Below are 230,686 nucleotides of genomic sequence, written 5' to 3'. Positions count from 1 at the left end.
TGGGTTTTGTTTGCGCCAAGATTCTGGGAAACAAATGGGGAAACCGCATTGCCGATGGACACAAAAATCAGGGAAAAAACATTCTCCACACGCATCGTTGCCGCGTATCCGGCGAGTGCCTGTGTGCCAAAAGGATTTACCACCGCCTGTACGATCATCATACCGATGGATACGGTAGACTGCTGAAGAACCGACGGAACAGCAATCCGAAGCATCGAGCGCAGCTCCTGTCCCTCAAACCAGGCAAAGATACTCTTATACCGCCGCATCCGGTAAAAGAAAATCAAAAGTGAAAACACAGCCGAAATGCCCTGTGCGATCAAAGTTGCAAGCGCCGCACCGAACACGCCAAGTCCCAGACCGACTACCATCCAAAGATCCATTACAATATTCAGGATTGATGAAAAGATCAGCAGTCCCAACGGAATTTTTGATTCACCGATGGAAGTGAACATGGTAGAGAGAATATTGTACATGAACAAAAACGGAAAGCCCACAAAATAGACCCGCAGGTACAGCACTGCTTCCTCCAGAATATCGGCAGGAGTCTGTAATCCGCTCATCATCGCATGGGAAAAACAAAAGCCAAAGACACCAAGGATGATGCTCAGCAGCAAAAAGCTGATCAGTGATGTAGACACAATCGTTTTCATTTTTCCATACTCTTTGGCACCGAAATAGCGGCTCACAAGCACACCTGCACCAGCACCGGCCCCCAGTGCCACACAAATGAAAACATTCGTCAGCGCTGCACAGGCGCCAACCGCCGCCAGTGCGGAGGAACCCACAAACTGGCCGACGATAATGGAGTCCGCCATATTGTATACCTGCTGAAAAAAACTGCCGAGAATCATCGGCATTGCAAAAACCGTCAACGCTTTCAGCGGCGCATCGGTAATCAAATACTCATCTTTTGACATGATCCTATTCCTCCACAACTTCCTGCTTTTTACCCGAAAGCACAAGCTTAGCAAGTACAATCCGTAATTCGTGTACAAAAATTCCGGCAAAACCAAAACAGGGTCCAGAAATAATTGGCATAACATTGTTAATTCGTTTCATAATTTCACTCATTCACTTTCTGCGCCACAGTTGCAGCTATGGTTATCCGGTGCCTCCAATGCCTTTTACTGTGTTCAGCAGCTGCTGGGAATGTATGTGTACCCAGCATAATATTTATACAAATAGCCAGTTCTTCTGTCTATTTGTATTATAAACTATCTTTAGGTTAAGATACAATCATTATGCATACAATAGGACGACATTTCCTATCATATAAAAAAGCTCCGCCTATATTTTAGTATAGACGAAGCTTCCTAATTCTAACTCCTAATCCTCCATATTTTCTCTTCTCAATAGCTCAAACAATGTCAGCAGTCCCTCACACAAAACAGGATCCAGAACCGGAATTCCTACTGTCTTTTCGATGGAGGGAGCAATACGGATACTGGACATTCCTGTACAGCTAAGGGCAATCACATCGGCCCCCATCTCTTTCTGCGCAGCCGCTGCTTTCATGGTGGCTTCATATCCTCTGTCTGTCATCAAATCCAGGACATTTTCTACCCCATCTCCCTTTGCATTGTCTACAATCCGATCACCGAATATCCGCTGATATCCTGACGGTACATCTTCGGTAATCCCCAACACAGCCGGATGACTGCCAAAAAACAGACTCAACGCTGCAGTACTGGATCCCGCTCCTATAACCGGAATCGGTACAGCCTGTCTTGCCTCCGGAACTCCCGGGTCACCGGCACAGCTGATAATAATAGCCTGACAGCCTTCCTTCCACAGTTCCACTGCAAGATTCACCACCTTAGGTACACCTACAGCGAATGTTTCATCGTCATGAATTCCCTCCGGTTGTTCCGGAATACATCGTGACACCACCTGGAACATAGGGAAATACGATTCTATCAGCTTTCCATGCAGCTGCAGCAATTCCTCATCCTCTGTGGTCAGCACCCGAATCAGACCAACTTTATAAGTTTTCATATTATACGTCCTTTCTCTCTTGTTTCGTGAAAATAATTTCATGAAGAAAGTACTCCAGCGGCAATTGGAAGTTCTCCTTAAATCTGGAAAACTCCATCTAACATAACTAGCTTGTCATCCAAATATAATGTAGGATTCTTAATAATTCCATCCATATGGCAGTCTGCCTGATTATTTCCTCCAAATCCCACGTTAGTACCAAAGGCAATATGAACCGTTTGATAAGCTTTCTCATCCTCCAGAATAACGCCGATCAGTCTGGCCGCATAGTTGGTTCCAATGCCCAGTTCACACAGAGTGGCATTGTTCTTATTTCTCAAGAGAATCTCCAGTTTCTCTGCTTCTTTTCCTTGGATGCTTTGAAGAACCCCGTCCTTCACTTTCACTTCCAAAGGCTGTTCTAATAAACCGATTCCAACCATAGAGCCATCAATTACCATCGTACCATTTGCTCCTGTCTCTATCGGAGCTATGTAGGACTCTCCGGAAGGAAGATTTCCCGCCTGCCCCTTTTCCCGATAGACACCAGGGCTAGATACTCCACGCCGTCCCCGAAGATCCAGCGTTAAAACATGTCCATCTTTCTCTATGCGGGCTGTATTGGCATTCGTCAATAAATCAGTTACCTGCTCTGTAAGTGCCATAACACGACTGTAATCTGCAGTCATAGCACCCATGGCAAACATTTCCTCCGTGATTCCCGGCATTGTAGCAATCCTTGCTCCAGCTTCCGCTGCCTCAATTTTGGCTCGTGTATGCGTAATAGATGTTTTCATGGGGCAAATTACCACATCCGACGCTTTCATGGCAGCTGCCACTACAGCGGGTGGTTCCTGACCAGACACCTCTCTAGCAGTCATAGTCATTAACATAGCTTCTGCTTTCAAAAGTTTAGCCGCCTGATACAAGGCCTGACCAATGGCATACTTCTCATCATCGGTCACTATCAGTACATTCTCCCCTGGTTTGACATTCATGCAGTTTGTTAAAATATTTTTTCCAATTTCCGCCAGTTCCATCGCATTTCCCCCCTCTTATGACAGCAGTTCCATCATAACCCGAACTGCAAGTGTCCGGGACAAAATCACCCGTTTTCCAGATAATTTTTGAAATTGTTCTTTCATTCCGATATTATAGCCAATGCAGTCCATTACCACCAGATCCACATCCATTTTCGCCGCAGCTCTAGCCGCCGCATCCAAATCATCCTGGCTACCGTAGGGAGAAGCCGGAATAATAATACTCTCCTTTACATACTGATTCCACTTTTTCTCTGTCTGATCCACGTGCTGCGGTGTTGGAACCACTACAGCGATCTTTCCTCGATTAGACAAGGCTGGCACAAGCCCATTAAGCACCTTGCACGGAAAAATCAATGGCACTTTAGAATGAAACACAGCCGGAAAATCCCCCGTGCACAAAAACAGAATCAAATTTACGCCCTGCTCTTCCAACCGTTCGATACACTGCTGCAGCTGGGGCAGAATATGTCGTTCGGCAATCATAACCGAACTTCCGTCTCGAAGTCGTGAGATTAAAGTATAATCCTCTGGTCCTGGTGCAAATGCCTGGATATCCTCCCGAGTGAGCCCATCTAATGCACCTGCCTGAATTAGTTCCACTTGCTCACCCATCAGCGGGAACAGTTCTTGTACCACATCCGTCCTGGGTGACTGCCCAATGGTTATTGCTCCAACTTTCATCTTCACCATCTTAATTTCCTCCATCTTATACTTGCCCTATCGTAACTGTTCAGTACCTTCACAGTCACGCGCAATAAATGCACAGACCTACTGAACCGTTACGTCCTATCTACAAAGGCCCCGCTGCCAGTATTTTGGCGGCGGGGTCTTTCGCATAGATTTCCTTATCTCCTTATCAGAATGACACACAATCCACAATAGGACGGTTGATGATCTTCTCTACGCCCGCCAATAAGTCCTTGTCAAACATGGGAGCCGCCAACTTCAGATGCTGATAACCCACATGAATGAGATAAACTTCTTGGCCCTGCTTCAAGTCAGATGTAGGCGTTGGCCGTCCAGTCTGGCTGTCAAATGTCATAATCAGATCAGGGAATGTGCCTCTGCGCTGTCCATCTGGTCCATCCACCGTCATGTACTCATTCCAGAAAGACATCTCATATCCACCAATCTTAACGATACCTACATCAAAGCCGCCTTCACTGCGCAGCTGATACTCCTCTACCGGACCGTGAGCCAATATCTCACCGCCTAAAAATTCACAAACCTCCTGCACACCATTTTCTACCGACTTTTCTAATCCCTGTGAATAACGGCGTCCCGTCTCAATAGCCAGTGACAAGCCCCCCACAGCGCTGTTTTTTTGCAGGAACGAAGCCTTCACCGGGTTCCGTATTACAGCCACAAGGCCTCCAGCCTCCACAGCAGCCGCCCGCACCAGTTTAGAACAATGATCAATAGAACCTGTAACTGTACATTCCACGTGTCGACCCAATTCCCTTCGTCCGCCCACACAGGTCATGGTAGTAATATAATTGGGATCACGATGAAGATTCAGGCTTCCCATCACTCCCGTAGGATGAGCACGGCCGTTGCAGGGAGCGTCTATCAGAGGGATTCCCAGCATGGATGCCTCTAGCCATCCATTGAACGTAGAACCGCCTCCATTCTCATTAGTAACGATACCTCCTGGACGAATACCCGTGCTTTGAGTAAAGAGCTCCACGCAGCGCATCATATCTGCCGGGGAGACAAACTTCTCCTGTGCGGCAGGAGCTCCCACCATAGAAGCTGTGACAACCACGGTTTCCGGATCAATCTGATCCAACGGGGTTAATTCCAGCTGGCTGAACCGCACAGCCAGATCTCCGAACTCAGCTCCGGTCTTTGCCGAACCGCCTCCACCGCCGCCAAGAATGGAGCCACCAAGAGCCGCCCAACGGACATGTTCTTCTGTCAATTTCATTCTAATATGTTCCATAACTTTCTTCCTTTCTATATTCTACATCAAAATGCTTCCACCTTAATTCTTCTTATTTGCCACCAGATTAAATACCACATGCAGCACAACCGTAGCTACCATACCATTAATAGCCTGAATGCCCGGAGAGAAAATAGCAACTGCTACACCACATCCCCAAGCCAGAACGGAAGGCCACTTGATAAGTGGAAGGTTTTCGTACGAAATGTCATTATAATTATAATTATGTTTTACTCCAAACAAAGGCAGTACCAAATAATCAGCCACCATAACTGCAGCCATTGGCGGGATTACAATACCAAGCCATGTCATATACGGCACAAAGTAGTCCACCACACCACAGAAACCTAAAGCAATTCCGATCGCGCCCAGAACAATGGTAACAGTGCTCTTTTTCTTCACTTCAATAATGTTGCATGTCGCATTGGATGCAGAGTACAGGTTCTGCTGGTTAGTTGTCCATGCAGCTAAAGTAATAAGCAGAGCACCAATGATTCCTGAACCAGTTGCCAGTACGCCAATGTAATCAGATACTACTCCGAAATCCCATGTTTCCAGATGCAGAGCAGCTGCAATACCAGCAATTGGAAGCAGGAAATGACCAAAGAAAAGACCAGCGATCCAAACGATAGAGATCTTTACGATATCTGTCTTTGCAAATCGACCGCAGTCGGGAACGGTAGCCATTCCGGCTGCCCAGCTGCCAATAACTGTGGTCACGCCAGTAGCCATGGTGCCAATCTGACTTCCCGCAGGGCTATAAGAGAACAAAGAATCTACACCAATCAATCTTACACAGTTAACCAATGCCAAAACAATAAACAGAAGCAACGGAATCGCTGCAAATGTGCTTAACTTCTCCATTCCCTTAAATCCCTTAATCGCTGTAGATGCCATCATAATTCCGCCCAGCACTGCCAGGATCGGTACGCTTATCGGAATATACTGAGACCAAATCTGCCCAAAGAAGCCCAACTGGGTGGCAAACCAACCCACTGAGGTCACACAGATAATCGCCGAGAAAATATAAGTTCCTACCCGACCTACGGTAAACCGAATCAATGACATTGCTGCCAATCCGGTTTTTGAACCGATATACACAGTCATAATCATGACCGCCACTAATATAATATCGCCGATTGACAGGGCAATAAGAGCATCCCGAAACTTCATGCTGGATCCTAACGCCGTACCTGTAGCCAGGTCTCCTACTACTACATTCCAACATAACCAGACGAAAAACATCTTAATCCATCCGTACCGCTTATTTTGAGGAACCGGAGTATAAATATAATCCTGATCTTCCACGTTAGGCTCAGTTGTCACAGCATTCACATCATGTTTTTTATCGCTCATATGGCTCTCCCTTCTTTTAAAGCACACAATCCGTTTCTTCTATCAACTTGTCATACCATGTAGTATGTCTGGTTCCAAGCATTGGCTTTTCTCGAACCAGGTTTATCGCTGGACATCCACTTTCATCTGACAATATAAATCGAGTATCCATTGTCATATCTGCAAATCCGCTCTCGTTGAGCACCACTTCATTCCGCGGTACTAGGAACATATCTGGACCAAATATGCCGCTCACTCCTTTTTGAGCCGCAAAGACTGCGTATGTACTATTTTCATTAGCCCTTACCCTAGCAAGATGATAATGTTCCACCTCCTGTTGAACCTCTGGAATACCAGGAGGGCACGACGGATTTTCCACCGCTGGAACAGCTAAAATATCGCATCCGCTATTGGCCAGCAATCGAGGTACTTCCGTAATAAAAATTTCGTTGCCTAACAGTACACCGATTCTGCCATAAGGGCGATCAAGGACCAGTCCGGCACGGTCTCCTGCTTCCGCCCACTGTGCTTCCCTCTCAGTCAGATGACTCTTCCGATAGTAATGTCGAGAACCATCCTCGCACAAGCATGCTGCTGCATTCCATAGCTTCCCGTTTTCTTCTAATACAAAGCCCAGAATCACATCCACATGATTCTCCATGACTAGAGAAGATAGTTCTTTCCACACCGGATCATCCTCTCGAATGGCCACGCACTGTGCTTGCTGCAAGTCATCAGGTACACCTCCAAGCACCAGTTCTGGCAGAACCAGCAAGCGCTCTCCTTGCTTCCCAGCTTGACTGATAGCCTGCTTTACAGCCATAAACCCTTCTTCCCGATTCTCCGGTTTCATGCTGCATACCGCCGTTGAAAATTGCTTTCCCTCAAGCAATGGCTCCGTAGCATATGCTTGGTAATACTGGCTCTGATACCATGGATAACGCTGTAACTGAAGTTCACGGTAGAGCTTCGGGCGGCGTAAAGGAATATCGCTTCGATCCGGCTTCATCTCTAAATCAATCTCAGCCATAGCAATTCCATCTCCATAAGGATGACACGCCACTACTCTGCCCTCTGGATCAATAATCCCGCTTCCGCCGCAGAAATCGAATCCTTTTTCATTTCCGTGTCGATTAGAAGCAATCACATACATACCGTTTTCCTTAGCACGTGTCAGCCAGATAGATGAAGGGATAGATGGCTCGTTCCAGTTCATAGGCGAACACAAAACCTGTGCTCCCATAAGCCTGCTTAACCTAGGTCCTTCCGGATAACTTAGATCCATACAAATCTGTATGCCTATATTTCCAATAGGAGTATTAAACACCTTTACCGGTTCATCTCCCGTTTTAGCCCATGTACTATCAGGAACATAATGGTGCATTTTCCGATGTCGGCCAATCAGCCCCTCCGGTCCTATAAGAACCGCTGAATTGTACAACCTCTCTCCATCCGACTCAGGAAGTCCTGCAACCAAATAGCAATCCAACTCCTTTGCTAAATTCTCCAATAATCGTACCGTTTGCCCATTTGCTATGGGCTCTGCCATCTCGGCCGCCTGTTCCATGCTATCAAAATAGTATCCAGTCGCACACATTTCTGGCAGGACAATGAGCTTCGCCCCTTGAGCTGCTGCCTGACGCACCAAGTTCGTCAGAGCAGCCAAGTTTTTCTCTTTATCCATAAAATGGCAGTCGTATTGAATTGCTGCACCTTTATACTTCATGATTCTCACTCTCCTTTCTATCGTTCATTTGTCCGAGATTCCTATTATAGGAATGCAGTTACTCGCATAGGAATTATGTTGTTATATTAGCATTTTATCAGAGTTTTGTCAATATACTACATCAAATTCTCATAAATTAGTTTTATATCCATACTTTTTTGCGACAAAAAGAGAATCAGGACAAAAGACCATTTCTTTTGTCCTGATTCCTTATATTATTACCTATATTTGCATCTGCAACAAATCAATCAGATATTCTACTGTAATAGTTTGAGCCCATTTGATTATTGATCTCAACAGCCAGTTGACGCCCCTGCTGGATATATTTCTCCACAACGTCTGGTCGTTCCGAATCATCTACTCCCCCTACACTCAGACCGGCCACTAGCTGGTTAGCTGAGTTATAGATAGGAAATCCGACGGCAAACAGTCCCTCTGTCAGCCTGTTATGAGTAATATCATATCCACGAGCTCGAGCGTCTTTCAAATCCTCCTTCAGCTGAGCTTTCTCCTCTTCTGCCAACTCTAAGCTATTGAGATAGTTGCTTTGAAATTGGGACGAAGCAAATGCCAGTAATACTCGATTGCTTGCCCCACGAAACAACGGATATACTCCCCCCACAAACACTGAACTCAAACGCCCAGTACTATCTGAAACCACACGATCCACACACAAACTCTGATTCCCACACGGAATCGTAAGATATGTGCTGATCTTGGTGCGCTCATGGAACTTCCAAAGAAAATCGTGAGCAATTCGTTTAACATCCAGCCTATGCACCGCACAAAATCCCAATACCAGCGCCTGCTCTCCCAAAGAGTACTGTTTCGTAAAAGGATCCTGTGTTAAGAATCCCTCTTCGGTCAAAGTATGTACCAATCGATAGGCGATGGTTTTTCCCACCCCCAGCTCCTTGGCAATCGACGGCAGAGACAGTGTATTCTGCTGTCTGAACATTTCTAAAATAGTTAGGGCACGACCAACCGTCTGCAGGTAGCTCGCATCATCCTTTTTATTTGAATTCATCTCTCCTCCTTAAGTTTGTGATTTTGTAACTGTTCAGTACCTTCACAGTTACGTGATTTTTACTCTCCCGCTGCTTCCCGGTAAGCTTTACTGCCCACCTCGCTCCAGATTAGAAGTCATACCGCACCACCTGGCAGTTTTTTACACCAAAGGATGCAAATTCTTCATTGGTCATATCCGTAAAATACGACTGAATCATCCTTGAAATTCCATTGTGTGCCACCAGAATGTATGTCTTATGGTCAGACTCCTGTTTTATCTCATCCAGCAGATTATAGATACGCTGTGCAAGCTGCAGCATGGATTCTCCCCCTTCATATCGGCAGGCAAATGACGCTTTCGCCATCTTAAACTCTTTGCCGTCTCTCGGCGTAGACTCCCATTTTCCAAAGTTCTGTTCTATGAGTCTTGGTTCTTCCCTACAGGGAATCCCGCTCATTTCAGAAATAATTTTTGCTGTATCTGCTGCACGGCTAAGGGGTGAATAGAGAATTTCATCTGCCTTGATTCCGCTTTCTACAATATTTTTCCCGGTTTCAGCCGCCTGCTGCCGTCCATGCTCCGTCAACGGACTGTCTGTTGCTCCGCAAATCTTATTTTCCACATTCCACACAGTCTGTCCATGTCTCACAAAATAAAAATGTCCCATGATGTCATCCCTTCTCATTAGCTTCGCAAGCTTTTTTATACCCAGGAAATTCCCTGCTGCCTATCATCGTCATACATCATTTCCGTCATTGATAATCCTGGGAAAGCAGCTGTCATAATTGTATTATAACTATACTCAGGTTAAGATACAACTCTATCCTTTACTGGGCACGTATGCGCAAACAGTTCCAGTGCTGTTCTCAAAATCCGTTTCTTTGTACCTTCTGCCATAATTATTTTCTTCATTAAAGTAACCATTCGATAACTACGCTATGATTACCGAATGGTTACTTATCAAGAACTAATGAATAATTCAAGTCGATCGTCTTCCATTTGACTTGCCTCCCTCGAAAACCCTTCGTTTTTCCTCGAACGGCAGCCCTAGATCAATGCCGGCTGCTTCCGACGCCCCCAACTTATCAGCAGATACTTTCAGAACCACACCATACCATTTATTATTGTCGTTGCGCCTCAGCACAGCTTTCCAGTCATTCCAGGGATATTCCGGCTCTGCGCCGTAATGGTCATCCATCTCATCGTAAATAATATGCTCGATAATTGCCGTGGTCTTTGTTGAATAGACCACAACTTAAAGGGTACTTGCTTTCTTCATGAACTCCAGATAAAGGCTGAACAGCACGGCGCAGACGGGAACGCTGAACAGCATCCCTAAGATGCCGAATGCTTCGCCGCCAATCGTAACAGCCATCAGCACAAGCAGTCCAGGAAGTCCGACGGACTTGCCGACCACCTTGGGATAAATCAGATTGCCCTCCACCTGCTGCAAAACGATCAGAAAGAGAATGAACCACAGAGCCTTGCCAGGTTCTGCCAGCAGAATCAAAAACGCACCAAAGCCGCCGCCAATCCATGCGCCAAAAATCGGCATCAGCGCAGTGACGGCCACAAACGCGGAGACAGCACCGGCATACGGAATCCCAAGAATCAGCATTCCAAAGAAGCACAGAACACCGATGATAACCGCTTCGGTAAGCTGCCCGCTGACAAAATTTGTGAAGGTCTGATTGGTCAGCGCGGCAATACTAAGAAGCCGCTGTGCCGTCTTTTGCGGAAGGACTGTCACAATGAGTTTTTTCAAATGTGCCGCGACGACTTCCTTCTTTGCAAGCAGATAAAGTGCAAAGACAAGTCCCAAGAGAACATCCACAAAAACCGACAGGACAGAGGTTGCCGCGCCCCATGTCACAGTGAGGATCCCGCTTTTCTCGTCACTGATCAAGGCGGTGACCTTCTCAATCAACAGGTCAGAGTCTATGACATATTCGGGCAGGACAATGTTATATTTTGCAGCAAACTGGACAACGCCAGCCCACCACCGCCCGATTTCCTCCACATAGACCGGAATGTTTTGGATAAACTCATCGCCGGATTCCCGCAAGCTGGGGAGCATCATAAACACCACAGCAAATAGAATTCCAAGGATAAGCACGGTGCTTGCTGTCAGGCACACGGGGCGGGTCAGCTTTGCAGGAGCTTTGCGGCACACCTTGTTCCAGCAGCATTCCATCGGCCGAAGAACTACGTTGATCAAAAAAGCAATCGCGCCGCCGATCAGAAACGGAGTGAACAGTGCAAGCACCTTGCCGAGAAAACACAAAACAGCGTCAAGGTTTACCAGCGCCCATGCGAATACAATAAGCAGCAAAAAAGCACGGATGATATAGCGAATGATCATCTCGTCCGGCCATTTGCCTCCCTGCGGTGCGGGCGTTTCATTTTTGTTAGAGGTTGGATTTTGTGATTTTTTCTCCATGTTTTTCCTTTCTGCATGTCTGATATAAAAAATTGCGGTTTACAATCCAGAAGTAAATGAATATGATCTGGCATAACCTCCATACGTATCCTCCATAACCGGAATTTATTTATTCCATATCATTACAAATTCTTTTTCTCCTGTGTTGTCATCTACACTTTCGGATTGAATGCAAAAGTTCTCCCGTAGATAAAATTTAATTGCTTTCTCATTTCTCTGGTAGACCCTTAATTTTAATGTGGATTTAACTTTCTTTGCATGATTTAGCAGTTGTTTTCCAATTCCTTTTGACTGCATTGTTTCTTTTACAAAAATCCCCTCAATATAATCATCATTCAATCCAATAAATCCATCTATCTGCCTTGCACAGTCCTCTTCATGCACGTATACTTCTGCATGAGGAAGCATTTCTCTTACCATGTCGAAGTTAATCCGCCAGTAGCCAGACGATATGAAATTATGTGCACGAATATTCGTATCAAGCCATATCTGCATTACTGCGTCTATATCATCTTCATTGTATTGTCTTATCAAATCCTCCTGTGTACATTCCGCAAACACCCGGTTCCACATCTCTATTTCCTGCTTATATGCCTTCTTCAAGTCTAGTCATCTCCTGTCAATTAGAGCTTTTATACTCTCTTGTAAATAATTGGATCATTATATCCAAATGTACGCGTTCCATTCACTTCTATACTTTCAGATACTTCCAGGCAGCTATCAGAATTCTGTTCAATAATTGATTTATAGTAGTTACCAAAGTCAGCAAGTGAATTAACAATTGGAAGCATTTTTGTTCCGAGTTCCGTTAAGCCGTATTCAACTCTCGGTGGCTGCTCATGGTAATCGTGGCGATATGCCAGTCCATCACTCATCATTTGTCTTAAACTATCTGTCAAAACCTTTTGTGAAATACCATCTATACTTCGTTGTAGCTCATTGAATCTCCATGGACGCTCTTTCAAGTTACGCAAAATCAGCAGTTTCCATTTTCCTCCGATGAGAGATACTGCTGTTGCAACTGGGCATTCCGGTAATTCTTCTTTTGCTCGCATAATTCTCACCTCCGAGTCTATTGTAACACATTCAATTTTGAGTGTACAGTTACAAAAAGGTGCGTACTTGTTTTTGTATGTGTCTCACACTATACTAATACCAATCAACCAGAAACTACAAATTAACTATGGAGGTATTATTATGGCAAATTACACAAAAACAACTATTGGAAAGGAAAACCGAATTGAGCTGCATGAAAAGTTGTCTTTAACAGGTGCAGAAATCAGTTTAAACGAACTGCCTGCAGGAGCAAATGTCCCATTTGTTCATTCTCATAAAGAAAATGAAGAAATCTATGGAATTCTTTCAGGTAACGGCAAAGCCATAATTGATGGAGAAGAAATCAGCCTTTCAACTGGAGACTGGCTAAAAATCGCTCCTGCTGCAAAGCGTCAGTTTTTTGCATCCGATATTTCCGGAATTACTTATATCTGCATTCAGGTAAAAGAAAATTCTCTGAAACATTTTACCGCAGAGGATGCCGTAATCGGCTAATTTAAAGTATTTATTTACAAAAATGCACATCTCCCGATAAACTAAGAACTATGCATTTCTTTTTTGGAGCGAATAGGAGGCGGCTTTCGCCGCCGACCTCTCACACCACTTATCCAGACTTTATGATTATCCGAAATTCTGACAGAATACTCCGTTTTTCTGTGAAAATATATCAAAAAAGTCGGGATAATCTTTTACATCAAATCTGCTCATCGAATCCCTTCCGTAAGTATCGCTCCTCAAATCGTTTAGCACTTCTGCAACGGATAACACATTCTTCCAACATTTCTTCTCTTTTGAAAATCAGTAGATCATTATCAACCAGTATGTCGATAATGGCTTCTTCGGCAGATCCTTCACATATACACGCCTTATATTTTGCTAATTCCATTCTGCTGCCTCCTTAATTGATTGAAGCAGCCAGGCTTTTCTTCAAGCGCATATACGCTTCATATGCTGGCGTTGTTCCCTCAAGGAAACCGCTCTGGTAGGCATCACTCTTTTTAATATCATTACGTTTCAATATATGGCTCAAATTTTCTGCTGTAATGCCATTACGGTTTCTTACAATACAAATTCCGTCATTTCGGTCATATTCATCCAGCAGTTCCGGATAATGCGTAGTGAAAATAAGCGTTCCGCCATTCTTGTTCAGTCGGCTGTCCATAAAGAAGCGTAACCGCCATGTTGAATTCCAAAAGAAAAGATGCCATAAAAACAAGCAATCCAACAATCAAACTGTACTTTTTTTATTTGTTTAGGAGCACTACTTCTCTTTTCCATTGTACGCAAGGAAAACGTTATCAGTACACTGGAAAAACGTTCTATAACTTTTTTGGCAAAATTTATTCAATTTTTTTACTTCCGTGATATAATGCTTAATTATAAAAACATCAGTCAGAGACCCAGCTTCCACTGAGACAAATTTGCTATTACTCACCACCTGAAGAGGTGGGAGTCTTCTCGACTGAGATAAAACGAGGTGAATCAGGTGAAAAAAAAGACACTTGTGCCTCTTCTCGTTTTTTTAATGGGCATATGCCTTGTTAGTTTAGTCGTATACAACACAGATACTCATGAAAAAGAGCAGAGCCGCACAACAGCACAATTAAATGCAACAACCTATGGAGAACGTATAGAGAATGAGATTATAAATGGAATAGAGATTACAGATGTTCTGAAACAGCTTTTGATCAGCGGAACTGGAGAAATCAATCAATTTGACACAATTGCAAAAAATATTATGTCGGATTCTGTTGAAAGCGTACAGCTTGCTCCGGCTGGTATTGTAACGGATATTTATCCGGCCGATGGAAATGAGGCAGGTAAGATTGATCTGATTCATGATACAGAACGTGGTGAAATTTCCATATATGCAAGAGATCATCATACAATCGTTACACAGGGACCTTTTGAATTGAAACAGGGTGGATATGGAATTGCTGTCCGCAATCCTATTTATCTGAAAGATGAAAACGGGCAGGAATATTTTTGGGGATTTACCATTGTTATCCTTCGTGTTCCGGATATTTTTTCAGATGCGATAAGTGCACTTTCGAAATTTGGATATGAATATAGTCTTTCAAAAACGGATAATCCATGGAGTGATAATTATAAAGTTGTTTATCAGTCAGATCGTCAATTAACGAATCCGGTTTCCTATGACTTTACGATAGGAACGGAGAACTGGAAGTTTGAAGTAATGCCTGAAAATGGCTGGGGAAACAATACATTAATAGCAGTAATCAGTGTTTTCTTTATTGCGATTACCATGCTTTTGGTAACTCTTACCCGGATGTGGCTGGTATCAAAAGAAAATAAAAACAAATTTCAAATACTGGCACACACAGATTCTCTTACAGGTATTTACAATCGCTATGGATTCGATGAACTGGCAGAAAAGATGATTAATAAAAATCCGAAAGCGAAATTTGTGGCTGTACTCCTTGATATTGATGATTTTAAATTTATTAATGATATCTATGGACATGTTTACGGAGACAAAGCATTAAGGAGTCTGGCAGACAGTATGAAAGCTTTTTTCCCGTCTGATGCGTTACTAGGAAGAAATGGTGGAGATGAGTTCTGTATTCTTTTAAAAAATTATTCCTACGAGGATGTAAAAGAGAAGCTACAGCAATTCACTATGGCTCCAAAGACATTTTCATATAAGGGAAAAGAATATCCATTTTATATTTCTCTTGGATATTCAGAATATCCGACATTTGCGTCTAACCGTTCACAGCTTATGCGCTGTGCAGATGCAGCCCTTTACGAAATAAAACTTCATGGAAAAAATGGCTGCATGGCTTATAGGGAAGGACTTGAATTAAGGGTTCGTAAACAACTGGGATTTGCATTTAGGGATATCTCCGAGCACCTTCCAGGAGCATTTATCATATACAGAGCAGACAAAGAAGATGATGAACTCTTTTATGCAAATCAGGAGTTTCTTCATATGGCCGGATATAAAGATATGGATGAACTATTCAGACTTACAAAGAAAAGTTTCAGCAACCTGATACAGGAAGATGAGAAGAAGAAGATAGAAGCAAGCATTTGGAAACAGATTGATAATGGCAATGGAAATGACTATATCCACTTTCATTTACGAAGAGCGGATGGATCGTATCTGTCTGTGCTTGACCATGGGAGAATTGTTGAGAGCCAGCAATATGGCAAAGTATTTTATGTATTGTTCATGGACTGGGAGGATATGAAAAGTCATTACAGTGAAAAATTTTCCGGATAATCGAAGGAAATATTGTAAAAAATATCGTTGTAAATAGAAAAATCCTGCTCATATTCATATATTGAACAGGATTTTTTTTAAATCGCAAGTGGAGCTTCTATTTTATTTGCCAAGGTATGATCTGTTTTCGCCAGTGAATTAAGCAATGCCCGCATCTTTGGATCCAGATTCTTTTTCTCATAAAATGCTTCTTCAAAACCCATGATAACTTAGAGGATGACACCCATCAAGGTATCCACCAAGTTAGCCACCAAGATTCTACGCCGTCAGCAGTTATACTGCGCCTAATAAAATTGTGTTAATAGGGTTATTTAAATACAGCAGGTCAGCATGAGCAAAAAGTGGGATTCCAAGCCCGCGCTGGACGAGCATGGTTGCCGTGGAGCGTGAGGACTTTGACCGACTTTCCACTCTGGCAAAGAAGTACGTTACAGCAGAGAAAAAGGAATCCAAACTGCAAAAGGCGGTGGATGCGGCAAACAAGCTAATTGCAAAGCTCAAGGCTGAGATTGACAGTTTGAAACAGGAAATTTCTGATTATAAGTCTGTCCACAGCAAGCTCCGTGCGGCGGAATTGGAGCGTGAAAATACGGAGAGGGACGCCGCAGGGCGGCAAGCGAAGCAGCGAAAAACGAATAAAAGTGTTTTAGGGCTTCGTTGATTGTTGCGTTGGCAACCCCACCGCAATGGTAGTGCCCTTCTCCGAACTTTTCTCCACCCAAACGGAGCCGCCGTGGAGGTTGGCGATCTCCCATACCAGTGAGAGCCCCAGTCCTGCGCCACCGTATTCCCGGCTGCGAGACTTGTCCACCCGGAAGAAGGGCTGGAAAATACTGCGCTGATACACCTCCGGGATGCCGCAGCCGGTGTCGGAGACGCGGAGCAGGAGCTTTTCCAACTCCTGAGTGACAGAAACCCGTACCGAGCCGCCCGGCCGGTTGTACTTGACAGCATTCTCCGTCAGGTTGAAGATCAGCCGGTAAATCAGTGCATCGCTGCCGGTCATAATGCCGTCGCCCTCCGCCGTCAGCGTGACGCCGAGCTTATCTGAGAGCGGCGCAAGATCTGTGAAGATCTCCTCGATCATGGGAGCGAGCTGGATCCGCTCGTTCCGCGCCACCTGCTGCAGATTGCTCATCTCCAGCAGTGTCCTGGTCATCTGTATCAGCCGTTCCGTCTGCTCACGCAAAAGCGTGAGGAACTCCGCCGTCTCCGGTCGCACATCAGGATGCTCCGCGGAAAACAGCTCCAACTGCGCCTGCATTAGTGCCAGTGGCGTGCGCAGCTCGTGGGCGGCGTTGCCGGCGAACTGCCGCTGAGCGGAAAAGGCGTTGTTCAGCCGCTCCAGCATCTGGTTGAACGAGCGGCTCAGCTGCCGGAACTCCGAAATAGCGTCTTCATCGATCCTCATATCGGCAAGATTGTTCAGCTGCACCTGCTCCACCTGCGAGGTAAAGCTGCGCAGGGGCTTGAGAGCGCGTCCGCTGACGAAATAGGCGAGGATGCCGCTGAGCAGCGTTATCGCCGCCGTGATGTACCAGTTGGTGGTGCGGAAGCGCCCCTGCACCCCATCGACAATGATCGTCAGATCCTCGTCAGGGGCTATGAGCTGTGGGTCAAAGCTCGCCGCTCCGCCATCATTCAGGATCACCGTGCCGCCGCCTTGTAAGTTGTCCGCAATGGTGTCCATATAATACACACCGGAGGAGCACAGCAGCAGATTCATGGCCACGCAGGTGACACCGATGAGCAGGACGGACATCAACGTGATGCGCCACTGCAGGGAAAGCCGCTTCATTCCTCCTCACCTCCCATCAGATAGCCCTCGCCGATGCGGTTGCGGATGGGGTCATAGCCCAGCACGGCGCGGAGCTTTTTGCGCAGGGCGGAGATGTGGACGCGAATGGAATTGCTGAAGCTGTCCACGCTATTGTCCCAAACGTGATCCATCAGCTCCTCCTGACTTACTGGCCTTCCTTGATGCACCATCAGGTATTCCAGGATTCCTGTTTCCTTCCGGGTGAGCGTCAGCGTCTGCCCGTTAACGGTGGCGGTACGGGAGCGGGTGTCAAAGGTCAGGCCTCCGCAGCTTAGCAGCACATCCTGCTGGGTAAACTGCCGCAATGTCAGGCTGCGGATGCGGGCCTCCAGCTCGGCGAGGTGGAAGGGCTTCGCCAGATAGTCGTTCGCCCCGGCGTCCAGCCCCTGCACCTTGTCCTCCACTTCGCTGCGGGCGGAGAGGATCAGCACCCGCGTCTCCCGGTCGGTCTGCCGCAGGGTGCGCAGCACCGTCATGCCGTCCTTTTTCGGCAGATTCAGATCAAGAAGCACCAAATCGTATCGTTCCACGCCCAGAAGCGCCAGCGCTTTTTCCCCGTCATAGCAGTAGTCCACGCTGTAGGCCAGCCGCCGCAGGCTGCGGACGATGGTTTCGCACAGGGCGCGTTCATCTTCAATTACTAAAAGGTGCATGAGAGCCCTCCTTTTTATTTCTTCGTTTTTGTGTTGCTTTCATTATAGCAAAAACAGATAAGGTTTGTGTTAAGTTTTCGTTCTTAACAGAGACTTTAACTCTCCCGCGCTATGATAGGGACAGAAAATCGGAAAGGGTGATGAAAAATGAGCTGCGAGAAAAAGGCAGCGGCGCAGATCGCGCTGCTGATGGCCGGAGCCGCCATGCTGTGCTTCGGTGTCTGGCGGGGCGAGGCGGCGACAGTGCTGAGCAAAGCAATCAAATTATGTCTGGAGTGTGTGGGCATTGGGTAAAAAGTTTTCAGGCGTTTCACAGACCATGTCCCGCTTCCGGGGCTGGATTCAGGCGGGGGCGACGCTGCTGACCAACCTGCATCTGCCGAACTTTCTCAAGGGCGGACTGTATCAGGGGGCGGGGAAGACCGTCTGCGTGCCGGGGCTGAACTGCTACTCCTGTCCGTCGGCGTCCGGGGCCTGCCCCATTGGGGCGTTTCAGGCGGTGGTGGGGTCTTCCAAGTTCAGCTTCTCCTACTATATCATAGGCTTCCTCATTCTGCTGGGCGTGCTGCTGGGGCGCTTTATCTGCGGCTTTCTATGCCCCTTCGGCTGGTTTCAGGAGCTGCTGCACAAAATCCCCACTAAGAAGCTTTCCACAAAGAGGCTGAAACTGCTGACATACCTGAAATACGCTGTCCTGCTGGTGATGGTTTTCCTGCTACCGGCATTCCTTGTGAACGATGTTGGCATGGGAGACCCGTTCTTCTGCAAATACCTCTGCCCCCAAGGCGTGCTGGAGGGAGCCATCCCGCTGTCCCTTGCCAATTCCGGCATCCGGGCGGCGCTGGGCAAGCTGTTTACATGGAAATTCAGCATCCTGCTGTCGGTGATTGCGCTGAGCGTACTGTTCTACCGACCGTTCTGCAAGTGGCTCTGCCCGCTGGGCGCGTTCTACGCGCTGTTCAACCGGGTGTCCCTCTTCCAGATGAAGGTGGATAAGAATAAGTGCGTTTCCTGCGGGAAATGCGCCAGAGCCTGCAAGATGGATGTGGATGTGACGAAAACGCCCAACCATACCGAGTGCATCCGCTGCGGAATGTGCATCCGCGCCTGTCCGACGAAAGCCGTGTGCTTCCGCTACGGCTTCGGAGACGGTAAAGATAAGGCAAAATCAGCGGAAACACTACAGACAAACAACACTAACAGGGAGGAATAAAACGAATGAAGATGAATAGGACGAATACTGCCGGCAGAATTCTGGCTCTGCTGCTTACTGCACTGATGGTGCTCTCTCTGGCAGCCTGCGCCACAAAGGGCGGAGACAAAATGGACGGAATGAGTAGCGAACCGAAGAATGCCGAGGAAGCGGTTGCCATGCACAAGGAGCTGATGGCGCAGGAAAATGCCATTCTCTCGGAGAACACAGCGCTTTGGGAAAAAGTTTTCATAGCGGCCGACAAGGGCATGACCATGCAGGAGAACGGCAAAAACTATGGTGAGTTCTTGTTGGACACCATCGAAGGTTCCAAAGATCAGTTTACGGAGGATGAGCTGAAGCTGCTCAAGGAGGCGGCAGAGAAAATCCGCGAGATTGAAAACAAGCTGACCATGATAGAGAAAAAGTACCCCGAGGCGGCACAGCAATCTACGGATGGCGCTATGAGCGTGCCCGCGGGCAGCGACATGACCACGCCGCCTGATGACGGCAGTATGCAGAAATTCCCCGTCTTTGAGGGCAAGGACCTGGATGGCAACACGGTGAAGAGCGACGAGCTGTTCTCCGCCAACGCCGTCACCGTGGTGAATTTCTGGTTCACCACCTGCAATCCCTGCGTAGGCGAGCTTTCCGAGCTGGATGCGCTGAACAAGGAACTGGCGGAGAAGGGCGGCTCCCTCATCGGCGTCAACACCTTCACGCTGGACGGCGACAAAACGGCAATTTCCGAGGCGAAGGATGTGCTTGCCAAGAAGGGCGCCACCTATCAGAATGTGTATTTTGACTCCGACGGTGAGGCGGGAAAGTTTACCACCAACATCTTTGCCTATCCCACCACCTATGTGGTCGACCGCAGCGGAAATATCGTGGGTGAACCCATCGTAGGCGCCATCACGGAAAAGAAGCAGGCGGAGACTCTGCAAAAGCTCATCGACCAGGCTCTTGCCGCCGATATGGGCTGACAAACGAATTTATCTTCTCCGAAAGGAGGGATACACCATGTATCGGAGAGTATTGCCGCTTCTGCTCACCGCGGTACTGCTGCTGAGCGGCTTTCACAAAGCCCATTGAAGAGCCTGCCGTGGTGGAACTGGAGGACCTGAGCCACGGCATGCGCCGTACAGAGGTCAGAAGCCGTGCCGGAGATTCTCACCTTGGTCATGTGTTCACTGGCGATCCGGAGTCCCCAATGGCGTGCGCTACTGTATCAACAGTGCGGCCCTGCGCTTTGTGCCTTACGCAAAGATGAAAGCAGAGGGTTATGGATATCTTCTGTATCTGTTCGAGGAATGAGTTCGCAAAATACTGTTATGTTTCTTAATATTTTTGCTATCAACATGTTCTCCTGCGGCCTTACGATCTGTCAAATCCATCCATGCTTTTGCCTTAAATGGAATCAAATATGCCGCATCCAAGACAGTCACTCCGTGCTTAAACTCTACGTCCTCATAGGTAACCTTGACTCCAAGAACTTTATCGAGATATTCCATGTCATCACCTGCATTCTTAACTCTTTTTCTGTATTATAACTTTTTTTGAGTTAAGATACAATATTTGAGTTAAGAGCAGTCAAAGATCAACATTATAAAAAATCATTTTCAAAGAAAAAAGCCCGGTGCAGCATAAGCATTACACCCACACTGCACCGGACATTCCATCATCGACTGCTTTGTCTATTTTCTTCTTCCTGCCGCACTTCCTGCTCATGCAGCTGCTCTTTTTCTGCTCGTCCTCTTTCAGGTTTTCCTGCATAATCTTCTGCGCCACAAGCCAATACTGCATTTCCGATTTGGTCTTGCGGTACTCTGCATGTGTTCGTCCGTCGACGGCAAAATTGGACTTCATGGATTAAACAAATGCGTGTCTCCCTCTTTTTTATCGCAACATCATTCTATCCCTGTTGTATTTGAAAATGTATATGTACTCTTCTGATATATCCCCTTGTTTCTAAAACAATTTGCAAATGCATTTCAAAATTTTATTCTAAAATTTCTATAATTGCATGTTCAACTTGATGTTCTTTTATTTTGTCAATGATTATATGCATATTTTCTATTTCTAATTCTATTTTTGTATCCCCATCCTTTGGTACCATACCAAATTTTTGAAATACAAATCCAGTAAATGTGTCACAATCTTCTGCTGTAAATGTAACACCTATAGCGTCTTCAATATCACTTAATCGTATATTTCCTTTCACTTCCCACTTGTTATCGCTTATTCTTATAATAACAGTTTCTTCTTCCGACGATATTGGTTCAATATCGTTTAAATCGCCAACAATTTCTTCTAATAAATCAAAAAGAGTTACTATTCCAACCACTCCACCATACTCATCTAATACAATCGCCATAGATTGCTTCGATTGTTTCATATTTTTAAAAAGCACATCTGCTTTTGTAGTTTCCATAACAAAGTATGGTGTAGAAATTGCAGAATCTATAACCATATCCTTACTTTTTTCTTTTAATCTAAAATAGTCTTTTGCATTTAAAATGCCAATAACATGATCTATCGAATCTCCACAGACGGGATAAAGGGTATGTCGTGTATTGTGGATTGTTTCATCCCACTCCTTCACATCATCAGACATCCATAATATTGTCACATCTGTTCGATGTGTAGCAATCGTACCAGCCATAATATCATTAAATTCAAAAACATTTTGAATAAATTCTTTTTCTTGATGATCTATTGTTCCTTTTTCACTTCCCGCATCAACAAGCATACGTATTTCTTCTTCACCCACTTGATCTTCCGCTTCATTTGGATCAATACCACAAATCCTCAAGACAATATTTGTTGATATTGAAAGAAATGAAACGATTGGCTTAAATAGGATAGAGATTCCCGTAACCAATCCTGAAATCCCCATTGCCAGTTCTTCAGATTTTTTCATTGCGATTCTCTTTGGAACTAATTCGCCAAAAACCAACGTGAAATATGATAAAATCAATGTAATCAATATAACAGCTATGGTATCTAAAGTAGAACGTGGAATATTCACGCCCATCCCAACAACCCAATCAACTAAAGGTTCTGAGAAATTATCTGCTGCAAAAGCACTTCCTAAAAATCCCGACAATGTGATTGCAACCTGAATTGTCGCAAGAAATCGTGCCGGCTCTTGCGTTAATCGTACTAATCTCTTTGCCCGACCATTACCTTGTTCTGCCATTCGTTCTAGCTTTGTTTCATTCATTGATAAAACAGCGATCTCTGCACTCGCAAAAATCGCGTTTAATATAATTAAAATAATCTGCACTACTAAAAGAATAAAAATTGATGTACTCATAAATAAAACCTTTCTACAATAAAATTATCTAAATATCACACTTACTTAAAAGCAACAAAAGACATGGTCTATGTTCCGAATACATAGTCCATGCCTTGCGATATATAAATAAAAATTCTATTGAATTGGTTCGCTTCAGAATCATTATCACTTTCGTCCATGTTAAATATTCCTCCTCTCAAATAGTATTGTAGTACAGTATAACAAAAAGACCTAACATAATCAATTCGAAAAAAGCAAAAGTGTGTTAAATTTATGTAAAACATAAAATCCGATTATTTTTAATTTCTTTGGGAAATTCAATTTTCTTTATCATCACTTAACATCATTTTAAAGTAAAAAGCAAGCCATTTTCAGACTTGCTTTCCACCATATCATCTTCCTTATTGATAAATCATTTCTTTATTCACAATCTCCCTTGCACATGCTTGTATATCACTCATTCTCGTCTAAAACCTCTTTCTTTGTGCGTCTATGCTTTCCCTGCTCATCATAAAACATATTTCGGGTAGCAACCTTTACTTCGGGTTGTTCCAACATTTTCCGTTCACTAAATACCAGATGAATATGATAATTCGTCTTTGCAATGGTATTTTCAATCACACATCGTTGTGTCAATTTTACCAAGGAAGGCTTTTGCCCCAGGTCACGATACCTTTTGAGGAAAAGCCCACAAGTAATCTGCCCGGTGACAATCTGAGGTATTACAGACAGAGAAAGTCTCTGACTACCAGACAGCTTGCAGAGCAAATAGATGTTGTACCCGCAACTATCCTGATGTATGAACGAAATAAGCACCCGATCAAAGATTTTGAACATAACCCTATTTCTGATCAGTTGCTGGAAAGTATGGAAGCCAGCAAAAAAATAGCAGATAGTTTAGCGCCCATTCTGGAGCAAGAGGAAAAACTCAAGCGAATCGCAGAAGGTGCTACTGCACACATCCCCAATTTTGAGATTCCGACGCTTGCGTTGGATGCAATTTCAGAACCTTCGCCAGCTATGAAAGCGATTGCTGAACAGAGTAAAGCTATGAAGTTGGCTACCAGCGTAGGTACTGCAATAGATGCCCTACAACACAGTAGTACCATCCAGACTTTAGGAGAACTTGCAATAGTCGCTAATGTCCCCAACTATACTTTCAAGAATCCGCTGCTTGAACAAGCCAATTTAGGGATGACGGCGATGCTCCAGTCTTTCAATAATAGTGTGGTAAAACTACTTGCGGATTCTGTTCATGGAATTATAAGCTCCTTTGGGTCTGCACTTACAGCGACAATTCATTCGCCTGTGATGGATTGGCTTCAGAGCATTGACATCTCTCCAATGCGCTCTGTGTTGGAGAATCTTGCACTGGAACCGGATATTCTTGGGAGATACAAGAAGTTCAATCAAGCGTACTTGACGGCTATGTATGAATGCAAATGGTTCCCCTACGCTGGCTGGGCAGCGGATATTACCATGACAGCGGAAATATCGGACATCCTGGCAACAAGCCGAGGTGCAAGTAAGCGACGAGAAAAGCGTATCGACAAGGTCATTCTCGACTATTACGACAAGAATGAAATCAAATTCATCAAGCGAATATGGAGAGAATCTGATTTAGAACCACATATCAAACGAATTCTGGGACAGGCTCTTGAAGCACATCTCCGTGGTGAATATGCCCTGTGTATTTCCAGCTTGGCAACTATGTGGGAGGGCTTAATCTACATAAAGGCAAACAATGCTACCATGCAGGATCGTCACCGGCAAAGGATGGCGATCACTAAAAAAGAACTGGAAGATCTGATCGAGGCAAACGACTACGACAAGATCTTCAGCGATTATTTTAATACCTTCATTGTTTCTCAGTGCAATAAGGTTGATGATGTGGTTGATGGTGTGCCGAACCGGCATGGCGTTTCTCACAGCTGGTATCACAGCTATCCGAGCAAAAAAGCTTCTCTGAATGCTATTTTGCTTACCGACTTCATAATTGGTCTGGAGCCACTTGAAGGCACCCAGGCCAGTGCATAAAGAAAATACGAATCGAGGTACACACGATGTCTAACGATAAAATCCAAGCGGTAGGAGTAAATATTGCAGAAAAAGCAACGATGATCTGGAATGTGGCAGATATGCTCCGTGGCCCCTTTAAGCCCCATGAGTACGGACTTGTAATCCTTCCTATGACCGTGGTTAAACGTTTCCACGACTGTCTGCTTCCCACCCACGAAGCAGTCTTGGCACAGTATGAAAAGGTCAAGAAGCTGGCCGTCATTGATGGCTTTCTGACCAAGGCTTCCGGTTATCAGTTCTACAATACCAGCAAGTTCACATTTGAAAAGCTGCTGGCTGACCCGGATAACATCGAAGCCAACTTCCGGGACTATCTGGCTGGGTTCTCTCCCAATGTCCAGGATGTTCTGTCCAAATTCGATTTTGACAACATCATCAAGAGAAACAGTATGAATGTCATAATCGGATCAGTTGGCATATCCCATTATTTCGGATGTGTTAGCCCTGTCTATTATGTTTTCAAGGAAACAGAAGATGCTGATTTAAGGTTTATTAGTTACATCTTTAGCACTGTAGGTTTTCAGAAAGAGCTGCGGAAATATGCCAAGGGTATTATGGAAATTCGTTTAAGAATATCCGTATCAGATACACTTAGACGGGTTGTGCCATTACCAAAACTGGAAGAACAAGCCTGCCAGGTATCATGCTGATACAGCACCCAGCAGTGCTTTCTGAAAATATGGTTTCTCTGTACTTTTTCTTATCACCCCAGAGATGTAGGATTTCTCACAGGCGGCAGTGTGCTTCACTGCTCCATTGGAATTTAACCATCCCGCCTTCCTTATGGCCGGACCGCGAATTACGGAAGTATCATTGTCCCTGTCTGGCTTTAGCACCGCCGCCGGTTGCAATCCGGCATTTGCTTCTGCGAAACCGCTATCGCCCCGATGGGCTTCATGGCGTGCAGTCGATGGCTCGACCAAACAGGAATGTACCTGAAGAATGAGTATTCAGTTTTCAAGGGACATCCGGACTTTCGTCCTTACAAAGTAAGTTTAACAAGAATCCTCCGGTTTCGCGTTGGCCTCGTAGGCGCACTTTGGTTGTCCTTGCAGGACTACATATGGTTTGTTTTGATTTTTTCAGTGTCCTATGCAGTCGGATTGGGGCAAAAAAAATACCTCGTTGGTTTCCCAACGAGGCATCGAAGACGATTCTATCTCATACGACTTCACATCATGCATCCGAAGATTTCTTTTACAAAATTCGCTTGTTTTTTTCCAGAACGCTTAAACTGATCATATGCTCCTTCTGCATGAATAATCAGCATTTCAATTTCTGGAGCAGTAATGACATTTACCACGTCAATTTTCTGCTCATATGCTTTACTCAATCGAAATTCCTCTCTGCGAGAATCCAAAATCCGTATCACAGAAATCTGCTCATCGAATCCTTTCCGTAAGTACTATGCATAAAAGCACAGCCGCAGAGTACATCTGTGGCTGTGTTTTGTGTTCAGTTGCTCACTGTTGCGTGGACTGGATATGGAGAGACAACATATCTCCCGATCTTACATGGGTGATCTTATCTGCCATCACTCTGGCAGTTTTCCTTGCAGATATGTCGGCATCCCCACTGCGGTCGTATCCGGCCTGACCTTAAACATGGCTTTTTCAATCTACCTTCCTTATCGGTTTTCCGCGATATATTTCTCCGCCATGTGGACTGCCACCGCGCCGTCCGCCACGGCGGTGACCACCTGACGGAGGGGCTTCGTCCGCACGTCGCCCACGGCGTAAACGCCGGGAATACTGGTTTCCGTGGTCTCTCCGGCCACGATATAGCCGCCGCCGTCCAGCGCCAGTTGACCCACCGCCAGCGCCGTGGCGGGCTGTCGGCCCACGCTGACAAATACGCCGTCGCAGTCCACCACGCTTTCCTCACCGGTGACGGTGTCCCGCAGGCGTACGCCGGTCAGCCTGTCCCCGGAAAGCAGCGCGGAAACGGTGCTGTTCCAGCGGAATTCCACATTTTCGGTCTGTTCCAGTGGCTCGTGATAGATCTTGGTGGCCCGCAGGGTGTCTCTGCGGTGGACGAGGATCACCTTTTTCGCCACGCGGCTGAGAAGGAGGGCATCTGCCGCGGCGGAATTGCCGCCGCCCACCACGACCACCGTTTTGTCCTTGTAAAACATCCCATCGCAGGCGGCGCAGTAGGCCACGCCCCGGCCCAACAGCTCCGTCTCTCCGGCAACGCCCAGCGTTCTGGGGTCTGCGCCGGTGGCCAGCACCACGGTTTTCCCCCGGAAGATCCCCTCGCTGGTCTCCACGAGCTTGAGAACCGCCGTCAGATCCATGCGGAGAACTTCCGCGTATTCGCTGCGTGCCCCAAAACGCTCCGCCTGCTTTTGCATCTTCTCCGCCAGAGAGAAGCCGTCGATCCCGTTCTCAAAGCCGGGGTAGTTGTCGATCTGCTCGGTCAGGGCCATCTGCCCGCCAGCAGACAGCTTTTCCAGCACGACGGTGTCCAGCCCCGCCCGGGCCGCGTACAGGGCGGCGGTGTAGCCGCCCGGGCCGCCGCCCACCACGAGCATATCATAAACATGATTGTTGTTCATATCTGAATCCTCCGTTATTTCGCCAAGGCTTCCTGAATGAAGCGGTCGATCTCTGCCTTTGAGCCGGGCGCGGTGATGGAATCCACGGCCTTTCCGTTCCGGTACAGCACCAGAGTTGGGATGACCTCGATCCCCTCGGCCCCCGCCAGCCGCGGCTCCTCGTCAATATTGATCTTGCTGACAACGAGGCTGTCCGCGTATTCCTCTCCAATCTTCTCATACGCAGGGCCGATCCTCCGGCAATAGCCGCACCAGGGCGCCCAGAAATCCACCAAAACGGGCTTTTCGCCCCGGGTCGCCTGCTCAAACTGCTCCTGATTCATATTCATAGCTGCCATATCTGTCAGCTCCTTTCTTTTGTTTGGGTATTCTCAAGACTCCGTTCTCGCCCCACACCACATCGTGACCTCAACCTGAGATGACGGTACTCTGCCCTTGGGACATAAAGCAGATGAGTAAGACCATCATCTGTACGAGAATAGCTGCGGTTTGTTGCAGCTTATTCCGCGCAGAGCTCCGCCACAAGAGCGTCCATCTGCGCTTCGCTGGTTTGGTTCAGTGCGCCGCGCAGCGATACCTCCGTTTCACACAGTCGGAGTTCCTTCATCTTTTCCAACTCGGCGCGCATCAGCCGCGCGGCAGCAGGGGCCCATGAGCCGTTTTCCATGAGGCCGATCCGGCGGTTTCGGAATCCCTTTGTCTGTAAATGATCCAAAAAGGCCTTCATGGGCGGGAACAGTCCTCCGTCATAAGTGGAGCAGGCCAACACCAGTTTCCCGCAGTAGAACGCACTGGCAACAGCGTAGGAAAGATCTGTCACAGTGAGATCACATATGCTGACCTGCACGCCTTTTTTCTCTAATTTACCCTTGAGGGTCTTCGCCGCATGGGCAGTATTTCCATGGATGGATGCGTGGGCAATCAGTATGCTCTCCGATTCTTCTGGTTCCCATTGTGACCAGAGATCATAGAGCCGCAGACACTCCTCCAGCCCTTCTGTAAGCACGGGACCATGGAGCGGGCAGATCGTTTGGATCTCCAGCGCGGAGGTCTTTTTCAGCAGAGCCTGCACCTGTGCGCCATATTTCCCGATAATATTGTAATAATACCGTCGGGCCTGCGGCACCCAGGGGGCACGGGCAGTCCGTTCCAGTGAGCCAAAGCGTCCGAAGGCATCCGCCGAGAACAGGATTTTTTCCGTTTCCTCATACGCCGTCATCACCTCCGGCCAGTGTACCATCGGTGCCAGCAGGAAGCGCAGCCGGTGTGAGCCCAGAGAGATCGTGCTGCCCTCGCCAACCTCCAGCATACGGTCTTCCGACAATGCACCCGTGCCAAAGAACTGCTTGATCAGGGTAAATGTTTTCGCGTTTCCCACGATCTTCATCTCCGGGTACTCTTGCGCTATCCGCATGAGGCTGCCGGAATGATCCGGCTCCATGTGTGTGACCACAAGATAATCGGGGTTGCGCCCCCCCAACACCTGCGCTACATTGGAAAGCCATTCCTCCGCCGCCCGTGCGTCCACGCTGTCCATCACGGCGATTTTCTCGTCCAGAATGACATAGGAGTTGTAGCTCACTCCCATAGGCTGGACGGGGTACTGGTTTTCAAAGAGTGCCAATGTGTTATCATCCACCCCTACATAGCGGATGGCATCTGTTACCGTTCGGATATCCATATAAAAAATACCTCCTATTCTGATGTCTTTGGTTTTCTTATAAATCGTCTATCAGTGCGGTGCTCTTGGCGTAGGCGGTACTGCGTGCCTCAAAGAAATCGGTCTTGACCATATTGGCGTCAGCGTACTGGCTGACCCATTCCATGCTCTCCGGTTCGCTCTCAAAGCCCGGATACAATGCCGGATAGCCAAGGCTCGTCCAGCGAAGATTCCCGAGATAGCGGATGTAATCGCTAATCATCTGCCGGTTCAACCCCGGGATGTCGTCGCCGATCACATAATGCCCCCATGCGATCTCCTGCTCCACGCCCTCACGCATCATCTCGCGCAGCGCTTGTACGCTCTCGGCGGTGAACAACTCCGGCTGCTCCTTTTGCAGCTCCGTGATGATATTGCGGAACAGCCACAAGTGCGTGTTCTCGTCGCGGTTTATATAGCGGATCTCCTGCGCCGAGCCGGGCATCTTCCCGTTTCGGGAGAGATTGTAGAAGAACATAAAGCCGCTATAAAAATAGATGCCCTCCAAAATATAGTTCGCCATCATCACGCGCAGCAGCGTGGGAGCGTCCTTCCGCTCCTGAAACTCGTTGTAGCAGTCCCCAATGAAGGTGTTGCGGCGCAGCAGATGCTCGTCCGTTTTCCATTGGTAGAGGATGTCATTGCGCTCCACGGGGGAACAGATGGTGTCGAGCATATAGCTGTAGCTCTGTGAGTGGACACACTCCTGAAACGCCTGAATGGACAGGCAGAGATTGACCTCGTTGGCTGTAATGTAGGCGCCGATATTAGGCAGGTTCGCTGTCTGAATGGAATCCAAAAAGACAAGAAAACTCAGAATTTTATCGTAGGCGCTGCGCTCGGCTGACAGCAGGCGGGGATAGTCCTTCACATCCTGCGAGAGATTGATCTCCTCAGGGATCCAAAAGTTGTTCATGGCCTGCCGGTACCAGTCGCTGACCCAAGCGTACTTCATATTGTTGAAGTCGTTGAGGTTGGTGGTATTGCCGCCGATCATGCGCCGCAGGCGCACATCAAGGTCGCCCTCCGGGTTAAAGAGGGGCTTTTTCTTCAGTTCCATCATGCTATCCTCCTTATGACGAGCAGCTTTCACAGGCCTCGACCTCAAGGGCCTTGCTGCGGACATAATAAATGGTCTTGACGCCGGCCCTCCACGCCTCCAAATACAGTCTGAGCACCTGACGCATGGAATAGTCGTTGGTGATATAGAGATTCATGCTCTGCGCCTGGTCAATATGTCTCTGGCGAAAGCCCGCGGCGCGTACCGACCAGCTTTGGTCGATCAGATGCGCCGCCTTATAGTACCACCATGTATCCATAGAAAGCTCCGGAGCAACGCGGGGCAGCATGCTGCCCTTTTTTTCCTCTAAAAAGAATTTCTTCATAATTGGATCGATGCCCGCCGACGTGCCGGAGAGGATGGATGTGCTGGAAGTGGGTGCGACAGCCAGCAGATAGGCGTTGCGCATTCCCTGCACCGCCACCGTTTCCGCAAGCGCCCGCCACTTTTCTGAGGTATAACCTCGCTTTTCAAAATACGCGCCTGTCTGCCAGTCGCTGCCCTCAAAGAGCGCATAGCGGCCCTTTTCCCGTGCCAGTGCTGTGTCCGCCTTGACGGCGGCGTAGTTGATATGCTCGAATACCGCATCGGTGAAGGCAAGGTGCTCATCGCTCTCCCATCGGATGCCGCGCTTTGCCAGCATGTGGTGGTAGCCGCTGACGCCCAGGCCGATGCTGCGGTACTTCTGATTGGTAAGCCGCGCGTATTCCAACGGGTAGAAGTTGAGGTCGATCACATTATCCAGTGCGCGGATGGCCGTTTCCACCGTGCGTTCCATATAGGCCTCGTCCTCCACCGCCAGATTACCGAGAGACAGACTCGCCAGGTTGCAGACCACAAACTCACCGGGGAGTGTGGCCGTCACCACCACTGTGTCGCCGTTCTCCGTGTGCACCTCAGTGCTGATATGCTCGATGGGCGCCATGTTCTGTGCGATCTCCGTGCAGAGATTGGAGCAATAGATCATTCCCGTGTGGCCGTTTGGGTTCATACGATTTACGCTGTCGCGGTTGAAGGCGAAGGGCGTGCCGGTCTCCACTGCCGAGCGAAGCACCAGCCGCACGATGTCCTTGACGGTGACGCTGCGCTTTTCGATGCGCGGGTCATTGACGCAGTCCAGATACCGCTTCTCCCATTCCGTACCCCAGTAATCCTCCAGTGCGTAGCCCTTGACCGTGAGGATCTCATGCGGACACATGAGATGCCACGGCGCGTCTATGTTCTCCTCCGCCAGTCGCCAGAAGAGATCCGGATAGCACACGGCGGGAAACACATCATGCGCCTTCATGCGGTCGTCGCCGTTGTTGGTGCGCAGTTGAAGGAATTCAGGCAGATCCCGGTGCCATGCGTCTAAGTAAACCGCCGCAGCGCCCTGCCGCATCCCCAACTGATCCACCGCCACGGCGGTGTCGTTGACCAACCGGATCCAGCGGATAACACCGCCCGCCGCCCCTTGAAAGCCGCGGATGGTGCTGCCTGCAGCGCGCACCTTACCGAAGTACATCCCCATTCCACCGCCAAATTTAGAGACCTTTGCGAAGTTGTCCAGCGAGCGGTAGATGCCGTCCAGACTGTCCGGCACAGTGTCCACAAAGCAGCTTGAAAGCTGATGGTAGGGCTTTCGTGCGTTGGACATGGTAGGTGTCGCCATCGTGACCTCCATACGGCTGAGCATATCGTAAAAGCGTTTTACCCACCCCATGCGGTCAGAGCCTTCGTTCATAGCAAGATGCAGCGCGATACCCAAAAACATCTCCTGCGGTGTTTCCAGCGGCACGCGGCTGCGTGACTGGATCACATAGCGTTTGAGCAGCAGGTCAAGGCCGGAGTAGGTGAACAACTCGTCCCGTTCCGGGCAGAGAAAGTCCTCCGCCATAGCGATCTCCTCGTGGGTATAGTGGGCAAGAATATAGTCACCGTAGAGTCCCTTATCCGTCAGATAGCGAAGCCTGCCATAGAGGTCGCCGACGCCGCGCCCCTCCCATTCCTGTGCGTTGCGACAGCGAAAGGAGTGGTTCAGAAGCCGCGCCGCGATGAACTCCCACTTGGGTGCCTCTGCCGTAGTCAGCTCTACCGCTGCCTTGGTCAGTGCCTCAGCCCTCTCATCCTCCGTCATGCCCGGGCGACAGAAGCTCTCAAACTTCATTTGAAGCGCCGCGAGGGAGTAGATTTCCTCGGTAAAATCCATCTGGATACGGCGCAGCACCTCGTCAAGCGAGTTATCCCCCACCGTCTGCGCGATGGTATGCCGGACGCGGCGCAGCGCAGACCGCTTTTCGCGATAGAGGATGTACGCCTTGGCCACCTCATAGTGTCCGCGCTCCATGAGCGTCCGCTCCACCTCGTCCTGCACACGTTCCACGGTGAGCGGTACTGTGACGGAGAGATTGTTGAGAACGGCGGCGAGGATCTCCTCCAGTTCTCCGCCCCCAATCTCCCTTCCCTGTCCATCAAACGCTTTTTTCATGGCGTTGAAAATTTTCTCCTGTTGAAAAGGAACAGACTTCCCGTTTCGTTTTCTGATCTCCATTTCGATCCTCTCATCTTCTCCGGTCACTTTTCATGTCCTTTTGGGCAAAGAGCGGGCAAGCGCAGTATCACGCTTGCCCGCTCTATTTTTGAAAGCCGGTTTTTCTGCAGCCGACACGGCGGGGCTGTTTGTTGTCTGTTGTCTTGGTTTTGGCTTTCCTGCCAGTTACTTCATAGATTCCAGAATGGCGTCCGCCAGTGCTTCCAGCTCAGTGCGCTTGTCCGTGCCCATGGACGAGGCGAGGCTGAGCCGCTCGTTGAGCACCGTCATGTTCTTAAGCTCATCGTTGACAAATTTCTGCATGAGGTCACCGGACTTCACCGCCCATGAGCCGTTTTCAATGATGGCAAAGGTGCGGTTTTGCAGATTCAGTGCCTTCATATCCATGAGGAAGTCATGCATGGCGGGGTAGATGCCGAGATTGTAGGTCACAGAGGCCAGGACAATGTGACTGTACTTAAACGCCTCGGAAATCAGCTGGGAGACATGAGTGGAGGACACATCGTACATCGCCACCTTGCTCATGCCCTTATCGCAGAGCGACGCCGCCAGCGCCTGCGCCGCGTTCTCCGTGTTGCCGTACATGGAGGCGTAGACGATGAGCACGCCCTGGGTCTCAGGGGCATAGCGGCTCCATGTGTCGTACTTTTCGATGAACCAGCCCAGATCCTTGCGCCACACGGGGCCGTGGAGCGGGCAGATGTACTGGATCTGATCCAAAACGCCGCCGGCCTTTTTCAGCAGGAGCTGGATGTGGGGGCCGTACTTGCCCACGATGTTGGTGAGATAGCGGCGGGCGTCGTCCAGCCAGTCCCGCTCGAAGTCCACCTCGTCGGCGAACAGCTTACCGTCCAGCGCGCCGAAGGTGCCGAAGGCGTCGGCGGAAAAGAGGACGCCGTCGGTGACGTCGAGGGTCACCATGGCCTCCGGCCAGTGAACCATAGGCGCGCCCACAAAGGTGACGGTGTGCTTGCCAAAGGAGAAGGTGTCGCCCTCCTTCACCTCGATGCACTCATGTCCGTCCACATGGAAGCCGAACTGCCGCATGAGCATGAATGCCTTCTCGTTGGAGATCAGCTTCACCTTAGGATGGCGCAGCAGGATCTCCTCGATGCAGGCGGCGTGATCCGGCTCCAGATGGTTGACCAGCAGGTAGTCCAGCTCGCGGCCATCCAGCACATACGCCAGATTTTCCAAAAGCTGGCGGCAGGCAGACCAGTCCACCGTGTCAAAGAGCACCGTCTTTTCATCCAGCAGGCAGTAAGCGTTGTAGCTTACGCCCCGGGGAATGGGAAAGCAGTTTTCAAACAGGGCCAGGCGATGGTCGTTGGCGCCCACCCAGTAGAGGTCGTTTGTTACTTTACGCACGCAATACATCTTATCTTACCTCCTTCACGGCTCAAGCCTTTACAAATTGATCCTTCGTCTCCGCGCACTCCGGGCACACCCACTCGGCGGGAAGCTGCTCAAAGAGCGTACCCGGCGCGATCTCGCCGTCCTCGTCGCCCAACTCCGGCACATACTCGTAGCCGCAGCCGCTGCAGACGTAACGGTCGCCGATGGGGGCGGGCTTCGGCGGTGTGGGCCGCTTCATCTTTACCATAGGCGGCGCGGGCAGCTTTTCGCCGCTATCCAGCGCAGCAGTGAGCAGGGGCAGGATCTCCTCCACATCGCCCACGATGCCGTAGTCGCAGTTCTTGAAGATAGGCGCGTTACCGTTCTTATTGATGGCCACGATGGTGGAGGCGTCCTTGATGCCCTTAAGGTGCTGGGATGCGCCGGAGATGCCACAGGCGATGTACAGATTGCCGGTGAACTTCTGACCGGACATACCCACATAGCGGTTCAGCGGCAGATATTTGAGAGTCTCCGCCACAGGGCGGGAAGAACCGATGGCCGCGCCGGCAGCCTTGGCCAGCGACTCTACCAGTTTCATGTTCTTTTTCTCCCCGATGCCCTTGCCCGCGGAGACCACCCGCTCCGCCTGCGGGATGGGCGTATCCATAGGGATGCCCACGGAGAAGTCGTGACCATCCTTCTTCAGCGCCGCTACAAGGTCGGCCACCTGCTGGGCAGCATCCCCTTCCCGGAAGATGGTCTTTTTGCGAATGCCGGTGATGGGCGCGGGTTTCTTGGCCGCCGAACGGCTCTCGCCGCCGGAGCTCTTGCCCAGCCTGCCCACCAGATGAGAGGCGATGACCACCCGCTGGATCTCGTTAGTGCCCTCGTAGATGGTGGTAATCTTGGCGTCGCGGTAGGCCCGTTCCACCTCCATGCCCTTGAGGAAGCCACTGCCGCCGTGGATCTGCAAGGCATCGTTGGTGACCTCCAGCGCGATGTCCGAGGCGTACATCTTCGCCATGGCGGACTCCATGCCGTAAGGCGCGTGCTGCTCCTTCAGCTCCGCCGCGGAGTAGATGAGGAACCGGGCGCAGCGCAGCTTGGTGGCCATATCCGCCAGCTTGAAGGCGATGCTCTGCTGGGCCGCGATGGGCTTGCCGAACTGGACGCGCTCCTTGGAATAGCTCAACGCGTGCTCAAACGCGCCTTGGGCGATGCCCAGCGCCTGCGCGGCGATGCCGATGCGTCCGCCGTCCAGCGTGGACATGGCAATCTTGAAGCCCTCGCCCTCCTTGCCCAATAGGTTTTCCTTGGGAACCTTCACGTCGTTGAAGATCAGCTCCGCCGTGGAGGAGGAGCGAATGCCCATCTTGTCATAGTGGTCGCCGAACTCAAAGCCCTTCCAGCCCTTCTCCACGATGAAAGCGGAGATGCCCCGGGTGCCGATGTCCGGCGTGGTGACGGCGAAAACCACATAGGTGTCCGCCTTAGGGGCGTTGGTAATGAAGATCTTGCCGCCGTTGAGGAGGTAGTAGTCCCCCTTATCCAGCGCCGTGGTCTCCGTGCCGCCGGCGTCGGATCCGGCGTTGGACTCCGTGAGGCCGAAGGCGCCGATCTTCTCGCCCTTGGCCAGCGGAACCAGATATTTCTTCTTCTGCTCCTCGGTGCCATAGGCGAAAATGGGCCATGAGCCTAGGGAGACGTGGGCGGAGAGGATTACGCCCGCGCCGCCGTCCACACGGGCCAGCTCCTCCACCGCGATGGCGTAGCTCAGGGCATCAAGACCGGCACCGCCGTACTCCTTGGGGTAGGGAATGCCCATCCAGCCCAGCTTACCCAGCTTCTTGACAGCCTCCTCGGGAAACTCATTGTTCTGATCCATTAAAAATGCGAGGGGCTTGATCTCCTCCTCCGCAAAACTCCGGATCTTCGCGCGCAGCTCTTCGTGCGCCGCCGTGGTTTGAAACAGCATATGGGTACCTCCTCTTAAAATTTTACAGCTTGCTTGTATCTTGGGGATCGGATCCGCCGGTCAGCAGCCTGCGCAGGCTCACGGCACGGAACGCCTCGTCCTGCTTTTGCTGCAAGGCCGCCAGCTGACAGTGGATGGCGCACCGCCCATGCTTGTCCTGCCAGCGGCATTCATATCCCGGCTCCATGCAGGCGCACAGGATGCCCCGCTCCCCCACGACCCCCATGAGATCGTAGAGGGAGGTCGCGTCCAGATCGCAGGACAGCGCGCAGCCGCCGAGGGCGCCGCGGCTCACCCGCACCAAATTGCCGGCGGAGAGCTTGCGCAGAATCTGGTAGGCAAACTGATTGGGGATCAATTCCGTTTCCGACATCTCGGCCACCGAATGCTTCTCCCCGTCCAGCAGCACCCGCAAAATGCGCAGTGCGTAGTCCGTCTCTTTGGTGATGATCATGCTCCACATCCTCTTTTCGCTTGCTTGTTAATGCCATTATATCAATCTTGATAAATTTTATCAAGATAATTTCCAAAAAAATATATCGTTTTAACACAGACCGCTCCAGCCCGGGTCAGCTTCGCTTTCCATTCAGCGAAAAGCCATGTTCCTTACAATATAGAAGCCGAAAAAGCTGTGCCGTGGCAGTCCGCCGAAAGCAGAAAAGACTATGCCTGAAAACCAGAAAGCGGAGAAATTGGTTGGGGGTCGTAGGGGTCGCCCACCCAAGGCGGATAAGGCGGTCCCTGGCAAGTCCAAGGCAAGCACCAAAGTGCGTGCTTTTCATTTTATATTCGACACATTATGTTATGATATGCAGTAAATGTTCCATCTTACCGTCCCATTCTCTGCTGGAATCGGCGCACTCTTTCAGTTCAGTTTCGACTTCAGCATTTATCGGCAAGTTTTTCTTATAGCGGATGGTATGCTCAAGGCTTGCCCAGAAGTCCATAGCGATTGTACGGAGTTGTATCTCCACCGGCACATGGATCACTTTTTCCGCAAAGAATACCGGCAGCCGGAGCGTCAGGTGCAGACTGCGATAGCCATTTGGCTTAGGGTGTGAAATATAATCTTTCTCTGTGATGATTTCAATGTCAGACTGTTTTTTTAAGCACTTTGCCAAAAAGAACACATCCTCCTCGAAAGAGCAGATCACCCGCACACCGGCAATATCCATGATATTTGTCTGCATGGTCGGAAAATCCAGAGGAAGTCCGCGTTTCTGCATCTTATTCATAATGCTGGACGGCGACTTCAAGCGGCTTTTTATACTTTCTATCGGATTGCGATCATGCTGCAATGAAAACTCTTCGTTTAGAATTTCCAACCTGCTTTCCAGTGCTTTCAGCGCACATCGGTATTGCAGCATGACTTCCTGATACCTGCGATTTTCGCTTAAAAGGCGCTGGCACTGCAAATCATCTAAGCCTTTATCTGCCGCAACCGTCAAGCCAAATAAATTCTCACTCATAGCTTCTCCATTCCGCAGGGATAGGCGCTCCGCGCTGTCTGCCGCTCTTGTATTACGACCTGATAAAAACTGTATCCGCCGGAGAGATGGGAACAGGTGAAACCGTACTGCGTCAAAAGTCGGCAGGCCAGATAACTGCGAAGCCCTGTCTGGCAATTCACATAAACAGGCTTACCCCGGTCTAACTCGTCCAAATGCTCCCGCAGATCGTCCAGTGGAATATTGCGGAATCCATTCAAGTGCCCACGCCGATATTCGCCTTCTGTACGGACATCCAGCAGTGTCGCATTGCCATCGCAAGGCAAGTCCTCAACCTCATTCCAATGGAACTGCCGTACCTTCCCGCTCTCCAAATCCTCGATCATAAAACCGGCCATATTGACCGGGTCTTTGGCAGAGGAATAGGGCGGCGCATAGGAAAGGTCAAGCTCCGTCAGTTCCAAGGCTGTCATTTTTGCGCGAATGGCCGTTGCCAGTACATCAATGCGCTTGTCCACGCCCTCGCCGCCAACGATCTGCGCACCCAGCAGCCGCAGGCTTTCTTTTTCATACATCACCTTCATTGCCATAGACTGTGCGCCGGGATAATAGATAGCGTGGGATGCCGGGAATAATACGACTTTGTCGTAAGCGATCCCTGCTGCCTGCGCTGCCTTCTCATTGATCCCCGTGGAGGCCGCTGTCAAGCCAAACAGTTTCAGAACAGACGAGCCCTGAGAGCCGTGAAAGCGGCTGTTTCCGCCGCAGATATTGTCAGCGGCAATGCGTCCCTGCTTGTTGGCAGGCCCCGCCAGCGAGATCAATGCTTTTTGGCCGGTCACGAAATGGGTGACCTCTACGGCATCGCCCACAGCGTAGATATCCGGCACGGAGGTTTCCATCCGCTCGTTGACAGCGATGCTGCCCCGGATGCCCAGCTCAAGTCCGGCCTCTTTTGCCAGATGGGTGTCCGGCGTGACGCCGATGGCCAGCAGCACCATGTCGGAGCGCAGCGGCTCACTTTCCTCCAGCAGCGTCAGCACGGAATCTCCGTCCTGTCGGAATCCGGTGACGGTTTCATCCAACCGCAGAGCCACACCGTGTCTGCGCATTTCCGCATGGACAAAGCTGGCCATATCCGCATCCAGCGGCGCTAATAGCTGCTTCAGACGCTGGACGATGGTAACCGAAACGCCCATCTCCACAAGGTTTTCCGCCATTTCCAGACCGATAAAGCCGCCGCCAGCCAAAACAGCGGTTTTCGGCTTCTGATCCTCTACAAAGCGTCGAATGCGGAGGGTGTCTTCCACGGTGCGCAGGGTAAAGACCCGCTCGCTGTCCACACCGGAAAGCGCAGGAATCGTCGGCTTTGCGCCGGGGGCAAGAAGCAGTTTGTCATAGGTTTCCGTGTAGACCTTCCCGCTGTCCAGTGCGTGGACGGTGACGGTTTTCTCTGCGGGATTGATCGCAGTTACTTCCTGCCGTACTCGCACATCAATGCGAAAGCGATCCCAAAAGCTCTCCGGAGTTTGCAGCGTCAATTCTTCCTGCTCCTTGATCACACCGCCCACATAATACGGCAGACCGCAGTTGGCATAGGACACATAGCCGCTGCGCTCGATCATGATGATCTGCGCGTGTTCATCCAAACGGCGGATGCGGGCGGCGGCAGAAGCACCGCCTACGATTACAACTTTCATCTTGCGCCCTCCACCATTGCGGCAATCTCCGACTTAGGCCGATAGCCCACCGATTTGGCAACGGCCTTTCCATCCTTGAATACGACCAGCATCGGGATACTGGACACCTGAAAACGCATTGCCAGCTCCATCTGCTCGTCCACATTGACCTTTCCCACCTTGAGCGCGCCGCTTTTTTCTTCGGCAAGCTCATGCAGTATGGGAGAGAGCATTTTGCACGGTCCGCACCAGTCGGCGTAGAAGTCCAGCAAAATGGGCTTGTCGGAACGCAGTACCTCATTTTCAAAATTCGCAGCAGTAATTTTCAGTTCAGCCATGAGTAAGGCTCCTTTCTGTTATCTTTGTTTATTCTTTGTTTTTCAGCTTGCAAATCCCCTGCGTCATGGTTCCCATGGGGCAGAAGGCACACCATGTACGGGGCTTGTAGAGCACCATGACGATGAGGCCGATGAGCAGCGAGGTCAGCATGAGGCTGTAAAAGCCGAAGCTGAATTGGGCTACCCAGTCTGTCACCGTTCCGGCAGTGTAGGCCCAGCCCCACGGCACACGGAAGGTCCAGAACAGCTTAATGGCCTCCCGCAGGGACGAAGTACCCGCAGCGACCAGATATGTCTGAAACACCATGTTGCCGAACATCGTCAGGAAAAAGATCAAAAAGCCATAACGGAACCACTTGGAGGACATCCAGCGGGGCGTGGGCTTGCAGCGGGAGCATTTAAGGTCTGTCCCCAGCTTGCTGAACAGTTGACCCCGTCCGCAGAGGTGGTTGCAAAAGTATTTGTTCCCACCAAAGATGGCTAAGAACAGCGGCAGAAGAAAATCGATCATGCCCAGCCACGCGAACAGGATATTGAAAAAGCCCAGTGCAAAATAGATGATTGCATATACCCACAGGTAATCGTACCAATGCTTTACTTTCATGCGTCAGCCCTCACTTTCACCTCAATGCAGCCGACGGGACAGATCTTTGCGCACTTGCCGCAGCCTACGCATCGTTCCGCCTCCACAGCGGCGTAGCAGCCGCGGCGCACCTTGACGGCCCCCAGTGGACAGGTATTTTCACACACGCCGCAGGCGACGCACCGCGTCTTATCTATGGCGGCCAGTTTCTTTGACAGCATAGCGTTCCTCCCTTAATCCTGCAAGGATTTGTAATAGAGCATACAGTGGCAGAATCCCTCGAAGCCCGGATCTGCAATTTGATCCTTAAACTCCTGGCACATACATTTGGTCGCCTCTGTGCTCTCCCTGCGGCAGGGGCAGTACCCGCCGGTGCGCTTGAGTCCTTCTCTGATGGTGCTGACAATCTCCTGATCGGAATTGAGCTTGATTTTCATGTTCGCCACCTCTTTCTTGTTGATTGATTGTGGCTTTATCATACCGCAGTACAAAGCATTTTTCTGTGACGAGGTTACGTTACGGCAAATTTTTATATAAGTGAGAAAGAGCCGTGAAGCGGTATCTTACATACTGCTTCACGGCTCTTTGTTTATAGGTTTTGTTGTGCTTCCTTACTCAGCCACAGAAAACTGGTCTTTGCCAACAAAACATAAGGGGCATTCAAAATCATCCGGAATATCTTCCCATTTTGTACCCGGTGCAATGCCGCCTTCCGGATAGCCATTTTCTTCGTCGTATTCCCAACCACACACATCGCATACATATTTCATAATGAAATTCTTCTTTCTTGTTTTTTATTTCGCACACAACATTAGCCCGACTTTATCGTCATCAGAAACAATAACGATTCCTATCTTACTCAAAGAATATCCACAGCTTCCGCTTGTTTTACTCTCTTTGTTTTCTTATTCCCTGAAATCATTTTATGACCCGTATATACTGCCATAACCATGCAGATCAAGGAACTAAGCGCAAGGTACTTATGCGTTGTTTTTGAGCCTTTATATCCAGTGCAAAAAGTTCCAAACATGGTAATTACCGCTCCGATTGACCAATATTTATGTGCTTTCATGACTTGTTTGCCTCCTGCCTGCAATACATGACATTCAGTTCTCTATGTTGGTTCTAAGATACCATGCGCGGAACGATCACGCTTTCCACAGACTGTGGAGGTTGCAGTAGGCGTAGACCGCCTCGACTTCGTCGCCCTCGCAGAGCGCAAAGCAGACCTCCGGCTTCTCGCCCGGGTGCAGTTCCTTGCGCTGGTTGCCCTGCTTGGTGTGGAGGGACACCCACTCGATGTAGTGCTCCGGCAGCATGGGATGCTCTACGGAGCCGACCTTGACATGAACGATGCCGTTTTCCACAGTCCAGACAGGGACGTGCTTCTCCACGGCGGCGTCGGTGGTACCGGGGATGATCTCGCTCATCGGCTCACCGCAACAGATGACGGGAACGCCCGTGTCCTTGACCTTGGCAATGATGTTGCCGCAATGCTTGCAAATGTAAAACTTCTGCTCCATGATTCGTTCTCCTTTTCTCTTTAATAGTTTTCTGCGTGAATTTCAAAGTAGCTCTGGGGATGGTTACAGGTCGGGCAGACCTCCGGTGCTTTCTCACCGATCACGATATGCCCGCAGTTGCGGCACTCCCATACCTTGACCTCACTCTTGGCGAAGACCTCCGCCATCTCCACATTGTGCAGCAGGGCACGGTAGCGCTCCTCATGATGCTTTTCAATGGCGGCTACCAGGCGGAAACGCTGGGCCAGCTCATGGAAACCCTCCTCGTCGGCGGTTTTGGCAAAGCCGTCGTACATATCCGTCCACTCGTAGTTCTCGCCCTCAGCGGCGGAGAGAAGGTTTTCGGCGGTGTCGCCAATGCCGTTCAGCTCTTTGAACCACAGCTTGGCGTGTTCCTTCTCATTATCAGCGGTTTTGAGGAACAGCGCCGCGATCTGCTCGTAGCCTTCCTTCTTGGCCTTGGATGCAAAATAGGTGTATTTGTTGCGCGCCTCGGACTCACCGGCAAAGGCAGCCATCAGGTTTTTTTCGGTTTGAGTTCCTGCGTATTTCGTTTCTTTCATGGCGGATACTCCTTCCTGTTTTTCTGCTTTTATTGTAGCAAATCTATGATTTTCTTCTGTAACGAAGTCACATTTCTTTTTATTTTAGACGATTTAGTCTGTTCTTATCCCGCAGCGTGATTGCACCACGCTTCAGCTCCACCAGCCCGTCCTCCGAGAAGCTTTTGAGCATCCGTGCCACTGCCTCCCGTGCCGAGCTGATGTGCTGGGCGATCTGCTCATGGGTCATGCGTATCGTGTCGGAGCCGGTACGTTCCGCTTCGGCAAAGAGAAATTCTGCCAGCCGCTGATCCAATCCCTTGAACATAATCTGCTGCATCGCCCACATCACATCAGAAAACCGTTTCGTTGCCAGTTCATAAAGAAAACAGCGGACATGGAGATTTTTCTCCTTGAGTGCAGCAATGACATTTGCAGAGATAATCAGAATGTCCGTATCCATTCCGGCAGTCATTTGTGTATCAAAGGTGATCTGACTGATCACGCAGGAGGCGGAAAGCACGCATAGTTCGCCCGGATACAGGCGGAACAGCGTTACCTCCCGCCCCTCATCAGAGAGAAGATAGGTGCGGATCTCGCCGGAAAGAATAAACAGCATTCCGAGACATTCATTGTCGCTGCTGTGAACGAACGCACCCTTTTTATAATGACGGACAAAGGCACTTCGGCGTAGTGTGTCCATTTCGCGTTCGGTCAAGGATGACCAGAACGGAAGTTGTGTCAGTGTGCGTTCCATATCAATGGCAGCTATGCTTGCCGCAGCCGTGGTCACCGCAGGAGTGACCAGCCTCGCCGTGTTCATGGTCATGGTGGTCACAGTGAACATTGGGATCGTAGCCCAAACTTCCGTTGAGCAATGCGCTCACCGCCGCGTCAGCGTCCCCGCTGACACCGCCGTAGAGCTTGATGCCCGCTTCGGCGAGTGCTGCCTGCGCACCGCCGCCGATGCCTCCGCAAATCAAAGTGTCCACGCCGTTCTGCATCAGGAATCCTGCCAGTGCGCCGTGACCGCTGCCGTTGGTATCAACGACTTCCGCATGGACGATTTTGCCGTCCACAGATTCATAAAGCTTGAACTGCTCGGTGTGACCGAAATGCTGAAAGATCTGACCGTTGTCATAGGTAACTGCAATTTTCATAATGGAATCTCCTTTGCAAGTTTTGCCTGATTTTTCCATGTTGGCTCTCTGCATCCGGCAGCAACGGCCGCAGTGAGCTGCCTCCTGTCCTCCGCAGATGCGGTAGTTTCCCCCGGTGATGTGCAGCGGTTTCCCGTAGACAAGACACGCTACGATCTTGCTCCGTGCGCTTTCGTAAATCTCCTGCACGGTAGAGCGGGAAATCTCCATTTGAGCGGCACACTGCTCGTGGGTTTGCTGCTCCAAGTCAACCAGCCGAATGACCTCGTATTCGTCCAGCGTCAGCAGGATCGGCTCGGTATTCTCGCACCCGTTAGGACAGAATGTATCGACCTGTGGTACGCCACAAATTCGACGGCACCGTGGCGGTCTTGGCATGGGAGCTTTCCTCCCTTTGTATTCGGTATATTCCGATTATAGCACTTTGAGCAGAAAAAGCAATTTTTCAAAAGCTGCTACATTTTCCGTCCTCATATGTGTGCTGGCTGATATTCGGTGTCGAAGACTACGTGTGAGCCATGTTCGTATTGTCAGATTATCTACATTTGACAGAACTTCGCAGGGTATCCTCTTCCGAATAGTTCGCATTGATGTCCATCGGGTTGATATACTGCGCGCTGGAAGGGCTGATTTTAATGACCTGCCCCTCAAATTTCTTCACCAGTGCCGTGTACTCGGCTTCCGGATCGCACACAATTACATCGTCATCCGTCACCAGAAACGCATTGGCGATTTCTCGCTTGGCAGAGAAGGATTTACCGGAACCGGGAGTACCCAGAATCAGCCCGTTGGGGTTTTTGAGCTTTTTCCGGTCAACCATAATCAGGTTGTTGGACAGAGCATTCAGCCCATAGTACAGAGCCTCTTTCCCGGTCTGAAACAGTTCCTGGGTGGTAAACGGAACGAAAATTGCCGTGCTGCTGGTAGTCATGCTGCGCTGAATCTCAATCAGGTTCTGTGCCAGCGGCAGACAGCTCATCAGCCCCTGCTCCTGCTGAAAGTCCAGACGGCGCAGGTTGCAGTTGTACTTCTGCGCGATACTGGAAGCTTGAAACACATTGGTTTCCAGCTCCTGCTCCGTCTCGCCGGTATTCATCACCAGAAAGGTCAGCAGGAACATACGCTCATTCTGGCTCTGCAATTCCTTCAGCAGTGCCTTTGCGTCCCTGCCGTAAGTTGCCAAATCTGACGGAATGATGTCCATATCGTATCCGGAACGGACAGCTTTCTTCTGTTCCTCAATCTTGGAACGATCCAGCTCCGTAATGGTGTGCTTGATGGATTTGATTGCTTTGTTCTGGTCTACCGACTGAATGTGCATGGTCACAATCTGGCTGGATTCCATATCCAGAAAGTCCTTCAGCAGCTGATCCGACAGGTCGGAAGCCGTAATCTGGAGATAGGACATGGAACCATACATCCCACCCATCTGAAAAACACGGTTCTTCGGAAAGGCAAACCCGGTCGGGGCAATAAAGTCCTTTACCGACAGCCCGCTCTCCGGCAGCCACTTCCAATCGAAATTGAATCGGTCATGGTCACCCATGTGGAACATATCGTGCATCAGATGAAGCCGTTCCTTACCGTTCAGCAATTTTGCCCGGACACCCAAGCGTTTGAAGTTGTTCATCAGGTCGATCTCAATGTGATTGAGCCTCGGCTTTGCCTGTTTCATGGATTCTGCTTCAATGCCAAACGTCAGGTACTTCGTCTTGGTCAGGCCGTTGTTGCCCTGGGCAAGCTGGCGGCGCAGCATGGTGCTGTACTCCGTGCGCACCGGATTGAAATGATCCTTCTGGTACGGGATGCGCACCATCTTCTCAAAATTCGAGGCATCCGTAGCCATATTCATAAAAGAAAGCTCAAAGCGGATACTCAGAGAGCCGTTCCACCCGCATCTGATAATCTCCTGGGAACTCCTGCCGGAGCTTGCCGTATTCCGTGTCAGAGAGAAGGACATTTTCGTATGAGCCATACCGGTGCTGGATTTCCTTCTTCTCTCTTTTATTGATTGTTTCAGTACTTGTTCTATTAGTACTTAATTGCGCGGGATTTTCCGTAACCGGTGTGTCCGTATCCGGATTTACCGTATACGGCTTTTCCGTACACGGCTTTTTCCTTGGCATCTCATAGATCACATACTCCGCTCTGCCCATCCGACCGTTACTCTCACGCTGCTGGTTCCTTTCCAGATATCCAAGACGTTCCAGTTCTTTCAGAGCTGTAAGCACCCCATCTACGCCATCCGGTGTAATCGAAGATAATCCCCGTACCGAATAGTTCCATGTGTCCGGTAAACTAAGCAGCATAGAGAGAAGTCCTTTTCCTTTCAGGCTGAGACCCTGATCCCGCAGGTGGTAATTGCACATCGTTGTGTAATTGCTGTTTTTCTCAACCCTGAATACCGGCATGGTGCTCACCATCCTTTTTCGCAGGCTCCGTTTTTTTCTTCGGACATTTGCGCGGACGATCTTCGCTGTCCTCCCGTCGATGGTATTTGCCGGTATCCTGCATCATGCGTTCAAACGCCTGAAGGCGTCCCTCTGTAAAAAGCGTCATTCGATCACACCCCATTTCTTAAACAACTTGAAGAGATGATTCTTTCCCTTGCAGGTCACTCTCGTCTGCTGCACCAGTTTTCCGCTTCTGCCGTAGCAATCCCGGACAATAAAATAGCCCCTTGCAGATTTGTCTGCAAAAGGCATCAGCCAGCCGCTTGGACTGCGGTACAGATAGCGATGATCCAGTAAGAGAGCTACTGCCGTCTTCTCCGGGATTCCGATTTCCTTACAGAAATTCCGGATGCAGGTACAATCCTCCGAATTCACAAAGGTGTCGAAGTAGTCTGCCTTGGGCTGTGCCGCATCCAGCTGTTTGCGGATACCCTCAAGCTGCTCTCTCTCGGCCACAAGCTCCTTCGCCAGGGTGTAGATGACCTCCGGATGCTGAATCACCTGATCCAAAATAGAATCGCTCATATACACACCATGCTTTCGGATGGACGGGAGAACTTCATCAAACACCCAGTGTTCAAACCGTTCTGCCGATGGCAGCTTGCTGTGAACGATCAGCCGGTAAACATCACCTTCCGTGATAAAGGAGATTTCAACGACCTGCTCTCCAGCATCTCCATACTGATTCACCTTCTGAACGACCCCCTCGCGTTTCGTTAGGGGGCCTCTACAATGGCGTTTCACTGCGGCGTAGGGATTCACATATCCCAACGCTTTCGCCACGTCGCTTGCACAGAAGAAGGTCTTGCCTGCCTCCTGTAACAACCGGATCGAACCAAACTCCTGGTTCTCAAACACCTCCATCATCTGCCTCGACTGTCCGCCATGACTGCCCACATCGGTGTCATGGGTCTTCTGATTGAAATCCGTCATACCTGTTACCTCCTGCTCAAATTTGTCTCGCCGGATTTCGGGCGAAAAAAATAGAGCCTCGACCCATTCTCGTTTTCAAAGAATGAGCCAAGGCTCTATGTAACAGGATACCTGATATTATTTTTTTGCAGAATTCGTCAGAACTCGCCAAACGAACCTGACACTGTTTTTCATTCCGTTTCAGCCAGATGTTTGCCGAAAATCTGTCAAGGATATGGGGCGAATTTCCCCTCCAAAATGGCCTTCTGTAAACCCATTTTCCCACCCATTAGGCTCAAAAATAGGCCGTAAACCCATGGTAAACCCATCAAAATGGACTAATTTGAAGTCAAATTTTCTCAAATTTCACCATCGGAATCAGGTGATTTCAGGCATAGAAAAAGCCCGGAAAATGCCATATTTCCGGGCTTTTTTAGCATTTTTAAGTTGTAGATTATCGCTTGCTGAACTGCGGAGCGCGACGAGCTGCTTTGAGACCGTATTTCTTACGCTCTTTCATTCTCGGGTCACGAGTTAAGAAGCCAGCTTTCTTCAGTACCGGACGGTAATCAGCGTCTGCCTGAAGAAGTGCTCTGGAGATACCGTGTCTTACAGCACCTGCCTGGCCTGTAAAACCACCACCACGTACGTTTACAAGTACATCGAACTTATCAACAGTCTCGGTTGCTACGAGCGGCTGACGTACAACTACTTTCAGGGTCTCAAGACCAAAGTACTCGTCGATGTCTCTTTTATTGATTGTAATCTTGCCGGTTCCCGGTACAAGGTATACTCTAGCGATAGATTTTTTTCTTCTGCCTGTTCCGTAAAATTTGTTAGCCATTATTGTTTCCTCCTTCCAGTGCCTTTAATTAAAACTTGATTTCTAAAACTTCCGGCTTCTGAGCTGCCTGCTCGTGCTCCGGACCTGCGTATACATGAAGTTTCGTAATCATGCTTCTTCCTAAAGGTCCCTTTGGAAGCATACCCTTAACTGCTAACTCAACAACCTTCTCCGGCTTCTTAGCCATCATTTCACGAAGGGTTGTCTCTCTCATACCACCTACATAATCAGAGTGATTGTAGTAGATCTTCTGATCCAGTTTCTTACCAGTTACTTTGATCTTCTCTGCGTTTACTACGATTACGTAATCGCCGCAATCCATGTGCGGGGTGAAGATCGGTTTGTTCTTACCTCTTAATACTTTTGCTACCTCAGATGCAAGACGACCTAATGTATATCCTGTAGCGTCAACTACATACCATTTTCTCTCGATTGTTGCTGGACTAGCCATAAAACTCTTCATTGGTTGACCTCCTGTTTTACTTCCTATAATTGAGATTAACTATATCATGAAATGCCTGCTCCGGGGCTTTGGTGCCGGCATATCCCGACTCACGTCATACTGACATATTATATTACACCGTCCCGGACGTGTCAAGCGGTTTTTCCTTGAAAATACAAGGTTTTTTCAACGATTTTCTCAAGGAATTTACAAGGTAAGTGCGTTTCATCCCATGCGCATGATATACGCACGGGATACACATGAAAAAGGAAGACTTCCTCCTCTCAGATTCCATCTTCCTTTTTCGCCGCTTTTTAGGTTGGTAATGAACTTTTTCTCTTTTCTCAAGAGAATTTATTTGAAGGAGACTGGGAAATCTCCGTCAAACCTTATTTTTCGATAAAACCATTCCTGCAATGGCAGAACCGATTCTGCCTATTTCTGCTTCTTCGCTTCCAGATAATCATTCAGCTCCGTATTCAGGACATTGGTGATGAACATATGTCCCGGTGCGTGGGTAATGACTAACGGAAGTTTTGCATTTTCAATCGCTGCCTGCGGGGTAACGCCGCAAGCCCAGAATACCGGGATCTCACCCTCGCGGATCTCGACCGGATCGCCATAGTCTGGTTTGGAAATATCCTTGATACCGATCGCTGCCGGATCGCCGATCTGGACCGGACCGCCGTGTACGTTTGGATAACGGTCTGTGATCTCTTTGGCTTTCTGTGCGTTTTCCGGTGTCATCGGACGCATGCTGACAACCATCGGTCCCTTGAACACGCCGGCACTCTCGCACTGGATGTTGGTCTTGTACATGGAAACATTGCAGCCCTGCGCGATATGGCGCACTTCAATGCCGGCTTTCATAAGCGCCTCCTCAAAGGAGAAGCTGCAGCCAATCAGGAATGCAACCGAATCTTCTTTCCAATAAGAAGAAACATCTGTCACCTCATCGACTTTCACGCCGTCACGGTAAATGAAATATTTCGGGATGTCCGTCACGATGCTCGCGCCTTCGCCCATATCGTGGATATCCGGTGTGCCCTCTACGACTTCCAGGATTGGGCACGGTTTCGGGTTCTTTCTTGCAAATTCTTTAAAATCATCGGCGTACTTCTTCGGCAGGATAACCAGATTTGCCTGTGCATATCCGGCACACATGCCAGCCGTCGGGCGGGTAATCTCGCCAGTCCGAATCAGTTTCCATACTTCCGGTGGTGTCATTTTGCTGTAATCTGCCATATACGTTCCCTCCATATCTTTCAATGCATCTGAGGTTTATCTGAATCTCTCAGTCTCTTCCTCTAATTCAACCATATATTCAGTTCCATCGATCACAACCCGGTAGGTTCCAATCGGATTCCAGTATTTCTTCGACTCACATCCAACCGCTACCTGAATCACTGCATCAAGTTCTCCGCACGGTTCCGGTACTTTTGCCAGTTCTTCTTTGAGTGCTTTGAGTTTTTCCACCTGCTCAATGTAAAGCTTCTGCGCTTCCTCAACCGTTACTTTCTGGAAATGTACTTTATAGCCCGGTCTGGACTGTGCAACCAGCGGAAGATCCACAGAGATAACGCCAGCAATCTTCGTATAACCGCCGGTGGTCTGATGATCCGCCATCATGATAATCGGCTGTCCGTGGGACGGCACCTGAATCGCACCAAAGGCGATACCGTCTGTGATAATATCGCCGCCATTTTTATGCTCGATGACCTCGCCCTCGAGACGGCAGCCCATACGGTCGGACTCATTCGTAAATGCATATGTGCTGCTTAAGAAAGTCTCAACACCTTTCTCAGTAAAGCAGTCATCCTGCGGTCCCATGACAACGCGGATGGTTTTCTCCGTCTGGGAGAAGTCCTCCGGCGTCACTTTTCTCTTTCTCATATTTGGAAGGGTCGTCTTCGGAGCGGCAAAACCAATCTCGTCTCCGCCGCCGATCTTTCTTCCCTGATAACCGCCCACTTTCAGCTTTAAGTTGGTGGATTTGCTGCCCATCTGTACCGGGATGTCCAGTCCGCCTGCCACTGCAATGTACGCGCGGCTTCCGCTTGTCATACCGGCAAAGTTCATGGAATCGCCCTTATGTACTAAAACCGCCTGGTACATCGGAAGATCTTTTCCATTTACCTTCGGAACCAGATTGCCGCCTGTTACTGCGATAATATTATCTTCTGTAAATTCCATCATCGGTCCCATCAGGGTTACTTCCAGAACCGCCTCGTTTTCATCATTTCCCACTAAAATATTCGCGATCGCTGCGGAACGCTGATCCATAACGCCTGATACAGACATACCGGACTCCTGATAGCCGGTGCGTCCCATGTCCTGTACGGTTGTGAGGAATCCGCCGCTTGCAAACTTAATGCCCATCTTTATACCTCCTTATCGTACACAACGTATTTGTAGGTTCCATCTTCGACTTCTTTTTCGATCTTTTTATACTCTTCCTCGGTTACTGCAGCAAACTTGATATACTGTCCCGCTTCCAGAAGCACTGGTTTCTCGCGGTCTGCATCATAGAGTTTTAACGGAGTCCGTCCAATTAACTGCCAGCCGCCCGGAGATGCTACCGGGTAGATACCGGTCTGCTCACCGGCGATACCGACGGAGCCGCCCTCAATCTTCACTCTCGGGCTCTTCAGACGCGGGGTTGCGATCTCTTTGCTCATACCGCCCAGATATGGGAATCCAGCGATGAATCCAATCATGTAGATTAGATATTCTTCAGATGTATGAATCTTGATGACCTCTTCCACGGTCTTGTGATTGTGCTCCGCAACATTTTCAATATCCGGACCCATCTCTCCGCCGTAGAGAACCGGAATTTCGATAACGGTTGGCGGCGGAATCGGAATGCTGGATAAGGAACCCATCAATTTATCAAATTTTTCTGTGAGTGCCTTGAATCCGATCACTTCCGGATGATAATGTACTAATAAGGAACGGTATGTCGGAACTGTCTCCACAATTCCCGGTATATCGCTTTTTTCAACCGCAATCTTGAATGCGCGGATTTTCTTGTTGATCTCCGGGCTGATTTCATTGCCAAACTCAACGCACACAGCGCTGTCGCCCGCTACAAGGTATCTTACCTCGCTCATATATACCTCCTGTCAGATAAACGAAGCCCCCGCCTGCCTGTTCTGCCTTTCTTCGAAAAACCTAAAAACTGCTTCCGACCCAACAAGCCAGTTACAGGGAAACGCCCGGCAGACCTGCTGCCATAAGCCAGCCATCTGCGTGCTCATCCAGCCAGTCCGCCGGGCGCCTGTCCGTTTAATCGTTTTTTATTATTTTACCACATTTTTCGCGTTTTTTCATTCATTAACCAAAGATGGTAAGAATCTTCGGCAGAGCCTTGATTCCTGAGTAACCGGTCAGAAGGACAACGCATACACCAAGTACGATGAGTACGGTCGGATGTTTGTAATTTTCACCGACGATATCTTTCCTGCGGCTTGCCAGAAGAATGACAAGCAGTGTAATCGGAAGAATCAGTCCGTTTACGGAACCTGCCAGAACCAGAAGAGTTGCCGGCTGTCCAAGTAATGTCATGATAACGGTCGATACAGCGATGAAGCCGATAACGAACCATTTCTCATTCTCCATGATGAACGGATGCAGGGTCTTTAAGAAGGATACGGATGTATACGCTGCACCGATGATGGAGGTGATAGCTGCAAACAGGATAACCAGACCGAAGATCTTGTAACCGATGATGCCTGCGCCTGCCTTAAAAGCTGCTGCTGGCGGGCTTGCTACCCATGCTTCGCTTCCAACAACTTCCGGAGTTGCTGTAACAACGCCTAAAACTGCGAGGAACAGTAAAATTCTCATAATACCCGATACGCTGACGCCCATTAATACGGAGCGGCGAACGTGCGGAAGATCCTTGGTTCCGGAGAAACCTGCATCCAGAAGACGATGGGCACCTGAGAATGTGATGTAACCGCCGCAGCTTCCGCCAAGCAGGGTAATAATCGGGAATACCAGGTTCGGGAATTCGTTCAGATGTCCAACGCTGCTGATTGCCTCAACAACCGGAGGTTTGGAACGGAATGCTACATAAAGTACGGTAACAATCATGATGCTTCCTAAGTATTTGGTCAGCTTATCCATGAAGTTTTTCGCATCCTTGGATAAGAAGATCAGGATACCGATGACACCGGCTACAACGGTTCCGACTTTCAGCGGGAAACCGAATACGATATTAAAACCGGTTGCGGCGCCGCCGACGTTACCGATATTGAATACCAGACCGCCGAGAGACACAAGGAACGCAATGAAATATCCGAGTCCCGGAACAACTTTATTTGCGATATCCTGTCCACGCATACCGGACACACCGATGATGGACCAGATATTTAACTGGGTTGTAACATCCAGAAGAATGGTACAGATGATTGCCAGTGCGAAAATAGAGCCGTACTGACCGGTAAAGGTTGCAGTCTGCGTCAGGAAACCAGGTCCGATCGCGGACGTTGCCATCAGGAACGCGGCGCCAATCAGGGCTGTCGTGTTCGCATTACTTTTTTTCTTTTCTCCCATATTTTTCTTCTCCTTATATACGTATTAGCGGAACAGATTTTTAATCTCCACTCCCTCGGCTACCAGGGTCTCACGAATGTTCTTTACGAACTCCAGCGCTTTTGGATTGTCTCCGTGTACACAGATGGAATCTGCCTTGATGGAAATGTCGTTTCCGTTGATGCTCTCAACTTTTCCTTCTTTTACCATTCTTACGACACGTTTGATTGCCAGATCTTTATCTTTGATGACTGCTCCCGGAAGTTTTCTGGAAACCAAGGTTCCGTCATCGTTATATGCACGGTCTGCGAACACCTCGCTCGCTGCCTGTAAACCAACCTCCTCGGCTGCCTTGATCATCTGGGATCCTGCCAGACCCATGAAGATGATATCTTTATCTACTTCATAGACTGCTTCACACATCGCTCTCGCCAGCTTCTCATCAACAGCTGCCATGTTGTAGAATGCGCCGTGCGGTTTTACGTGCTGGATTTTTACGCCCTGGCTCTTAGTAAATGCGCTCAATGCGCCGAGCTGGTATTTCAGATATGCTTTCGCTTCTTCCGGAGTTACCACCATGTTTCTTCGACCGAAGCCCATCAGATCTGGAAATCCCGGATGTGCTCCTACTGCGGTTCCGTATTTCTTTGCCAGTGCGATGGTCTTATCCATAACCATCGGATCACCTGCATGCCATCCACAGGCTACGTTGGCGGAAGACACGTACTGAAGAATTTCTTCATCCATACCAATCGTATAGTTACCGAAGCTCTCACCTAAATCACTGTTTAAATCGACATAAAACATGGTTCATTCCTCCCTTTCTTAGCTCACACATCTCATTTTTGCGGCTTAGCGTTTCTTCTGTCTGTTTTCAACAACCATCGGAAACTATTTTTAAGATGAGATGTTTTTTGTATGTTCCCCTTGTTTTTTTGCTTCTAATGATATTTTATCTGACTTTTATGTATTTTTCAATCATAATTTTAATATTTTTTAAAATAATTTAATTTATATACAAAAATCGTGCAAAAACGCACGTTTTAGGCGTGCGTTTTTGCACGATGTGATTTTTTGCACTCTTTTACCATTCATTCCTGCACCCGGTTTACCAGACAACCATTTTCATCCTTCCTCCTGATACAGTTTTTCTGCTTTTTCTACTTCTCCCCGTCTTCCCGCTCCATCTTCCGTTTCATTGAGAACCGGGTGACGCCGAGCAGCGCCGCCGCCCGCGTCAGGTTATTGCCGGAAAGTTTCAAAGCCTCCGACATATATCGTTTCTCCAGCGCCGCGACCTCCTGCTCAAGGTCGATCGGTCCTTTTTTCAGATCTTTCAGATAGATGCAGTCCCCGCTCTCCGGCCTTGCCTCCCGCTCGACCGGCGCCAGCTCCACGTGTTTTTCCAGGATATTTCCCTGGCTGAAGAGAAAACAGCGCTCAAAAATATTTTTAAGCTCCCTGACATTGCCCTTCCAGTCGTACAAGAGCAGCTCCCGCATGAAATCCGGATCCACTTTTTCGATATTGCGGGCAAAGGCTTTATTATAATAGTCAAGGTAATAGTCACAGAGCACCGGGATATCCTCGCGCCGGTCACGAAGCGGCGGAATCTCGATCTGCATGACATTCAGCCGGTAGAACAGATCCTCCCGGAATTGCCCCGCCTTGATCGCCTCCTCGAGATTTCTGTTCGTCGCCGCAATGATCCGAACATCGACCGCCGTGTCCTCCAGCGCGCCGATCCGCTTAAATTTCCGGTCATCCAGGAAGGTCAGCAGTTTCGTCTGCATCGCCATCGGCAATTCGCCGATCTCGTCCAAAAAGACCGTACCGCCGTCCGCCAGCTCAATCAAGCCCTTTTTCGTCTTGAGCGCCCCCGCAAACGCGCCGCGCTCGTAGCCAAAGAGCTCGCTCTCCATCAGATTTTCCGGAATCGCACCGCAGTTAATGCGCACCATCAGGTTATCCTTGCGGGCGCTGTTCGCATGAATCTGCCGCGCCACAACTTCCTTGCCCGTTCCCGTCTCCCCGCGCAGGAGTACATTGACCGACAAATTTTCCCCCAGCACCTGAATAAGGTGCCGGATCCGGGCAGCTGCCTCACTGACACCTAAAAACTGCGGCACATCGCCTTTCAGGAAGACGAGTGAATCCCGGTTGCGCTTCTGCTCCAGACACCGTTTGATCAGCATATCGATCTCATCCACATCAAACGGCTTTAAAATATAATCATATGCGCCGCGCTTCGTCGCCTCAACCGCCTGGGAGACGGAGCCGTACGCCGTCATCATGATGACCTGCAGTTCCTCATCTGCATTTTTGAAATTGACAATCTCATCCATCCCGACACTGTTTTCAAGGAGATTGTCGAGAAGGAGCACCCCCGGATGATATTTCCTGACAAACTCCAGCCCTTCCTCGACGGTTGCGGCTGAATAGGCATCATATCCCCTGTCTTTCAGTCCTTCCTCCAGTGTATAGCGAATCAGAAATTCATCGTCCACAATCAAAATTCGATCCATGTGCATCCTCCTCCCTGTTTCATAACATTATACCCTAAATACTAAATTCGTGAAATACCTCATTAAATGGTCACACTATACCATTTTCCCCGGAAATCTTAAAACCACGTCTGTCCCTACCCCCGGCTTGCTCACGATCTCCATCGTTCCTCCATTTGACTCCACCAGGCGGCTCACGATTGAGAGCCCAAGCCCGGTTCCGTTGATGCTCTTTGTATAAAATGGTTCCAGCGCCTTGGAAACTTCTTCCTCCGTCATGCCTTTTCCGTTGTCCCGCACCGTCACAAGCACTTCTTTCTCCTGCGCGGCTGCCATGAGCTTGATCTGTCCCTCGCGGTCCGGTACCAGCGCCTTCAGGCTGTTGCTGATCAGGTTGTGGATGATCTGACGGAACTCATTTTCATTGAGACTCGCCCTCAGTCCCTCTTCTGCCTCCACCAAAAGCGATGCGCGGCGGCTGTCCGGTCCTTTCGCATAGATCATTCCGATCTCCTTTAAAACACCGGTCACAGAAACCTCCGTTTTCAGTGATTCACGCCGGATTGACAAAGTCAGAAGATTCATGATCAGCGCCGTGACGCGGTCGATCTCATGGATCATGCTGTCACAGAGCATCTTATCTCCGTCCTTGACTGCCCTGCCCTTTAAAAGCTGAATCCCGGAGCGGATGCCCGCGATCGGGTTCTTGATCTCATGCGCCAGCGTCGCTGCCATCCGGCTGGTATATTCCATTTTCGTGTAATTATCCATGTTTTTGAGCAGTCCCTCAAAGGTAACCGCCAGCTGCCCGATCTCGTCGTGGCGGCTGACCGCCTCAAACCGGTATTTCTGATAACTGCCCTTGTTTTCCTCGATTTCTTTACAGGTATGGCTCATCCGGCGGATGGGGCGCGTGATACTGTGGGAAATGAAAATACTTGCCTGGCAGATGAGAATCAGCGCCGCGATCGCGCCAACTACCAGATAGCTCTGCTGCTCTAAGATGCGGTTCCCGAATATTCTCTCATTTATCCGGTACTCCAGCCGCCAGCCAAATGGATTTTCCCCCTCGCTGACTGCCAGCACCGATGTATTTTTCCAACGGCTTCCGACCGTGATCTCCTCACCGTCACGGTTCAGAATCCGGATCCGCCCGCGCTCAAAATTCCGGTATTTTTCCGCGATCTCCTCCTCCGGCAGACGCTTTTCCAGGAAGTGCAAATCGCGGTTTACATTCTCAAACAGCGTATCAGCCAGCTCAAGCTCACTGTTTTTCTGCATCGTGTAGCCATTATAATAGGAAATCATACTGAAACTGCCGATTACCAGGATTCCGACCAGCACAAATGGAACCATGACCTCATTTTCAATTTGTAAAAACCAATTTGAAAGACGTTTCAGCCATTTATTCATCGCTCGTTTTCGCCTCCTTCTCGCTGTTGTCTGCCACTTTCATGTTTCCAAATGCCCGCCTTTAGCAAGCACGTTTTTTCCATATACTCTCCAGCACCGGGACAAGGACAAAAACCAGGGTCGAACACAGCGTCACCGGAAATCCCCAGTAAACCGGCAGCTCACGCGGCTGAAGCAGCACCGTCCCGGCTACCCCTGTCACAAATGCCGCCCATGCGCCCGTCCTCGTCGCCCGCTTATAATAAAGCGTACCGTAGAGAAGCGGTGTCAGAATTGCTGAAAACAATCCCCAGATATCCGCGCCGAAAAACAGGCTGTTGGACGGTGGATTTAAGGAGAGCAGAAGCGCCAGTGTTCCGCCGAGAAAGATAAAGAGCTGCGTCAGGCCCAGAATGCGGTCCTCTGTTTTCTTCCATTTTCCATACTGCGCCGCCACATCGTAGGACATCATCGAGCCAATCAGAAGCAGCTGCGAGTTCGCCGTCGACATGCACGCGCCGATCACACTGATTAAGAAAAATCCGCTGAACCGCGATCGAATCAAATAATTAATCGCGTAGACAAAAATATCGTCTGAACCAAAGAAAGAGGACAGATAAGGAAACAGAATCCGAAGCCCCAGACCGATCTGGGTCAGGCAGAAATAAAAAAATGTCAAGAACACCAGCGAACAGATCAGGACTTTCCGCGCCGTCTCACGGCTCTTTGCCGCCACAATCCGGATCAGATACTGAGGATTCGCTGCCAGCCCCATACCCCAGCCAAAAAACATCGTGAGGTACATGGCAAGGCTGTAATCCTTCATCAGATTTCCAAAACTGTCCGTCCCGCTGCCTGCCGCATTTCGGTTGAACACCTCCGCGTTCGTCAGAAATCCACTTCCCTCTATTCCTCCGACCACGACAAAATAGACAACCACTATGCTGATCGTGAGCATGATGAGGTTGCCGCCGTCCGTCTTGGTAACCGAATTGAATCCTCCAAAGGTAGAATACAGAATAAACAGATAAACCAGAAAAATTGCAACTTTATAATCAATATTTAAGAGCGTCGCCGCCGCGATTCCAAATCCCTTGATCTGGATCACCAGATAAAAAACGTAACCGCTCGAGAGCAGCAGGGCACAGCAGGTCCGCAGGAGGCGGGAATGGTAGCGATCCCCGATGAACTGCGGGATCGTGAGCAGGTCGCAGTCATAGATACGCCCGCTGATAAGATACAAGAGCCCCGCGCCGATGAACCACGGGATAACTGTCACGGCGATCACTGAGGTTCCATTTTCAAAAACATTGCCCGTATATCCCAGAATGGTCGCAGCGGACACCCAGGTTCCGACGAAGGTGCAAAACAGCCGCCAGAACCCGCATTTCCGTTCTCCGATAAAAAATTTTCCAATCGAATCGCTCTCACCGAACGATGATTTTCCTATGATCAGGATAATCAGCGAATAGACGCTGAAACAGACCAGATAATCAAATGTTCTACTCATACTTACTGATGTTCACCCTCATAGATGGCTTCCAGCCAGCCTTCTTCCGCCTCCGGCTGCCGTCTCAGCCGGTAATATCCGTAGATGCTCCCCTCTTCTCCAAACGTATCCCGCACAAATACCTGTTTCGCACCATTTCGGTATGCCTGATGGATCACGCGACGGAGCACACCGTCAAGCTCTTCCGGCTCACAGCGCTCGATCGTGAGGTAGGCAAGCCCCTTCTCCGGGACATTTCTCTGATCCAGCACATAATGCCAGTGCTTATTTTCGCCCTCCAGGTACGGCGCCAGCTCTTTTTCGTACTCCAGACTTACGAGCGTCAGCCCGCGTGCCGGGATCGTAGGACCTGCTGCCGCCCGGTTTTTCTCCTCCAGAATCTCCTCCATCTTCTCCGGCGGGTAAACGCCCATACCGATCTTAACCAGCGTCCCGGCGATGATCCGGACCATATTGTAGAGGAAACCGCTGCCGCTGATGCGGATCGTAATCAGGTCGTCCGCCTTCGTCACGGTCAGGCTGTAGATCGTCCGCACCGTCTCCTCCGCCTGCGTCCGCACCGTACAGAAACTCTTGAAATCGTGCTCGCCGATGAGATAGGATGCCGCCTTCTGCATTTTCTCTAAATCCAGATTGAAATAGCAGAAATGGCTGTATAAGCGCTGCAGCGGCATATCGATCTTGCGGTTCAAAATCTTGTATTCATACGTTTTCACGCAGTTTACCTTGCGTGGATGAAAGGTAAGCGGCACCTCCTCCGACGCCTGGATCCGCACATCGTCCGGCAGGCGCTGGTTGAGCGCAAAGCAGATCTTATCACCCGGAATCCTGCTCTCGGTATCGAAAACAGCCACATTTCCCATCGCATGGACACCCGAATCCGTCCGGCTCGCCCCGATGACCTGGATATCCTCTTTTAAAAGAGAAGAAAGCGCCTTGTTTAACACTTCCTCGATCGTGACTCCGTTGGGCTGCAACTGCCATCCGCAGTAGGCGGTTCCATCGTAGGAGACCACCAGTTTAATTCGTCTCATGGTATCTATCCTCTAACTTCTAAACTTTTAAACTATCTTTTTCAAATGCGCCTTTTGAATAAAAAATGCGCCCTGACACATTCAAGCAATCACTCTTTTAAAACAAAATTCGAAGCGCGATCACGATTCCTAAATAAACCAGAAGGATCAGGTAAGTAACCCTGTCTCTTGCCTCATAATGCAGCGGCTTCATCTTGGTCCGCCCACTTCCGCCCCGGTAGCAGCGCGCCTCCATCGCCATCGCCAGATCCGTCGCGCGGCGGAACGCCGATACGAAAAGCGGTACCAGAATCGGGATCATGCTCTTTGCCCGCTGTACGAGATTACCAGATTCAAAATCAGCGCCTCTCGCCATCTGTGCCTTCATGATCTTATCCGTCTCCTCAATCAGGATCGGGATAAAACGCAGCGCGATCGACATCATCATCGAGATCTCATGCACCGGCACATGGAGACGGTTCAAGCATCCCAGACTCCGCTCCAAGCCGTCCGTGAGCTGGTTCGGGGTCGTCGTCAGCGTCATGACAGAGGAACCAATCACCAGATACATCAGGCGCAGACCCATGAAAACTGCCAGTCGCAAGCCCTCATGCGTCACTTTTAAGAACCCTATCTGGAAAATCACCCGTCCATTTGTCAGAAACAGGTTAAAGCTGATACTGATAAGTAACAGGAACACGATCGCCTTGAGTCCCCGCACGATAAATTTAAATGGTACGCGTGAGGCGCGAATCGCCATCGCCAGAAATACGGTCGCTACCGCATAGCAGAGCAGGTTATCTGCGAAAAATAATGAAATAATGTAGATCAGCGTTCCAAACAGCTTGGTACGCGGATCCAGCCGGTGAACCACTGATTCGACCGGATAATACTGTCCGATTGTGATATCCCGTATCATTGTTTCTCCCTCCGCTTGTTATACAGCGCCAGAATCGCCTCCCGCGCCTCTTCTACCGTCGTGATCGCGTCGTCGATCGGAATCCCGCGCTCCCGAAGTCCCTGCACCACATAAGTGATCTGCGGCGCAGCAAGACCGATCGCCTCTAACTCCTTGTAATGGCGGAATACCTCCTTCGGCGTATCGTCAAACATCTTCACGCCGTCGTTCATGACCATGATACGGTCCACGTAGCGCGCCATGTCCTCCATGCTGTGGGAAACCACCAAAATCGTCAGCCCGTGCTCCCGGTTCAGGCGCTCGATCTGACCTAAAATCTCATCGCGCCCCTGCGGATCGAGTCCCGCCGTCGGCTCGTCGAGGATCATCATCTCCGGACGCATCGCCAGTACACCCGCGATCGCGACGCGGCGTTTCTGTCCGCCGGAAAGTTCAAACGGGGACTGCTTATAAAATTTTTCATCCATGCCGACCAGCTTTAAGGCATGACGGGCACGTTTTTCCACCTCTTCCTGCGGAAGCCCCAGATTTTTCGGTCCGAAACAGACGTCTGTAAAAATATCTGCCTCAAAGAGCTGGTACTCCGGATACTGGAACACCAGCCCCACTTTACTCCGCAGATCCTTTAATTTATAACCCTGGCTGTAAATGCTGACACCCTGATACTTAATGTCGCCGCTGGTCGGCTTGATCAGACCGTTTAAATGCTGGATCAGGGTCGATTTTCCCGATCCGGTATGACCAATCAGACCGACAAATTCGCCGTCCTGAATCTCAAAACTTACGTGCTTTAATGCCCGGCGCTCTAACGCCGTGCCCTCGCCGTAGGTGTAGCACAAATCTTCTACCTGTATTGCCATCTCTATTCCTCTTTCAAAATCGGTACCAGTGCGTCCAGAAGCTCCGATTTACGAAGGATTCCATCCGGAAGCGGAATTCCCTTTTTCTGCAGCTCCCACGCAAGCTCCGTCACCTGCGGCACATCCATCCGGTATTGTTTTAGTTCCTCCACGCGGGAGAAAATCTCCTTCGGCGTGCCGTCCATCACGATATGACCGTCATCCATGACGATCACGCGGTCTGCATCGACCACCTCTTCCATATAATGGGTGATCAGCACCATCGTGATTCCTTCCGCCCGGTTTAACTCATGGACGGTGCGGATAACCTCCTTGCGTCCGTTCGGATCGAGCATCGCCGTCGGCTCATCGAGCACGATACATTCTGGTTTCATCGCCATGACGCCCGCGATCGCCACACGCTGCTTCTGTCCGCCGGACAGATGGTTCGGGGACTGCTTGCGGTACATCGTCATCCCGACTGCCTTTAAGCTCTCATCCACTCGCTTCCAGATCTCCTCGGTCGGAACTCCGATATTTTCCGGACCGAATCCGACGTCCTCTTCCACTATATTTCCTATGATCTGGTTATCCGGATTCTGAAAGACCATGCCCGCATTTTTGCGGATATCCCACAGATGCGCCTCGTCCCTCGTATCCATCTCCGATACAAAAAGCGTACCGTCGGTCGGGCTCAAAATGCCATTGATCTGCTTGGCAAATGTGGACTTGCCGGAACCATTGTGTCCCAGGATCGCCACAAAGCTGCCTTTCTCAATCTCCAGATTCACATGATCCAAGGCGCGCTTTACTTCCTCTACCTGCCCCTCTTCATCGCGTCTTATATAATCAAATACAAGATTGACCGCTTTTATGATATTCATGTATTTTTCCTCCACAGTATGTCCGCCTGACCGGACATTACCGTTCATTGTAGAAGAATTTTCCCCGGTAGTCAAGCGGTTGTTCCGAATTGTTATCCTTTTTTAAAAATAAGTTTACTTTTTGCCTACCCGCCCCAGGTACAGACTACCTATTTGATCGCATATTCCGCATAAATCTCAAAGAAATCCGCGTCATTTTTCTCGAACTCCGAGGTCAGATCCAGACTGTCCCAGAGCCCGCTGCTGTAAGAAACGGAGATCGTATTGCTGAACCGATCGTAGATCTCCTGAAAGGCGCGTTTTTTCCGCTCCTCGTAGATGCGCTCCTTGCGCGCCGCCGTCTCGTCCTCGTCGTAATCGTCCGTACATTTGAGCACATAGTACGCGTCGTCCGCATGGATCACCTGGCTGACTGCGCCCTCGGCAAGGGAAAATGCCTCTTTCTCATAGGCATCCGACTCATCGCCGCGCCCCAGCACCCGGTCACTCACCGTCAACCCCGCCTCCTCGGCACAGGACTGGAAATCGGCATCTTCCTGCGATGCCGCCCGCTGGAAGGCGTCTGCCTCGCTCTCATCCGATGTCTTTATCTGACTGACATGGATCACCTTTGCCTCACTGTCGCTGACCTCCAGCGCCACATTGTCCGTGAGCTGTCCCGCCAGCTTCTCCGCCAGACCATAATCCTCATAGATATGCTGGACATCCGCCTCCGTCACGCCCATCGAGTCGATCGCCGACTGCGGCAGACGCCCAAAATACTCGGCTGCTGCCCGGTCCATCGCCGCCCGCTCCTCTGAAGTCAGGGAAATCCCCCGGTCGGCTGCCAGCAGGTTCATGATTTTCAGCTCATCCATAAACGAACGGATCTGTTTTTTTAGATACGTTTCAAAATCATCGCCCTTTTCTCCAACTGAAACGCCCCAGATCTGATCTGTACAGACCTCCTCATAGCGTTTTTTCTCCGTCATGGCGATCACCATCACTTCCGCGCGGGAATAACCTTTTTCATTCTTCTTTCCCACCACGATCGTGCTGCCGTCCGAGCCGCATCCAGTCAAAAGCCCCAGGCTGAGCGCCAGCCCCGCAAGCAGGGCACACGCCGCCCGGTGGATATGGTTTGTCTTCCTTTTCTGTTTCTGCATGGATACTCCCTTTCTCCTGCATATTTTAGCAATTCCTGTCACATATTCTCTCTGAGCGGATGATTTATCTCAGTCGAGAAGACTCCCACCTCTTCAGGTGGTGAGTAATAGCAAATTTGTCTCAGTGGAAGCCTTGTCTCCGACTGAGATAAACGCTCCGCGAGGATGCGCAGTGATTCCGTAAAGAATATGTCAGCTTACGCTGACCAGAATCACGCGCCAAGTCTCACGGACGTTCGACTTGAATACTGTTCACACATATGACCAGCAGCGCTGCGTTCTGTCAATCCTTCCACTCTGGTTCACGGTCTGCCACCACGTTTTCTTACGGCACTTTCGGTTCCAAAAGTGCCTACCCATGAACAGTAACTTTCTTTCCATCAGCCATCCACCTCAGACCGTATGCTTGAGCAGATCCTCTATCTTCTCCGGGCAGATCCGCTTCAATTCCTGATAGAGTCTTCCGACCGGCAGCCCCATCACATTCGTGTAAGAACCGTCGATTCCGCGGATATGCGCGGCAAAGCTTCCCTGAATGCCGTATGCGCCCGCCTTGTCCATCGACTCGCCGCAGTCTACATACGCCTCGATCTCCGCATCGCTCATCGGATATACATCCACCCGCGTCTCAACCGCAAAGCAGCTCTCCCGATCCTCAGTCAGGATCGCCACGCCCGTGTATACACGGTGGCTGCGCCCCTGGATCCGTCCGATCATCTCAAGCGCCTCATCCCGATCCGCCGGTTTTCCTAAAATCTCGTCATCCACACTGACAACGGTATCGGAACCAATGATAATCCCGGAAAATGGGATTCCCGTCGTCCGTGCCTCCTCACGCACCTGCGCCATCACATCGCGCGCCTTCTGTCCCGCCAGTTCCATCACAACCTGCGCCGGTTCCGTACAGAGCGGATTTTCCTCCAAAGTGCTCGGATGAATCTCCGGTTTCAGCCCAATCCGCTCCAAAAGCTCCCTGCGGCGCGGAGACGCACTCGCCAGAATTAACCGGCAGGCAGGTTTGGTATTTTCTATGTCTCTTCTCTGTTCCATTGTTCTGTTCTCATTTCCTCAGTTTCATTTAACGCTTAGATACACGTTATCCCTATATTTATACCATCTATCAGCCAAAATGAAAAGATCCGATGTTCGTTATATGAACATCGGATCGAGAATAAATGCAATCAAAATGCCTAAAATCGCGCCTGCTGCTACCTGTATCGGCGTATGCCCCACGTATTCCTTCAATTTTTCCTGTAACACCACGCCGTCCAGCTTGAGAAAATCATCGAAAAGCAGACGGTTTAGAACTCTTGCCTGCTTTCCTGTCTCCTGCCGGACACCGATCGCGTCATACATAACAATCATCGCCAGAATAAAGCTGATGGAAAATTCAAAGCTTCCCACTCCGTACCGCAGCGCCGCCGCCGTTGCCATCGAACATACAGTGGATGAGTGAGAACTCGGCATACCGCCGGAGCCAACCAGACGCTCCGGGTTGAACGAATGGTTCAGCCCGATGTCCAGAATCGTCTTGAGCACCTGGGCGACCACCCACCCGGTCACGCCGGTCATCAGCGTCTGGTTTGATGTCAATTCCTGAAAAAAAGTCATGTTTCTCTCCTGTACTATCTTAATTCCTCTGTTTTCTTCCACACATATGCCACTGTCTCTAAATCACCCGGTCCGTCATTAATATCCTATCAGCCAGTCATACAATTCCTGATATTTTCCAGCCGATGTCTGCCAGGAAAAATCCGCCGCCATGCCGCGGTCTACGATCTTGTTCCACTCGCGCTTCTTATTATAATAGATGTATTTTGCATAGCGGATGCAGTCGAGCATCTCATGTGCATTGTAGTTAGCAAAGGAAAATCCTGTTCCGGTTCCATCGTATTCATTGTATGGCCATACAGTATCCTTGAGGCCACCCGTCTCACGCACGATCGGCACGGTTCCGTAGCGAAGCGCCATGAGCTGGCTCAGCCCACATGGTTCAAACAGCGACGGCATCAGGAATGCGTCACAGGCTGCATATACCTTATGCGACATATCTTCCGAATAATAAATATTAGCGGAAACACGATCATTGTACTTCCAGTCATAGTGGCGGAACATATTTTCATACCGTTCATCTCCGGTTCCCAGCACAACCAGCTGTACATCTTCCGTACAGATCTCATCCATCACACACTGTACCAGGTCAAGTCCCTTCTGGTCGGTCAGACGGGAGACGATACCGATCATGAACTTTTTCTCGTCCTGCGCCAGTCCCAGCTCCGCCTGCAGCGCCTTTTTATTCTTGGATTTCTCCTTGCGGAATGTCTTTGCGTTATAATTTTGTACGATCCGTTTATCTGTCTCCGGATTAAATTCATCGTAATCAATACCATTTAAGATACCGCGCAGACTGTTGCTTCTCGCACGCATCAGACCGTCCAGTCCCTCGCCGTAGAACGGAGTCTTAATCTCCTCCGCGTAGGTGTTGCTGACCGTCGTGATCGCATCCGCGTATACGATGCCGCCTTTTAACATATTGCCGTCTTTGTAAGCTTCCAGCTTATCCGGTGTAAAATAGTAGTCCGGCAGCTCAGAGAAATGCTGGATTGTCTTCACATCCCACACACCCTGGAATTTCAGGTTGTGGATCGTCATGACGGACTTGATATCCCGGAAGAACTCGCCGCCGTGGAATTTGTCCTTGAGATGCACCGGGATAAGTCCCGTCTGCCAGTCGTGGCAGTGGATGACATCCGGCTTGAAGCCGATCACCGGCAGGGATGAGAGAGCCGCCTTGCAGAAGAAAGAAAACTTCTCCAGATCGTAATACCAGTCCCCATACGGGCGATCACCCCAGAAATAACTCTCATTATCAATAAAATAGAAGGTCACGCCCTCATATTCATATTCCAGGATGCCCACATACCGGTTCTGTCCCAGATAATCCATATAAAAATGGTTCACATACTTCATTTCATTGCGGAATGACTCTTTGATGCACAGATACTTCGGGATCATGACACGCACATCAAAATACTGCTTATCAAAACATTTTGGAAGGGATCCGACAACGTCTGCCAAACCTCCTGTTTTGATAAATGGAACCGCCTCCGATGCAATAAACAGAATATTCTTCATAGCTACTACCTCCCAACCGTGCCCGCTCGCGATCTGGCACCCTATTAAAATTATTATACAATAGAATCAGGGAATTAGAAAGTAGGCGACAGAGAAAAAAATCGGGAAATATATGACAAATAGTTCCGATTTGCAGACTGTATTTTCTGAATTGGATATTTTGCATAGTACCGGATGAATTATAAATTTTACCGCATGAAAAAGAATGTGCCTTGGCACATTCTCGCGCCGAGCGCGGTCGCTTGCGACATGTTTCTGCTTCGCGCGAGTGCGCATCCTCGCGGAGCGTTTTTTTGTTTCATAGGACGCAATTTCCTATGAAACAAAAATAAAAGACGGAGCCGAAAAGAAAATTATGTTTTCTCTTCGGCCCCGGCTTTTGTATAATCAGGGATTGATCTCCCTGTATTTCTTCATCGTCCGCGCAAACAGCTCGCCGTTGGACGGCGGCGTGTACGTGATCGCATTGGCTCCTGCCTCGATCGTCTCCAAAATCGATTCATTAGTCGGTCCTCCGGTCGCGATAATGGCAACGTCCGGATACTCCTTCCGGATCTCGGCTACCATCGATGCGGTGGCGGCAGCGCCTGATACATTTAAAATATCGGCTCCCGCCTCCAGTTTGCGGCGGACATCCGTGTGAACCGAAGCAATCGTCGCAATGACCGGAATGTCAACCACCCGCTTGATCTCCGTGATGACCTCATCCGCGATCGGCGCATTGACCACTACACCGTAGGCTCCCTGATGTTCTGCCTGAAGCGCCAGACGGACGGAACGCTTTCCTCCGGTCAGACCGCCGCCGACCCCGACAAACACCGGCACATCCGAGATGCTGATGATCGACTGTGAGATAGCTGCCTGCGGAGTAAACGGATAAACTGCGATGATCGCATCCGCGTTGATATTTTTGATGATTGCCACATCCGTTGAGAAGGCGATCGATTTGATACGCTTTCCAAAGATGCGGATTCCTGAACATTCACTGATACAATACGGACACATAATCGTGTGATCCCGCAGGGTTCCATTGTACGCCGGTACTTTTTTTTTCATAGGCAATTCTCCGTTCTTTTAGCTGCTTTCCTGACCTCTCTGTCCAGCTGTTTTATACAGGGGCAGTTTTTCAGTCCTGCATCTTTTATTTCCCCTTTATCTTATCATACACACATTTACCCATGCAATCAGTCACTTTCATAAATGTGTTACAATCGTGTTAAAAAGGCTTACAGCACTTTCGGCTCCAAAAAGCACCGCACGATTTTATACATCCCGCTTATAATCCAGGCAAATCTTGTCAACAATCAATGCGATAAATTCCGAATTGGTCGGCTTTCCTTTCCCTGTGCTGACGGTATATCCAAATAGATCGTTGATCGTGTCCATCTTGCCGCGGCTCCATGCGACCTCAATCGCGTGGCGGATTGCCCGCTCGACACGGCTTGAAGTGGTCTGGCGCTTCTTGGCGATGGTCGGGTACAGGATTTTCGTCACAGAACCGAGCATTTCTTTATCACTGACTGACAAAATAATCGCATCCCGCAGGTACTGATATCCCTTAATATGAGCCGGAATCCCAATCTCATGCAGAATCTGCGTCACATCGCTCTCCAGATTCTGTCTTTCATATTCCGCCGACACCATATACGGCTCCACCTTCCGGTTGCCCGCCAGGGTCGAAGCGCGGTTCCTGTAATTCTTCAGGCGATGTACCTTGTCTAAAACCGCCTCCTTCGAAAATGGCTTTACTATGTAATAACAGGCGCCCATCCGAAAAGCATCCGCTGTCAGATTCTCGCTGCTCGCAGCTGTAATCATAACAAAGGAAGTGTCAGCTGAACAGTCTTGATTTGTCTTGATGCGCTCCATAACCGAAATTCCATCCATTCCCGGCATCACTACGTCCAGAAATACAATATCCGGCTTTGTCTTTACGATCATATTATAGGCATCGGTTCCGTTTTCCGCTTTTCCGACCACCTGAATCTCCTTATCACTTTCCAGTATATTTCCAAGCATATCCAATGCCTGACGATTATCCTCTGCGATCGCAATCTTCATTTCTGCCATAATATTCTCCTCCTCGGCACCTGTGATGATTAAAATAATTATAAATTCTTTTTTTAACAAGTTTCAACTCGTTTTGATCGCGCAGTTCGACACTCAACGCTCATTTTGTCTATCAATTCTTTTGATGCAAAATAAATTACACAAGATGCAAACTATATATAAGCATGTATTGTAGCTAACCGTATCTGTTAAGATTCCGCTATAAACCTTCTACCGCCCAGCCGCCATACGCCTATCTAACGATCCCTTATCACCACGTTTTACCGATTCCGGTCGAAAGACACACAAAATACACGCAATTAAAAAGCCTCCACGACCGGTTTCTGAACATGAAAATTCCATCTTTGCAGATCAAGTTTCGATAAATTCCTATAAAAAAACAGAGTTACGCCATAGCCATACAACTATAACATACTCTGTTATCGTGTTAATGCAACTGGCTGCCATTTTACAGGCCCTATAGCTTTGCGTCGCAGCTTTTCAACTGTTTTGCCAAATATGTAATTTGCTCTATTATATACGCTTTTTTTATATCCTGTCAATAAAGAGAGCAAAAACTTTGTACTTTGCATGTTACTGTTCACACACGTGTGCCCAGCAACAGGATTTTGCCGATGCTGCGTATTCAAAATCGGCAAAATCTGCTGCCAGAACTGTATCATATGGAATTTTCAGTCCAGAAAATTCCCACCCGTAAACAGTTACTTTGCATCCAGATTCAATGTCCCAGCATATTCTCCACCAGAATCCCATACCCACGCGTCGAATCCTGAATAAAAACGTGCGTAACTGCTCCGATGAGTTTTCCGTTCTGGATGATGGGGCTGCCGCTCATGCCCTGGACGATCCCGCCGGTCAAGGACAGAAGTTCCGGATCGGTTACGCGGATGACCATATCCTTGTTGTGGCGGTTGGAGGAATGGTCTATTTTCTGAATCTCAATCTCGTAGTCTTTCAATTCCCCGGACACGCTGCTGCGGATGCAGGCACGGCCTTTTTTGACGTCCTGACGGTAACCGATCGGAATTGCAGGGTTCTTTACCCGACTTAAAAAGCGCGGATTTGCCGTCCCGAAAATGCCCTGATCCGTATTAGCCTCCACACTTCCCAGCCGCGACTGATTTCCATAGTAAATAACGCCCGACATCACGCCCGGCTTTCCGAAACTTCCCTTCTCCACACCCAGAATCTCCGTATCGTATAGTTCGCCGCCGGAGGTCTGCACCAGAAGTCCCGTGTCGCCGTCGCTGATACCGTGTCCCAGCGCTCCAAACGCGCCGTTAGCACATACATAGGTCATCGTACCGATGCCCTGCGTATCGTCGCGGATCCACAGCCCCAGCTTATAGTCTCCCTCCTGCGTCTGTACCGGCGTCATCTGTACATCCATCGTCTCTCCCTCGCGGCGCACTGAAAGTGTCAGAGCCATATTTCCCGCTTCCTTGACCGCCCGTATCATATCTTTCTTGTCCGTCGCCGGCGTCCCGTTGATTGCCTCGATATAGTCTCCAGAACGCAGGATCCCGTCCGCCGGATCCATCACTTCCCCCGTCTGTGCCGTCACCCTTCCGGTTCCGATCACCATCAGTCCATCGGATTTCATGTAAATACCCACCGGCAGCCCACAGGGAACCGCATACTGGACGTCCGACACATCTACCTCGATATCCTTTAATTTCCATATTCCAAAGAGTTTGAGACTTAAACGGTACGTTCCCTCCTGTTCAGAATAGATGGAAAAGGGCTGGTTGAGCTGCAGATGGATCTGGTCGGACGGAATTTTAGAGCTGCCGTTTAGAAGCACCTCCTCGCTCTCACTTTCCAGCAATGCCCGAAACGGCAGCCCAAAGCGAACTTGCTCCTGCCGGTCCACCACCACATTGATGCGGTCGGGAACCGCGTTCTTCACATATTGATAAGACACGCCGGCAAGCGCAATGACCCCCGCACCAAAGATTATCAGCAGAACACGGCGAAGTTTTTCCTTCCGACTTATTGTTTTCCACATACCAGAGTTTTTTCGCACGGTTTTTCCTCCTTCTACTCCTATGTACCTCCCCCGTTCCGTAGATTACGCACTGCGGCGAATCTCAACGAAATGCAGATGTACACTCTGTTTGAATCCAAGAACTTGTTCGATAAAATCGTTTAATCCTAGTATGCGGAAAACCGTAAAATTCAGTCTGCTATTTTTGCGCCATTCTTTCTATTTTTTTCATTCAAGTGTTATTAAAACCCTGACTTTTTCTCAAGGTAAATGGAAAACCTGAAAAATTCCATTCTAACGTCAAAAAACCCGGTTCAGAAGACAGATTTCTCTGTCTCCCAAACCGGGGGTATAAAATCATCTTACGATTCAAAACTTGCGTAAAAGAACGAAAATTTGATACAACTTAAACAAACGAATCTATCTAAATTATACCAGCTCTAACAGAACTTCCATAGCGCCGTCGCCCTTACGCTGACCGATCTTAACGATACGGCTGTAACCACCATTGCGGTTAGCGTACTTCGGTGCAAGCTCATCAAACAGCTTAGCCGGCATATCTACCTTCTTAGTGTTTTTCTTCTTGCCTGCTCTTGCAGTCGGAACGTCTGTTACATCGTAGAGAACCTTCAGCATCTGTCTTCTAGCGTGAAGTCTGGAAGCTTTATCTTTCTTGATCTCTTTCTCTACTTCGTCGTAAACGGTAACTTTCTTGCCGTCAACAACTTCTTTTACTCTCTTGCCGTTCTCGTCTTTGCGAGCTACCTTAGCGGTAACTTTAACGGTCTCGAAGTTATCTTTCTCTTTTACTGCCAGAGCGATCAGACCCTCAGCGATCTTCTTCACTTCTTTTGCTCTTGCCTCAGTGGTAACGATCTTGCCGTTGAATAACAGTGCGGTTACCAGGCTGCGCAGCATTGCTTTTCTCTGACTGGAAGTTCTTCCAAGTTTTCTATATCCTGCCATGATTCTTTCTCCTCCATTTGCGGAAGCCGGCACTCATGCCCTTTGGACTTACTGAATGTCTGCTATATAAAATATAATTGTTTGATGGTTATGCAGGGACCTGTGCCATTCGGACTTACCCGTCCCCGTATCTGCATGAAAGGGACGCACTGCAAAGCACGTCCACCCACGCGGTATCTTAAGCCTCTTCGCTCGGGTTGAGCTGCAGGCCTAATTCTTTCAGTTTTGCAAGAACCTCTTCCAGGGATTTGCGGCCCAGATTTCTGACTTTCATCATATCTTCCGGTGTGCGGTTGCACAGCTCCTCCACTGTATTGATTCCGGCTCTCTTTAAACAGTTGTAAGAACGAACGGATAACTCCAGCTCGTCGATGTTCATCTCAAGCACTTTCTCTTTCTCGTTGTCTTCCTTCTCTACCATAACCTCTGCGGTCTTGGCATTCTCGGAAAGGTCAATGAAGAGGTTCAGATGCTCGCTCAGAACCTTTGCTGCCAGGCTGACAGCTTCGTCTGGTGCCAGCGTTCCATTTGTGTATACATCTAATGTCAGCTTATCATAATCTGTCACCTGACCCACACGGGTGTTCTCAACGGTCATATTGACACGCTCCACCGGTGTGTAGATAGAATCAACAGCCAGAACTCCGATCGGAAGATCTTCACTCTTGTTCTTATCTGCGCTGATGTAGCCGCGGCCCTTCGTGATCGTCAGCTCCATGTAGAATTTGCTGTCCGCGCCGCCGCTTAATGTAGCGATGACCTGGTCCGGATTCAAAATCTCAATGTCAGAATCAGCGTGAATGTCAGCTGCTGTGATGACGCCTTCGCCCTCGAACTCGATATAAGCCGTCTTCGGCTCATTCGTCTCGCTGCTGTTTTTGATCGCCAGACTCTTGATGTTCATGATAATTTCAGTTACATCCTCTTTTACACCAGGGATAGAACTGAACTCATGCAAAACGCCGTCGATTTTCACTTGACTTACTGCTGCACCAGGCAAAGAGGAAAGCATAATTCTTCTTAAAGAATTGCCTAATGTGGTACCATAGCCTCTTTCCAGCGGTTCAACCACAAATTTGCCATATCTTTTGTCTTCGGAAATCTCAGCAATTTCAATTTTTGGTTTTTCAAAATCGAACACGATAGCCCCTCCTTTTGGGAACATTTTTGAGGGTCTGCCATACTCTTGTAGTCTCGGAATCTCCCAAGCAGCTGCCAAAGCAGGTACATGGGAGATTCTGGACTAACATAATAGTAATACTTCTTATTATTTGGAGTACAGCTCGACGATAAGCACTTCGTTTACAGGAACGTCAATTTCGTCTCTGCTCGGTAACTCTTTAACAGTACCTTTCAGGTTCTCAGCGTCAACTTCCAGCCATGCCGGTACCATTCTTCCGCCGGTTACCTCAGCGATATCTTTATATCTCTGTGAAGATTTGTACTTCTCTTTGATCTCGATTACATCGCCAGCCTTAACTAAGTAGGACGGGATGTTTACGCTCTTGCCGTTTACGAGAACGTGCTTGTGATCTACGATCTGACGTGTCTCTTTTCTTGTACGGCCAAAGCCCATTCTGAATAATACATTATCCAGTCTGCACTCCAGAAGGATCATCAGGTTAGCACCAACCTGACCATTCATTCTGGATGCTTTTGCATAGTAATTTCTAAACGGTTTCTCTAACACACCGTAGATGAATTTTGCTTTCTGCTTCTCTCTCAGCTGGAGTGCATACTCGCTCATCTTTCTGTTGGCTCTCGTTAATTTTCTCGTTGATTTCTTGTCGATTCCTAAATAAACCGGATCAAGGTCAAGAGATCTACATCTTTTAAGTACAGGAACTCTATCTACTGCCACTTTACTTGCACCTCCTAATTAGACTCTTCTACGTTTCGGCGGACGGCATCCGTTATGCGGAACCGGAGTTACGTCCTTAATGCTTGTTACTTCCAGACCACATGCCTGAAGAGCACGGATTGCTGCTTCACGACCTGATCCCGGACCTTTTACCATAACGTCTACAGACTTTAAGCCATGGATAAGAGCTGCCTTCGTTGCAGTTTCTGCAGCCATCTGAGCCGCATATGGAGTAGATTTCCTTGAACCTCTAAATCCCAGACCGCCTGCACTTGCCCATGATAAGGCATTACCCTGTGCATCTGTTAAAGTAACGATTGTGTTATTAAAAGATGACTGGATGTGCGCCTGTCCGCGTTCAACGTTTTTCTTTACACGCTTTTTTGTCACTTTCTTGCCAGTGGACACTTTTTTAGCCATTTTAAACTAACCTACTTTCTCAAATATTGAATCCTGTTGCTAAACCTAACCTGATTCAGTTTCCTTGTTACTTAATTATTTCTTCTTGTTTGCTACTGTCTTTCTCGGACCCTTACGAGTTCTAGCGTTGGTCTTTGTCTTCTGACCACGAACCGGAAGGCTCTTTCTATGACGGATGCCTCTGTAGCATCCAATCTCCTGCAGTCTCTTGATGTTCATAGCGATCTCTCTTCTCAGATCACCCTCAACCACCTGACTGTCAGCGATGATTGCCGCAAGCTTCTTAACTTCGTCGTCAGTTAAGTCCTTAACACGAGTGTCAGGATTAACTTCAGCTTCGGCCAGGATACGGGCTGCACTTGCTCTACCGATACCGTAGATGTAAGTCAAGCCGATCTCTACGCGTTTCTCTCTTGGTAAATCGACACCTGAAATACGAGCCATGTGTGTAGTACACCTCCATTAGTTTTTCTTACTTCTTCGTTGATAATGTATAAATTTGCTTAAACTACTGAACAACTCATCCGAGTGGTTCATAATAGAAAGCCGCGCGAAAAAATAGGTGCTAAATCAAATTAGCCCTGTCTTTGTTTGTGCTTCGGATTCTCACAGATTACTCTGATACTGCCTTTTCTCTTGATGATCTTGCACTTTTCGCAAATTGGTTTAACCGATGATCTAACCTTCACAGCAATTCTCCTTTCCGTAATAGTCCGTCCAATCTCGGACATACAATTTTTTATAACCTATTGCAGTCCTGTGTCGGACTTACAGGTACAACAGACTCGTTCCATCCCCCTGCCGTGAGAGGACAAAAGGGCGGATCTTACCTGATGCTTCAACAAAGTTCGCTAAAGCATTATAACATTTAAAATCCTATAATGCAAGCGAAATTTACACTTCTCTCAATATTTTTATTGAGAAAAATGGATTGGTCTTTATTTATCTCTCCAAATGATTCTTCCCTTAGAGAGATCGTATGGCGACATTTCCATTGTAACCTTATCGCCCGGCAGAATACGAATGTAGTTCATACGGAGTTTTCCGCTGATCGTAGCAAGTACGATGTGTCCGTTTTCCAGTTCTACCTTAAACATAGCGTTCGGCAGCTTCTCTGCTACTACGCCCTCAATCTCAATTACATCTGCTTTCGACATTCTATATACCTCCCTGCAATGATTTCTGAATGAAATAGCGGATCGCTTCATCCTGGACTGCCGCGCCGTCCGCAAACTGGGCTGCCAGCGCCTCATCCCGCTTGTGGGAAAACTGCACGTGCTTTCTCTTCTTGCGTTTCGGCTTGGCGGCAGTTTTGGTGCGTCCGTCTGCCAGATACACATAGTGTGCATCTTCTCTGACTATGATATAATAATTGCCTTTGTCGTGACCCGCAAGTGAGCGGACCAGACAGGCCATTCCATATTCCGTCATTCTGATCTCCGTTTCTGCTTAGACAGACACTTTCTAAAAAACATCGCTGCTGATTGACGCAGCTCCAGCAGATACGCTGCCATTTCTCCCACTTTGCCAGAAACATCCAAAAAACATGCAGGTTTGTCTGAAACAAACGATTTTTGTCCATTTCACAAAGTGCAACCAGTTTGGAGAAACAACCAGTGGCAGCCAGCTGAAGCCAGCCAAATCAACGCTTCGAATTTCACAAAAGGTTCTTTCCTATTTTCTATCTATAACGACAGAATCTCAGGCTCATTTTCTGTAATTAGAATCGTATTTTCATAATGAGCAGCCCAGCCGCCGTCTTCCGTCATGACAGTCCAGTCATCATCGAGCCAGACTACTTCGTAGCTGCCCTCGGTGATCATCGGCTCGATCGCGAGCGTCATGCCGGGCTGTAAGAGAATTCCTTTTCTTTTTCTTGCAAAATTCGGAATCTCCGGATCCTCATGCAGATGGGAACCAATTCCATGGCCTACCAGATCTCTGACAACACCAAAGCCGAAGCTTTCAGCATATTTCTGAATGGCTGCAGAGATGTCATTGAGATGATTGCCAGCTTTGGCAAATTTAATTCCCTCAAAGAAGCTCTGTCTGGTAACTTCAATCAGTTTTTTGGCATCATCGTCGATCTCTCCGATGCCGTAAGTCCGGGCTGCGTCTGAGTGGTATCCTTTGTAGATCACTCCTGCATCCAGACTGACGATGTCTCCCTCATCGAGGAAATGTTCCTTGTGCGGGATTCCATGTACAACCTCATCATTGACAGAGACGCAGATCGATGCGGGATAGCCGTTGTAATTTTTGAACGAGGGAATGCAGCCGTAACTCCGGATGATTTCCTCTCCCATATGATCAATATCCCAGGTGGACATGCCCGGCCGAAGATTCTTCGCCAGTTCCTCATGCGTTTTGGCGAGAATTCTTCCCGCCTCACGCATCAGTTCAATCTCCCTGGGAGATTTTATCGTCACTGCCATGTTTTAAGCTCCCAAAATATCCGTAATGTTCTTGAATACGTCTTCCATGGTCTGTGTACCGTCTACCGTATGAAGAACGCCCTTCTTCTCATAGTACTCGATCAGCGGGTGTGTCTGGTCATGGTATATTTCCAGACGTTTCTGTACAGTCTCCGGCTTGTCATCATCACGAAGCACCAGCTCAGAACCGCACTTGTCGCAGATTCCTTCTTTTTTCGGTGCTGCGAACTGGATGTGGTAGGTAGCGCCGCACTTTAAGCACGCACGGCGTCCTGCCATGCGGTTTACGATGTTTGCATCCGGCACATCTACGTTGAGCGCGAAATCAATCGCCTCGCCGTTTGCTGCCAGCGCCTCTGTCAGACTCTCTGCCTGCGGGATCGTTCTTGGGAATCCATCCAGAATATAGCCGTTCTTGCAGTCAGCCTCATGGATCCGGTCAAGAAGCATGCCGATCGTTACCTCGTCCGGTACTAAAAGCCCCTGATCGATGAACGATTTTGCTTTTTTACCAAGCTCTGTGCCTGCCTTGATATTGGAACGGAAAATATCTCCGGTAGAAATGTGCGGAATGCCGTATTTTTCTGCAATTCTCTGAGCCTGTGTTCCTTTTCCGGCTCCCGGTGCTCCTAACATAACAATCTTCATAATGGTTACAATCTCCCTATATACAACAGAATCGCCTCCAGGCAGGAGCTGTCTCCGGCCACCTCCAGCCGTAAAGTAAGCAAGCTCCCGCCCAGAAAGCGAGTTGTCTTAGTCGTTTAAGAATCCTTTATAGTTGCGAACCAGCATCTGTGATTCGACTGCTTTGATTGTCTCAAGTACTACACCTACGATAATGATAAGAGAAGTACCTCCGAAGGAGAGACGGCTCACTGAGAACAGTCCAGAGACAATAATCGGAACCAGGCAGACAATGATCAGTCCGCAGGCACCAATCAGTATAATATACTCCAGAATTCCATCCAGGTAATCGGATGTTGGCTTTCCTGGACGAATGCCCGGGATGAAGCCGCCGGATTTCTTCATGTTGTTTGCTACTTCAAGCGGGTTGAATGTAATGGATGTGTAGAAATACGCAAACACAATAATCAACGCGATGTAGACAATTAAACCAACTGAATAAGCCGGACGCTCTGGATTAAACCAGGAGCTGGAATTCAGAGCCAGAAGAATCTTTCCTCCGATGGTGTCATAATTAACCTGGAAAAATCCAGCAATTACCACCGGGAAAGACATCAGGGATGAAGCAAAGATAACAGGAATAACGCCTGCTGTATTTACTTTTAACGGGATGCTTGTGGACTGACCGCCAACCATCTTACGTCCCTGCATCTTTTTAGAATACTGAACCGGAATTCTCCGCTCTGCATCCTGTAAAATGATAACAAATACAACCATCGCTACGATAACCGCTGCGATAATCACGGCTGTTACAACTGCAACCGCCACGATCTTGCCCTGCAGGAAACGCTCATAGAGCGTAATCATATCACTTGGCATGGTTGAAATGATATTGAACAGAAGTACGATAGAAATACCGTTTCCGACACCGTTTTCGGTGATTCTCTCACCAATCCACATCAGCATAGCACTTCCGGCTGTCATTGTCACGATTGCAACAATTACATTCATGGCAGTAAAGTTTACTAAAAGACCCTTTCCGCCAAAACCGATTGCCATGGCGATGGACTGCATCAGCGCCAGTGCAACTGTCAGGTAACGCGTATATTCCGCAATCTTCTTTCTTCCGTCTTCGCCTTCCTGCTGCATCTCCTCCAGTTTCGGAATTGCAATGGTCAAAAGCTGCATAATGATGGAAGATGTGATGTACGGGGTAATACTCAATGCGAATACCGACATGTTCGTAAACGAACCGCCGGTAATCGTATTAAAGAAACCAAACGCATCATTGGACTGTCTTGCGAACAGTTCCTGAAAGAATGTTGTATTTACTCCGGGAATCGGCAGCTGTGATCCGATACGGGTCACAACCAGCATAAAGAATGTATAGAGGAGTTTTTCTCTGACCTCTTTAATCTTAAATGCATTCTGGAGTGTTTTTAACATATTAGATCACCTCGCAGGTTCCGCCAACGGCTTCGATCTTCGCTTTCGCGCCTTCACTTACCGCATCAACCTTCACGTTCAGCTTTTTGGTCAGCTCGCCGTTGCCGAGGATCTTAACGCCGTCACGCGGGTTCTTTACGATGCCTGCTTCGATTAATGTTTCAACCGTAACAACTGTGTCGTTCTCGAATCTCTCAAGAGCGCTTACGTTGATACCAACGATGGTCTTAGAATTTCTGTTTGTGAAGCCTCTCTTCGGGAGACGTCTATATAACGGCATCTGACCGCCTTCAAATCCTGGTCTCGGAGCGCCGGAACGAGCTTTCTGTCCCTTATGTCCCTTACCAGCAGTCTTACCGTTGCCTGATGCGTGACCACGACCTCTTCTGAAGCTGTCGCTGTGCTTAGAGCCTACCGCCGGCTTTAAATTGGATAAATCCATGACTGCACCTCCTTGCAAATATCTTAGATTTCCTCTACTTTAACTAAATGTCTAACATTCTGGATCATGCCTCTGATAGCGGCGTTGTCCGGCTGCTCAACTGTCTTGCCAGTCTTGTTTAAACCAAGAGCTGCAACTGTTGCTTTCTGCTTCGGGATAGCGCCAATAGGAGACTTAACCAATGTGATTTTTAATTTCTCTGCCATTTTTATCTCCTCCTATTAGTTCAGAATTTCTTCTACAGACTTACCGCGAAGTTTTGCAACCTCTTCCGGAGTCTTTAAAGAACCTAAGCCTGCCAGGGTAGCAAGAACTACGTTTGCCTTGTTGTTAGAACCAAGGGATTTTGTACGGATGTTCTTGTAACCAGCCAGATCCAGTACGGCACGAGCCGGACCACCAGCGATAATACCGGTACCTTCCGGAGCCTTCTTCAGAAGTACGTTAGCGCTTCCGAATTTGCCGAGGAAATCGTGCGGGATGCTATTGTTCTCATCGAACGGAACCTCCATCAGGTTTCTGGCAGCTGCCTCTTTGCCCTTGCGGATTGCTTCCGGAACCTCAGCAGCTTTTCCCATACCAGCACCAACGTGGCCGTTTTTATCTCCAACTACTACTAAAGCGGAAAAACGCATTGTACGTCCGCCCTTAACGGTCTTGGATACACGTTTGATTGCCACTACAGTATCCTCTAACTCGAACTGGTTGGCATCAATTTTTGTACGTTTCATGTGTATGTTCTCCTTCCTACTAGAATTCCAGACCAGCCTCGCGGGCTGCATCTGCTAATGCCTGAACTTTTCCGTGGTAAATAAATCCGCCTCTATCGAAGACAACTTCTTTAATACCTTTTTCAAGCGCTCTCTTAGCGATTACAGTTCCAACGTGAGCTGCTGCTGCAACATCGTTCGTCTTCTCCAGTTCAGCTTTAACTTCCTTCTCGGCAGTGGAAGCTGCTACTAAAGTTTTTCCAACTGTATCATCAATGATCTGAGCATACATATGATTATTACTTCTAAACACTGCTAAACGCGGTCTCTCGGCTGTGCCAGAAAAACGGTTGCGTAATCTAACGTGTTTTTTAACGCGAATATCGCTTCTTGACTGTTTGCTAACCATCTTCACACTCTCCTTAATTATTTCTTACCAGTCTTACCAACTTTACGTCTGATAACCTCATCGGCATACTTAATACCTTTGCCCTTGTACGGCTCAGGTCTTCTCTTATCCCGAATCTCAGCTGCATACTGGCCAACTTTTTCTTTGCTGATACCTTTAACAGTGATCTTGTTCTGTCCTTCCAGAACAGTCTCAATGCCTTCCGGATCTTCCATCTCTACCGGATGGGAATAACCAAGGCTGAGAACCAGTTTCTTGCCCTGCTTCGCTGCTCTGTAACCAACACCGTTAACTTCCAGGACTTTCTCATAGCCTTCTGTTACACCGTGAATCATGTTGTTAATTAAGGTTCTTGTCAGACCGTGTAAAGATTTCATTTTCTTTAAGTCGTTCGGTCTGGTAACTACGATATGACCATCCTCTTCTTTGATGTTCATCTCAACCGGGAGTTCTCTCTCAAGAGTTCCCTTCGGACCTTTTACAGTCACTAAATTGTTCTCTGCGATTGTTACGGTTACGCCCGCCGGAATCGCAACTGGCATTCTTCCGATACGTGACATGCCTTTTACCTCCTACTTAGATTTTCGGAGAAGCCTGAGCGGCTTCTCTGTTTTCAGTTGTATCTATACCTTGTCTAAACCGATGATGATGCTTTCGGCTTACCAAACAAATGCAAGAACTTCTCCGCCTACGCCGAGTTCTCTTGCCTGCTTGTCAGTGATAACGCCCTGGTTGGTGGAGATGATAGCTACACCTAAACCGCCCAGTACCTTCGGCATATCTTCCTTGTTTGCGTAGATACGCAGACCCGGTTTGGAAATTCTCTTGATGCCGGAGATGATTTTCTCGTTTTTGTCTTTACCGTACTTTAAGGTAATACGGATAGTCTTGAAATTGCCGTCCTCAACAACGTCATATTTCTTGATGAAACCTTCCTTTACCAGGATGTCAGCGATTGCTAATTTCATCTTGGAATACGGAACATCTACTGTATCATGTTTTGCAGTGTTAGCATTACGGATTCTTGTAAGCATATCTGCAATCGGATCGCTCATTGTCATTTTGAGTGTGCCTCCTTATAATTTGACTACCACTTACTGTAAGTGGGTTTCGGTGGGTTTTGGGAACACTAGGATGTGTCCTCTATAATATAGGCATCGTCCACTCGACTAAGCTCGTCTATCGTCTTCGACTCTGACTCACTAAGTCTCGGGACGGGCTTTCGCACTAGATTCGAAACTACCTCATCAAGTGCTCAATGCCTACCAGCTTGCTTTCTTTACGCCCGGAATTTCGCCCTTGTAAGCTAATTCACGGAAGCAAACTCTGCAGATGCCGTATTTTCTTAAATATGCATGCGGACGACCGCAGATTCTGCAGCGGTTATATTCTCTGGTGGAGAATTTTGCCGGACGCTGCTGTTTAATCTTCATTGAAGTTTTAGCCATGATAAATCCTCCTATTATTTAGCAAATGGCATGTTGAACTGAGTTAACAGCTCACGTGCTTCTTCGTCGGTCTTAGCAGTGGTAACGAAGATGATATCCATACCTCTTACCTTATCTACTTTATCGTACTCGATCTCCGGGAAGATAAGCTGCTCTTTGATACCCAGAGCGTAGTTGCCTCTGCCGTCAAATGCGTTCGGATTTACACCGCGGAAGTCTCTTACTCGCGGAAGAGCCAGGTTGATCAGACGATCAGCGAACTCATACATCTTCTCGCCACGCAGGGTAACTTTACAGCCGATAGCCATACCCTCTCTAAGTTTGAAGTTAGCGACTGATTTTTTCGCTTTTGTAAGAACTGCCTTCTGGCCAGTGATGATTTCCATATCTCTTACAGCAGAGTCCAGAACTTTAGCATTTTCTTTTGCCTCGCCAACGCCCATGTTGATAACAATCTTGTCCAGCTTCGGCACTTCCATGATATTTTTATATCCGAATTTTTTGATCATAGCGTCTACGATTTCGCTCTGATACATTTCTTTTAATCTAGCCAATTTTAACGTTCCTCCTCTCTGTATTAGTCAATTACTTTACCGGTTGCCTTAGCAACGCGGACTTTCTTGCCGTCTTCTACTTTGAAGCCAACTCTCGTAGCCTTGCCATCCACTACCAGCATAACGTTGGAAATGTCAAGCGCGCCTTCCTGATGGATGATGCCGCCCTGCTGATTAGCTGCAGACGGTTTGGTATGCTTTGTTACCATGTTGCATCCCTCAACCAGGACTGTATTCTTCTTTACATTAACGGAAAGAACTTTTCCGGTTTTGTCTTTGTCTTTACCTGTGATAACCTTTACCAGGTCGCCTTTTTTAATTTTATGCACAGCTGACACCTCCTACAGTACTTCCGGAGCCAGGGAAACAATCTTCATAAACTGTTTCTCACGAAGCTCTCTGGCAACCGGCCCAAAAATACGGGTTCCTCTCGGGTTCTTGTCGTCTTTGATGATAACGGCTGCGTTCTCATCAAATTTGATGTAGGAACCATCTTTACGGCGTGCGCCCTTAACGGTACGTACAACAACGGCCTTCACTACATCGCCTTTCTTTACAACACCGCCTGGCGTTGCATCTTTAACGCTGGCAACGATTACATCGCCAATATTTGCATATCTTCTAGTAGAGCCGCCCATAACGCGGATACAGAGTAATTCTTTCGCACCGGTATTGTCGGCAACCTTTAATCTGGTCTCCTGCTGAATCATGCCCAATACTCCTTTCTGATTTAGAAATTATCTCGCTTTCTCGATAATTTCGACGAGTCTCCATCTCTTATCCTTGGATAACGGTCTTGTTTCCATTACCTTTACAGTATCACCGATACCGCACTCGTTGTTCTCGTCGTGTGCTTTTAATTTATAAGTTCTCTTAACAATCTTACCGATTAAAGGATGTTTTACGTGGTTTTCGATAGCAACTACGATTGTTTTGTCCATCTTGTTGCTTACTACCTTACCGGTACGTGTTTTTCTAAGATTTCTTTCCACGGTAGATATCTCCTTTCCTATTTTAGGAATCTATGATAATTAGTTCGCTTTCTCTGTAATAACAGTCTGAATACGAGCGATGTTTCTGCGAACTTCTTTAATTCTGCTTGTATTATCCAGCTGGTTGGTAGCGTTCTGGAATCTTAAGTTGAAGAGTTCCTTCTTAGCAGCTACTAATTCTTCGTTTAATTCTGCAGATGTCTTAGCTTTTAAATCTTCTACATACTTATTAATTTTCACTGTTATCACCGCCTTCTAAATCTGCTTTAGAAGCAATCTTGCACTTGCACGGAAGTTTGTGCATAGCAAGACGAAGCGCTTCTCTCGCTGTCTCCTCTGGTACACCCGCGATCTCGAACATTACGCGGCCTGGTTTTACTACTGCTACCCAGTACTCAAGTGCGCCTTTACCGGAACCCATACGAGTCTCAGCCGGTTTAGCAGTTACTGGTTTATCCGGGAAAATCTTAATCCAAACTTTACCACCACGTTTGATGTAACGGGTCATGGCAACACGGGCTGCCTCGATCTGGTTGGATTTGATCCAGCACGGTTCTGTAGCGACTAAACCGTACTCACCGTAGTTGATTACATTTCCTCTAAGCGCCTTGCCGGCCATGGTACCACGGAACTGTTTACGACGCTTTACTCTTTTCGGCATTAACATTATTTATCGCTCCCTTCCTTATTTCCTTTCGCAGGAAGTACCTCGCCTTTGTAGATCCAAACCTTAACACCGGTCTTGCCGTATGTTGTGTTTGCCTCAGCGAAACCGTAGTCAATATCTGCTCTTAATGTCTGAAGCGGGATAGTGCCCTCGCTGTAGAACTCTGTACGAGCCATATCAGCACCGCCAAGACGTCCGGATACGGAAGCCTTGATACCCTTAGCTCCAGCCTTCATGGTTCTGCCCATAGCGGACTTCATCGCACGACGGAAGGAAATACGGTTCTCAAGCTGCTGAGCGATGTTCTCTGCAACGAGCTGAGCGTCTCTGTCTGGTCTCTTAACTTCTTTGATGTCTACAAAAACTTTCTTGTCAGTTAATTTCTGAACCTGAGCTTTTGTCTTCTCGATCTCTGCGCCGCCCTTACCGATAACAACGCCCGGTTTAGCAGTGTAAAGAATGATTTTTACTTTATCAGAAGCGCGCTCGATTTCGATTTTGGAAACACCGGCGCTGTATAATTTCTTCTTAAGGAAGGTTCTGATTTTGTGATCCTCTACCAGGTTATCTGCAAAATCAGCTTCCGCATACCATCTGGAATCCCAGTCTTTAATAACACCGACTCTTAAGCCGTGCGGATTAACTTTCTGTCCCATAATTGCCTCCTCTTATTTCTCATCAAGCACGATTGTGATGTGGCTCATTCTCTTTTCGATTCTGTAAGCGCGGCCCTGTGCTCTCGGTTTTACTCTCTTCATTGTCGGTCCTTTGTTAGCGAAGCATTCTGCAACGTACAGGTTCTCCGGATTCATCTGGTTGTTGTTCTCTGCGTTAGCAACAGCAGACTCGAGTAATTTTTTAATTAAAGTAGAAGCATATCTAGGATTGTATGTTACAATACCAAGCGCTGTCTTCACATCTTTGCCTCTGATGGCATCTAATACGAAGCATGCTTTCTGAACGGATACTCTGGCGTAAGACAGCTTAGCCGACGGTCTCGTATCCTTATTAGCATTTCTTTCTCTTTTAATCTGGGATCTATGTCCTTTAGCCATTGGTGAAACCTCCTTTCAAGCGTAACTTACTTACGTCCTGCTTTCTTCTCGTCTTTTCCGTGGCCTCTGTAAGTTCTAGTGGCTACAAACTCACCGAGTTTATGTCCAACCATGTCCTCTGTCACGTATACCGGAACATGTTTTCTACCATCGTGAACTGCGATTGTATGTCCAACCATCTGCGGGAAGATTGTGGAACGGCGGGACCAGGTTTTGATAACCTGTTTCTGTCCTGCTGCGTTCATCTCATCTACTTTCTTTAAAAGATGAGCATCTGCAAATGGTCCTTTTTTTAATGAACGACCCATTAGTATACCTCCTATTACTGTTTACCGTTTCTTCTTCTTACGATTAACTTATTAGACTGTTTGTTTTTCTTTCTGGTCTTCAGGCCGAGTGCCGGTTTGCCCCAAGGTGTGCAAGGACCTGGACGACCGATACTGGTCTTGCCCTCACCACCACCATGCGGATGGTCATTCGGGTTCATAACAGAACCGCGGACAGTCGGACGAATACCCATGTGACGTTTTCTACCAGCCTTACCGATATTGATCAGGTTGTGGTCGCCGTTGCCAACTACACCGATAGTAGCGCGGCAGCTGATCGGAACCATTCTCATCTCTCCGGACGGTAATCTAAGGGTTGCATATTTGCCTTCTTTAGCCATTAACTGAGCAGAGTTACCAGCGGAACGAACCAGCTGACCACCCTTGCCCGGAAGAAGCTCGATGTTGTGAATCTGTGCACCAACCGGGATTTCAGAAAGCGGTAAGCAGTTACCAACTTTTGCCTCAGCCTCTGCACCGCTCATAACCTTCTGTCCAACCTGTAAACCAGCCGGAGCAAGGATATAAGCTTTCTCGCCGTCTGCGTAGCAGATCAGAGCGATGTTTGCTGTACGGTTCGGATCGTACTCGATACCAAGTACGGTTGCTGCGATACCGTCTTTTGCATTTCTCTTGAAGTCGATGATTCTATATTTTCTTCTGGAACCGCCGCCTCTGTGACGAACGGTGATTTTACCCTGGTTGTTACGACCTGCGTTCTTCTTTAAAGAAACTACTAAGGATTTCTCCGGTGTGGATTTTGTAATCTCAGAGAAATCAGAGCCGGTCATATGTCTTCTGGAAGGTGTATATGGGCTGTAAGATTTAATTCCCATGACTTTGACTCCTTTCGTTCAACGCCTCCTGGCGTTTCTTCATGTTTTTCACGACATAGTGTTCGTCGTATAATTGTCTATTGAGGATGAATTATAAACCAGCGAAGATCTCGATCTCTTTGCTGTCCTCGGTCAGCTGAACGATAGCTTTCTTTGTTGCAGCTGTCTTACCGAAGGTCATGCCTCTTCTCTTTGTCTTGCCGTCCATGTTCATGGTGTTGACACTCTTAACTTTGGTGCCCGGGAACATCTTCTCAACGGCTTCTTTGATCATAGTTTTGTTTGCCTCGGTGTGTACCAGGAAGGTGTATTTCTTGTCTGTCATAGCATTCATACTCTTCTCAGTTACAACCGGTTTGAGGATTACGTCATAGTACTGTACGTTTGCCATTATGCATATACCTCCTCGATAGAAGCTACAGCAGCCTTGGTTGCTACTACTGTGTTGTATTTCAGGATATCGTAAACGTTGATGGTGCTTACGGAAGCAGTCTTAACGTCTGCCACGTTTCTAGCGGATAATACAGCCTTGTCACAAGCCTCATCCAGAACAACTAAAGCTTTGTTTACTTTCAGGTTGTTCATAACCTCAACAAATTTCTTTGTCTTGATCTCGTCGAAGTTCATAGCCTCAACTACGATGAACTTGTTCTCGTTTACACGGCTTGTCAGAGCGGATTTAAGAGCAGCTCTCTTCTCTTTCTTATTTAAACGGATTGTATAATCACGTGGTGTCGGAGCGAATACTACGCCGCCGCCCGTCCACTGCGGAGCTCTTGTTGAACCCTGTCTTGCATGTCCGGTACCTTTCTGTCTCCACGGTTTCTTACCACCGCCGGAAACTTCGGAACGGGTTTTTGCTTTCTGAGTTCCCTGACGTTTGTTAGCAAGCTGTGCTACAACTGCCATGTGAACCAGATGTTCATTTACTTCTACACCGAATACAGCATCATTCAGTTCTAATGTGCCAACTTCGTTGCCTTCTAAATTGAAAACAGATACGTTTGCCATCTGTATGTTCCTCCTTTCCCGTAAAAGCCTTATCTAGCGACCTTTACTGTCTCTTTGATTGTTACTAAGGATTTCTTCGGTCCCGGTACAGAGCCTTTAACAAGGAGTAAGTTGTTCTCAGTATCAACCTTAACAACCTCCAGGTTCTGAACAGTTACTTTTACGCTGCCCATGTGACCCGGCATTCCTTTGCCCTTAAATACGCGTCCCGGTGTGGTTGCAGAACCGTTGGAACCCTGATGACGATGGAACTTGGAACCGTGAGCCATCGGTCCTCTGTGCTGGCCGTGTCTCTTGATGGCACCCTGGAAACCTTTACCTTTGGAAATAGCAGTTGCATCAATTTTATCGCCTGCTGCGAAGATGTCTGCCTTGATTTCGTCTTTTACAGAATACTCTTCAGCATTCTCTAAGCGGAACTCTCTTACATATCTCTTGTAAGCAACGCCTGCCTTGTCAAAATGACCCTTAACCGGCTTTGTCACAAGTTTTTCTCTCTTGTCTACAAAACCAACCTGTACTGCTTTGTAGCCATCGTTCTCTTCTGTCTTAACCTGTGTAACAACACACGGTCCAGCCTGAAGAACGGTTACTGGAGTTAAAACTCCGTCTTCGTTGAAGATTTGAGTCATTCCGACTTTGGTAGCTAAAATCGCTTTCTTCATTAATCTGACCTCCTGTTTTTCTACAGCGGAACGCGTTCGTCAAACTCCCGCGTTCATCCTAGAACTGTCCAGATGTCTCTATCTAAACTAGTATAGGATTCTTAATTATTTGTTTTTCATCTTTACGTTGATGGACACGCCAGCCGGCATTTCCAGTCTCTGCAGTGCATCAACTGTCTTCTGGCTCGGAGCAATGATATCGATGAGTCTCTTATGAGTTCTCTGCTCGAACTGCTCTCTGGAATCTTTGTACTTATGAACTGCTCGCAGAATGGTTACTACCTCTTTCTTAGTTGGCAGCGGCACCGGTCCACTCACCTTTGATCCGTTTTTCTTTACAGTCTCAATGATTTTTGCAGCGGATGTATCTACCAGCTGATGATCATAAGCTTTCAGTGTGATTCTCATTACTTGACTTGCCATAAAAAAAGTCGCCTCCTTTTCGTACTATTAAGCACGACAAGCGGTGACTGTACACATACCCGTGTGTGTCCTCGCAGTCCACACACCAAATCCGTCATTTGTCTTCAGGATACTCTATTTTTGTACAGTGACTTGTCGCCAGTTTCCTAACTTGACATTCGCTCCGCGGAATAACCTGCTTATCATAAGCAGCAACCTCTCGTTTCATCGCTATCATGCCACAGCTTCGTTATAATAACACAGCTTTCCGGGAAATGCAAGTGTTTTTTTAAGAAAAAATCTATATTTTTCAAGAAAAAACAGGAGTTTCTTCTTCCGGTGGGTAATTACACCTTTTATATAGAAGAAACTCCTGTTTATCCACAAGAATATATTTCCATGCAGAAATTTTATCTCAGTCGAGAAGACTCCCAGCTTTTTTAATTAATCCTCCCAATACGTCGGTTCCACCGGGGTTCTAGCCTCGTCGCTGCCATCGTTGCTTGTGCCGTCCACCTCTGTGACAACACCCGAAGAGCTTGTCTTAAACTTTGTGCCGTTCGCATCCTTCACGGTGCTGGATTTCACTACCTTGCCGCTCGTCGTTACCAGATAGTTTTTGTCATTGACTTCAATGACTTCATACTTGGTACCGCTGTCTGCCTTCTGAAGCTTACCCATGTAGTACAGGAATCCATCCTCCACACCTGAGTAGCCGCGTCCAGCCTTGTTGCCGCTGTCAGTGAAATAGAACTGTCCGGTCGTTCCGTCGCCCTCTACTACATTTCCCTTGCCTTTTACGACTGAGCTGGTCGCCTTGTCCGCGCCGAAGAAATAGCAGGCATACTGACCGCTCGTTCCTACCTCCAGACGTCTCAGACCATAGACCGGGTTGCCCTTCTCATTAAATAAGTAGGTAATATTGTTGATGCGAACCAGGTTGCTCGTCGAAGCGTCAGAAATCTTCGGACCCACCTTCGGCTCGCCGTTGCTTGAAAAATAATACCACTGTACATCGCTGCCGAGATCCAGATTATAATCATCATCCTCCGGCGGAGTCGTGGAGAGCCAGCCAGTCTGTACCTGACCGTTGCTCTGATAATAACGGTAATTTGCAAATCCAGAGGAATTTCCCATATCGACCCAGCCGGTCTGCATCGCTCCGTTTTCGTCGAAGCAGTAGTAGGTTCCGTCAATCTTATACTGTTTATATTTGGCACCGCCTAAAGAAGGCACATATTTCTTTCCTGAACTCTGAAAGTAGTACCAATGATGATCCTCATCGTCGTCGCCGGGTTTCACTTCATCATCGTCCTTTTTGGCATCATCCGGATCTTCCAGATAGGCCCAGCCGATCTGCATGACACCATCTGCATTCGTGTAGTAGGTGTCATCATCCACCCAGCCCGTCTGCATCGCTCCATCACCGTCGAAGTAATAGTACTTGCCGCCGATCTTGGACCAGCCGTCGGATACCATCTTTCCGCTGGTGGAGAAATAGTACCAGACCGTCGTAGCGGAAGTCTCGTTCCATGCCGGATTGCGCTTCGGCAGCTTCAGCCACTTGTCAGTCGCCATGATGCCGGTACTCTCGACAAAGTATTCGTCGTCCACCCAGCAGTTCGACGCGATGTTGCCCTGGGAATCGAGATAGCGCCAGAGATTGTCTGCGCCCTTCTTCCAGGTATTCGTCACCTTATTGCCATTGTTGTCCACATATATCCAGCTGTTTCCAGACTGCTGCCAGCCTTCTGCCGCGTAAGATGTCAGGGTCGCCGCCCCTATCATCAGCGCTGCGGAAAGGACGCAGACTGCCAGTTTCTGTCTCTTCATATACAAGCCCTCCCAGTTCACGATTGATAACGTCTATTCTCCCACCTGCTGCGCATTCGCACACTTCCCGTCGTGTAGAGACTGCATCAGATGCTTATAACGCCTTGTTTTGTTCCAGATACGTGCAATCTATCATTTACCTAATATACATTTTAACAGGAGATGTAGGAATCTTCAAGGAGATTTATCTTTCAATTTATTTACTTTTTTTGGCAGGAAGCCGTTCAAAAGGTTTGACACGCCAATCAATGACCGATATAATTAGGTATGCATTTCAACTGAACCGTTTTTCCGGTCAGACAGACTGCGTCTATGGTTACTGTGCACGCATCGTGCCCAGTAACGGAATTTGCCGTGGCTTCGCATTTAAATACGGCAAATTCCTGCTGTCACCACGTTTTCTTACGGCACTTTCGGTTCCAAAAGTGCCTACCCGGGAACAGTAACCATTTATGCCATTTAGATGGAAATGGCTTATGGATAACACCGATTATAAAGGCGGCAGATACCCTTTTCCGGGGTTTGCGCCTCATTTTTTTGAAAGGATAAAATTTTATGTGGATTGCAGATGGATGGAACGATTATGAAGTGATTGACTGCTCCGAAGGAGAGAAACTGGAGCGGTGGGGCGACTATCTTCTGGTTCGCCCGGACCCGCAGGTTATCTGGAACACCCCCAAGACACACCGCGGCTGGAAAAAGATGAACGGACACTACCACAGAAGCTCCAAGGGCGGCGGCGAATGGGAATTTTTCGACCTGCCGGAGCAGTGGTCGATCTATTACAAAGAACTGACCTTTAACTTAAAACCGTTCAGCTTCAAGCACACAGGTCTCTTCCCGGAGCAGGCGGCAAACTGGGACTGGTTCGGTGACCGCATCCGCAATGCCGGACGCCCAATCAAGGTTTTAAACCTCTTTGCCTACACAGGCGGCGCTACCCTGGCGGCAGCCGCAGCCGGCGCCAGCGTGACCCATGTGGACGCCTCCAAGGGCATGGTAGCCTGGGCGAAGGAAAACTCCCGTTCCTCCGGGCTGGAAAATGCACCCATCCGCTGGATCGTCGATGACTGTGTGAAATTTGTTGAGCGTGAGATCCGCCGCGGCAACCATTACGACGGAATCATCATGGACCCGCCGTCCTACGGCCGCGGACCGAAAGGCGAGATCTGGAAGATCGAAACTTCGATTTACCCGTTCGTGCAGCTCTGCACGAAACTGTTATCGGACAACCCGCTCTTCTTCCTCATCAACTCCTACACCACCGGGCTGGCGCCGTCCGTCCTGACCTATATGCTCTCAACCGAAGTTGCCTCCACCCACGGCGGCACAGTGAAATCGGACGAGCTGGGACTTCCGGTTACCCGCACCGGACTGGTATTACCATGCGGTGCATCCGGACGCTGGGAATCTGGTAAATAACACTGGTATTCGGATGACATAGACACTCCATTTTTAAGTTTGATTCCTATTCATTCCAATCCCGGATATCTAACAGCCCCGGGACCAGTTCCCGCGCACTCGTCTCTAATATAATTCGCCCCTTCTCGGCGCTTGCACCAGACGGATCTCCTCCAATTCCAATCGGCGATCCGTCTTTTGTTTTCCAGTCCTCCGACACCCAGCCGATCGAAACCGGACCGTATGGCTTCAGGGCGCGGGTCTTCTCAAACGCCGTCGGCTCTCCCGCTTCCGAAAGTTCCAGCTTCACAAGACTTTCATCGACTGCCATTACCATCGATGTCTCCATCTCTCCACCGTGGAAATCCCAGATATTTCCCTTTGAAATCGTTGCTTTTACATCCGGATGACCAAATGCCCCCGCTGAAAGGATAAACGGTGCAATCCCCAGCTCACTCCGAAGTTCCCGGCTTAAAACCTGCGCAATCGGCGCATTCCCACCATGGCATACCAAAAAAGCCAGCTTCTTAAAACCGTGATGCGCCAAGCTAACGCATATATCATATAAGAGATGATAGTAAGTGTCCGGCCGAACTGTGACCGAACCGCAGAAATTCTTATGCTCTGTACTTAAGCCCACCGGAATCACCGGAAACAGCAGCATCGGGAAGTCTTCTTCCCCCTCTGCCTCCAGTGCCTTTTTGATCTCCTGACTCATCGCCTCCGCGATAATATCATCCGTTCCCAGTGGTGCCTGATTGCCGTGCTGTTCCAGCGCCCCGAGCGGAATCAGGACAATCGTGTTCTCACGGTCCACCTGCTCCATTTCCCATCTTGTCAAATCCCTATAGTTACGTATCATAGTATCTCCTCCTCTTATAAAAACAGATATGTCTTTGCACGTTCCATCAAACAAAAAAGGATTGTCCGGGATTCTTCCCCCAGGCAGCTTTCCCAGCGGTTTCCCGACAATCCTTTCTATGAAATGGTTCTGCCGTTTCACAGCAAACAGCCAAATCCGTCAAACCATTCCTCTTATTTCATTTTATACTGCTTTCGGCACAATCTTCGCCGCACGCAGGCGTACAAACAAAAGCTGTCCAACGATATAGTTGAGTCCCACTTTCAATACGTTGAATGGGATCGTCGCCAGGATGATAAATCCATTCAGGTCTTTGATCGCCGGGTTGACCGACGCTACCATGCGGATCACTTCATCCAGCGGCAGGCTCATCGCTTTCGCATATAACGGAAGCGTAATGTTCGCATTGATAAAGCATGCACACGCGGTGCGGATCACGATACTGAGCAGAAGTGCTTCTACAGCTGCCTTACGGTTAGCGCCCAGCTTCTGATAGAGGAACCACAGCGGCCATACGAACAGGAACGCCGCAATCAGGTTGGCCAGCTCACCGACGTACATCGTGTTAGTTCCGACAGTAATCAGCTTGATTAACAGCTTGATGACTTCTACACAGATACCGGATACCGGTCCCATCAGAAACACGGCAATCACAGACGGCACATCACTGAAATCCACCTTATAAAACGGCGGCATCATCGGAACCGAAAATTCCAATGACATCAGCACGCCAGCAACCGCTGCCAGCATCGCCGTATAAATCAATTTTTGAATACTCCATTTTCCTGTCTTCATCTTAAATCTCCTTTCGGTTTTAAAACTCATTTCTCCGAAGGAGGAGTATGAATCAAGTGCCGGACTAGCTGCATTTGTAAAACTAAAAAAATCCCAGGTTGTTCGGGACCTGGGATGATAAATCACAACTTAGCCGATGTACACCAGCCTGCTTACGCTCAAGCGGTACACTCTCTGACTCCTGCCTCTTCTCTCATCCAGACTATACTGTCGGTTTCGGAATCTCACCGAATCGGCCGCCGTCGCGGTTCGCGGACTATACCGCCGGTAGGGAATTTCGCCCTGCCCCGAAGAAATCATGGTAATTACTCCGTCTTCATACCTATAAACATATGAATCTGCGGAGTAATTATCTCACCCGTTCATAGTATCACATACAAACGAGAATTTCAATATTTTTTTAACAATCTTTCTTTTCGTTTTTCTCATCTACGGCATCGCCGCCCCGGCATCCAGCATACCTCCGGTTGCCACTTTGCCGGACAGACTCTCAAGCGGCCGCGCCGACTGCAAAATACGGTTTCTCACATCCATAAGCGACAGGGACGCATCGCAGGAGTACAGCATTGCCGCCGTTCCGGTTACCATCGGTGCCGCCATCGACGTGCCGCTCATGTAGGCATAGTCATTGCCCGTGATCGTACTCAGGATATAATTGCCCGGCGCTGCCAGATCCACGCTTCTCACCCCGTAATTGGACGCACGGTCGAGCTGACCGTCAAAGCGCAGGTTTGCCACGGAAATGATATTGTCCAGTTCAAAGCTTGCCGGGTACATCGGCTGCTCATCGATGCTGTAGCCATTGCCGGAGGCGTCGCCGTTTCCAGCCGCCACAATAAACAGCATCCCCGAATCCTTGATCGCCTGATACAGCTCCTCGCTATATTTCATCGTGCCAAAGCTCAGATTGCAGATCGACGCGCCATTCGCCTGCGCATACCGGATCGCCTTAACCACGTTGCTGACGGTTCCGACACCGGACGATGTTCCAAGCGTCTTGATCACCATGATCTTCACATACGCCGGATCGCAGATTCCAACCGTTCCGACTCCATTTCTCGCCGCCGCGATCGTGCCCGCCGAGTGGGTACCATGATTGTCATCCGTCCCGGTAAATACCTGGGCATTATTATCATAGAAATTCCAGCCGTAAACGTCATCGATATAACCATTTCCGTCATTGTCAATGCCATCGCCCGGAATTTCCCCCGTATTCGTCCAGATCGAACCGCTAAGCTCCGGGTGAGTTATGTCAACTCCCGTATCAATCAGCGCCACAATCACCTGACGTTTTCCACTTTTCGCGTCATATTTCTTCCATGCCGGGACAATATTCATATCGATCCCTTCCAGAGAACGGACCGTTCCATCTGCTGAGAGCGCCGGGCTGCCGGTAATCGCCCCAATCGCTGCATCCACTGCCGCCGTATGGCTCGGCACCAGACGCAGTTCACCTGTATTTAAAAAAGCCCACTGATAGGAGGCATAGGAATCCGCATAGGGAACCGACTCCCGTGACGGACCCGCCGCATATGCCGGAAGCGCCGCGTTCCCTGCCATCATGGCAGCACACAGGGCGGCTGCCAGCCCTCTAAAAAGTTTCTTTTTCAACTTGCTTTATCCTCTTTCAATTCCGTTCTTACAGTTCGCGCGCTGCCGCAACCACAGTCTCCGCTTCCTTTGCCGGTTCTTTTCTGACATTCTGCCGTTTTACCGATTTTACCACTTTCCCAGCTTTTTTGCCATCCTTTTCGGATGCCGGACCGGAAATTGGCTTAAAGCCGCGAAATACCAGAATACTCCGCGGCGGAACCATATACTGACGAAGCTCTTCCTGCGGCTCCTGCCCTGCCTCCAGGCTTTCCGACGGACAGATTCCGTTATTATCTGCGTCGTCTGTGTTGATGCACAAAGTCCACTGCATTCCCTTCGGAAGTTTCGGAAGATCAAATTCATGCGGCTCCCAGTGCATATTGTAGGCGACAAAGAAATAGTCATCGCTGGTGCCGTCCGCTCTTCGCCCGTACTCGCCGCAGTAGAGAATGCCGAGCTGGCGGCGGAAATTTTCAAACTCCGGGCACCATGTTTTGACGCCGTGGTAGGAAACATCCGGGTGTCCGCAGACGAGGTAATCAATATTTTTCGGCTCCACCGGCAGATGGAACACTGGATGCGCTTTGCGGAACGCTATCATATATTTTACAAATTCGTAAATATCCCGGTTTGTCTCCAGCTGATGCCAGTTGAGCCAGGAAATCTCATTGTCCTGACAGTAAGCATTATTGTTGCCATTCTGGGAATTGCCGAACTCATCGCCCGCTAAAAACATCGGCGTTCCCTGGCTCAGAAAGAGCAGCAAAAATGCGTTGCGGAGCTGTTTTTTCCGCATCTGCACAATCTTCTTTTTCCGCGTCGTGCCCTCGACGCCGCAGTTCCACGTATAATTATAATCGCTTCCGTCCCGGTTATTCTCCCCGTTCGCTTCGTTGTGCTTCTGCTCACAGGAAACCATATCCATCATCGTAAAGCCATTTGTCGCCGCCATATAGTTGATCACGCCATACGCGTCCGGATTCCGGCGTGTCTGGTAAATGAGACGGCCGACCTGATCCTCATCGCCCTTTAATACCCGGCGCATATCGATCAAAAATCCTTCATTGTACTCGCCCAGATGCCAGCGGCGCTCCCGCAGCTTCGGTGCCGCTGCCGTTTTTGGCACACGCACGCCATCCCAGGAAGCAGCTAATAGCTTCGTATCAGCTAACAGCGGATCTGACGCCAGCAGTTCGGCCGGCGCAAACCCGGACAGGTGCACGCCATCCACATGATACTCGTAAACCCAGAAACGAACCGCCTCCTGCGCCAGTGCCGCGCTCTCCTCGCCGGTAAAATAAAGCTCAACCAGCACTTCAATATCATTTTTATGAAATTCTTTCACCAGATCCTTAAATTCCCGCTCCGGTTCTTTCTCTTTCCCGGATGTGTACGAAGCTTTCGGCGCAAACAGGTATCCCGCCCCATAGCCCCAGTAATTGAGCCGGCCGGTCGGTGTCCCGGTCGCATACGGATTCCCGTCTGCCCCATCCTCCATCATCACTTCCTGAAATTCATTCGGCATCATTAATTCAACTGCTGTGATACCCAATTCCTTTAAATAGGGAATTTTCTCCGTCAGCGCACGGAACGTTCCCCGCTCCCCGGTGCCAGAAGAAGTATGACGGGTAAATCCGCGCACATGCAGCCGGTACAGGATCGTCTCATCATACGGATGTTTCAGCGGCTGATCCATTTCCCAGTCATACGTTTCTTCAGGGAAACGGCAACGCACCGGACGGAGCGCCGCTTTTAAATCGCCCCAGCGCTCATGTCCTGTATAGATGCGCCCGCACGGATCCGGCAGCTCCCCCTGCTCAGTCTCGATCGTGTATTCCAGTCCCGAAAAATCATCGCCCGCAAGCTCCATCATCCAGAGATCCCCCACCCGTTCTTCCGGGGAAAATGGGATCCGGACACCCTGTTTTTTTCCTGTCTCATAAATTGCCAGACGGCAGAATGTCCCCGGTGCCTCGACGCACAAGTGCATTCCCGTCTCTGTCCGCTTGATTCCCGGTGTAAAATCAGGGGTTCTTATCTTCTGTCTCACGATTTTTTCTGCTTTCACCTGTATCCCCTCCACGTTTTCATACGGCACTTTCGGTTCCAAAAGTGCCTATTTGTGAGCAGCCGCCTGCGCCTGTTACAGTCCACACATATGCAGACTGTAACAGGATTTTGCCGATGCTTCGCATTCCAAATCGGCAAAATCCGCCACCTCCACGTTTTCATACGGCACTTTCGGTTCCAAAAGTGCCTACTTGTGAGCAGCTGCCTGCGCTTCTATTTTCTCCGCCAGATCGTTCAGATACATCCAGCGGTCCATCTTTTCTTCCAAAAGAGCTTCTTTTTCCTCTTTTTCCTTTATGATGCCGTTCAGAGCCGTATAATCGCGGGCAGAGTCCTGCATCTGCTGCTCCAGATCCGCGATTGCCTCTTCCAGCGCCGCGATATCATCCTCGATCGTCTCCCACTCTTTCTGCTCCATATAGCTGAATTTGAGCTTTTTCTCGCGCTGGCGACCGCGGTTTTTATCCTTTGCCGTCTCCGCTGCATCTGACGTTCCCGCACCAGAAGCGCCTCCGGTCTTCTGGCCTCTGCCGTGTTCCTGACCGGATTCCTCCATCTCTGCCGCTATGCGTTCCCCACAGGCTGCCTGATAGTCGGTATAGCCGCCCTCATACTGACGGATCGCGCCGCCGCCCTCAAAGGCGAAGATCCGGCGCACTACGCGGTCAAGGAAATACCGGTCATGCGATACCGTAATCACGATCCCCTGGAAATGATCAAGATAATCCTCCAGAATCGTCAGCGTGCCGATATCCAGGTCGTTGGTCGGCTCGTCGAGCAGAAGGACGTTTGGCGCGCCCATCAGGATATGGAGCAGATAGAGTCTGCGCCGCTCGCCGCCCGATAGCTTGCCAATCAGCGTGTACTGCATATGGGACGGGAACAGGAACCGTTCCAACATCTGGGATGCCGATACCAGCCCGTCCGCCGTCCGCACGTACTCTGCCACATTTTTAATGTAGTCGATCACGCGCATCGACTGATCCATATCTTCGTTTTCCTGTGAAAAATAACCCATTTTTACGGTCTGGCCGATGATCGTCTCGCCCGAATCCGGTTTCACCCAGCCGGTAATCATCTTCATCAGCGTTGATTTGCCGCTGCCGTTCGGTCCGATGATGCCGATGCGGTCATCCTTCAAGAAGATATAGGAAAAATCATCGATCAGGAGGCGGTCACCATACGCCTTATGAAGATGGTGTGCCTCGACCGTGGTTCGTCCGAGACGGCTGGAAATCGAGCTCATCTCCACATTTCCATCTACTTTCGGCGCTTCCACCGCACTCAACGCCTCGAAGCGCTGAATACGCCCTTTCTGCTTCGTGCTGCGTGCCTGTGCGCCGCGCCGGATCCACGCCAGCTCCGTCCGCAGGATATTCTGGCGTTTCTGCTCCGAGCTCACCGCCATCGCCTCGCGCTCTGCCTTTAATTCCAGATAGCCCTCATAGCCGGACTGATAACTGTACAGCTTTCCCTTGTCCAGTTCGACGATGCGGTTCGTCACGTTATCAAGGAAATACCGGTCGTGCGTGATCATCAGAAGCGCGCCGCGGAATTTTTTCAGGTACTCTTCCAGCCAGTCCGCCATCGCACTGTCCAGATGGTTCGTCGGCTCGTCTAAAATCAACAGATCCGCCGTCGATAACAGCACCGCTGCGAGGGCAACGCGCTTTCTCTGTCCGCCCGAAAGTGTCTCCACCTTGGCACTATAATCGGTGATTCCAAGCTTATTCAGCATGGATTTCGCATCGCCCTCGAGATCCCAGGCGTGCTCATGCGCCATATTTTCCCGGATCACGCAGTCTAAGACGGTCCGTCCCGCTTCAAACTCCGGATTCTGAGGCAGATAACGGATATAGAGATTTCGTCCCTTTACTACCGTACCCTCATCCGGCTCTTCCAGACCGGCTACAATCTTTAGAAGAGTAGATTTTCCGGTTCCGTTGATGCCGATGAGACCAATCTTATCACCTTCACCGATGGAAAATGCCACGTCATCAAAAAGCAGCCGTTCCGTATATGATTTTTTCAGATGTTCTGCTGTCAGTAAATTCATGTCTCATCCCGATCCTTTATCTGTAATTCTACCGGGCAGTGATCCGAACCCAGTATCTCCGTATGAATCTGTGTGCCCGCCAGCCGGTCCTTCAGGCTCTTGGAAACACAGAAATAATCAATCCGCCACCCAGCATTCTTCTCGCGCGCCTTAAACCGGTACGACCACCAGGAATAAACGCCCTCTTTATCCGGGTAAAAATAGCGGTACGTGTCGATATATCCAGAGTCCAGAAGCTCCGTAAACTTGCTTCTCTCCTCATCCGTAAATCCGGCATTTTTCCGGTTCGTCTTTGGATTTTTCAGGTCAATCTCCGTGTGTGCCACATTCAGATCCCCACAGAAAATAACCGGCTTTTTCTCCTCCAGCTTCTTCAAAAACTGGCGGAAATCATCCTCCCACTGCATCCGGTACGGAAGTCTCGCCAACTCATTCTGGGAGTTCGGCGTATAGCAGGTCACCACATAATAATCCGGGTACTCCGCCGTAATGACGCGCCCTTCATGATCGTGCTTCTCAATGCCAAGACCGTAGCTCACGCTAATCGGCTCCTCCTTCGAAAATAACGCCGTTCCTGAATATCCCTTCTTCTCCGCATAGCTCCAATACTGATAATACCCCGGAAGCTCCAGATCAATCTGCCCTTCCTGCAGCTTACTCTCCTGAATACAGAAAATATCCGCATCCAGCTCATGGAATACATCCAGAAATCCCTTTCCCACACACGCCCGCAAGCCGTTTACGTTCCAGGAAATCATTTTTTTCATTCTATCTCTCCTTTTTATCAAATAAGGTTTTTCCGATACATAAAAAGACAGCAGGCAGGTGGCAGACGCTCCGAAACTGGTCTGTGGATGCAGAGCAGGCTTTCGCCTATCAGTTGTACGCATCTTGAACACGCTTGTCCGAATGGGGCGGACGCAAGTCCGACACAGACGAACAAGTGTAGTGAAAGCAAGCGAACAACGATAGTGCGAAGAGCCAGCGGCGCATTCACAGACCTGTTTCGGGGCGGCTGCTGCCTGCCCCACCTCTCTCATTTTTATAAATCTACGTGTAAATCCTGATGTTTAATCCCATGTTTCTCCACATATCCCGTCAGCATCAGGGTCAGCGCACCATCACCCGTTACGTTGCAGGCAGTACCAAAACTGTCCTGAAGCGCAAAGATCGTCAACATCAGCGCCGTTCCAGTCGCATCGAAACCGAGGACACCGGTGATCAGTCCCAGGGATGCCATAACCGTACCGCCCGGAACACCCGGTGCACCTACGGCAAATACACCTAAAAGAACACAGAACAGAACCATCGTCATCATATCCGGGAGGGCGCCGTACAAAATCTTGGATACCGTCATGACAAAGAATACCTCGGTCAGAACCGAACCGCACAGATGGATATTCGCAAACAGCGGAATACCGAAATCAACCATATCGTCACGAAGCGGCTCTGCCTTTTTGGCACAGCTGAGCGCCACTGCCAGGGTCGCCGCAGAAGACATCGTACCGACTGCCGTCAGATATGCCGGACCATAATGCTTGATAACGCCTCTCGGGTCACGGCCAGAGTAAATACCAGCCAGTGTATACAGCAGCGCCATCCAGATATAGTGGCCTGCCATAACAATCAGGATAACCGAAATGAAGATCGGCGCCTGTTTTGTGATGGTTCCCTCATATGCCAGGGAACAGAACGTAAATGCGATGTAAACCGGAAGAATCGGAATGACAATCTTCTGTACAATCTCCAGAACGATCTTCTGGAACTCGTCTAAGAGTTTCGTTACCGTCACCGCCTTGGTCCAGGTCGCTGCCAGACCAATCATAACGGAAAATACCAGCGCACTCATGACGCCCATGATCGGCGGAATGTCCAATTTAAAGACAACCTCCGGCAGACTGCGCAGTCCATCGACTGCCGACTGAATCGACATATGCGGAATCAGCGTATATCCGGCTGCCATCGAAAACAGCGCCGCGCCAAGAGACGATGTATACGCCAGAATCAGCGCTACTCCAAGCAATCTGGAGGCATTCTTTCCAAGCTTCGTGATCGACGGGGCAATAAAGCCGATGACGATCAGCGGTACACAGAACGAAATAATCTGCCCAAAAATATAATTCAGCGTCACAACGAGATTCATAAAACTTTCATTTGCTATAAGACCGGCAATAATACCGATCGCTACACCCAGCACCAGCCGAAACGGCAGGCTTTTCATCAACTTGCTCATACCCATTTTTCCTTCCTAATACCTATCTCTTCATTCTTACTCTTCCCAAAGTTTTTTCGGATACAGACCGCTGTCCTTCATCCCCTGGATCGCGTCTGTCACCATCTTCTTATCTTCCTTGTAGGTCACGCCATACCAGCGATCCACGCTCTTTAACACAGTCACCTCGGCTTTCCCCTCTTTCAAAAGTTCATCCACCACAAACGGAAGGAAATACTCACATTTGAGTGGATTTACCGACAGGTTTTTCTCCAAAAATGGAACAAAGCGCGCCTTTAACTCCTTTAAGATGCTGGAAGTAAAGCCCCAGAGGTTCATCGATACAAGCGTATCCTCCCCCAGCTGCTCCCAGGTTGCGCCGTCATCCTCGGTATATTCCGCCTGATCGCCGTGCTTCTCGATGCGCGTTCTCTCGTGGATATCCGCCAGATGTCCATCCGCATCCACTGTACAGACGCCGCGCGCCACATGGCCGTTTTCCGTCAATGTGTTGTAGAGATGATAGGCAACCATCGCATACTGATATTTGTCATCATCGCCGCAGGATGCCAGACGATCGTAGATCGCCTTGAACGCCGATTTTCCATAGTAATCATCCGCGTTGATCACCGCAAACGGTCCGTCGATCACCTCGCTGCAGCAGAGAATCGCATGACCGGTTCCCCACGGTTTGACGCGTCCCTCCGGAACCTCAAACCCATCCGGAAGACGGTCATTTTCCTGATACACATACTCCACCTGCACGTGCTTTTCCATGCGGTTTCCAATATGTTCCTTAAACTCTTTCTCAATCGATTTCTTGATAATAAATACGACCTTTTCGAATCCAGCCTCGACTGCGTCGAAGATCGAAAAATCGATGATCAGATCTCCTTCCCGATCGACCGGATCAATCTGCTTCAAGCCGCCGTACCGGCTGCCCATACCAGCCGCCATGATCACCAGAACTGGCTTCTGACTCATGAAAATTGTCCTCGCTTTCTGTTTCTTATCCACAATCCTGCCGTTTTCATTCAAAGCAGAATTGCCTGTTTCCTTTTATTTTAAACTAATTCGGGCAGACTGTAAACAGTAAAACAAAAACCCGGCTGCCGTTTTATTCCATAGAGCGGATATTCTTTTTTGTTTACATTTTTATAAATGTATTTTTTGCTGTTTCTACACCAGTTAATTGTATCTTTTAGTTCTGCGCATACTTGTATGATAGATTGTTTTCACAAATATTTGATGTATGCGGGAGGTGCTTTAAATGATTGCTGCTGGTGACCGGCTCCGTGATTTACGGGAGGACAAAGGAAAAACGCAGGCGGAAATTTCCAGTCTGCTGGGTACAACTCAGCAAATCTATTCCCGCTATGAAACAAACCGGACAGATCTGCCTCTTCGGCATCTGATAAAACTGGCGGATTATTATCAGGTCAGCGCTGATTATATTCTCGGTCGAACCTCCTACCCGAAGAATCCGCCCGAAATGGCGAAACCATTTCTTAAAAATGTCACCTATGGAGAGGTCAATGGACGTATCTCATCCTTCCAGACTTCCACGAAAAAGCAGTTGATCGAATACATCAATTACCTGGTTTATCTGGAATCACGCCATAAGAAGGATTGATCGCAGTGAACAGGACATTAATACCATAGGTGTGCAAAAGACAGCTCCAGGCATCGCTCACATGCAGCGTCTGGGGCTGTCTTTTATCTTTCAGACTTTTGTGCTTTCATCTCGGCAATTGAATAACCGAGGATTCTCGCTTATTATCCTAAATCACTTTGATTCCAGCTCTTAGTCGTCCTCTTCCTCACTATCCGTAACAGTAAATACCTGACGTTTTCTCGCCATCTCATCGTTTGCCAGATACTCATCGTAAGTAGTAATCTTATCGATCAGCTTGCCGTTTACGATTTCCATGATACGGTTTGCGGTCGTCTCAACGATCTGGTGGTCACGGGAGGAGAATAACAGCACGCCCGGGAACTTGATCATACCGTTGTTCAGAGCGGTAATGGACTCCATATCCAGATGGTCGGTCGGCTCGTCCAGAATCAGGACATTGGAACCGGAGATCATCATCTTAGAAAGCATGCAGCGCACCTTCTCACCACCAGAAAGAACGCGGACCTTCTTCACGCCGTCCTCACCGGCAAACAGCATACGTCCTAAGAATCCGCGGACATAGGTCACATCCTTAACCGGAGAGTACTGGGTCAGCCAGTCTACGATCGTGTCGTCGTTATCGAACTCTTTCGAATTGTCCTTCGGGAAATATGCCTGACTGGTGGTCAGACCCCATTTATAGGATCCCTCATCCGGCTCCATCTCGCCGGAAAGAATCTTGAAGAGAACGGTCTTTGCCTGCTCGTTCGGTCCTACAAATGCTACCTTGTCCTCGCGTCCGAGAATGAAGGAAATATTATCAAGAACCTTCACACCATCGATAGTCTTAGACAGGTTCTCTACGCTTAATACCTCATTACCGATCTCACGTTCCGGACGGAAGTCGATATACGGGTACTTACGGCTGGACGGTTTGATCTCATCTAACTCAATCTTCTCCAGAGCACGTTTTCTGGAGGTTGCCTGCTTAGACTTGGAAGCATTGGCAGAAAATCGCTGGATGAACTCCTGCAGCTCCTTGATCTTCTCTTCCTTCTTCTTGTTGGCTTCCTTCATCTGCTTGATCATCAGCTGGCTGGACTCGTACCAGAAATCGTAGTTTCCGGCATAGAGCTGAATCTTGCCATAGTCGATATCTGCGATCTGGGTGCAGACTTTATTTAAGAAGTAACGGTCATGGGATACCACGATAACCGTATTCTCAAAGTTGATCAAGAACTCCTCGAGCCATGCGATCGCATCGAGATCCAAGTGGTTTGTCGGCTCGTCGAGAAGCAGGATGTCCGGGTTTCCGAACAGTGCCTGTGCCAGAAGAACTTTGACCTTCTGGGCACCGGTCAGATCTGCCATCTGTTTGTAGTGGAGATCCGTCTCGATTCCCAGACCATTTAAAAGGTTCGCCGCGTCGGACTCTGCCTCCCAGCCGTTCATCGTGGCGAACTCGCCCTCCAGCTCGGCAGCCTTGACGCCGTCCTCCTCGGAGAAGTCTTCCTTCATGTAGATAGCTTCCTTCTCTTTCATGATCTCGTAGAGTCTCGCATTTCCCATAATAACGGTATCAAGTACCGGATATGCGTCATATTTAAAGTGATCCTGCTGTAAGAATGAAAGTCTCTGTCCCGGTGTGATGATAACCTCACCATTGGTCGGTTCCAGCTGTCCGGACAGGATTCGTAAAAAGGTAGACTTTCCGGCACCGTTGGCACCGATGAGTCCGTAGCAGTTTCCCTCAATAAATTTAATGCTTACGTCCTCAAATAACGCCTTCTTTCCTACTCGCAGTGTTACATTGCTTGTACTAATCATGGCAATTTCCTTTCATACTGTTCAAATCGTTCATACTCCCCAGGTGCATCTTTGCCCCGGGCGGGTGCAATCCATGTATATTTTACAGGTTTTTCCCGAATTTGCAAGCATTTTACGGGTTTTTATTCCCATCCGACAAAAACCAAGTTACTGTTCACGCATACGTGCCCAGTAACGGAATTTGCCGTGGCTTCGCATTTAAATACGCCAAAAACTAAAATCTTCCGAACGTATCCACCAGCCAGGACAAATAATCTGCCCGCTCATCCGTAAACTGCCCCGGAACCAGACGCCAGCGCCAGTTTTCCCCGAGGGTTCCCGGCGTATTCATGCGCGCCCAGTTATCGAGCTTCAACACATCCTGCATCTGGAAAATGGCAACGCTCGCGACTGAACCGTATGCCGCGCGGAACACGCGGTCTACCACCTCACTCTGGTGTGCTGCACCGAGGTAATCGGCAATGTACTGAAGTTCCCACCACTGACGTTTTTCCGGTTTGAAATACCCCGCCAGCGTCTCATTGTCGTGCGTTCCACCGTAGACTACGGAGTTCGGGTCATAGCAGTGCGGCAGATGCTCGTTGAAACGATCGCCACTGAACGCAAACTCAATGATCTTCATGCCCGGATAGCCCGTCTCTGCCAGCAGATCCTTGACCTCCTGACAGAAGACACCCAGATCCTCCGCGATGATCTTCGTCTCGCCTGCCGCCTCGTCAAGTGCGTCGGTCAGCTTTTTGCCCGGACCTTTCTCCCACTCGCCGTCTTTCGCAGTCACAGCGTCATACGGGATTGCATAATACTGCACCACGCCGATGAAATGGTCGATCCGCACCGCATCGTAGAGCTCCGCGGACGCTTTCATCCGGCTTCGCCACCAGGCGAAATCGGTTTGTTCCATTTTCTCCCAGTCGTAAAGCGGGTTGCCCCAGAGCTGTCCATCCTCTGAAAATGCATCCGGCGGCACACCCGATACCTTGAGCGGCGTCAGATTTTCCTCGTCGAGCTGGAACAGCTCCGGGTGGCTCCAGACATCCGCGCTGTCGAGCGCCACGTAAATCGGAATATCGCCGACGATCTGAAGTTCTTTTTCTTTTGCATACTGTTTTAATTTTTTCCACTGTTCAAAAAACTTAAACTGTAAGAACTTCCAGTAATTTATTTCTTCTGCCAGCTCTTCGCGGCATGCCGAAAGCGCCTCCGGACGGCGGAACCGGATGTCCTCGTCCCAGTCCATCCAGCCTTTTCCTTCATATTTACCCTTGACTGCCATGTAGAGCGCATAGTCGTCCAGCCATTCTTCATTTTCTTCCAGAAATGCCTGATATTCCACACTTTCCTTATGGCTGCTCCGCTCATACGCCTTGCGCAGAAGCGGAAAACGGTAATAATACAGCGCGTCATATTTGACCTGATCCTGCTTGTCGCACCACCAGCAGGCGTCTATCTCATCCTGGGTCAGAAGTTTCTCGTCTTTCAGCGTATCCAGATCAATAAAATACGGATTTCCCGCAAATGCAGAGTAGGACTGGTACGGGCTGTCCCCGTAGCAGGTCGGTCCCATCGGAAGCACCTGCCAGTACGTCTGGCGTCCGCGTTTTAACTGATCAATAAACTCATACGCCGCCCGTCCGAACGTACCGATTCCATACGGCGACGGCAGGCTGAAAATCGGCATCAGCACGCCTGCGCCGCGTTTTAACATTGTCTTCATCGCTTCGTTTCCTCCTATTCTGCCCGATATACTGTCTCACCGCTGCAGATGGTATAGTGAACCTTTCCATAGAGCTTCGCTCCCACAAACGGAGAGTTGGACGCCTTGGAATGGAATTTTTCTACGGTATATGGTGTCTGGTCGTCAAAAAGAACCAGATCCGCCGCGCCGCCCTCGCGGATGCGTCCCGCCTCCTTCATCCGGTACAGCTTCGCCGGACTCAGGCACATTTTCTCAAACAGAGTCAGATAATCAATGTGACCAGCTTTTACCAGCCTGGTAACCGCCAATGGCAGGGAGGTTTCCAGCCCGATGATGCCGCTCGGTGCCTCGGTCAGCGGTTTTGCCTTCTCCTCGGCGCTGTGCGGTGCATGATCCGTCGCAATCATATCAATCGTGCCGTCCTTGATTGCCTCAATCAACGCCTCGCGATCCGCAGCACTCCGCAGCGGCGGATTCATTTTCGCCAGTGTTCCGTACTCCAGAACCGCCGTCTCGTCCAGTGTAAAATGATGCGGTGTCACCTCCGCCCAGACATGCGCGCCCAGCTTTTTCGCCAGACCGACCATCTGCACCGCATTGCGGGAACTGATGTGCTGGATATCCACATCTGCGCCCGTGTGAAGCGCGATCATGCAGTCGCGCGCCACCATCGAATCCTCCGCCAGCGCCGGGGAACCGCCGATTCCCAGCTGCTCGGACACCGGACCGCGGTTGATGCCGTTGTTGAAAATAAACGCCGGATCCTCCTCATGGAAGCTGAGCGGCACATTGAGGCGTTTCGCCGTCTCCATCGCCTCTTTGACCAATTTTTCGCTCATCAGCGGGATTCCGTCATCCGTAAATCCGATCGCACCCGCCTCTTTGAGGGCGTCCATATCGGTCAGTTCTTTTCCCTGAAATCCCTTCGAGACTGCCGCGCAGGTTTCCACATGGATTCCCGTTTTCGCGCCCTTTTCCAGAATATACCGGACAATCTCCGGCGTGTCGGCAACCGGTTTCGTGTTTGCCATACAAACCACCGTCGTAAAGCCGCCCGCCTTCGCAGCCGCCGCGCCCGTCTCGATGTCCTCCTTGTAGGTCAGACCCGGATCGCGGAAATGCACGTGGACGTCCACCAGTCCCGGCGCAACGATCAGCCCTTCTGCGTCCAGCACCTCGGCATCTGCCGGGATGGACGGTGCGTCAGATGCCCCATCTGATTCTGCTTTTGTATCTTTTTTCACGATTTTCTGGATTTTCCCATTTTCAATCCACAAATCTGCCCTTCCGTCGAATCTGCTCTCCGGATCGATGACTCTGCCGTTTTTAATTATTTTTACCATTCTAACCCCTTTTTAACTCATATGTTAAAACGTAACTGTTCAGTACCTTCACAGTTACGTCAAAACATTTTTTCAGACAAACTCAGCCCTTAACTCCTCTTCGCCGGCACGATCTCCAGCCAGTATCCATCCGGATCGTTAATGAAATAAATACCCATCGCCGGATTTTCAAAACAGATGCATCCCATTTCCTTATGTTTGGCATGTGCCGCCTCCATGTCTTCCGTCTCAAATGCCAGATGGAACTCATTGTCGCCCAGGTTGTAGGAGTCCTTCTCCCAGTCGCGCAGCCAGGTCAGCTCCAGCTGGTAGCTGGTCGTGGCGTCGCCCAGATAAACAAGGATAAAGCTTCCGTCTGCCGCCTCCTTGCGGCGTACCTCCTTAAGTCCCAGTGCTTCCTCATAAAATTTCAGTGACTTGTCCAGATCGATGACATTGAAATTGTTGTGTGCAAATGTAAATTTCATCGAATAAACTCCTCTCCTTCCTTGTGAATCTCTACAATCCGATCCCGCCAGCCTTCACTGGATGGATGTTCGATTAATTTTGGTATAATCGTATAATCTTCCCAGAAATGCATCGGGAAAATCCATTTTGCGTCCGCCTGCTCCATAAAACCGGCAGCGCCCAGATAAAACCACTGCTCCTGCCTCGGATCGACCGGGATAAATGCCAGATCCGCCGTGCGCCCGGAAAGCTTTTTCATCTCCTGTTTATAAGAAGCCGCCATATTCCGGTTCCATGCCATATCTTCGCCTTCCCACCACCAGTTATTTAAGTCACCGGCGTGATAAATCTCCTTTCCTTCGCAGGAGAGCCAGAAGGCGACGCCTTCGTCGGTGGAATGGAACGTCTCGACGATAAGGCTTTCTTCAGAAATATTCAGGCAAAATCTTTCTCCTGCCTTTACCAGCCGTATCCTGTCTTTATATCGTTTACGATATTCCTCTGGTATCTTTTTCCCAATCTCTTTTGAGAGAATATAAAAAACATTTTCCCGTTTCTCTCCCAGCTGAAAGATTACCGGAGCATAATGATCGGCATGGAAATGGCTCGCAAAGATAAAGAGGGGCTTCCCTGCCGGGAACTCCGGGAGAGTTCCCTTAAAATAATCAAACAGAATCACGGCATTTTCAAGCTCAACTGAAAACGAGCTGTGATGAATATATGTGATTTTCAAACGAATTAATTCCCTTCTATAATGAAAAAGAATGTGCCTTGGCACATTCTCGCGCCGAGCGCGGTCGCTTGCGACATGTTTCTGCTTCGCGCGAGTGCGCATCATTGGCACGTTAGTGCCTTTTTGTGTAATAAGAAATTTCAAGGAATTTCCTATTACACGAAACAACAGCCAGCCAAAAGTATCCCGCATACGATACTCGCAGCGCTTTCAGCCGGCTGTGCTCTCTTCGCAACCTTTAGTTTTCTTTCTTGCTCTGTGCTTTTGCTAAGAATTTCTCATTTTTGATGATGAAACGCTCATGTGTGCCGCCGCCGATGGAACCTTTCGCGTCAAATGCCTCTACCTTAAATACGAGACGTCTGCCGTCTACTTCTACCAGCTCACTCTCACACCAAACCTGCATGCCGACCGGGGTCGCTGCATTATGGGCAATTTCCAGCTTTGTACCAACGGTTCCCTCACCGTCGTTTAAGTACGGAGCCACGCTCATCCACGCGGTTTTCTCCATCAGTGCAACCATCGCCGGAGTTGCAAACACCGGTAACAGACCGCTTCCCACTGCTGCTGCGGAATTTTCATCCGTAACCATAACTTCCTGTCTTCCCTTGATACCAGCTTCTAACATATTGTCTGCCTCTCTTTCTTTTTTGCGCCAAAATCTGCGCTGTATCAAATTTTTGTAACCGTCCCGTGCTTCCACAGCCGCCATCACTCTTTTAGCGGTATCCGTCTGTATTTCCCCGCCTTACAGCGGTTTGCCGCACTTTGGACAGTACGAAAAATCCTCATCCGTCTCAAATCCACAGGACGGACAGACCTTATGACGGTGTGATGCATCACTTCCCGTCCACGGATTTCCATTTCCATCCTGCCGAAGTGTCAGATCGCTTTCCGTGATCTCGACCTCCTCGCCCCGAAGCAGCCTCTTTCCTACCTCCGGATCCAGCTCATAGACCGCACCGCAGCACGACATTTCTACGAAAAAGCGCCGGTTCCATTTAAAAATCGGGATAAAAAAGAAACTAAAATACATATAGGTCATGTACACCTGATACCGCCCATAAGCGCCGCAGCGCCCGCAGATCACTGTTTTCAGGTACTCCAGCGGCTTCACGCCGGAACTGATGCCACCGATAAAAAACATCCGTCTCCCCTCCTGCCATAGAACAAAGAATGTGCTCTGGCACATTCTCGCGCCGAGCGCGGTCGCTTGCAACATGATTCCTCTTCGCGCGAGTGCGCACATATATACATCATACCTAAGTAGCGCGTCTTTCGCAAGATTTTTTTACGCTCTGATGCAATTCTGATGCAATTCTTTTCTGATAAAAGGTAACCGTTTGCAGGCAAAGGTCTTCTATGCTATGATACGTCTCATAAGAATTACATGATTTGATACTTTATGATTCAAGGTTTTATAACTTGATATTCCATTGATATAAGCAAAAAATATTTTAAAAAAAGAGGATGCCCTGCCATGAACACACATACAACAAACCTGCCTGCAATCGAAACACACACTTTCCCCAACTCCCACATCATCTCCTGCCTGAACCTGAACCTCGCCCAGATCGCCGCCTCCGGTCAATGTTTCCGTATGCTTCCGGTTCCGGAAAAACCGGGGATCTGGTCACTCATCAGCGGGACGCACTATCTGGAAATTTCCGAGACGCCGGACGGTTTCTTCTTCGACTGCCCGGACGAAGCGCTTCCTTTTTGGAAACAATACTTCGATCTCGGCACCGATTACGGCTCTTTCATCGCCTCCATCCGCGCAGACGATGCCTACCTCGCGGCGGCGGCAGACGCCGGTTCCGGCATCCGGATTCTCCGTCAGGATCTCTGGGAAATGATGATCACCTTCCTGATCTCCCAGCAGAAAACCATCCCAAAGATCCGCGAAGCCGTCGAGACCCTGGCAAAAAAATACGGTGCGAAGAGAACCGCCGCCCTGTCCGACGGTTCTATCCGCACCTACTATTCTTTTCCCTCGCCCGAAGAACTGGCATCTGCCAGCCTGGACGACCTATTAGCCTTAAAACTCGGCTACCGCGCCAAATACATCCACCGCCTCATCCAGGATGTCCTCGCCGGAACCGTATCCTTAGAATCCCTCGCAGCCCTGCCGCCGGACGAAGCCATGACCGCACTTACCAGCCTCTATGGCATCGGTCCCAAGGTCGCCAACTGCGTCTGCCTCTTCGGACTCCACCACATCGACGCCTTCCCCGTCGATACCTGGATCGAACAGATCCTGACCAAAGAATACCTTCCCAAACATCCCATCCGCTACCGCCGCCTTCCAAAAAGCCGCCTGTACACTACTATTATCCAGGATTTTTTTGGAAGCTATAAAGGATACGCAGGGGTAATGCAACAGTATATCTTTTATTATGAGCGCAGCATCCGAAACGGAAAATTCTAAAGATTCAGCAGCGCCAATGCCACCAAAATAATCCCGCATCCCCCAATCTGTCTCCGGCTGATTGGATCCCCGAACACCAGCACGCTCACAAAGCTGACCACCAGGATCGTGCCGACACTAAAGCTCGGATACACGATAAACGCCGGCAGTCTCGACACACTCGCCAGCAGCAGCGAGGTTGAAAAATAGTTTGGAAATCCGACTGCCACACCACTCAAAAAGTCCATCTTTCCAATCTTGCGGCGGGTTCTCTGCTGCTCGAGAAATGCCAGAACCACAGTCAGAACCAGTGCGGTCAGGAACGTATAGAACAGAAACAGCGCATCAAACCGTCTCTCGCCGATCCTCTCCGTTACCTTGGACATCCCGTCTGCCATACCGCTGACGACAAATAAAACGAGCAGAAGTCCCGCCGAACCCATCCTCCGTCTGCGTCCGCAGCCGCGGTCCCCCTCGCTGTTGATGACCCAGATCGCCACAATAACCAGCACAATTCCCACCAGCTGGAACAGCGTCGGGATCTCACCTAAAAACAGGATACTCGCCGTGACCGGAATCACGATACCAAGCTTCGCAAATGCCGACGACAGAACTGCCCCATTTTCACGGATGCATTTCTGCATCAGAACCAGATTTCCTGTAAACAAAAATCCATTCACGATTCCCGTGAGAACCGCCGTCCGGCTGCCTGCCGCAAAGATATTTTTATCTGGAAGCAGAACAAACGCCACCACCAGGCAGGTCACATAATTTCCAACCAAAATCCCATATCGGTTATCGCTGAACGTCTCACTGATCCGCAGCGCCAGCGCCAGGGACGCGCTGAAAAGAATCGCAAAAATCAGATAAATCATACCTACTTATAAGAGATCGCCAGTCTCCCGGAATTTCCGGTAATGATGCGTTCTCTTTGCCTCCTCCAGTTTTTTAAGCATGGCCGGGATATCCCCGTTTAAGGTTCCCGCCAGAATCACGTAGTTCGACGCATGGTTCGTCCGGAATACAGTGCCCGGAGAATCCACATTTTTCAGGAAAATTTCCATTTCATCCACAATTTCATCCGGGGTTATCCGCTGGAACCGCCCTTCCACGACATCTGCATACATCGGCGTGCCCTCGTACAGGCGCAGCGTCAGGAAGGATGCGTACTCCGGGTTCATCGCCGTGATGAGCTTCGCACAGGACAGGGCATGTTCTTCCACCTTGCTGCGTCCGCCAAGCCCCGAAATCAGCGTCACTGAGGTCGCGATGCCGCAGCGTTTCAGCTTCTGCCCTGCCTCAATGGTCTGTTCCGCCGTCACGCCTTTATTGATATATTTTAAAATCTCATTGTCGCCGGATTCCGCGCCCACATAGACGATTCCGAGTCCCGCCTCGCGCAGGCGGATCAGCTCTTCTTCCGATTTCCGCAAAATATCCTGTGCCGTTCCGTAGGAAGCCACCCGCTTCACGCCCGGATACAGGCGGTGGATCGCATCCAGAATTACCAGAAGATCCTCTGTTTTCATAACCAGCGCATCGCCGTCCGCCAAAAATACCTTCTCGATATACGGCGCATACGGATTGTGCGAAACCTCCGTCAAATCTGCCAGAATCTCCGCCAGGCTCCGGATCCGGAACTTCTTTTCTTTATACATATTGCAAAAGCCGCAGGTGTTGTGTGCACATCCGATCGTCACCTGAATGATCAGGCTGCGCGCCTCACTCGGCGGTCTGTATACAATTCCCTCGTAGTCCATATGATTCCTCCTTTTTCTGTATCTCCTCTGCCGGACTGCCCGCATCTGCTCCGACAGTTTCCTCTTTTTCTGCATTCTCCGGGTTTTCTATCGTCTCCCCCGGCAGCGGGAAATCCACACCCGCTTTCAGCTCCAGCACCGTGTTGTCCGTCCGGGCATCGTGCAGGATCGCCTGCAGCCTTGCCAGCCAGAAATCATTGCCGCTATAACGGATCCAGTACTGATATGCCTCGCTTTTTCTGATCTTTGCCACATCAATCTTCGTGCCCGAACAATAATCACGGTTCATATCGGCATAGAGCCTTGCCATCTCTTCTTTGATATCCTTTGATGCCGACTGCAGCGCCTTAAACGCCTGTTTCGAAATCACATCTACCAGAAACTGATCCGCATAAGCATCAAAATTGAGAAGATTCTCGTCTTCTTCCCCGTAGCGCTGCGCCCAGCCTGCTATGTCTACCTTTTTTGTATGGTAGGACAGACTGCCATCCGTCTGCCAGTTTAGGATACTGTACTGGCACGGCGCCATTGGAAGCGGGGAAGTCACTATCTCCCGGATTCCATATCCGCCCGGTGTGTTCAAATTTGACGTATGCTTCTTGATTCTCTGCAAATGCAGATGCCCGCTCAAATACACCGGAACTCCATATGTTTCCAGAAGCGCGGTCACTTCTTTCGTATTTTCAATCGTGCATTCCTCCGGATAGAGTGTACTCTCATCCAACAGATTGTGGTGTGAAACCGGAATGACCGTCACACCCTGTTTTTTCGCCTCCTCCAGCTGCGTTTTCATCCACGCAACCGTCTCTTCGCTTAGCTTTCCGCCCGTCTCATGGACCGGTTCACATATGCAGCTGTCCAGCATCATCAGCCAATATTTTTCATCCAGGCGGTAAACATAACTCAGCGAATCCGAAGCCCGGGACACCGCCTGATCATAGCCAAACTTATGGTAAATCTGGTAAAACTCTTCCGAACTTGTTCCCTCTGCCGGGGATACCTGATCATCAAAATACGTTGCCGCCCACGGGTGGTTGATATCATGGTTGCCCGGAATCACCAGCACCGGAATTCCCGCCGCCTGCACCCGCTCTAGCTTCTCTGCAAGCGCTTCATGGTTTGCTTTCTCACCATTCTGGGAGAGATCTCCGCTCAAAACCAGTGCCGATGGATGCGCCGTCCGCACCTCCTCCAGAAACGCCTCCGTGATCTCATCCAGATACGGCACGATCGTCCCATCATTTCCCATCGTATAGGTATCAAACGCCGACTGGAAATCTGTCATCTGCGGGGACTGATAGTGAAGATCCGTCGCCAGCCAGATGGTCGGCGGCATATAAACTGTCTCTTCCTGTGCCTTCTGGGGCTCTTTTTTTCTTTTATACAGCTGTTTCCGGGAAGTCCGGCGCTTTAAAGCCGTTTCTCCATCCGAAGCGTTCTCATCTGCATCATCCTGTATCACTTCCCCGGCGGATGATTCATCCTCCTCCAGATTCCCGGCGGCTCTATTTTTTTCATTCTCCGCCACATCGCCGCCATCTGTCTCAGCTTCCGAAGCTTCCGTCCCGGATGCATGCTTTTTCCCTGCATCCGGCACCAGCCATACAACCATAAAAAGTGCGAGGACCAGCAGCAGAAGCTGTGCCCCCCGCACCAGAATCGACATCTGTCTTAACTGTTTCATGGCTGCTCCGGTTTCGGCGCATTGCTCTTACCTGTCAGAGTTTCCACACGCAGGCAGAGGACGGTGGTTCTCGCCGCTACCTCCGGAGCAAACTCATACGGTCCGCCCTCCGGGTCATACTGCTGCATGATCCTTGTCAGTGCCTCTCCTTTCTCCCCAGGATCAGCCACACGGGATAACCGTCCAGTCCCGCAGACACTCTCATAAATCATCGTGCTTCTGCATGCCGGTTCCAGAATCTTTATCTCTTTTTCATTCTGCACACAGAATGCCACCCGGTTGTCGCGCTCCATATGCTCAATCTTCGTTCCCACCGGAGCGCCGTGGAAATACAGCACCGGCGTCTCCTGGTCTTCGTTCCACACAAAACCATAATTTAACGGGATCACATACGGGTATTCATCCCCGGAAAAGGCGAGACTACACACCCGGCAGTGTTCCAAAATGGCTTTCTGCCCGTCTTTCGACTCAATCGCACGTTCTCCTCTTCGCATTATTTATCCCCCTTCTTATCCGAACCTTTCTTCTCCTGATTCTCTTTCTCCCGTTGCTCCCGTACCTTCTGGAACGCCTCGTCGCCGACTGCCACGCGGATAAACTCCTCCATCGCTTTCGTGAGGTACTTATTTCTCTTCTTGTACAAATAAACGTAACGGACCGCCAGCTCTTCATTCATCTTGTAAAAGCACAGCGGCACTTCATATGGAAGATTGACGATCAGGCCATCCGGGATGAAGGTCGCGCCCACGCCCCGTCCTGCCATGTTGAACGCAGAGACAACCTGGTCCGGTTTCATGATAATATTCGGTGAATAATTCTGGCGGCTGCACATCTTCATGCTGCGCTTGTAAATACTGTTTTCCTCTTTAACGAAGATAAACGGAGTACTCTTTAAGAGCGGCAGCGGCAGTACCGGGAACTCCGCCTGACTGTGGCGTCCTGCCCGGATATCTTCCGCGGTAAGCTGATACTGGGTCAGCTCCTCATTGATCGGAAAACTCTTCGGAACAGCCAGAATAATTCTCTCCGTGCTATAATAATACTTTTCATAATTTTTGTCATCCAGTTCCGAGTTATCGATCAAAAGATCCAGTTCCTCGGCAACCAGCTTATCGGTCAGCTGTGTGGTCGTGCCCTCCTGCAGATCAATCTTGATCTGCGGATACCGATGGGAAAACTCGCTCAACACGCCCGGAAGTACAAACGAGGTAAAAAAGATCGTTCCGCCAACCGACAGCTTGCCCGCCAGAAGCCCATTTAAGTTATTCAGTTGATTGAGCGTGTTCTGTTCCAGCGCAAACAGCTTTTCGATCGCGTCGATATAAACTTCACCGCCCGGCGTCAGTCCGATCGGAGAGGTGCTCCGGTCAAAAATCGGAGTTCCTATCTTTTTCTCCACCTTCTTGATCGCCGTGCTTAACGCCGGCTGCGTAATATACAGTTTCTGCGCCGCCTTCGAAAAACTCTTTTCCTCGTAGACCGCGTATACATACTCTTTTCCGTCGAACATGTTTCCTCCTATGTACCCTGCTTTTTCTCATCGCTGCATCCTGCGGGATATTTCATCCCGAAACTTCCCGCCCGTGAACATTCTCATTCTGTTCCATTCTTTCCCCTTTATCTACAGGGTTTCCGGCACTTTTGTCCACTTATGATTCTATAACAAAAAATTTATAATAATTATCTTCTTATTTATATTTGATTATATACGATGAATGATATATAATCAAGTTAAAGATAAGGAACAAGAGAAAATAATTCATCTTCTTATCTTTCTGGCATAACCAACCACCCCGATTTTCCCCAAAATCGGTTCCCATATATTGATTATTCCTCATGAGCACGCACTGCAGAACCCTCGTTCCCCAACCAACCCGCAGTTGCGTGCTTATTTGTATGTAATTTTTACCCCGTCCAGCTCAGTTTCTATCAGCTCGTCCCCATCATATGACAATTTCAATGAAAAAAACGTATCCCTTTCAATCAGAAGCTTCAAAAAGATCCGATCGCCATCCCAGAGCCGCAGAGCCGATACATCCTTTTTCGCCACCCAGGCAAGCTCGCCCTCATCACATTCGCGAAGCGTTCCCTCAAATCCATCCGCCGTGTACAGGCACATATATTCCGTCGGCCAGCCTTTCGCGATAAACGTCACGATTCCGCGGAAGCGCCAGGAAGTCAGAGTCAGCCCTGTCTCCTCCTTCACTTCGCGCAACAGGCAGTTCTCCGGGCTTTCATTCTCCTCAAAATGTCCGCCGACGCCAATCCATTTTCCTTCATTCACATCCTGTTTCTTCTTAATGCGGTGCAGCATCAGATATGAATCGTCTTTTTCAATGTAGCAGAGCGTTGTCAGCGGCGAACGCTGTTTTTTTGTCTCTCCCATGCCTCCTGGTACCTCCATTTTTATTTAATGTACGCTCGGAATCTTCAGATGCCCGTAGTCCTTCGCCTCGTCCTCCAGGATATTCTGCAGAAAATCGCTCAGTTCGCTGACATAGCCGATCTTGTTCCAATCTTCCAGCACTGGATTTTCCTTTGCGGCTTCCTCGATATGGTACATCCGTCCTTCATAATAATTCACGCACAGATCCGCGTAGTACGAAGCCATTTCCTGTTTCTTCTCGTCCGTAAAAAATGCATGGCGATCCTCGATATGGCGATTCAGATCCCGAATTGCATCGCGGATTGCCGCCCGACGCAGGATCGACTCCGAATAAGCCGTAAAATCTGCCAGATCTCGGTTGTGGTACGAGTGGCGTATCGCCCAGCCGTCCACATCGACAGGTTTCGCATCATACTGGTAGGTCCCGTCGTTCCAGATGCGGACAATCCCGTAATGGCACGGAGCCATCACCATGGAACCCGTCACAACCTCATAGATGCCCGTGTCCTCGTCTTCCTTATAATGCTGGATATGCAGATGTCCGCTCAAGTGCAGGCGCACGCCATGATCCGACAGCATCCGCACCAGTTCCTCGTTGTGCTCGATCGTACAGTTGTCATAAAAGGTCCGGCTCACTCCGCTCTCATCCAGCAGGTTATGATGGCTGACGGATATCACGCGGGCGCCTTCCCGCTCCGCCTCTTCCAGAATCGGCTCCATCCACTCATACGTTTCCCGGCGGATCATGCCGCCGACCTCATTTTTCGGTTCATACTGACAGGAATCCAGCATCAGCACCCAGTTTGCACTGTCTATCTTATAAAGATAACTCAGCGATGCCGGATCCCGGCTGTCCGCCGCTACATAGCCAAAATCAGCATAGATATCCCGGAACTCGTCCGCTGTGATGGACTCCACCTTTTCCGCTCCATCCGCCGTATAGCGGCGGGCATCCGGGTTATTGATATCGTGGTTTCCCGGTATAACCGCGACCTCAATTCCCGCCTCGCTGAGTCCTTCCAGAAGTTCTGCCAGTTCCTCATGGCTCGCTTTCTCTCCGTCCAGCGTCAGATCTCCGCTCAGAATCAGGAGGTCTGGATCTTCCTTCTTCGTATCATCGAGAAAGGCGTCCATGACCTCCCAGCCGTACTCCAGCACGCGCCCGTCTCCGCCCCTCGCCATTCCGACAAAGGAATCACAGCGGTTTCCTGCCAGTTTCTCGGCAAAATAGTGCATATCCGTTGCCACCACGATCTTCTTTTCCACGAAATGGTCCTCGGTTTCCTCTTCCCCGCTTTCTTCGTCTTCGGCAGCCTCATGGCTCTCCTGTGTCTCCTCTGTCTCAGCTGTCTCAGTCTCCGACTCCTGTGTGGCACCCGGACTTTCCGTTTCCGCCTTGCTGGAAACCTCCGTCGCGTCTGCCTCCTTCGATAGAAACGAACAGCCGCCAAGCAGCGCTGCCAGAAGGACTGTTGCCATCACTATACATCCTTTGTTTCTTCTACTTTTTCTCACTGTACCTATCCGCTCCTGTTTTCTCTCTATCTTTCAATTTCTGTAACTGTTCAGTACCTTCACAGTCACGCGCAAAAATCCATTAAAAATTGCCTACGGCAATGGGATTTTTGCCTGCTGGCCCATGTTTTCGTACGGTCAGCACAGTAAATGTGCAGACCTACTGAACAGTTACCAATTTCTACTGCTGTTTCTTGCCTTTACCGCTATTGTTTGTACCAATTCTTCGTACATAATCCGCCCCGGCGCGATATATCTACGTCTCGTCATCCACCGGAAGCTCCGTCCGTCCCAGCGCTGCCATCGCCTCTTTTTCCTTTTTGGTCAGTTTCTTGATCGCTGCCTCCCGGCGCATCGCCTCGCTGCGCGTCGCATATTCTTCATAGTATGCCAGCACTACCGGACGGCGGGTTTTCGTGTATTTTGCACCTTTCCCGGCATTGTGCGCCGCCACCCGCGCTGCCAGATGGTTCGTCCACCCGCAGTACAAGGTTCCGTCCGCGCAGCGCAAAAGATATGTATAATTCATGTCTCATCCTGCCTTTATGGTTCGCACTCCCGACAAAAATTTCTCAGTACACAGGAAAACGCATCCGGACGCCCTATGTAAACGGCGCCGCGCCTTGCAATGCACGGGCACCGCCCGGTTCGGGAAACTCCTTCCCCGGATCTATCATCAAGCACCGGCCGGATGCGTTTTCCTGGCTTACAAGGCAAAAATCCTTTGTCAAAGTCAAATCTGCATGGATTTTTGCTTGTAACTGTAAAGATATTGAACCGTTACAATAATAGTATATAAAGTTTTCCCCCAAATGCAACCATTCCGGCTGGATTTTTTGTTACTGTACACGCATACGTGTCCAGTAACGGAATTTGCCGTGGCTTCGAATTTCAATACGGCAAATTCCTGCTGCCACCACGTTTTCTTACGGCACTTTCGGTCCCAAAAGTGCCCACCCGTGAACAGAAACGATTTTTTCTCTCTAAAATTCCTACCTATGAACAGTTACCCGCCGTTACCTCTTTGATCAGAAGCAGCCGCGCCCCTGCACCGGCTTCCTCCCCGTCGATTTCATTCATTTCCCGCACCTGATCCACCGTCGTGTGGAATTTTTTTGCAATTTTCCACAGAGAATCCCCCGGCTGCACAATATAACCCACAATCCCTGGCTGCTGCTCCCAGCGCTTTAAATCGAACGGCTGTGTCTGCACGGATGTAACCACCTCTTCCTGCATCGGCTGGAATACAAGCAGTTCCACCGTGAGCTGCGCCTTGACCTCCGCCTCACCGCCGCCCAGCATCACCGCGCCGAGCTGTTCCAGCCCCAGATTCAACTGCCAGACGCAGTCTTCCCGGATCCCCTCCGCCTCGACCGTGCCGGAAAATGGCAGAACCTCAGAAATTGCCCCGACCGGCGCCGCGTCATCATCCGTCAGATACAGGAGACTGACTTCCAACACTCCCTCGATCGCCAGACCGTTTTCTGACGGGCGGCTCTCATCCAGCCGGACAATCCCACTGCTGTGGCAAATCTGCAGAATTCGCTCCGGTTTCTGAAAAGAAACACTTCCCCCCACCCGCATTTTGCAGCTGTTGCGCGTCAAAAGCCGGTCAAAGCACACCTCCCCCTGCTCGCTCACGACCTCGCAGCCGGTCGAATAGAGATCGCTTAAAAGTTCCACTGATTCTTCTTTATAAAGGCGGATGTCCAGCTCCAGCACCGCCTCCACTTCCACTTCGCGCATCTCCCCATCGCTGTCCGGCTTTTTGCCCGCCTCTGCATGAAGAATCCGGACCCCGACCGCCGGAATCATCTCCTCCACCGCCTCCGAGAGTTCCACCTCACCGGAAAACGGAATACTCTCCTCCAACCACTGAACCGGCGTGTGCTCGCCCTCGCCGCTGTAAATCAGGAACACCGACAATTCACCGTCCAGATGCAGTTTTCCATCCAACGGGCGCACCGAAACATCCCGAAGACGCATCTCCTGCCAGAGAATCGTCTCAATATTCGGCTTATTTGCCGATACGCTTACTTCCTCCCGGACCCGGTAGATATCTTTGCGCCGCACTGCAAGCGTCGCTGCCGGAACGCTTCTCTTCAGGACTTGCAGCCCCGCATCATCCGTCTCGACATCCGCGGCAGCCTGCACATCGACGCGGCTTTCCGCCCGCACCGTAAGCGTCAGCACCGCTTTGGCGCTCAGCTTGCGCGAATGAATCATGGTAATATTCAAATCTTCGATATTCCATACGATCTGCGTATAGTCGCGCTCCGAAAGCTCCGGCACATTGACCGTTTCCTCAAATGGGATCTCCCCGCCCATCGCCTGCAGCCCGCCCGACTCCCGGCGGTACAGCACCCGGAACACAAGCTTTCCCCGGATCAGCACCTTTTCTCCCTGAATCCGTGAATTTTCTATCTGAACCTCCCCGTCTGACAGCAGTATCTGCACCGCATCATCCAGCGCATCCGGCACAATAAAATCATCATCCAGCGTCAGCTGCGACACCGCCGTCCCCCTCTGCCGGTTCATATGTATCTCTTTTTTGATCAGCTCTATCATAAAAAACGCCCCTTTCCAAACCGCACGCATTTCTCTCAAAGAAATTTATGCAGCCGAAAGGGGTGTTATGAATAATTTTGTGTCAGGCTTTCTCCTGTCCTGCCCGAACTGCCTCCAGTTCCTTCCGCAGGTTTGCCGACTCTTCTCTAAGTTCCTGAAGCTCTTTCCGGAGCGCGTCGATCTGCTCTAAAATACGCTGATCGTCCTCGCCGATGATCATCTTCTGCTTCTTCGGCAGCGCCACGCCGTCCTTCTTGACCGGACGCGCCGGAATGCCGACAGCCGTGGTATTTTCCTCGAGCGGGCGGAGCAGAACCGCATTTGCCGCTACGGAACAGTTATCACCGACCTCGAAAGAACCGAGAATCTTTGCGCCGGAACCGACCGTCACATTATTTCCCAGCGTCGGATGACGTTTACCCTTCTGGGTTCCGACACCGCCCAGCGTCACACCCTGGTAAATCGTACAGTTGTCACCGACCACCGCCGTCTCACCGATGACAACGCCGCAGCCGTGGTCAATCAGAATACCGTGTCCGAGCTGTGCACCCGGATGAATCTCAATCAATGTAAAGAAACGTGCCACCTGTGAAATCAGGCGCGCAATGAAAAACATATGGTGCTCATAAAACCAGTGCGCCACCCGGTGCCAGATCAGGGCATGTACACCCTGATATAAAAGTAGTACCTCCAATGCATTTCTCGCAGCCGGATCTCGCTCCTGAACCGCTTTTACATCCATCCAAATATCTTTTAAAATCATGTCTCTTCCCCTTTTACTGAACTGAATGACCTTTCCGTTTCCGCAAAATCCCAGAACCTATCGTCCTTCTCTTCTCCGACAGCCATTCTTTCTGACTGGCTGCTGCAGTTTCTCATTGTCATCCTATGTTGTTTTTATTCTGCCGTTCATATATTTTGTAAACTACAACACCCTGCGATCCCGCCAAATACCTTGCCGCAGAGACGCACATATTCCTGATATTCCGGTGTCTCATTCAAGTCCTTTAAAAGGTCTATCATCGACGTGTAATACCACGCCTGTTTCTCTCTGTCCTTCATATTAAACCGCTGCCAGAGCTCCTCCCCGACCAACAGATAGTCACGCGCCATGCTGCGGATATTGCTCAGCTTGTCCGCCATCGTCAGGATCTTCTCCGCCGGACTCGCTGTTTTCAAATGTTCCAGCGTGTGCCCCTTGCGCTCAATCCAGGTTTTGGACTTATCCTCGCTCTCCGCCAAGACCAGATCTGCAACCCGGGTGCCAAACTCCTGTTTCAAATCCTCGTAGGTCACACCCGTGTCCTCGATCGTATCATGCAGAAGTGCCGCTGCCAGTATCTCCTCATCGTTCGTCAGCATCGACGCAATCAGCGCCGTCTCCAGCGGATGAACAATATACGGAATTCTGGTTCCCTTCCGGTGTGCGCCCTTATGCGCCTGTTCTGCGAATTTTGCCGCTCTGTCAATCATGGTTGTTCCTCTGTCTATATTGCTTATACTGTTTAAACGATTGCTACTGTTTTAAATGTACATCCATCTTGTTGTATGGAATTTCGATGCCCGCCTCGTCAAATGACAGCTTGATCCGTTCCAGAATGTCCCATCTCGTCTGCCAGTAATCGGACGTCTCTACCCAGCCCCGGATACCAAGCACCACGCTGCTGTCGCCCAGGCTGTCCACAAATACCTTGATGTCCTCGTCCTTCTTCACCATCGGATGTTCCCGGTAAACGCGCTCTAACACTGCCTTTGCCGTCCGGATATCTGCCTCATAGGCGATACCGACCTTGAGTTCCAGCATCCGCTTGTCCATCGCCGTCACGTTGGTCACGGTTGAGTTTGAAAGGGTGCCATTCGGGATGGTAATTGCTTTATTATCGGTTGTCAGGATAGTCGTGTAAACCAGCCCGACCATCGAAACCCTTCCCTCCCCGGACGGGGAAATGATATAATCCCCCACCCGGAACGGTTTCATAATTAAAATTAAGAGTCCGCCCGCAAAGTTTCCAAGACTCTGCTGGAGCGCCAAACTCAGCGCAAGACCTGCCGCGCCAAGAACCGCCACAATCGAGGCGCTGTCCATGCCAAGCTGCCCTGCAATCATAAAAAGCAGGAAGACATTCATCACAAACTGGGTCAGCGCCCGCAGGAAACGAGTCACACCCACATCCATACCGGCATGCTCCATCGAGCGGGACAGCATCTTCTCGATCATCGAAATGACCTTACGTCCAATCAGGAAAATGATGAGCGCCACCAGTACCTTCTGTCCCAATGCCATAAGCCCCGGGCCAATCCGGTGCATGATCGCAGCCATCGTATCCACGTTCAAATTTGCCGGATCCGATAGTGACTCTGCTACCGCCGCGATCTCCTCGCCTGTCAGCTCTGCCGCTGTTGCCATCTATTTCATTCCTTCCTGTACTTACTCTTTTCCCACCTTTTTATCCAGACCTTCTTCCAATCCCGCCTGTCGTCTCGCAATCGAGGACAGACTGATAATCTTGGAGGAAAGCCCCGCCTTCGCCTCTGCCAGCTTATCTGAAATACCCGCCAGGCGTTCTGCTGCCGCAGCAGCTGTCCCCCCGGCTTTTCCATTGAATGCCGCCGCTGCATCCGCCATCATGCTCTGGAGATCGGTTTCAGCCTTTTCTTTTACACTCTTAGTGCTGTGGGTCGTCTTTTTCGCCTTCGCCGGTTTTTCTTTCTTCTCCGGCTCCGTCGGCGTGCAGTTGAAGACGCTGATGCCAAGCGGCGCCAGCTGGATCGTGATGGAATTTTCCTTTCCATCACATTCCTCTGCCTTCGAGGACTTCATACGCGGATTGACCTTTCCGCTTCCGCCGAACTTCTCCGCATCGCTGTTGAAAATCTCTTTGTATTTTCCCTTAAACGGTACGCCGACCGTCAGCTTCTCATGCAGCTGCGGGGCAAAGTTGCAGACAAAGAGCAGTGTCTCATCCGCGCCGCGCCGGAGAAATGCAATGATATTGTCCACTGCATCCATGCAGTTGATCCACTCAAAGCCTTCCGTCTGATAATCTTTCTGATAGAGTGCCGGATGGCTGGTATAAAAGTGATTTAACTCCTTCACATACTCCTTCATCTGGCTGTGGATCGGATACTGCAGCAGCTCCCACTCGATCGATGCATTCTCATTCCACTCATCCATCTGGGCGAAATCCTGTCCCATGAAGAGGAGTTTCTTGCCCGGATGTCCCATCATAAAACCGTATGCCGCCCGCAGGTTCGCAAACTTGTCCTCAAACGTCTGTCCCGGCATCTTATTGACCAGGGAACCTTTTCCGTGAACCACCTCGTCGTGTGAGAAGACGAGGACGAAATTTTCACTGTAGGCGTAAATCATGCTGAAGGTCAGCTCATTGTAGTGGTGGCACCGGAAATATGGATCCTGCTCCATATAGCCCAGAAAATCGTTCATCCAGCCCATGTTCCATTTATAATCAAAGCCAAGACCGCCGTTCTTCACGTCACCGGTAACCTTCGGCCATGCCGTCGATTCCTCGGCAATCAGAATCGCGCCGTCCTTGCGTCCCCTGAAGACAGAGTTCAGATGCTTTAAGAACTCGACCGCCTCCAGATTCTCATGACCGCCGTACATATTGGCAATCCATTCACCCGGATTCTTGCCATAATCCAGATACAGCATCGACGCCACCGCATCAAACCGGATGCCGTCCGCGTGATAGCGGTCCGCCCAGAACATCGCATTCGCAATCAGGAAGTTTGAAACCCCCGGTCTGCCGTAGTTGTAGATCAGCGTACCCCAGTGCGGATGCGCCCCCTGTCTCGGATCCTTGTGCTCATAGAGGCAGCTTCCGTCAAACTGCGCCATGCCCCATGCATCACGTGGGAAATGTGCCGGAACCCAGTCAAGGATAACGCCAATCCCCTGTCCGTGCAGGTAATCCATAAAATACATGAAATCATCCGGTGTGCCGAAGCGGCTGGTCGGTGCGTAATATCCCGTCACCTGATAGCCCCACGAAGCATCCAGCGGATGTTCCATGACCGGCAGAAGTTCCACATGGGTATACCCCATTTCCTTCACATATTCCGCCAGCTTGACCGCGATCTCACGGTAATTGTAAAACTCTGATCCGACAATCTCGCGTCCTCTCTTATCCACCTCGGTCGGTTTTCGCATCCAGGAACCGAGATGCACCTCATAGATCGACATCGGCGCCGTCTTCGTGTCGAGCGCCGCCCGTTTCTTCATCCAGTCCTGATCGTTCCATTTATATTCGTCCAGATCCCAGACGATGGATGCCGTGTTCGGTCTAAGTTCCGCATAGTTCGCATACGGATCCGCCTTCAGCGCCGGGTCTCCGTTCTTGAACTTAATTTCATATTTATAAACAGCGCCCTTTTTTAGCTCCGGGATAAAAATCTCAAACACGCCCGAATCTCCCAACCGCCGCATCTGGCTGCGTCTGCCATCCCACAGGTTGAAATCACCGACAACACTCACGCGCATCGCTTCCGGCGCCCAGACTGCAAAATAGACGCCGCTCACACCTTTGACCGTCATCGGATGCGCGCCCATCTTATTATAAATGCTGTAGTGGACGCCCGCCTCGAATTTCTTCAAATCCGATTCCGTAAACTGCGGTGCAAAGGAATACGGATCGTGTATCTCGCTTAACGTACCATTATCATAAAACACAAGGAGGGTATAATCCGCCAGAGTCTTGCGCGGAATCAGCGCCGCAAAAAAGCCAGTCTCGTCCGCCATCTCCATCTGGTACTGCTTGCCGGTTGCCGAAAGTTTGACCGTAATATCGCGCGCCGTCGGAATAAACGCCTGTACCAGCATTCCCTCCGGCGTCATATGGGCTCCCAGCATCCGGTGCGGGTTTGCCGCTTCCGAATAGACAATTTCTTCAATTCCAGCCCAGTCCATCAGATCGTATAATGTTTTATCCATACATACGCCCCCTTGCGTTCCTTTGTGGTTTTTGGTTTTAGCTTCATTTTAGCATCCCGCGCCCAATAATACAATCATACACTTCAAAACATTTATGAATTTTCCCGAAATTTCGTGAAAAAACTTGATAAATCAAGGCATCTCATATACACTATTATGGCAGAAGGTTACCATATTACAGTAGCCTATTACTGCTCATGCGTTGCACAAACGTTACTGCCGTAGCAGACACCTTTGGAACTGAAAGTGCCATAAGATAACGTCACACAGACAGCAACAGCAGAGAGAGGAGATATATATGGAAGATCAAGATAGAGACCATATTTCGTCCCGAAGCCATTTCTCCGGGCGTTCCGATCAGGAACTGGATGAGATGCTCGATGAACTCCGCGCCGGAAAAATCGGCATCAACCAGCCGGGCCAGAACTCTTCGGAACACGATTCGGAAGATACGCCCGAAGAGAACGACAACGCTTCAGGTACCGGAAATGCCGCAAAATCCAAGAAGGGCAAGAGCCGCAAGGAGGGCTTCAATCTCAAGGACGAGGTCATAAGCTGGATTCAGGTTCTGGTTGCCGCCGCTATTATCGCATTCTGCGTCAACCATTTCATCATCGCCAACAGCGAAGTCCCGACCAGCTCGATGGAAACGACCATCATGGCTGGCGACCGCGTCATCGGCTCACGGTTAAGCTACAAATTCGGAGATCCGCAGCGGGGTGACATCGCCATTTTCATTTATCCGGATGATGAAGCGAAAGGCATCAAAACGTACTATGTCAAACGTATCATCGGTATGCCGGGCGACACGATCGACATCGTGGACGGCAAGGTATACTTAAATGGTTCCGATACACCGCTCGACGAGCCGTATCTGCATGAACCGATGGAACCGGAGGAACCGCAGCACTACGAAGTGCCGGATGGCTGCTATTTCATGCTGGGCGACAACCGGAACTATTCCAACGACGCCCGCCGCTGGACGCACAAATACGTCAAGCGCGACAAACTGATTGCCAAGGTACTGTTCCAGTATTTTCCGAAGATCCAGAAACTGAATTAACCCAATATTTACTTTAGGAAGGAACAAAGAACATCATGAAAAAAGTAGTAAAGTTTGGCGGAAGTTCCCTCGCCAGCGCAAAACAGTTCAAAAAAGTCGGAGATATTATCCGTGCTGATAAATCCAGACGCTACGTTGTACCGTCTGCTCCGGGCAAACGCAATAAAAATGACACCAAAGTAACCGATATGCTCTATGCCTGCTACGAGGCAACTTCCACCGGCGCAAGCTACGGCAAGCTTCTCTCCGCCATCAAAGAGCGCTATGAGCAGATCATCGACGGTCTGGAGTTGAATTTAAACCTCGATTATGAGTTCAAGACCATCGAGGAAAACTTTATCGCAAAAAAAGGCAGCGATTACGCAGCTTCCCGCGGTGAGTATTTAAACGGTATCATCATGTCCCATTACCTGGGCTATGAGTTCATCGATGCAGCCGAGGTAATCTTCTTTGACGAGAATGGTACATTCCTGTCCGAAAAAACCAATGAAGAGCTGTCCGAACGCCTCGCGCACACTGAGCGCGCCGTTATCCCAGGCTTCTACGGGTCCAATCCGGACGGCACGATCCACACCTTCTCCCGCGGTGGTTCGGATATCACTGGCTCCATCGTAGCCCGCGCGATTCACGCAGACCTCTACGAAAACTGGACCGATGTATCCGGTTTCCTGGTAACCGACCCGCGCATCGTGGAAAATCCGGTTCCGATCGAGACTATCACCTACAAAGAACTGCGTGAACTGGCTTACATGGGTGCCAGCGTCCTTCATGAGGATGCCATCTTCCCGGTACGCCGCGAGGGCATCCCGATCAACATCCGCAACACCAACAAGCCGGAGGATCCGGGTACACTCATCGTCGAGAATACCTGCCGGAAGCCGAAATACACCATCACCGGTATCGCCGGAAAGACTGGTTTCTGCTCTGTCACCATCGAGAAAGCGATGATGAACTCCGAAATTGGGTTTGGGAGAAAAGTTCTGGGTGTCTTCGAGGACTGCGGTATTTCCTTCGAGCATATGCCGTCCGGAATCGATACGATGACCATCTTCGTACACCAGTCCGAATTCGAACAGCATGAGCAGTTCGTTATCTCCAACATCCACCGCGCAGTACAGCCGGATTCCATCGAGCTTGAGTCCGATTTAGCACTCATCGCCGTCGTAGGCCGCGGCATGAAATCCACCCGCGGAACCGCCGGACGTATCTTCTCCGCCCTGGCACACGCCCGCATCAACGTCAAGATGATCGACCAGGGTTCCAGTGAACTCAACATCATCATCGGCGTGAAGAACGCAGATTTCGAGGCGGCTGTGAAAGCGATTTATGATATTTTTATTACAGCGGAGCTGTAAGAGCAAATTTTAAAGTTATTAAGATAAAAAGTCATCTTTGAGACAAACAAAACATCTCAAAGATGACTTTTTATAATTTTATCTTTATGATATACTAATACAGCTACCACCCCTAGACAGGTGCAGAAAGGGGGTGTGCCATTTTGAATATATTTCTGTCTTTTCTTGTGTCCGTCGTGGCAAGTGTAATCGCCTATTACATATGCAAGTGGTTGGACGGACATCGTTAGGTAGTCAGCCAGAGGCTTAAGCCACCTCGCCCAAATGGAATAAAATCCCTCAGGTGTGCCCGCACCTGAGGGATTTGTTTTTGTGCCACTTTGAACACTTTTGTCTTTTCGCCTAATGGCATTATAGCATATGCCAAATATAATTTCAATATGCTCTTTACTTCCGGTTCGCCTTCTCCATATGCACGTTCTTGCCCTTGATCTTCGCACCGCGCATCGCCTGCAGTACAACGTCCGCATGCTCTCTCGGCACCTCGACGAATGTGTAATTATCGAACATATCAATACTTCCGACCATACGTCCCGGCATGCCGGATTCTCCGGCGATCGCACCGAGGATATCGCCTGGACGGATGCCCTGGTTCTTTCCGATGTTGATGAAGAGACGCGCTACGTCCTCATTTCTGCCACGGCTTCCTCTGCCGTTTCTTCCACCACGGCTGCGGCGGCTCTCATCCTCGAGATCCTCCAGCTCACGCAGCGGGCGGTTCTCCTCTAAGAGCTCCTCGCCCTCTTCGCCCATCATCATTTTGAGCAGCGCTGCTGCCAGATCGAGCGTCGTGTAGTCCTCTTCCAGCACACGTTTTTCTACAATATCGATCACCTTGCTCAGATCGCTGTCCTGCAGCACCTCGCCCACCTGGTCGAGAATCTTATCTGCCTTGATGGAGGTCACATCGTCCAGAGACGGAATCGCCTGCGGAATGATGCGGGTCTTGCAGTAGCGCTGGATCTCGCGCAGCTTGTAAACCTCTTTGCCGACTACGAGGTTAAACGCCTTGCCCTCGCGTCCGGCACGGCCGGTACGCCCGATGCGATGTACATAATACTCGTCATCCTGCGGTACATCATAGTTGAATACCGCCTCGACATCATCGACGTCGATACCGCGGGCTGCCACATCCGTTGCCACCAGAATGTCCGTCCGTCCGGTACGGAATGCACGCATGACACGGTCACGCTGCTCCTGTTTCAAATCGCCGTGAAGCCCTTCTGCAAAATAGCCGCGTCCCTGTAAGCCCTGTACCAGCTCATCGACCTGCTTTTTCGTGTTGCAAAATACCACTGAGAGCTTCGGATCATAGAGATCCAGCAGACGGCACATAACCTCCAGCTTATTCTTCGGTTTTACTTCATAATAATACTGGGTTACCTTCGGAACGGTCAGCTCTTTCTTGACCACGCGCACAATCTGCGGATCTTTCTGGAAGTTCGTCGCGATCCGCTGAATCGCCTGCGGCATCGTCGCTGAGAACATCAGCGTCTGTCTCTCCTCCGGCAGTGCGCTTAAGATGGTTTCCATATCCTCTAAAAAGCCCATGTTCAGCATCTCGTCCGCCTCGTCGAGGACAACCGTGTGGATCTGATCCATCTTGACGGTTTTGCGGCGCATGTGATCCATCACACGCCCCGGCGTACCGATGATAACCTGCACACCATCCTTGAGGGAACGGATCTGACGTCCGATCTCCTGTCCGCCGTAGATCGGCAGAACCTTGACACCGTGCATGTATTTTGCCAGGCGGCGGATCTCCTCAGATACCTGGATGGCAAGTTCACGGGTCGGGCAGAGAATGATCGCCTGCGGCTTCTTATTCTTCGGATCGATCTTCTGTAACAGCGGAATACCAAACGCAGCCGTCTTACCGGTACCGGTCTGTGCCTGTCCGATGATATCCAGTCCCTGCAGTTCCAGCGGAATCGCCTGTCCCTGAATCGGAGAAGCCGCCTCGAACCCCATATCGGTGATCGCACGCATGATCTTTGCATCTAACTCTAAATCTTCAAATCTGATTGTTTCCATTCTATTCCTTTCATTGTCTGATTAACGGTCTGCACATTCCGGAGATACATTTCATATATCATATTAGTTATCTTTTTTGCATTCTTCCGGAATATTTACAAAAAAAGAAAGAGGCAGTTTGCCCCTTTGCAATACGCATAGCTATCACTATACCAGATCATAGTGTGGATGTCAAACAGATGGAGAAAAATTTGACATCCACCCCATTTGGGACTACACTAACAGTTGATTTCATACAGTTGCTGCATGCTCTATGAACCTGCCGGACTGTCACTGCATTTCTTATTTATATACACCCGAAGTTTTGTTGCACCGGATTTTCTCAAAACTTCCAGACATACATCACAGCAGAAAGGAGGACAGCGCCGTTCTTTTTCCAAAAGGTTTTTGATACAGGCGCCTGTTATCATTATGAAAATCATTGATTCACATTTGCACTTTTGTCCCGGTTACCCGCATTTCGATGAGATTGCCATCGAAGCCGGTCATATCAATAATGAAGAGCATCTGCGGGAATGCTTTCAGAAATATAATATCGTCGGCGGCATCGTCATGGGAAACCGCGGCGTTCACCCGGATAATCACACATACCCGGATTTTCTGCGCTATTGCGTCGGCGTCGAAGCACGAAAACTGACGCCGGAAAAGATTCAGAAGACATGCGATCTTGTCGAAGAAAACTTAAAACGGAATACCTGCGTCGGCATCAAACTCTATCCGGGATATGATTCCATCTACGTTACCGACGAGCGCTTCGAACCGATCTACGACCTCGCCAAGGCGTATAAAAAGCCGGTTGCCATCCACACCGGACAGACCGCCGGTTCCAAAGCATTCATCAAATACAGCCATCCGCTGACCCTCGATGAAGCCGCCGTCCGCCATCCGGATGTCCAGTTCGTCATGTGCCACTTCGGCAACCCGTGGCTGATGGATGCCGCCGCCGTTGTCGAGAAAAATGAAAATGTCGCCGCCGACCTCTCTGGGCTTTTAGAGGGCAAATTTGACATTCCGGAGTTTCTGGAAGAGCAGAGCGGGTATATCAGCACCCTGAAAATCTGGCTTGCCTACATCCGCGACTATGATAAGCTCATGTTCGGCACCGACTGGCCGCTCGCCAACTATGAAGATTACATCGAAATTACGAAACGGCTGATTCCGGAAAAATACTGGGAAACTGTGTTCTATCAGGCGGCGGAGCGGATTTATCATTGCAATTTTTAATGGATTTTTAGAAATCATAGCTCTTTTAAACCATAAAAAAGATACTGAAAACGGCTTATTTCAGGCTGTTCCCAGTATCTTTTTTATCTCAAAACATCATTCTTTCCCGGCACCTGTCACATCTAAAAATACATCCGCCACTCTTTCCATCCCCAGATACGCATACGGCAGCAGCAGCATAAAATACACCACCGAATACTGCCCCTTTGCCTCCCAGACCAGATGGAACAGGAATCCCCCAATAAACACGATTCCCGGAAGCAGCATCCCCCATCTGTCCGTTTCTCCACGTTCCTGCCTCTCCCAGACCGTTTCCATTCCCTGTTTTTTCACAGCTTTCACCGTTTTTTCTGCCTTTTCTGCTTCTATCCTCTTTTCCCATGTTCGGTTCATCAGGACATGCTTACTTCGGCTTCCTTTGGCACTCATCCCGGCAATCACCCATACACATGCCATCGCATACACAAACGTCTGCACCAGATTCGCCGCAAAAACATAGAGCCGGTTCAGACCCCCTTCTTCCTTGAAAAGCTCCCATGGCGGGCTTCCCTCCGCCCAGGAGGTATTTCCCACCTCCTGGATCCAGAGACTCTGAAAGGTCGGTTCCGCCCAGATTGACTCGATCTTCCGAACAAAGAAATCAGCGGCTTTCGCCGGTTCCTCTGCCATATCTGAAATCGTTCTCCGCAAATCTGCCTGCGCCCATGCGGCCGCCAGATCCGCATCCCCATCTGCCTTCTGAAAGAGTTTTACCTGATAGCCATTGTACCAGCCCGGTCCACGTTTGCTCTCCTCCAGTCCCATCTGCACCCAGGCAATCATCGGCGCACCGTCCGATACCGTGCGTCCGGTCACAGAAGAAATTCCTGTTTGAATCCCCCGGTTTCCAATCACATACACTGTAATCAGAAGCACCGCTGCCACCAGCAGGCGTGCTTTCCTTCGAAAGACTCCCGAGGATGCCAGATACAAAAACAGCGCCACCAGCACAATCTCATAATTCGACTTGAGGATCACCGCCGCCGCTACTGCTGCCGCGCCAATCCAGAAGTCTCTTCCCCGCCCCTCTTCCACATACCGCACCAGACGTTCCATCGCCAGACACGAAAGTCCAAATCCTGGCATCGTGCCGTACACGAAGAGGATATAGAAAGAAAATGGCAGACAGCACGCCATCCACAAAAGCAAGCTGCACCTTTCGTTTCCCCAGACCGTCATCCGCTGCAGGCTCACGATTCCCAGAATAAAAAATCCGATATTTAAAATCTGGAAAACTACATACGCCGCATCTCCAAAAAAAAATGCCAGCACTGCCATATAGAGAATCAGCCCGTTCTGAGACGGGTAAGTGTACGCATACCCAAGCGGTCCTTCCGCTGTCCCATATGAATACGCCACCGGCTCCCAGGCGCTGAAATCGCCCTGCAGAAGTCCCTGCGCGGACGCCATACACTGATGGGAGTCAGAACCGCCCCAGGACGGGACAAGGAGAATCCAAAAAAGATAGGCAGCAGCCGCTAAAAGAAGCCACTGGTTCTTCCGGCACTTTCGTTCCTTTCTCCGCCTGTAAAACACCGTCAGTCCAATCACACCCGCACCAAAAAACAGGTGCAGAAACAGACTGTCCCTTCCATACTGTACAATCTCAGAACCTCCATAGACCCGGCAGGTCACAACCGCGCTGAGCAGTGTCAGGAAAAAAAGAATTCCTCCCAACAAAATCCGCACCAGCCCGACACAAAATTTTTCCAGCATTTCCTTCCTCACTTCTGTCATTTCTGTCAAATTCAGGTTTCATCATTACTGTTCAAGCATCGTGCCCAGCAACTTTTTATCCCTTTTTCATTCCCATCTGCCCTAAAACTTTACTCATTTTATCAAGTCATTTGCCAAATGTCCACTCTTTCCGGCACTCTTTTTGTTACTGTGAACAGCTACGGATTTGAACCGTTACCTCTTCCCCCAAATATAGCTTGACATTCCTCTTCGGTTCTGGTATATCTTAAACATAGCAGTCATACAACTGACGGATAAGTGGATCAACCACATGAAGTATGACTGGAAATTGCCGACCGTCTGGGCGTCACAGCACAGACCGTGGGTATTTTTTTTTACTCTCACTGTCTCTGCTGGGATCGAAATTTTTCAACCAGGAGGGAAACACATGTCTGCTATGTATCAAACATTCCAAAACACACCTATCTTCCAAACGGCCTGGAGAGGTTTTCTGGGCTCCAAATGGACCGACGAAGTGAACGTCCGCGATTTCATCCAGAACAACTATACGCAATATGATGGCGATGAAAGCTTTCTCGCTGCCCCGACCAGTACCACTCATCTGCTCTGGGAACGCCTTCAAAAGCTTCAGAAGGAAGAGCGCGAAAAGGACGGTGTGCTCGAATGCGAAACTGAAATCGTATCCAGCCTGACTGCCTATGGTCCGGGATATATCGATCCGGAGCTTAAAGATCTGGAACGCATCGTCGGACTTCAGACCGACAAACCACTCAAGCGGGCATTTATGCCATTCGGCGGAATCAAGATGGCGGAGGAAGCCGCCAAAACCTACGGCTACCATGTCAATCCAAAATTTCATAAAATCTTTACCGAATACCACAAAACCCACAACCAGGCCGTCTTCGATGCATATACCCCGGAAATGAAAGCCGCCCGCCACTGCCATATTGTCACCGGGCTTCCGGATACCTACGGACGCGGCCGAATCGTAGGCGACTACCGCCGGATCGCCCTGTACGGAATCGATTTCCTAATTCAGGAAAAGAAAAAGGATCTGGAACGCTGCGGAAATGGTGCCATGTTTGATGACATCATCCGCCAGCGGGAAGAGCTCGCCGAGCAGATCCGCGCTCTAAAGGGCATTCAGGAGATGGCTGCCATCTATGGTTTTGATATCTCCCGTCCGGCTTCCAATGCCAAAGAAGCCGTCCAGTGGCTCTACTTCGGTTACCTCGCTGCCGTTAAGACCCAGAACGGTGCCGCCATGAGTGTCGGACGCGTTTCCACCTTCCTTGATATCTACATCAACCGGGATTTAACAGAAAAAACACTGACCGAAGCCGAGGCACAGGAATTAATCGACCATATGACAATGAAATTCCGCATGGTAAAATTTGCCCGGATCCCATCCTACAACCAACTTTTCTCCGGCGATCCGGTCTGGGCAACGCTGGAAGTTGCCGGTCTGGGACAAGACGGGCGTCCGATGGTAACGAAAAACGATTTCCGCTTTTTACATACGCTGGAAAATATGGGACCGTCCCCAGAACCAAACCTGACCGTCCTTTACTCTTCCCGCCTGCCAGAGGCATTTAAGAAATATGCTGCCAAAATCTCCATCAACACATCCTCGATCCAGTATGAAAACGACGATGTCATGCGTCCGATCTGGGGGGACGACTACAGCATCTGCTGCTGCGTCTCCGCCACCCAGACAGGCAAGGAAATGCAGCTGTTCGGCGCCCGTGCCAATCTTGCCAAATGCCTTCTCTATGCCATCAACGGAGGCAGAGACGAGAAATACACTACCAAAGACGGACGCCCGATGCAGGTTGGTCCGGCGTATGCGCCGATCACATCCGAATACCTCGATTATCAGGAAGTCATGCATAAATACGATCAGATGCTGGACTGGCTGGCGGGCATTTATGTGAATATCCTCAATTTGATTCACTATATGCACGATAAATATTACTATGAGTCCGCTGAGATGGCGTTGATCGACACGGATGTCCGGCGTACCTTTGCCACCGGAATCGCCGGTTTCTCCCACGTGGTCGATTCTCTCTCCGCGATCCGGTATGCAAAAGTGAAGGTCATCCGTGATGAATACGGCATCGCCCGCAAGTTTGAGACAGAGGGCGATTTCCCACGCTACGGAAATGATGACGACCGCGCCGACGAGATTGCCGTATGGCTGTTAAAAACCTTTTTACATAAAGTAAAAAAATACCACACCTACCGGAATTCCGAGGCAACCACCTCCATCCTCACGATCACCTCCAATGTTGTATATGGCAAGGCAACCGGCGCACTTCCGGACGGACGGCCGGCATTCACCCCGTTTGCCCCGGGCGCAACTCCTTCCTACGGCGCAGAGCAGAACGGTCTGCTCGCTTCTTTAAACTCGGTCGCAAAGCTTCCATATGAATATGCGCTCGACGGCATCTCCAACACAGAAACGATTGCACCGGGGGCGCTCGGTCACTCCGAGACAGAGCGGAAAAACAACCTGGTTCACGTCCTGGACGGATATTTTGATCAGGGCGCGCATCATTTAAATGTAAATGTCTTTGGAATCGAAAAACTGAAAGACGCGATGGAACACCCGGAAAAACCGGAATATGCCAACTTCACCATCCGTGTTTCCGGATATGCCGTTAAATTTATCAATCTGACCAGAGAACAGCAGCTCGACGTGATCGCCCGCACCTGCCACGAGGTGCTGTAACGATGCATACCGGTTATATTCATTCCATCGATACCTTCGGCTCCGTAGACGGTCCCGGTGTCCGCTTCGTGGTATTCATGCAGGGCTGTCTCATGCGCTGCCGCTACTGCCACAATCCGGATACATGGGTACTGCCAAAGGAACTTTTCCTCCCGGACGTCTCCACCCACACTTCCGGCACATCCGCTCTTTCCAAAGGCGTTTCTTGCCCATCCAAACACACCGGTTCGCAGGAAATCACCCCGGAAGCACTTCTTCGCCAGGCACTCCGCTACCGGAGTTACTGGCGCGGGGGCGGCGGCATCACCGTCAGCGGCGGAGAACCGCTCCTTCAAGCTGACTTTTTATGTGAACTTTTCCAGCTTGCCAAAGAACAGCACATTCACACCACACTGGACACCGCGGGACAGCCATTTACCACCGCCGAACCTTTCTTTTCCCACCTGACCACGCTTTTAGAGCACACCGATCTTGTTATTCTGGATCTGAAACACATCGATCCGGAAAAACATCGTCTTCTGACTGGGCACTCCAACGAATCCATTCTTTCCTTTGCCCGGTTTTTAGACCAGATTCATAAGCCCCTGTGGATCCGGCATGTTTTAGTCCCCGGCATTACCGATGATCCGGCCAACCTGCATGGAATCCGTGCATTTCTGGACACACTTTCAAATGTGGAAAAGGTAGAAATTCTCCCATACCACACGCTCGGCATCTATAAATGGGAAACGCTCGGCATTCCCTATTCCCTGTCCGACATCCGTATCCCGGACGAGAACGATCTGAAGCGGGCAAGCCAAATCTTGTTGGGATGAAAAAGAATGTGCCTTGGCACCTTCGGGCGTCTCACGCGGTCGCTTGCGACATGTTTCTGCTTCGCGCGAGTGCGCATCCTCGCGGAGCATTTTATATTTCATAGGACGCAATTTCCTATGAAATATAAAACGGCCCTTGGAAAGCGCTCCTGTTTGCGTTTCCCAAGGGTCGTTTTTATGTGGCTTACCCAGTCATCAGACTTTAAACCGGTATCCAACACCCCATATCGTCTCAATATACTGCGGTTTCGCCGTGTTGAACTCGATCTTCTCACGGATCTTCTTAATATGCACGGTAACCGTCGCGATATCTCCCAACGACTCCATATCCCAGATCTCGCGGAAGAGTTCTTCCTTGGTAAATACATGGTTCGGGTTCTGTGCTAAAAAGGTCAGCAGGTCAAATTCCTTCGTCGTGAAGTTCTTCTCCTCGCCGTTGATGTAAACGCGGCGGGCAGTCTTATCAATCTTGAGTCCCCGGATCTCGATGATCTCGTTTTCCGGCATACCGCTGCCGATCAGGCGCTCATAACGCGCCAGATGCGCCTTGACACGCGCCACCATCTCGCTCGGACTGAATGGTTTCGTGATATAATCGTCCGCGCCCAGTCCCAGACCGCGGATCTTGTCAATATCGTCCTTTTTCGCAGATACCATGATGATCGGTGTGTTTTTTACTTCCCGGATCTTCTTGCAGATCTCGAAGCCATCGACCCCTGGTAGCATCAGATCAAGAATCAGAAGGTCAAAATCTTCCTCCATGCCGCGTTTCAGTCCCGTTTCTCCATTATTTTCTATCTCAACCTCAAAACCAGAAAGCTCCAGATAGTCTTTTTCCAGCTCTGCAATACTCTCCTCGTCTTCTACGATTAATATTCTGCTCATCTGTGAATTCCTCCTGCTGTTTTTATTTAAACGACCAAACTTCAAATCACTATGCCCCGACATACTTGCGCAAAACGAAATGGATCTCCGTTCCGATGCCTTCCTTGCTGGTCGCCCAGATGCGTCCGCCGTGATCTTCGATAATCTTCTTTACGATCGAAAGCCCGATGCCGCTGCCGCCCTTGGACGAATTTCTCGACGAATCCGTCCGGTAGAAACGATCGAAAATATACGGCAGATCTTTCGCCGCGATTCCCTTTCCGTTGTCCTCGATGATGACCTGGATAAAATCGCCGTCATCCTTGATGCGGATATTTAAAATACCCTTTTTCTTGTCCAGATATTTGAGCGAATTTCCGATAATGTTGTTGATCACTCGCTTCATCTGCTCCGCGTCCGCGATCACGACCACATCCTCGTCCACATAGTTGAAATATCCCAGCTCGATGCCGCGCGTCTCCATATCCAGACCAACTTCCTCAACACAATCACCAAAATACTCCGCCACATTGATCTTTGAAAAGTTGTACGGAATCTTGTTCGTATCAATCTTCGAATAGAACGTCAGCTCGTCAATCAGTCGATCCATATCGTTTGCTTTATTATAAATCGTCCGAATATATTTATTCAATTTCTCAGGTGAAGAAGCCACGCCATCCTGAATGCCTTCCACATACCCCTTGATCGCCGTGATCGGAGTCTTCAGATCATGGGAAATATTGCTGATCAGCTCTTTGCTCTCCTTGTCGTACTGGAGTTTTTCTTCCTGCGATTCCTTGAGACGCAGACGCATCTCCTCGAAATCCTGGCAGAGCATTCCGATCTCATCTTCATCATCCACATCGAGCGTAAAGTCCAGATTTCCATCCCGGATCTGCTTGGTCGCCTCCTGCAGCTTGTGCAGCGGACGCAGCAGAGAACGGTAGATCCACATGATCAGCAGACCGCCCATAAAACTGATGATCAGCACGCCGAGAAGCAGCATCTCTCCGAGCAGCGCCTTGATCTCCGGCACATAATCCCCGACGTTCGTCACGATGAACACACTGCCCTGTGAATCATCTGAAAACCGGAAATCGATCTGTTTGACCAGATGCTGTTCCTCGCCATCCATGTAAATACTGCCTGCCATACTTCCCTGATCACCGTACGGCGCCAGCCGTTCGCAGAGCTCGCGTCCATCCTCGCTTCCGCAGAATGTGATGTTCTTGCCCTTGCGGATGACCAGATACGAATATTTATCGCGCAGTTCTTCATTGACCTTGTTCAAATAAGCCGGTTCTTCAAATAAATCTGTATTTTCCCCGACTGCCTCGCGGATCTCCTCCTGGATTCCCTGCGTCAGCCGGTTAAACACCTGTGTCTGATTGCCGGAGAGCAGATCGATCTGCTCCGACAGCCCGTATGTTTTCTGAAACAGATGCTCCTGATAGTTTACGAGTCCGAACGCCGCCACAAATATGAGCACAATCGGAACGACCGTAATCGTCACAAAAGCAATCGCCAGACGTGTGCGTATCTTCATCCTATTTCCTCCAGTCATTGCCCGGTCTGATACCAGATTGCCCCTACAAAAATCCTCCCGCAAAACTGCGTCGGACTTCTGCGCTTTTGCTCCTGATATCTTCCACAAATAGTGTATCATATTTTGCAGATTACGTCTCTAAAAGTATTATAAATAAAAAAGCATGTGCCTTTTTGTATAATAAAAGAGACTGCCGCAAAAGCGGCAGCCCCCTCGTTCTGATCTTATGATTTTTTACGGGCAGATATCCCAGCAGCGTTTCCTACTCTTACAGATACGCCTTTAATTCATCCACCTTATCCAGCTTCTCCCACGGAAGATCCAGATCGTCGCGGCCGAAATGTCCGTATGCAGCCGTCTGTTTGTAGATCGGGCGGCGCAGGTCAAGCATCTTGATGATGCCAGCCGGACGCAGGTCAAAGTGCTTGCGGATCATCTCAACCAGCTGATCCTCACGCAACTTGCTGGTTCCGAATGTATCTACCATGATGGAGGTCGGCTGTGCAACACCGATCGCATAGGAAAGCTGAATCTCACATCTGTCTGCCAGTCCAGCTGCTACGATGTTTTTCGCAACATAGCGGGCTGCGTATGCAGCAGAACGATCCACTTTTGTGCAGTCTTTTCCGGAGAATGCGCCGCCGCCGTGACGCGCCATGCCGCCGTAGGTGTCCACAATGATCTTACGTCCGGTCAGACCGCTGTCTCCATGCGGACCGCCGATAACGAAACGTCCGGTCGGATTGATAAAGAATTTTGTATTCTCATCAACCATCTCTGCCGGCAGAATCTCGTCAAATACATATTTTTTAATATCCTTATGGATCTGCTCCTGGGTTACTTCCTCGTCATGCTGGGTGGAAAGAACCACTGCATCCAGACGGGATGGTTTGCCGTTCTCATCGTACTCTACGGTTACCTGTGTCTTGCCGTCCGGGCGCAGGTAGCGCAGGGTTCCGTCTTTGCGGACCTTGGTCAGCTGGCGTGCCAGTTTGTGTGCCAGATAAATCGGATATGGCATATATTCATCCGTTTCGTTGGTCGCATAACCAAACATCATACCCTGATCGCCGGCACCGATTGCCTCCAGCTCCTCGTCGGTCATCTTGTTCTCTTTTGCTTCCAGCGCTTTATCAACTCCCATCGCGATATCCGGGGACTGCTCGTCCAGTGCCACGATCACGCCGCAGGTATCACAGTCAAAACCGTATTTCGCACGGTCATAACCGATCTCACGGACGGTATTGCGGACTACCTTCTGGATATCCACATAGCCTTTCGTTGTGATCTCGCCCATAACCATAACCAGACCGGTTGTCGTCGCCGTCTCACAAGCCACACGGCTCATCGGATCCTGCTCTAAGAGCGCGTCCAGAATCGCATCGGAAATCTGATCACACATTTTATCCGGATGTCCTTCGGTTACTGATTCAGATGTAAAAAGTAATCTCTCCATATTTCCTCCTTTGATAAGTTTGTCGTAAGACATAAAAAAAGTCCGCAGCAACACGGACTTGATTATCTCGATCAAATCCTCTTATTGCTCGATAAACCGATCTCCCGGTTCCTCGCTCAGGCTGGCACCTTCCGTTCCCTGCTGAGACCAATTTTCAGTCCCATGTAACGGGGTTGCCGTGACTTCATAGATCCTTTGTATCTCCATCACTCTGAATAAGGGATATATACGAACTTTTTAATTGTTAAAAGTTTCAACAGTACGATAACATACTCCGCGGTGTCTGTCAAGCAATATGTGACACCGCATTCTTTTTTATCAGCCCACTTTGAGTCTGAACTTCTGCGCCTCTTTCTCAGAATCGACTTTCTCGATCACCGCGCCAAGTCCCTGCAGCTTCTTCTCAAAATGCTCATAGCCTCTCTGGATATAACCGATCTCATCGACAGTCGTATATCCTTCCGCTGCCAGCCCCGCAATGACCAGGGCAGCGCCTGCGCGCAGATCTGGTGCCTCCACCTGTGCTCCGGTCAGCTTCTTCACGCCGGTAATGATCGCGGTATTGCCCTCTACCTTGATGCGTCCACCCATGCGGGCAAGTTCGTCCACATATTTAAAACGGTTTTCAAAAATACTCTCAGTCACTACACTGGTTCCCTCTGCCAGTGCCAGTGTCACAGTGATCTGCGGCTGCATATCAGTCGGAAATCCCGGATACGGAAGTGTCTTGATATCGGTATGCACATGACTCGGGCGTCCCACAACACGAACCGCCTCATCAAACTCCGTCACCTCACAGCCCATCTCGATAAGCTTCGCAGAAATTGCTTCCAGATGCTTCGGAATGACATTCTGTACCATCACGTCGCCGCGGGTGATCGCTGCCGCACACATAAATGTACCTGCCTCGATCTGGTCCGGGATGATCGAATATTCGGTTCCATGCAGCTTGTGGACGCCGCGGATGCGGATCACGTCGGTTCCGGCACCCTTGACATTGGCTCCCATGCTGTTTAAGAAGTTCGCCACATCGACGACATGCGGTTCTTTCGCCGGATTCTCGATGATCGTCTCGCCCTCTGCCAGCGTCGCTGCCATCATGATATTGATCGTCGCGCCGACCGACACCATATCCAGATAAATATGGGTACCAACTAAATCAATCGCATGTGCGAGCACCGCGCCATTTTCCACCTGCACCTTCGCACCGAGGGCACGGAAGCCCTTTAAATGCTGGTCGATCGGACGGCTGCCGATGTTGCATCCGCCCGGAAGCGGAACCTGTGCGCTTTTGTACTTGCCAAGCAGGGCGCCAATAAAATAGTAGGAAGCTCGGATCCGGCGGATGTACTCGTCATCCACATGGATCGCATGAATCCCCTTCGCATTGATGCGGACAGTGTGCCGGTCAATCCGGTCTACCATCGCGCCAATCTCCGAAACAGCCTCCAGAAACACGTTGATATCACGCACGTCCGGCAGATTTTCTATTAAAACATCCTCGTCCGTCAGAATCGATGCCGCCAAGATTCCCAGCGCCGCATTCTTCGCTCCGCTGATAGTCACTTCGCCTACCAGCGGATTTCCGCCCTTCATAATAAATTGTTCCATTCTGCACCTCAAAATCTATTATCTTACGATACTTACACGCGCCAGACGGCGCCTCAAATCTTTAATATTTTCTTAAATTTATATCATGTTATCTACATGATTATATCATAACATCTCAATTTGTAAAGCACTGGCTTTCCGTTTATTACTGTTTACGCATATGTGCCCAGTAATGGAATTTGCCGTGGCTTCGCATTTTAATACTGCAAATTCCTGCTGCCACCACGTTTTCTTACGGCACTTTCGGTTCCAAAAGTGCCTACCCGTGAACAGTAATTTCCGTTTTTCCCTTAATTGGCAAGGAAACAAATGAAATCATTGCCTCCGTTTCCCTCGAAAAATGCCGCTGCATCGTTGAGTCCCATCTTATCCGTGTAGGCAAATTCCGTGCCCGGATACCAGAGACAGGAGATGTTGTACGCGTCGTATCCACAGATCAGACCATAGCTTCCGTCTCCCAGATATGCCACCACCGGCATGCCCGCGTAGACAAAGTAGAGAATCTGGTTCAGCGTCAGCCCGCGTGCGTCGATTAACTCTGTGCCATCCGAGGAGGTCGTCTTTCCGTCCGCCATATCCGACAGATAGCGGCTGACGGTTCCCGCCATATTCTGGACGTCGCGGATCGTCTTCGCGTCGCTCCGGTTTGCTCTCACCCAGACAACCCGGTCATTTTCATCCGTTACGAGTCCCATGCCATCGTAAGCTGCCTGCACCGCGCTGGAAAATTCCGCATATGAGCCTTTCAGGCGTCCCTCGCTGTAGGCACTGTAAATCCGCTGTGCAGCCGCGCCATTGTTCTGAAGCACAATCACATCATTTTCTTCTGCTGCCACCTGCTTCGGAACATGCACCTTCGTGCTCCGTGCCGTCTTGCCTGCATCCAGCTTGACGCAGTAGAGACGCCCCTTTGCACTGTCATTTAACGTAGCGATTCCATCCAGTGGATCTTTCGACACTTCCTCATTACAGACCAGCGTGTCCTCGTCCATCGGCTGATAGCCGCTTCCTATCTGGCGCATCCGTGACAGATGAACCCGGCTGTCCTGAATCCGCACATCCACCAGGTTGACACCCGGCTTCTCATAGCGGGTCTCCATCTCCATATTGCTGCCGACGATCTCGACCGCATACAGCGGAAGCCCCGTCACGCGTCCATCCATCGTAAGCTGCTCGTTCGGATGGGCAAGCCCGTAGACTAAGTCTGTTCCGACAAATCCGATCAGCCGGATCACGGTCTGATCCGGGAAGGAAATCTCATCCTTCTTGCCTGTCTCCAGATTCATGACATGCAGCTTGGTCGAACGGTAAATATCCGCCCCATCCTGCCATGCAATCCGGGAGGCATCCGTGCTGACTGCAAAATTTTCCTCCGTCAGGCCATCTGCCACCACCATGTACTCTTTTCCCGTCAGATCGACACTGTAAACCGCATGGTTCATCAGCACATACAGCGTCTGCCCGCCGCTTAAGTAGCACAGCTGGTTGATATCCTGGCGCAGGTTGCCGTAATCGGTCGATGCCGGCAGATACAGCCGCTCTGTCAGGGCATTTCCCGCAGTCTCATAGCGGTATAGCGCGATTCCCGTCGTTCCCTCGTGGTTACCGCGGCTCATATAGCCGTACACGGCAAAATCAATCTGGCCTGCCTCGCTCACATCCAGAATCTTGATTCCGTAGGTATCATAATTGACCCTCGTATCATTCTCGCTCTTGCGGAACGCAAATACCTTTGTGCTCTCTTTTTTTCCTGTATCATAAATCCAGAGCGCCCGGTTTGCCACAAAGGCACGGTATTTCCCCGCTTCATCCTGCATCGACTGCAGATCCTCCGCATCCGAAACCCCCAGCTGAATCCGGTCACCAGAATAGGCGCTGCTCTCCCCCGTAAAAATCTGGTCCGCGCGGCGGTCATAATTCATCATGTAGATGCGCTGTGCGCCCAGCTTCATCGTGAAGCTCTCGATCACATCGTAATAAGCAGCCGCCTTGCCATCCTTCATCTCACTTACAACATACTTTAAATCGATCGTCCCAATGATGCCCTGCAGCTCCCGCAGATGAATTTCCGGTTCGCTGACCCGCTCCATCGAAAGCCCTTTCCAGGTCAGCTGGCTGAAATCGCTTTTTAACGTCACATGTCCCAACGAACTGTTGTCCGCATTCGGATCCGTCTCCAGATAGGTCGTCAGCTCCCTCGCTGAATCATAATCAAACGTCTTTTCAGAAAAGGACACCGCCAGATCGACCATCTCCTGCACACGGCTCTCCTGCTGCCACATCACGCGCGTGTAAAAATAGATCGCCGGGTGCTTTTCCGTCGCGATCGCAATCGTTAAGCGGTATTCGCTTTCCTCCGTCAGAAGGTTCTGGATCGGAAGCTCCGCAGAAACCTCTTCCCCTGACTGTTCCCAGTGGTCAAGCGTTGTACGTTCTACCAGACGTTCGCCGTCCAGACTGCGGATCTCATACTGCATCCCCGTAATCTGGGAGTCCAGCTTGTCGATCGTCACCGACAGTTTCCGGTCTGCCGGAAGCAGCGTCAAATCCCCGCGTCCAGCCGCTTTCTGGCTGTCCTCCACGAAACCGTCCAGCTCGTTCATCCGCCGCCCCAGAATATTCACATAAGCGACTGGAAGGTTCGCGTCCTCAATCGAAGTATAGACCGCCCCATCCTCCCGCAACTGCATCCAGGACCAGGTAAAATAACCGGCTACTGCCAGCACAAATAAGATCAGTAAAATCAGTATCTTTTTCAGGTTTTTCTTCATCTATCAAATCAATTCCTTTTATCTCTCCACCATACCAGTTCCGTATCTTCACAGGTACAGGAAAATCTACCCGCCGAACTGTTTCCGTTTTGTCATGCACGCCAAAAACTGCCGCAGGCACCCATCTGTCCCGGCGGCAGCCTTTGTTTCAGTATAACACAAGCAGGCTTCAAATTCCAGAATTTCTATGATTCGTAAGAACTCCGATTGTGTTACTGTTCACGCATACGTGCCCAGTAACCCGATTGTTCTTTTTCCAAATCGGTAAAATTCGTTGTCACACCTGGATGTTACCGCATTTTAATTCAGAAAATTCACACCTGAAAATTGCCATTTCAGCACTTCCGACACCGTCTTCGCTCCTGCAGCTCATTCATTAATAAAACCTGAAGAAAATCCTGAAGCGGCGCTCCCCACGGATTTCCTGGTCTCCCCGGACGCGGTCCCGGCGGCGGGGGCGGCGGTCCCCACGGATTTCCCGGTCCTCCCGGGCGCGGTCCCGGCGGCGGAGGCGGCGGTCCCCACGGATTTCCCGGTCCTCCCGGGCGCGGTCCCGGCGGCGGGGGCGGCGGTCCCCACGGATTTCCCGGTCCTCCCGGGCGCGGTCCCGGCGGCGGGGGCGGCGGTCCCCACGGATTTCCTGGTCCTCCCGGGCGCGGTCCCGGCGGCGGACTCCATGGACGGCGCTCCTGCGCGGTCAGATTCGGCTCATCCGCCTCCCACACCATATATCCAGCGTTTCCGCCCTTCTGTTCGCCCCGAAGTGGTCCATACCATACATCATTTCCAGGAAGATGCGGCTGTATGCTGGTTCCCGCCAGATTCTCTTCTCTTTCTCCACCAGGAGAATCTATTTTCAGGGAATTTTCCACCATCGCCGTTCCTTCTTCTGTGGATACGGTACCCACGTCCGCCGCCTTTATATAGGTCGTCAGTGTATCCGTCCTTTCCGTTCCAGCCGGATAAACCTTCTGCCATTTTTCCAGTGCCCGTTTTGTCAGTTTTTCCAGAAAGATCCGATCCGGATATTCATCATAGATGGGACTCCCCTCATACTCCAGCTCATCACAGACCGCTTCCACGCAAAGCTGCATCTGCTTACATGCAGCCGGATAAAGACTCTTAAAATATGCAAAATCCTGCATCGGACTGCCATTCCCCCTTAATTCAAGGCTTACATGGTATCCTATGCAGGATTTATGCGTATCATGTTATTCTCACGTACCGTTTTTCACGTTATCCTCTGCACAGCCGAATCAACTGTTCCTCAAATTATCAAAACAGTTTTTCCGGGTACACGCCCTCACGGATCAGCGCCCGGATCGACTCCGTCACACTCTCCTTATCCTCACGGTAGGTCACGCCAAACCAGCGGTCATGCGTCTCCAGAAGCTTCACCCGTGCGCGTCCGTCGTGGATCATCTGATCGATGATCGTCGGAAGCAGGTACTCCGACTTCACGTCGCCCTCTTTCAGCCCCGCAAGAAACTCTGGAAATCCTTTTTCCAGCTCCTCCACAAAGCCCGGTGTGAGTCCCCACATATTCATCGATACATGCTGGTTCTCCTGAACCGAAACCGGACTCCCCTCTTTATCCGTCGCCGTCATGCCGTCCGCTGTCTTCTGGATATTGTAGGTTTCGGTTACGCGTTTTAAAATCTCTCCCTCACCCACCTCACAGACGCCGCGTGTCACGCCGCCGTTCTCGCTGAGCGTATTTGCCAGAATAAAGCCACCCATACAGATATCATACACCGGTGCGTTCACGTCCATCTGTTCCACCATGTATGTATGAATCTTTCGGAACACTTCTTTTCCATAATAATCATCCGCATTGATCACCAGAAATGGCTCTTCGACCAGTCCGCGAATGCTCAAAATCGCCTGTCCGGTTCCCCACGGTTTTTTCCGGTCTGCCGGGACACTGAATCCCTCCGGTACATCCGAAAGCTCCTGGAATGCGTATGTCACCGGCGCAATCTTCTCAATCCGGTTCCCGATCACTTCTTTGAAGTCCTCCTCCAAATCATGACGGATCACAAAGATAATCCGGTCAAATCCAGCTTCCAGCGCGTCATGGATGGAGTAATCCATAATGATCTCCCCATTCGGACCCACTGGCTCCAGCTGTTTGATCCCTCCGCCAAAACGGCTTCCGATTCCGGCTGCCATAATGACAAGTGCTGTTTTTTTCATCTTCCCTCTCCTCGTCCGTATATTTGCTGCCATCTGAACATTATGTAAACAACAACATTTTTACTGCAATCGTATGTCCAGTATAGCACAGAACCCCTGTGGTTGCAATCATCCACAGGGGTTTCCATTTCCCCAACAAGGTATCATGGTTACCGTTCACGGGTAGGCACTTTTGGAACCGAAAGTGCCGTAAGAAAACGTGGTGGCAGCAGGAATTTGCCGTATTTAAATGCGAAGCCACGGCAAATTCCGTTACTGGGCACGTATGCGTGAACAGTAACTATCAGGGAGCACTTAATGGAACAGCGCCGTCACATTCGCCACTTCCTCCGCTGCCGACGCACGCGTCAGGGACGATAAATCATAGAAGCAGTAACCGCTCACCTGTCCGGTTGCCCGTCCAGCCTGCACCTCGCGCTTCATGATATCATGATACCGCTGCCACTCCGGCACCTCGTTGCCGTCCACTGCATCTGTTCCGGTCTTATAGAGCGCCAGACCGATATACAGCTTCACATTGCCCTCCTTTTTCAGCGTCACCCACTCATTCAGGCAGTTTGCAAACGCATAGCCCGCTGCCTGGCCGTTCTGCTTCGCCTCAAATCCCCAGTAAATCTGCGGCATCAGGTAATCCACATAGCCGCTCTGGGTCATCCACGCATCCACATCTGTAAACTGGCGGGTATCTTTTCGGAGGTTCTGTAAATATCCCTCCGGGCTGATACCGAACGATGCCTGCGGACGGATCGACTTGACCGCACTGTAAACGCCCTTTACCAGCTCATTGACATTATTTCGTCTCCATGCCGCCACACTCAGCGATGTGCCGCCCGCCTGATACTCCGGATAATCAAACCATGTTTCCGCCTTGCTGTCATCGAGATTCGGATAGAAATAATCATCAAAATGGATGCCGTCCACCTCATAATTCGTCACGATCTCTTTCACACCGTCAATAATCAGCTGGCGCACCTGCGGAATCGCCGGATTGTAATAATACTCACCATTCTGGCACAATACCCACCGGTCATTCGAACTGTCCCCGTCCTTCGCCCACGCGATCGCCGGATTTGACGCACACAGATCCGAATAACGGTTCAGATACCCCGTGATCCGGTACGGATTGATCCACGCATGAAGCTGCAAGCCCCGCTGATGCGCCGCCTGCACCGCATATGCCAGCGGATCATACCCCGGATTCTTTCCCTGTTTTCCAGAGGCAAATTTCGACCACGGGAAATACTGTGACGGATACATCGCATCTCCATCCGGGCGAACCTGTAGGAAAACCGCATTTAACCCCTTCTGTACACAGAGGTCCAGTGTCTGATCCATCGCTTTCTTATAACCAGCCTCATCCTTCGCCCATCCATTCCAGTCCAGATACGAAACCCAGACACCTCTCATCTCTCCACTTCCAGGACTGCCGCCCGATACCGGACCCGCATACGCCTTCGAAACCGGCAGGAACAACATCCCCACCGCCAAAAGAAATGCTGCCACCCAGCCGATCGCCCTCTGTACCTGCTTTGCCATGCAAAATTCCTCCCCTCATTTCCTCCTATTCTACCAAATATTTCCAATAAATACTTTACTTTTTTCTGTCTCTTTTATTTTTCCAATACACAGGGACGAGCCCGCGAGGTCCGAACCGCCTTTCATATATCTTTGTACGCATCTTGAACACAGGTGTCCGAACAGGACGGACGCAGTCCGTCATGGGCGAACATCTGTAGTGAAAGCAAGCGAACAAAGGTATATCGAAAGGGCGGTTCGAACCTCGTGGGCTCGTCCAGTCATTTTCACAACTATGTGCAAAAAGCCTCCCCTGACAGCCCTAAAGCCGCCAGAAGAGGCATTTTCATCATCACGAACAAAGCTCCCGCTTCTCCTTATAATGATGCTTCTCCTCCAGCATCATATCCTTCACCTTCATCAGGCGGATCTGCGTGCTTCTCTCATTTTCATCCAGCTTCATCGTGATATATTTGATATTTTTGCGCGCCTCCGGAATAATTACGTGTTCCAGCGCATTGACTCTCCGGCGCGTTTTCTCGATCTCGGCTGCCATGAGCTGGCAGGCTTTCTCTGTCTCGGACAGCCGCAGCATATCCGGCAGAATGTCCGCCAGCGACTTGACTGCCCCGTCCAGATCGCTCGAAGTAAACGCAAATCCATACGAGTAAATATCGTTCTCATCCGCCGTCCGGGTCTTATAATGGAACACCGGAATATCGACGCTCATTACGTTTTTCTTGTCTGCTTCCAGATAAACCGCCTGTTTCGGCGCGGCAAGCGCGGTATTTAACGCCTGCTCGGACATCCCGGCTTTAGCGATGACGAAATTCACATTCGCACTCCGGATGCCCGCCTCCACTTTCTGGCGCAGCGCCATATTTTCCCGGACCAGATCCAGGAACTGACGCATCAGCTCATCCCGCTTATCCTTCAGCAGTTTATGTCCCCGCGTGGCTGTCGCCAGCTTCTTTTTCAGCCTCGTAAGCTCCATTCGGGTCGGGTTGACCTGTGTCGATGCCATGCGTATCACCTCTCTCCTGCAATCACTTTGTCACGACAGATCCGCCAGCTCCCGCAGCCGCGTTATGACACGCCACTTTCGTTTTCAAGCGCATCCGCCATGCACAGGCATTTTTACTCTTTCCCATAATACAGATCCAGATACTTCTCATCGATACGTTTCAGCTCGCTTCTCGGCAGGATGGAAAGCAGTTTCCAGCCAATCCGCAGCGTCTCCTCGATATCGCGGTCCGTATTGTAGCCCTGGGAAACATATTCTTTTTCAAAGGCGTCCGCAAATTTTGCATAGATTAAGTCAACATCGGACAATGCCGCCTCGCCCAGGATCACCATGAGTTCCTTCGCTTCCTTGCCGCGCGCATACGCCGCAAAGAGCTGGTTTAAGGTGTTCGAATGGTCGGCACGCGTCTTGCCCTCGCCGATTCCCTTATCTTTCAGACGGGACAGCGACGGAAGTACGTCAATCGGCGGTGTGATGCCCTTGCGGTACAGATCACGGCTTAAGATAATCTGTCCCTCGGTAATATATCCGGTTAAGTCCGGGATCGGGTGCGTCTTGTCATCCTCCGGCATGGTTAAGATCGGAATCATCGTGATCGAACCATTCTTGCCTCTCTGGCGTCCGGCTCTCTCATACAGGGATGCAAGATCCGTGTACATATAACCCGGATAACCGCGGCGTCCCGGAACTTCCTTGCGGGCAGCCGAAATCTCTCGCAGCGCATCCGCGTAGTTCGTGATATCCGTCAGGATAACGAGAACGTGCATATTTTTCTCAAATGCCAGATACTCGGCAGCCGTCAGCGCCATACGCGGGGTCGCGATACGCTCAACCGCCGGATCGTTTGCCAGGTTGATAAACAGGACGGTACGGTCGATCGCGCCCGTCTCCTTAAAGCTCTCAGTAAAGAAATGCGCTTCCTCAAAGGTGATACCCATCGCCGCAAAGACAACGGCAAACGGTTCGTCCGTGCCGCGCACCTTCGCCTGTCTCGCAATCTGGGCTGCCAGATTCGCATGCGGCAGACCGGACGCCGAGAAAATCGGCAGTTTCTGACCGCGGACCAGTGTATTCAGACCATCGATCGCGGAAACACCCGTCTGGATAAACTCCTGCGGATAGCTTCTCGCCGCCGGGTTCATCGGCAGACCATTGATATCGCGGCGTTCCTCCGGCAGGATCTCCGGACCGCCGTCGATTGGATTGCCCAGACCGTCAAAGACGCGTCCCAGCATATCCTCCGATACGCCAAGTTCCATCGTTCTGCCTAAAAAACGCACCTTACTATTTGAAAGGTTGATACCCGTGGAACTCTCAAAAAGCTGTACCAGCGCATTGCCGCCGTCGATCTCCAGCACCTTGCAGCGTCTCTTTTCGCCGCTCGCCAGCTCGATCTCACCCAACTCGTCATAGGTAACATTTTCCACGCCCTGCACCAGCATCAGAGGACCTGCAACCTCCTGTATGGTTCTATATTCTTTCGGCATTTAGAATGCCCCCTTTCCAGCCGCATCGGCAACCTCTTTCGCAAGTTCATCGAGGACCGCCTGATACTCTTTCTCCACGTCTTCTGCCTTCGTATATTTAAAACGTCCGATCTGCTCGCGCACCGGCATCTTGATGAGATTCTGGATGGAAGCGCCGCCTTCCAGCGCTTTCTTCGACTGCTCATAGAACGCCAGCACCAGCTTCATCATGCGGAACTGTTTCTGCAGTGGTGTATACGTGTCAATCTCATGGAAGGAGTTCTGATGCAGGAAATCCTCACGGATCGAGCGCGCCGCTTCCATTTTCAGGCGGTCGATCGGGGACAGTGCATCCATGCCGACCATCTTTACGATCTCTTCCAGCTCTGCCTCCTCCTGCAAAAGGCTCATAAGACCCTGTCGGCAGCTCATCCACTCATCCGATACATTCTCATCAAACCATTTTCCCAGATTGTCCACATACAGGGAATAGCTGGTCAGCCAGTTGATCGCCGGGAAGTGTCGCTTGTACGCCAGCGCCGAATCGAGTCCCCAGAATACCTTGACGATACGCAGCGTCGCCTGGGAAACCGGCTCGGAAATATCGCCGCCTGGCGGGGATACGGCTCCGATTGCGGACAGCGCGCCCTCGCGTCCGTCCCTGCCAAGGCAGATGACATGACCGGCACGCTCATAGAACTGTGCCAGACGGCTTCCTAAGTAGGCCGGATAACCTTCCTCGCCCGGCATCTCTTCCAGACGTCCCGACATCTCTCGCAGTGCCTCCGCCCATCGGGAGGTGGAATCCGCCATCAGTGCCACCGAATAACCCATGTCGCGGAAATACTCTGCGATCGTGATACCCGTGTAAATCGATGCCTCGCGGGCTGCTACCGGCATATCCGAAGTATTGGCAATCAGCACGGTCCGCTGCATCAGGGAGTGCCCGGTCTTTGGATCCTTTAACTCCGGGAACTCATTTAAAACATCCGTCATCTCGTTGCCGCGCTCACCGCAGCCGATGTAAACAACAATGTCCGCTTCCGCCCATTTCGCCAGCTGGTGCTGGATGACGGTCTTGCCGCTTCCGAACGGTCCCGGTACGGCTGCCACGCCGCCCTTGGCGATCGGGAAGAATGCGTCAACGACACGCTGTCCGGTGATCAGCGGTTTTACCGGCGGCAGCTTCGTCTGGTACGGACGTCCGCGCCGAACCGGCCATTTCTGCATCATTGTAAGCTCTTTTTCGCCGTTTTCCGTCTCAATGACCGCTACAGTTTCCTCCACCGTAAATTCACCGCTCTTGATCTCTTTGACGGTACCTTTTACACCATACGGCACCATAATCTTATGCTCAATGATCAGCGTCTCCTGCACGGTACCGATGATGTCGCCTGCTTCCACGCTGTCGCCCGCTTTCACGGTCGGCACAAACTGCCATTTCTTATCACGCTTTAAAGACGGAACCTCAACGCCGCGCTTTAAGTTGTTGCTGCCCGTCTCCTTCATGATATCGTCCAGCGGCCGCTGGATTCCATCGTAGATACTCGTCAGGAGTCCCGGTCCCAGTTCAACCGAAAGCGGCACATCCATCGACTCTACCGGCTCGCCAGGTCCTAAACCGGAAGTCTCCTCATATACCTGAATCGACGCTTCATCTCCGTGAATCTCTATGATCTCGCCAATCAGACGTTCGTCGCTGACGCGGACGACGTCAAACATATTGGCATCCCGCATCCCGCTGGCGATAACCAGCGGTCCTGCTACCTTCTTTATCGTTCCTTTGCTCATTGGAAGGTTTCACCCACCTTTCTATCATGCATCTCCAAACAGAATATCCGATCCAACTGCCTGTTCCACCGAATGCTTGACCGACTCCACGCCTTTTCCCGTATTCCCGGAAATCCCCGGAATCAGGATCACGGACGGAAGCGGCTGTTCCCGGTAGCGGTCGATAGCTGTCTCAATCCCGGCAGCCGCCGCCTCGGTGATATAGATCACCGCGTAGGAACCAGAAGCCAGTTCCAGAAATACTTTCTCCGTCTCTTTTACATCGGACACCGGAAATGTCTCCAGTCCCAGCGCCGCAAATCCGTAGATGCTGTCGTAATCTCCGACTACTGCAACCTTATACATACATCTCCCTTATCCTTTCCCGAATCTGTTCCTCCTCAAGACCGTTCAGACGGGCGGTCAGGATGATACGGACCGTTTTAATCTCATTTTCCTTCGCCAGCACATAGGCAACCAGCGGTCCCGCCGTAAACGGGTTGTATTTCTGCGGCTTGATCGTCTCGATCAACTGATTGTCACACCACCGCTCAAACGCCGACGGCGATTCCTTTAATGCCTGCGCGCCGCCCGCATAGCGGGTTCCTTCCAGATACTCGCAGATCGCGCCGGCGCCGCCAAGAGCCGCCTGTGACAGGCGCTCGATATTCAAGCTATCGCACGGTGCCATCGCGCGCCGCATAAAATCCAGATGTTTTCCCGTCTTCTGGGAGCGCACCGCTATCTTGATATCCGCCACCGCGACCGTTGTCTCGGCATAATCGCGGATGATCGCGTCAGACGCATTCCTTCCGCACTCATAGATAGCTGCGAGCGCCGACCGGTCAACAATGATATCGCAGAGCTGCCCGTCGCCCGTGTGCAGAAATGTCTCGCTGGCTTCCTTCGCCGCCTCCCGCATATGTGCCGGAAGCGCCTGCCAGTCCTTTTCCGCTACGATCTTCGCCATCCGCGCGCCGTCCACCTCGCAGTCGTCAAAATAGACATTGCCGTGGCTGCCCGGCGCCGCCGCATCCTTGATCGCCGCCTTTAAATTGTGGTAGAGATCCCCGTAGGAAAGCACTGCCAGGATCGCGTCGTCGCCCTTCAAAAGGTCGCGGACCGTCTCCCAGGTTTTCGTCTTCTCCCGGGTCAGGATCGCCTCCGCGCTGAGCGGTGTATCTGCATTCCCCCAGCCGTGTTCGGTCAGGAAACGCAGCGCCCCCTCGTAGCTTTTTACGGACAGCAGCTGTTCAATCTGTGCGGAGGAAAAAAGCCCATTTTCCAGTGCCCGGATCCGGGCGACCGCGTAGGCATATTTTGTATCAGACATATAAGCCCTCCTTACCTTCTCCCGCCGTTATCCAAACAGCATCGCATGTACCTTGTCCGCCAGCTCATCCCGCTGCGACGCAAACAACGCCCCGGCAGAACAATTTTCCTCGACGCCGCCGTACACCAGAACAAAGCCCCCGTCGATCTCCCTCGGTTCTTTTTTCAGTACCAGGCTTCCGCCTTTTTCCTGCGCCGCCTTCTCTATCTTTGCCGGAAAATCATCCGGCATCCGCTCTAAATCACGTTTTGAAACATAGATTTCTCCTGCCCGATCCGTCACGAACCGGGAAAGAAGCTGCTCCATCCATGCAAAATACGCCTCATCCGGCTTTGCCAGCAGCTCCCTGTGTGCCGCCGCAAGCATTTCCTCGATGATCGCCTGCTTTGCCGCAAGGATCGCCTGGCGCTTCTTTAGCGCCGCCGAAGAACGAAGCCGTTCCTCATAGCTTTTTTCACGCTGCGCCGCCGATTTCGCCTGCTCTTCCTCCAGCTTTTTTACCTTTTCACCGGCTGCCGCAAGGGTCGTCTCCGCTTCACCGGCTGCTTTTTCCTGAATCGCAAGCGATTCCTGCTTTGCATCGTCAAGGATCTGAGCAATAATCTTATCTAATCCATTCATACGCTTCACTCCTTAACTGATTTTGATTCTTTCCGCCGTGCCAGATTACAGTGCATTGATTGCCAGAATCGAAACCAGAAGTGCCAGAATCGCATAGGTCTCAACCATCGCCGGGAACAGCATCGCTTTACCAAACTGTTCCGGTTTCTTCGCTACGATACCGATGGAAGCAACCGACGTTCTTCCCTGATGTCTCGCCGATACCAGACCAACCACGCCGATCGGAAGGCATGCTGCCAGATATAAGAGTCCCTGGGAGATCGACATGCTCATGTCAGCGCCGCCGCCAAGAAGACCAATCTTAGAAAGAGCGATGAAACCAACCAGCAGACCGTAGATACCCTGGGTACCCGGAAGCAGCTGGAGCAGAAGCACCTTCGCGAATTTATCCGGATCCTCGGTTACGACTCCGGCTGCTGCCTGACCTGCCACGCCTACGCCGTAGGCTGAACCCATACCTGCAAGAATAACCGCCACTGCAACTCCCAACAATGCAAATACAATTCCGCTCATATTTAATCCTCCTTGATTTCCACGTATTTTGTTATCTGCTTAAACGGACGGAACGCCTTTCCGCCACCCTCATAGAACTTTCCGAAAAACTCGACGTACTGCAGACGGCAGGTATGCACATACGCGCCGAGCAGGTTGATCGCCAGGTTAAACAGGTGTCCGAAGCAGAATACCAGTATAAATACAATCACGCCAAATACATTATTTCCAACCATACTTCCCATCTGGTTGATAACCGATGCGATAACGCCGGTTGCCAGTCCGAGCGCCAGAAGGCGCGAGTAGGAAAGCACATCCGACACCCATCCGGTAATATTATACAAATCATATGCGCCAAGCGCCAGCCGCAGGATCGGATTCTTCTTGTCGCGCGCCGACATCACCAGAATTCCCAGCGCGCCCACAATCGCCATTCCCTTTGCCAGCGAATTAAGCACCGGCGGGAATACGATATTCATCTGCGCGATGGAACCAAACAGTTCCGTCGGAAGCAGCATCAGGATCAGCCCCAGAAGCAGGAGGTACCAGAGTACCACGTCGCAGATAAAATCCACAACCTTGCCATCCTTTAAGAGCATATATCCTTTCAGTCCCAGCCCCAGGAATAAGTGAATCACGCCAAATAACATCGAATAAACCAAAAGCTTCATCGGGTCATTTAGCGGGACAAACCAGAGCGCCGGTATCGTCACCGTATGTCCAAAATACGTCCGGCTCACGATGTCCACCGCATCTCCGAAATAACCGCCGAACATGACGCCCCAGAACAGGGTCGAAAGTCCGCAGTACATAAAGAGCCGCAGTGATTTCCGCAGATTTTCTTCCATCCTTGGAAATTTCTTAAGTGCCAGGAAGCACATCAAAAATACAATAAATCCGTATGCCGCATCTGAAAGCATCAGACCAAACAAAAATACATAGCACGCTGCCATGATGCCGGTCGGGTCCATCTCCCCTTTCGCCGGTAAGCCAAAGGACGCGGTCACGCCCTCCGCCGACGCCGCGAAGGTTCCGTTGGAGAGAAGCACCGGTGCTTCCTCATCCTCCGGCACATCCGAACTTTCCACTGCAAGTTCAAACCGGCTATTCAGCTTCTCCTCCAGTCCTTTCGCATCGCGCTTCGGGATAAATCCCGTGATCATACACGTTTTTTCCGACTGTAAGATCTCGCCGAGCGCCTCATACTTCTGTGCCCTCAGGCGGTAATAGTCGGATAACAATTTCAAATCTTCCCGCGCCGGAGCGCACTGTTTCAGTTCTTCTTCCGTCGCTGCCGCGCGTCCCTCATGCTCTGCCGCCTGCGCTTTGAGTTTCTTAGCGTAAGCTGCCGGAACTTCCTCCACCGGACGCGCCGGACGGGCAAATCCAATCGACCGGAGTGCTGTCTCCAGCTTCTCCTCGTCCTCTTTCAGGCAAATTACCGCAATGCAGGTCTGGTCGGCGTCGCTTCCGACAACCTCCAGCTCCCATTTTTCAAGCTGCGGCTCCTGTTTTGCCACCGAAGCGTAAATTTCTTCCTGCGTATAAGCGCCTCCGCCGACCGCGCCGGCTAAGATAGCACACCGTTTCGTCTCCTGATACGCAAGTGGAATCTCCAGCTTCTGCCACGGTTTCAGGCTTTCCGCCTCCGCCAGCAGTCTAAGCGCCACAGTCTTTTCCTCCGTGATCTGCTTTTGCAGGTTCAAAATGCGTTCCGCCTGACCTAAAAGCGCCTCTGCGTTCGCCTCCGTCTCCCGGTACGCGCCTGCCTTTGCAAGCGGCTTTCCGGCAAGCCCAGCAAGCATCGATGTTTCCTCCGGAACCACCGCGGCAAGCACTTCCAATGCGCGGTCCGCCGTCGCCGCATTTCGCTCAAACTTCTGCCGATCCTCCAGCGTGTCCGTCCGCTTAAATACCTCGTCCGGCTCCGCCTCCGCTGTCAGCTCCAGCACTCCGGCAGCCTGCAGAAACTCCATCAGGGACTTACGGTCCTTCTTCAGGGCACAGATACATAGCTTTTGCATCTGCAATACTGCCATATCTACATCCCTCCATTCACTAGACCAGTTCCGCTATGAGCCGGTCAACCACCTCCGGTTTCCGTCTGTCCGCCGTCTCTCTGAGCGTCTGACACTCCGCCTCGGCTTCTGCCAGTGCCTGTTTTACGTACTCCTCCCCTCTGAGAGTCAGTTCTTCTTCCTGCTTCACAGCTGCTTCTTTCCCCCTTTTCTGTGCATCTGCGAGCATTCGATCCGCTTCTGCCTCCGCCTCCGCCTTAACGCGGCGTGCATCCTCCGAAGCCTGCGCGACCAGTTCCGATGCCTTCGCCTCTGCGTCCTCGACCGCCTGGATCGTCTCCTTGATCATTGAACCACCACCTTTTCCCCTAATTTTTTTCAACAATAATGCAATATCCTTATTATGTTTCACATCCTCCCATTCCATACAATTCGCTGATTCGAAGCATCAAAAGCACATGGAAAATAAATAAGTTTTCTCGCATTTGTATACCATTATAACTTTTTCAATCAGTTTTGTCTATTAAATGTTTTAATTTTGAAAAGATTATACGTACATCTTAATTTATGAAAAAAATTTCGGTTCTCATGAAAAACAGTGTTTGTTTCCACAAAAAAAGCTGCCAGACAATTGTTGCTCTTCCACAAACCACTGTCTGGCAGTCCCCTATTATATATTTATTTTTATGCGAGCCACCCGATCGAATTAAGGAAATAGACCCACAAAAAGATCGTCACAACCGAGGCGACCGTGCTCAGCACGACAAACTGTCCCGCCAGCTCGCCGTCGCCGCCCATGTTCTGCGCCATCGCATAGGACGCCGTCGCAACCGGAGTCGCGTACATTTCAAAGTAAACAAAACGTTCCACACCGGAAAAGCCGAGCAGCGTCGCAACCGCCAGAATCACTGCGGGCAGGATCACCATCTTGAAGGTCATCGACGGAACCACATATTTCAGATTGCCGCCGATCGCATTGAAATGCAGCGTTCCGCCCAGTACGAACAGTGCCAGAGGCGTTGTCAGATTGGCAAACTGCTTGATCGGTCCTTCCACGGAAACCGGAAGTTTAATTCCTAATATATGAAAGATAAAGCCCAGGAGCGCGCCGCGGATCATCGGATTTTTCAGGATATTCTTAATCAAAACGGAAACCGGGACCTTGCCGCCCCGGAACAATTCCAGAATCACGACCGCCGTTATGTTGTAGACCGGGATCACGATCGCCACCATCATCGTCGCCAGCAGTGTTCCCTCCTCACCGAACACGCTGGTTGCCAGCGGAATGCCGAACAGGACGAAATTACTGCGGTAAATCGCCTGGATGATAACGCCGCGCCGCTCATTTTCCTTTACCAGACGCGGAACCACAGCAAGCAGAACCGCCTGCAAAAGCAGCACGCTGATAATGGCGACTGCCACCAGACGCAGATTTAATGTCATTCCCTCCGGAATGGAATACAGGTTGTTAAACATCAGAATCGGAAAGAATGCCTGAAAGATCACTTTATTCAGGCGCTTCATAAAATCCTCATCCGCCAGCCCCGACATCCTGACTCCATATCCAAATGCGATATAGAGCAGAAATGGAAGGACTGTATTAAGTGCAAATAAAAAATTTTCCATATAATTCCTGCCACTTTCTTCTTAATTGCTTTGTTCTGGACGCGGTTTCTATCCAGTCAGACCGCACCCCTTTAATCACCAGATTTATTATATACCCCATCCAAGAAATCGACAAGAAAAATTCAAGCGCGCCAGCCTCATAAACAGTTCCGAAAAAGTTTCGAATTATGTAATACTCGTTTAGATTTATTTTAGATATTGGTCAAAATATGGACACAATTATCCAGTATTATAATGGCATAACATCAATGAGGCAGATGGCACTAAGAAATGCGCGCAATTGTTATCTGGCTCGACTAACAACAATTTCCTTTATATAGATATTTCTTCACAGTTTTTTATCCCCCTTCGGCTGTGAAGAACGCCCACCTTGGGTACAAAAAAGAGACGGTTTGACGCCGTCTCTTTTTATGTACTCTGCAAGCTACCAGGAAAGCACCTCATGACCATCCTCAGTTACCAGCACCTGGATCTCCCACTGGGCGGATGCTTTTCCATCCTTCGTGTATACACTCCAGTCGTCGTCGCCATCCACGAATACCTCCTCGGTTCCCTCGTTGATCATCGGCTCGATCGTGAACATCATGCCCGGTGCAAACATCATACCGGTGCCTCTCTGACCAATATAGCCAACCCACGGATCCTCATGGAACTCGATACCAACGCCGTGACCGCCGATCTCTCGAACCACAGAATAACCATTTTCTTCCGCATGCTTCTGGACCGCTTCCGCCATATCGCCCATGAAGCCCCACGGTTTTACCTGCTCCAGACCTAATTCCACGCACTCTTTGACAACATCCACCAGTTTTTTATGTTCCGGGCTGACATTTCCGATGCAGAACATACGGGAAGAATCCGCATAATAGCCGTGATAAATGGTCGAAACATCCACGTTGATGATATCGCCATCCTTTAATACGACATCTGCTGACGGAATGCCGTGGCAGACCTGATCATTGATGGATGTGCACACGCTCTTCGGGAATCCTTCATAGCCAAGCGGCGCCGGGATTCCGCCCATGCGGGTCGTCTCATTATATACCCACTGATCGATCTCCTCGGTTGTGACGCCAGCCTTGATATGCTCAGCCACATAATCCAGAACTGCCACATTGATCTTGCAGCTCTCGCGGATCCCCTCGATCTGCTCCGGGGTCTTGATCATGTCGTGATCCGGAATCTGGTGTCCGGCATCCGCCGCCTCCATCAGCTTCTCATCAAATGCCTCATGGCAATGTTTGTACTTCTTTCCACTTCCACACCAGCACAGATCATTTCTTCCTAATTTTTTCATCTTATTTTCATTCCTTTCGCCCTGCACTCCGGCAGCCCGTTTGTCACTCTCTAACAGGCGGGTCAGCCTGCTTCCCTCAATCGGGAGACTGTTTGGAGTTTAACACACTGACGCTGAAAATGCAATGAAATCGCCCTTATCCAGCCAGATTCTCAATAATTGTGTTACTGTTTTTATCCCAAATTTTCACGATTTTTTCAACTTTTTAACAGTTTTCCTCTCTATTTTTCAGAAGAAACATTGTATAATAGAAGCATCCATATGAATTTTTTGAAAGGAGACTTTCTTTATTTAAATGAAACATTCAAGTAAACCTTCTGTTTCTGGAACTTCCAATGAAACTTTCCTGAAAACAGAATCAGCCAGCAGCCTTCAAGGTTCAGCCGAACCCAGCTCTCCGGATACCAGCATTTCCAATGGTGGCAAAACACATCCACACAAAATTGACGCCTTAAAAAATTGGGTCCGGACCCGCCCGATCGTTGAAAAATTCTGTGCGCTTCCGACATACATACAAAGCTGGGGACTTACCCTGTTTTTCATGGGTACCGCCACGATCATCGCGTTCTGCTTTTTTCATGCGCTCAAAAATCCGACTGCCAACATCGCGCTGACCTACATTCTGGCGGTCTTTTTGGTAGCGCGTTTTACAGACGGATACAGCTTCGGCCTGTTCTCCTCCTTTGTCGGCGTCGTCTGCGTCAATTTTCTGTTCACGTATCCGTATTTCGCGCTGGATTTCACGATGGCCGGCTATCCGATTACCTTCGTGGCAATGTTTTCAATTTCCGGCATTACAAGCGCCATCACAAGCAACATGAAAACGCAGGCACGCGTGCTGGCGGAACGTGAAAAGATGCTGATGGAAGCGGAAAAAGAAAAGATGCGGGCGAACCTGCTGCGGGCAATCTCCCACGACCTCCGCACCCCGCTTACCAGCATCATCGGTTCCAGTACCGTATATCTGGAAAATGGAAACAGCCTCCCGGAGGTTGAGAAAAATGCACTGGTGCGCCATATTCTTGAGGACTCTAACTGGCTCTTAAACATGGTTGAAAACCTGCTCTCCGTCACGCGTATCAACAATGAGACGGCAAAGGTAACTAAGACCTCGGAACCGGTCGAGGAAGTTCTCTCCGAGGCGGTGATCCGCTTAAAAAAGAGACTTCCAGACGCCAATATCCATGTGCGCGTGCCGGAGGAATTCCTGATGGTCCCGATGGACGCCGTCCTCATCGAACAGGTTCTCATCAACCTGCTGGAAAATGCCGTTGTCCATGCTGAAAGCACCGAGCCGATCGAGTGCTATGTGGAATCACTTTCCGACTATGCGATTTTCCACGTGCGCGATTACGGCGTCGGCATCCCGTCGGAGAAGCTGGCAACCATCTTTGACGGCTCTTCTTCGACGACCAGCACTTCGCCGGATGGACGAAAGGGCATGGGAATCGGGCTTTCCATCTGTAAAACGATCATTCTCGCCCACGGCGGCGAAATCAAGGCAATCAACCACACGCGCGGTGCCGAATTTTACTTTACCCTTCCAAAGGAGGACAAATAACATGACACATAAACTTTCTATTTTATTAGTAGAAGATGAAAAAAACATCTGCGACTTCATCTCCACCTCCCTGTCCGCACAGGATTACCGCATTTCCACCGCACACACGGGAAAAGAAGCACTTCCGATCATCACGTCCCAGTGCCCGGATCTGATTCTCCTCGACCTGGGGCTTCCAGACATGGACGGCATGGAGATCATCCGCCAGGTCCGCACCTGGTCCAGCGTCCCGATCATCGTCCTCTCCGCCCGCACGCAGGAACAGGAAAAGGTACGTGCGCTCGACCTCGGCGCGGATGATTATCTGACCAAGCCGATCGGCACCTCCGAGCTTCTCGCACGCATCCGGACTGCCCTGCGCCACAGCAACCGCCTAAACACGGATTCTCCGCTTTATAAGCGCCCATTCCATGCAAAGGGACTGACGATCGATTTTGAAAAACATCTGGTATCGGTTGATGGAAAGGATGTCCATCTGACGCAGATCGAGTTTAAGATTATCTCCCTGCTGGCACAGAATTCCGGCAGGGTCATGACGTATGATACGATTATTTCGAATATCTGGGGGCCGTATGCGGACGATGATAACAGTATTCTGCGCGTGAATATGGCACATATTCGAAGGAAACTGGAGCAGAATCCAGCAGAACCGCAGTATGTGTTTACAGAGATTGGGATTGGATATCGGATGATTGAGGATGAGATGCAGTAATAGATTGATTGATTGTCGTGATGCGGAAAGAGGCGTCCGGGAATCTGCGCCGCCTGCGTCTCCAATTATCATTGTTCGCTTGCTTTCGCTACATCTGTTCGTCTGGATCGGACAAAAATTTCCGCCCCAGCCGGACAGCTGGCGTGGGATGCGTACAATCGATAATTGGAACGCTGGCTCTACAGATTCCCGGACACCACTTTTCTCTTGTTATGTTATGGATCGCTTTTGCCTGCCAGCCTTTGCTTTGCTCGGCTGGCTTTTGATTGTCTAATTTTGTTTTTGTCTGTTTTTTATTCTACTTCGCTTTCAATGACTCCATCGTATAAACCAATTAAGTCTTCATAGCCATCCGTGGATGGAAGTGTCACTACGACCGGCTCGCCCGGGTTCTGGATTTCGGTCTCCATCAGGGTGATGCAGGTCATCGGCTGATCGAGGACTTCCATGTTGTATACGATATAGTTTGTCATATAGATAATATAATCGTTGTCATCCAGCACGTAAGCGCCTTTCATTTCCTGGATGTCCATGTCCAGATTGGCATCGGTGCCGAGTGTGTTCATCACGGTTCCGAGGGCTTCTTTGACGTTCTTGTTTAGCTTCTTTGTATTTGCCTCATATGCCAGCACACGTTTTCCATTGACCTCGTTTAAGGAAATGCCCTTCATATAGCTGGATTCCATATTGCTGGTGTTGACTCCGGTCTGGACGGAGGATATGATCTGCTCTAATGGCATCGGGTATTTCAGTTTGACACCGTTGGCATCTACGTAATAGTAGCCGTCCGTATAAAAAACCTGTGAATAGCTGTCCTGTCCCAGAATCGAGGAAGCGACCTGTGCCAGGTACTTGAGATCGGTGGTATCCTGCATATCCATCTCTGCATGCATCGCCATATCAACTTTCATCTGACCGTCCGGAATGACATCCTTTGCAAGTATGACCGAATGGACGCCGCTCTGAATCTCCACGGACTGAATCGTATTGTTCTTCTCCATCACCCGGTCAAATACCTCCGCCGGATTTTCGGCTGCAAATGCGGTTGTTGACATCGTCATAATGGCTGCTGCACTCACAAGTGCGGTTGCTAATTTTTTCATCCCTGTTTCCTCCTGTCTGCTGTCGGGCTTATGTCGTATTTCCCTATATAACTTTCTGCCCTATCTATAACCCATTTTCGAGCTGTATCGGCAACCCAGCTTTTGTTCCTGAAATTCACGTTTCTGGACACGAAAACCACTCCGACTTTATCTTCAGTATATATAATTTGGCATCGCTTGTAAACCATATCGGCGGGTACTTTCCCTTACATTTTTATTACATCTGACAGCTCTTTCGATTCCAAAAGTGCCTGCTTTTGAGTATTCTTTCTTTTCCGGTTATTATATACAAACATGGAAATTGCCATCAGACAGATAATTCCATATCCGAGGAAACTCCAGCCGTCCGGCACCTGCCCGAAGATGAAGAAACCGAGCATCGTCGAAAAGATCAGCTGCGAATAATCGTAGATGGAAATACGGCTCGCCGGGGCATAGCGGTATGCCGCCGTGATCGCAAACTGTCCGCCCGCCGCCGCGCAGCCCGCCAAAAGCAGGATCCCCATCTGCTGCCAGGTCATCGGATGATAGTCAAAAATCAGCCACGGCAGCACAACCACACAGGAAAATACCGAGAAAAACAGCACGATCACCGGTCCCTTTTCTCCTGCCTCTCCCAGTTTCCGCACCATCGTGTACGCCGCGCCCGCGCAGATGCCGCCGAAAAAGCCCAGCAGCGACGGCACAAGTGCCAGATTGGAGAATGTCGGCTTTACCACGAATATACTGCCGAGAAACGCACCGAAGATCAGCGAAAGCTGAATTGGCATAACTTTTTCCTTTAAGATCAGCCAGCTGAACAGCACTGTAAAAAACGGCGACATTTTATTTAGAATCGATGCGTCCGCCAGCACCAGATGATCCACCGCATAAAAGTTACACAGCACTCCCATCGTGCCGAAAATTGACCGCATCAGAAAATACGGCAGATTTTCCCTGCGGATACGAAACGGCTCTCCCACCCGCAAAAGCAAAACAACCGCTGCCAGCGCCGCCACAAGATTGCGGAAAAAACTCTTCTGCATTGACGGCAGATCGCCCGCCAAATGTACAAACATGCTCATCAGCGCAAAACAGAACGCAGACAGCACCAGGCAGGCAATTCCGAGGTATTCCTGCTTCCGGGTGTCCGGATGATTTTCTACCATGTTTTCATTCCCCTTTCCGTCTTCCTATCTTCCAGTATACGCACATCCCACATTTTTGTCTATGAATCCCCCCGGATTTTTTCGTTTTCACATTTCACACGGCTGCTGTTCACGCTCATGGGAACCGTAAATCCACATGTTTTTTTGCTTTCTCTCATTTTGCATCATTTCTGCAGAGAGTTCGCCCATCTTGACACAAATCCGTTTCCATACTAGAATAGAAAAACCTTTATTTATATATAAATTATTCACAAGGAGCCTGTTATTTTGCTGAAATTATTCCATTTCCTCGATTTAAAACTAAAATCCTGCCTGATTGCACTGTTTGGCAGTGCATTTCTGGCATTTGGGCTGTACCATGTCCATTCCTTTTCCGGTGTCACCGAGGGCGGTGTCTTAGGAATGACGCTTCTGCTTGATCACTGGTTCCATATCTCCCCATCCGTATCCGGCTTCGTCATGAACCTCGCCTGCTACGCGATGGGATGGAAACTTCTGGGGCGGCAGTTCATCGCCTACTCCATTCTTTCCAGCGCCAGCTTCTCCCTGTCTTACCGGATCTGTGAGCAGTTTCCGCCCCTGTGGCCGCAGCTTGCCGATATGCCGCTTGCCGCATCCCTGCTCGGCGCGGTCTTCGTCGGCGTCGGTGCCGGGCTCTGCGTGCGGATCGGCGGTGCCCCGGGCGGAGACGATGCGCTTGCGATGAGCCTTTCCCACGTGACGCACATCAAAATCCAGTGGATCTACCTCCTGTCCGATTTTGCTGTACTGGGACTTTCACTGAGCTACATTCCGTTAAACCGCATGGCATACTCCATCCTCACGGTTCTTCTGTCCGGACAGATCATCGGGTTTGTGCAGACCGCGGGAACACATCCAGTGGAAAATATGGAAACTTGATCGTTTTCATACAGTTCTCCCGGTTTCAAACGTGCCCACCCGTGAACAGTAATGAATTTACTATATTTTTTGATTTTTTTTAAAAAAACGCTTGCCAAATCAACCGACCTATGATATTATATAACTCGTTGAAGCGATGCTTCAGAAATGCGCGAGTGGCTCAGTTGGTGGAGCGCGACCTTGCCAAGGTCGAGGCCGCGGGTTCGAGTCCCGTCTCGCGCTCTTTTTATTTTATAGCGGAAACCTTTTCATTTTCATGAGGGTTTCCGCTATTTTCGTTACTGGTCACAGTTACACTTTTTCTTTTTCAAGGGAGTATTTTACCATGATACAAAAAGTAAGTTCTTTTCTCAAAAAGGATACCGTTTTAACCATCGCCCTGGCTCTGGCTCTCCTTTCCATGTTTATCATACCACCGTCTGCCGGATACCTGGGATATCTGGATCTGCACACACTGATCCTGCTCTTTGGCCTAATGACAGCAACCACAGGTCTCCAAAACATCGGTTTCTTTCGACAGCTCGGGGAATTACTGCTGCTTCGAATCCATTCACTCAGGCAGCTGGAACGGCTTCTGATTCTTCTGTGTTTCTTTTCCAGCATGCTGATCACCAACGATGTGGCCCTAATTACCTTCGTTCCATTTGCTCTGGAACTACTGCGGATGGTAAACCGCAAAGACCGGATCGTTCCGGTTGTCATCTGCCAGACACTGGCAGCCAATCTCGGCAGCATGACAACTCCGGTGGGGAATCCCCAGAATCTGTATCTGTATTCCCACTTTGAGCTTTCATTTGATACATTTATCCGGAGCATCGGTCCATTTTCGCTGCTTTCATTGGTTTTGCTGCTGCTCGTAACAATGTTTACACCAAGGGAGACTATCTCACTAGATACTGCCGGTAGAGATACAACCTCCGATGAGACCTTTCCTAAACGCTGCCTTTTCTGCTGTCTGGGAATGTTTTTCCTGTGCCTTTGCACCGTAGCCGGTCTTCTGCCGCTTCCAATCCTGTTTATCTGCATTCTGGCGATTGGCTGTCTGGCAGACCCGAAGATCTTCTGTCAGGTAGATCACTCTCTCATCCTGACTTTTATCGGATTCTTCATCTTCATCGGGAATCTAAAACACATTCCTGCGGTAAGCTCCCTGCTTTCCAGTATGATCACGGGACACGAAGTGATAGTCTCCGTTCTGGCCAGCCAGGTAATCAGCAACGTTCCGGCCGCCATCCTGTTGTCCGGATTTACCGAAAAAGGAGTTTCCCTTCTGATCGGAACTAACCTCGGCGGTCTCGGCACCCTGATCGCATCCATGGCGAGTCTTATTTCTTACAAATATATCGTCCGCTCCTGCCCAGAGAAAAAAGGAATCTACTTCCGCTGGTTCACGATTGCAAATGCGGGATTTCTAGCAGTCCTGATGGCGGTATGTTTTCTGGTTTTTTATAGCATCTGATAAAAAAGAATGTGCCTTGGCACATCCGGGCGTCTCGCGCGGTCGCTTGCGACATGTTTCTGCTTCGCGCGAGTGCGCATCCTCGCGGAGCGTTTTTTGTTTCATAGGACGTAATTTCCTATGAAACAAGAAAGCCCCCAGAGCGGCAACTCTGGGGGCTTTCTTAATTTTAGACAACAAAAAAGCGGGTGATGGGAATCGAACCCACGTATCCAGCTTGGAAGGCTGGTGTTCTACCATTGAACTACACCCGCATGATAAATTATGAAATTGTAATGCCCAGAACCGGAATCGAACCAGTGACACGAGGATTTTCAGTCCTCTGCTCTACCAACTGAGCTATCTGGGCATCCTGAGGAATCCTGTGATTCTCATGTTCGCTTTCGTCTTTTGTTCAGCGACATGTGTTATTATACTAGAGAGTCTTTTAAATGTCAACTGTTTTTTTCTACTTTTCTAAATTTTTTCAAAAACTTTTTCAACTTGCTGTTCCTGCCGCACAGCCAGCGTCCACATCTTCATCTCCAAATTTTCCGTAAACAATGGAAAAACCGACTCTTTTTCATTTTCCTGCATCTTTTTGATTTTGATGGTTGACAAATCCTTTTGGGTGTGTTTATAATGCATGTAACGAAGAACACAGATAAACCGATGAGGAAGAGGAGTATCTGACCTATGTATCGCCACAGAGAGTTCCGGATGGTGGAAACGGAACGCCTTACCGTCAGTGAATGGACTTCCGAGGGCAGCCTTGAACGATTGCTTCAGTAGGGGCTGACGGGACCCCACCCGTTATCCATCGGGGCACGTATGATGGTACGTGTAAGCGAGTGGACATTTTCACAAATGTCAATTTGGGTGGTATCGCAGAAGTTTACGCTTTTGTCCCATGTATGGGGACAGAGGCGTTTTTTAGTTTCTGGAAACATTCTCAGTAAAATCTTTCATCACGGCGCGCGGCGCCAAACCAAAGAGAATCTTCTTTCCAGACACATTCTTTACTCTGCTCCGGCAAGGCAGACTGATACATCTGCCATCCAAAACAAATATCAAAATTAAGAATAAAGAATGGAGAAAATGACTATGAAAAAGAATCTGAAAAAATTATTTGCACTTGGATGCACCGCAGCCCTGACACTGACAACCGCAGGATGCTCTTCCAGCACATCCAGCACCGCTTCCGAAGCAGACACCACCGCCGAAACCTCTCAGGAAGCTTCCGCGGACAAAGAAATTTATAATGTAGCGATTGTCAAACAGCTCGACCACGCTTCCCTCGATGAGATTGCAAATGCAGTCGAGGCAGAGTTAGATAAAATCGCCGAGGATAACAATGTAACCATTCACTACGAACTGTACTCCGGCCAGAATGACCAGACAACCTTAAAGCAGATTGGTGATCAGGCGGTTGCTGACGGTGTTGACGCCATCATCCCGATTGCAACCCTGGCTGCACAGGTAGCGACCGTATCCGCACAGCAGACCCAGACACCGGTTGTCTACGCCGCTGTTTCCGATCCGGAAGCCGCTGAGCTGACCGGCATCGACTATGTAACCGGTACCAGCGATGCGCTGAACACCGAGAAAATCATGGATATGATTTTTGCCGCAAACCCAGATGTTAAAAATGTGGGGCTTTTATATTCCTTATCCGAGGCAAACTCAACCAAACCGATCGCGGATGCAAAGGCATACTTAGATGAAAAAGGCATCTCCTACACCGAGCAGACTGCAAATACCAACGACGAAGTAATTACCGCTGCCTCCTCCCTGGTTGCTGACAAAGTAGACGCTGTCTTCACTCCTACCGACAATGTCATCATGGCAGCTGAGCTGGCTATCTTCAAGGATCTGGCCGATGCAGGCATCCCGCACTATGCCGGCGCTGATTCCTTCGTCCGCAATGGCGCATTTGCCACCTGCGGCGTCAACTACACGGCTCTTGGTACACAGACCGCTGACCTTGCTTATCAGGCAATCACCGAAGGCATGGACGGCATGGAAGACTACTACACCGCAGAAGGCGGCATCGTAACCGTAAATACCGAGACTGCAGAAGCCCTGAATATCGACACAGCTGTATTCAAAGATTTTGGCGATGTTGTAGAAGTTAGGACCACCGAGGACTAACATCCTCATCCGATGGCACTTTGTTTTTCATTTGCCTGAGATTTGTTTCATAACCGATCCACCAATTTTTACATATTATAATGTTTGACTGACTTTCATGTACTCTCAGAGCCGTAAGACAGACCAGACGCCAGCCGCATCCCCCGCTTACCACGCGGCTGGCGCATCTGCCTTATGAACGCTCTGGGAGTACCGATCATTCTACGGAGGTAATTTCCCATGCTTCATATTTTACAAACCGCTCTGGAACTGGGATTTCTGTATGCGCTGGTGCCGATGGCGCTGTTCTTGAGTTTCCGCATACTGGACATCGCGGATATGACGACGGACGGCTGTTTCGTCCTCGGCACAGCGGTATCCGTCACAATGGCTGCGGCAGGGCATCCATTTCTCGCAGTTCCGGCTGCCATGCTTGCAGGCATCTGCGCCGGATTTGTCACCGCATTTCAGCAGACCCGTCTCGGCGTGCCGTCCATTCTCGCCGGTATCATCACCAATATGGGACTCTACACCATCAATCTGATGGTAATGGGCTGGAGTGCCAACGTGAGTCTTTTAAAGACAGAGACCATCTTTTCCCTGCTTCAGAAAACCGGTATCGGGGGTGACTGGTATGAAGCACTTCTGGCAATCTGCGTAACTGTGCTTGCGGGCGCACTGCTCGTCTATTTTCTCGGTACCCGTCTGGGACTCTCCATCCGGGCAACCGGCAACAACATTGACATGGTGCGCGCCTCCTCGATCAACCCGACATTTACCATTACGGTCGGCTTATGCATCGCCAATGCGCTAACCGCACTCTCCGGCGCAATGGTCGGTCAGTACCAGAATACCGCCGATATCAACGGCGGCACGGGTATCGTCGTGATCGGTCTTGCCTGCCTGATCATCGGTGAAACCGTCCTCGGACGCCGCGGCGTGGCAAGAGGTGTCATCGCCACCGTCATCGGTTCGATTATTTACCGTTTTATCTACGCTATCGTCCTGTATACAAAAATCATGCCTGTACAGGGGCTGAAACTGGTCACCGCTGTGATCGTAGCGCTGGCAATCGCATTTCCGACGATCCGGAAATGGGCGGCATTCCAGACACGTAAAAATGCAGCGGCACGCCGGAAGGGAGGACACGGAGCATGTTAAATATTCAGTCGATATCAAAAACCTTTAATCCGGGAACTGTCAACGCCAAACAGGCGCTCTCCGGGCTGTCCCTGCATCTGGATCACGGAGATTTCGTGACAATCATCGGTTCCAACGGCGCCGGAAAATCGACCCTGTTCAATGCGATTGCCGGCAGCTTCTACGTCGATGACGGCTTTATCGAGCTGGACGGCGAGGACATCACCTATATGCCGGAGCACAAGCGCAGCCTGATGGTCGGCCGCCTCTTCCAGGACCCGTTAAAGGGAACGGCGCCGGGCATGACGATCGAAGAAAATCTTGCTCTCGCCTATCTGCGGACTGCAAAGGGGAAATCGCCATTTTCCCGCATTTCCAAGAAAGATAAGGATGCGTTCCGCGAACGCCTCTCCCTCTTAAATATGGGGCTTGAAGACCGGATGACCCAGCCGGTCGGACTTCTCTCCGGCGGTCAGCGCCAGGCGCTCACCCTGCTCATGGCAACCCTCATCACGCCGAAGCTTCTGCTGCTCGATGAGCACACTGCCGCCCTCGATCCGGGAACAGCTGAAAAAGTACTGGAGCTGACGAAAAATATCGTTGCTGAGGAGAAAATTACCTGCCTGATGATCACCCACAATATGAACCAGGCTCTGGAGCTCGGAAACCGCACGCTCATGATGGCAAACGGAAATATCGTGCTCGACGTCGGCGGCGCAGAGCGCGCTTCCATGACTGTCGAGGATCTGATCGCCCGCTTCAAGACCGGCGCAGGCCACGCGCTGGATAATGACCGGATTTTATTGTCGGAATAATTTTAAAAAAGCAAAAAATTCAAAAAGTCCCATCCTTTCAGATTTGAATCTGCATAAGGATGGGACTTTTTTATATTTCTCTTATCCAATTTCTATTTCCCAAGCACATCCGAAAGCGCTGCAAACTGCGCCAGCGTCAGCGTCTCGCCGCGCACGGACGGGGAAAGTCCCAGCGACTCGATTGCGGCTGCGATCTCTTCCTTGCTAAAGGAGAGATCCTGCGCGTTGGAAAGCCCGTTCTGCAGGGTTTTCCGGCGCTGGTTGAAGGACGCGCGGATGAGACGGAACATTAAATCTTTATCCTTTACCTCCACCGGCGGCTTCGCATGGCGGGTCAGACGGATGACCGCTGAGCCGACATTCGGACGCGGAATGAAACAGTTCGGCGGCACATTTGCCACGATGTATGGCTCGGCATAATACTGAACCGCCAGCGACAGCGCGCCGTAATCCTTCGAGCCCGGACCAACCTGCATCCGGTCTGCGACCTCTTTCTGCACCATAACCGTAATATTGTCGATCGGCGCGCCGCTCTCAAACAGCCCCATGATGATCGGGGTCGTGATATAGTACGGCAGGTTCGCCACGACCTTAACCGGACGTCCGCCGCCTTTTTCTTCCGCCATTTTTTTTATGTCAATCTTTAAAATATCTTCATTGATAACAGTTACATTTTCGCAGTCCTGAAGCGTATCTTTTAAGATCGGAATCAGATTTGTGTCGATCTCCACGGCGATGACCTGTCCTGCTGCCTGTGAAAGGCGCTGTGTCATCGTACCGATGCCAGGACCGACTTCCAGGACGGTATCCTCCTTGGTCATGCCCGCCGCTGAGATAATCTTGTCCAGCACGTGCGTATCAATCAGAAAATTCTGACCGAATTTTTTCTGGAAGGCAAAATTGTATTTCTGTATTACTTCGATTGTATTCTTCGGGTTTCCAAGATCCATTCCGAAAATCCTTTCCCGGGTGTCCGGGACACCCCTTTTTACGGTAACCGGTACAGTCTCCGCGCATTCTCTTCAGTCGCACGGACGATCTCTTCCGGTGTACATTTCTTGATTTCTGCCAGCTTTTCCGCCACATATGGCAGGTTCAGTGAGGAGTTGCGTTTGCCGCGGTTGGGAACCGGAGCGAGGTAGGGGCAGTCGGTTTCGAGTACCAGACGGTCAAGCGGCGCCATCTCGGCTACTTCCAGAAGCTTTTTCGCGTTCTTGAAGGTCAGTACGCCGCCGATGCCTAAGTAAAAGCCCATCTTTAAATACTCTGCCGCCATCTCTTTTCCATAAGAGAAGCAATGAATCACACCGCCTATCTCCCCGGAGTGCTCTTCCTTCATGATATCGAGCGTATCCTTCGCCGCGTCGCGGCTGTGGATGATGACTGGAAGTTTTAATTCCCGCGCCAGATTTAACTGGCGGTGGAACCATTTTTTCTGGGTCTCATGATCCGGCTCTTCCCAGTAATAATCCAGACCAATCTCTCCGATTGCAACAATCTTATCCGACTGTGCCAATACACGGAGTTCGGCAAATTTTTCCTCGTCAAGCTCTGCCGTGCTGCTCGGATGGACACCTGCTGCCCCATAGATAAACGGATATTTTTCCGTCAGGGCAATCGTCGTCTTCGTGCTTTCCATATCCGCGCCGACATTGACGACCGTGCCGATCCCGCCTGCTGCCAGACCGGAAAGCAGTTCTTCCCGGTCCCCGTCAAACGCCTCATCATCGTAATGAGCGTGTGTATCAAATATCATATAAGTTATATCCTTTTTTTCTTAGCAGATCTCCGCACCCGCCGGCATCTCTTTCTCCGTTGTCATCAGGGACAGCTTTCCGTCTGCATCCTCGGCACACAAAATCATGCCCTCGGAGAGCAGACCTGCCAATTTCGCCGGTTTTAAGTTGGTCACAACCATGACTCTCTTGCCGACCATCTCCTCCGGGGAGTAGGAATGCTTGATGCCGCTGATGATCTGGCGCACTTTGCTTCCGACCTGAACCTGGGAGCAGAGAAGCTTCTTGGACTTCGGAACAGCCTCGCAGGAGAGGATCACGCCAACCTGGAACTGCAGTTTTGCAAAATCATCGTAGGTAATCTCTGCTTTCGGCTCGATATCGATGCCCTCGGCTTTCTCGTCCTCTTCCTTCTCCGGCTCTGCCTTTGCAGCAACTGCCTTCTTCTGCTCTTCCTGGATAACTTTGACTTTCTTCATCACATCGTCGAGTTTCAGGCGGGCAAAGAGAACCTCCGGCTCCTCAGTCACCTTATTTCCGGACGGATAACGGCCAAATGCATCCATCTGTGGCAGTTCACGTTTTACGGTATTTAATTCTTTTAAGATCTTCTCCGAGGTCTCCGGCATGAAGGATTCAAGCAGGGACGCACCGATCGTGATAGACTCAACCAGGTTGTAAAGAACAGTCGCAAGACGATCCTGCTTGTCCTCTTCCTTTGCCAGAATCCACGGGGTTGTCTCGTCAATGTATTTGTTGCTGCGGCGGAAAATATTGAAGATCTCGGTGATCGCATCGGCAACGCGCAGCTTATCCATCTTCTCATCGACCTTGCGGACTGCTTCCAGCACTACCTTCTTCAGATCCTCGTCCACCGGCTCCGTCACGCCCTTGTCGTCTACCACGCCGCCAAAGTACTGGTTCGTCATCGATACCGTTCTCTTTACGAGGTTGCCGAGGATATTTGCCAGATCCGAGTTCAGTCTCTCTACCATCAGCTCCCAGGTAATAACGCCGTCGTTCTCAAACGGCATCTCATGCAGAACGAAGTAGCGGACTGCATCCACGCCAAAGAAATCAACCAGTGTATCGGCGTAAATCACATTTCCCTTGGATTTACTCATCTTGCCGTCGCCCTGTAACAGCCACGGATGACCAAATACCTGCTTTGGAAGCGGCAGGTCGAGTGCCATCAAAAAGATCGGCCAGTAAATGGTATGGAAACGGATAATATCCTTACCAATCAAATGCAGGTCTGCCGGCCAGTATTTCTTGAACAGCTCGCCGCTCTCACCGTCGCAGTCATATCCAAGACCGGTGATATAATTGGTCAGTGCATCCAGCCATACATATACAACGTGCTTCGGGTCGAAATCAACCGGAATCCCCCATTTAAAGGAAGTACGGGAAACACACAGATCCTGCAGGCCCGGAAGCAGGAAGTTGTTCATCATCTCATTTTTACGGGAAACCGGCTGGATGAACTCCGGGTGCTCATTGATATAATCGATGAGTCTCTGCGCATATTTGCTCATACGGAAGAAATACGCCTCTTCCTTCGCCGGCTGCACCGGGCGTCCGCAGTCCGGGCATTTGCCATCTACGACCTGGGACTGGGTCCAGAAGGACTCGCACGGGGTACAGTAAAGTCCCTCGTAGCAGCTCTTGTAAATATCGCCCTGATCATAGAGCTTCTTGAAAATCTTCTTTACCTGCGCCTCATGATCCTCGTCAGTGGTGCGGATAAATTTGTCGTAGGATGTATTCATCAGATCCCAGATCGTCTTGATCTCACCCGCCACGTTATCGACAAACTGCTTCGGCGTGATGCCAGCCTCATCTGCCTTTAACTCGATCTTCTGACCATGCTCATCGGTGCCCGTCTGGAAACGCACATCGTAGCCCTGCGCCCTCTTGTAGCGCGCAATGCTGTCCGCCAGCACGATCTCATAGGTATTTCCGATATGCGGTTTGCCCGATGTATAGGCAATCGCAGTTGTTATATAGTAAGGTTTCTTACAGTTCTGACACATTTATCATGCCCTCCTTATTAAAATTGCGCTTTAAATTGTGTTCTTCACAAAAAAAGCCTCTAACCGCCCATGGTTTTCCATCTGCGATTAAAGGCAAGCCACCTTCTTTTCTCTGCCTTTTCTTCATATATAAATATATAGATTAAGTCTATCTGTTTTGCATCCCTTTGTCAAGTATGGTATACTTGCAGACATATATATTTGTTTTGGAGGTATTATATTATGCAGAAACGCTTTTCCTTCCCGCCCCTGCCGCGCACAGCGCTCGCGATCGCTGCAGCTGCTGCCCTGGCGCTCTCCGGATGCGCTGGTTCTTCCGGCTCAGGAACCCCCGCCGAATCCTACGCCGCTTCCGGGCAGACTGGTTCTCCTTCCAATGCATCGTCCGATGCTGCCAGCGAACAGGCGCGTTTTGATGCGTTTCTCGCACACCAGTTTCAAGAAAGCGTGCAGGATGATCCGCTCTCCCTTCATTTTCTTGTCCGGAATCCGGAAAATTACGGTATCACCGAACCGGAGATGAAATTTCCAGAATATTCCCTGGAACAGCTTCAAAAAGATTCCGAGGAAAACGCGGCCGTTCTTGAGGAACTTTCTTCCTTCGATACCTCTCTCTTGACCTCCGACCAGCTCTTCACCTACCGGATGATGAAGGACACACTGGAGACGGAAGCCGGCTCGAAGGGACTGGAACTCTACAATCAGCCGTTAAGCGCCCTGATCGGCACGCAGGCGGAACTTCCGACCTTATTAGCCGAATATACATTTTACAACCGTGCCGACATCGACCATTACCTGGCACTGCTTTCGCAGATCGACACATATTACAAGCAGCTCGCAGCGTATGAACAGGCGCAGGCAGACGCCGGTCTCGCACCGTCCGACGACACCATCGACCGGATTTTAAAATCCTGTAAAAGCTACCTCATCCGCCCGGAAAACAGCCTGCTGACGGAAACATTTGCCTCCCGCTTAAATGCGGTTGAGGGCTTAAGCAATGCAGAAAAGGCGTCCTACAAAGCAAAACATCTGACCATTTTAAAGGAACACTTTATCCCGGCATATACAAACCTCTCTAAAGCACTGGAATCGCTCAAGGGCTCCCATCCGGAGGCAGGAGGACTTAGCACCTACGAACACGGCAGGGAGTATTATGCCTATCTTGCGGCGGCGCTGACCGGCACAGATTCTTCGGTCGATGCGCTCAAAACGCGGATTGAGAAGCAGATGCAGGCAGATTTATCCGAAATCCGCGTCCGCTTAAAGGAACATCCGGAACTCGTCCGGCAGATGACCGACTCTGCCATCACACTCTCCGATCCGGATGAGATCCTTCAGAATTTACAGACGCAGATTCAGGATGATTTCCCGGCGCTTACAGATACCTCCTACGCGATCAAATACGTCCCGGAAGCGCTGGAATCTTCCCTGTCCCCGGCGTTTTTCCTCGTACCGCCGATCGATTCCGACGGTTCCAACACCATTTACATCAACGAAAAAGCAAGCACTGAGCAGAACCTCTACACCATGCTGGCGCACGAGGGCTATCCGGGGCATCTCTACCAGTCGGCTTATTTCAATGACCGGGAGCCGGTTCCGGTACGGCGGCTTCTTGCCTGCGGCGGCTACAACGAAGGCTGGGGACTCTACAGCGAACTGTACGCCTACTCCTTCGACAACGGACTGCCGGAAGCGGTCAAACCGCTGATGCGCTGCAGCGAAGCCAGCAGCTACGGGCTGTACGCGCTTCTCGACATCTGCATCCACTATGATGGCTGGGATCTCGCCACAACCACCAGTTATCTGGAAAATTCCTACGGATTTACGGATCCGGAATCCGCGCGCGAGATATACCTGGCAATCATTGATAATCCGGGCAATTACCTGAAATACTATACCGGCTATCTGGAAATCCTGACCATGCGCCAGGAAGCCGAGGAGGTACTTGGAAACAAATTCAACGCCAAGAGCTTCCACCAGTTCATCCTGAACATGGACGGCGCTTCCTTCCGGGTCATCAAACCGTATTTTCAAACATGGCTGATGACGGAGAAATTGCACGTATAAGAGAAAAAGAGCGGTATCTCCCTGTATGCATCCGCAGACTTCAGGGATCCCGCTCTTTTCGCATTTTCATGCTTTAGTTTACTTTCTTGTAATTCTTCTCAAAGCTCATCGGACCGTCGCCGATCTTCTCGCCTGCTACGCTCAACTCCAGCGTCTTTGCCTCGTAGTTCTGGATAAATGTATTGGCAATGGCCATGACAACCAGCTTGTCAGAGGACTCCTTTAAGGAGGAGAGATCCAGCGTCAGGGCGCCGTCCTTCTGCTCAAATTTATCCACGGTGATTCCCTCTTCAATGACGCCCACCTCTGCCATCTTATCAAGCAGTTCCTGTGCATCCAGCTCATCGCCGTCAATGCCATCCATATTCTGTTTTAAGCCGCTCTTATCAGATTTTACAGAATATACGCAAACGGTTACCGTCGGATCTGCATCCGTTACCACCATGCTTTCTTTCTCAGCCACGCCGTCTACAGTCTCCTGCTGCGCCGCACCTGCCGGGGCAGTTCCATGTTCGCTGGTTTCTCCTGTATTTCTTGCCGTCGGCGCACATGCGCTCAGAACAGCTGCCATCATAAGACCAGCTGCCATTACCATAAATTTCTTCATAATGTACCTCCTTGTATTCTCCTCGCAGCAGTTGCTTCACGGTTTTCGCAACCGTTTTTGTCTTTCACACCTGTTTCCATCCAGTGCAGACTACATCCATTCTTTTTACCGCTGCCCATCCTTACTCCTAAACCACTGATTCAGCTTCATCAGCGCCTTTACCAACGTCTGCATCTCATCTTCCGACAGATCGCTTGTCAGGCTCTCGATCATCTCCCGGTGGAACCGGGCGTGATGCCCATACGCTTTTCTGCCCCGCTCTGAAAGAGAAATATATACGACCCGCCGATCCTCGAGTCCCCGGCTTCGTTCCACATAGCCTTTTTTGACCAGGCTGTTCATGGCAATCGTGAGCGTTCCCACCGTAACGGACAGTTCTCTGGCAATCGATGACATATTTTTCGGTTCACCAATCCCGATCGCTTCGATCACATGCATATCGTTATTCGTGATGTCTTTAAACTCCGGCGTAATGATTACCTTCTGTTCTATGTCCATCACATCGCGGAACAGCGTCACCAGAAGCTCATTCAGCGTCTCATAATTTCCCACAGTTTTCCCTCTCATCCTTGGTTTCAGCGCGCAAAACGGCAATTTACCCTACCGATTATACAATATTCTGTGCGGCAAGACAACTAGCAAATTTCTTACATCTTCTCTTATACCATAGCACTTGTTACTGTTCACGCACACGTGCCCAGTAACGGAATTTGCCGTGGCTTCGCATTTAAATACGGCAAATTCCTGCTGCCACCACGTTTTCTTACGGCACTTTCGGTTCCAAAAATGCCTACCCGTGAACAGTTACCATAGCACTACATAAGATACTCGCCACAAGCCCCGCGAACGTTGCAATCAGCGCCCCCGCAAGCGTCCATCGCGTCTTTGAGATCCGCACGGTCAGATAGTAGACACTCATCGTATAAAAAACCGTCTCCGTGCAGCTCTCAAGAACCGACACCATCATGCCGAGCCGCGAATCGGGTCCATACGTTTTAAAAATATCTAAGAGCAGCCCCGTCGCCGCCGAACTGGACACCAGACGCACCAGAAGCAGCGGAACCACCTGCGCCGGTATATGCAGAAATGCCGCCGGTCCCGCCAGCACCCCGGAGAGGAAATCGAGAAAACCGGAGGTCCGAAGCACGCCGACCGCCGCCATCAGTCCCACCAGCGTCGGCAGGATTCCAGCCACCGTTTTAATCCCCGCAAGCGCCCCTTCGATAAAATCATCAAAAACCGGGCGTTTCTGAAGCACCGCAAACCCAACGATATAAAACAAAACAACCGGAACCAGGTATTCAGAGAGGTAATTGATGCAGCGCATTTGACGGCTCCCGTGTCTATACTTGTTTTATATGTATGGTTTGAATCCGCGTTCTATGATAACGGATCTGTTTCCAGAGCCCCTTATTTTAACAAGGGCATTATAGGGGATAAATTTGTTTTTTGTGTGAAATTTTTCCCCTACATGACGCCAAATTGCGTTTTCTATTTCCAGCCATCCTTTTTTATTGATTTATATTGCTTTCTCCTGCACATCACGCGGCACACCGCCACTCCTGCCAGCGTGCTGACACAGGTCGCCAGGAACGCCGGACCGGCCACTGCCAGCGGGTGCACCGATCCGTACTGGCTCCGGTAGGCAATCATATTGATAGGAATGAGCTGCAGCGATGAAATATTTACGACCAGAAACGTACACATTTCATCGCTCGCCGTTCCCTGTGTGACCGCCGCCGGATCCCCCGCCGCTCTCCGTTCCTCCTCCAGTTCTTCCAGCTCCTTCATCGCCGTAAGCCCCGCCGGGGTCGCCGCCCAGCCAAGCCCCAGCATATTGGCAATCATATTGGCGGCCATCGAAGAAAGCGCCGGATGACCCGCTGGAATGCGTGGAAAGAGGAAATGAAGCACCGGCCGCATCCCCGCCGACAACTGCTCAATCAGCCCCGCCCGCCGTCCGATCTCCAAAATTCCCGTCCAGAACGCCATCACCCCCAGCATCGTGATTCCCAGCGAGACTGCATCCCCCGCCGCTGCAAGCATTCCCTCCGTCACCGCCCCCAGCGTCCCATGCACCGCCGCCCAGCCAAGCCCCGTAAGCATCATAAACGCCCAGAGTGCATTTAACATGCATCTACCTCCCTGCTGTCATATGGTACGCTCAGAACATTTTATACTCAGACAAGTATAAAAAGACGCCAAATATACACCATCATAAATAGATACAATTATATCGTTTCTTTTCGTCCATTCCGCTTGCATTTCAGAATTTGGATCTTTAAAATAAGAACTATCATCTCCTTCACATGACAGACATTCTTTGAAAAAGGCCATTTTATATGGATTCTCCTGCCAAAAACCGTGAAGACATTGAAATATGATTTAATATTATGAAAACGAGGTATTCCGAATGAAACAATCCGCAGATTTAAAGCGTCTCCTCACCTCCATCGATCACAAAAGCTATCCGGCTTACAAGGACGTGCGCGGCGCTTATGATTTTAATACGTATATTTTATCCATCGACCATGTACAGGGTGACCCGTTTGCGTCCCCTTCCAAGGTCAGTGTCCAGGTCCGCCACGCGAAAGCCGGATTTCCGGCAGAGCTCTTTGATACGCCGTGGAAAAAAACAGCACTTGAAGATTACCTGCTCCGCTGTTTTTCCCGTGAAATCGGTCGTCTTTCTTTCAAGGCAAAAGGTTCTGGAAAAAGTGGTCTGATCGCCACCAGCCGCCCCGGTCAGGAGGTCCTCTCCCGGACCGCCTGCGAGATCGGAAGAAATGAGATTACAGCCCGTTTTGAGGTTGGTTTCCCGGCATTCGGGCGCACCATCAACTCCGGTGAACTGATCCGGATTTTCTTTGATTTTCTTCCAGGCTGTGTCGAAAACGTCTTTTTCTACCGCCGCCAGAACACCGCTGAAATCAAAAAACGCATCACGCTGGCAGACGATCAGCATTTTATCCGCAATGAGTTAAAACGCTTAGACCTCGTCTCCTTCGTCGCAGACGGCTCAATCCTGCCGCGTGAAACCGGCGTCTCCGACCGTCCGATGAAGGGCAGTGTGGCGTTCCATTCCCCGGATTCCTTAAGAATCACTCTGAATCTTCCGGAACACGGTCCGATCTCCGGCATGGCAATCCACCGCGGCATCACCCTGATCGTGGGCGGCGGCTACCACGGCAAATCCACACTGCTAAAAGCGCTGGAATCCGGCGTCTACAACCATATTCCAGGGGATGGACGTGAATATGTCATCACCGATGAAACCGCAGTCAAGCTGCGCGCCGAGGATGGACGCAGCATCAACCACGTTGATATTTCCCTCTTTATCCGGGATCTGCCGAACAAAAAAGACACCACCTGCTTTTCCACCGCCGATGCCAGCGGCAGTACCTCCCAGGCGGCAGCCGTGATCGAAAGCATTGAAGCAGGAACCCGCGCTTTCCTGATCGACGAGGACACCTCCGCTACCAACTTCATGCTGCGGGACGACCTGATGCAGCGCATCGTCAGCCGCGATAAAGAGCCGATTACCCCGTTCATCGAACGCGCCCGCGATCTCTACAAGCAGGCAGGAATCTCCACCGTCCTCGTAGCTGGAAGCTCCGGCGCCTACTTCTTCATCGCAGACACTATTATCCAGATGGATGCATACCGCCCGTTTGATATCACGGAGATGGTAAAAAATGCCTGCGAACAGGAGGCTTCCAAACCCGCCATCCAGGCGCCTGGGTTCAAGCTCCCGACGGCTGGACGGAAGCTGGCGGCTGGCGGGACTGGACGGGCTGTGGGCGCGATGGCGCTGGATTTTGGCGACAGCCGCGCAGAAGCTGGCGGTGAATCTCAGGAAGAGGGCGAAAACAGCGGTCGTTCCGGACGGTTTGGCAATCGCGGCGGCAGCGCCTCCGATGCAGGACGCTTTGAACGCGGTCGCGGAGGACGCCGCGAAACTGACCGAAATTCCGACCGGAACACGCGTATCAAAGTCCGTGTCCACGACAAACACTCTTTCCAGGTTGCCAAAGAGCCGGTCGATCTGCGCTTCGTCGAACAGCTTGCCGACAGCGAGCAGACCGCCGCACTCGCCCAAATGGTGCGCTACTGCCTGGAAAAAGGGCTTCTGGAGCGCTGCACCGTACAGGAAACGGTTGCCACACTCTTAAAAGCCTATGAAGCAGACGGGCTCTCTGTGTTCAGCGATGCTTCATATGCCGCCATGGGACTGGCAATGCCGCGCGTGCAGGAGATTTATGCTTGTTTAAATCGTTTTAGGGGATGATTGGATACACAAAAGAGGGCTGCATTTTGCAAGCCCTCTCTTTATATTTTTGCATTTTGTACTGAACTATTTGCACATTTTATCTTGTCTTATCTTCGATTTAACCTGCTCGAATCAGACCTACCCTTCGCACAGCGCCCGCATCACGCCCTCAACCGTCTCTATCTTCTCTGCTCTCCACGCGTTTCCGCCGCAGAAAATCAGAGCATGATCCTCATCACCGCGGGCGGCATTAACGAGTGCCTGTGTGATGCAGTATGGGATCTTCGCCGGATCACAGTGTTCCAGACACTGGTAACAGTGTGTCACTGCCTGTCTTCCTTTTTCCAGTTCTTTTAAGAACGCATTCTTGATCGCGCGTCCCGGCATGCCGACCGGACTTTTGACAATCACGATGTCCTCTTCCTTCGCATCCAGATATGCCTGCTTATATGCCATCGGTGCATCGCATTCCTCGGTTGTCACAAAACGGGTTGCCACCTGCACGCCGTCCGCGCCAAGCTCCATCTGGTGCATCACATCCGCATGGTCGTAGATACCGCCAGCCGTCACAACCGGAATCGATTTGCCATATTTCTGCGCGTATTTTTTAACCAGCGCGATAATTCCCCGCACTTCCTCGTCATATTCCGCCTGATGGAATGTCTCGGCTGCGTGCGGCGTGTCTACCTCCAGCTCGGTCAGCTTCTCACGGTCAAATCCCAGATGTCCGCCCGCCAGCGGTCCCTCAACGACCACCAGATCCGGTGCGGTCTGGTACTTGCGGTCCCACATCCGGCAGATGACCGTCGCCGCCTTAACGGAGGAAACGATCGGCGCAATCTTCGTCGCCGTCCCTTTCACATACTCCGGCAGGGAAACTGGAAGTCCCGCGCCCGATATGATCAGGTCAGCGCCCGCCTTGACCGCCGTTTTAACGTACTCCGCATAGTTTTTCGTCGCCACCATGATATTAAAGCCCACGATACCGCCCTTCGCGATCGCGCGCGCCTTCTGTAACTCTGAACCGATCGCGCGCAGGTTCGCCTCCTGCGGATGTTCGGCAAAATCCGGCTCCCGGAAACCGATCTGGGCAGTGGAAATAATGCCGATGCCGCCAGCCCCCGCCACGGCTCCTGCCAGCGAGGACAGGCTGATGCCAACCCCCATACCGCCCTGGATGATCGGAAGCTTCGCCGTCAGATCACCAATTTTCAGCGGTTTTAACTGTGATAAAATTGTACTCATACGATCTCCTATATTCACAAAGGGGACCGCCGCGCGGCAACCCCCTTTCAATATCTATTTTTTAGATTTTTCTAAAACGTTCATACCGCTGCTCCGCGATCTCATCCGGTGTCTTTTCCGCGCAGGACTGGAAGAACTCGCGCATATGGCGGTCGATGATGCGTCCGATCTCCTCGATGTTGTCATCGGTTGCCGGCTCATCCTCGCAGATAATGCGCTCGATCATGCCAAGCTCATACAGGTCCTCTGCCGTCATCTTCATGACCTTCGCCGCCTCGCTGGCTCTCTTGGCATCTTTCCACAGAATCGAAGCAAAGCCCTCCGGAGAAAGGATCGAGTAGGTCGCATTCTCCATCATCCATACCTCGTTGGAAACCGCCAGTGCCAGTGCGCCGCCGCTGCCGCCCTGACCAGTGATAATCGCCAGAATCGGCACCTTCATATCCGACATTTCAAAGAGGTTGCGGGCAATCGCCTCGCCCTGGCCTCTCTCCTCTGCCTCCATACCCGGGAATGCACCTGGCGTATCGACAAAACAGATGATCGGGCGGTTAAATTTCGCCGCCTGTTTCATCAGACGGAGCGCCTTTCTGTATCCTTCCGGAGACGGCATACCGAAGTTGTGCTTCATGCTGTCTTTCGGGGATTTACCTCTCTCCTGTCCAATGACCGTGACCGGCATTCCATAGAAAGATGCCACACCGCCGATGACCGCCATATCATCGCCATAATACCGGTCGCCGTGGAACTCGGTAAAATCGTCAAACAGGATCCGGATATAATCGCTGGCGTTCAGACGTCCGGCGCTACGGGACTGGCGTACTGCCTCCCAGGCGTCTCTCTCTCGGCCTGCGATCTTATTTAAGGTCTTCTGGCGCATGATACCGGAGAACGGTGCTTTCCGGCTCTTTAACTTGCCTTCCTCCGCAAAAGCTGCTTTTTCTGCCCTGGATGCAGATGCCGCTTCTGTGTGGTTCTCCGCCTCGTCGTTCCATTTCTCCCAGCCATGCTCCTGGCTGTGAAGCTTCAAAATCTGTCCCAGAACACGCTTCTGATCTTTTCTTTCCACGATCTGATCCACAAAACCGTGTGTCAGCTGGAACTCGGCTCTCTGGAAGCCCTCCGGGAGCTTCTGGCCGATCGTCTGCTCGATGACACGCGGACCCGCAAATCCAATCAGCGCTCCCGGCTCTGCCAGGATGATATCGCCCAGGGACGCAAAGCTTGCCGTTACGCCGCCGGTGGTCGGATCCGTCATAAAGCTTATGTAGAGAAGTCCCGCCTCGGAATGACGTTTTAAGGCTGCGGAAGTTTTCGCCATCTGCATCAGGGAGATCATGCCCTCCTGCATTCTCGCACCGCCGGAAGCCGCGTAGATGATAACCGGAAGCCGTTCCTCGGTCGCACGCTCTACCGCACGGGCAATCTTCTCGCCCATGTTGTGACCCATGCTGCTCATCAGGAAACGGGAGTCGCAGACCGCGATCACAGTCTCATAACCGTGAATCTTTCCTTTACCAGTGACAACCGCCTCATTTAAATCAGTTTTCTCTCTGGCTGCCTCAACCTTGCCCTCATAGCCCGGAAATGCAAGCGGATTGACCACAGACATCTCCTTATCCCACTCTTCAAAGGTACCTTCATCGATCAGCATCTCAATCCGGCGGTACGCATGCATCCGGAAATATCCGCCGCAGCGCGGGCACACATACAGGTTGTCCTTGACATCCTGCACCAGAATTGGTTTCTCACATTTATTACACTTACGCCATAAAGAACGCAGACTTTCCGGCGTCATCGCCGTCGGACGGCTCGGAATCTTCTCCGGTTTTTCCTGTGCTGCCTCTGCCGCCCTTTTATCTGCTTTCGCGCTCTCCGCACGGCTTACGCCGGCAGAACCGTGGTCGTTTGTATTGATCGAAGTATACGATTTCTTAAACAGATTTTTAAACATCTCTTATTCAACCTCACTTATTAGCCAATCATAAACGTCAGCTCTGCGGAAACAGCCAGCTTGCCATCGACGGTTGCCGTCGCACTTCCGATGCCGACCGGTCCTTTTCTCTTGATGATATGGCACTCCAGCTTTAACTTGTCGCCCGGAACTACCTTTTTCTTGAATTTTGCGTTGTTGATTGCCCCGAAATATGCCGTCCTGCCCTTATTTCCTTCTTCACTTAAAATCGCAACCGCGCCGACCTGCGCCAGCGCCTCCACGATCAGGACGCCCGGCATGACCGGCTCCTGCGGAAAATGACCTGCAAACCACGGCTCGTTGTATGTTACATTTTTATATCCAACCGCGCCCTCGCCCGGTGTCACTTCCTCGATACAGTCGATCAAAAGAAACGGATGACGGTGCGGGATGATCTCCTGGATCTCTTTAATTCCCATCATAATTTCAGTTACCTCTTTCGCTTTCCCAGACATCATTTTTGTATGCTGCAAGTCTCTTCCGCCAGCTTCAGTGCGCCGCTTCCAATCATTCAATCATCCACACAAAAACGTCCTCAAATTATATTTAGTCCTCAAATTTCTTGATTACCAGGCTGGCATTGACACCACCAAATCCCAGGGAGTTGGTCAGGGCATAGTGGATATCCATCGGAACACCCTCGCCCATCGTGTAATCCAGATCGCAGCCCTCGCCTGCCTCTTTTAAACCTGCGGTTGCGTGTACAAATCCATCCTCAATGGATTTCACGCAGGCGATAAACTCAACACCGCCCGCTGCACCTAAAAGATGTCCAATCATCGACTTAGTGGAGTTAATTTTTACCTTGTAAGCGTGGTCGCCCAGCGCTTTTTTCACTGCCATCGTCTCGAAGAGATCGTTATGGTGTGTACTGGTTCCATGTGCATTGATGTAATCAATCTTCTCCGGTGCGATACCTGCATCCTTGAGCGCCATCTCCATCGCATACGCTGCGCCGCTTCCATCCTCTGCCGGGGAAGTGATGTGGAATGCATCGTTGCTTCCGCCGTAGCCGACTACCTCTGCCAGAATCTTTGCGCCGCGCTTCTGCGCGTGCTCTAAGGACTCCAGAACTACGATACCAGCGCCCTCGCCCATGACGAAACCATCGCGGTCCTTATCAAACGGACGGGATGCCGTCTCCGGGTCATCATTGGTAGAAAGAGCCGTCAGAGCCGCGAAACCTGCCATACCGAGCGGTGTGATCGCAGACTCGGTACCACCGGCTACCATCACGTCTGCCTCGCCGTACTGGATCGAGCGGAACGCCTCACCGATAGAGTTCGTACCGGTCGCACAGGCAGTTACCACGTTGATGGATTTGCCCTTTAAACCATACTGCATTGCCACATTGCCGACTGCCATGTTGCTGATCATCATCGGAACGAGCAGCGGGTTCACACGGTTCGGTCCTTTTTCCAGCATTTTTTTATGCTCACGTTCCATCGCCTGTAAGCTTCCGATACCGGAACCGATGCTGGTTCCCACGCGGAACGGATCCTCTTTTTCCATATCCAGACCCGCCTGTGCGATCGCCTCACCGGCTGCCGCTACCGCATACTGGGAAAACGGCTCCATACGTCTCGCTGCCTTCGGATCCATGTATTTCTTCGGATCAAAATCCTTCACCTCGCCTGCCAGCTTTGCCTTATAATCGGTTGTATCAAAATATGTGATCGGCGCGATACCGACTTTTTTATCCTTTAATCCCTGCCAGAAGCTTGCTACGTCATTTCCAATCGGAGTGATCGCTCCCAGACCGGTTACTACTACACGTGTCTTATTTCCCATCTAAAAACCTGCCTTTCTATCGTCACAGTTCACACGTTGTGCAAACTGCGACACGATTTTGCCGATGCTTCGCATTCCAAATCGGCAAAATCCGCTGCCACTACGTTATCGTACGGCACTTTCGGTTCCAAAAGTGCCTATCTGTAAAGCACCTTTTCCCTACATCGCCATTCCGCCGTCCACGCACAGAACCTGTCCTGTGATGTAGGCTGCGCGGTCAGAAGCCAGAAATACGGCTGCCTGCGCTACATCCTCGGTCGTACCGAAACGTTTTAACGGAATCTGCTCGCCCATCGCCTTCTTCACATCGTCCGGAAGAACGGCGGTCATTTCCGTATCAATAAATCCCGGTGCAATCGCGTTGACCGTGATACCACGGCTTCCAATCTCCCTTGCCACGGATTTGGTCAGTCCGATCACGCCCGCCTTGGACGCACAGTAATTTGCCTGTCCCGCATTTCCCATCACGCCGGAAACAGAGGAAATATTGATGATGCGTCCGCCCTTCTGCTTTAACATCTGGCGGGATACGTGCTTAATGCAGTTAAATGCGCCCTTTAAGTTCGTATCGATAACGGCGTCAAACTCTTCCTCAGTCATCTTCATCAGAAGATTGTCACGGGTAATGCCCGCGTTGTTGACTAAAATATCAATTCTCTTATAGCGGCTGATAATGTCCTTTAAGAACACCTCCGCCGCGCTGTAATCCGAAACATTGCACTGAACGGCTTCCGCCTGTCCGCCCGCCTCGGTAATTTCCTTTACGACATCCTCTGCTTTTGCCGCAGAGCCATTATAATTGACGATCACCACCGCGCCCTCTTTCGCCATCGAAATAGCGATCTGACGGCCAATGCCGCGGCTGGCACCTGTCACAACTGCTACTTTTCCATTTAACATCCAAGCGCCTCCTTTACTTTGTCGATATCTTCCAGTTTCTCTATATTGAACGCCTTCGCGTTTTTGTCGATTTTGCGCATGAAACCAGTCAGGGTCTTACCCGGTCCGATCTCAATAAATGTGTCCACACCGTCTGCTAACATCTTCCGGATCGTCTGCTCCCAGCGGACGGAGGAAGAAACCTGCTTCATCAGAAGCGGCTTTACATCGGCTGCATCGGTCACATAATCTGCCGTCACATTCGCAATATACGGAATCTCCGGTGTATGAATCTCAACGGTATCGAGTACCTTTCCAAGCTTCTCGCCAGCTCCCACTAACATCTTGGAATGGAACGGTCCGCTTACCTTTAACGGAAGAACGCGTTTTGCGCCCGCTTCCTTCAATTTCTCTCCTGCCTCGGCAACCGCCTCTGTCTTACCAGAGATAACAATCTGTCCCGGGCAGTTATAGTTGGCAATCTGCACGCCCTCGATCGGCGCGATCACCTCTTCGATCTTCTCTGCATCCATCGCCAGTACGGCAGACATGGCGCCCTGACCAACCGGGACTTCGCCCTGCATCAGGATACCTCTCTGCCGCACGGTACGGATGGCATCTTCGTCAGACATAACGCCTGCAGCCGCCATTGCAGGATACTCTCCCAGGCTCAGGCCCGCAGCCACATCCGGGCGGATTCCGGTACGTTCCATGAATACACGCATCATCGCAAGGCTGGCGGTTACCATCGCCGGCTGCGTATACTCCGTGATATTCAGACGGTCCGTCTGCGCCGGATCAAAGCAAAGATCGGTCATTGAAAACCCAAGGATCTCGCTTGCTTTCTCAAACATCTCGCGTCCCGTTTCCGTTTCCTGATAAAAATCCTGTCCCATGCCAGTGGTCTGTGCGCCCTGACCCGGAAAAATAAATGCAATTTTGCTCATAGCGTTACACTCACTCTCTACTTTCTGCCCAAAAGCGCCTCCGCCTGGGCCATCATTTCTTCAATCATTTCCTTACAGGTCTGCTCTTTCTTCACCATACCTGCAATCTGTCCAGCCATCACGGTTCCGTTGTCCACGTCACCTTCCATGACTGCCTTCCGAAGCGTTCCAAGTGTTAAATACTCCAGTTCCTCGAACGGGCGTCCCTCTTTTTCCAGCTTCAGATACTCTCTCGTCATCTTATTTCTAAGACAGCGGATCGGATGTCCGTGACTCATACCGGTTACGGTCGAATCAATGTCTTTCGCCTTGATGACTCTGTCCTTGTAAGCCTGGCTTACGATAGATTCCTTCGATACGACGAAGCGGGTTCCCATCTGGACCGCCTCTGCGCCCAGCATAAATGCCGCCGCAATGCCGCGTCCATCTGCGATACCTCCGGCTGCAATCACCGGAATCGAAACCGCATCGACTACCTGCGGAACGAGTGTCATCGTCGTCGCCTCGCCGATGTGTCCACCGGACTCCATGCCTTCTGCAACGACTGCATCTGCGCCGCTTTTCTCCATCAGACGTGCCTGTGCAACCGAAGCGACAACCGGAATCACTTTAATGCCGGCTTCCTTCCACATACCCATGTATTTGCCCGGAATACCGGCGCCGGTCGTTACAACCTTGATGCCTTCTTCCACAACTACCTTTGCCACATCGTCCGCATGCGGGCTCATCAGCATGACATTGACGCCAAACGGCTTCTTTGTCAGCTCTCTCGCCTTGCGGATCTCCTCGCGGACAACCTCACCCGGTGCATTGGCGCCGCCAATTAAGCCCAGACCGCCAGCTTCAGAAACGGCTGCTGCCAGGTGATGTTCTGCCACCCATGCCATGCCGCCCTGAATAATCGGGTATTCAATCCCCAACATTTCTGTGATCTTTGTTTTCATTATGCCTCTACACCTTTTTCTTTTAAGTAGTTCATAACATCGCCTACCGTTGCCAGGTTCTGCAGATCCTCTGCCGGGATCTCTACGGAGTACTCATCCTCCAGAGCCATAACTAATTCAAACAGATCCAGGGAATCAGCGCCCAGATCATCCTTGAAAGAGGAAGCCTCGGTAATGGAATCTGCGTCTACGCTCAGCTGCTCTGCAATAATTTCTTTCATTTTCTCTAACATCGTTTCAATCTCCTTTTTAAATGAATTTTCTTTTTGTGACCGCAAAAATGCAATCACTGTTCTTATATTTTATCAAAAAATAGAATAATGTACATTAGTTTTGCTATATATTTTTTGCTTCTCCAGGCACCTACCAGGTCATCAATGCCGCGCCCCAGGTAAGACCCGCGCCAAAACCTGCCATCACCAGCGTATCGCCGCGTTTTAATCGTCCGTCCCGGTGCATTTCATCCAGGAGAATCGGAATAGAAGCCGCCGATGTATTGCCGTAGCGCTCGATATTGACCGGAATCTTATCCATCGGAACCTTCAGACGACGGGACGCCGCTTCCAGAATCCGGATATTCGCCTGATGCAGCAGATAATGCTGTACCGCCTCGCGGTCCGTTCCGGTCTCCTCCAGAATCGCATTCACAATCTCCGGTACCTTCTTCACCGCAAACTTGAAGACTTCCTGACCGTCCATCTGCATAAAACCAAGCTCCGGTCTGCCGCCCGTCAGGCAGTTTTCAAGACTTCTCGCCTGGCAGTACAGAACGTCGTTCTTCGTTCCATCGCTGCCGACCAGCGTCTTCACCACACCCGTCTCGTCCGCCCGGACAACCGCCGCGCCCGCGCCATCGCCAAATAGGATGCAGGAACTGCGGTCCGTCCAGTCTAACACCTTGCTCAGCGTCTCCGCTCCGATGATCAGCGCCGTCTTATAGATGCCCGCCTGAATAAATCCCTGCACAATATGTAAGGCGTAAATAAATCCGGAACATGCCGCCGTGATGTCAAACGCCACCGCATGTTTCGCCCCGATGGCTCCCTGTACATCCGCCGCCGCACTCGGGAACGCCCGATCCGGGGAAGACGTCGCCACGATCACGATCTCAATCTCCTCCGGAGAAATGCCCGCGTCCGCGATCGCGCGCTTCGCCGCCTCTGTCGCCAACGCCGAGGTTCCCTCGCTCGTCGAGATATGTCTGGCTCCAATACCCGTCCGTTCCCGGATCCAGGCATCATTTGTATCAAGAAATTTCGTCAAATCCTGATTCGTCACAACCTGCTCCGGCGCATACGCGCCGATTCCAATGATTCTAGCTGTCATTTTCTCGTTTAACTCCGCTTCTTCTATAAAAGATAGTTTTAATTTCAAATGGTTTGATATTCAAATTAATTTAGAGTGTAGCGGAGAATCTGGGGTTTGTCAAGGATAACTTGTAAATGAACGGCAGGATTCTGGTGAGAAGACGCAACCCGGACAGAGAAGAGCCGCCCCCAATCTTCCGGAAAACGCTCTCGCTCTTGCACTCGCTGCAACGGACACTAAGCTCGAAAAAACCTCGCTAAGTGCCGGCGCGAGTGATGTTTCCTACAGATTGGGGGCGGCTCTTCTCCTGAAATACGCATCACTTGAAATACATAAAAATTAGGATACCGCGGTTTCCTTTTTCGTTGTATAATTATAAGACATAGGTATCTTTATTGTATCTATACAGAAATTTGTATACTATATTATCTATATATTACCCTATTAAAAGGAGGAGTTGCTATGCAGAGTATTCTTGTATGTGACGATGACAAACAGATCGTGGAAGCGATTGACATATACTTAACCGGTGAGGGATTTGAGGTTATCAAGGCATATGACGGCGCGGAGGCACTGGAACTTTTAAAAACGCACACCGTGAATTTGATGATTCTGGACGTTATGATGCCAGGGTTAGATGGCATCCGGACGACGCTGAAGGTGCGTGAAACCAGCAGCATCCCGATCATTATTCTTTCCGCGAAGTCTGAGGATGCGGACAAGATTCTGGGCTTAAATATCGGGGCAGATGATTATATCACGAAGCCGTTTAACCCACTGGAACTGGTCGCCCGCGTGAAATCTCAGCTCCGCCGCTACACGCAGCTGGGAAATATGAACAATCAGATGGGCAACCACGTATTCAAATGCGGCGGCTTGCAGATCAACGATGAAAATAAGGAAGTAACCGTGGACGGCGAACTCATCAAGCTGACACCGATCGAGTACAACATCCTGCTTCTGCTCGTTAAAAACGCCGGAAAAGTCTTCTCCATCGACCAGATCTACGAGGCGATCTGGAATGAGGAGGCGATCGGCGCGGACAATACAGTTGCGGTTCATATCCGCCATATCCGCGAAAAGATCGAAATTAACCCGAGGGAGCCGCGCTATCTGAAGGTTGTCTGGGGTGTTGGATATAAAATTGAGAAGCAGTAAAAATGTGAATCATCCATCTAACAGAAGTTAGGAGTTGCAAAATTTATGACAAAACTCTCACATATTCCGATGCAGATCCAGAAATGGATCGCCAGCCTCGCGCATCTGTTTTTCCTGATTCTGGGACTCATCGGTATCAGCCTCATGTATATCAATGGAAATTTCGGGCTGGGGCTGACCGGCATTGGCTCGGTTCCTTATGAGGACACCGCGGAATTTAACACACAATTTAATAACGATCTGAACGATATCTTCCTATATATGGAATATCAGGACGTCTTCGGTGCCGACAGCTCGATCGACCTCTCGCGCCGGATGCTCAAAATGACCTTTGGACCAAGCGAGACCGAAAATTTCTCCCTGTCCTCCCTGATTTCCTATCTGGAATCCATGGGGTACCAGCTCGACGACGACTTTAACTGCCAGAAGGTTTCTGAACCGGCAGACGGCGTCAAGAGCCGCGAAGGCTACGTCGAATGGTCGGTTCAAGAGCCGCAGCGGATCTACAGCTACCGTTCTGCCAGCCGGAAGCGCAGCACATTGGAGGATGCGGCGGTCGAGATCATGGACACACTGCATCGTTATTACACAGTGTATAACCGTTTCGTCGCCAATCCATCCAACCTGCATTTTAAAATCCAGTACACGGAGCCAGATTCGGATCAGAGCGAAACAACCCAGTTTACAAACACCGATTCCCTGACACCGGAAAATGTCAAGGAATACGGGCGCTACGCGTACCTGCCGGGCAATTCCGTTTTCTACGACACCAACATGAAAGCGATCCCGCTCAGCAGCATTTCCGCACTGGCATCCAATAACCCGTACACCGGCAGCGACTATTATCTGCTGATCGGAATCGATACAAATTATCCAGTCACTGACCTTTACGCGCGCACGCATACCGCATACCTGCACCGGCAGCACCTGTATCTGACCGGATTTGCACTGACAATCTTTGCAACGATCGGACTGCTTTTAAGCTTCCTGTTTCTGTTCCGGGTGTCCGGCTACCAGAGTTACCGCAGCTTCGACGTGACGCTGCACGGCTTCGACAAGAGCGGCACTGAAACCGGCATCGTCTTTTTTGCCGCCATGACCGCGATCGCCCTGGTTGTAAGCGACCTGATTCTCATCCGCATCCTGCATCTGGTCATTCCATCGCAGTATTGGTACTTCTCCGATCACAGCCTGCAGGCGCTGGTCCTGTATCTGGGCGGACTGCTGCTCTTTTTCAGCCTCCTGCGCCGCTACCGCGCCGGTACCCTGTGGACCTCCAGCCTGATTTGCCGGATTCAGAAGAAAATGTTGATCCTCAAAACACGGCAGAACTTCCGCAGCCGCCTAGGCATCGGATTTGTTCTCTATCTTGCAATCAACACAGCGCTTATCAGCCTTGCCTGGTATTTCTGGGACCGCGTGTATGCAAATTTATACGTTGTTTACCTGCTGACAGGTCTGACTGTGCTGGTATTTCTGCTGTTTAACCTGTGGATCTTTTACATACTGTTCCGGCAGGCAAGCGAACAGGAATCCATCCGCGATGCCGTCCGCCAGCTCTCCGCCGGGGAGACCAGCTATCAGCTTGATCTCGATGAATTTGACGGTCCGGAGCTCACGCTGGCAGAGGGACTCAACAACATCAGTTCCGGTCTTGAAACCGCCCTTCAGGAGAAAATGAAGAGCGAACGCCTCAAAACCAACCTGATTACCAACGTTTCACACGACATCAAAACGCCGCTGACCTCGATTATAAATTATGTAAACCTAATGAAACGGGAACATATTGAAGATGCGCGGATCAACGCCTATCTTGATGTGCTCGACCAGAAATCACAGCGTCTCAAAACACTGATTGAAGACCTCGTCGAGGCATCCAAGGCAAGCTCCGGCAATGTGAAGCTTGAATTTACCGACATTGACCTCGTCCAGATGGCATTTCAGACCAACGGCGAATTTGAAGAAAAACTGGATGCCAGACATCTGCAGCTCATCATCAATGCCCCGCGGGAACCGCTGATGATCCGCGCCGATGGACGCCGCCTGTGGCGCGTACTTGAAAACCTGTACAACAATGTCTGCAAATATGCGATGGAGGGCAGCCGCGTCTACGTAGACCTCGCCCGCGTTCCCGGAAATCCAGAAACCGGTACTGCTGGCCAGGCAGTCTTCACCATCAAAAATATATCTGCCAATCCGCTCAACATCCGTGCCGACGAGCTGACCGAACGTTTCGTGCGCGGCGACGTCGCCCGCACCACCGAGGGAAGCGGGCTGGGACTATCGATCGCCAAAGATCTGACGGAATTGCAGAAAGGGCAGTTTAGTTTGTATATCGATGGGGACCTGTTTAAGGCACAGGTGGCGTTTGATTTGGTGGAAATGAAAAAAGAAAATGAAGAGAATCAGAACGAAGCTGGCAAAGAGCTGAGCGATGAAGCGACTGAAACGCTGACAAATGAGCCGGGCGATGAAGCGACCGAAACACCGACAAATGAGTCGGGCGATGAAGTGACAAATGGGCTGATACACAAATCAACCGATGATTCCATTACCTGATATTTAACCATTTTATAAACGAGGTTTTACCACTTATGAAACGAACCCATCTCATGATCGGCGCCTTTTTCTTCTGTATCCTGGCGCCCAACCTGCTCTTTCCGCTTCTAAAAACAGAGGCGGACGAGGGCACCGGAGAAAACCGGAGCCTGGCTTCCTTTCCGACCTTTTCGTTAGAGACCATCGATACCTGGCCATCCGGTGTCGAAGACTGGATCGATGACCACGCGGCGTTCCGGAACCGATTCTTAAGCCTGAATGCCCGCTTAAACCTCTCCTTATTTCAGTTTGGAAACTCGCAGGACGTCATCACCGGAAAAGATGGCTGGTATTTTTACACCCTCGGAAGCTCCGTTGAAGACTTCCTCGGCACCAACCGTTTCTCCGCCGGGGAGCTTCAGATGCTGGCAGACAAACTCCAGACCATCCACGATGCCTGGAAAGAAAAAGGCACCGAATTCATCTTCCTGTGTGCGCCCAACAAAGAAGGTGTATACAGCGAATTCCTCCCGGATGGCTTCACCGCACCGGACGGACCTACCCGCCGCAGTGAACTGCTCGATTATCTGGAAATACACACAAATGTCCCAGTTGTCAATCCATACCCGGAGCTCAAAAACCGCCGGGACTATCAGTGGTATTTCAAAACCGACACCCATTGGAACGATGCTGCCGGATTTCTCGTCTCCGGGCAGATCATCGATGCCGCTGGCGGCACCTCCACGCCGATCGAGGACGTCACTGTCACCTATGAGCCACGCGATCCGGGCGATCTGGCGAACCTGTTCCACATGCCAGAATCCATGTGCGACGATACCAAAGCAGATGTATCCGGGTATCGAAACAACGTAACCATCCACTACGACAGTGCCTCTGACGATGGCAACATCGCCCACATCTCAGCAGTCCAGACGCCCGACCCGCGCCGCATCGCGATTTACCGCGACTCCTTCGGAACCGCCCTGCTGGCCGGACTGCCGAAATACTTTGCGTATACCGATTTTTACCACTGGCAGGTATTTGAGCCGGAATTTTTGAACGAAAATAAGCCGGATGTGCTGGTGTATGAGGTGGTGGAACGGGATTTGGGGAGAATGATGGAGGATTTGGAGAAATTGATGCCCACGCAAAAATAATATGTGCATTTTTTTATTTAAACAGTGCAAAAAAACTTTCGAATTTAAAAGAAATGTGATACAATCAATCTATGGATGCCACCATAACACGGTATGCGGCTTGGTCCTCTTTCAGAGGGCTGCGTACCCTCTGATTACATAGATACCTGCAAGGGAATCTACCTGAGAGGAGGGATGCCATATGGAAATCATTGGAATTGTACTAGCGATTTTGAGTTTCGGCGCAACTTGCCTCAAAGCCGGATATTCACTTGGCAAAGATGTAGAAAAAAGCGCAAAAAAATAGCCGCCCATCCTGACACGATTGCGGCTATTTTCTTGTCTTAATCACTAGGGAACCAAACCGTCTATCGGTGGCATCCTTTATATATAATATAACATTATAATCCGTAAGATTCAAGCGAAATTACAATTTTTTAGCAATTTAAAAATTTGCAATTTTCATTTCACCATTTTATCTGAATCAGCAGATAGCTTCTCATCCATTTCATGATTCCGAAACCATCCGCCGATCCGGATAAAAACCAAAAATTCTCCTACAGCTCTTTCTTCACCAACTCCAACGCCGAAGCAATCACCGCATCCATATCATAATACTTATACTCGCCCAGACGGCCGCCAAAGATCACCTTCTCTTCCTTCTTGGCCAGCTCTTTGTACTTCTCATACAATGCACCATTCTTCGCATCATTGACCGGATAATACGGCTCATCGCCTAACTTCCACTCAGAACTGTACTCGCGGCTGATGACCGTCTTCGGCAGATCATTGCCGTCTGCATCCTTGCCAAACTCAAACCATTTATGCTCGATAATACGCGTCCACGGAGTCTCCGCATCCGTATAGTTCACTGCCGCATTGCCCTGGAAATTCGGGATATCCAGCACTTCAGTATCAAAGCGGACGGAGCGATACTCCAGCACGCCCAGCGAATACTCAAAATACGCATCGATTGCACCCGTGTAGACCACTTTCTTTGCCATCGCATCCCAATCAGCCTTATTCTCAAAATAATCCTCTTCCAGACGAACCTCGATGCCATCCAGCATATTGGCAACCATCTTCGTATAGCCGCCCACCGGGATTCCCTGATACAGGGCGTTAAAATAGTTGTTGTCAAAGGTCAGACGAACCGGAAGACGCTTGATGATGAAGGACGGAAGATCCTTGCACTCTCTTCCCCACTGCTTCTGTGTATAGCCCTTGATCAGCTTCTCATAAATATCCGTACCAACCAGGCTGATCGCCTGTTCCTCCAGGTTCTTCGGCTCGGTGATGCCTGCTGCCTTGCGCTGTTCCTCGATCTTCGCCGCTGCCTCCTGCGGAGTCACGACCCCCCACATCTTATTGAAGGTGTACATATTAAACGGCAGGGAATACAGCTCGCCATGGTAATTCGCCACCGGGGAGTTCGTAAAACGGTTAAACTCCGCGAACTGGTTCACATAACTCCAGACCTCTTTATTATTCGTATGGAAAATATGCGCGCCATACTTGTGAACCTGGATGCCCTCTATCGGCTCTGTATACACATTTCCTGCAATATTCGGGCGGCGGTCAATTACCAGAACCTTCTTGCCCGCTTTCTTCGCCTCATGGGCGAATACGGCACCGTAGAGACCGGCGCCTACTATTAAATAATCGTACATGTTGGTTTTCTCCTTGTCACGTGTTGTTATACTTGTGATTTATTTATAACATACAACGACAATTTAAACAAGAATATCCCGTCAGCTTCAAGCATTCCCCAAAACAAACTCTCAATTTGGACACAATACCTTATTAATACTCCATTAGGATACATGAGTCCTATGGAGTACAGACGTAGACTTGGATTGGCTGTTTAACCTGTCCAAGAAAATGTCCGCACCCTCCCCTCTCAGGGCGAGTCCAAAATCTTCAAGAACACTTTTACTATGTATTATCCTTCAACCCATAACACTGGTACAACATATCTGTCATTTTCTTCTTATCTGTTCCTCTTATACCCAAGGACTTTAAATCCACTGTTTCATCAGCTATTTCAGATAAGAACTTTTTCATATCCTCTGCTATTTCCGGACTGAGAACCTGCCTTGTATTGGCTGTGATTAACTGTGCTAATCGGAACACATCATTTTTATGTTTCTTTATATTTTTGCTGTCAACCTGCTCTCCATTCAGCTTGCGTTTCTTTAAATCCAGCCACGCTTTCGCCTTAAATGGTATCAGACAAGTCGGACTTAATACCGGAATGCCATCAACCATCAATTGTCCGGTTTTTAGCAATTCATAATACGCTTCATTTAAAAGGATTGCCGACAAGCTGGAGATTTCATCGTCTATCGGAAGCGGTGTGAGAACTGCATCATCTTCCAATATAACAAAATCCGGATTTCTGGAAAATATTTCTATCATATATGGATATTCTTTGCTTTTCGGAGATGTGAAACGATAAAACTGTGTATTTCCGGTACTTTTATTCAAATGCTCATATCCTGCTTCCTTGACATACTCCCAGAACTGCCTACCGAACTCCGCTGTTATGGATTCGACAATCAATACAATATCTACATCTTTTGTAGCACGAAACGGTAATTCTTCATTTTCCATAATCAAATCACAAGCTGTCCCGCCGATGATAACATATTGATTTTCAAAACCCTGAAATCTTTCCTTAAATTTTGTAAATCCGCTGACCATTACTCCTTCAACCTTCTTTCCTGCAATTCATCTACTGCTTCTTCAATTCTCTCATCGTTTGTATCTCCAAAAGATAAAACAATGGAAATATCGTCAGCACTGTTATCCTCTGAAAATTGTTTCGGGTTGTATGCCCATAATTCAAGTCTTACCTGCTTATCCGGGTCTATCAATTCATCGGTCAGCAAAGTTTTATCATAATCCTTCTCACTGATTGCATAGGTAGCAACTCGGCTTGGATTTAGCATTGTTTTTTCAGAAAGTGCCGTCCCCCCTGCAAAGACCATATTTTCTGTAACTTGCGTCTTATCTATATATCCTGCTTTGCGGACAGGTGTTGTCAAATATACTTTTGCTTTTTCAAATAATTCATCTCTGTTATATTTTGACTCAATAAACTTGTTGACACCGTCTTTTGCTACAAGAAACAAATCCGTCGCTTCCAACTGCTTTACTGCTCTGGTCAAGGTCATCGCTGTAAATGGAAGCACTTTTCCGGCTTCTGAAATATACAATCGTTTTTTCTTACTATACAGATAAAACAAAAACAACTGCTGTGTTGAGCAAACAAACTTACCTGTCAGCTTTTGGGGTTCTTTCTCATCAGAAAGCATTGTCCCGATGAAAGGAAGAAAGACCTGCTTATCAGTAATAAACGGTATATTATTTTCTATAAGGCTTTTTCTTCGATAATTAGATACCGACGCAAGTTCAAATACGACTGGTACATTATCAATCTGCTGTATTTTTGTAATCTGTTTTTTCAATGCCGGAAGTGTGGCAAGTTCTTCTGTCGGAGTAAGCATTATACAGTGTCTGTTTCCAATATATGCTGTGTGAAAATTATAACTCCCTGCAATATAAACAGGCAAAGAATCCTGATGATTCCATGCTTCATATTTTATAGAAATCCCGAATACGCTTGTAAGCATATTTCCCATTCCCCCTTAACTCAATTTCTTTCATTTTAACTTAGCTGATGTTAAAAGTAAAGTTTTTGAGTTATTTTAAGTTTATTGCTAATGTGAACTTCCAGAAATTTTACAACTAATTATATGTTTCATTTTTTTCATACGTCCCCGCCTCTACATCCGCCTGCCACACTCCCATACAAGAGTATCATCCAAAACATCGGCTGCCGGTAATTCACAAGGAAAAAACTCTCCGCCAGAAGTCCAATCACAGCGCAGGTCATAGCCGCATCTATGCGTCGCAGCTTGCGTCCAAGCCAGACCAACAAACAACTAGTCGGAATTAAACCATAGCAAAACATCACACTGAACAGGCAGCAATGAATCTCATTCACCTGACTTGCCAATGTAAATCGGTCAAAACCGCCCTCTCCAGCTCCATACAAAAGATACTGAGGGTACAGTACCAGCTTCTCCATTCCACGATCCAGAAAAAGTCCCAACAGGCCACCATGAGCAACCTTCCATATCTTCTCTTGAATCCGTGTCAGCATATTATAATCCACCGTCTTCACATCAAAATCCGCTGCAGGCCATATCCACCATAAAAACAAACCAAATATAAGCACTCCCATACAGATTCCCAAGATCCATACCTTCACTGATACACCCTTTTTGCATCCAATTTGATACAGCCCATACAAAACAGCCAAAATAGTAAATACAAAAAATCCCAATAAGATTCCCGTAGACTTCGATGCTGCGATCACCGGCAAGACCAGTACATAGAACACAGGAAAGCTCCGATCCCCAAACCGGCACCGGTACAGATACAAAAGCAATATCATCATAAACAGGAAAAATGCCAGTTGGTTCGGATCATTAAAGGTTCCCTGATAGCGAATCGCTCCCCAATACTCACGAAACATGCGTCCATGACCCGACAGATATATCAGCAGTTGCACTCCGATATTCACTTTTACCACACAATTAATCCCGGTCAAAAAAGCTTTTCCGCCATATTCCGTCAGATAGCAGAAACTCCAGATAGCACAGGCATTGAAGATCCAAAAGCAGGTATACTTAAAAAATTCACCACGTCCCAGGCGAATTCCATAATATGTATTAATCACCAAAACAAATGCCATAAACACATAAAACAGTCCTTCTGTCTTCAGCTGAAAAAGACGTTCCGGTCTTCTTCTCATACAGTCACATAACAGCATAAAAAAGGAGGCGAACAGACATACATCCGCCGCCTCCATCCCCCCAGAAGGGAATAAATAAAATTGTTTCAAAAATATAAAAAGCAAAAAAAATAAGACCGCCGCTGCCGTCCCATTTCCATCCGGTATACTTCTATTCCATTTCTGCAAAACGTCCATAGATCTCCCTCATCTTTTTTTCCACCACATCTAGGCCAAACTCCCGACTTTGCATGATACAGGCTTCTTCCATCTCTTTCCAGCTGCTTCTCCTAGAAAGCATATCCCGAAGAGCTTCCGCCCAGACATCCGCATCCTGAAGATGATTCAGCATGATTCCGCCCGGGCATAGCTTCATTCTCTGATTTGCTGACTCGGTCCATCTATCTCCCATCAGATCTGTATTTCCTCGGATCTCCGAACAGATCACCGGAAGTCCACTTGCCATGGCCTCCAGCATCGCTCTAGGCAATCCTTCCTGAAAGGATGGAAAAAGGAAGATATCCGAAGCTCCAAAGATCTCCAGCATATCTTCCCGGTATCCTAAAAACGATATATGATCGGTAATTCCAAGCTTATCTGCCAGCTCATGGAGATGCTCATTCAATTCTCCATGTCCACACAAGAGCAGATGAAGCTTTTCATAAACACTATGATCCGTCTCATCCCTCATCCTGGCCAGCATCCGAAACAAAACTTCCTGATTCTTCCGGGGTATCATCTCTCCGGATGTCAGAAGCACCACCTGATCAGGCAGAACCCCAAGGCTTTCTCTCTTCATCTGCCTTTCCTTATCCCCAAGTGCTTGAAACTGAGAACTATCTATCCCCACTCCCGGCACATAATCCACATACCTCGCATGGAATTTCCGCTTCGCCAGCTCATAATCCTCCTGATTAATACAAAGCTGCTGATCCGTATATCTGGAAAGGAACTTCTCCATCTGGTAGTAAATAAGCCAGTTCTTCCATGAGGCCCCCTTAAAAAAATGGAATCCATGGGCCGTATAGATAACCGGTCCCGTACCAGTTACATGTGCTGCCAGACGAGCCATGACACCACCCATAGGCGTATGACAGTGTACCAACGAAAAATGCTCCCTTTTCATCAAATCACACATCTGTCGGTACACCAGACAGTTCTTTGCACTGAACGGACTTCTGACAAAATCAATTTGGTGTCGAATTATCCCGGTTCCATCCAGGCGATGATTATCCGTACCATAGGAAGGTGTATGAAAATTCGAAGCATAGTGAACCTCATAACCTAACTCCTGCAAAATACGCACATTGTTCATCTCAAACTGAGGAACAAAACCGCTGACGTGGGTAACCAGAAGAGCCTTACGAAGCGGTTTCAATTGTTCCGTCTCATTCAACTGTCTCTTCCGATTCATCTTCTTCTCCATTCAGACACCTCCTGCATCAATAAAGAATCTTCTTATCAAACATGTTCCGGTACTGCAATCTCCAATACTCCTCCAAAATCGGCTGACTGGTATCCAGCACTTTCCAATTTCCATCCGCATCACGCCAAGAACTTCCATCCATCGCTGGGATCTCTTCCCGCACGCTCTTCAAAAACTCCTGATACGGAAGCAATTTTATCCCCGCCTTTTCAAACATCAGTTCCGAGAGAAAATTCGCACTGGTAAATACATTTTCCTCTGCATCGATCTCATAATTCGCCCAGATAAAAAATGGGACAATATAGCGGCTCTGCGCTTCCGCAAGTGTCCACTCCGTCAGCGGCTTTCCTTCTAACGTCTCATAGAAACTTTCTTCCACCATCGGCTGATGATCCCCAAAGAATACGATCACCGTTGGATCTTCTATCTTGCTAAAATAATCAATCAACATCGGAATCGCCGCATCTGACTCACGAATCAGTGTCAGATACTCTTCTGCATTTGGAAATTCTCCCTCATCCCCCGGAATTCGGACTGCATTCTCTGTAAAACATCCCGTGTCGTATCCGCTGTGATTCTGCATCGTCACATTAAAAATAAACGCCGGCTGTCCACTTTGACGGATTTTTTCAAACTCTTCGATTACCTTTTTATAAGAATCCCGATCCGAAATATAACGATCCCGAATCAGTTCTGCATTCTCAAAATCAGACACATCCAGAAACGTTTCAAAGCCAATTTTCGGATACACCTGAGCGCGATTATATCCTCTCTTATCGTATGGATGAATTGCCATGGTATGATACCCTCTGGTTTTCAAAATCTGTGCAATCGAATACGTGCCATTCCGTGTGATATACTGCTGATACGGAATCGATCCTTGAAGAAATGCCATTGAATTTCCTGTCAGAAATTCATACTCTGTATTTGCCGTTCCCCCTCCGATCGGGTATACCTGCATATAACCTTTTACCACATTTCCCGATAAAGAATTAAAATTCGACATATACACTTCATTATCCAGTTCCGGAAAAATCACACTGAGATCCGAAAAACTCTCATTCATAATCGCGATCACATTCGGACGGCTCTCTTCTTCTCCATCTTCCGTTTCCACAAATTCTGAAATCATCTTTTCCGAATCTTTTGACGAATACCCCACCGGCTCATCAAGCTTCATATGCCGGATATCCGAGACAAAACTAAGCGCAATTCCATATCTTTGAACATTTATATTCTGATTCCAAAAATCCATATCCGGCACAAATAAACTTCCGCCTATCACAAATCCCAGCATCCATGCCGCCGGAGCCGACCATACCACGACACACGAAAAAGCACGTTTTTCTCTTCCATAAAAATAGTACGTCAAAAAAAGAAACGCTATCAAAAGCCACAGCGACAGAAGCATCGTTCCCGTCACACTGTAGTGGTAATTCATGAACACATTTTTAGCCGTTCCCACCGCGAGAAAATCTCCCAGCACGATAGGCGAACCACGAAACGAGCGTACAAATGAATTCGCTACAGAAAATATGTACGTGACAAACATGACCGCCGATACCGAATAAAAAACACTTCGAACCAGCATATACACCATCATTAAGAACAGAAGGTAAATCACAATATTTCCGAAAATATATTCTGCCCCAATATTCGCCAGATTCTGATCCACCAGTTCAACCATGTACAATAAAATAACAGATGACAGAATCAGCCACTCGCCATCTGTCACTATCTGATAAATCTTTTTGTCGCTGCCTCGCTTCTCATGACATTCATGCACATTTGCTCCAACCGCCAATATGACTAATAATGTCAAACCACATCGAATTCCTAAATCCAAGATGTGAAAATAACAGGAAATAACATATAAGACAACATAAAATCCAATAAAAAATGCTACTCCCTTTTTGATTCCGATCGTTTTTCTTAAATTCACAATCAACTGTTCCATCCCTGCCAAACAAAACAGTGTTATCAGGAATACTCCGGCAAACATCACTAGATTATTAAAAATAGAAACACTGCCGATTGTTTTCCGCAAATAGTAAGACTCCCACCCAGGAGAATACAAATCTGTGCGGCTGATTCTCTTATCATTAGACCAAACCTCTGCCACACCAGAGCCATCATGCATCTGGAAATCCACCTGAAGCTCTTTCACATTTTCTGCTGTATAAGAAAGCGTAGTCGGGCTGTCCGGATTGACCACCATCCAGACACCATCTGCATGTTTCCAGTCTCCCTGCTTTTCTATTGAATCAAAGGGTACTTCCTCTCCATCCAGAAGAATTCGGACAATCCTTATATCTGATCCACCTGATTTGATATTTCGCTCAGCTGTTGCTGTAATGACCAGTCTTGCTTCTTTTACAGGGCTGGCAAATATATCATTAAAAATCGTATACGAAAAGAAGAGTGAGATTACCAGTGTTACCAGTAAACTCACTCCATATTTAAAATATAAATTCTTTTTTATTTCATTTCCAAGCATTATGTTTTTCCACACATGTTTTTTTCAAAAGAAACATTGCTGAAACATATAGCGGTGCTGTAAATATAAATGGTGCACAATAACGATACATAATAACCGGACTTAAAAGTACAGTAAGCCACATACCAAATTCTGCACTCAAAATCAAGACCATTTTTTTATTCCTATTTACAAAAACAGCATAAACACCAAAAAAAGCCAAAAGGCAGCTATAGAATCCAGCCTGACATAATGTCGAAAAAATCGGAATCTTAGAAAAAAACATTTTTAAATTTCCACCATATCCATCTCCAGGACTTCCGACTCCATATAAATTTTCTAAAATCCACTGATACTGCGGAAATAAACTATCCCTCTTAATTACAAACCCTGGTTCATACCCTACCGATTCAGCATAGCAAAGTATATCTATGTACGGATGCCACGGTCTGGGATCCGGCCAATTTTTATTCGGATACCATAAACTAAATGTTTGCAGTCCAAATGCCTGTACATATCCTATTGGATCAAAGACAGAAAAACTAATATATGATTTCAAAAAAGAAAGCTTATCATTCTGTACTTCTTTTATATTAAGGTTAGCTTTTACGTGATCCGAAATAAGAGGCTCATATGTATTCCATCCCTCATCAGGAACAAATTTTTGCATCTCTTTACGTTGATTTTCCGTCAAATCATCATTATTATATACCCATGCCATTTGTTGCAAAGGTAAACTCAGCATTTCCCTTAAGGCTGTACCTTTCTGCACCCCACATAAAGCATAGACCGGCCCTTGATACACAAATACGAATATTATGACTCCTGTCAATAAGATCAAAAATTTTCTTCTAGCTTTCAGCAGTAATGCAGACAGAAGTAGAAAAGTGAGAACATATACTCCATTGTTTCTAATGACACACATTAAAAACATCCATAAAAACAATTTTATAGCATTTTTCTTACTTAAAAATTGCTCATCTAGTAAATATTCAATTAACAATAATACTACCATGGCAAACGATACTGCAAAAATCGAGTCCTGAGCTGATGTCAAAGAAAGGATCACATGTGTAGGCAAAAGAAAAAAAAGTGTAGATAATATTACCCACATTCTATTCATTTTATCATTTATAAATGATAAAACTTTCCAGATAACATACAACGAAACACTCATTTGTAATAAAGTAAATGCAGCAAAGCCTATCGAATAATTATCAAAAATGACCTTTCCAGCATTAACAAAGAAATAAAATATCCCGCAATATACTGGAGACCATTGAGATGATATAGGAATCTCTTTTCTCAAAAATTCATGATACCAATACGGGGCATCTGTTGCATATACTCCAGGAAATAACGCTAAATATGCCATTATCCAAAATAAAACAATTACAGCAAAGCATCTTTTCAGATTTTTTTTATCGCTTTCAATTGCAATCGTTTTCTGTTCAAAATAATATATTATATAGTGCAAAAAAGGGAATATTTCTATTGCCAAAAGGAGCACTGTCGCTGCTGTCATTATATTGAATTGGATACATGACATGATATCTAATTGAAAGCCAAACTCTAAAATCATCGCATAAAAAACAGACAAGACAATTGAGGTATAAAACTGAACATTTCTTTTTACAGGAATTCGGTAATACATCTTAAACGTACAGAAAAAAACAATTATTAATATTTCTTTTCCCAAACCAGTAGAAGTATAATTTAAATATTGCATCTGTATCCCAAGCAACCCACAAAAACTCATTGCTATTGCAATTATAATTTTCATCCAACTATGTTTATTTTCTGATATAGTCATTTGATAACCTTTTCCTTATTCATTTCAATCATTTGTAATCTAAATTCATATTCTCTGCGTTCTTTTTCCACAATTTCTGATAAAATAAGTCCAGAAAAGAAAGAAACAATCGCAGTCAATGCAACAAACCCAGAAACAATTAATGTCGGAAAATTAGGAACCATTCCTGTTTGTATATACTTATACAATACTGGAATAAACATTATCAATGAAATCACACCCAGCAACGCTGAGAGCATTCCAAAAAAATTCATTGGCCGATAATTTTTATATAATCTCCCTATCGTTTTTAATACCTTAATTCCATCCGAATATGTATTTAATTTCGATTCACTTCCCTCCGGTCGATCTCTATATTCAATTATCACATTTTCAATACACATATTTTTCTCAACTGCATGGATCGTCATTTCCGTCTCAATTTCGAATCCTTTGGACAAAACCGGAAAACTTTTTACAAAAAGGTAACTGAATGCACGGTATCCTGTCATAATATCTCGAATATTTGTATGGAACAGACGATTAATAGTTTCCCTTACTAAACTGTTTCCAAAATTATGAAAAGGTCTTTTATTCTCTTCAAAATATGTAGATGAAAGCCTATCCCCTATAACCATATCTACATTCTTATACAGCACAAGTTCCGCCATATGTTTTCCATATTCAGCCGGATACGTATCATCCCCATCAACCATAATATAACATTCGGCATTAATTTCTCGGAACATTCTTCGAATAACATTGCCTTTTCCCTGACTATATTCATAGCGAACAACCGCTCCTGCTTTTTTTGCCAATTCAACTGTCCTATCCGTTGAATTATTATCATATACATAAACAACTGCATCTGGCAGTTCCTTTTTCCAGTCTTTAACAACTTTTTCTATCGTTTTTTCTTCGTTGTAGCATGGTATTAAAATAGCTATTTTGTCCATTATATTTTTCTCCAATATTGTTATTTCCATAACTTCTCCAGGTATGTTCCATTTTCTATCATAAAACGAAACTTTTTCTGCGCCGGTTCTATATCTTCCTTATACGTAATCCCAATCCACCTATCCGACGTATTCAAAACTTTTACAGAAGCTAAATTCTTGTCCAGCAATTCCGCTACAATATTCGGGAGAAGATATTCTTTCTTCTCCGGATTTTCTCCTAATGTATCAAGGAATCTGGCAAATTCTTTATCTATATAATGCAAAAAATCCGGATATCCCGCCCACATATTCATGGATACCATTGTATCTGATGTAATCCATTTGCTGACTTCCGCATTATCGCACTGTATTTTTCCATCCACTATCTGAATTCCCGTTGTCTCAATCACTTTCTCCAGATATCCATTTGCATCTGCCACACAGACACCTCTGGTTACAGTTCCGTTCTCACTCAGCGTGTTCTTCAAAGAAAATCCAGCCATGGCAAGGTTCATCTTCTCTTTATTCTCATTCTCGGAAATCAAGAAATCATGAAGCTTTATAAATGCTTCTTTTCCATAATAATCATCTGCATTAATAATCACAAATGGCTCTTTTACCACATTCTTACAAGCCAAAATTGCCTGCCCGGTTCCCCACGGTTTTTCTCGTCCCTCTGGCACCTGATAACCTTTCGGCAAGTCTCCCAACTCCTGATAGACATATTCCACTGGCATAACCTTAGATAAGCGATTTCCAATCACTTCTTTAAATTCTTTCTCAATAGCTTTCCGAATTACAAATACAACTTTTGTAAAACCTGCTTCTTTCGCATCGTAAATCGAAAAATCCATAATAATCTCCCCATTGGGAGCCATCTTTGCAAGCTGCTTGATACCGGTTCCAAAACGTGAACCAATACCGGCAGCCATGATAATAAGGGTTGTTTTCATTTTCTCCTCCGTAAATAATATTAAATTTATGATTTCTTTTTCGCTTTCATTGCCTGAATCACTTTAGACAAAATTGAACCATTCAAAGTACTTTTTAAATCTATCAGCTCTTTTTCAAGCCTGTTTATCTTTTCTAACTGCTCATTTAATTCATTTCTATGAACCTGAATATCCCACTTTCTTCCTCCCAACGCTTCTTCTGCCTGTTTCAGCCTTGGTTTTATATCTTTCATTTCATATTGATATTTCAGTAAACGTTTCAGCAGAATATCGTAACCATCCAGTTTTACCTTTTTTTCTTTCAGTAAAGCCCTTTTCAACCAGTTTAAAGAGCGTTCTTTTTCCATTTCAATAATCGAATCGACTTTTTTATAGTCTATTTCTTGGTCACATATTGCTTTTATTTTTTCTTGTTCCACATCAGCCGTAACAATTCTATCTGATAATCCTAACTTCGAGGTTAATTCCCTAAAACGCGTTCCTCCTCTTTCTTCATTAATGACCGCAATAAACGGTTTATGAAATATAATCGAAAAGCACATCCCATGAAATGAATCTGTAATTACAAATTCACTGGTAATTATATTTTTTAACCAATCCTCACAAAATGCTTCTTTGTGAAGATTTATTTCTTCGCTCCAATAATCATCATGCTTTTTAAATGCATCTGTAATAATATATTCCGGAATCCGAATCTTCTCTTTTACATTTTTTATAATATTAAGCTTCCTGTTTTCAATATCAAGCATATACACGCCAATGTATTTTTCCGGCATGTTCGCTTGTGATTTTTTGGATAATTCAACATATTTTTTTGAATCACACACAAAGACCGGATCTAATACCCACTCAGCCGTAACATTAAATTTTTCTTTGCAAATCTCTACTCCACTTTTTTCTCTAACAGAAATAAAATCAAATTTTTGTAAATCTCTTGTTGTCTCTTGAACATCTTCTTCCGTGCCATTCCAGTACTCTCGTCCAAAAGAAGCGGCATATGCTATCTTTTTCTTACTGTTGTATATATAATCAAAATAACACACTTCGCCAAATGGCTTATATAAATCATGATGCCAAATCTGATCGGATCCAACTAAAAAGATATCACTTTTCTCGTTCAATTCAATCATTTCATCTTTACTCTTGTACAGCTCATGGCATGCATAGGATGGATATGGTGTTGTCTGGAATAAGGGAGTTCCTTCATTTGGTCCCCACACAGCTGTTTTGGGGCGTTCTACCATGAGAACATTATAGTTTAAATCACTGAGCACTTGATATAATGCATAATACGTCAATTCCGACCCGTAATTTTTTTCACTCCAATTTCCCCAAAGCACAATATCATAAATTCCATTTTTACTTTTTTCTACCGCATCTTTAAAACTGCCTTCCTGTAATAATTTATAGAAATAGTCTCTATTTCTGTGCGCTTTTACCCCCGGTTTCCGATTGTTTTCCATGCATTTCAATTCAACGCGCTCGCATACTTTGAACTGTGACTCTATTGTTTCAAATATATCTTTTGCTTCCTGATTATTAACCAAAATGCAACTTGTTCCTTTTTGATCATTCAGCTCAGGATGATATTGTTCAATCCACCAAAAATCTCCAATCGAAAAATCCCCCTGCCTTGGAATATCCGCAAATTTACAATCTTCGCATACTTTTCGCATATATAAACGGACATGATATCCCTGCTGAAATGAATCATTAAATTCTCTGCATCGTTTTTTGGCTCTATTTTTTAACTTTACGTCACAAATATCAGCGATCCAACCCTCATCTTTAATACGAAATTCAACCGAATCTATATTTTCCTTTCCATAACTTTCTTCTAAATATTTCCGCATTACAACAGGAGATGGTGTATAATTGCAATACAGATCCACTGTTATTAAATTTTGATATTTCGCTTTCAAATAACTTTTTAAACCTGCCACTTGGCAAGGGCAGCCTACAAAAAGAACTTTTTTCCCACATTCAAGATATTTTTTAAGTTCTCTATACCTATGGTTTTCAGCTGCCACAGGACAAGCGGCTGCTGGATCTGCTCTGTGCGCCTTTCTATCTGGGCTTATATCTGGCTCTGGAAAACCTCGAGGATGAATCGATGCGTTCTTTGAACCGTGAGGCATTTGAGGAAAAAATCTGGAATGATATCATCCGTAACAGCCGGAAGCGGAAGGACAATCTGCCAACCAGAAGGGAAACGGCCCTTATTTCTTTGACCACGAAAATGCTTCGAAATGAGATTTATTATCATGAGATTCTCGCAGAGGATGATTCCGAGGCACTTTCTGAACTGGAAAAAAGCGGCGTGCTGTTCCAAAGCGACGATGCCAGAAGATATTTGCACAGCCATGATGTATTTGAAGAGTTGGTTGTCGGTCATATTTTTACTGAACGCTACCGGCATGGTACCCTGAATGAGCAGTTTTTTGCCGATTTCCACCCTTCTCTCCGCATCCGAAAGCTATTTCGCGGATGGCTGGCTGATTTTGCCGCTGTTCCAACGCATCAGGAGCTTATTTTCCACCTTCTCGACTGCGAACAGATAGAGCGGATATGGAAAGATGAGATTCTCTTAACGGTTATCAGCACGGAATCTTTAAAAGTAGTTTATCAAAAGCTGACACAAAAGATGGCTGCAAACAACTATGAGCTGTTACGAAAACTTGTAATTTTAATCAACACCTGCTGCCGCGCCGCAGAGAACTGGGAGCAATACTGGAGTACTGGAAATCTGATTCCGTTTCGCCTTTCCAAGCCATCCGGCTATGCCTGGCAAGCTTTGTTTGCATTTTTGCTGGAGCAAAAAGAGACTATTCTTTGGGATGAAAGCCTGATCTCTATCATCATCGAGGTACTGGATTCCTGGACCAAACACCTCGCTCATGCCAAATCAGAAAACACCCGCATGGCCGGAGAAATCGGGGTATTTTTGTTTCAAAAAATAGCCAACGACAAGGATCTGCGTTATACCTTTGAAAAAGGGCAGGTAGAAAAGCTGCAGGATGTATTGGTAAATTCTGCATGGATGATTCAGGAACCCTTAAAATCTCTTTTTCAAATGGTAATAGATGAAAAAACAGGCGATGAAAATCATCCTCCTCTTCCCCGTATGTATACGGACCTGGCAAAATGTGCTGTATCGGATATTTATCATTATGGAATGGTTCCAGCTGCAATGCCTGAAATCGCGCTTCATCTGATGGCAAAATTGTGGGTTCGCTCCAATATGACTCTTCGTACCCATTACGCCCATCCTGATGTTGAAGAAGATTTCGGTTTAAATCCTCATCTGGACTTTTGGTATCAAACCGCAAGTGCTTATGCAACACCAATTATCCCATTGCTGCAAGCCGAACAAAATCTTGTAACTGATTGGTTAATTGATTTTTGCAATCAAGCTGGTAATTCCTACGCACATTCATCGTTAAATGAGGATTATGGGGAATGTACAAACATTACTATTTATGTAAACGATATACCTGTAGAACAAATTGCATCTGACCGACTCTGGAAGATGTACCGCGGAACTTCGGTTGGTCCAAATCTTCTGATTAGTCTCTTGATGGGGTTTGAAAAATGGCTTCTTACGGTTATCGAGCATTCAGAAACTCATATTGTTGTTAATTATTGCCGCTATATCCTGCAAAAGTCCCGCAATGTTATGTTGACTTCCGTGATCGTCAGCGCCGCAGAAGCTTATCCAGATAAACTATTTGAGATTGTCTGCGAGCTTCTTCGCACAAAAGAGCTGTTTCATCTGGATTCACATCGGTTCACCGCCGAATCCTCAGCTTCCTTTTTGTTGTCCGGAAAAGATCTTCTTGAAAAAGAACGGCTGGAGAGTAACCGCCTTCCCTTCAGAAAAAAGCGGCTGGAAGAGGTTATTTTATCGTATCAAACAAACGCCAGCGGTCTATCAAAAGAAGCCTTCGAATTGCGGAAGCAAACGCTGTATCAGGCGATTGACCGGGCGACTGCCGATATCGATACCTGGTCATCCAATGACAAATTTGCCTATTACCGGATGGATTTACGACATTATCAGGAAATTGTTGATGTTCGGGAAAATGAGCACGGGCAGACACTCTGTACGGTTCTCCCTGATTTTACAGAAGACATGAAAGCATTAAGCCAGAAGAGCGCCGCCGCCTATGAACCTCATCTGAAATATATGGATTTACAGTTATGGAGCGATTATAAATTCCACCATGATGTTAAATTCCGGGAATATAAAAAGTATGAGAATGTCCGCACCATTTGCTCAGAGCTGAACGAAATCTGGGCATATATGGACGCTGAAGTTCGCAATGAGGAACTCTCTTCCGACGATATATCTGTGATCGTGGACCGCTTTACCGCGATCGCATCTTACACCAGTGCTGTTTTACTTCGGGATTTTAAGGAAACATTGTCACATGAAGATCGGACATTATGCGAATGTATCATTTTCTCTATTGCTGATTTATTTGCACACGCTTCTCACTTTGAAATCGTTCAGGCTGGAAATGGAATCGATGCGATTGCCGTTGGACTGGTTCTTTTAAGCAATGAAGATAATATAAAAGCCATAAATGACGAAAATCCTCTGTGCCTGCTTCTTAAATTGGCACTGAATGACTGGAGTTACAACAGCCGTATCGTGAACGGAATCGCGTCAACCATCTGGGTGCACAGCCAGAATGCTGCATGGCATTTCCTGTATCTGTTTTCACTCCTCGCCAATTCTTATGAAGACGCGCTTTTGAAAAATGAGTCATTTTCCAGCGATGACTTTTTCAAGCGGAATGAGGATGTGATTGCCCGTGCGCTTGCGAAAGACTCAGTTGATATAACCGACTTTGATTTTTCCAAGCTCCAGAATATAACAATTTTCACGCTTCTTTCCTTGATCTCTCCCCAAGCAGCAGAGGCATTTAAATTCGCGGATGCAACGAAAGATCTTGTCATGGAACTTGTTTTTACAGATAACAGGGATTTGCGCACCGAACGCAGGGAACTTTCTGGATATACATTAAACTATGTTTCCTGGCTGGCAGATGTTCTGCTCCATTGTGAGCAGGCAGAACAGGCAGGTCTGATCGATGCATTTTTCAAATCTGCAGATTTGATTCGGAATGATAACTCAAAATATCTGATTACCGAACTTATTCGAATTCAAGATATCTGTGGAAAAACGGATGCTTTCTGGAATATATGGGAATTACTGAAACCTTACCTTCTTGCATTAAGCAGCAAACCACAGATTTCTTTTGCTGACCGCCATCCTTATGGACTGGACAAAGTGATTATCAGCTATTTATTCGGCAATTCTCCCTGGAGATCCGGCGTTCACCGATGCGCCTTCCTTCCAGAAGGAAAAGCGGCTTTCTTTGACGATTTTATCAACAAATCGGGAAGTCTCAAAGCCCTGTTCTACGCGATTTCCCGGCTGCTCTATACCGTTGGGCGGGAACCTTATATTGAGAACGGAATCGACTGGATGTATAAACTGGTCACGCGTGATCCTGACTGCCGGTTACCGCTTTATCAGCAAACCTTGTATTATATGGAAGAGTACGTCGGTCTTTTTGTATCACGCCATCGCATGGATTTCAGGAACGATGTGGAACTGGCTATGAAGACTCAGACGGTGCTGGAGTATATGGTAAATCGGGGATCGCAGATTGCTTTTTTCTTGCGGGAGTTGATTTAAAATAAAGGGTAAAAAGGCAAAATTCTATATTTACTTAGAAATACATATCGGACTGATAGCGAACTCAGTTGACATTGCAGAACATAGGTTCTATAATTGGCTTGTTAGCATTTACAAATTATATATTTATAAATATTACCTCGGAGGCCAATGCCATGAAAAAAATAGGTTTAACCATATATGCTTTAAATGTTTTTCATACCGGAAAGTATCACGGTGAAGAGAAACATGGACATTTAACTTTTATAGATATGCTTTCAGCTTTCTCTAAACTCTAGAACAGGACAGTTTTCCCGCCCCCGTTTTGGTCTTCCATGAAACAAAGGATGCGGAAGTTGGTTTTAGAAAAGCGAAAATAGAAAGCCATGCGGCTTTATTACATAACCGCATGGCTTTTCTCTTCCATCACCTATTTTTATTTGCAAACCCGGTTCTCCAACTGCCCACTCTGCACATAATGTGTATAGTAAGCCTTCAAATCGTCTCCAAACACTGCCGCCAAATCCGGGTTATTTGCCTTATATACACTGACATCGAAATTCTCCGATGCCCTGCGTCCTTCTGCCATACCACACGTATAAAAATGCTCAAATAACTTTTGCGAATCTAAGCCAACGACCGACTGCAAATCTGGATTATTCATATAATAATAATTTGCATCAAACACCGGCTGATACATGTTCATCTGTTCCGCTACCTGATTCTGATTACCTGCGGACTGTGCCTGTGTCTGAGTCTGCGTCTGACCGGACGTATTTCCATTCGAAACAGCCCCATTCTTATACGGGCAGACTCCATTTGGATGAAGATGTGCCTCATGACCGCCACAATGATAATGATAACTTCCCAGACCGCTCTTATTCTTGTAGTCATGATGACCGCCTTGTGCATCGGTTCGTCCCTGATGCGCCTCAGCTGTAATCATCGTCATATTTGAGACTGTTGTGAAAGATGCCGTCAGCATCATACAGGATAAAAGCGCGGTTCCAAACTTTTTAAAACGTTTCATAATAACTCCCCCTTGTAACTGTAAAATGAAATGCTCTCCAATTTAATTGTAACATTTCCATACAGAAAACACAAGAAAATTGCCATAATACCGCACTAATTCTGCCTTATAAAACCATGCGGTTGCCATTACACAGCTGACACATACTCTTCTTACTCACCTTCTTTCAAGGAAAACTCCTTAAGAAATGGAATTCCTCCATATACCCCCGCCAGATAATCCTTTTCAAATGATGCATCGGAACGCACCTTAAAGTCCGAAAGCGCACATAATTCCGAATGTCCCAGCTCGTCTTTCTGTACAAACCAAATCTGGTCCCTTCGGAAGAATTTTTTATCCATTAATGTCGTATCATGTGTAGTATAAATCAGCTGAGCCATTGAATTGTTATCATAAAATAAATCAATAAAAAATTTTAACAACAATGGATGTAATTTTACATTTAGCTCATCCATCACCAGTACATAATCATTGATAATTGCCATATGTGCATGGATAAAAAGCATGATACTCTTGATTGTACCTTCTGACTCATCGTATAAATTCAAAGGATATAATTCCCCATCCGCCCCTTTATGAAATGTAAAAAACAGCGTTTCTTTTTCTTTATAAGTAATATCCTTTATTCCAATATCTATTGCGGTAAGAAACTCTAATAACTTTTCCTTTTTTCCATCAATTACCTTAGGTAAAAGAGCATCTAAAAACCTTGTATCTTCATAGTCATCCGACATAAAAACCAGTACATCTGTAATTCCTGAATAAACCGTTTTAAAAATATCTGTTTTTAACTTGAGCTTATTAAAGAAAGATAACAATAATGTCTCTGGTGGAATTTGATCTTTATAAGCTTCACATTTTTTTCTAACGTACACCCCTAAATTTACTTTTTGCATCGTCCTCTCAAAAATCGTCACTTTACGGTTTGTCTTTAAACTCTTTCTGTACAGCCATTCCATCACGATCTTCTCAGAATTGTACTCAACCCCATACTGATACTCCTCGTCCCGCAGAATCTGTACAATCTCAAATTCTGAATTACCTTTGTTCTCTTCAAAAGAAAATGGTTTACTGCATTTTTTGAGTACGGACTCAGCTCCGTCATCAACATTGTTCAAAGATTGGGAAACAATCCGCCGAAAAAGCTGTAGTGCCCACACGAAATTGGACTTTCCGCTGGCATTGGCGCCATAAATAGCTGCTACCCGCAGGAATTTTTCCTTGGTATCTATATCAATCAGGTTCGACGGTGCTCTTTATAAGCGCTGATTGCTGTCATATCAAAAATCGTTTCTTCTTTAAAGGAAAGAACGTTTTTCATTTTAAATTGCACCAACATGTTTTGTATCTCCTTTTTATATCAACATTTTTGTGATTTTTCCGTTATTTTATTGATTTTATGTTTCATAATTACTCTATCCGTCTCTCTCAATTACAAAAAAAATCAAGATTCTATGCCGGAATAGAATCTTGATCATCAATTAGCCGCGATACTTTTCGCGAGGGATTCGCAGGCAGAACACCTTGAGGCCATATTGTGAAGCCCAGATGCGCACGCCCTTACGAGTAATATATGGAGTATATACTAAGACATATTCCTTATCCATAAGGCGGTCACCTCCTTTTTTGAAGGTTCCTCTTGAAATCCCCGACAAAGTATGATACATTTAAAAATGTAAATACGTATCCCGGCATACTCGTCGGCAGAATTTGTGCTGCAACACAGATTCAAGAGGCAGAACACCTATGGGTGGTCTGCTTTTATTTTTCCAACTCTTCTTTTAAGTTGGAAATAAAAGTGGGTAACATGTTTTCAATGTAAAGTGTGATGAAATCTAAATCTTTTTCGGTCACATTCTGGGGAATGATAACCTTTGCCACAGAACCAGAAAGTGTTGGTATTGTAAAACAATACGCCGACGGCTCCATCGACGTCAGAACTTCCTCTTTGGATTCAGCGGTACTATTTTCACTAACCTCTTTAGAATCTTTAGAAGAACTTTCATCCTCAAAGGAGTCAATATCATTCTCATCTGATTCCAAAAGAATAATGCCGTTTTTCAGTATTCCTACCTGCTCTGCATTTTCAATGAATTTCGCAGCGGCAATATCCTTAGCGCTTTTCGTTAGATTGTATTCTAAAAGAAGTATATTACTAAGCTTATCTTGACTAGGAAGGGCCTGGTTTTCATATCTTTCCACGATCTTACGATATAGCGGAGCCGATAAAAAGCTTTCTACGATAGCGCGTCTGGTATCTAATTCATTAACCGGATAGACAATCCGCTTGGCAAGTTCTGTCAGTTCAACCGCTCCATTTGAACCTCGAATCAATCCAAACTGCTTTGCAGTACTAATCTTTGCCCGAAAGGAATTTGTCTTCACGCTAAATCCAAGAACACTTGCAATAGTATTGATAGATACACGCTTTCCACCGATTTTTACAATTTCATTAATGAAATCCACAATTTCTTTAATAGAAAACATGGGATACAGTGAACTTCTTTCCTTTATATTTTTTTCAGCCGACTGTGCCATCTGAGAATCTCCCTCCTTAAATCCACGTCTAGTATAGCATCTACCATCCACTTCGTCAAGACTTAAACTTAATTTGATTCTCAATGTGCTCAAAATTTGATTCTTATTTACGTCCATTCTCGTAAAAACTATGTTTTTTACATTGTAAATTTAAAATTGAGTGCACATATCATTAAAAAGGACCATATCATTTTTCTTATATTTTGCGAAACAGCATCTGTTGTCATTTGCTGTTTCACAAATTTCATTTTTTCCTTCTGCACTCCTATTTTTAACCTGATTCTCCAGGCATTCCATACACTTAATATATATAATTTTCGTATAAAAATAGGCTATTGCAAACACCTGCATCCGCAATAGCCCATTCTTACCTTCTACTATATTCGTCACTCTCCAAAAACTTAAAAGAGCTTTCTACCGCATATACTCCTGCTTCACCTTATGATCCACCACATGCCGCTTCGCCAGCTCTTTCGTCACATCCTCTACACTGATGCCCGCGTCTGCCATCAGAACCATGGCATGGTAACACAGATCTGCCAGCTCGTAGATCGTTTCGTCCTTGTCTTTCTTCGCTGCCGCGATGATAACCTCGGTACACTCCTCGCCGACTTTCTTCAGAATCTTGTCCAGACCTTTATCAAACAGGTAAGTCGTATAACTTCCTTCCTTCGGATTCGTCTTACGTCCCATAATGAGGTCGTAAAGTCCCTCATAGGAAAACGGCGTGATCTCCTCGTTCTGGTAAACCGGCTCAAAGAAGCAGCTCTCTGCGCCCGTATGGCACGCCGGACCTTCCTTGACCACCTCGACAATCAAGGTGTCCTTATCGCAGTCCGCATAAATACTGGAAATATGCTGCACATTCCCGCTCGTCTCACCCTTTCTCCAGAGCTCCTGACGGCTGCGGCTGTAAAAACAGGTTTTCTTCTCCCGAAGGCTGATCTCCAGACTCTCCTTATTCATCCAAGCCATCATCAGAACCTTCTTACTATAATGATCCTGCACGATCGCCGGAATCAGACCTTTCTCATTAAACTTTAACTCATCAATCTTAAACGACGGCTCTACGCCTGCAATCTCGTTGATATTCTCACTCATACTCTCATCCTACCTTACCACTAAAATTTTTTATATACATTCCCCGCGTCCAACGCAGCGCCGACGCCCACTCCCGCGATCCTCAGGAAAACAGGCGCCCAAAAACTGTAGAAAACATCGCATACGCCGGTGCTTAGTGAGGTCTTTTCGAACTTAGCACCGCTGCGTAGGCGCAAGAGCGCAAGCGTTTTTCGGAAGTTTCTGGACGCCTGTTTTCCGTCTCTTTCACGAAAAAGCGCCGCCCTCTAACTTTTCCTAGATGCGATTTAGATCAACCGCATCTCCACCCCATTCTCCGCCAGATACTGTTTCAATTCCTTAATATTCACTTCTTTCCGGTGGAAAATACTCGCCGCCAGTCCCGCGTCGATCTGCGGATACTGGAAGAGGTCTAAAAAATCTTCTTTCTTTCCCGCGCCTCCCGATGCAATAATCGGCACATCGACACGCTTCGCGATCTCCAAAAGCATCGGAATATCAAATCCCTGCTTCACACCGTCCGTATCGATACTGTTGACCACCAGCTCGCCTGCGCCGCGTCTGACGCCGGATTCTGCCCATTCCAGCGCATCAATGCCTGTATCGACACGCCCGCCCTGCTTAAATACGTGGTATTCGTCTCCAACACGTTTAACATCCATCGAAAGCACCACACACTGATCGCCGTAGCGGTGTGCCGCCTCGGTAATAAGCTCCGGATTTTTGATCGCGCCGCTGTTGACGCTGACCTTGTCCGCGCCGCATTTTAAAACGCGGTCGAAATCATCCAGCGTGCTGATGCCGCCGCCGACCGTCAGCGGGATGAAAACCCGTTTTGCCGCCTCAGTCAGGATGTCGGTAAAGATTTTTCTTCCTTCTACACTTGCCGTAATATCATAAAATACCAGCTCGTCCGCGCCGCTCTGGTTGTAAAATTCTGCCATCTCGACCGGATCCGCCACATCCTGGATTCCCTCGAAGTTGACGCCTTTCACGACACGCCCGTTCTTTACATCCAGACACGGAATAATACGTTTTGAAATCATGCCGTTCCCTCCTGATTTCTTTTTCTGATTATTCATTCGAACGCTTCGAATGATTTTTTTGCCGCTTTTTATACGGCGCTTCTCCTAAACGGAATATTTCAGTGCTTCCTTTAAATCAATCGCACCCAGATACAGCGCTTTTCCTAAAATCGCACCATACACCTCATTTTTCAAGATCTCAATCTCCTTGAGGCTGCTGATTCCACCGGACGCCACGATATCCAGCCCTTCAATCTGCGATAATTCTTTATAAAGCTCCAGGTTCGTTCCCTGCATCTTTCCATCGCGGGAAATATCGGTGTAAATGACCGTTTTCACTCCCGTATCGCGCAGGCGGCGGCAAAAGTCAACGCCTCTTACCTCGCTCGTCTCAAGCCACCCGTGAGTCGCCACAAAACCATCCTTCGCGTCCACACCGACTGCAATTTTATCGCCGTATTTGCGGACCATTTCTTCGACAAATGGATAATTTGTGACCGCCACCGTGCCGAGAATCACGCGTCCGGCTCCGAGCGACAGGTATTTGTCGATGGATGCCTCGTTGCGGATGCCGCCGCCGACTTCTACAAATAATCCCGTTGTCTTAATCAGCTTCTCTATCGTGTCAAAATTTGCCAGCGCCGCGTCTTTCGCGCCGTCCAGATCGACCACGTGCAGGTTTTTCGCGCCCTGCTCCTTGAATCCCAGCGCCACCTTCTCCGGCCGGTCGCTGAATACTGTCATCTGGTTATAATCGCCCTGCACCAGGCGCACCGCCTTGCCGTCCCGCAAATCAATCGCCGGAAATAGCTCCATGTCCGTTTCCTCTCCATAACTGTTTAAATCCAATCTACAAGCCTGAAAAAACAGTTACCTTTCTTGTTTTTCTATTAATTATATCTCCGAAAACGCCTTCAGAATCCGCAGTCCCACTTCCCCGCTCTTCTCCGGATGAAACTGGCAGCCCATGACATTTTCATTTGCCGCGGACGCCGTGACCGGAATGCCGTACTCCGAGGTTGCCAGCAGACTCTCATCACAATCTTTTCCATAGAAGCTGTGGACAAAGTAGACGTAATCGCCCTCTTTGCTGTATTTAAACAGCGGATACTTCTTTCCTTTTTCCGTCAGATGCAGGCTGTTCCAACCCATGTGCGGCACTTTTAGGTTTGCCGGAATGTCTTCTTTTAAGTCTGCCATCACGCCCGGAATCAGTCCCAGACCCTGATGCTCGCCGTATTCATAGCTTTTATCAAAGAGAAGCTGCATTCCGAGGCAGATTCCCATGATCGGTTTGCCTGCTTTTGCTTCATCCAGCAGCGGCTCTGCCATTCCGGATCCGCGCAGTTTCGCAATCGCATCGCCATACGCGCCGACGCCTGGTAAAATGATGTGATCCGCTTTTCTTAAATCTTCCGGATCGCGGCTGACTTTATTTTCCAGTCCCAGGTAACTGAGGGAGGAACTGAGGGAAAACAGGTTTCCCACGCCGTAGTCAATAATTGTTATCATTTGCAGCCTCCTATATCAATTCATGTATGTTCCCGCAGTCAACGCAGGAACCTGCTGAATCATTATAAACCTATTAAATAGATTTGTTATACTTACTTTTATCTTAGATCATAATACCCCTTTTGTCGATGGAATCTCGTCCCGGTACTTCTCATCAATCGACACCGCCTCGCCGAGCGCGCGTCCCAGTCCCTTGAACATCGCCTCGATGATATGGTGGCTGTTTTCGCCGTGGAACATTTTAAAATGCAGCGTCATCCGGCTGTTGGAGGACAGTGCAATCATAAATTCCTTTACAAGCTCGGTATCAAAATCGCCCACTTTTTCGGTCGGAATCTCCACATCCATGACCAGATAGGAACGTCCGCTTAAATCGAGCGCCGTCATTACCAGTGTTTCATCCATCGGAAGCAGGAAACTGCCATAACGGCGGATGCCCTTTTTATCACCCAGCGCCTCTAAAATTGCCTGTCCCAGGGCGATTCCGATGTCCTCTGTCGTATGATGGTAATCGACCTGCGTATCTCCGTCACATTTCAATGTGAGGTCAAACCGTCCATGTCTGGCAAAGAGCTCCAGCATATGGTTTAAAAATCCGCAGCCCGTATCGACCTGATATTTTCCCGTTCCATCTAAATCAATCGACAGGCTGATTTTCGTCTCTGCCGTGTTTCGTTCTAATGAAATCTTGCGTTCTCTTGACATTTCTGCCAGCCTTCCTTTCTTATTCACAGCTGCCCCATCTACAAAAACCATGCTGCCAGCATTTTCATACGGTTCCCACAGTAAATGCGTGAACCTATTGAATTCCAGCCTATCTTACAACTGCACTTCTCGCCGCTTCCACCAGCTTCTTCGTCTCCTCAACAAACGTTTCCATCTCTTCCTCGGATCCGATGGAAATGCGGACGTAATCTTTGATCCGCTCGCTGTCCCAGCGTCTTACCAGGATTCCTGCCTCGCGCAGTCCGTCAAAATAGACTTTTCCCGGCATATCGCCGCTCTTGGCAAAAATGAAGTTGGTCTTCGAATCCAGCACAGTAAATCCAAGTGCCCGGAGCGCCTCGGTCGTTTTTTCACGCGTTTTGCAGATGCGCCCGGTACATTCTTTCGTGTAGTCCCAGTCGCGCATCGCCGCCGCGCCAGCCAGAATCGACAGGCGGTTGACGTTATACGGGTTAAAACTGTATTTGATCCGGTTCATATCCGCGATGAGTTCCGGGTTTGCGATGGCAAATCCGACGCGCGCGCCGGCTAAGCTGCGGGATTTGGAAAAGGTCTGGATAATCACCAGATTTTCGTATTTCGGAAGCAATGATACACACGATTCGCCGCCGAAATCCACATACGCCTCATCCACCATCACAACGCGGTCCGGGTTGGACGCCGCTACTTCCTCAATCGCAGAAAGCGGCAGGTTCATGCCTGTCGGAGCGTTTGGATTGGCGATGATCACATTATTTCCGCAATTTTTATACGGTTCGATATTTAAGGTAAAATCTTCCTCCAGCGGAACTACCTTGAACGGGATTCCATAGAGCCCGCAGAGTGCCGGATAAAAGCCATACGTCAGATCCGCGAACTGAAGCGGCGCGTTCTGGTCGCAGAATGCCCGGAATGCAAAACCTAAAATCTCGTCGGAACCATTGCCCGCGATGACCTGGTTTGTTCCCACGCCGTAGTGGTCGGCGATCGCCTCGATGAGGACGCGCTCTTCCGGATCCGAATAAAGGCGTAAATTTGCAAGTTCCAGCGGCATAATTTTAGAAGAATTTACCTCATACCCCGCCAGAATCGCCTCCGCAACCTTCGGGCTCGGCGGATACGGGCATTCGTTTGTGTTCAGCTTGATAAATTTCCGCCCCTGCGGCTGCTCACCCGGTGTATACGGAAGAAGTGATTCGCTTGCTTTGCTCAAAAAACGGCTCATGTCTGCCTACGCCTCCTTTTTATCTTCTGCTGCGGTTTCTTTCTCCGCTTTCTCTTTTGCTTCTTTTTCTTTCTTTTCCTGTTCCTTTTTCTTCTGGTGTGCTTCCACCGCGCCCTTCAGCTTCTCCGCCATCTCGGTGATCTGCTTGTTTTTAAACTCAAAGCTGCTCTTGTTGGCGATGAAACGGGCGCTGATCGGCAGGAACTCTTCCAGCACTTTCAGGTGATTTTCACGGATCGTGCTGCCCGACTCTACAATATCCACGATGACGTCCGAAAGTCCCAGAATCGGCGCCAGCTCAATGCTTCCGTTTAATTTGATAATATCAATATCGCGTCCCAGCTTCGCGTAATGCTCTTTCGCAATATTCGTAAATTTCGTTGCCACGCGCACCGGTCGGTCTTTGTCCTCGACGTAATCCTCTTTTCCAGCCACGCACATCCGACATTTTCCAAGTCCCAGATCGAGAAGCTCGTATACATCCGGGTTGCTCTCCATCAGAATGTCTTTTCCGACGATTCCGACGTCTGCCGCATGGTGCTCAACGTAGATTGCCACATCACTCGGCTTTACGAGCAGGTAGCGGACACCCGTCTGTGGGTTCTCAAACACCAGTTTTCTATTTTCGTCGTAAATACTCTTGCAGTCATATCCGACCGACGCCAGAAGCTCATACACCTGATCGCCCAGTCTTCCCTTCGGCAGTGCTATGTTTAACATCTCGCGCCCTCCTTTCCATTCTCCTGAAAGGCAGTTTCCCGGTCCTCTTCCAGGGAAAGACGTCCGTCATACCGGTACAGATAGCAGTAACGCAGATCCTCCGGCACAGCTTTCTCCACCCGCACACGCAGTCCCTGACGGCGCAGGCTTTCAACCGCCTGGCACAGGCGCACTACATCGACATCCGGCTCATAGAGCACCAGCGCATCGACATCGTAGCGGATGCTCTTTTCCGGCAGGCGTTCCAGCTCTTTTAAATAGATGGCAAATCCGATCGCATCGGCTTTCTTTCCTAATTTTGCCATCATACCGTCGTACTGGCCGCCGGAAAGAACCTGGCGTGCCAGACCGTCTAAAAATCCCTGGAAAATAATACCGTTATAATATTCAATGTCATTGATCATCGAGAAGTCCAGCCGCACCTTGTCAAGCTGTCCGCCCAGTCCCATCGCCTCCAGAACCTCATACAGGCGGGATAAAAGTGCAACCGCCTCCTTCATTTTCGGCGTATCCGCGATCGCACCTGCCTCTGCCAGCACCCGCCCAAACTCTCCGTACAGCCCGGAAACCTTCATCAATTTCTCTGTATCGCCCTCCGGCAGTGCCAGATCCGCGCACAGTTTTTCCAGCCCGCTGCGGTTTTTCGTCCGGATCAGCCCTAAAATGATATCTTTCTGATCGGCATTGACCGGAAGCTCTTCCATCAGTCCCACCACGAAATCCATGTTGGAAATCTTAAGCACATAGTCCGTCTCAAAATCCGCCAGACTCTTGAGCGCCAGCGCCAGCACCTCCGCGATCACGCAGTCATCCACGCCGCCCATGCACTCCAGTCCCATCTGGCTGATCTCTTTGTAAGTGTGGCTTTCCTTGCTTTCACGGTACACACTCTCCAGATAATAAACCTTCTCGCACGTATTTTTATCTGCCTTGGTGTTCTTCGCGATGCTCAACGTCACGTCCGGCTTGAGAGCCATCAGGCGTCCGTCCAGATCCGTAAATGTCGGCACATTTTCCCCCAGCAGGAAACTTTTATTCGCTGCATACAAACTGTATTCCTCAAACCGCCCCATCCGGTACTTGCGGTATCCATAGCTCTCATAAAGACCTCTCAGGCGAAGCGTCGCCGCCTCCGCCCTCCGAAGGCTCTGAATCTCTAAATTCATGCTCTATCTCCTCTCAACTGCCGCCGCAACCGCCCCGCCTCAACAAAATCCGCCGGACAATCACCCGCTCGTCTATATCCTGCCGTTATAGCTCCCATCACTTTTGTTTATCTTGCTATCATGGTAGCGCACTAAAGTGTTTTCTATATACTATCATTCCTTCTTAAAAAAAGCAACTACTTTTTTAGATACTCACACTTTAATTAAAAGAAAAACTCGGGGCGTGAGAAATGTGCGCCCCGAGTTTTTCCACCTCGACTCTATTCTTTTATAACCTTCTCCAAAATCGGCCCCAGAATCTCCGTCCAAGGCGTATACGCATCCTTTTCCTCCAGATGCGTCAGCGCCATCCAGTTCAGTCCTCCCGGTGTCATTTCTCTGGCAAGGTCTTCCAGATCCCCGTCCCACGTCGCTGCCTTGCGGGACAGCGCCCCAGTAAATTCGGTGATGTATGCCCGTGCGGACGGCTCATCCAGCCCGTTTCTCTCACACCACTGGATAATGACGGTCAGAAGCATATAGTAAGCGCTCATCAGGCCCGTCGTGCTCCTAAGGATCGCGATCTGCTTCGGCGTATTGACCGGAACCGGCTTGCCGACGTGACTCATCAGATCGACTACCTCCGGGATATCCGGGTAAATCACCACCGGTCCGAATCGGTTCGCTGCGAAGGTCAGAGGCACAACATCCGCCAGAATCTCTCTCGGCCCAAACATTTCCTCGATGCGCTTTAAGCTCAGCGTTGCAACCAGATTGATAAACTTCTTCTCCGGTCCGATATGAAGCGGTTTTAAGATCTCTTCCGCCGCCTTCGGAAGGAGCGCCGCAAAGACCCAGTCCGACCGATCCACAACTTCCTGGTTATCCGCCGCGACCGACACGATCTCCGGATATTTCTCATGCAGCATCTGCGCCCGTTCTTTATTTCTCGGCGATACAACGATCTGCAGATTCTCCATTCCGCTCTCGCAGAATCCAGTCACGACGGACGTCGTAATGATTCCCGTCCCAATAAATCCCAGTTTCATAAACTTCTACCCTCTCTTTCTCCTCTCCGTTTACCCGAAATTTTTCCAGACGATTCCGAGCGAACTTTTCTGATAGTTACTCCCCCGATTTTATTCACATACACAGTATACAACCAAAAACACATATTTTCCAGCATCCTACTCATATCTCGGCGCACTTTTCCGGGTTTTCATCGTAATTCCTCCCTCAACCTTCGCAGCCCACTTCCGCAAATAAAGCGATTGAAATAAACCATCTAGCCCAATCTGCACAAGCAATCTCCTCATCTTTATTCAATCTTAATACATCGTTAAATCTCCCTTATCCGCTCTTAAAATCTCCAGCTGTATAATATGACCATCACAAAAATAAGGAGCTGCCTTTATGCCAGAAGAGCTTATTCGACGAAAGCGCCGTCTTTCGTCTTTTCAAATTATCACATTGGGGTTTGCCGGGGTCATTCTACTCGGAGCGCTACTGCTGATGCTGCCGATCTCCACGACTGGAGAGAATGTAACTCCATTCAATGAAACGCTGTTTACTGCGACCTCTGCCGTCTGCGTGACAGGGCTTGTAGTACAGGATACAGGCTGCTACTGGTCAACCTTTGGGCAGGCGGTTATTCTGGCACTGATCCAAATTGGTGGTCTTGGTGTCGTAACCGTAGCAGCATCGTTTGCGCTGTTGTCCGGGCGAAAAATTTCTCTGATGCAGCGCAGCACCATGCAGGATGCAATTTCAGCACCAAAGGTCGGCGGAATCGTCCGTCTGACACGCTTCATCCTGCGAGGGACGTTTCTGATTGAGCTGCTGGGAGCGCTTGCCGTGCTGCCGGTATTCTGCCGGGACTATGGATGGCGCGGCATCTGGATGGCGGTATTTCATTCCATATCCGCTTTTTGCAACGCCGGGTTTGACATTCTTGGGACAGAAAGCAACCACTATCCATCTCTTACCGGCTACGCGGACAGCCCGGTAATCAATATCACGATTATGCTGCTGATCGTGATCGGCGGTATTGGATTTCTGACGTGGGATGACATCTTTGAAAACAAGTGGCGGTTTCATCGCTACCGAATGCAGAGCAAGGTGATTCTGGTCACGACAGGTTTTTTAATTTTTCTGCCTGCTATGTTTTTCTTCTTTTCAGACTTTTCCGCGCTTCCCGCCGGAAACCGGCTGCTGGCATCCTTTTTTCAGTCTGTCACGCCGAGGACAGCGGGCTTCAACACGGTAAATCTTTCCACGATGTCCGGTGCATCACAGGGCGTAATAATCCTTTTGATGCTGATCGGCGGTTCTCCAGGTTCTACAGCAGGCGGTATGAAAACAACGACACTGGCGGTTCTGCTTGCCAATGCCACTGCAACCTTCTGCCAGCGCGATAGTGCCCGATTTTTCGGACGCAGAGTCGATTGCAGCGCCGTCAAGACCGCCGCGACCATTCTGACGATGTACTTGATGCTGTTCTTTGGCGGTGCTGTCTTTATCAGCACATATGAGAATCTTCCGCTGTCTGTCTGCCTGTATGAAACGGCATCGGCAGTCGGGACGGTGGGATTGACACTTGGTATTACACCGCAGCTGCATATTCCATCGCAAATGGTGTTGATCACGCTCATGTATCTGGGCAGAGTCGGCGGTCTTACCCTCATTTATGCGACATTTTCCAGCAAAAAGGTGGGGAATGCAAAGCTGCCGCAGGAAAAAATCACGATTGGATAAGGAGTCTTTTCACATGAAAAACATTCTATTGATTGGCACAGGCCGCTTCGGACGGCATATTGCAATACAGCTTTCTCAGCTGGGACATCAGGTCATGGCGATCGATACAAACGAGGAACGAATCAATGATGTGCTGCCATATGTCACCAACGCACAAATTGGCGACAGTACAAACGCGGAGTTTCTTCGCTCTCTTGGCATCGGAAATTTTGATGTCTGCATCGTGACCATCAGCGGGAACTTTCAGAACTCGCTGGAAACCACCTCGCTGCTGAAAGAGCTGGGGGCGAAGTGCGTGGTGTCGCGTGCCGAGCGTGATGTGCAGGCAAAGTTTCTGCTTCGCAACGGTGCCGACCAGGTAGTCTACCCGGAAAAACAGGTGGCAAAATGGGCAGCGATCCGATACACTGCCGACCATATTTTCGACTACATAGAGATCGACGAGCAGCACGCCATTTTTGAAGTAGAAGTTCCGGCCAGGTGGATCGGCAAAAGTGTTGGTGAACTGGATATTCGCAGAAAGTATGGCATTAACATTCTCGGCATCAAACATTCCGGAAAGACCGACGTTTCCATTACGCCGGATACAGTGCTGTCCGGGGAAATAACAATTTTAGCGTTGGGCGAATACAAAGCGCTGCAAAAGTGCTTCCGAATCTGAACGGACGGTGAGGGTATATGAAAGATAGCGTTTTGATCGCCGGGACGGCGCTAATGTTCCTGTTTGGCTGGTTTTTGATGAAACGGATGGATCGCTTTCTGGACGAAAATCAGAAGCGCATCAAAGAATCGTCAGAACAACAGCAGGCTGAACCGTGCGTGCACCTAGTCGGAAATATTTCTCCTGACGAACTTGAGGAAACATTTTCTCAGTTTCGCAATAGTCATGCCCATGTAGAAATCGTGATCTATGATTCAGAGCAAATTTCTTTTCCGGACAACAAATCCGATTGGGCGCAGTAGAAACCTTCACATTTTGGTGCTATAATTGCTATAATATTGTTTAAGAGGGGTGGTGAAAATGTGCAGAATAAAGGAAGCGAAATGCCAAAAGAGCATATTCTTGTGTGCCTGTCCTCGTCTCCATCCAATGAACGCATTGTACGAATGGCAGGGAAAATGGCACAGGCATTTTGCGCCAGTCTTACCGCACTTTACGTGCAGACCCCCGGAGACGCTGATATGAACGCGGAAGATACCGTCCGTTTGCAGGCGAATATGCGTCTGGGGCAGCAGCTTGGCGCAGAAATTGTCACAACGCATGGTGAAGATGTGGCGACACAGATCGCGGAATATGTGCGGCTCTCTGATGTGACCAAAATTGTGATTGGACGAAGCGGCATACAGCGGCGGCATTTCTGGAGCGAATCGACGCTGACAGAACAGCTCATTACGCTTGCACCGGAGGTAGATATTTATATTATTCCGGATGTGGAAGCCTATAAGAACTGCCGCAGAAATCAGCCGCTTACTATCCGCCCGGCGTTTCCGACCGCCCGGGAACTACTTCTGACCATCGGAATTCTGGCAGTTACGACGGTCATCGGATGGATTTTTCTGCGGCTCAGCTTTGCAAATGCCAATATCATCATGGTTTACCTGCTGGGTGTACTTCTGACTTCCACTTTTACCAGCGGATATATCTGCGGTGTGCTGTCCGCTTTTTTGAGTGTCCTCCTGTTCAATTATTTTCTGACGGAGCCCCGGCTGTCTTTGGCAGCCTATGGCAGCAAATACCCGATAACCTTTGCCGTCATGTTCGCGGCTGCACTTTTGACAAGTACACTTGCGGCCAAGCTCAAAGCCCACGCACAGCTATCCGCACGGGACGGTTATCGCACGAAGCTCCTTTTTGATATGAACAGACAGCTCCAAAAAGCGGAAACGCCGGAGGAGGTCTATCGGATGACCGCGACGCAGATACAAAAGCTCATGCAGCGAGACGTTCTGATTTACCCGGCACAGGGCAACGCTCTGCTGGATGGGAACATTTATCCGGCTGACGGAAGTAGTCCATACAGCATCCCAGATACCGATCGGGAACAGAACGTGGTTCAATGGGTCTGGCAAAACCGCAAGCGCGCCGGAGCAACGACGCAAAACTTTCCAAAGGCAAAACGGCTGTATCTTGCCATCCGTACCGGGCAGCAGATTTACGGTGTTGTCGGGATTCCGATGGAAAAGCAAACGCAGCCTGACGCATTTACATCCAGCGTTCTGTTCTCCATCCTCGGCGAGTGCTCTCTGGCGCTGGATAACCTGCGAAATGCCAGAGAAAAGGAAGAAGCTGCCGTTCTTGCAAAGAACGAACAGCTTCGCGCCAATCTTTTGCGTTCGATTTCTCATGATCTCAGGACACCACTGACCTCGATTTCCGGCAACGCAGATACGCTGCTGCACAGCTATGACGTGTTGGATGAGCAGACACGGAAACAAATTTTTACGGACATTTATGACGATGCACAATGGCTGACGGGACTGGTTGAGAACTTGCTTTCCATTACGAAAATTGTAGACGGCAGCGTAAAGCTGCACCTTTCTGATCAGGTCGTGGATGACATCATATCGGAAGCACTCAGGCATATTGACCGAAGAGCAGCAGAACATCACATCGCAGTAGATTGCGGAGACGTACTGTTGCTGGCACGGATGGACGCAGGACTCATCATGCAGGTGCTCATCAATCTGGTGAATAACGCAGTCAAATATACTCCAGTTGGCTCGAACATCCGGATCACGGCAATCCCGCGAGAAAATATGGCTGAAATATGTGTCAGCGATAACGGTCCCGGTATTCCGAATGAACTGAAGGAACATGTTTTTGAAATGTTCTTTACTGGGGGCAATCCAATTGGCGACAGCCGCCGAAGTCTTGGACTTGGACTTACGCTCTGTCAAACTATTGTTCATGCACATCATGGTGAAATGACGTTGAAAGACAATTCGCCGCATGGCTGCATCTTTTCCTTTACAATACCACTTAGTGAGGTGAACTTAAATGAATAAGCCGCTCATCCTCGTTGTAGAAGATGATACCCCGGTGCGAAATTTAATAACGATGACACTAAAAACTCACGAATATAGGTATCTTTCGGCGCAAAACGGCGCAAGTGCCGTGATGGAAGCGCTGTCTCACAACCCGGACATTGTACTGCTTGATCTGGGGCTGCCGGATATGGACGGCGTGGAAGTCATCCAAAAAATCCGGTCGTGGTCGAATATGCCGATCATTGTGATCAGCGCCAGAACAGAGGATTCCGATAAAATCGGGGCGCTGGATGCTGGAGCGGATGATTATCTAACGAAGCCTTTTTCCGTGGACGAACTGTTGGCACGACTGCGGGTGACGCAGCGGAGACTGTCGATGATGAAAACAGACTCCGTGCAGGATTCTCCGATTTTTACGAATGGTGCGCTGAAAATCGACTATGCGGCAGGCTGCGCATATCTTGACGGCACAGAGCTGCACCTGACACCCATCGAATACAAGCTGCTGTGCCTGCTCTCCAAAAATGTTGGTAAGGTTCTGACACACACCTATATCACGCAGCAGATTTGGGGCAGCAGTTGGGAAAACGATATCGCTTCTCTGCGGGTGTTCATGGCGACTCTGCGCAAAAAGCTGGAACGCGGAAAAGACGGGCAGCAATACATACAAACACACATCGGAATCGGCTATCGGATGCTCCGCATCGAGTAAATAATTCCTGAACTGAACATTCATGACTGAATGGAGTAGATTTCTTGTGGTCATTCCATTCTGCCACAAATGAACTGACCATCGTTGAAATAGCGAGGACTTGAAAGTCCTCGCTATCAGACTGTAGACAAAGCCCTGCTTTTGCAGGGTTTTGCTATTGTTGGAACCGCTTTTC

At 49.2% G+C, this 230,686-nt stretch carries 222 protein-coding genes, 3 tRNA genes, 3 pseudogenes, 4 riboswitches and 1 other annotated feature (1 of these 233 cut by a window edge); of the genes and pseudogenes, 37 read left to right on the top strand and 191 right to left on the bottom strand.

The genetic code is table 11. From position 1 onward, the window contains the following. The 14 genes and pseudogenes from DWY89_RS03530 to DWY89_RS03465 form a co-directional block, all read right to left on the bottom strand. On the bottom strand, positions 1–920 hold the 5' portion of the coding sequence (locus DWY89_RS03530; RefSeq protein ID WP_118524387.1) for an MATE family efflux transporter. Its footprint begins 424 nt before the window's first position; the window shows 920 of its 1,344 coding nt (coding positions 1–920); it begins with the start codon at positions 918–920; its stop codon lies off the left edge, out of view. 4 nt (positions 921–924) lie between these two features. Continuing rightward, positions 925–1,062: a hypothetical protein gene (locus tag DWY89_RS14330; protein ID WP_181357196.1), complete on the bottom strand. Its 138-nt coding sequence runs from the start codon at positions 1,060–1,062 to the stop codon at positions 925–927. A gap of 267 nt (positions 1,063–1,329) precedes the next feature. After that, positions 1,330–1,998 (bottom strand): aspartate/glutamate racemase family protein, encoded by a 669-nt coding sequence (locus DWY89_RS03525; RefSeq protein WP_118493351.1) that lies wholly within the window; start codon positions 1,996–1,998, stop codon positions 1,330–1,332. Between the two features lie 77 nt (positions 1,999–2,075). Beyond that, entirely contained in the window at positions 2,076–3,017 is a 942-nt protein-coding gene (locus DWY89_RS03520) for an aminopeptidase (RefSeq protein WP_118523479.1), read from the bottom strand. A 15-nt stretch (positions 3,018–3,032) separates the two neighbouring features. Next, positions 3,033–3,710, bottom strand: coding sequence for an AroM family protein (locus DWY89_RS03515; RefSeq protein ID WP_227589689.1), 678 nt, complete (start codon positions 3,708–3,710; stop codon positions 3,033–3,035). A gap of 166 nt (positions 3,711–3,876) precedes the next feature. Further along, positions 3,877–4,962: a DUF917 family protein gene (locus DWY89_RS03510; protein WP_118523478.1), complete on the bottom strand. Its 1,086-nt coding sequence runs from the start codon at positions 4,960–4,962 to the stop codon at positions 3,877–3,879. Positions 4,963–5,004: 42 nt separating this feature from the next. Continuing rightward, positions 5,005–6,318, bottom strand: coding sequence for a cytosine permease (locus DWY89_RS03505; protein ID WP_118523477.1), 1,314 nt, complete (start codon positions 6,316–6,318; stop codon positions 5,005–5,007). A gap of 16 nt (positions 6,319–6,334) precedes the next feature. Further along, the gene (locus DWY89_RS03500; RefSeq protein WP_118469239.1) at positions 6,335–8,023 is read right to left on the bottom strand and encodes a nitrilase-related carbon-nitrogen hydrolase; all 1,689 of its coding nucleotides are present in this window, start codon (positions 8,021–8,023) and stop codon (positions 6,335–6,337) included. A 244-nt stretch (positions 8,024–8,267) separates the two neighbouring features. Then, positions 8,268–9,050 carry an IclR family transcriptional regulator gene (locus tag DWY89_RS03495; RefSeq protein WP_118522195.1) on the bottom strand — a complete coding sequence of 261 codons (783 nt, stop codon included), beginning with the start codon at positions 9,048–9,050 and terminating at the stop codon, positions 8,268–8,270. 109 nt (positions 9,051–9,159) lie between these two features. Next, complete coding sequence (locus DWY89_RS03490; protein ID WP_118469243.1) at positions 9,160–9,699, bottom strand: histidine phosphatase family protein; 540 nt, start codon at positions 9,697–9,699, stop codon at positions 9,160–9,162. A gap of 312 nt (positions 9,700–10,011) precedes the next feature. Beyond that, a complete protein-coding gene (locus tag DWY89_RS14520) occupies positions 10,012–10,284 on the bottom strand; it encodes a hypothetical protein (protein WP_227589690.1) in 273 nt (90 codons plus the stop codon). A 3-nt stretch (positions 10,285–10,287) separates the two neighbouring features. Continuing rightward, a complete protein-coding gene (locus DWY89_RS03480) occupies positions 10,288–11,472 on the bottom strand; it encodes an AI-2E family transporter (RefSeq protein WP_118524386.1) in 1,185 nt (394 codons plus the stop codon). 105 nt (positions 11,473–11,577) lie between these two features. Then, the gene (locus DWY89_RS03470) at positions 11,578–12,006 is read right to left on the bottom strand and encodes a GNAT family N-acetyltransferase (protein ID WP_118523494.1); all 429 of its coding nucleotides are present in this window, start codon (positions 12,004–12,006) and stop codon (positions 11,578–11,580) included. Positions 12,007–12,197: 191 nt separating this feature from the next. Further along, positions 12,198–12,527: pseudogene (locus DWY89_RS03465) on the bottom strand (helix-turn-helix domain-containing protein); the annotation flags it as partial. Positions 12,528–12,669: 142 nt separating this feature from the next. On the opposite strand from DWY89_RS03465, the gene DWY89_RS03460 reads away from it, so the two are divergent. Continuing rightward, positions 12,670–13,023: a cupin domain-containing protein gene (locus DWY89_RS03460; protein ID WP_118523474.1), complete on the top strand. Its 354-nt coding sequence runs from the start codon at positions 12,670–12,672 to the stop codon at positions 13,021–13,023. Between the two features lie 199 nt (positions 13,024–13,222). Here DWY89_RS03460 and DWY89_RS03455 read toward each other — a convergent pair whose 3' ends face one another. Beyond that, positions 13,223–13,414 (bottom strand): hypothetical protein, encoded by a 192-nt coding sequence (locus tag DWY89_RS03455; RefSeq protein WP_243022688.1) that lies wholly within the window; start codon positions 13,412–13,414, stop codon positions 13,223–13,225. 12 nt (positions 13,415–13,426) lie between these two features. Next, entirely contained in the window at positions 13,427–13,690 is a 264-nt protein-coding gene (locus tag DWY89_RS03450; RefSeq protein ID WP_333489792.1) for a hypothetical protein, read from the bottom strand. Between the two features lie 324 nt (positions 13,691–14,014). Here DWY89_RS03450 and DWY89_RS03445 point away from each other — a divergent pair, with 324 nt between their 5' ends. Both DWY89_RS03445 and DWY89_RS03440 read left to right on the top strand, forming a co-directional pair. After that, the gene (locus DWY89_RS03445) at positions 14,015–15,775 is read left to right on the top strand and encodes a diguanylate cyclase (RefSeq protein ID WP_118523493.1); all 1,761 of its coding nucleotides are present in this window, start codon (positions 14,015–14,017) and stop codon (positions 15,773–15,775) included. 379 nt (positions 15,776–16,154) lie between these two features. Then, entirely contained in the window at positions 16,155–16,436 is a 282-nt protein-coding gene (locus DWY89_RS03440; protein WP_182434482.1) for a hypothetical protein, read from the top strand. Here the strand turns inward: DWY89_RS03440 and DWY89_RS03435 are convergent. Then, on the bottom strand, positions 16,422–17,573 hold the full coding sequence (locus DWY89_RS03435; protein WP_118523473.1) for a HAMP domain-containing sensor histidine kinase: 1,152 nt from the start codon (positions 17,571–17,573) through the stop codon (positions 16,422–16,424). The two genes, DWY89_RS03440 and DWY89_RS03435, sit on opposite strands and share 15 nt — an antisense overlap. Further along, on the bottom strand, positions 17,570–18,247 hold the full coding sequence (locus DWY89_RS03430) for a response regulator transcription factor (protein WP_074925768.1): 678 nt from the start codon (positions 18,245–18,247) through the stop codon (positions 17,570–17,572). Before DWY89_RS03430 ends, DWY89_RS03435 begins: the two co-directional genes overlap by 4 nt. A 147-nt stretch (positions 18,248–18,394) precedes the next feature. On the opposite strand from DWY89_RS03430, the gene DWY89_RS14325 reads away from it, so the two are divergent. The 4 genes and pseudogenes from DWY89_RS14325 to DWY89_RS03415 form a co-directional block, all read left to right on the top strand. Then, positions 18,395–18,541: a CD1871A family CXXC motif-containing protein gene (locus DWY89_RS14325; RefSeq protein WP_182426666.1), complete on the top strand. Its 147-nt coding sequence runs from the start codon at positions 18,395–18,397 to the stop codon at positions 18,539–18,541. A gap of 25 nt (positions 18,542–18,566) precedes the next feature. After that, entirely contained in the window at positions 18,567–19,460 is an 894-nt protein-coding gene (locus DWY89_RS03425) for a 4Fe-4S binding protein (RefSeq protein WP_182429118.1), read from the top strand. Positions 19,461–19,471: 11 nt separating this feature from the next. Next, a complete protein-coding gene (locus DWY89_RS03420; RefSeq protein WP_182434490.1) occupies positions 19,472–20,422 on the top strand; it encodes a TlpA disulfide reductase family protein in 951 nt (316 codons plus the stop codon). A gap of 89 nt (positions 20,423–20,511) precedes the next feature. Then, positions 20,512–20,753 (top strand): annotated as a pseudogene (locus DWY89_RS03415) (peptide-methionine (R)-S-oxide reductase); the annotation flags it as partial. A gap of 336 nt (positions 20,754–21,089) precedes the next feature. Here the strand turns inward: DWY89_RS03415 and DWY89_RS03405 are convergent. Continuing rightward, entirely contained in the window at positions 21,090–21,227 is a 138-nt protein-coding gene (locus tag DWY89_RS03405) for a hypothetical protein (RefSeq protein WP_233430213.1), read from the bottom strand. A gap of 211 nt (positions 21,228–21,438) precedes the next feature. Continuing rightward, positions 21,439–22,755 (bottom strand): hemolysin family protein, encoded by a 1,317-nt coding sequence (locus tag DWY89_RS03400; RefSeq protein WP_118523471.1) that lies wholly within the window; start codon positions 22,753–22,755, stop codon positions 21,439–21,441. Between the two features lie 636 nt (positions 22,756–23,391). On the opposite strand from DWY89_RS03400, the gene DWY89_RS14320 reads away from it, so the two are divergent. Both DWY89_RS14320 and DWY89_RS14790 read left to right on the top strand, forming a co-directional pair. After that, positions 23,392–24,774: a helix-turn-helix transcriptional regulator gene (locus tag DWY89_RS14320; RefSeq protein ID WP_182434480.1), complete on the top strand. Its 1,383-nt coding sequence runs from the start codon at positions 23,392–23,394 to the stop codon at positions 24,772–24,774. Between the two features lie 26 nt (positions 24,775–24,800). Then, positions 24,801–25,466: a type I restriction-modification system subunit M N-terminal domain-containing protein gene (locus DWY89_RS14790; protein ID WP_333491304.1), complete on the top strand. Its 666-nt coding sequence runs from the start codon at positions 24,801–24,803 to the stop codon at positions 25,464–25,466. Positions 25,467–25,987: 521 nt separating this feature from the next. On the opposite strand, the gene DWY89_RS14510 is transcribed toward DWY89_RS14790, so the two are convergent. From DWY89_RS14510 to DWY89_RS02985, 79 genes and pseudogenes are all read right to left on the bottom strand, one after another. Then, a complete protein-coding gene (locus DWY89_RS14510) occupies positions 25,988–26,149 on the bottom strand; it encodes a hypothetical protein (protein ID WP_227589447.1) in 162 nt (53 codons plus the stop codon). Between the two features lie 294 nt (positions 26,150–26,443). Then, a complete protein-coding gene (gene trxB, locus DWY89_RS03370) occupies positions 26,444–27,373 on the bottom strand; it encodes a thioredoxin-disulfide reductase (RefSeq protein ID WP_118469100.1) in 930 nt (309 codons plus the stop codon). 14 nt (positions 27,374–27,387) lie between these two features. Then, positions 27,388–27,711, bottom strand: a complete 324-nt coding sequence (locus DWY89_RS03365; RefSeq protein WP_107000750.1) for a thioredoxin family protein — start codon at positions 27,709–27,711, stop codon at positions 27,388–27,390. A gap of 161 nt (positions 27,712–27,872) precedes the next feature. Next, positions 27,873–29,054 (bottom strand): MBL fold metallo-hydrolase, encoded by a 1,182-nt coding sequence (locus DWY89_RS03360; protein WP_117470959.1) that lies wholly within the window; start codon positions 29,052–29,054, stop codon positions 27,873–27,875. Positions 29,055–29,091: 37 nt separating this feature from the next. Then, the gene (locus tag DWY89_RS03355; RefSeq protein WP_117796824.1) at positions 29,092–30,135 is read right to left on the bottom strand and encodes a ribonucleotide-diphosphate reductase subunit beta; all 1,044 of its coding nucleotides are present in this window, start codon (positions 30,133–30,135) and stop codon (positions 29,092–29,094) included. Between the two features lie 10 nt (positions 30,136–30,145). Continuing rightward, the gene (locus DWY89_RS03350) at positions 30,146–32,662 is read right to left on the bottom strand and encodes a ribonucleoside-diphosphate reductase subunit alpha (protein WP_181357201.1); all 2,517 of its coding nucleotides are present in this window, start codon (positions 32,660–32,662) and stop codon (positions 30,146–30,148) included. Positions 32,663–32,827: 165 nt separating this feature from the next. Then, positions 32,828–34,039 (bottom strand): FprA family A-type flavoprotein, encoded by a 1,212-nt coding sequence (locus DWY89_RS03345; RefSeq protein ID WP_107000753.1) that lies wholly within the window; start codon positions 34,037–34,039, stop codon positions 32,828–32,830. Positions 34,040–34,061: 22 nt separating this feature from the next. After that, positions 34,062–35,975 (bottom strand): acyl-CoA dehydrogenase family protein, encoded by a 1,914-nt coding sequence (locus DWY89_RS03340; RefSeq protein ID WP_107000754.1) that lies wholly within the window; start codon positions 35,973–35,975, stop codon positions 34,062–34,064. Between the two features lie 22 nt (positions 35,976–35,997). Next, on the bottom strand, positions 35,998–36,429 hold the full coding sequence (locus DWY89_RS03335; RefSeq protein WP_015553424.1) for an Rrf2 family transcriptional regulator: 432 nt from the start codon (positions 36,427–36,429) through the stop codon (positions 35,998–36,000). 343 nt (positions 36,430–36,772) lie between these two features. Next, entirely contained in the window at positions 36,773–37,444 is a 672-nt protein-coding gene (locus DWY89_RS03330; protein ID WP_107000755.1) for a GTP pyrophosphokinase family protein, read from the bottom strand. Then, complete coding sequence (locus DWY89_RS03325; protein ID WP_118523469.1) at positions 37,441–39,123, bottom strand: FAD-dependent oxidoreductase; 1,683 nt, start codon at positions 39,121–39,123, stop codon at positions 37,441–37,443. Before DWY89_RS03325 ends, DWY89_RS03330 begins: the two co-directional genes overlap by 4 nt. Further along, positions 39,120–39,440 (bottom strand): thioredoxin, encoded by a 321-nt coding sequence (gene trxA / locus DWY89_RS03320; protein ID WP_107000757.1) that lies wholly within the window; start codon positions 39,438–39,440, stop codon positions 39,120–39,122. Before trxA ends, DWY89_RS03325 begins: the two co-directional genes overlap by 4 nt. 28 nt (positions 39,441–39,468) lie before the next feature. Continuing rightward, positions 39,469–40,044 (bottom strand): 4Fe-4S binding protein, encoded by a 576-nt coding sequence (locus DWY89_RS03315; protein ID WP_117796821.1) that lies wholly within the window; start codon positions 40,042–40,044, stop codon positions 39,469–39,471. Beyond that, the gene (locus DWY89_RS03310) at positions 40,041–40,244 is read right to left on the bottom strand and encodes a 4Fe-4S binding protein (protein ID WP_107000759.1); all 204 of its coding nucleotides are present in this window, start codon (positions 40,242–40,244) and stop codon (positions 40,041–40,043) included. The genes DWY89_RS03315 and DWY89_RS03310 overlap by 4 nt, the downstream gene beginning before the upstream one ends. Before the next feature lie 12 nt (positions 40,245–40,256). Continuing rightward, on the bottom strand, positions 40,257–40,502 hold the full coding sequence (locus tag DWY89_RS03305; RefSeq protein WP_107001011.1) for a ferredoxin-thioredoxin reductase catalytic domain-containing protein: 246 nt from the start codon (positions 40,500–40,502) through the stop codon (positions 40,257–40,259). 132 nt (positions 40,503–40,634) lie between these two features. Next, positions 40,635–40,793, bottom strand: coding sequence for a rubredoxin (locus DWY89_RS03300; RefSeq protein WP_107000760.1), 159 nt, complete (start codon positions 40,791–40,793; stop codon positions 40,635–40,637). An 89-nt stretch (positions 40,794–40,882) separates the two neighbouring features. Then, positions 40,883–41,095 (bottom strand): DUF6219 family protein, encoded by a 213-nt coding sequence (locus tag DWY89_RS03295; RefSeq protein ID WP_107000761.1) that lies wholly within the window; start codon positions 41,093–41,095, stop codon positions 40,883–40,885. A gap of 76 nt (positions 41,096–41,171) precedes the next feature. Then, positions 41,172–41,546, bottom strand: coding sequence for a desulfoferrodoxin family protein (locus DWY89_RS03290; protein WP_033120174.1), 375 nt, complete (start codon positions 41,544–41,546; stop codon positions 41,172–41,174). A 20-nt stretch (positions 41,547–41,566) separates the two neighbouring features. Continuing rightward, entirely contained in the window at positions 41,567–42,109 is a 543-nt protein-coding gene (gene rbr, locus DWY89_RS03285) for a rubrerythrin (protein ID WP_107000763.1), read from the bottom strand. A gap of 79 nt (positions 42,110–42,188) precedes the next feature. Further along, on the bottom strand, positions 42,189–42,845 hold the full coding sequence (locus DWY89_RS03280; RefSeq protein ID WP_107000764.1) for a Crp/Fnr family transcriptional regulator: 657 nt from the start codon (positions 42,843–42,845) through the stop codon (positions 42,189–42,191). Between the two features lies 1 nt (position 42,846). Beyond that, positions 42,847–43,626, bottom strand: coding sequence for a DUF134 domain-containing protein (locus DWY89_RS03275; RefSeq protein ID WP_118482288.1), 780 nt, complete (start codon positions 43,624–43,626; stop codon positions 42,847–42,849). Between the two features lie 187 nt (positions 43,627–43,813). Next, positions 43,814–45,124: pseudogene (locus tag DWY89_RS03270) on the bottom strand (DUF87 domain-containing protein); the annotation flags it as partial. Then, entirely contained in the window at positions 45,111–45,617 is a 507-nt protein-coding gene (locus DWY89_RS03265; protein WP_227589453.1) for a helix-turn-helix domain-containing protein, read from the bottom strand. The gene DWY89_RS03265 and the pseudogene DWY89_RS03270, both read right to left, overlap by 14 nt. 22 nt (positions 45,618–45,639) lie before the next feature. Then, on the bottom strand, positions 45,640–45,807 hold the full coding sequence (locus tag DWY89_RS14315; RefSeq protein WP_002576412.1) for a hypothetical protein: 168 nt from the start codon (positions 45,805–45,807) through the stop codon (positions 45,640–45,642). Next, entirely contained in the window at positions 45,804–46,634 is an 831-nt protein-coding gene (locus tag DWY89_RS03260; RefSeq protein ID WP_107000766.1) for a phage antirepressor KilAC domain-containing protein, read from the bottom strand. Before DWY89_RS03260 ends, DWY89_RS14315 begins: the two co-directional genes overlap by 4 nt. Positions 46,635–47,067: 433 nt before the next feature. Further along, a complete protein-coding gene (gene rpsI / locus DWY89_RS03255; RefSeq protein WP_022358510.1) occupies positions 47,068–47,457 on the bottom strand; it encodes a 30S ribosomal protein S9 in 390 nt (129 codons plus the stop codon). 28 nt (positions 47,458–47,485) lie between these two features. After that, the gene (gene rplM / locus DWY89_RS03250; RefSeq protein ID WP_022358509.1) at positions 47,486–47,920 is read right to left on the bottom strand and encodes a 50S ribosomal protein L13; all 435 of its coding nucleotides are present in this window, start codon (positions 47,918–47,920) and stop codon (positions 47,486–47,488) included. A 414-nt stretch (positions 47,921–48,334) separates the two neighbouring features. After that, on the bottom strand, positions 48,335–49,144 hold the full coding sequence (locus DWY89_RS03245) for a putative hydro-lyase (protein ID WP_022358508.1): 810 nt from the start codon (positions 49,142–49,144) through the stop codon (positions 48,335–48,337). Positions 49,145–49,180: 36 nt separating this feature from the next. After that, entirely contained in the window at positions 49,181–50,278 is a 1,098-nt protein-coding gene (locus DWY89_RS03240) for a biotin-dependent carboxyltransferase family protein (RefSeq protein WP_022358507.1), read from the bottom strand. Between the two features lie 2 nt (positions 50,279–50,280). Then, a complete protein-coding gene (pxpB, locus tag DWY89_RS03235) occupies positions 50,281–51,009 on the bottom strand; it encodes a 5-oxoprolinase subunit PxpB (protein ID WP_022358506.1) in 729 nt (242 codons plus the stop codon). A gap of 223 nt (positions 51,010–51,232) precedes the next feature. Beyond that, complete coding sequence (locus DWY89_RS03230; protein WP_118523468.1) at positions 51,233–52,456, bottom strand: NRAMP family divalent metal transporter; 1,224 nt, start codon at positions 52,454–52,456, stop codon at positions 51,233–51,235. Between the two features lie 24 nt (positions 52,457–52,480). After that, a complete protein-coding gene (locus DWY89_RS03225; protein ID WP_022358636.1) occupies positions 52,481–53,242 on the bottom strand; it encodes a 5-oxoprolinase subunit PxpA in 762 nt (253 codons plus the stop codon). A 353-nt stretch (positions 53,243–53,595) separates the two neighbouring features. Next, positions 53,596–54,960: a sigma-54 dependent transcriptional regulator gene (locus DWY89_RS03220; RefSeq protein WP_107000771.1), complete on the bottom strand. Its 1,365-nt coding sequence runs from the start codon at positions 54,958–54,960 to the stop codon at positions 53,596–53,598. Positions 54,961–55,035: 75 nt separating this feature from the next. Next, positions 55,036–56,352 (bottom strand): HAMP domain-containing sensor histidine kinase, encoded by a 1,317-nt coding sequence (locus DWY89_RS03215; RefSeq protein WP_118523467.1) that lies wholly within the window; start codon positions 56,350–56,352, stop codon positions 55,036–55,038. Between the two features lie 61 nt (positions 56,353–56,413). After that, positions 56,414–57,841: a sodium:solute symporter family protein gene (locus tag DWY89_RS03210; protein ID WP_118523466.1), complete on the bottom strand. Its 1,428-nt coding sequence runs from the start codon at positions 57,839–57,841 to the stop codon at positions 56,414–56,416. A 2-nt stretch (positions 57,842–57,843) separates the two neighbouring features. After that, positions 57,844–58,875, bottom strand: coding sequence for a tRNA pseudouridine(38-40) synthase TruA (truA, locus tag DWY89_RS03205; protein ID WP_118523465.1), 1,032 nt, complete (start codon positions 58,873–58,875; stop codon positions 57,844–57,846). 97 nt (positions 58,876–58,972) lie between these two features. Then, positions 58,973–59,773 (bottom strand): energy-coupling factor transporter transmembrane component T, encoded by an 801-nt coding sequence (locus DWY89_RS03200; RefSeq protein WP_118523464.1) that lies wholly within the window; start codon positions 59,771–59,773, stop codon positions 58,973–58,975. Further along, positions 59,770–60,633, bottom strand: a complete 864-nt coding sequence (locus DWY89_RS03195) for an energy-coupling factor transporter ATPase (RefSeq protein WP_118523463.1) — start codon at positions 60,631–60,633, stop codon at positions 59,770–59,772. The genes DWY89_RS03200 and DWY89_RS03195 overlap by 4 nt, the downstream gene beginning before the upstream one ends. Positions 60,634–60,635: 2 nt before the next feature. Next, positions 60,636–61,496 (bottom strand): energy-coupling factor transporter ATPase, encoded by an 861-nt coding sequence (locus tag DWY89_RS03190; protein ID WP_118523492.1) that lies wholly within the window; start codon positions 61,494–61,496, stop codon positions 60,636–60,638. 149 nt (positions 61,497–61,645) lie between these two features. Continuing rightward, complete coding sequence (locus tag DWY89_RS03185; protein WP_107000783.1) at positions 61,646–62,641, bottom strand: peptidylprolyl isomerase; 996 nt, start codon at positions 62,639–62,641, stop codon at positions 61,646–61,648. Positions 62,642–63,034: 393 nt separating this feature from the next. After that, entirely contained in the window at positions 63,035–63,691 is a 657-nt protein-coding gene (locus DWY89_RS03180; protein ID WP_118523462.1) for a Maf family protein, read from the bottom strand. 99 nt (positions 63,692–63,790) lie between these two features. Beyond that, positions 63,791–64,252 (bottom strand): divergent PAP2 family protein, encoded by a 462-nt coding sequence (locus DWY89_RS03175; protein ID WP_118523461.1) that lies wholly within the window; start codon positions 64,250–64,252, stop codon positions 63,791–63,793. A gap of 78 nt (positions 64,253–64,330) precedes the next feature. Continuing rightward, positions 64,331–65,776, bottom strand: a complete 1,446-nt coding sequence (gene glgA / locus DWY89_RS03170; RefSeq protein ID WP_022358456.1) for a glycogen synthase GlgA — start codon at positions 65,774–65,776, stop codon at positions 64,331–64,333. A 387-nt stretch (positions 65,777–66,163) separates the two neighbouring features. Then, positions 66,164–66,832, bottom strand: coding sequence for a hydrolase (locus DWY89_RS03165; RefSeq protein ID WP_117796493.1), 669 nt, complete (start codon positions 66,830–66,832; stop codon positions 66,164–66,166). A gap of 207 nt (positions 66,833–67,039) precedes the next feature. Beyond that, positions 67,040–67,846: a sporulation transcription factor Spo0A gene (gene spo0A, locus DWY89_RS03160; RefSeq protein WP_117796494.1), complete on the bottom strand. Its 807-nt coding sequence runs from the start codon at positions 67,844–67,846 to the stop codon at positions 67,040–67,042. Between the two features lie 428 nt (positions 67,847–68,274). Next, positions 68,275–68,350: riboswitch (cyclic di-GMP riboswitch) on the bottom strand. Positions 68,351–68,564: 214 nt separating this feature from the next. Next, positions 68,565–69,872: a SpoIVB peptidase gene (gene spoIVB / locus DWY89_RS03150; RefSeq protein ID WP_333491442.1), complete on the bottom strand. Its 1,308-nt coding sequence runs from the start codon at positions 69,870–69,872 to the stop codon at positions 68,565–68,567. A gap of 390 nt (positions 69,873–70,262) precedes the next feature. Then, positions 70,263–70,799 carry a L17 family ribosomal protein gene (locus tag DWY89_RS03145; protein WP_022360547.1) on the bottom strand — a complete coding sequence of 179 codons (537 nt, stop codon included), beginning with the start codon at positions 70,797–70,799 and terminating at the stop codon, positions 70,263–70,265. Between the two features lie 178 nt (positions 70,800–70,977). Next, positions 70,978–71,940, bottom strand: coding sequence for a DNA-directed RNA polymerase subunit alpha (locus DWY89_RS03140; RefSeq protein WP_107000788.1), 963 nt, complete (start codon positions 71,938–71,940; stop codon positions 70,978–70,980). A gap of 126 nt (positions 71,941–72,066) precedes the next feature. Beyond that, positions 72,067–72,660 carry a 30S ribosomal protein S4 gene (rpsD, locus tag DWY89_RS03135; RefSeq protein ID WP_107000789.1) on the bottom strand — a complete coding sequence of 198 codons (594 nt, stop codon included), beginning with the start codon at positions 72,658–72,660 and terminating at the stop codon, positions 72,067–72,069. 18 nt (positions 72,661–72,678) lie between these two features. Then, the gene (gene rpsK / locus DWY89_RS03130; RefSeq protein ID WP_022360550.1) at positions 72,679–73,080 is read right to left on the bottom strand and encodes a 30S ribosomal protein S11; all 402 of its coding nucleotides are present in this window, start codon (positions 73,078–73,080) and stop codon (positions 72,679–72,681) included. 75 nt (positions 73,081–73,155) lie between these two features. Continuing rightward, a complete protein-coding gene (gene rpsM, locus DWY89_RS03125) occupies positions 73,156–73,524 on the bottom strand; it encodes a 30S ribosomal protein S13 (RefSeq protein ID WP_022360551.1) in 369 nt (122 codons plus the stop codon). A 131-nt stretch (positions 73,525–73,655) separates the two neighbouring features. Next, complete coding sequence (gene rpmJ / locus DWY89_RS03120) at positions 73,656–73,769, bottom strand: 50S ribosomal protein L36 (RefSeq protein ID WP_003497809.1); 114 nt, start codon at positions 73,767–73,769, stop codon at positions 73,656–73,658. 249 nt (positions 73,770–74,018) lie between these two features. Beyond that, complete coding sequence (infA, locus tag DWY89_RS03115) at positions 74,019–74,237, bottom strand: translation initiation factor IF-1 (protein WP_022360552.1); 219 nt, start codon at positions 74,235–74,237, stop codon at positions 74,019–74,021. A 1-nt stretch (position 74,238) separates the two neighbouring features. Beyond that, entirely contained in the window at positions 74,239–74,511 is a 273-nt protein-coding gene (locus tag DWY89_RS03110; protein ID WP_118471542.1) for a KOW domain-containing RNA-binding protein, read from the bottom strand. A gap of 254 nt (positions 74,512–74,765) precedes the next feature. Further along, positions 74,766–75,515, bottom strand: coding sequence for a type I methionyl aminopeptidase (gene map, locus DWY89_RS03105; RefSeq protein ID WP_118469072.1), 750 nt, complete (start codon positions 75,513–75,515; stop codon positions 74,766–74,768). A 3-nt stretch (positions 75,516–75,518) separates the two neighbouring features. Then, positions 75,519–76,163 (bottom strand): adenylate kinase, encoded by a 645-nt coding sequence (locus tag DWY89_RS03100; protein WP_022360555.1) that lies wholly within the window; start codon positions 76,161–76,163, stop codon positions 75,519–75,521. Between the two features lie 108 nt (positions 76,164–76,271). Beyond that, the gene (secY, locus tag DWY89_RS03095) at positions 76,272–77,588 is read right to left on the bottom strand and encodes a preprotein translocase subunit SecY (protein ID WP_118524385.1); all 1,317 of its coding nucleotides are present in this window, start codon (positions 77,586–77,588) and stop codon (positions 76,272–76,274) included. A 1-nt stretch (position 77,589) separates the two neighbouring features. Beyond that, positions 77,590–78,030, bottom strand: a complete 441-nt coding sequence (gene rplO, locus DWY89_RS03090) for a 50S ribosomal protein L15 (protein WP_022360557.1) — start codon at positions 78,028–78,030, stop codon at positions 77,590–77,592. Between the two features lie 23 nt (positions 78,031–78,053). Further along, positions 78,054–78,236, bottom strand: a complete 183-nt coding sequence (gene rpmD, locus DWY89_RS03085) for a 50S ribosomal protein L30 (protein ID WP_022360558.1) — start codon at positions 78,234–78,236, stop codon at positions 78,054–78,056. A gap of 15 nt (positions 78,237–78,251) precedes the next feature. Beyond that, positions 78,252–78,761, bottom strand: a complete 510-nt coding sequence (gene rpsE, locus DWY89_RS03080) for a 30S ribosomal protein S5 (protein ID WP_022360559.1) — start codon at positions 78,759–78,761, stop codon at positions 78,252–78,254. A gap of 19 nt (positions 78,762–78,780) precedes the next feature. After that, positions 78,781–79,149, bottom strand: coding sequence for a 50S ribosomal protein L18 (gene rplR / locus DWY89_RS03075; RefSeq protein ID WP_118523459.1), 369 nt, complete (start codon positions 79,147–79,149; stop codon positions 78,781–78,783). Between the two features lie 17 nt (positions 79,150–79,166). Beyond that, positions 79,167–79,709 carry a 50S ribosomal protein L6 gene (rplF, locus tag DWY89_RS03070; protein ID WP_022360561.1) on the bottom strand — a complete coding sequence of 181 codons (543 nt, stop codon included), beginning with the start codon at positions 79,707–79,709 and terminating at the stop codon, positions 79,167–79,169. A gap of 99 nt (positions 79,710–79,808) precedes the next feature. After that, positions 79,809–80,210, bottom strand: a complete 402-nt coding sequence (rpsH, locus tag DWY89_RS03065) for a 30S ribosomal protein S8 (protein WP_118522221.1) — start codon at positions 80,208–80,210, stop codon at positions 79,809–79,811. 201 nt (positions 80,211–80,411) lie between these two features. Continuing rightward, on the bottom strand, positions 80,412–80,597 hold the full coding sequence (locus DWY89_RS03060) for a type Z 30S ribosomal protein S14 (protein ID WP_022345134.1): 186 nt from the start codon (positions 80,595–80,597) through the stop codon (positions 80,412–80,414). A gap of 14 nt (positions 80,598–80,611) precedes the next feature. Continuing rightward, on the bottom strand, positions 80,612–81,151 hold the full coding sequence (gene rplE, locus DWY89_RS03055; protein ID WP_022360563.1) for a 50S ribosomal protein L5: 540 nt from the start codon (positions 81,149–81,151) through the stop codon (positions 80,612–80,614). Between the two features lie 23 nt (positions 81,152–81,174). Then, the gene (rplX, locus tag DWY89_RS03050) at positions 81,175–81,480 is read right to left on the bottom strand and encodes a 50S ribosomal protein L24 (protein ID WP_022360564.1); all 306 of its coding nucleotides are present in this window, start codon (positions 81,478–81,480) and stop codon (positions 81,175–81,177) included. Between the two features lie 12 nt (positions 81,481–81,492). Continuing rightward, entirely contained in the window at positions 81,493–81,861 is a 369-nt protein-coding gene (gene rplN, locus DWY89_RS03045; RefSeq protein WP_022360565.1) for a 50S ribosomal protein L14, read from the bottom strand. Positions 81,862–81,888: 27 nt separating this feature from the next. Continuing rightward, the gene (gene rpsQ / locus DWY89_RS03040; protein ID WP_107000794.1) at positions 81,889–82,143 is read right to left on the bottom strand and encodes a 30S ribosomal protein S17; all 255 of its coding nucleotides are present in this window, start codon (positions 82,141–82,143) and stop codon (positions 81,889–81,891) included. Between the two features lie 39 nt (positions 82,144–82,182). After that, a complete protein-coding gene (rpmC, locus tag DWY89_RS03035; RefSeq protein WP_022360567.1) occupies positions 82,183–82,383 on the bottom strand; it encodes a 50S ribosomal protein L29 in 201 nt (66 codons plus the stop codon). Next, complete coding sequence (gene rplP, locus DWY89_RS03030; protein ID WP_022360568.1) at positions 82,373–82,810, bottom strand: 50S ribosomal protein L16; 438 nt, start codon at positions 82,808–82,810, stop codon at positions 82,373–82,375. Before rplP ends, rpmC begins: the two co-directional genes overlap by 11 nt. Further along, positions 82,810–83,466: a 30S ribosomal protein S3 gene (gene rpsC, locus DWY89_RS03025; protein ID WP_022360569.1), complete on the bottom strand. Its 657-nt coding sequence runs from the start codon at positions 83,464–83,466 to the stop codon at positions 82,810–82,812. The genes rplP and rpsC overlap by 1 nt, the downstream gene beginning before the upstream one ends. Before the next feature lie 12 nt (positions 83,467–83,478). After that, a complete protein-coding gene (rplV, locus tag DWY89_RS03020) occupies positions 83,479–83,865 on the bottom strand; it encodes a 50S ribosomal protein L22 (protein WP_022360570.1) in 387 nt (128 codons plus the stop codon). Positions 83,866–83,891: 26 nt separating this feature from the next. Then, positions 83,892–84,173 (bottom strand): 30S ribosomal protein S19, encoded by a 282-nt coding sequence (gene rpsS, locus DWY89_RS03015; protein WP_022360571.1) that lies wholly within the window; start codon positions 84,171–84,173, stop codon positions 83,892–83,894. Positions 84,174–84,187: 14 nt separating this feature from the next. After that, entirely contained in the window at positions 84,188–85,027 is an 840-nt protein-coding gene (gene rplB, locus DWY89_RS03010) for a 50S ribosomal protein L2 (RefSeq protein WP_022360572.1), read from the bottom strand. Positions 85,028–85,118: 91 nt separating this feature from the next. Continuing rightward, complete coding sequence (gene rplW / locus DWY89_RS03005; protein ID WP_022360573.1) at positions 85,119–85,418, bottom strand: 50S ribosomal protein L23; 300 nt, start codon at positions 85,416–85,418, stop codon at positions 85,119–85,121. After that, positions 85,418–86,038 (bottom strand): 50S ribosomal protein L4, encoded by a 621-nt coding sequence (gene rplD / locus DWY89_RS03000; RefSeq protein WP_022360574.1) that lies wholly within the window; start codon positions 86,036–86,038, stop codon positions 85,418–85,420. The genes rplW and rplD overlap by 1 nt, the downstream gene beginning before the upstream one ends. A gap of 29 nt (positions 86,039–86,067) precedes the next feature. Further along, on the bottom strand, positions 86,068–86,703 hold the full coding sequence (rplC, locus tag DWY89_RS02995) for a 50S ribosomal protein L3 (RefSeq protein WP_022360575.1): 636 nt from the start codon (positions 86,701–86,703) through the stop codon (positions 86,068–86,070). Between the two features lie 105 nt (positions 86,704–86,808). After that, complete coding sequence (gene rpsJ, locus DWY89_RS02990) at positions 86,809–87,126, bottom strand: 30S ribosomal protein S10 (RefSeq protein ID WP_022360576.1); 318 nt, start codon at positions 87,124–87,126, stop codon at positions 86,809–86,811. Between the two features lie 423 nt (positions 87,127–87,549). Then, complete coding sequence (locus DWY89_RS02985) at positions 87,550–88,938, bottom strand: cell wall-binding protein (protein ID WP_118523458.1); 1,389 nt, start codon at positions 88,936–88,938, stop codon at positions 87,550–87,552. 555 nt (positions 88,939–89,493) lie between these two features. Here DWY89_RS02985 and DWY89_RS02980 point away from each other — a divergent pair. Continuing rightward, entirely contained in the window at positions 89,494–90,360 is an 867-nt protein-coding gene (locus tag DWY89_RS02980; protein ID WP_118523457.1) for a class I SAM-dependent methyltransferase, read from the top strand. A gap of 46 nt (positions 90,361–90,406) precedes the next feature. On the opposite strand, the gene DWY89_RS02975 is transcribed toward DWY89_RS02980, so the two are convergent. From DWY89_RS02975 to DWY89_RS02940, 8 genes are all read right to left on the bottom strand, one after another. Next, a complete protein-coding gene (locus DWY89_RS02975; RefSeq protein ID WP_118523456.1) occupies positions 90,407–91,201 on the bottom strand; it encodes a creatininase family protein in 795 nt (264 codons plus the stop codon). Positions 91,202–91,384: 183 nt separating this feature from the next. Continuing rightward, complete coding sequence (locus tag DWY89_RS02970) at positions 91,385–91,996, bottom strand: ECF transporter S component (protein ID WP_022360580.1); 612 nt, start codon at positions 91,994–91,996, stop codon at positions 91,385–91,387. Between the two features lie 181 nt (positions 91,997–92,177). Further along, a riboswitch (FMN riboswitch) is annotated at positions 92,178–92,295 on the bottom strand. 130 nt (positions 92,296–92,425) lie between these two features. Then, positions 92,426–93,607, bottom strand: coding sequence for a S8 family peptidase (locus tag DWY89_RS02965; protein WP_243022686.1), 1,182 nt, complete (start codon positions 93,605–93,607; stop codon positions 92,426–92,428). 28 nt (positions 93,608–93,635) lie between these two features. Beyond that, on the bottom strand, positions 93,636–95,657 hold the full coding sequence (locus DWY89_RS02960) for an alpha amylase C-terminal domain-containing protein (RefSeq protein ID WP_243022684.1): 2,022 nt from the start codon (positions 95,655–95,657) through the stop codon (positions 93,636–93,638). A gap of 189 nt (positions 95,658–95,846) precedes the next feature. Beyond that, on the bottom strand, positions 95,847–97,715 hold the full coding sequence (locus tag DWY89_RS02955; RefSeq protein WP_118522225.1) for an ABC-F family ATP-binding cassette domain-containing protein: 1,869 nt from the start codon (positions 97,713–97,715) through the stop codon (positions 95,847–95,849). Continuing rightward, entirely contained in the window at positions 97,712–98,482 is a 771-nt protein-coding gene (locus DWY89_RS02950) for an exodeoxyribonuclease III (RefSeq protein ID WP_107000799.1), read from the bottom strand. The genes DWY89_RS02955 and DWY89_RS02950 overlap by 4 nt, the downstream gene beginning before the upstream one ends. Positions 98,483–98,757: 275 nt before the next feature. Further along, complete coding sequence (locus DWY89_RS02945; RefSeq protein ID WP_117796583.1) at positions 98,758–99,948, bottom strand: dicarboxylate/amino acid:cation symporter; 1,191 nt, start codon at positions 99,946–99,948, stop codon at positions 98,758–98,760. A gap of 36 nt (positions 99,949–99,984) precedes the next feature. Next, positions 99,985–100,911 (bottom strand): sugar phosphate nucleotidyltransferase, encoded by a 927-nt coding sequence (locus tag DWY89_RS02940; RefSeq protein ID WP_118469111.1) that lies wholly within the window; start codon positions 100,909–100,911, stop codon positions 99,985–99,987. A gap of 286 nt (positions 100,912–101,197) precedes the next feature. On the opposite strand from DWY89_RS02940, the gene DWY89_RS02935 reads away from it, so the two are divergent. After that, the gene (locus tag DWY89_RS02935; RefSeq protein ID WP_022360587.1) at positions 101,198–101,560 is read left to right on the top strand and encodes a helix-turn-helix transcriptional regulator; all 363 of its coding nucleotides are present in this window, start codon (positions 101,198–101,200) and stop codon (positions 101,558–101,560) included. Positions 101,561–101,731: 171 nt separating this feature from the next. On the opposite strand, the gene DWY89_RS02930 is transcribed toward DWY89_RS02935, so the two are convergent. The 7 genes from DWY89_RS02930 to DWY89_RS02900 all read right to left on the bottom strand — a co-directional run bounded on the left by DWY89_RS02930 (position 101,732) and on the right by DWY89_RS02900 (position 108,735). Then, positions 101,732–103,369, bottom strand: a complete 1,638-nt coding sequence (locus DWY89_RS02930; RefSeq protein ID WP_022360588.1) for an ATP-binding cassette domain-containing protein — start codon at positions 103,367–103,369, stop codon at positions 101,732–101,734. Positions 103,370–103,583: 214 nt separating this feature from the next. Then, positions 103,584–105,083 (bottom strand): 4-alpha-glucanotransferase, encoded by a 1,500-nt coding sequence (gene malQ, locus DWY89_RS02925; protein ID WP_118524384.1) that lies wholly within the window; start codon positions 105,081–105,083, stop codon positions 103,584–103,586. Positions 105,084–105,097: 14 nt separating this feature from the next. Continuing rightward, complete coding sequence (locus DWY89_RS02920; RefSeq protein WP_118524383.1) at positions 105,098–106,408, bottom strand: dihydroorotase; 1,311 nt, start codon at positions 106,406–106,408, stop codon at positions 105,098–105,100. An 89-nt stretch (positions 106,409–106,497) separates the two neighbouring features. Beyond that, positions 106,498–106,875 carry a VOC family protein gene (locus tag DWY89_RS02915; protein WP_107000803.1) on the bottom strand — a complete coding sequence of 126 codons (378 nt, stop codon included), beginning with the start codon at positions 106,873–106,875 and terminating at the stop codon, positions 106,498–106,500. Further along, positions 106,872–107,588, bottom strand: a complete 717-nt coding sequence (locus DWY89_RS02910; protein WP_107000804.1) for an MBL fold metallo-hydrolase — start codon at positions 107,586–107,588, stop codon at positions 106,872–106,874. Before DWY89_RS02910 ends, DWY89_RS02915 begins: the two co-directional genes overlap by 4 nt. A 238-nt stretch (positions 107,589–107,826) precedes the next feature. After that, positions 107,827–108,216 carry a thioesterase family protein gene (locus DWY89_RS02905; protein WP_022360593.1) on the bottom strand — a complete coding sequence of 130 codons (390 nt, stop codon included), beginning with the start codon at positions 108,214–108,216 and terminating at the stop codon, positions 107,827–107,829. Positions 108,217–108,336: 120 nt separating this feature from the next. Then, positions 108,337–108,735, bottom strand: a complete 399-nt coding sequence (locus DWY89_RS02900) for a zinc ribbon domain-containing protein (RefSeq protein ID WP_022360594.1) — start codon at positions 108,733–108,735, stop codon at positions 108,337–108,339. A gap of 333 nt (positions 108,736–109,068) precedes the next feature. On the opposite strand from DWY89_RS02900, the gene DWY89_RS02895 reads away from it, so the two are divergent. Next, positions 109,069–110,016 carry a DNA glycosylase gene (locus tag DWY89_RS02895; protein ID WP_118523453.1) on the top strand — a complete coding sequence of 316 codons (948 nt, stop codon included), beginning with the start codon at positions 109,069–109,071 and terminating at the stop codon, positions 110,014–110,016. On the opposite strand, the gene DWY89_RS02890 is transcribed toward DWY89_RS02895, so the two are convergent. From DWY89_RS02890 to glgB, 13 genes are all read right to left on the bottom strand, one after another. After that, positions 110,013–110,870, bottom strand: coding sequence for an EamA family transporter (locus DWY89_RS02890; protein ID WP_118523452.1), 858 nt, complete (start codon positions 110,868–110,870; stop codon positions 110,013–110,015). The genes DWY89_RS02895 and DWY89_RS02890 overlap by 4 nt on opposite strands. A 6-nt stretch (positions 110,871–110,876) precedes the next feature. Then, complete coding sequence (locus DWY89_RS02885) at positions 110,877–111,755, bottom strand: radical SAM protein (RefSeq protein ID WP_117796508.1); 879 nt, start codon at positions 111,753–111,755, stop codon at positions 110,877–110,879. Further along, the gene (locus DWY89_RS02880) at positions 111,718–113,439 is read right to left on the bottom strand and encodes a metallophosphoesterase (RefSeq protein ID WP_118523451.1); all 1,722 of its coding nucleotides are present in this window, start codon (positions 113,437–113,439) and stop codon (positions 111,718–111,720) included. The genes DWY89_RS02885 and DWY89_RS02880 overlap by 38 nt, the downstream gene beginning before the upstream one ends. Then, a complete protein-coding gene (locus tag DWY89_RS02875) occupies positions 113,436–113,933 on the bottom strand; it encodes a pyridoxamine 5'-phosphate oxidase family protein (protein WP_022359452.1) in 498 nt (165 codons plus the stop codon). The genes DWY89_RS02880 and DWY89_RS02875 overlap by 4 nt, the downstream gene beginning before the upstream one ends. Beyond that, positions 113,933–114,949, bottom strand: a complete 1,017-nt coding sequence (locus tag DWY89_RS02870) for a LysR family transcriptional regulator (RefSeq protein WP_022359453.1) — start codon at positions 114,947–114,949, stop codon at positions 113,933–113,935. The genes DWY89_RS02875 and DWY89_RS02870 overlap by 1 nt, the downstream gene beginning before the upstream one ends. 378 nt (positions 114,950–115,327) lie before the next feature. Beyond that, positions 115,328–115,825: an 8-oxo-dGTP diphosphatase gene (locus tag DWY89_RS02865; protein ID WP_107000811.1), complete on the bottom strand. Its 498-nt coding sequence runs from the start codon at positions 115,823–115,825 to the stop codon at positions 115,328–115,330. Between the two features lie 24 nt (positions 115,826–115,849). Next, a complete protein-coding gene (locus DWY89_RS02860; protein ID WP_118524382.1) occupies positions 115,850–117,304 on the bottom strand; it encodes a metallophosphoesterase in 1,455 nt (484 codons plus the stop codon). Positions 117,305–117,596: 292 nt separating this feature from the next. Continuing rightward, a complete protein-coding gene (locus DWY89_RS02855; RefSeq protein ID WP_022359457.1) occupies positions 117,597–117,869 on the bottom strand; it encodes a GIY-YIG nuclease family protein in 273 nt (90 codons plus the stop codon). Between the two features lie 467 nt (positions 117,870–118,336). After that, positions 118,337–119,908: an SPOCS domain-containing protein gene (locus DWY89_RS02850; RefSeq protein ID WP_118523449.1), complete on the bottom strand. Its 1,572-nt coding sequence runs from the start codon at positions 119,906–119,908 to the stop codon at positions 118,337–118,339. An 82-nt stretch (positions 119,909–119,990) separates the two neighbouring features. Then, positions 119,991–120,671: a serine O-acetyltransferase gene (gene cysE / locus DWY89_RS02845; RefSeq protein WP_022359459.1), complete on the bottom strand. Its 681-nt coding sequence runs from the start codon at positions 120,669–120,671 to the stop codon at positions 119,991–119,993. A 146-nt stretch (positions 120,672–120,817) separates the two neighbouring features. Continuing rightward, positions 120,818–121,381, bottom strand: a complete 564-nt coding sequence (locus DWY89_RS02840; protein ID WP_118522233.1) for an HD domain-containing protein — start codon at positions 121,379–121,381, stop codon at positions 120,818–120,820. A gap of 43 nt (positions 121,382–121,424) precedes the next feature. Then, positions 121,425–122,315 (bottom strand): mechanosensitive ion channel family protein, encoded by an 891-nt coding sequence (locus tag DWY89_RS02835; RefSeq protein ID WP_118469049.1) that lies wholly within the window; start codon positions 122,313–122,315, stop codon positions 121,425–121,427. Between the two features lie 21 nt (positions 122,316–122,336). Next, entirely contained in the window at positions 122,337–124,859 is a 2,523-nt protein-coding gene (gene glgB, locus DWY89_RS02830; protein ID WP_243022681.1) for a 1,4-alpha-glucan branching protein GlgB, read from the bottom strand. A 550-nt stretch (positions 124,860–125,409) separates the two neighbouring features. Between glgB and lepB the strand changes: the two genes are divergently transcribed. Together lepB and DWY89_RS02820 are read left to right on the top strand one after the other, a co-directional pair. Further along, positions 125,410–125,922: a signal peptidase I gene (gene lepB, locus DWY89_RS02825; RefSeq protein WP_243022704.1), complete on the top strand. Its 513-nt coding sequence runs from the start codon at positions 125,410–125,412 to the stop codon at positions 125,920–125,922. Positions 125,923–125,957: 35 nt separating this feature from the next. Next, on the top strand, positions 125,958–127,277 hold the full coding sequence (locus tag DWY89_RS02820; RefSeq protein WP_118524381.1) for an aspartate kinase: 1,320 nt from the start codon (positions 125,958–125,960) through the stop codon (positions 127,275–127,277). Between the two features lie 387 nt (positions 127,278–127,664). Here DWY89_RS02820 and DWY89_RS02810 read toward each other — a convergent pair whose 3' ends face one another. Next, on the bottom strand, positions 127,665–129,311 hold the full coding sequence (locus DWY89_RS02810) for a DEAD/DEAH box helicase (RefSeq protein ID WP_107000818.1): 1,647 nt from the start codon (positions 129,309–129,311) through the stop codon (positions 127,665–127,667). A gap of 411 nt (positions 129,312–129,722) precedes the next feature. Here DWY89_RS02810 and DWY89_RS02805 point away from each other — a divergent pair, with 411 nt between their 5' ends. Continuing rightward, on the top strand, positions 129,723–130,535 hold the full coding sequence (locus tag DWY89_RS02805; RefSeq protein ID WP_118523488.1) for an amidohydrolase family protein: 813 nt from the start codon (positions 129,723–129,725) through the stop codon (positions 130,533–130,535). A gap of 96 nt (positions 130,536–130,631) precedes the next feature. Here the strand turns inward: DWY89_RS02805 and DWY89_RS02800 are convergent, their stop codons facing one another. Continuing rightward, positions 130,632–132,290 (bottom strand): hypothetical protein, encoded by a 1,659-nt coding sequence (locus tag DWY89_RS02800; RefSeq protein WP_118524380.1) that lies wholly within the window; start codon positions 132,288–132,290, stop codon positions 130,632–130,634. A gap of 254 nt (positions 132,291–132,544) precedes the next feature. Then, positions 132,545–132,624, top strand: a riboswitch (ZMP/ZTP riboswitch). Between the two features lie 75 nt (positions 132,625–132,699). Here DWY89_RS02800 and pflB point away from each other — a divergent pair. Next, the gene (gene pflB / locus DWY89_RS02795) at positions 132,700–135,003 is read left to right on the top strand and encodes a formate C-acetyltransferase (RefSeq protein WP_270224325.1); all 2,304 of its coding nucleotides are present in this window, start codon (positions 132,700–132,702) and stop codon (positions 135,001–135,003) included. 2 nt (positions 135,004–135,005) lie between these two features. Further along, the gene (locus DWY89_RS02790; protein WP_118469045.1) at positions 135,006–135,818 is read left to right on the top strand and encodes a radical SAM protein; all 813 of its coding nucleotides are present in this window, start codon (positions 135,006–135,008) and stop codon (positions 135,816–135,818) included. A gap of 195 nt (positions 135,819–136,013) precedes the next feature. On the opposite strand, the gene DWY89_RS02785 is transcribed toward DWY89_RS02790, so the two are convergent. The 19 genes from DWY89_RS02785 to DWY89_RS02695 form a co-directional block, all read right to left on the bottom strand. Next, entirely contained in the window at positions 136,014–136,703 is a 690-nt protein-coding gene (locus DWY89_RS02785) for a response regulator transcription factor (protein WP_022359471.1), read from the bottom strand. 49 nt (positions 136,704–136,752) lie between these two features. Further along, the gene (locus tag DWY89_RS02780; RefSeq protein WP_117796521.1) at positions 136,753–138,228 is read right to left on the bottom strand and encodes a HAMP domain-containing sensor histidine kinase; all 1,476 of its coding nucleotides are present in this window, start codon (positions 138,226–138,228) and stop codon (positions 136,753–136,755) included. A 268-nt stretch (positions 138,229–138,496) separates the two neighbouring features. Continuing rightward, complete coding sequence (gene metK / locus DWY89_RS02775) at positions 138,497–139,684, bottom strand: methionine adenosyltransferase (RefSeq protein ID WP_022359473.1); 1,188 nt, start codon at positions 139,682–139,684, stop codon at positions 138,497–138,499. Positions 139,685–139,762: 78 nt separating this feature from the next. After that, positions 139,763–139,906: riboswitch (SAM riboswitch) on the bottom strand. Between the two features lie 96 nt (positions 139,907–140,002). Further along, the gene (locus tag DWY89_RS02770; protein WP_022359474.1) at positions 140,003–141,295 is read right to left on the bottom strand and encodes a UDP-N-acetylglucosamine 1-carboxyvinyltransferase; all 1,293 of its coding nucleotides are present in this window, start codon (positions 141,293–141,295) and stop codon (positions 140,003–140,005) included. Positions 141,296–141,585: 290 nt separating this feature from the next. Then, complete coding sequence (locus DWY89_RS02765; protein ID WP_118524379.1) at positions 141,586–144,066, bottom strand: hypothetical protein; 2,481 nt, start codon at positions 144,064–144,066, stop codon at positions 141,586–141,588. A gap of 335 nt (positions 144,067–144,401) precedes the next feature. Next, a complete protein-coding gene (locus DWY89_RS14310; protein ID WP_182431248.1) occupies positions 144,402–145,211 on the bottom strand; it encodes a hypothetical protein in 810 nt (269 codons plus the stop codon). Positions 145,212–145,341: 130 nt separating this feature from the next. Further along, entirely contained in the window at positions 145,342–146,262 is a 921-nt protein-coding gene (locus tag DWY89_RS02755; protein ID WP_107000823.1) for an NTP transferase domain-containing protein, read from the bottom strand. Positions 146,263–146,556: 294 nt separating this feature from the next. Continuing rightward, positions 146,557–147,798, bottom strand: a complete 1,242-nt coding sequence (locus DWY89_RS02750; RefSeq protein WP_118524378.1) for a family 10 glycosylhydrolase — start codon at positions 147,796–147,798, stop codon at positions 146,557–146,559. Positions 147,799–148,129: 331 nt separating this feature from the next. Next, positions 148,130–148,801, bottom strand: a complete 672-nt coding sequence (locus DWY89_RS02745; protein ID WP_022358661.1) for a V-type ATP synthase subunit D — start codon at positions 148,799–148,801, stop codon at positions 148,130–148,132. Between the two features lie 113 nt (positions 148,802–148,914). Next, positions 148,915–150,288 carry a V-type ATP synthase subunit B gene (locus DWY89_RS02740; protein ID WP_022358662.1) on the bottom strand — a complete coding sequence of 458 codons (1,374 nt, stop codon included), beginning with the start codon at positions 150,286–150,288 and terminating at the stop codon, positions 148,915–148,917. Further along, entirely contained in the window at positions 150,289–152,058 is a 1,770-nt protein-coding gene (locus DWY89_RS02735; protein ID WP_107000825.1) for a V-type ATP synthase subunit A, read from the bottom strand. Between the two features lie 24 nt (positions 152,059–152,082). Further along, a complete protein-coding gene (locus tag DWY89_RS02730) occupies positions 152,083–152,403 on the bottom strand; it encodes a V-type ATP synthase subunit F (protein WP_022358664.1) in 321 nt (106 codons plus the stop codon). Next, on the bottom strand, positions 152,396–153,370 hold the full coding sequence (locus DWY89_RS02725; RefSeq protein ID WP_118523446.1) for a V-type ATPase subunit: 975 nt from the start codon (positions 153,368–153,370) through the stop codon (positions 152,396–152,398). Before DWY89_RS02725 ends, DWY89_RS02730 begins: the two co-directional genes overlap by 8 nt. A gap of 27 nt (positions 153,371–153,397) precedes the next feature. Next, the gene (locus DWY89_RS02720; protein WP_107000828.1) at positions 153,398–153,991 is read right to left on the bottom strand and encodes a V-type ATP synthase subunit E; all 594 of its coding nucleotides are present in this window, start codon (positions 153,989–153,991) and stop codon (positions 153,398–153,400) included. A gap of 45 nt (positions 153,992–154,036) precedes the next feature. Next, positions 154,037–154,504, bottom strand: coding sequence for a V-type ATP synthase subunit K (locus DWY89_RS02715; RefSeq protein ID WP_022358667.1), 468 nt, complete (start codon positions 154,502–154,504; stop codon positions 154,037–154,039). Between the two features lie 2 nt (positions 154,505–154,506). Further along, on the bottom strand, positions 154,507–156,522 hold the full coding sequence (locus DWY89_RS02710; RefSeq protein ID WP_118524377.1) for a V-type ATP synthase subunit I: 2,016 nt from the start codon (positions 156,520–156,522) through the stop codon (positions 154,507–154,509). Positions 156,523–156,541: 19 nt separating this feature from the next. Further along, positions 156,542–156,883: a hypothetical protein gene (locus DWY89_RS02705; protein ID WP_146143917.1), complete on the bottom strand. Its 342-nt coding sequence runs from the start codon at positions 156,881–156,883 to the stop codon at positions 156,542–156,544. Between the two features lie 302 nt (positions 156,884–157,185). Continuing rightward, entirely contained in the window at positions 157,186–158,127 is a 942-nt protein-coding gene (locus DWY89_RS02700) for an AEC family transporter (protein ID WP_117796527.1), read from the bottom strand. 424 nt (positions 158,128–158,551) lie between these two features. Further along, positions 158,552–159,424: a methionyl aminopeptidase gene (locus tag DWY89_RS02695; RefSeq protein WP_022358671.1), complete on the bottom strand. Its 873-nt coding sequence runs from the start codon at positions 159,422–159,424 to the stop codon at positions 158,552–158,554. 295 nt (positions 159,425–159,719) lie between these two features. On the opposite strand from DWY89_RS02695, the gene DWY89_RS02690 reads away from it, so the two are divergent. Both DWY89_RS02690 and DWY89_RS02685 read left to right on the top strand, forming a co-directional pair. Next, positions 159,720–160,985, top strand: coding sequence for a DUF4118 domain-containing protein (locus DWY89_RS02690; RefSeq protein WP_118524376.1), 1,266 nt, complete (start codon positions 159,720–159,722; stop codon positions 160,983–160,985). A 1-nt stretch (position 160,986) separates the two neighbouring features. After that, complete coding sequence (locus DWY89_RS02685) at positions 160,987–161,697, top strand: response regulator (protein WP_118523443.1); 711 nt, start codon at positions 160,987–160,989, stop codon at positions 161,695–161,697. A gap of 293 nt (positions 161,698–161,990) precedes the next feature. Here the strand turns inward: DWY89_RS02685 and DWY89_RS02680 are convergent, their stop codons facing one another. Both DWY89_RS02680 and DWY89_RS02670 read right to left on the bottom strand, forming a co-directional pair. Next, the gene (locus DWY89_RS02680) at positions 161,991–162,800 is read right to left on the bottom strand and encodes a hypothetical protein (protein WP_118523442.1); all 810 of its coding nucleotides are present in this window, start codon (positions 162,798–162,800) and stop codon (positions 161,991–161,993) included. Between the two features lie 206 nt (positions 162,801–163,006). After that, positions 163,007–163,948 carry a DMT family transporter gene (locus DWY89_RS02670; RefSeq protein WP_118523440.1) on the bottom strand — a complete coding sequence of 314 codons (942 nt, stop codon included), beginning with the start codon at positions 163,946–163,948 and terminating at the stop codon, positions 163,007–163,009. Between the two features lie 267 nt (positions 163,949–164,215). Between DWY89_RS02670 and DWY89_RS02665 the strand changes: the two genes are divergently transcribed. The 3 genes from DWY89_RS02665 (at position 164,216) to DWY89_RS02655 (ending at position 166,307) form a co-directional block, all read left to right on the top strand. Further along, entirely contained in the window at positions 164,216–164,848 is a 633-nt protein-coding gene (locus tag DWY89_RS02665; protein ID WP_243022680.1) for a YitT family protein, read from the top strand. Between the two features lie 149 nt (positions 164,849–164,997). Continuing rightward, positions 164,998–165,070, top strand: a tRNA-Gly gene (locus DWY89_RS02660). A gap of 103 nt (positions 165,071–165,173) precedes the next feature. Next, entirely contained in the window at positions 165,174–166,307 is a 1,134-nt protein-coding gene (locus DWY89_RS02655; protein WP_118524375.1) for an SLC13 family permease, read from the top strand. 183 nt (positions 166,308–166,490) lie between these two features. Here the strand turns inward: DWY89_RS02655 and DWY89_RS02650 are convergent. Beyond that, positions 166,491–166,561, bottom strand: a tRNA-Gly gene (locus tag DWY89_RS02650). 22 nt (positions 166,562–166,583) lie between these two features. After that, positions 166,584–166,656, bottom strand: a tRNA-Phe gene (locus tag DWY89_RS02645). Between the two features lie 293 nt (positions 166,657–166,949). Further along, positions 166,950–167,200: a binding site (T-box leader), on the top strand. A gap of 190 nt (positions 167,201–167,390) precedes the next feature. Between DWY89_RS02645 and DWY89_RS02640 the strand changes: the two genes are divergently transcribed. From DWY89_RS02640 to DWY89_RS02630, 3 genes are all read left to right on the top strand, one after another. Then, a complete protein-coding gene (locus DWY89_RS02640; protein ID WP_118523439.1) occupies positions 167,391–168,437 on the top strand; it encodes an ABC transporter substrate-binding protein in 1,047 nt (348 codons plus the stop codon). 219 nt (positions 168,438–168,656) lie between these two features. After that, positions 168,657–169,577 (top strand): branched-chain amino acid ABC transporter permease, encoded by a 921-nt coding sequence (locus DWY89_RS02635; protein WP_022358461.1) that lies wholly within the window; start codon positions 168,657–168,659, stop codon positions 169,575–169,577. Next, on the top strand, positions 169,571–170,371 hold the full coding sequence (locus DWY89_RS02630; protein WP_022358462.1) for an ATP-binding cassette domain-containing protein: 801 nt from the start codon (positions 169,571–169,573) through the stop codon (positions 170,369–170,371). Before DWY89_RS02635 ends, DWY89_RS02630 begins: the two co-directional genes overlap by 7 nt. A 92-nt stretch (positions 170,372–170,463) precedes the next feature. Here the strand turns inward: DWY89_RS02630 and rsmA are convergent, their stop codons facing one another. The 3 genes from rsmA to metG are packed head-to-tail and all read right to left on the bottom strand — an operon-like array spanning position 170,464 to position 174,140. Next, positions 170,464–171,321 (bottom strand): 16S rRNA (adenine(1518)-N(6)/adenine(1519)-N(6))-dimethyltransferase RsmA, encoded by an 858-nt coding sequence (rsmA, locus tag DWY89_RS02625; RefSeq protein ID WP_118522242.1) that lies wholly within the window; start codon positions 171,319–171,321, stop codon positions 170,464–170,466. Between the two features lie 38 nt (positions 171,322–171,359). Then, positions 171,360–172,127: a TatD family hydrolase gene (locus DWY89_RS02620; protein ID WP_118523438.1), complete on the bottom strand. Its 768-nt coding sequence runs from the start codon at positions 172,125–172,127 to the stop codon at positions 171,360–171,362. Between the two features lie 21 nt (positions 172,128–172,148). Beyond that, positions 172,149–174,140, bottom strand: coding sequence for a methionine--tRNA ligase (gene metG, locus DWY89_RS02615; protein WP_117796534.1), 1,992 nt, complete (start codon positions 174,138–174,140; stop codon positions 172,149–172,151). 222 nt (positions 174,141–174,362) lie between these two features. Between metG and DWY89_RS02610 the strand changes: the two genes are divergently transcribed. Then, positions 174,363–176,207: a DUF885 domain-containing protein gene (locus DWY89_RS02610; RefSeq protein ID WP_118524374.1), complete on the top strand. Its 1,845-nt coding sequence runs from the start codon at positions 174,363–174,365 to the stop codon at positions 176,205–176,207. Between the two features lie 73 nt (positions 176,208–176,280). On the opposite strand, the gene DWY89_RS02605 is transcribed toward DWY89_RS02610, so the two are convergent. The 4 genes from DWY89_RS02605 to DWY89_RS02590 all read right to left on the bottom strand — a co-directional run bounded on the left by DWY89_RS02605 (position 176,281) and on the right by DWY89_RS02590 (position 178,947). Next, complete coding sequence (locus tag DWY89_RS02605; protein ID WP_117796536.1) at positions 176,281–176,814, bottom strand: GerMN domain-containing protein; 534 nt, start codon at positions 176,812–176,814, stop codon at positions 176,281–176,283. Between the two features lie 105 nt (positions 176,815–176,919). After that, positions 176,920–177,366 carry a MarR family transcriptional regulator gene (locus DWY89_RS02600; RefSeq protein WP_022358468.1) on the bottom strand — a complete coding sequence of 149 codons (447 nt, stop codon included), beginning with the start codon at positions 177,364–177,366 and terminating at the stop codon, positions 176,920–176,922. Positions 177,367–177,604: 238 nt separating this feature from the next. Further along, a complete protein-coding gene (locus DWY89_RS02595; RefSeq protein ID WP_118522244.1) occupies positions 177,605–178,141 on the bottom strand; it encodes a spore maturation protein in 537 nt (178 codons plus the stop codon). A gap of 164 nt (positions 178,142–178,305) precedes the next feature. Beyond that, positions 178,306–178,947 carry a nucleoside recognition domain-containing protein gene (locus DWY89_RS02590; RefSeq protein ID WP_118523437.1) on the bottom strand — a complete coding sequence of 214 codons (642 nt, stop codon included), beginning with the start codon at positions 178,945–178,947 and terminating at the stop codon, positions 178,306–178,308. Between the two features lie 280 nt (positions 178,948–179,227). Between DWY89_RS02590 and DWY89_RS02585 the strand changes: the two genes are divergently transcribed. After that, positions 179,228–181,102 carry an ABC-ATPase domain-containing protein gene (locus DWY89_RS02585; protein WP_118524373.1) on the top strand — a complete coding sequence of 625 codons (1,875 nt, stop codon included), beginning with the start codon at positions 179,228–179,230 and terminating at the stop codon, positions 181,100–181,102. Positions 181,103–181,222: 120 nt separating this feature from the next. Here DWY89_RS02585 and DWY89_RS02580 read toward each other — a convergent pair whose 3' ends face one another. The 9 genes from DWY89_RS02580 to DWY89_RS02540 form a co-directional block, all read right to left on the bottom strand. Next, a complete protein-coding gene (locus DWY89_RS02580; RefSeq protein WP_107000849.1) occupies positions 181,223–182,329 on the bottom strand; it encodes a nitronate monooxygenase family protein in 1,107 nt (368 codons plus the stop codon). A 61-nt stretch (positions 182,330–182,390) separates the two neighbouring features. After that, positions 182,391–184,283 carry an acetyl-CoA carboxylase, carboxyltransferase subunit beta gene (gene accD / locus DWY89_RS02575; RefSeq protein ID WP_118524372.1) on the bottom strand — a complete coding sequence of 631 codons (1,893 nt, stop codon included), beginning with the start codon at positions 184,281–184,283 and terminating at the stop codon, positions 182,391–182,393. 20 nt (positions 184,284–184,303) lie between these two features. Continuing rightward, positions 184,304–184,726, bottom strand: coding sequence for a 3-hydroxyacyl-ACP dehydratase FabZ (gene fabZ, locus DWY89_RS02570; protein ID WP_022359380.1), 423 nt, complete (start codon positions 184,724–184,726; stop codon positions 184,304–184,306). A 124-nt stretch (positions 184,727–184,850) separates the two neighbouring features. After that, positions 184,851–186,095 (bottom strand): beta-ketoacyl-ACP synthase II, encoded by a 1,245-nt coding sequence (gene fabF, locus DWY89_RS02565; protein ID WP_118493605.1) that lies wholly within the window; start codon positions 186,093–186,095, stop codon positions 184,851–184,853. A 159-nt stretch (positions 186,096–186,254) separates the two neighbouring features. Beyond that, positions 186,255–186,995 (bottom strand): 3-oxoacyl-[acyl-carrier-protein] reductase, encoded by a 741-nt coding sequence (gene fabG, locus DWY89_RS02560; RefSeq protein WP_118493608.1) that lies wholly within the window; start codon positions 186,993–186,995, stop codon positions 186,255–186,257. Next, positions 186,989–187,921 (bottom strand): ACP S-malonyltransferase, encoded by a 933-nt coding sequence (gene fabD, locus DWY89_RS02555; protein ID WP_022360535.1) that lies wholly within the window; start codon positions 187,919–187,921, stop codon positions 186,989–186,991. The genes fabG and fabD overlap by 7 nt, the downstream gene beginning before the upstream one ends. A 17-nt stretch (positions 187,922–187,938) precedes the next feature. Next, a complete protein-coding gene (gene fabK / locus DWY89_RS02550; RefSeq protein WP_118523436.1) occupies positions 187,939–188,865 on the bottom strand; it encodes an enoyl-[acyl-carrier-protein] reductase FabK in 927 nt (308 codons plus the stop codon). After that, a complete protein-coding gene (gene acpP / locus DWY89_RS02545) occupies positions 188,865–189,098 on the bottom strand; it encodes an acyl carrier protein (RefSeq protein ID WP_022360533.1) in 234 nt (77 codons plus the stop codon). Before acpP ends, fabK begins: the two co-directional genes overlap by 1 nt. A 130-nt stretch (positions 189,099–189,228) precedes the next feature. After that, the gene (locus DWY89_RS02540) at positions 189,229–190,191 is read right to left on the bottom strand and encodes a beta-ketoacyl-ACP synthase III (protein ID WP_118523435.1); all 963 of its coding nucleotides are present in this window, start codon (positions 190,189–190,191) and stop codon (positions 189,229–189,231) included. Positions 190,192–190,635: 444 nt separating this feature from the next. Here DWY89_RS02540 and DWY89_RS02535 point away from each other — a divergent pair, with 444 nt between their 5' ends. The 3 genes from DWY89_RS02535 to DWY89_RS02525 are packed head-to-tail and all read left to right on the top strand — an operon-like array spanning position 190,636 to position 195,026. Continuing rightward, complete coding sequence (locus tag DWY89_RS02535) at positions 190,636–191,331, top strand: response regulator transcription factor (RefSeq protein WP_022360531.1); 696 nt, start codon at positions 190,636–190,638, stop codon at positions 191,329–191,331. Positions 191,332–191,376: 45 nt separating this feature from the next. Continuing rightward, positions 191,377–193,890 (top strand): HAMP domain-containing sensor histidine kinase, encoded by a 2,514-nt coding sequence (locus DWY89_RS02530; RefSeq protein ID WP_118523434.1) that lies wholly within the window; start codon positions 191,377–191,379, stop codon positions 193,888–193,890. A 35-nt stretch (positions 193,891–193,925) separates the two neighbouring features. Beyond that, positions 193,926–195,026 (top strand): alginate O-acetyltransferase, encoded by a 1,101-nt coding sequence (locus DWY89_RS02525; RefSeq protein WP_118523433.1) that lies wholly within the window; start codon positions 193,926–193,928, stop codon positions 195,024–195,026. Between the two features lie 536 nt (positions 195,027–195,562). Here the strand turns inward: DWY89_RS02525 and glf are convergent. The 10 genes from glf to DWY89_RS02475 form a co-directional block, all read right to left on the bottom strand. Then, positions 195,563–196,675, bottom strand: coding sequence for a UDP-galactopyranose mutase (gene glf / locus DWY89_RS02520; protein WP_118524371.1), 1,113 nt, complete (start codon positions 196,673–196,675; stop codon positions 195,563–195,565). 265 nt (positions 196,676–196,940) lie between these two features. Beyond that, positions 196,941–197,708 (bottom strand): hypothetical protein, encoded by a 768-nt coding sequence (locus DWY89_RS02515; protein ID WP_118493614.1) that lies wholly within the window; start codon positions 197,706–197,708, stop codon positions 196,941–196,943. Beyond that, positions 197,708–198,640 carry a MarR family transcriptional regulator gene (locus DWY89_RS02510; RefSeq protein WP_118523432.1) on the bottom strand — a complete coding sequence of 311 codons (933 nt, stop codon included), beginning with the start codon at positions 198,638–198,640 and terminating at the stop codon, positions 197,708–197,710. Before DWY89_RS02510 ends, DWY89_RS02515 begins: the two co-directional genes overlap by 1 nt. Positions 198,641–198,777: 137 nt before the next feature. Continuing rightward, a complete protein-coding gene (locus tag DWY89_RS02505; RefSeq protein ID WP_147353107.1) occupies positions 198,778–199,827 on the bottom strand; it encodes a hypothetical protein in 1,050 nt (349 codons plus the stop codon). Positions 199,828–199,978: 151 nt separating this feature from the next. Beyond that, positions 199,979–201,232, bottom strand: a complete 1,254-nt coding sequence (locus DWY89_RS02500; protein ID WP_118524370.1) for a glycosyltransferase — start codon at positions 201,230–201,232, stop codon at positions 199,979–199,981. Between the two features lie 16 nt (positions 201,233–201,248). After that, on the bottom strand, positions 201,249–203,450 hold the full coding sequence (locus DWY89_RS02495; RefSeq protein ID WP_182434478.1) for an LTA synthase family protein: 2,202 nt from the start codon (positions 203,448–203,450) through the stop codon (positions 201,249–201,251). 265 nt (positions 203,451–203,715) lie between these two features. Further along, entirely contained in the window at positions 203,716–205,521 is a 1,806-nt protein-coding gene (locus DWY89_RS02490) for a DUF6020 family protein (protein ID WP_118523429.1), read from the bottom strand. Beyond that, on the bottom strand, positions 205,518–206,456 hold the full coding sequence (locus DWY89_RS02485; RefSeq protein ID WP_118523485.1) for a glycosyltransferase family 2 protein: 939 nt from the start codon (positions 206,454–206,456) through the stop codon (positions 205,518–205,520). Before DWY89_RS02485 ends, DWY89_RS02490 begins: the two co-directional genes overlap by 4 nt. A 20-nt stretch (positions 206,457–206,476) precedes the next feature. Then, positions 206,477–207,391, bottom strand: a complete 915-nt coding sequence (locus tag DWY89_RS02480; protein ID WP_118523428.1) for a sugar phosphate nucleotidyltransferase — start codon at positions 207,389–207,391, stop codon at positions 206,477–206,479. Positions 207,392–207,417: 26 nt separating this feature from the next. Then, positions 207,418–209,529: a polysaccharide pyruvyl transferase family protein gene (locus DWY89_RS02475; protein WP_118524369.1), complete on the bottom strand. Its 2,112-nt coding sequence runs from the start codon at positions 209,527–209,529 to the stop codon at positions 207,418–207,420. Between DWY89_RS02475 and DWY89_RS02470 the strand changes: the two genes are divergently transcribed. Then, on the top strand, positions 209,505–213,098 hold the full coding sequence (locus DWY89_RS02470; protein WP_147353325.1) for a hypothetical protein: 3,594 nt from the start codon (positions 209,505–209,507) through the stop codon (positions 213,096–213,098). The two genes, DWY89_RS02475 and DWY89_RS02470, sit on opposite strands and share 25 nt — an antisense overlap. Before the next feature lie 155 nt (positions 213,099–213,253). Further along, complete coding sequence (locus DWY89_RS14715; protein WP_270224330.1) at positions 213,254–213,376, top strand: hypothetical protein; 123 nt, start codon at positions 213,254–213,256, stop codon at positions 213,374–213,376. A gap of 137 nt (positions 213,377–213,513) precedes the next feature. Here the strand turns inward: DWY89_RS14715 and DWY89_RS02465 are convergent, their stop codons facing one another. The 13 genes from DWY89_RS02465 to DWY89_RS02405 all read right to left on the bottom strand — a co-directional run bounded on the left by DWY89_RS02465 (position 213,514) and on the right by DWY89_RS02405 (position 225,106). Further along, entirely contained in the window at positions 213,514–214,107 is a 594-nt protein-coding gene (locus DWY89_RS02465; RefSeq protein ID WP_118471639.1) for a YHYH domain-containing protein, read from the bottom strand. A 152-nt stretch (positions 214,108–214,259) separates the two neighbouring features. After that, on the bottom strand, positions 214,260–215,303 hold the full coding sequence (locus tag DWY89_RS02460; RefSeq protein WP_347474714.1) for an ATP-binding protein: 1,044 nt from the start codon (positions 215,301–215,303) through the stop codon (positions 214,260–214,262). A gap of 285 nt (positions 215,304–215,588) precedes the next feature. Then, on the bottom strand, positions 215,589–215,714 hold the full coding sequence (locus tag DWY89_RS14710; RefSeq protein ID WP_270224331.1) for a hypothetical protein: 126 nt from the start codon (positions 215,712–215,714) through the stop codon (positions 215,589–215,591). 154 nt (positions 215,715–215,868) lie between these two features. Then, positions 215,869–216,645: a hypothetical protein gene (locus DWY89_RS02455; RefSeq protein WP_117796563.1), complete on the bottom strand. Its 777-nt coding sequence runs from the start codon at positions 216,643–216,645 to the stop codon at positions 215,869–215,871. A gap of 414 nt (positions 216,646–217,059) precedes the next feature. After that, positions 217,060–217,746, bottom strand: coding sequence for a bifunctional phosphoribosyl-AMP cyclohydrolase/phosphoribosyl-ATP diphosphatase HisIE (hisIE, locus tag DWY89_RS02445; protein ID WP_118524367.1), 687 nt, complete (start codon positions 217,744–217,746; stop codon positions 217,060–217,062). 266 nt (positions 217,747–218,012) lie between these two features. Continuing rightward, positions 218,013–218,771 (bottom strand): imidazole glycerol phosphate synthase subunit HisF, encoded by a 759-nt coding sequence (gene hisF / locus DWY89_RS02440; protein WP_117796566.1) that lies wholly within the window; start codon positions 218,769–218,771, stop codon positions 218,013–218,015. A gap of 84 nt (positions 218,772–218,855) precedes the next feature. Then, positions 218,856–219,566, bottom strand: coding sequence for a 1-(5-phosphoribosyl)-5-[(5-phosphoribosylamino)methylideneamino]imidazole-4-carboxamide isomerase (gene hisA, locus DWY89_RS02435; RefSeq protein WP_118471643.1), 711 nt, complete (start codon positions 219,564–219,566; stop codon positions 218,856–218,858). A 78-nt stretch (positions 219,567–219,644) separates the two neighbouring features. Continuing rightward, complete coding sequence (gene hisH, locus DWY89_RS02430; protein WP_118524366.1) at positions 219,645–220,262, bottom strand: imidazole glycerol phosphate synthase subunit HisH; 618 nt, start codon at positions 220,260–220,262, stop codon at positions 219,645–219,647. Between the two features lie 108 nt (positions 220,263–220,370). After that, entirely contained in the window at positions 220,371–220,967 is a 597-nt protein-coding gene (gene hisB / locus DWY89_RS02425) for an imidazoleglycerol-phosphate dehydratase HisB (protein WP_118493391.1), read from the bottom strand. Positions 220,968–221,076: 109 nt separating this feature from the next. Next, positions 221,077–222,192: a histidinol-phosphate transaminase gene (hisC, locus tag DWY89_RS02420; RefSeq protein ID WP_118524365.1), complete on the bottom strand. Its 1,116-nt coding sequence runs from the start codon at positions 222,190–222,192 to the stop codon at positions 221,077–221,079. A 6-nt stretch (positions 222,193–222,198) separates the two neighbouring features. After that, on the bottom strand, positions 222,199–222,912 hold the full coding sequence (hisG, locus tag DWY89_RS02415; protein ID WP_022360496.1) for an ATP phosphoribosyltransferase: 714 nt from the start codon (positions 222,910–222,912) through the stop codon (positions 222,199–222,201). Continuing rightward, on the bottom strand, positions 222,906–224,078 hold the full coding sequence (locus DWY89_RS02410) for an ATP phosphoribosyltransferase regulatory subunit (protein ID WP_118524364.1): 1,173 nt from the start codon (positions 224,076–224,078) through the stop codon (positions 222,906–222,908). The genes hisG and DWY89_RS02410 overlap by 7 nt, the downstream gene beginning before the upstream one ends. A 260-nt stretch (positions 224,079–224,338) precedes the next feature. After that, positions 224,339–225,106, bottom strand: coding sequence for an NAD(P)-binding domain-containing protein (locus tag DWY89_RS02405; protein WP_118523420.1), 768 nt, complete (start codon positions 225,104–225,106; stop codon positions 224,339–224,341). Between the two features lie 364 nt (positions 225,107–225,470). On the opposite strand from DWY89_RS02405, the gene DWY89_RS02400 reads away from it, so the two are divergent. From DWY89_RS02400 to DWY89_RS02380, 5 genes are all read left to right on the top strand, one after another. After that, positions 225,471–226,811: a potassium transporter TrkG gene (locus DWY89_RS02400; RefSeq protein ID WP_118523419.1), complete on the top strand. Its 1,341-nt coding sequence runs from the start codon at positions 225,471–225,473 to the stop codon at positions 226,809–226,811. Positions 226,812–226,824: 13 nt separating this feature from the next. After that, positions 226,825–227,472, top strand: a complete 648-nt coding sequence (locus DWY89_RS02395) for a TrkA family potassium uptake protein (RefSeq protein WP_118523418.1) — start codon at positions 226,825–226,827, stop codon at positions 227,470–227,472. 17 nt (positions 227,473–227,489) lie between these two features. After that, on the top strand, positions 227,490–227,774 hold the full coding sequence (locus DWY89_RS02390) for a hypothetical protein (protein ID WP_118523417.1): 285 nt from the start codon (positions 227,490–227,492) through the stop codon (positions 227,772–227,774). A gap of 81 nt (positions 227,775–227,855) precedes the next feature. Then, complete coding sequence (locus DWY89_RS02385; RefSeq protein WP_118523416.1) at positions 227,856–229,817, top strand: DUF4118 domain-containing protein; 1,962 nt, start codon at positions 227,856–227,858, stop codon at positions 229,815–229,817. Beyond that, the gene (locus DWY89_RS02380; RefSeq protein WP_022360489.1) at positions 229,810–230,511 is read left to right on the top strand and encodes a response regulator transcription factor; all 702 of its coding nucleotides are present in this window, start codon (positions 229,810–229,812) and stop codon (positions 230,509–230,511) included. The genes DWY89_RS02385 and DWY89_RS02380 overlap by 8 nt, the downstream gene beginning before the upstream one ends. Positions 230,512–230,686 lie beyond the last annotated feature (175 nt).

This window comes from Clostridium sp. AF27-5AA (assembly GCF_003478415.1).
Classification (GTDB): domain Bacteria; phylum Bacillota; class Clostridia; order Lachnospirales; family Lachnospiraceae; genus Otoolea; species Otoolea fessa.
Note: the sequence above shows the minus strand (reverse complement) of the source record. Positions and strands in the feature narration are given on the sequence as shown.

What these genes read in the sequence shown, in the direction of transcription:
- DWY89_RS14330 (WP_181357196.1), bottom strand. Translation starts at nt 1,062, where the DNA reads ATGAAACGAATTAACAATGTTATGCCAATTATTTCTGGACCCTGTTTT.
- DWY89_RS03525 (WP_118493351.1), bottom strand. Translation starts at nt 1,998, where the DNA reads ATGAAAACTTATAAAGTTGGTCTGATTCGGGTGCTGACCACAGAGGAT.
- DWY89_RS03520 (WP_118523479.1), bottom strand. Translation starts at nt 3,017, where the DNA reads ATGGAACTGGCGGAAATTGGAAAAAATATTTTAACAAACTGCATGAAT.
- DWY89_RS03515 (WP_227589689.1), bottom strand. Translation starts at nt 3,710, where the DNA reads ATGGTGAAGATGAAAGTTGGAGCAATAACCATTGGGCAGTCACCCAGG.
- DWY89_RS03510 (WP_118523478.1), bottom strand. Translation starts at nt 4,962, where the DNA reads ATGGAACATATTAGAATGAAATTGACAGAAGAACATGTCCGTTGGGCG.
- DWY89_RS03505 (WP_118523477.1), bottom strand. Translation starts at nt 6,318, where the DNA reads ATGAGCGATAAAAAACATGATGTGAATGCTGTGACAACTGAGCCTAAC.
- DWY89_RS03500 (WP_118469239.1), bottom strand. Translation starts at nt 8,023, where the DNA reads ATGAAGTATAAAGGTGCAGCAATTCAATACGACTGCCATTTTATGGAT.
- DWY89_RS03495 (WP_118522195.1), bottom strand. Translation starts at nt 9,050, where the DNA reads ATGAATTCAAATAAAAAGGATGATGCGAGCTACCTGCAGACGGTTGGT.
- DWY89_RS03490 (WP_118469243.1), bottom strand. Translation starts at nt 9,699, where the DNA reads ATGGGACATTTTTATTTTGTGAGACATGGACAGACTGTGTGGAATGTG.
- DWY89_RS03480 (WP_118524386.1), bottom strand. Translation starts at nt 11,472, where the DNA reads ATGGAGAAAAAATCACAAAATCCAACCTCTAACAAAAATGAAACGCCC.
- DWY89_RS03460 (WP_118523474.1), top strand. Translation starts at nt 12,670, where the DNA reads ATGGCAAATTACACAAAAACAACTATTGGAAAGGAAAACCGAATTGAG.
- DWY89_RS03455 (WP_243022688.1), bottom strand. Translation starts at nt 13,414, where the DNA reads ATGGAATTAGCAAAATATAAGGCGTGTATATGTGAAGGATCTGCCGAA.
- DWY89_RS03450 (WP_333489792.1), bottom strand. Translation starts at nt 13,690, where the DNA reads ATGGACAGCCGACTGAACAAGAATGGCGGAACGCTTATTTTCACTACG.
- DWY89_RS03435 (WP_118523473.1), bottom strand. Translation starts at nt 17,573, where the DNA reads ATGAAGCGGCTTTCCCTGCAGTGGCGCATCACGTTGATGTCCGTCCTG.
- DWY89_RS03430 (WP_074925768.1), bottom strand. Translation starts at nt 18,247, where the DNA reads ATGCACCTTTTAGTAATTGAAGATGAACGCGCCCTGTGCGAAACCATC.
- DWY89_RS14325 (WP_182426666.1), top strand. Translation starts at nt 18,395, where the DNA reads ATGAGCTGCGAGAAAAAGGCAGCGGCGCAGATCGCGCTGCTGATGGCC.
- DWY89_RS03425 (WP_182429118.1), top strand. Translation starts at nt 18,567, where the DNA reads ATGTCCCGCTTCCGGGGCTGGATTCAGGCGGGGGCGACGCTGCTGACC.
- DWY89_RS03420 (WP_182434490.1), top strand. Translation starts at nt 19,472, where the DNA reads ATGAATAGGACGAATACTGCCGGCAGAATTCTGGCTCTGCTGCTTACT.
- DWY89_RS03400 (WP_118523471.1), bottom strand. Translation starts at nt 22,755, where the DNA reads ATGAGTACATCAATTTTTATTCTTTTAGTAGTGCAGATTATTTTAATT.
- DWY89_RS14790 (WP_333491304.1), top strand. Translation starts at nt 24,801, where the DNA reads ATGTCTAACGATAAAATCCAAGCGGTAGGAGTAAATATTGCAGAAAAA.
- trxB (WP_118469100.1), bottom strand. Translation starts at nt 27,373, where the DNA reads ATGAACAACAATCATGTTTATGATATGCTCGTGGTGGGCGGCGGCCCG.
- DWY89_RS03365 (WP_107000750.1), bottom strand. Translation starts at nt 27,711, where the DNA reads ATGGCAGCTATGAATATGAATCAGGAGCAGTTTGAGCAGGCGACCCGG.
- DWY89_RS03360 (WP_117470959.1), bottom strand. Translation starts at nt 29,054, where the DNA reads ATGGATATCCGAACGGTAACAGATGCCATCCGCTATGTAGGGGTGGAT.
- DWY89_RS03355 (WP_117796824.1), bottom strand. Translation starts at nt 30,135, where the DNA reads ATGATGGAACTGAAGAAAAAGCCCCTCTTTAACCCGGAGGGCGACCTT.
- DWY89_RS03350 (WP_181357201.1), bottom strand. Translation starts at nt 32,662, where the DNA reads ATGGAGATCAGAAAACGAAACGGGAAGTCTGTTCCTTTTCAACAGGAG.
- DWY89_RS03345 (WP_107000753.1), bottom strand. Translation starts at nt 34,039, where the DNA reads ATGTATTGCGTGCGTAAAGTAACAAACGACCTCTACTGGGTGGGCGCC.
- DWY89_RS03340 (WP_107000754.1), bottom strand. Translation starts at nt 35,975, where the DNA reads ATGCTGTTTCAAACCACGGCGGCGCACGAAGAGCTGCGCGCGAAGATC.
- DWY89_RS03335 (WP_015553424.1), bottom strand. Translation starts at nt 36,429, where the DNA reads ATGATCATCACCAAAGAGACGGACTACGCACTGCGCATTTTGCGGGTG.
- DWY89_RS03330 (WP_107000755.1), bottom strand. Translation starts at nt 37,444, where the DNA reads ATGAGTGAGAATTTATTTGGCTTGACGGTTGCGGCAGATAAAGGCTTA.
- DWY89_RS03325 (WP_118523469.1), bottom strand. Translation starts at nt 39,123, where the DNA reads ATGAAAGTTGTAATCGTAGGCGGTGCTTCTGCCGCCGCCCGCATCCGC.
- trxA (WP_107000757.1), bottom strand. Translation starts at nt 39,440, where the DNA reads ATGGCTGAACTGAAAATTACTGCTGCGAATTTTGAAAATGAGGTACTG.
- DWY89_RS03315 (WP_117796821.1), bottom strand. Translation starts at nt 40,044, where the DNA reads ATGAAAGTAAAGCATTGGTACGATTACCTGTGGGTATATGCAATCATC.
- DWY89_RS03310 (WP_107000759.1), bottom strand. Translation starts at nt 40,244, where the DNA reads ATGCTGTCAAAGAAACTGGCCGCCATAGATAAGACGCGGTGCGTCGCC.
- DWY89_RS03305 (WP_107001011.1), bottom strand. Translation starts at nt 40,502, where the DNA reads ATGATAAAGCCACAATCAATCAACAAGAAAGAGGTGGCGAACATGAAA.
- DWY89_RS03300 (WP_107000760.1), bottom strand. Translation starts at nt 40,793, where the DNA reads ATGAAATATGTATGCGATGTGTGTGGTTGGGAATACGACGAAGAAAAT.
- DWY89_RS03295 (WP_107000761.1), bottom strand. Translation starts at nt 41,095, where the DNA reads ATGAAAGCACATAAATATTGGTCAATCGGAGCGGTAATTACCATGTTT.
- DWY89_RS03290 (WP_033120174.1), bottom strand. Translation starts at nt 41,546, where the DNA reads ATGGAGCAGAAGTTTTACATTTGCAAGCATTGCGGCAACATCATTGCC.
- rbr (WP_107000763.1), bottom strand. Translation starts at nt 42,109, where the DNA reads ATGAAAGAAACGAAATACGCAGGAACTCAAACCGAAAAAAACCTGATG.
- DWY89_RS03280 (WP_107000764.1), bottom strand. Translation starts at nt 42,845, where the DNA reads ATGGAACGCACACTGACACAACTTCCGTTCTGGTCATCCTTGACCGAA.
- DWY89_RS03275 (WP_118482288.1), bottom strand. Translation starts at nt 43,626, where the DNA reads ATGCCAAGACCGCCACGGTGCCGTCGAATTTGTGGCGTACCACAGGTC.
- DWY89_RS03265 (WP_227589453.1), bottom strand. Translation starts at nt 45,617, where the DNA reads ATGTGCAATTACCACCTGCGGGATCAGGGTCTCAGCCTGAAAGGAAAA.
- DWY89_RS14315 (WP_002576412.1), bottom strand. Translation starts at nt 45,807, where the DNA reads ATGACGCTTTTTACAGAGGGACGCCTTCAGGCGTTTGAACGCATGATG.
- DWY89_RS03260 (WP_107000766.1), bottom strand. Translation starts at nt 46,634, where the DNA reads ATGACGGATTTCAATCAGAAGACCCATGACACCGATGTGGGCAGTCAT.
- rpsI (WP_022358510.1), bottom strand. Translation starts at nt 47,457, where the DNA reads ATGGCTAACAAATTTTACGGAACAGGCAGAAGAAAAAAATCTATCGCT.
- rplM (WP_022358509.1), bottom strand. Translation starts at nt 47,920, where the DNA reads ATGAAGAGTTTTATGGCTAGTCCAGCAACAATCGAGAGAAAATGGTAT.
- DWY89_RS03245 (WP_022358508.1), bottom strand. Translation starts at nt 49,144, where the DNA reads ATGGCAGATTACAGCAAAATGACACCACCGGAAGTATGGAAACTGATT.
- DWY89_RS03240 (WP_022358507.1), bottom strand. Translation starts at nt 50,278, where the DNA reads ATGGGCATTAAGTTTGCAAGCGGCGGATTCCTCACAACCGTACAGGAC.
- pxpB (WP_022358506.1), bottom strand. Translation starts at nt 51,009, where the DNA reads ATGAGCGAGGTAAGATACCTTGTAGCGGGCGACAGCGCTGTGTGCGTT.
- DWY89_RS03230 (WP_118523468.1), bottom strand. Translation starts at nt 52,456, where the DNA reads ATGGGAGAAAAGAAAAAAAGTAATGCGAACACGACAGCCCTGATTGGC.
- DWY89_RS03225 (WP_022358636.1), bottom strand. Translation starts at nt 53,242, where the DNA reads ATGTTTTATGTCGATTTAAACAGTGATTTAGGTGAGAGCTTCGGTAAC.
- DWY89_RS03220 (WP_107000771.1), bottom strand. Translation starts at nt 54,960, where the DNA reads ATGGATCGAATTTTGATTGTGGACGATGAATTTCTGATTCGCTATACA.
- DWY89_RS03215 (WP_118523467.1), bottom strand. Translation starts at nt 56,352, where the DNA reads ATGAATAAATGGCTGAAACGTCTTTCAAATTGGTTTTTACAAATTGAA.
- DWY89_RS03210 (WP_118523466.1), bottom strand. Translation starts at nt 57,841, where the DNA reads ATGAGTAGAACATTTGATTATCTGGTCTGTTTCAGCGTCTATTCGCTG.
- truA (WP_118523465.1), bottom strand. Translation starts at nt 58,875, where the DNA reads ATGAGACGAATTAAACTGGTGGTCTCCTACGATGGAACCGCCTACTGC.
- DWY89_RS03200 (WP_118523464.1), bottom strand. Translation starts at nt 59,773, where the DNA reads ATGATACGGGATATCACAATCGGACAGTATTATCCGGTCGAATCAGTG.
- DWY89_RS03195 (WP_118523463.1), bottom strand. Translation starts at nt 60,633, where the DNA reads ATGGCAATACAGGTAGAAGATTTGTGCTACACCTACGGCGAGGGCACG.
- DWY89_RS03190 (WP_118523492.1), bottom strand. Translation starts at nt 61,496, where the DNA reads ATGAATATCATAAAAGCGGTCAATCTTGTATTTGATTATATAAGACGC.
- DWY89_RS03185 (WP_107000783.1), bottom strand. Translation starts at nt 62,641, where the DNA reads ATGCAGAAACAGAAAAGGAAGACAAACCATATCCACCGGGCGGCGTGT.
- DWY89_RS03180 (WP_118523462.1), bottom strand. Translation starts at nt 63,691, where the DNA reads ATGGAACAGAGAAGAGACATAGAAAATACCAAACCTGCCTGCCGGTTA.
- DWY89_RS03175 (WP_118523461.1), bottom strand. Translation starts at nt 64,252, where the DNA reads ATGACTTTTTTTCAGGAATTGACATCAAACCAGACGCTGATGACCGGC.
- glgA (WP_022358456.1), bottom strand. Translation starts at nt 65,776, where the DNA reads ATGAAGAATATTCTGTTTATTGCATCGGAGGCGGTTCCATTTATCAAA.
- DWY89_RS03165 (WP_117796493.1), bottom strand. Translation starts at nt 66,832, where the DNA reads ATGAAAAAAAAAGTACCGGCGTACAATGGAACCCTGCGGGATCACACG.
- spo0A (WP_117796494.1), bottom strand. Translation starts at nt 67,846, where the DNA reads ATGGCAGAAATGAAGATTGCGATCGCAGAGGATAATCGTCAGGCATTG.
- DWY89_RS03145 (WP_022360547.1), bottom strand. Translation starts at nt 70,799, where the DNA reads ATGGCAGGATATAGAAAACTTGGAAGAACTTCCAGTCAGAGAAAAGCA.
- rpsK (WP_022360550.1), bottom strand. Translation starts at nt 73,080, where the DNA reads ATGGCTAAAAAAGTGTCCACTGGCAAGAAAGTGACAAAAAAGCGTGTA.
- rpsM (WP_022360551.1), bottom strand. Translation starts at nt 73,524, where the DNA reads ATGGCTCGTATTTCAGGTGTCGATTTACCAAGAGAGAAACGCGTAGAG.
- infA (WP_022360552.1), bottom strand. Translation starts at nt 74,237, where the DNA reads ATGTCGAAAGCAGATGTAATTGAGATTGAGGGCGTAGTAGCAGAGAAG.
- DWY89_RS03110 (WP_118471542.1), bottom strand. Translation starts at nt 74,511, where the DNA reads ATGACGGAATATGGAATGGCCTGTCTGGTCCGCTCACTTGCGGGTCAC.
- map (WP_118469072.1), bottom strand. Translation starts at nt 75,515, where the DNA reads ATGGCAGTGACGATAAAATCTCCCAGGGAGATTGAACTGATGCGTGAG.
- DWY89_RS03100 (WP_022360555.1), bottom strand. Translation starts at nt 76,163, where the DNA reads ATGAAGATTGTTATGTTAGGAGCACCGGGAGCCGGAAAAGGAACACAG.
- secY (WP_118524385.1), bottom strand. Translation starts at nt 77,588, where the DNA reads ATGTTAAAAACACTCCAGAATGCATTTAAGATTAAAGAGGTCAGAGAA.
- rplO (WP_022360557.1), bottom strand. Translation starts at nt 78,030, where the DNA reads ATGGATTTATCCAATTTAAAGCCGGCGGTAGGCTCTAAGCACAGCGAC.
- rpmD (WP_022360558.1), bottom strand. Translation starts at nt 78,236, where the DNA reads ATGGCAGAGAAATTAAAAATCACATTGGTTAAGTCTCCTATTGGCGCT.
- rpsE (WP_022360559.1), bottom strand. Translation starts at nt 78,761, where the DNA reads ATGAAACGTACAAAAATTGATGCCAACCAGTTCGAGTTAGAGGATACT.
- rplR (WP_118523459.1), bottom strand. Translation starts at nt 79,149, where the DNA reads ATGGTTAGCAAACAGTCAAGAAGCGATATTCGCGTTAAAAAACACGTT.
- rplF (WP_022360561.1), bottom strand. Translation starts at nt 79,709, where the DNA reads ATGTCACGTATCGGAAGAATGCCAGTTGCGATTCCGGCGGGCGTAACC.
- rpsH (WP_118522221.1), bottom strand. Translation starts at nt 80,210, where the DNA reads ATGACAATGAGCGATCCGATTGCAGATATGCTTACAAGAATCCGTAAT.
- DWY89_RS03060 (WP_022345134.1), bottom strand. Translation starts at nt 80,597, where the DNA reads ATGGCTAAAACTTCAATGAAGATTAAACAGCAGCGTCCGGCAAAATTC.
- rplN (WP_022360565.1), bottom strand. Translation starts at nt 81,861, where the DNA reads ATGATTCAGCAGGAGACCAGATTAAAGGTTGCCGACAATACCGGTGCG.
- rplP (WP_022360568.1), bottom strand. Translation starts at nt 82,810, where the DNA reads ATGTTAATGCCGAAAAGAGTAAAGCGTCGTAAACAGTTCCGTGGTACC.
- rpsC (WP_022360569.1), bottom strand. Translation starts at nt 83,466, where the DNA reads ATGGGACAGAAAGTTAATCCGCACGGCTTAAGAGTCGGTGTTATTAAA.
- rplV (WP_022360570.1), bottom strand. Translation starts at nt 83,865, where the DNA reads ATGGCTAAAGGACATAGATCCCAGATTAAAAGAGAAAGAAATGCTAAT.
- rpsS (WP_022360571.1), bottom strand. Translation starts at nt 84,173, where the DNA reads ATGGGTCGTTCATTAAAAAAAGGACCATTTGCAGATGCTCATCTTTTA.
- rplB (WP_022360572.1), bottom strand. Translation starts at nt 85,027, where the DNA reads ATGGGAATTAAATCTTACAGCCCATATACACCTTCCAGAAGACATATG.
- rplW (WP_022360573.1), bottom strand. Translation starts at nt 85,418, where the DNA reads ATGGCAAACGTACAGTACTATGACGTAATCCTCAAACCGGTTGTAACT.
- rplD (WP_022360574.1), bottom strand. Translation starts at nt 86,038, where the DNA reads ATGGCAAACGTATCTGTTTTCAATTTAGAAGGCAACGAAGTTGGCACA.
- rplC (WP_022360575.1), bottom strand. Translation starts at nt 86,703, where the DNA reads ATGAAGAAAGCGATTTTAGCTACCAAAGTCGGAATGACTCAAATCTTC.
- rpsJ (WP_022360576.1), bottom strand. Translation starts at nt 87,126, where the DNA reads ATGGCAAGTCAAGTAATGAGAATCACACTGAAAGCTTATGATCATCAG.
- DWY89_RS02985 (WP_118523458.1), bottom strand. Translation starts at nt 88,938, where the DNA reads ATGAAGAGACAGAAACTGGCAGTCTGCGTCCTTTCCGCAGCGCTGATG.
- DWY89_RS02980 (WP_118523457.1), top strand. Translation starts at nt 89,494, where the DNA reads ATGTGGATTGCAGATGGATGGAACGATTATGAAGTGATTGACTGCTCC.
- DWY89_RS02975 (WP_118523456.1), bottom strand. Translation starts at nt 91,201, where the DNA reads ATGATACGTAACTATAGGGATTTGACAAGATGGGAAATGGAGCAGGTG.
- DWY89_RS02970 (WP_022360580.1), bottom strand. Translation starts at nt 91,996, where the DNA reads ATGAAGACAGGAAAATGGAGTATTCAAAAATTGATTTATACGGCGATG.
- DWY89_RS02955 (WP_118522225.1), bottom strand. Translation starts at nt 97,715, where the DNA reads ATGAATTTACTGACAGCAGAACATCTGAAAAAATCATATACGGAACGG.
- DWY89_RS02950 (WP_107000799.1), bottom strand. Translation starts at nt 98,482, where the DNA reads ATGAAAAAAATGATTTCCTGGAACGTAAACGGCTTGCGGGCGTGTGTG.
- DWY89_RS02945 (WP_117796583.1), bottom strand. Translation starts at nt 99,948, where the DNA reads ATGAGCAAGTTGATGAAAAGCCTGCCGTTTCGGCTGGTGCTGGGTGTA.
- DWY89_RS02940 (WP_118469111.1), bottom strand. Translation starts at nt 100,911, where the DNA reads ATGAGTCAGAAGCCAGTTCTGGTGATCATGGCGGCTGGTATGGGCAGC.
- DWY89_RS02935 (WP_022360587.1), top strand. Translation starts at nt 101,198, where the DNA reads ATGATTGCTGCTGGTGACCGGCTCCGTGATTTACGGGAGGACAAAGGA.
- DWY89_RS02930 (WP_022360588.1), bottom strand. Translation starts at nt 103,369, where the DNA reads ATGATTAGTACAAGCAATGTAACACTGCGAGTAGGAAAGAAGGCGTTA.
- malQ (WP_118524384.1), bottom strand. Translation starts at nt 105,083, where the DNA reads ATGAAGACAATGTTAAAACGCGGCGCAGGCGTGCTGATGCCGATTTTC.
- DWY89_RS02920 (WP_118524383.1), bottom strand. Translation starts at nt 106,408, where the DNA reads ATGGTAAAAATAATTAAAAACGGCAGAGTCATCGATCCGGAGAGCAGA.
- DWY89_RS02915 (WP_107000803.1), bottom strand. Translation starts at nt 106,875, where the DNA reads ATGAAATTTACATTTGCACACAACAATTTCAATGTCATCGATCTGGAC.
- DWY89_RS02905 (WP_022360593.1), bottom strand. Translation starts at nt 108,216, where the DNA reads ATGTTAGAAGCTGGTATCAAGGGAAGACAGGAAGTTATGGTTACGGAT.
- DWY89_RS02900 (WP_022360594.1), bottom strand. Translation starts at nt 108,735, where the DNA reads ATGTTTTTTATCGGTGGCATCAGTTCCGGCGTGAAGCCGCTGGAGTAC.
- DWY89_RS02895 (WP_118523453.1), top strand. Translation starts at nt 109,069, where the DNA reads ATGAACACACATACAACAAACCTGCCTGCAATCGAAACACACACTTTC.
- DWY89_RS02890 (WP_118523452.1), bottom strand. Translation starts at nt 110,870, where the DNA reads ATGATTTATCTGATTTTTGCGATTCTTTTCAGCGCGTCCCTGGCGCTG.
- DWY89_RS02885 (WP_117796508.1), bottom strand. Translation starts at nt 111,755, where the DNA reads ATGGACTACGAGGGAATTGTATACAGACCGCCGAGTGAGGCGCGCAGC.
- DWY89_RS02880 (WP_118523451.1), bottom strand. Translation starts at nt 113,439, where the DNA reads ATGAAACAGTTAAGACAGATGTCGATTCTGGTGCGGGGGGCACAGCTT.
- DWY89_RS02875 (WP_022359452.1), bottom strand. Translation starts at nt 113,933, where the DNA reads ATGCGAAGAGGAGAACGTGCGATTGAGTCGAAAGACGGGCAGAAAGCC.
- DWY89_RS02870 (WP_022359453.1), bottom strand. Translation starts at nt 114,949, where the DNA reads ATGTTCGACGGAAAAGAGTATGTATACGCGGTCTACGAGGAAAAGAGT.
- DWY89_RS02865 (WP_107000811.1), bottom strand. Translation starts at nt 115,825, where the DNA reads ATGGGAGAGACAAAAAAACAGCGTTCGCCGCTGACAACGCTCTGCTAC.
- DWY89_RS02860 (WP_118524382.1), bottom strand. Translation starts at nt 117,304, where the DNA reads ATGGCAACAGTCCTTCTGGCAGCGCTGCTTGGCGGCTGTTCGTTTCTA.
- DWY89_RS02855 (WP_022359457.1), bottom strand. Translation starts at nt 117,869, where the DNA reads ATGAATTATACATATCTTTTGCGCTGCGCGGACGGAACCTTGTACTGC.
- DWY89_RS02850 (WP_118523449.1), bottom strand. Translation starts at nt 119,908, where the DNA reads ATGATAGAGCTGATCAAAAAAGAGATACATATGAACCGGCAGAGGGGG.
- cysE (WP_022359459.1), bottom strand. Translation starts at nt 120,671, where the DNA reads ATGATTTTAAAAGATATTTGGATGGATGTAAAAGCGGTTCAGGAGCGA.
- DWY89_RS02840 (WP_118522233.1), bottom strand. Translation starts at nt 121,381, where the DNA reads ATGATTGACAGAGCGGCAAAATTCGCAGAACAGGCGCATAAGGGCGCA.
- DWY89_RS02835 (WP_118469049.1), bottom strand. Translation starts at nt 122,315, where the DNA reads ATGGCAACAGCGGCAGAGCTGACAGGCGAGGAGATCGCGGCGGTAGCA.
- glgB (WP_243022681.1), bottom strand. Translation starts at nt 124,859, where the DNA reads ATGGATAAAACATTATACGATCTGATGGACTGGGCTGGAATTGAAGAA.
- DWY89_RS02820 (WP_118524381.1), top strand. Translation starts at nt 125,958, where the DNA reads ATGAAAAAAGTAGTAAAGTTTGGCGGAAGTTCCCTCGCCAGCGCAAAA.
- DWY89_RS02810 (WP_107000818.1), bottom strand. Translation starts at nt 129,311, where the DNA reads ATGGAAACAATCAGATTTGAAGATTTAGAGTTAGATGCAAAGATCATG.
- DWY89_RS02805 (WP_118523488.1), top strand. Translation starts at nt 129,723, where the DNA reads ATGAAAATCATTGATTCACATTTGCACTTTTGTCCCGGTTACCCGCAT.
- DWY89_RS02800 (WP_118524380.1), bottom strand. Translation starts at nt 132,290, where the DNA reads ATGCTGGAAAAATTTTGTGTCGGGCTGGTGCGGATTTTGTTGGGAGGA.
- pflB (WP_270224325.1), top strand. Translation starts at nt 132,700, where the DNA reads ATGTCTGCTATGTATCAAACATTCCAAAACACACCTATCTTCCAAACG.
- DWY89_RS02790 (WP_118469045.1), top strand. Translation starts at nt 135,006, where the DNA reads ATGCATACCGGTTATATTCATTCCATCGATACCTTCGGCTCCGTAGAC.
- DWY89_RS02785 (WP_022359471.1), bottom strand. Translation starts at nt 136,703, where the DNA reads ATGAGCAGAATATTAATCGTAGAAGACGAGGAGAGTATTGCAGAGCTG.
- DWY89_RS02780 (WP_117796521.1), bottom strand. Translation starts at nt 138,228, where the DNA reads ATGAAGATACGCACACGTCTGGCGATTGCTTTTGTGACGATTACGGTC.
- metK (WP_022359473.1), bottom strand. Translation starts at nt 139,684, where the DNA reads ATGGAGAGATTACTTTTTACATCTGAATCAGTAACCGAAGGACATCCG.
- DWY89_RS02770 (WP_022359474.1), bottom strand. Translation starts at nt 141,295, where the DNA reads ATGGAACAATTTATTATGAAGGGCGGAAATCCGCTGGTAGGCGAAGTG.
- DWY89_RS02765 (WP_118524379.1), bottom strand. Translation starts at nt 144,066, where the DNA reads ATGAAGAAAAACCTGAAAAAGATACTGATTTTACTGATCTTATTTGTG.
- DWY89_RS14310 (WP_182431248.1), bottom strand. Translation starts at nt 145,211, where the DNA reads ATGCAGGATTTTGCATATTTTAAGAGTCTTTATCCGGCTGCATGTAAG.
- DWY89_RS02755 (WP_107000823.1), bottom strand. Translation starts at nt 146,262, where the DNA reads ATGAAAAAAACAGCACTTGTCATTATGGCAGCCGGAATCGGAAGCCGT.
- DWY89_RS02750 (WP_118524378.1), bottom strand. Translation starts at nt 147,798, where the DNA reads ATGGCAAAGCAGGTACAGAGGGCGATCGGCTGGGTGGCAGCATTTCTT.
- DWY89_RS02745 (WP_022358661.1), bottom strand. Translation starts at nt 148,801, where the DNA reads ATGGCATCGACACAGGTCAACCCGACCCGAATGGAGCTTACGAGGCTG.
- DWY89_RS02740 (WP_022358662.1), bottom strand. Translation starts at nt 150,288, where the DNA reads ATGCCGAAAGAATATAGAACCATACAGGAGGTTGCAGGTCCTCTGATG.
- DWY89_RS02735 (WP_107000825.1), bottom strand. Translation starts at nt 152,058, where the DNA reads ATGAGCAAAGGAACGATAAAGAAGGTAGCAGGACCGCTGGTTATCGCC.
- DWY89_RS02730 (WP_022358664.1), bottom strand. Translation starts at nt 152,403, where the DNA reads ATGTATAAGGTTGCAGTAGTCGGAGATTACGACAGCATCTACGGATTT.
- DWY89_RS02725 (WP_118523446.1), bottom strand. Translation starts at nt 153,370, where the DNA reads ATGTCTGATACAAAATATGCCTACGCGGTCGCCCGGATCCGGGCACTG.
- DWY89_RS02720 (WP_107000828.1), bottom strand. Translation starts at nt 153,991, where the DNA reads ATGAATGGATTAGATAAGATTATTGCTCAGATCCTTGACGATGCAAAG.
- DWY89_RS02715 (WP_022358667.1), bottom strand. Translation starts at nt 154,504, where the DNA reads ATGAGCGGAATTGTATTTGCATTGTTGGGAGTTGCAGTGGCGGTTATT.
- DWY89_RS02710 (WP_118524377.1), bottom strand. Translation starts at nt 156,522, where the DNA reads ATGGCAGTATTGCAGATGCAAAAGCTATGTATCTGTGCCCTGAAGAAG.
- DWY89_RS02700 (WP_117796527.1), bottom strand. Translation starts at nt 158,127, where the DNA reads ATGGAAAATTTTTTATTTGCACTTAATACAGTCCTTCCATTTCTGCTC.
- DWY89_RS02695 (WP_022358671.1), bottom strand. Translation starts at nt 159,424, where the DNA reads ATGAAAAAATTAGGAAGAAATGATCTGTGCTGGTGTGGAAGTGGAAAG.
- DWY89_RS02690 (WP_118524376.1), top strand. Translation starts at nt 159,720, where the DNA reads ATGAAACATTCAAGTAAACCTTCTGTTTCTGGAACTTCCAATGAAACT.
- DWY89_RS02685 (WP_118523443.1), top strand. Translation starts at nt 160,987, where the DNA reads ATGACACATAAACTTTCTATTTTATTAGTAGAAGATGAAAAAAACATC.
- DWY89_RS02680 (WP_118523442.1), bottom strand. Translation starts at nt 162,800, where the DNA reads ATGAAAAAATTAGCAACCGCACTTGTGAGTGCAGCAGCCATTATGACG.
- DWY89_RS02670 (WP_118523440.1), bottom strand. Translation starts at nt 163,948, where the DNA reads ATGGTAGAAAATCATCCGGACACCCGGAAGCAGGAATACCTCGGAATT.
- DWY89_RS02655 (WP_118524375.1), top strand. Translation starts at nt 165,174, where the DNA reads ATGATACAAAAAGTAAGTTCTTTTCTCAAAAAGGATACCGTTTTAACC.
- DWY89_RS02640 (WP_118523439.1), top strand. Translation starts at nt 167,391, where the DNA reads ATGAAAAAGAATCTGAAAAAATTATTTGCACTTGGATGCACCGCAGCC.
- DWY89_RS02635 (WP_022358461.1), top strand. Translation starts at nt 168,657, where the DNA reads ATGCTTCATATTTTACAAACCGCTCTGGAACTGGGATTTCTGTATGCG.
- DWY89_RS02630 (WP_022358462.1), top strand. Translation starts at nt 169,571, where the DNA reads ATGTTAAATATTCAGTCGATATCAAAAACCTTTAATCCGGGAACTGTC.
- rsmA (WP_118522242.1), bottom strand. Translation starts at nt 171,321, where the DNA reads ATGGATCTTGGAAACCCGAAGAATACAATCGAAGTAATACAGAAATAC.
- DWY89_RS02620 (WP_118523438.1), bottom strand. Translation starts at nt 172,127, where the DNA reads ATGATATTTGATACACACGCTCATTACGATGATGAGGCGTTTGACGGG.
- metG (WP_117796534.1), bottom strand. Translation starts at nt 174,140, where the DNA reads ATGTGTCAGAACTGTAAGAAACCTTACTATATAACAACTGCGATTGCC.
- DWY89_RS02610 (WP_118524374.1), top strand. Translation starts at nt 174,363, where the DNA reads ATGCAGAAACGCTTTTCCTTCCCGCCCCTGCCGCGCACAGCGCTCGCG.
- DWY89_RS02605 (WP_117796536.1), bottom strand. Translation starts at nt 176,814, where the DNA reads ATGAAGAAATTTATGGTAATGGCAGCTGGTCTTATGATGGCAGCTGTT.
- DWY89_RS02595 (WP_118522244.1), bottom strand. Translation starts at nt 178,141, where the DNA reads ATGCGCTGCATCAATTACCTCTCTGAATACCTGGTTCCGGTTGTTTTG.
- DWY89_RS02590 (WP_118523437.1), bottom strand. Translation starts at nt 178,947, where the DNA reads ATGTTAAATGCACTCTGGGCGTTTATGATGCTTACGGGGCTTGGCTGG.
- DWY89_RS02585 (WP_118524373.1), top strand. Translation starts at nt 179,228, where the DNA reads ATGAAACAATCCGCAGATTTAAAGCGTCTCCTCACCTCCATCGATCAC.
- DWY89_RS02580 (WP_107000849.1), bottom strand. Translation starts at nt 182,329, where the DNA reads ATGAGTACAATTTTATCACAGTTAAAACCGCTGAAAATTGGTGATCTG.
- accD (WP_118524372.1), bottom strand. Translation starts at nt 184,283, where the DNA reads ATGTTTAAAAATCTGTTTAAGAAATCGTATACTTCGATCAATACAAAC.
- fabZ (WP_022359380.1), bottom strand. Translation starts at nt 184,726, where the DNA reads ATGATGGGAATTAAAGAGATCCAGGAGATCATCCCGCACCGTCATCCG.
- fabF (WP_118493605.1), bottom strand. Translation starts at nt 186,095, where the DNA reads ATGGGAAATAAGACACGTGTAGTAGTAACCGGTCTGGGAGCGATCACT.
- fabG (WP_118493608.1), bottom strand. Translation starts at nt 186,995, where the DNA reads ATGTTAAATGGAAAAGTAGCAGTTGTGACAGGTGCCAGCCGCGGCATT.
- fabD (WP_022360535.1), bottom strand. Translation starts at nt 187,921, where the DNA reads ATGAGCAAAATTGCATTTATTTTTCCGGGTCAGGGCGCACAGACCACT.
- fabK (WP_118523436.1), bottom strand. Translation starts at nt 188,865, where the DNA reads ATGAAAACAAAGATCACAGAAATGTTGGGGATTGAATACCCGATTATT.
- acpP (WP_022360533.1), bottom strand. Translation starts at nt 189,098, where the DNA reads ATGTTAGAGAAAATGAAAGAAATTATTGCAGAGCAGCTGAGCGTAGAC.
- DWY89_RS02540 (WP_118523435.1), bottom strand. Translation starts at nt 190,191, where the DNA reads ATGACAGCTAGAATCATTGGAATCGGCGCGTATGCGCCGGAGCAGGTT.
- DWY89_RS02535 (WP_022360531.1), top strand. Translation starts at nt 190,636, where the DNA reads ATGCAGAGTATTCTTGTATGTGACGATGACAAACAGATCGTGGAAGCG.
- DWY89_RS02530 (WP_118523434.1), top strand. Translation starts at nt 191,377, where the DNA reads ATGACAAAACTCTCACATATTCCGATGCAGATCCAGAAATGGATCGCC.
- DWY89_RS02525 (WP_118523433.1), top strand. Translation starts at nt 193,926, where the DNA reads ATGAAACGAACCCATCTCATGATCGGCGCCTTTTTCTTCTGTATCCTG.
- glf (WP_118524371.1), bottom strand. Translation starts at nt 196,675, where the DNA reads ATGTACGATTATTTAATAGTAGGCGCCGGTCTCTACGGTGCCGTATTC.
- DWY89_RS02515 (WP_118493614.1), bottom strand. Translation starts at nt 197,708, where the DNA reads ATGGTCAGCGGATTTACAAAATTTAAGGAAAGATTTCAGGGTTTTGAA.
- DWY89_RS02510 (WP_118523432.1), bottom strand. Translation starts at nt 198,640, where the DNA reads ATGCTTACAAGCGTATTCGGGATTTCTATAAAATATGAAGCATGGAAT.
- DWY89_RS02505 (WP_147353107.1), bottom strand. Translation starts at nt 199,827, where the DNA reads ATGAGAAGAAGACCGGAACGTCTTTTTCAGCTGAAGACAGAAGGACTG.
- DWY89_RS02500 (WP_118524370.1), bottom strand. Translation starts at nt 201,232, where the DNA reads ATGGAGAAGAAGATGAATCGGAAGAGACAGTTGAATGAGACGGAACAA.
- DWY89_RS02495 (WP_182434478.1), bottom strand. Translation starts at nt 203,450, where the DNA reads ATGGTGGTCAATCCGGACAGCCCGACTACGCTTTCTTATACAGCAGAA.
- DWY89_RS02490 (WP_118523429.1), bottom strand. Translation starts at nt 205,521, where the DNA reads ATGACTATATCAGAAAATAAACATAGTTGGATGAAAATTATAATTGCA.
- DWY89_RS02485 (WP_118523485.1), bottom strand. Translation starts at nt 206,456, where the DNA reads ATGGACAAAATAGCTATTTTAATACCATGCTACAACGAAGAAAAAACG.
- DWY89_RS02480 (WP_118523428.1), bottom strand. Translation starts at nt 207,391, where the DNA reads ATGAAAACAACCCTTATTATCATGGCTGCCGGTATTGGTTCACGTTTT.
- DWY89_RS02470 (WP_147353325.1), top strand. Translation starts at nt 209,505, where the DNA reads ATGCGTTCTTTGAACCGTGAGGCATTTGAGGAAAAAATCTGGAATGAT.
- DWY89_RS02475 (WP_118524369.1), bottom strand. Translation starts at nt 209,529, where the DNA reads ATGCCTCACGGTTCAAAGAACGCATCGATTCATCCTCGAGGTTTTCCA.
- DWY89_RS14715 (WP_270224330.1), top strand. Translation starts at nt 213,254, where the DNA reads ATGAAAAAAATAGGTTTAACCATATATGCTTTAAATGTTTTTCATACC.
- DWY89_RS02465 (WP_118471639.1), bottom strand. Translation starts at nt 214,107, where the DNA reads ATGAAACGTTTTAAAAAGTTTGGAACCGCGCTTTTATCCTGTATGATG.
- DWY89_RS14710 (WP_270224331.1), bottom strand. Translation starts at nt 215,714, where the DNA reads ATGGATAAGGAATATGTCTTAGTATATACTCCATATATTACTCGTAAG.
- DWY89_RS02455 (WP_117796563.1), bottom strand. Translation starts at nt 216,645, where the DNA reads ATGGCACAGTCGGCTGAAAAAAATATAAAGGAAAGAAGTTCACTGTAT.
- hisIE (WP_118524367.1), bottom strand. Translation starts at nt 217,746, where the DNA reads ATGAGTGAGAATATCAACGAGATTGCAGGCGTAGAGCCGTCGTTTAAG.
- hisF (WP_117796566.1), bottom strand. Translation starts at nt 218,771, where the DNA reads ATGATTTCAAAACGTATTATTCCGTGTCTGGATGTAAAGAACGGGCGT.
- hisA (WP_118471643.1), bottom strand. Translation starts at nt 219,566, where the DNA reads ATGGAGCTATTTCCGGCGATTGATTTGCGGGACGGCAAGGCGGTGCGC.
- hisH (WP_118524366.1), bottom strand. Translation starts at nt 220,262, where the DNA reads ATGATAACAATTATTGACTACGGCGTGGGAAACCTGTTTTCCCTCAGT.
- hisB (WP_118493391.1), bottom strand. Translation starts at nt 220,967, where the DNA reads ATGTCAAGAGAACGCAAGATTTCATTAGAACGAAACACGGCAGAGACG.
- hisC (WP_118524365.1), bottom strand. Translation starts at nt 222,192, where the DNA reads ATGAGCCGTTTTTTGAGCAAAGCAAGCGAATCACTTCTTCCGTATACA.
- hisG (WP_022360496.1), bottom strand. Translation starts at nt 222,912, where the DNA reads ATGTTAAACATAGCACTGCCGAAGGGAAGACTGGGCGATCAGGTGTAT.
- DWY89_RS02410 (WP_118524364.1), bottom strand. Translation starts at nt 224,078, where the DNA reads ATGAATTTAGAGATTCAGAGCCTTCGGAGGGCGGAGGCGGCGACGCTT.
- DWY89_RS02405 (WP_118523420.1), bottom strand. Translation starts at nt 225,106, where the DNA reads ATGAAACTGGGATTTATTGGGACGGGAATCATTACGACGTCCGTCGTG.
- DWY89_RS02400 (WP_118523419.1), top strand. Translation starts at nt 225,471, where the DNA reads ATGCCAGAAGAGCTTATTCGACGAAAGCGCCGTCTTTCGTCTTTTCAA.
- DWY89_RS02395 (WP_118523418.1), top strand. Translation starts at nt 226,825, where the DNA reads ATGAAAAACATTCTATTGATTGGCACAGGCCGCTTCGGACGGCATATT.
- DWY89_RS02390 (WP_118523417.1), top strand. Translation starts at nt 227,490, where the DNA reads ATGAAAGATAGCGTTTTGATCGCCGGGACGGCGCTAATGTTCCTGTTT.
- DWY89_RS02385 (WP_118523416.1), top strand. Translation starts at nt 227,856, where the DNA reads ATGCCAAAAGAGCATATTCTTGTGTGCCTGTCCTCGTCTCCATCCAAT.
- DWY89_RS02380 (WP_022360489.1), top strand. Translation starts at nt 229,810, where the DNA reads ATGAATAAGCCGCTCATCCTCGTTGTAGAAGATGATACCCCGGTGCGA.